The following is a 228,053-nucleotide window of genomic DNA, read 5'->3' as shown; positions in this document are numbered from 1 at the left end:
GGGGCTCTTGGACATAACGAGGACGCGGTCGGAGAGCAGGATTGCTTCGTCAACGTCGTGGGTGACCATGACGACGGTGCGGCGTGATGCTTCCCAGATGTTGAGTAGCTGGATTTGTAGTTCGCGGCGAGTCAGGGCGTCGAGGGCGCCGAAGGGTTCATCGAGAAGCATGATCGGCGGGTCGATGGCGAAGGCGCGTGCGATGCCGACGCGCTGCTGCATGCCGCCGGAAAGGCGGGCGGGGCGGCGCTCAGCGGCATCGGAAAGCCCTACTTGCTCCAAGTGGTTCTTGGTAATCTCAGCGCGCTCGGTTTTGCTCAAGCCTGGTCGTGCGGAGCGCAGCCCGAAGTCGATGTTGCCGCGCGCGGTCATCCATGGCAAAAGCGCATGGTCCTGGAACACCATGCCGCGGTCCGGGCCAGGCCCCTGCACCTTCTTGTGACCGGTGCTAACGGTGCCGGTGGATGGCTCCGCGAGACCTGCAATCATCTTCAAAATGGTGGACTTGCCGCAGCCTGATGGGCCAAGCAGGGCGACGAACTCGCCGTCGTTGATGTTGATGCTGGTATCACCAATAATTGTGGTCGGGCCATAGGACTTGGTGATGGAGTCCAGTTCAACTGAGGCATCAGTCGCGGTGGTTTTTAGGGATTTAGTCATAGCGAACTACTTTCTGCAATGCGCCGACGAGGTGGTCAAGAATCAGGCCCGCGATACCGATGATGAAAATCGCGACAACAATGGCGTCAATATCCAGGCGGTTCCAGGCGTTCCACACGAAAAAGCCCACGCCGCGGCCGCCGATGAGCATCTCCGCCGCGACAATAACTAGCCACGCGGTGGACAATGACAGGCGCAGACCGGTGATAATGCCCGGCAAGGAAGCCGGCAGCCAGATATAAACAATGCGTGACCACCAGTCGGTGCCGATGGTATCCGCGAGGTTGATATACGTCGGATTAACGCTGCGCACGGCATCGATGGTGTTAATTAGAATCGGCCACAGCGCCGAGAGCAAGATGACGAAGACGGCGGTGTTTTCAGCGTCTTTGAGAAGCGCGAGACCGAGTGGCAGCCACGCCAGTGGCGAGACTGGGCGCAGAACCTGCACTACCGGATCGACAGCCCAGCGCAGCGTGGTACTGCGCCCCAGAATAAAGCCCACTGGCAAAGCTATAATCGCAGCAAGCAAGAAGCCCAATAGCACGCGCTTCAAACTGGCCATCAGGTGCCAGAAAATTCCCACGCTGGCGGGGCCATCTTGATAGAACGGGTCGGAGAGAATTTCCACCGCGCGCTGGAAGGTATTCGCTGGTGTTGGCGCGATATCACTAATCCACCCGGCGTTGGCGGCATATTGCCACACGCCGATGGTGAGGAAGAACATCACCACGCCGATAATGACGGCGTGTAGTGGTTTTGGTTTAGTATTCACCGAAAAATCACCGAGTCCATGTGGTCATAGCCACGGGTAGGGGCAAGTGGATCAAAGTCCACACCGTTGATGCTCAAACGCTCGCCGGAAACTGAAAGACCAGGCGCCAAAACACTCTGTGCAGCCTTAATGATGGTGGCATCATCCATGGTCAGGGTGTCGCCGCCCAAGCCCCAGCGCGCAATCTGGGTGGCCATCCACACGATTGCCGCCGGGTCCGTTGGATCACCAAAGGACATGCGTTCTAAGTCAGTATGCGTGTTGCCGTGCCAGTCTTGGTAGACGCCGGAAAATGGGCCATCGAGAAGCTCTGCGGGCTGGTTGAGGTATTTTTCCTGCGACAGCGTCTGCGCGGAGGAATCGAACTGCGCCGGGGTGCTCAATATGGCAGCGGCTTCTTCCAGCGCGCTGATTACACCTTGCGCGGCGCTGGAGTGCTCCGCCTTCCATTCCTTGGCCATCGCCACCGAGCAGCATGGATGCTTGTCCCACAGTTGCTTTGTCATCAGCCAAATCTTGCCGGAGCCGCTCTTGATGGCGCGCTCGTTGAACGGCTCCGGGCCGATAAAGCCATCGATGCCTTCCACGGACAGCTGCGCCACCATGTCCGCTGGTCGCAAAAGGCGCAGTTCCACATCAGCGATGGGGTCCACGCCGTTCGCGGCCAAATAGTCGCGCAGCAGCAACGCGTGCACGGAGTACTCAAACGGGATGCCCAGCACCATGCCCTTGAAATCCTGCGCGGAGTTCACTGAGCCATAGTGCTTGGAGGCCAAAGTAATGGCCTGGCCATTAGTGTTTTGGGTAAAAGACAGCTCCGTGGGGCGCGCGGCATTGGTCACGCCGGCATCAATCGCCACGGTCATGGGTGAAAGCATGTGCGCCACGTCCAGCTGTTCTGTGGCATAGGCCGTCCACAGGTCAGCCCAGCCGGAGAACTTCTTCAACACGACGTTCGCGCCGTGCTTTTTAAACAGGCCCAGGGCGTCAGCGATAGCAATCGGTGCAGAGCACGCAATGGGCACGTAGCCGATGGTCAACGGGGTGTTGTCCGCTGGTTCGCCATTGCTTGCCGATGTCCCACAACCCGCCAATCCAGCCACCGCCGTACCGACGGTCGCCAGCGCGCCCAACTGCAAAAAGCGCCTGCGGTCCAGGCGGTTTAAGCTGTGAGACTTATGTTCATGTGGCACTAGTACTGCATCTTTCACTCGGGCCGAAAGTTAATAGACCGAGCATTCAACTCTCAATAGACTGGTCTGTCTTTCAAATACGACACCTTGTGAGAGTAGTGAATAAATTGTGCCGTGTCCACAACCAGTCGCTATGCACCACATTCACCACGCAAAACAGCACCAAAATAGCATTTTGATTCGTGAATAATAACGCCCTAATGTCGCCCGAACCGCTTGGTCTATCCCAGGGCTTTGATGAAGTCGGCGACGTCGCGCACGCGCTGGCGGGCGACTTCCGGCGTGGAGATGCGGTGACGGGAGACGTACTCCGCCATAGTGAGCTCCGGCGCGCCTTGTGCGACGGCGCGGGTGTTGGCGTTATCGACGACTTCGTCTTGCAGCGCAATCTGGATATAGGTCTTTGGCCACACATCACTCGCGGGCAAAGTTTCCTCGTCGCGAATGTCATTGGGCAGTCCATCGAGGGCTGCGAAGTCTGGATAGGTAAGGAGAAGGGCGTCGATGGAGGGGGCATCGGCAAGCAATGTTGCGAGTGCACCACCTGAGGAATATCCCCACAGCACAATCTTTTCGGCGCCGTTGTTGCGCGCATGTTTAATGGCTGCGCGGCCTGCGGCGACCATGTCTGCAACCGTGTGTTGCGGCGCCAGTGGATAATCCACATCCAACGCCGTAACCCCGGCGAGGTTCGCGACCGCGGCGACCTCCGGCTGCCACTGCATCTCCAGTGCCGCGCCCGAACCGCGCCACCAGCCGCCGGAATGGAAAGAAACAATCCACCTTGATGAGGACAGCTCAGCGCTGTCCTGGCTAGTAGGGGTGAACTGGGTAAGGCCGTCGCCTGGCGTGGTGACGTCAATGCCTTCGGTGAAGGCGACACCGGGCATCGCGTGATCCACGGCGGTGCCCAGCACCATCATTGAGGACTGCGTGATGCGGTCGGTCAGCTTGGCACTATAATTATCCGCCGGAAGCGGATCGCCGGCGCCGCCTTTCCACGGTGGCGTGAAATCAGGAAGCGGAAAATGAGCCTCGAGGTGCGAATACAGCTGTTCCAGCTGGCCCTCTTGGCTCATCTTGTGGTCATATCCGCCGATATGCCACTGCTGATTTTCAACGTCATTCACCTTGTCAGTCATGCACCTAAGGTTACCGGGTGCATCACTCGGCAGGTGCCTACCAGATGGTGACGCGGTCCTTTTCTTCTACAAACATTGGGCCGTCTTCGGCGACGTCGAATGCCTCGTAGAATTCTTCGATGTTTGCGGCAATCAAGTTGCAGCGGAACTCTGCCGGTGAGTGAGGGTCCATCGCTAGATACTGCGTTGCCATCTCCGGGCGAATGGCGGTGCGCCATGCGCGTGCCCACGCCAGGAAAAGACGCTGCAGGCCGGTGAACTCCCCTGCGGCGAGCTCATCTGAACCGCCTTCGACCTCAAACTTGGCCTTCTGGCCGTTGATGTCCAAGCCCTTGTCTTCGCAGTACATGCGGTAGGCAACCACGGTGATACCCAGTCCGCCCAGGTCACCGATGTTCTCACCCAATGTGAACTCACCATTGACTCCACCGGATTCAATACCGGCGTCCTTGAGCACCGAAGGCACCTCGCCGTCGAACTGCTCCACCAGCTTGGAGGTCAGGTTTTCAAATGCCGCGCGGTCAGTATCAGACCACCAGGAATTCAAGTTTCCTTCGCCGTCATACTGCGAGCCCTGATCATCAAAACCGTGTCCGATCTCGTGGCCAATAACCGCGCCGATGGCACCGAAGTTCTCCGCCGCATCTGCCTCTGGGTTATAGAAAGGAGGACGCAAGATTGCTGCCGGGAAGGTGATGTCATTGACCACCGGATTGTAGAAAGCGTTCACCGTCTGCGGGGTGCTAAACCATTCATCACGATCCGTTGGCTTGCCAATCTTGTTCAGTTCAAAATCATGCGCCCACGCATTACCGTTGCGCAGGTTCTCCACCAGGTCAGTGCCCTGAGCTGAGAATTCCAGACCGGAGTAATCACGCCAGGTATCAGGGAAGCCAATCTTGGCCTTGAACTTACCTAGTTTCTCCAGTGCGCGCTCGCGGGTTTCCGGGGTCATCCACTCGAGCTTAGAAATGCGCTCGCGGTAAGCACGAACCAGGTATTCCACCAGTTCATCCATCTCTGCCTTGGACGATGCCGGAAAGTGGCGCTCGACGAAGATCTTGCCAATCTCCTGGCCCACCATGCCCTCAGCCAGACCGAGGGCTCGCTTCCAACGGTCACGCTGCTGGGTCGCACCAGTGAGCTTGGTGCCGTAGAACTCAAAGTTCTTCTTCCCTACTACTTCTGGAAGAACACCGGCGCGTGCGCGCAGGATGGACCAGGTTGCCCACAGCTGCCAATCTGCCAGCTGGGTTTCAGTCAGAAGCTGCGCCAAGTGCTCTTGATAAGAAGGCATCATGTTGACCACGCGGTGCGCTGAAATACCGGCGCCGGTCAGCACCGTGCGAACAATTTCTGGCAAGTCAGTGAACTCAGTTGGGTTATAGGTCTTGACCGCATCACGGGTAGCAACAACATCCCAGTGGCCAGCCGCAATCTGCTTTTCCAGGTTCACAATGCGCTCAGCTGCAACCTTGGCACCGAGGCCAAAGAGGCGAGCAGGATCCAAAAAGCCCAGCATCTCTTCCACGTGGACTTGGTATGCCGCCAAGGTCTCTGCGTGTGATTCCTCGCGGTAGTAAGCCTCATCCGGCAGGCCCAATCCGGACTGGATGATATAAGCAACGCAGTTTTCCGAACCGGAATCCTTCTCCACCCAGAAGGTCACCGGGGAGCTCACACCGAAGCGCTCTAGTTCACCCAGAACCGTTGCGAACTCATCAACGTCAGCTACAGCCAAACGGTCCAGATCAGCATCCAGCGGTGCCATGCCGGCAGCGTTGATGCCTTCGGCATCCATAAAAGAAGTATAGACAGTGCCAGCGCGGCCGGTGTCTTCCTTAACAATCTCGTGTGAAAGCTCTTCCGCCTGATCTCGCAGTTCATGGAAGGTGCCATCAACACCGCGGTCATCGGGGATGACATGGGACTTTAGGTAAGGCCCGTTAACAAATTGGTACAAGTCTTTAAGTTGCGTCATAGTGCCCATACTAGGCGAAAACACTTCGCCAAGGCAGCGATTCAGAATTTCCACTGCCGTAAAACAGCAACTTCAAAACCCCATTAATTTTCCTTACCTAACAAATAACTGTCCACGCAATGAGACACTGCAATGAGAATATATTATGCTGGCTTAGAATTTTTTACTTAATCGGAGCTTGTGATGGTTGAATCTTTTCCTCTATTGACAATTTTGCCGCCGCTAGTAGCCATCATCATGGTCATTGCCACCAAGCGGGTGCTGTTGTCACTACTTTCAGGATCCCTGCTAAGTATCTTGTTGATCACAAATTTCCACCCACTGGAGAGCCTCAAATTGCTCTTTTCCAGCGTTGTGGAACTGTTCTGGGTTGAGGGTGCGCTCAACTGGTACAACATTTTGATCCTCACGTTCTTGCTGGAACTAGGCGCTATTACCGCATTGGTTCTGATGTCCGGCGGTACCGCCGCGTTCTCTAACTGGGCGCGCAAGCGTGTGAAAAGCCGGCGCGATTCCCAGATTCTTACCGCTATTTTAGGCATGGCCATCTTCATTGATGACTACTTCAACGCTTTGGCTGTGGGTCAGATTTCTCGCCCTATCTCCGACCAGCAGAAAGTCTCCCGCGCCAAGCTTGCCTACCTGGTTGATTCCAGTTCCGCCCCCACCGTTGTGCTTGTACCTCTCTCTAGCTGGGGCGCGTCCATCATCGGTATCATGGCACCTATCATCGCTGCTTCGGCGCTGACTATGAGTGAGATGGAAGTCTTTCTTCGCTCCGCAGTCTTGAACTTCTACGCTGTTGCCGCCATCATCCTGCTGTGGATTGTTGTGCTGTGGCAACTGGACTTCGGCGCGATGCGCAAGGAAGAACAGCGCGCTGCCCTCGGTGAAGGCGTCATGGCTGAAGGCGATGACGCACCAGGTCAGATTACGGATGACTTGCCTACCCACCACAACGGCACCATTTCTGCTTTGGTTGTTCCATTCGTGGTTCTGGTTGTCGGCGTTGTGGGCGGCATGTACATCTCCGGTGCGCTCGCAGCAGGTTCCTGGTCCATGCTGGATGCGATGGCTAATGCCGATGTGGCGTTGACTCTGAATATTGGCGGTGTTGCCGGTCTGCTGGTCGCGCTTGCTTACTGTGTTAGCTACACGCGTAAGAACCCGAAGTTTGATTCCCGCGTTATTGCCAGCGGCACCTTGGACGGCGCAAAATCGATGCTTCCAGCGATTTACATTTTGCTCCTAGCCTGGATGCTGGGTTCTTTGATTGGTCAGCTGGGCACCGGCGCTTACTTCGCAAGCATTGTCACCAGCTTGTCCGTTCCACCAGTCTTGTTGATTCCTATTCTATTCCTCGTCGCCGCCGGTATGGCGTTTGCGACCGGCACCTCCTGGGGTGCATTCGGCATTCTGTTACCGCTGGCGGGTGAAATCATCAACGCTGCTGCGCCCGATGGCACCTTGTTGATTCCAGCCTTCGGTGCGGTTCTTGCCGGTTCAGTCTGGGGTGACCACTCCTCCCCTATCTCAGACACCACCATTTTGTCTTCCACAGGTGCGGGTTGTGCCGTGGCAACGCACGTTAATACGCAGCTGCCTTATGCCTTCGTTGGCGCCATTGCCGCATTGGTCGGTTACGTGCTTTATGCAGCGACTACCTCTGCAATCATCGGCTTTGTCAGCATGCTCGTAGCACTCATTGTTATCGCTGTGGTTCTCAAATCCATGAACAAAACCACCGTTGCTGAAGTCGCCGCTGAAGCATAGCCGCTGCGGCTTGTAGTCTGGTGCCTATGGCAACGTATAGACTTCAGCCGGCTCGATCGGGGAAATATTTCGCGCTGGTATGCGTCGTCATGGCAGTGGCCATCACGGCGCCTTCTGCCGTTTTATCGCTTGTATCCCAGAACCCCAAGCCCACCGAATCATTATCAATCGGGCCTATTTCTTCTGATTGGGAAATCCCTGTTGAAGGCGTGGAGTGCGTCTGGAACCAAAACGGAATGCTGCCAGATGCCTATCTGTGCGACGGCGTCAGCGTGCAGATTAACAAGGTCAAAGATGTTGAAGATTCAGACCACTCATTGCGCCGCGCAGTACGCGCCAATATGATGCTCTCCTTCACCAATGACCCGATTATTCACGCCGGAAACGCATCCGTGATGGCCATTCCACATGCCGAACTCGTAGCCATGAGCGTGCAAGGTACCGGGGAGTATGCCGGCGAGGAATTCCAAATCATGGTGCAAGGGCCTACCGATGAACTCGTCCCCCTATCCAATCAGATTTGGGACAGCTTCCACGACGATCCACTTCCCATCGACCTAGACGCAACGATGGAGCAGCTACCAGAAGGATTTATCCCCGGTATTCCGGAGCTGCCCGACAACCAAGTTCCTTCGTTGAACGCTGACGCATCCAAGCCAGAAGCAAACGAGGTGAACGCATGAGCAAGTTCTTTCGCGTTCTGACCATCATCAGCATGATCGTTGGAGTCTTCGGCTTCCTATTCATGTTCCTTACCGCGTTGTTTATGTCTCCTGGATTGGGTTTGCTCAGTGTTGTGTTGACTGCGGTGTATTTTGCCATCGCTATCTTCTTGCTTTCCCGCTTACCGTTTTGGCCGCAGAAGCGCGCAGGCGAATCACGACTGTGGATCTACGCCGCGATGCTGTGGGGTGGCGGTGTCGCCATCATTTTTACGTTTCCCATCGCCATACCGGTGATGGATATTTTCGGCTACCTCGGATACCGCGCCGACGTGTACTCCTGGGGCGGTGCTTATCCAGAAGAAATCATCAAAGCCCTCGGCATAGTGGTCATTTGTTTGGCCTTTACGCAACTATCGCGGCCGTGGCACGGGTTTATCGTCGGCGGCGTCATCGGCTTGGGCTTTGAGGTGCTAGAAAACGTGTTGTACGGCGCCAGCGGTGCCCAAATGCACCAGGATTCTGATTGGGCTGGGTTCTGGGAAACCTGGGGCCTGCGCGTTCTTGCTGGCCCTGGCCTGCACCTGGTGTGCACGGCGATTGCCGGTTGGGGGATCGGCTTGGCGCTATTTGCCGGCAGCAAGTCGCGCATGTGGCGTTTAGGTACCGCATTGTTGTGGTGGTTCGTGGCCTTCACCATCCACTACGCGTGGAACTATAACCTGGTGAGCAATACCTCGATGATCATCAAGATCGTCGTTGTCATGGCCATCATGTACTTCATCTTTGCGCGCATCTGCTTCCGCAGCATGAAGCTGTACCGAGCCGATCTGGGACAAAGCTATACCCCCGCAGCGCTTCACAAAAAGCATGCCGCAGGGGTTGCCAGCCATAGCGTCGGCCGGGGCCTAGTTATTGCTGGGGAAACTCCACGTCCAAACCAAGAAGGTCATCACCTTCGGCTACGTCGTCCTCAGGAGCGTCCTCAACTTCAGTCAGAGTGATGGTCGCACCGGTGGCATCAGCAATCAACGCCATCAGGCCGAAGGTAGACATCCACGGCTCGCGGATGACCTCACCGCCGGATTCCACGGCAGAATTGATTGCCTCATCCATGTTGCGTACACCCAGGTAGGTCTGCCAGAAGCCCCCGACCTGTGGCGGGAACTTATCCTTCGCGTTCCAAATACCCGCGAACGGTGCGCCTTCCTCTTCAGCCGTCGCGTAGTCAGCTTCACCGGCAAGGCCGGAACCGGTAATCGGCTGGGTGCGGATTTCCCAGTTGAACAGCTCACCGTAAAAGTCCAGCGCCTTAGCAAAATCCTTCGTTGCGGTCAGCTCATGCCACACCGGCAGACCCGGCTCACCGGCGGCAACGAACTGCTCAGTGTTCGTTGGCTCGATAAGGCCGAACAGCGCCCCGGCGGCATCGGTAAGCAATGCCATCTGCCCCAGCTCAACCTGCTGCGGCCCGGACAATACCTTGCCACCGAGCTCCTCCGCGCGCTGGCATTCCTTCTCCAAATTGCCCGCGCGGAAGTAAGTCACCCAGGTATCCGGCATGGTGGAATCCGCTGGCTGCGGAATGAAACCGCCGATAGGAAGGCCCTGCGTGCGGCTGATACGGTACTCATCCGTCTCCGCCGTCACCTCCCAGCCGAGCACCTTGCGGTAAAACTCGGCCGACTTTTCCGGGTTAGAAGTGGTGAGATCAATCCAGTAGGGCATGCCTACTTCCGACATAAATGCGGGCATGGTTAAAGGTTCCTCCACTTTTCAGGATCAAAATCGTCATCGGCGGTAGCTTCATCGAAGTAGTCATCATCATCGTCATCGGCCACGCCAACCACCGCGCACATGGTGCCCACGCAGACCTTGTCACCCGCGTGCAGGGTTGCGCCGCGGCGAGTATCAACCTCGCCGTTGACGGTGACTTCACCTTCCGCAATTGCTGCTTTTGCCTCTCCACCTGTGGAAACGAGGCTGGCCAGTTTAATAAACTGGCCTAGTTTGATGGACTCACCCGAGATCGGTACTTCGATGTCGCTCATAGCCACCTAGTTTACAGCCGGCAGCCAGATTCACACTTTCGGCCGCCGCAGGGGGCATGTGCTTAACGATGTCCCTGAGATCCCGATGATCTAATCCGCACAAATCCATGCGCACTTTCATGCCGCGCAGTTGGATCCCTTCGTCTTCCCAGTGGGATTTGGCGCGGTCGAAGTCGTGGGAGCTGCCGTCGGCTTTGATGACTCGCCACCAGCTTATGCGTGAGCCCCATAGCCGCATGATGGAGCCGACTTGGCGCGCGGTGGCATCAGCAGCTTTGCCCACTTCACCGTAGGTGGAGACGTTGCCCGGCGGGATAAGCCCGGCGATATAAAGCACGCGCTGGGCTACCTCCGACGGTTCCGCAGGTTCGGACACTTTTTATCGGTCTGGGCCTAGTGCTGTGGCTTGAGTTTGACCGCGGTGCCGGTGGCGGTGACCATCAACATGTCGTTGGATGCGCCCATTGGGGAGTAATCAAAAGCGATGCCCACCACGGCATCGGCGCCGACTTCTTGGCCGCGGTTCCATAGTTCGTTGAGTGCGGATTCGCGGGCGCGGACTGCTTCTTCTTCATAGCCTGCGGATCGGCCGCCGGTGAAGGAACGGAAGGATGCGCCGATGTCTTTGAGGAAGTTAATACCAGTGACTGTTTCACCCGCGATGATGCGGATGTAGGTGTCAATCTCGCGGCCTTCAACATTGTGCGTGGTAGTAAAAATCATGTCGCCTATCCTACCGTGATTGCGCGCTAGAACGGTTGGATGATTCCTTCATAAACCATCACGATTCCCAACAGAATGAAGATGACACCAGCAATGATGTCAATCAACGGCGAGTATTTGCCCAGCCATGTGGAAAATATCCGCACGATGAGCGTGACGATGACAAACCAGGTACCCGATATGACCAGCAGGATGATTCCGACGGCAAAGGTCCAGGCAATCGATATTTCGGGCCGGATAAACTGCGCGAATACGGCGCCGAAGAACACCAGCGCCTTGGGGTTGGACAGGTTGGTGTAAAGCCCCAGGCGAAATGATCGCCCCGCGGTGAGCACTGGCAGCTTGGTCTGTGCCGCCGCGGCCGCTTCTGGCGGTTCAGCTGTGGGTGCGGAGTTTTCTGTTCCCACCACGCGCGATGGGGCACGCCTGGCGCTAAAACCTGAGCGCACGGATTGGATGCCCATCCAAATCAAAAACGCGCCGCCGAACAGTTGCAGGATGCCCAGCAAGCTGGGGCGCGCGGCAATCAGCGCGGACATGCCCGCCAACGACGCGGTGAGCCAAACTGCGATGCCCGCCGTGATTCCAGCGGTGCACCACAGCCCGGCGCGCACCGAGCGCGAGGCCACTCGCATCACCTGAACCACATCCGGACCTGGGGCGATACAGACTGCGAGCCAGACGCCAATGAGGGTGAGAAGAGATGCGAAAGTCACGGAGCATTATTTTAATCTCCGTGACTTTATCGGGCAGGACTGCCCGCAGTAGTGCCCCAGGAAGGTTTAGCTTTGGGTACGGGGCTTCAGTTCTAGCCTGTCGATGTTGACGTGGTTCGGCAGCGACGCCACCCAACGCACGGACTCAGCGACGTCTTCGGCGACTAGGTTGAGCTGACCGTCATAGACGGACTTCGCGCGGTCTGCGTCGCCCTCGAAACGCACTAGGGAGAAGTCCGTTGCCACGCGTCCCGGGATGATTTCCGTGGTGCGGATGTTGTGGTTTTCCAGGCGCAATGCGCGGGAAACCACCCGCACGCCGTGCTTTGCTGCGTTGTATCCGGAGCCGCCTTCATACACGCTCCAGCCCGCGATGGAGCTCATGTTGATAATCAGGCCGGAGTTATCAGGTGCAGCTTCAATCTTTTTAATCAGCGCTTGAATCAAACGCACCGTGCCCAGCACGTTGGTTTCATACATCCAGTTCCAGTCATCGATGGATGTCTCCACCAGCGGTTCCAGGCCCTTCGCGCCGCCGGCATTGTTAACCAGCAGGTCAACGCGTGGCAGCTGCGCCGCCAATGCGTCAACAGATTCTTGCTTGGTCACGTCTAATTCAACGGCGGTGCCACCGATTTCCTCGGCCAAAGCATCCAGCTTGTCCTTGCGGCGCGCGGCCACGACAACGTGCCAGCCATCGTTGGCCAACAATCGCGCGCTGGCTGCGCCAATGCCTGACGATGCTCCGGTAACTACAGCAACTTTTTGGTTCTCTGGGATTGTCATGCACCCCACAATAGGCCAATGATTCTGCCATCACCGCCGCTGCTGCATTTCAATTCACAACTCTAGGAACCCCAGGGCCGCCTAGAGCTACGCCCTTCAATCGCGAACGCAAATGAGCTTTACTTCTTCTGAGCTCGCCAGAAATAGCCAACTACTACCGCGATGAACGCAACAATTCTGACCCATATGAAACCCACGTGAATTTCTCCCGTTTCCCTCCAGGTCCTTCGCAGCCGATTGTGTCATACAAGAAAGCGTTTATGCCAGGGTTGAATCCACACGGCCCATAAAGTGAGAACCCTTCTTGAATTGCCGTCTTCTTGGGGAAGGGCAACTAGTATCCTAAAAGGCACTTACTCACGACGCGAAGGACGAGGTGGCGTAGTGAACGCTGCGGAACCAACTTTTCAGGAGCGCTACATTGACGCCGGCCCACGGCTGACGCCTATCGAGAAGAAGATTGGTGATTATCTACTGCGAAACCCGGATGAGGTTATGGGTTCCTCGGCCTTGCGGATCGCGGAAGCGACCGGAACTAGCGATGCATCAGTTATCCGAACTATCAAAGGTTTGGGATATCAGGGACTCCGAGAACTAAAGAAAGAGTTCCTTGAAAACATCTTGGTGCGTAGAAGCTCCTCGTCAATTCTGGGCCATGACATTGAGAGCATTCAAACTAACAAGCGCCCGGCGGACAATATGCTGGAGAACTCCGCCGCCATTCTGGAAGCCTTTCGCCAAGGATTTGACCATGATGCCTTCGATCGTTGCGTTGATCTTCTCGTGGAATCACGACGGATTTACACCTACGGCCTGGGCCCGGGTTCCATGGTCGCAGGGTTCTTAGCAACTCACCTGAAGCGCGTGGGTTTCGATGCCGAAGCACTAATGCTTGCTGGTTACAGGCTTGCAGATGACCTTTTATCCATGGAGCAAGACGACTGCGTGGTTCTAGTAGCTCCATTTCACCAGACCACCGAAGTAGATGTCATCGTCGATCACACGAAAGCAGTTGGCGCGAAGGTGGTGTTAGTGACCGAAGCATTAGGCTTGTCACTGCAGGATCGCGTGGATGTCATCATCAAAACTCCACCCACAATCTCCAATGTTGTCAGCGAGCACCTGACGCCTTTTGTTTTCAGCTACGTGCTCACCATGCAATTAGCATCGCGGCAAAAAGAGGCAGCGCTCAAGCGCAACCAGCTGTTTAATGACCTCTCCGCAAAGTTCACCGGTCGCCCCGACTTTTCCTCGCCGATATTCCTCACGGACATGCCGGAAGACGTCCCCGAGGATTAAGTCATGCCCCCTAAGCACGCTAATTGAACTAGATGCGGTCACTGTTCTGAAGAACGGTGGCCGCTTTTTCGCGCGCAAAAACGTCAATTATGTCTGGACTGAAGCGCCAACTGGCAACACCATTTCCTTAGCAAACACTATTTTGAAACATTTCACTACACCCATTGACAGATTTCAAAGTAAACACTACATTGTGAACCACACCACCTTCTAACGCGGTCTGAGTTAACGCATAGGGACTGCTGAAGAGCAATCACCATTAGACAAGTAAGAATCGGTGCCGTCCACCGATTTCTTGTCTTCCCCACTCAAATGACTTTGGAGGTCAACAAACGTGGCAGCTAACAACAACCAGAACGTAGCGGTAGTCGGCGCGGGAATTATCGGAGTTATGACTGCCTGGCAGCTTGCCGAGCGCGGCCACCGCGTCACGGTCTACGACCAGTGGAATACTCCAAATGATCGCGGTGCCTCAGCAGGAGAATCCCGAATTTTCCGCACCGCTTACAAAGAGGGCGCCGACTATGTGCCCCTCATGCAGAAATCTCTACCGATGTGGGAAGAGTTGCAAGAAGGCCGGGACGTACCGATTCTCGAAATGTGCGGTGGCCTCACCATCGGGCCGCGCGATCAAAAAGACGTGCAATCAGTTCTTGCTTGTGCCGAATCTTTGGACTTAGAACACGAAATCCTCGATCGTGAGGCAATGGCCGAACGCTATCCACAGTTCCAATTAGATGAGGGTGAAGTCGGAGTCTACGACCCGGTCGCGGGAATCTTTCGTCCTGAGCTCGCGGTCTTAACCGCCCGCGAAGAAAGCAAGCGACTCGGCGCAACATACCGGCCTTACACTCCAGTACTCAACATCCGCGCTACTGCCGATGGCATCGCAGTAGACACTGCCGCTGATGCTGAACGCTTCGACAAAGTAGTCCTCGCCTCCGGACCATGGGCTGCAAACCTTGCGCAATCTGCCGGTTTCGCGCCCTCCCTGGTTCAAGCAAAACGCCTGGTAGCCGGATGGTTCCCAGCTCGTGATGTTGCACAGCATCAACCTCAGAATATGCCGATCTCCATCCGCCGCCACGAAGAAGCAGGATTCTCCTGCTTCCCAATCCTGGATGGAACTGCGGTGAAGATCCTTCCTCATCACCTCAACTGGATGGATATCGACAGCCCTGAAGACCTGCCAAGGCTCATTGAACCTGAATTTGTTCGAGCCATTGAACGAGCAGTGGACCGATTGATGCCGGGCCTGGATCCTGCTGCAGTGCGTGTCTCCAGCTGGACCGAAGGCTTCACTCCAGACGGAGCACCCGTCGTTGGCCCATCACCTGCCGATGACCGCATTGTCCTGGCAGTCGGAATGTCCGGCCAGGGCTTCAAGTTCGCACCCGCAGTCGGTTCCATCGTCGCCGACTACGTCTCCGACAATCAGTCCCCTGACGCCGTCGACATCATGTCCCCACAAAGGTTCGAGAAGGAGTAAGCCGTGAATATTGGAACTACGGTACTCATCAGTGCGGTTTCACTTTTGGTCATCGGAATCGGCGCCTATATTGCCTACATCGTAGGTAAAAAGCACAATTCCAGCGAGGACTGGATGGTTGGCGGCCGCAGCCTGCCCGTTTATGTTGTCGGTTTCTCCCAAGCGGCAACCGCCGTCGGCGGCGGCGTGCTCGTGGCCCACGTCGGTATCGCATACTCCTGGGGCCTTTCAATATTTTGGTACGAACTATTCGTCGTATTGGGAATGCTCATCATCGTGCTTTTCGCTCGATGGCTACACAAAGGAAACTTCTCCACAATTCCAGAGGTCTTTGCCCGGCTCTTCGGAGACAGCAAAACCTTGCTCGCGATTATCGCAGTCGCAGTCATCCTGGTTCCGTTTGGCTGGTTGGCCACTCAGTTTGTCGCATTTGCCAGCCTCTTCGGTGAGGTCACCGGGATCGCAACCACTCCGTTGATCATCGTTATGGCAGTTATCAGTGTGCTGTTCGTCCTGCCCGGCGGCTTAACCTCCGTTGCGTGGTCTGACTTCTTCTTTGGCGTGTTCATGGTGATCGGCTCGGTCGTCGTGGCTGGCTACGCTATCTATCAAGCCGGCGGCCTCGGTGAGATTGTCAGCAATGTGCCCGCCGAGATCACCGCGGTCCCCGAAGGATTCGGCGCCGCTGGAGTCATGACCATCCTGCTCTGGGCATTCTCCATCCTGCCCGGAACCGTCACCAACCAGATGTACTACCAGCGCATCTTCGCATCAAAGACTGTTCGTCAAGGCCGTCAGGGTATCTACATCGCAGCAGCCGGCATTATCCTCGCTGGTTTCTACGCATTGATTATTGGTCTCGCCGTGCGTTCCATGAATGGCGGACTCGGCGTCGAAAACCGTGAGCAGGCCGCTGGTTGGTTCCTGGGACAGATTCCAGCTTGGCTGCTGGCAATATACGGAGCTTTCCTGATGGCGACCATCGTCTCCACCACCGGTTCCGCACTGCAGTCAGTGGTTGCCAACCTCGTACATGACTTGCGCAATGCGTTCGTCAGCGAGAAGCGCCTGGAAAACAGCAACATGGTGACGGTCTCGCGCTGGTGCACCATTGCTGTTACCTTGGTCGCTGCTCTACTGGCTGTCCTGTACCCACAAGCGCTGGAACTATTGGTCGCTACTTACGCCTACTCAGCTTCGGTCCTTGCAGTACCGCTTATCTGCGGCATGATCCTGATTAAGCGTGGTCAGATTCCGGTGATGGTCTCTTACCTCTCAATGGCAGCTGGCCTCCTTGGTTGTGCCATCGCCCATGTCATGGGTACTGAGATTCCTTATGCCATCTACGGCATCGTTGCCAGCCTGATTGTCTTCATCATCGCTTATATGACGATCAAGCCTAAGAACGCCCAAGCCCAGACCCAGACCGAGCCACAGCCAGAACCTGCTAGCCAAAATGACGTCGCAGCAACTGACTAACCTGTAGTTGCCGCAGACACTCCCTAAGTAAGAGAAACGAAGAGGCCTACACGCGCATTACGTCGTGTAGACCTCTTCTCCTCATAACAAGGGACCTTGTCCTTGCTTTCTCTGCTTCAAATATATGGCAGACATTGAGACTAGACAACCAATGGAGGCAATCTTGCCGGAATACACTGTTGAAGCGACATCCTGGGAGACCCAGGGACTCCTTCAGGCTAATTCGCCGAAGTTCGAGAGACTTGAAAAGTAAGGGGAACGTTCCCCCATTCACGATTCAAGACATTATTCGGACCTTATTTTTCGTGTATCCATGGTTGAAGGGTTTTCCAGCCTTGTGGAAATCCCATATCCGCTGGAGATTTTGAAGGCATTTCTGAGAACGAACGATCCAAATATTGCCCCATGCCTCGAGCCCACTCGGTATTCCCTTCAATCGATTCCAGCAAAAACGCCATAATTGTGAGAACTCCGTACATATCTTTAGACTGCCCGGGGTTTGCAAAATCTTGGAAGAACCCACGCACGCCTTGTGCATCAGAAATGTCTTTGGCTCCGAATTTACGATCCCAGAGCCGAGAATGGTGTGCCGTGAAGTTTCGCACTAGCGAAAGCTGATGAAGCCAACCCGATAAATTGCTTTGCCGCTGTTTCCTCTTACGCGGTGGATCATTCAGTTCAAACTCTCGAGCGAGTTTCCGTTGGTCTTTCGAGTGAAGCTGCTCATACATCTTCGAGAGATCAGAAAAGTCTAGTAGATCCGTTAACACCCAAAAAGGAAGTCGGCCACCGTATTGTGCTTCGTGATGGAGAGCAACTTCATCATTTCCCGCTATTGCACGGTCGATTCGCAGCTTAAAGGTCTTTACTAGTTGTGTATGCTTTCTTGTCGACCGAAAATACCATGGCATCATGTGCACGTCAGGATCGTATTCACCGAGCAAATACCCCATTCGCGCTCTCAGTGAAACTTCAATCTTTTCTATCCCAGAAAAGACCCTCGTTCTCAACCCCCGATCAAAGACGTAGAGAGAAACAATCTCATCAAAAGTAGTATTATCCTGAAATTTGTTCAGCTTGTTTCCATCCTCATCGGTGACCCGAAAATGGAACATATATAGGCTCAACCGGTAGTATCCAGCCTCTTGCAGCCACTTAGTTGCGAAGTCAGGATCATTAATGATCAATCCCCGCTCACAGAGCAGGTCAATCTGTTGCGCATAAGTTTTGTAAACCTTCAACGGTCGCGAGGTGCCGGAATTCATAGGTTTAAATGTATCAAGCCCGCTCCCAGTTGAAACTGGTGCGGGCTCAATGATTATCTCTAGGTTATACGAACAGATACCCAAATGTCTATTCCTCATTTCAAGACGCAAAGAGCCTGCGACTTGTATCGACTCTAGAAACTGCCAAACATGTAGTCCTAAAGAGGGACACTTTTGACATCACGTATCTGCAGGTTACAAACCCTATTAACCTTCCGAACTAGAGTAAACCAAGCAATAGTTCACGACAGCTTTCGTTTACCGCACCACGAAGCTTTCGATTTCAGCTATTCGGCTTTAGGTCAAGCATATGCTCCTCTCCAATGGCGTGAACGTACTGTGAGCTTTCCACACTCACGCTGAACTGGCCGGACAGTGCAGCTAGGTGTTCTACCATGGAGATAATCGTTTGTTTCTGATGGATACACTCAATCCAATGGGTTGGGCTCCCGTCGAATCCATAATGTGCCCCGGCTAGTTAGCCGTAGACAGCTCCAACAGTATCCGCATCGTGGGCAAGGTTAACTGCCAGCACCGCACCCTCTTCAAAGTCATTGGTTCGGGTAAATGCCCACAATGCAGCTTCCATCGTGTGCACCACGTAGCCAGTGGAAGAAATCTGGTGGCGTTCTTTCTCCAAGTAGGCGCCTTTCAGCACTTCTTGAAGCTCACTGGATTTCATAACGTAAGCCATCTGCTTCCCAGTAGAAATGATCTGCTCTTTACTCCACCCTTGAATCGCTCCCACGATGAGCGTTCCATAAGCAGCACAAGCTTCGATGCATTCTAGGCTCGGATGCGTCGTAATTGAACTTGCCGCCGCCCATAAATATGTCTGTTTAAGACTCTTGTAAGCAGCCATGGGAACTGGTGCGAGCCGCATCAGCGACGCATTTCCGGAGCCGCGACTCTTAGACAAGGGACTTATCACAGTGCCCGTTCGGGTAAATTCCCAAGCGCGCGCACCGTCTGTTGACCGATGCCGAAGCACTTCCCTGTGCTGGAGAAGTAGCCATCCTCCATCCAACCTTTATAGCGACGCAATTGATCCCCAAAATCAAAACTCCCAGAGTCAAGAAGGCTGTCAGCAAGGCACAGCGCCATCGAAGTATCGTCGGTCCACTGGCCTGGTTCCAGTCCATAGTGACCGCCACCAACAATGTCTGTCACAGGTGGAAGCGCATCTCGCTTGGCAAACTCGAGTGTCGTCCCCAAGGCGTCCCCAACCGGCAGCCCCATCAGAGCACCCGTCACTTTCATGCTTTCAGCATTCATATTGGCCATATTATGTCAGCATTTGCACGAGCATACGAGGAACACACATCGCCCGAAAACGTTGCAAGAACTGGCACAATCCACTCAATCACCAAAACAATCTGTGTCCCAAGGATTTGCAGATTTTTCTGGAGATATACGCGTGAACTCTACTAATCAATCTATTATCAGGTACGTAAACTTGTCTGCAGAAAGATGAGGTGGACTGTGGTGTTAACTCTTGGACCGATAATGCATGACGCGGGTATTAACTATGGAGATGCATTAGCAATCCGGCACGTGTTTATTACGTCCCATGATGACACCGGCGAACGAGGGATTCACATAGACTCGACTGCCGAGGAAATCTTAACGTATACGTCGAGCCAATCCGCCGCCACGCACAAGTTCCCGCACGTTCCTCCACGCTTTTGGCTCGTGTTCATTCGTGAGGGAGGAAACCAAGCTCGATTATGGAAAGTAGTGGAAAACCACGGCGAGGCCTCCAATGACGGTATTCGGCGAATCTTCACACTGACAGAATCGGAACGGATGAGCGATCTAGCTGGCAGACTAGTAATTAATTGGCGCGCACCACGCACTTGGCGGTTAAATGGGGCGACGGTCGCAAATTACGCGGTAGAAACTATCGCCGAAGCAGAACCAATTCCTTTCCCCGGTTTCGACAACCTAATCCTGAGCTACGCATTGCTTCAATCGGTCATTCGGGATTCCAAGTACGCGTCGTGGAGGACAGCTCTCAGCTCAGTTAAAGGCATCTACTTGATTACCGATACACGGAGCGGACGCCATTACATTGGTAAGGCTGATGGTCCGGAGAGTATTCATCAGCGCTGGCACTCTTACGCTGCTAATGGGCACGGAGGCAATAAGGAGCTTAAAGCGCTAAATCCAGATTCATTTCGGTTCTCATTGCTACGCATATTTGATCCGTCCACCCCAAACAGCATTATTGACTCAGCAGAAAGCCACTTCAAGCTAGCGCTCGACACAAGAATTCATGGCCTGAACTCAAACTAATCCCGAGCCAATGCGACCTTTAGGCTGCCCGGGTAGAGCCATTGAAATTAAACGACTAGTGCGGGTAAACCTGCCGGAAGGTGATTTTGATGCGGCCTTCTTTGAGGCCGCAGGATTCATCAAGGGTGCCGGGACGGGTTTCGGGAACGCCGTGGAAGGCTTGGCGGTTGGGTCCGCCGAAGACGACGAGGTCACCGGAGAGCAAAGCGATGTCATCCCAAGGTTTGTTGCGGTGCTCAGTGCTGCCGATGCGAAAGACGGCTTCATCACCAATAGATAAAGACACAATCGGGGCGAATGTAGTTTCGTAGGCATCTTGGTGCATGCCCATGGTGGCGCCGGGTGGGTAGAAGTTAATCAGCGCCATATCGGGATGATAGTTGGTGGTCCAGGGCTGAAGTTCTTCGGCGACATCGGCAGCCGCGCGCAAGCCGCCATGGGCAATGTCTAGGAGGTTCTGCGGCACCGGGCGCACATTGGTCGCGCCCATCCGGTCAACATAGCGGTAAGTCTGATGGTCCCAGAAATGTCCTAAGTTCAGCATGAATACGCTCATCTGCCCGCCGGATTTCAACACTGGTTTCTGCATGGCCATCGGGGTGCCGGCCATGAGCCGGGCTTCATCGCGAAGCTGTTGCACCAAACCCTGCTGCGTCGGCGTATCCAACCACCCCGGGACATGCGCAACCCCGGGCTTAATCTTCGCCGGATTGCGGTCGATGCCATGAAACAACATGGCACCCATCCTAATTGCAGAGCTTTTTGACACAATGATTCTATGAGCGAATATGATGCGGCATCCAATGATCAGCTTGGCCATCTAGATAAATACGGAACGTGGGAAGCCATGGTATCCGGGCAGTGGAACATCCCTGGCCGCCCGGGCACGGCGGCGGAGCATACCCGTGGTTTTGAGCTATCAAAGCAGCTCAACGACTTGGGAAACACAGATCCGGATAAGGCGAGGGAGATTATCGCGGAGATGATTCACCCGGACTCCGGGCCGACCATGATTCATGCGCCGCTCAATATTGAATTCGGCACCAATCTGCGCTGCGGGGACCGGGTGTTTATTAACTTCAACGCCACCATCCTGGCCCAAGCACCTGTCACTTTAGGCGATGATGTCATGATTGGCCCGAATTGCTCCCTTATTACCGTCGGGCATCCGGTGGCGGATCATCAGATGCGCCGCGGCGGCTGGGAGCAGGCTAAACCTATTTCTATTGGCGCTAACACGTGGTTGGGGGCGAATGTGACGGTGTTGCCGGGGGTTAGCATCGGTAAGAATTGTGTCTTGGGCGCTGGCACCATGGTCACCCGCGACATCCCTGATAATTCTTTGGTGCTGGGCTCCCCGGGCAAGGTGGTGCGCACTCTTAATGAGTCCCAGCCGCTGGAGCGCAGCCAGCATGATGGCCCGGTTGATGGCGTTCACAGCCGTGGCTAGTATTTTTGACCTTCCTACCATTGGCCGCGGTCTGCCGGTCGCTGATGATATTGACCGGCTGCCGGGGCTGCTTTCGGCCACCGGCCGGCTGGTGGTTCAGGCACCGCCTGGCACGGGTAAGACCACGTTGGTGCCGCCGGCGTTGGCGAATTATCTTGAAGCCCCTGGCAAAGTACTGGTCACCGCCCCGCGGCGAGTGGCGGTGCGCGCGGCGGCCAGGCGTCTGGCGCAGCTGGACGGCAGTCGCATTGGTGACAAGGTTGGTTTTAGCATCCGCGGTGAACACCACCCGGGCACGCACGTGGAGTTCATGACTCCCGGCGTGCTGTTGCGTAGGCTGCTGGGCGATCCGGAATTGGCTGGGGTGGGCGCGGTGGCTATCGATGAAGTCCACGAACGCCAACTCGACACCGACCTGGTGCTGGCCATGCTGCTGGAATTAGCAGAGCTTCGCGATGATTTGGCGCTCGTCGCCATGTCCGCCACCCTGGATGCGCAGCGTTTCGCCGGGCTGATGAACGCCGGCGTGTTAGATACCCCGGCGGTGACCTATCCGCTGGAGACTCACTACGAACCGCACCCCGGCCGGGCTGGCTGCACGCGGGAGTTTCTGACACACCAGGCTAAGCAGGCGAAACAAGTGCGCGATGACACCGGGCATTCGGTTCTGGTTTTCGTCCCTGGCGTGCGCGAAGTCGAACATGTCTGCGCGCAGATTCCCGGTGCGCTGCCTTTGCATGGCCGGCTGACTTCAGCGGAGCAAGATCGCGCGCTAACGCCCACGGATTCCCCGCGCATTATTGTCTCCACCTCCATCGCGGAGTCTTCCCTGACCGTGCCCGGCGTGCGCGCCGTAGTGGATTCGGGGCTATCTCGCGTCCCGCGCCGTGACGCTGCTCGCGGCATGACCGGACTGGTTACCGTGTCCGCGGCGCAGTCCACGGTGGATCAGCGCGCCGGTCGTGCCGGACGTGAAGGTCCTGGCACCGTGATTCGTGCTTATGCGCAGTCGGATTATCAGCATGCAGCAGCGCACATCACCCCGGAGATTGCCACCTCGGATCTCACCGAGGCTGCTTTGATGATCGCCGCGTGGGGTGGCGGCACAGACTTCCCGTTGCCGGATAAGCCGCCGCACAATGCCTGGGCGCAGGCACAGGATGCGCTAGAAGATATCGGCGCGGTGCACGACGGCACCATCACCGCGTTGGGCACCAGGTTGTCTAGGTTGCCGCTGCATCCGCGCCTGGGCCGTGCGCTGATTGAATGCGGTCCGCAGGCGGCGCCGACTATCGCGGTGCTATCAGATTCACCATCGGGCAATATCGCTGCAGTCCAGCCGCCGCAACGAGAGGTCAAGCACCTTGAGAAGCTGGTCTCCACAGGCAGCGGCATCAGTGATGCCGGCATCATTACTGGGCTAGCCTTTCCGCAGCGTATTGCCAAGAAAGTGAATGATTCTGAGTATCTCTTGGCCTCCCGCACGCGCGCGTGGTTGCCGCCAGGCACGTCAATACATGCGAGTGAGTGGCTGGCTATCGCCGATGTCAGCGTGGCCAAATCCGGTGCGGGCAAGGCAGGTTCGGTCATCCGCGCCGCAGCCACTATTTCTGAACCAGACGCCCTGGAGATCATCGGGGTGGATGAGACCATCACTGCGACCTTTACCGGCGGAAAGCTCCAGGGCCGGGCGATAAAGCGCGCAGGTCCCATTGAGCTATCCAGCACCCCGGTCAAGGTTCCACCAGATAATGCTGCCGCCGCGCTAGCCGATGGCATCCGCACCCAAGGCCTAACCCTCTTCACCTTTTCGGACAAAGCCCAAGCTCTGCGTGAGCGCATGAGTTTCCTGCATGAACAGCTTGGCGATCCGTGGCCGGATGTGGAATCCGCTGACCCCGAATACTGGTTAGGCCCTGAACTTGATGCCCTGGCCCATGGCGCGTCCCCGAAATCCGTGGACATGTACCAAGCACTACAGCGGCTTCTGCCATGGCCGGAGGCGAACTCTATGGATGAGCTCGCTCCAGCAAGGCTTGCGGTTCCATCCGGATCACATCCCCGGATTGATTACTCCACGGGCCGCCCAGTGGTCCGGGTTAAACTCCAAGAATGCTTTGGCCTGGCAGAATCTCCCGAATGCGCTGGCATACGCGTGCAATTCCATCTACTCTCTCCTGCCGGTCGCCCGCTTGCGGTTACCGATGATCTGAAGAGTTTCTGGTCCGGCCCCTACGCCGGCGTGCGCGCCGACATGCGCGGACGCTACCCCAAACACCCCTGGCCCGAAGACCCGTGGAGTGCGCAAGCCACCGCCCGCACCAAAAACCGCATCTAGATACGCGTCGACCCTGGGTCCAGTCGTCCGGCTGGGTTCCCAGGGTCTTCTTCCGATCCTGTCGTAACAGGTGGCAATGGCTCCACGCAGCACCTGCCGATAGGTTATCAGAGACAGAAAGTCAAGGGTTTGCACGAAAGAAGGAACGAAAGTACCGAGTTTTTTAAAAGTTCTTCCCAAATCGGGAAAATACTGTCAAACTACTTCATGCATCGGAGTAGACCCGACAGTTGAAACATCGCATCTAGTGGGAACCCTGTGAATTTACACTGCCACAACATTCCATACTGGAAGTGGTTTAACCAACCTCATTAAGTGTGATTAGCAGGCTCCGTGCGTAACACCATCAAACTAATTCTAAGGAAAGCCACATGGATTTTAAACGCTTTGCCGCATTAGTTGGCGCAACCATCTTCGCATTAACACTTTCTGCTCCCATCGCTGGAGCCAACGAAACACCAATACAAGAACCATCCCCAATCGAAACGCAGTCCATCGAACAGCTTCAGAAAAATCCTGATGTCACTTTGGTGGAAATACCGGATGTCGAAGAGTCCGAAACCGGAGGATTCAGTACTCAAGCAAACCCGAACAAATCGTCGGGACCCGGAAACACGCCGGTAGGAACGTGTTACATCGCAGTTTGGCACCCAAGTCGAAATCCTTCCACTCCCTGGGTGGGAATTCAGGGGCAAAGGGCAGGTTGCAAGCATGTCAATAATTTCACTCTTACCCTTCGTAAAGAGCGCGCAATTGGCAGTAAGACCCTTGCCTCCAAAGGTGCATTGGGAAATACAACTATTCGCACGTCAGCGCAATGCGACGGCCGTGGAAAGTATTTCGGAACCGTGTCAACACCAAATAAGACCTACGTCGAAAGCGACAGAATCACCCTCTGCTAAAACTACTGGCCTTGGCCAGAATAGCGAAAACAAACGTCTGACGAAACTAGTCCCCCAGGAATTTACTTGAAGATCAATGTACAAACTCGGCGAAAAGAACTCCTTCTTTTACTCATCACGGTGTCTATTACGATCATCGGATTTGTGAGTGTCGAGTTTGCAGCTGGGGAGCCTGATAACTTCACGGTAGGAACATCAATGTTGCGGATACCCGCAATGTTCGCAGCCTTGCTGCTCCTAACTCATGCCGCCCTATGCATCCTCACTCCGCGTGCTGACCAGCTCATTTTCCCCACGGTGGCGTTTCTCAATGGACTGGGGTTAGTCGTCATCCACCGACTCGATCTGTCTTTGGGACGAGAGCTCGCAGAACGACAGATCATCTGGACCGCGCTCGGATTGATCGTGTGCGTGGCAACCCTCGTGGTGCTGCGAGACTATCGTATTCTTACCCGTTTTTCTTACCTTCTTGGCGCGTTGGGCCTTGTCCTGTTGGCGGTACCTTTAGTTTCTCCACAGCCAGTTGAATCGGACGCGCGAATCTGGCTGATGATCGGACCGTTCTCAATCCAGCCAGGTGAAATTGCCAAGGTACTACTAATAGCCTTCTTTGCCATGCTCATTAGCCAGAAACGCGCGCTGTTCTCCGTCGCCGAGCATCGCTTTTTAGGAATTGGTTTTCCTCGGCTACGGGACCTTGCGCCGATCACTGTCATCGGCGCAATCGCACTGGTCATCATGGCGTTAACCAATGACTTTGGACCAGCTTTATTGTTGTTTCTCACCGTCTTCGGAATGGTTTATGTGGCTACTTCACGTACATCGTGGCTGCTCATCGGCACGGTTATTTTGCTGGCTGGCGGTACGGCACTTGCTCAATTCTCGAGCAAAATCCAGCAAAGAATCTCCAATATGCGCGACCCTTTAGCTGATTTCTATAACGCAGGAAACCAGCTCTCTGAATCGCTCTTCGGACTTTCTACCGGTGGCATCACGGGCTCAGGACTTGGTCAAGGTTATCCGCACACAATTCCACTGGCATTCTCTGATTTCATCTTGGCGGCAATCGGCGAAGAACTCGGACTCATCGGTCTCGCTGGTGTGCTGATTGTGTTCGCACTATTGCAATGCCGCATATTTGTCACTGCACTTTATACCCGCGAAAGCTACGGCAAACTGCTCGTCACTGGGTTTGGAATCATCCTCATGGTGCAAGTCTTTGTCGTAACGGGCGGTATTTCAGGGCTCATCCCGATGACTGGTCTCACCACGCCCTTCATGTCAGCAGGCGGCTCCTCACTCCTAGCCAATTACCTGATTATCGCGCTCGTACTCCGGGTATCACATAACTCCAACCAAGCTGAAAACGCACATCCTAAAACCACTGCTGCCACGCCAGGTTCACTGACATGACGACTACTAGGATGAGCAGCGCGTAGCGAACCAGTTTGGTGCCGCCGCCGAGCACGGTGCGGGCGCCGAGCTGGGCGCCGGCGATATTGGCGATCGCAAGTGCAATTCCTAGAGTCCACCAGACATGGCCGCCAATGATGAACGTGGCGAGCCCGCCGAGGTTGGTGGCGGTGTTGACTACCTTGGCCATGGCAGCGGACTTGATGAAGTTCTGCGAGAAGATGGCTGTAAAGCTCATGATGAGGAACATGCCGGTGCCGGGGCCGAAGATGCCGTCATAGAAACCGATGCTAGCAACAGCAGCAAGTGCGGCCCAGGTGCGCCAGCCGCCGCGCACGCCTTCCGAGGAACCAGTACCAAAAGTTGGCTTGAAGGCCACGAACATTCCCACGGCCAGCAGCAGCACAATGATCAGCGGGCGCATGAATTCTTCTTGCATCAGCGTAGCTGCGAGCGCGCCGATTGCGGAGGCAATGCCAGCGATGAGCGCCAGCTTTAAGGTTTCTTTCATCGGCGGGCGCACTGTGCGCATCAGCGTGAATGCAGCGGAGGCGGTGCCGGAGACCGCGGCGAGTTTGTTCGTGGCCAGCGCTGTTGCGGGCGCAACGCCCGGAATAACCGCCATGATCAGCGGAATAAGCACGAGTCCCCCGCCGCCGATAACGGCATCGACCCACCCGGCAATTGCGGCGCCGCCCAGCAAAAGCGCCCACTGCGCAAGCTCTAGTTCCATGGCATTGCTATAAACCGGTGATACCCTAGAGGGTCGTCAATAAAAAGAGCGCTGACTCCCCCAAAGGCAGGCACATGGATTTCCGCTGGTTAGTTGTGGTCCCGGCATCCGTAGTGCTGGGCTTATTGTTTGACTGGCTCAATGTGCCTGCCTCATGGATTTTGGCCGCGATTGTGTCCTCCGGTTCGGTGGCGTTGATTTCGCAGCGCGATATGCCCGTGAACAAGCATTTTTACAGTTTGTCACGCGGATTCATTGGCATTATGGCGGCGGTGCCGTTGACACTGTCATCGGCGGGCCAGCTGATTAAGTATGTGCCGATGGGCGTTGCGGTTGGTATCGCTTCGGTCGCGTTTTGTATGGTCGGCGGGCTGTTGCTGGCCAAGATGCAAAAGGGCGCGATTTCGCGTGAGACCGGCGTGCTGTCGCTGCTTCCTGGTGGGGCGTCGATGATGCCGCCGCTTGCCGATGAACTCGGCGCCAACTTCCGCTACGTCGCCCTCACGCAGTATTTGCGCTTGTTGTGTGTGTCCATCAGTCTTCCGCTGCTGGTGACGTTCATGCCGCACCCCGCGGGTGATTCAGATGCTTCGCTGGAGGCCAGCACTACTTGGTGGGTTATTCTGCTGGTCCTCGCCATCGCTGCTTTTGGCGAGCCGCTTGGTAAGAAACTGCACATGCCGGTGGCATCAGTTATGGGCCCGATTGTGATCACCGTTGTGGTGTCCTTCTTCCTTCCCGATGGCATCACCATGCAACCGCTGGAAATCTTCCGCATCCTCGCGTTTTTGTCCATCGGCTGGGTCTGCGGCGGCGGGCTGTCCATGCCGACGCTGCGCCACTTTGGCCGCCAGCTGCCCGCAACTTTTGGCCTGATTGCGCTCATCTTGGCTTCCTGCGCCACCCTCGCACTGCCAGTAATGGCGGTCTTTGACATCACCTACTTTGAGGCTTATTTGGCCACCAGCCCCGGCGCGCTGGAGACCGTATTGGCGTTGTCCTCTGAGGGCGGCGCAGGGCCCATCGTGGTCTCCTTGCAGATTATTCGCCTGATCCTGGTGCTCACCGTGGCGGCGTATCTGCCGCAGATCCTCAACTTCTTATTCCGAGGACGCCGAAAAGGCCGCGGAAAGGGTATTACTTCGGCGTAGGATTCAGGCTATGCCCACTTATGCTGTTTCTTCACGCCGCGGAGTCATCAATCCACAACAACGGGGTGATGTAGCGAAGCTACTCACCACGCTGCATTCGGAGATTGCGCTGGCCCCGCGCTATTTCGTGCAGGTACTGTTCCATGATCTCGATGAAGGCGCGCTGTTTCTCGCGGGCCAAGAAGCGCACGAGGGACACGTGTGGATTCACGCGGATATTCGTTCGGGGCGAACCTCCGAGCAAAAGACGCAGCTGTTAGCGGAAATCACGGCACAGACCGCGGCCCTCTTGCAGCTGACGCCGGAACACGTGTGGGTTTATATCAATGAAATCCCTGGTGAGCACATGACGGAATACGGAAAGCTCCTGCCAGAGCCAGGAGGCGAAGAAGGATGGTTCGCCTCCTTGCCGCAGGAGCTTCAAGACAAGCTAAAGGAACTTAAGTAGTTCTTAGTCCAGGATGGTTTCACGCAGGATAGACATTGGGATAGATCCCAAGGACAGTGCCTGGGAGTGGAACTCGCGCGCGGTCATGCCCTGGGCGACGGCATCTTCGCGGGTCTTGTGCCACAGGCGCTCACCAATCGCGTAGCTTGGCGCCTGGCCAGGCCAGCCCAGGTAGCGGTTGACTTCAAAGGCCAGGTTGGCGTCATCCATGGCGGTGTTCTCACGCATAAAGGACTTCATGTGTGCCTTGTCCCAGATACCGGAGCCATCAGGCATCTTCTTGCCCAGGTGCAGTCCGATATCAACAACCACGCGGGCAGCGCGCAGACGCTGCGAGTCCAGAAGACCCATGCGGTAGCCCGGGTCATCCATGTAGCCCAGTTCAGCCATGAGCGCCTCAGCATACAAAGCCCAGCCCTCGCCGTGGCCTGAATTCCAGCAGGCGTTGCGGCGCCAGGAGTTCAGGTTCGGCTCCATTAGCCCCAGACCAATCTGCAGATGGTGTCCCGGTGCGCCCTCGTGGTGCACCGTGGTCAGCTCCTGCCAGGTGTGGAAGACTTCCTGGCCAGCAGGAACAGACCACCACATGCGGCCTGGGCGGGAGAAATCCTCAGTCGGCTGGGTATAGAAAATACCGCCGGTGCCGGAAGGATCAATCTTGCACTCAATCTCTTGGATCTGCTCTGGGATATCAAAGTAGGTGCCGTTGAGGTCAGCAATCACCTTGTCGGCAACACCTTGCATCCACTCCACCAGCGCGTCTTTGCCGTGCAGCTGGTAGCGCTCATCAGCATTTAACTTGCGCACCGCAGTACGCAGGTTGGTGTCAGGGCCGTAAAGCGCCTTGGCAATGTCTTCTTGCTCAGCGTTGATTTCGTGCAGGCGGTTCAGACCCCACTCATAGGCCTCATCCAAGTCCACGGAGTCACCGACAAACAGCTTGGAAAAACGCGCATAGCGCTCCCGGCCCACAGCATCTTCGTTGGACGAGGATGGCTGCAGCTCAGCAGAAAGCCAGCCCGAGAATTCATCGAAAGCCGCCTTCGCGGCCTCAACCTCGGCGTTGTCCTGTTCTAGGCCCAGGCCATCGAGCATCGAGGTGGCATCGGCAAGCGCATTGCACTGGCCGATAACCTCATTGATCTGCCGGGTTGGTGGAACCATGCCCTGGTTGGCTGCCTCCACCAAAGACTCCTTATAGCCCTGCAAAGAAGCCTTCACCTTGGACAGGCGGGAACGGATAGCGTCCTTCTGCTCCGCCGTCTCATGCGGCATCAACAGCAAAGTATCGCGGATAGTCTGCACCGGAGACGCAATATTGTTCAGACTGCGAATGTCCTCACCATGGTGGTGCAGGTCGAGCTCCAGGCACAGGCGGTCACGCAGGACTTCTGCGGTGACGTAATCAACGTCATCAAAATCATCATCGTCATCAGACTCGTCCGTACTGTCATCCAGTGCGTCCAAGTCCGCGACCATTTCACGGGTACGGTCAGCAACAGCGGTGAAGTATTCAGGGGAGAAATCCTGAAGCTCACCTTCGTAGCCTTCAATGCCCCACTCGGTTGCGTCGGTAGGGGTCAGCTTCGCTAGGTCTGCAAGAAAATTATCGCAGGAGGCATCCAGCAAGGACGGCTCGCGAGCCATTTGGTGCTCAGAACTCATGAAAGCAAAGTCTATCTTTCAATAAAGCTGGTTGCACACCCAATCACGCGGCGCGCCGCACAACTTTAGGCCCATTTCGCGCCGATGGGGGTCCAACCTGCGAATTTATCCAAAATGGCTGCTGGGTCGGAAGATAACGCTATGGCATCAATGTAGCGGGTTTGCACAAAACCGCAGGCCGCCATCGACCGCAAGGTCTGCATGAATGGCTCCCAAAACCCGTCCACGTTGACCAGTCCGACTGGGCCGTTCACGTGCCCAAGCTGCTGCATGGTGAGCACTTCCACGACTTCTTCCAAGGTGCCCACGCCGCCGGGCAGGCACACGAAGGCATCGGCAAGTTCTTCCATGCGGGTCTTGCGCTGCGCCATGGTGTCCACAACTTCCAGGTGAGTCAGCCCCGTGTGCGCCATTTCCCTATTAATCAATTGCCGTGGAATCACGCCGACTACTTCCCCGCCAGCGTCCAGCGCGGCATCGGCAACCGTGCCCATCAGGCCAACATTGCCGCCGCCATACACAACGCGCAGCCCCCGGCGCGCGAGCTCTGCGCCCGTACCCTGCGCAACCTGTGCAAAGCGCGGTGAATTACCCAGCGAGGATCCACAATAAATAGCGACTGATTTCATACGTTTCAGCATATAAGCTTGGGCGCATGGATACCGTGGCTCAAGCACGTGAGATCATTCATGACGCCTCCCACGTGCACTTTTTCACTGGCGCTGGCATGTCTGCTGATTCCGGGCTGGATACGTTCCGGGATGCGCGGACGGGTTTGTGGGAGAAGGTCAACCCGCAGGATATGGCTTCGGTTGAGGCGTGGCAGCGCGATCCGGAGCCGATGTGGGCGTGGTATTTGTGGCGCGCACGGCTTGCACGGCGGGCGGTGCCACATGCTGGGCACGAAGCCATCGCAAAGCATTCCGGCAAGGTGACGGTGACGACGCAAAATATTGATGATTTACATGAGCGCGCCGGCAGCGGAGAGGTTGCTCATTTACACGGTTCGCTTTTTGCTTTTCGATGCTCCTCCTGCCACACCCCCTACTCCCGCGAGATTGAGCTTCCGGAGTCTCCGACACCGCGGCTTGCGCCACCGGAATGTGAGAAGTGTTCGGGACTGATTCGTCCGGGCGTGGTGTGGTTCGGGGAATCTTTGCCGCAAGATCAGTGGGAGAAGGCGGAAGAATATATGTCGGCTGCGGATGCGGTTGTCATCGTTGGAACGTCGGGTTCAGTGTGGCCGGCGGCGGGGTTACCTACGATTGCACACCGGGCAAAGATCCCCATTATTGAGGTATCTCCACAGCGCACCGATCTGAGTGATTTGGCGACGGTGCATATTACAAACAAAGCTGTATATTCCCTGCCAGAGATTCTATTTCCCTAAAGAAACCAGCGGTTTTATAGCAATTCTGAACCTCTCTGTCTACTTGACTTTTGTCAGGTGTTCATCCTGTTGAATGGGTAAAAATTGAATTTCTGTAGACAGCTCGGTCGGGGGTATTAGACAATGCGGTCTAGGCAGGTTAGTATGTCTTCATGATTAAGCCCGGCCCAGTATTTACACCTCCACAAACCCCTGCTGCGCGTTGCTTGCATTTGGTGCGACTCAATCCCATCATTACGCGCAGTGAACTTGTGGAGGCCACCGGGCTGTCCCAACCCACTATCACCAGAGCCACCGCCGCGCTACTAGAGGCTGGTCTGGTGCAGGAGCGCACTGACTTAACGCGCACCCGTGGGCGCGGTCGTCCGACGGTTCCTTTGGAAGTCGCGGACAGCAATTGGATGTTGGCGGGTATTGCCATTGGCACCTCGCAGACGCACATCGCGCTGTTTGACACCACGGGCCGCACCTTGCGCGAAGATGACATCTCCACCCCTGTCGCGCACCTGAGCGAGTTCGATTTCATTGAGCACATCATGGCTGGTGTTAACCGTCTGACCACGGGTACCGCCCGCACCTTGGTTTCTGTTGGTGTCACCACTTCTGGCGCTGTGGATGAAGACGGCTTGGTGTGGGCGTCCAACTTGGGCTGGGAAGGAGTCGATATTGCCGCCCACCTGCGTTACCAGTTCAACGTTCCAGTTGTGGTGTCTTCGGCTATTCCTGCCATCTTGGGCTCGGAGACCCAAAGCGCTGACCTGGATAAGACCGGAAACGTGCTGGTTTTGTTCGCCGATGACTCCACAGGCGCGGCATTATCCACCGAGGACGGCGTGACCCAGCTGGTTCCGCTGCCAACCATTTCTTCGAAGCTGCTCAACCTGCAGGATGCTTCTTCGGAGGACAACGTTGCCACCCAGGCAGTGCTGGGCGCTTTGGCGGTCAATGATGTTCACGCCAGCAGCCTTGCGGAGGCAGCAAACCTGGCGGAGAACAATGCCACGGCGCGCGAAATCTTGGACGAGCGTGCACGGTTGCTCGGCTCCATCGCCGCCGACCTGGTCATCGCGCATAACCCGGTCACCGTTGTCTTGGCGGGTTCTGCGTTTATTGATGACCCGAACGCTGCGCAGATCTTTGCTGCATCTGTTCGCCAGCTCATCGCTGAGCGTCGTGCCGAGCACAGCGCCGAGGGTCAATACGCAAGCGATGATGCTGCATCTAACTTGGCGGATTCCGTTTATGCCGATGAAAATGCGGAGGACTCCTCACGCAATGACGGCGTGCATGAGCTGCAGCTGCGCTTGATTCCAACCCACCGCGAAATTGTGCGAGCCATCGCCCGCGCTGCGGCTCTCGATCCGCTGCTGCGTGTTCCGCTGACCCTGCAGCCCAATGGCTCCCCGCTGGAATCGGCGGCACCGCGCCGCCGCGCATCACTGCGCAGTTGAAGAGAACTTCACCGGGTAGCCAGCTAGCCCCTTAAGGTTTGAGATTGTCCAGCACCGCGAGTACTTGCTGCGGTGACTGGTAAACGTACGCCTGCAGGCCGGCGGCCTTGGCGGCCTCGACGAATTCTTCGTTGGGGTCAAAAATGACGGTGTCTTTGGGCGCTGCGCCGAGGGCTTCCGCGGCGACATCGAAAGCCTCTGCGTACGGCTTGCACACACCGATATCGCAGCTGAAAATAACCGCCGCGAATTCATCGAGCCATTCAAACCGCTCCCGTACCATCTGCGCCAGCCCTGGGGAGATGTTGGCGAAGACACCGGTGACATAGCCGGCATCAATAACAGCCATGGCCATATCCAGGCCTTCGGAGTTGAGCTCGAATGTAGAATCCAGCGCGCGGGCGATTTCCGGAATTTCACCATTGTTCACCCCGGAGCGCAGCGCGAGCTGCTGCCACCAGCGCTCATCACTGATTTTTCCGGCCTCTAATTCGGGCCGCAGCTCCAGATAAGCCTGGTGGAATTGTCGAGCAGCGTCAGCATTAACCACATCAGTAAGCTGCGCCAGAGAGTCCTCTACTCCCCTCGTGAGAAAGACCCCATAGAGGTCAAACAACACTCTCGTACTCATGTTTAGATTCTAACCAGTCCTTAACACTGCAACACTGCACATTTACTCCGGCCTAGTTTAATGATTTGTCACAAAATCTGTGGCGAGTTGTTCGGACAAGGCAATTCGCATGTGAGAGAAAACGAAGCTGACCGCGCAGAATGTCATCTACGCGGTCAGCTGAAATATCTGGTTTCAAAACCCGGCGGAGGCCTGACTATCTGCTTCCGACCATCTGGTTGCTACTTGTTGTTGTAGTAACCGCGGAACCGGAACCGGGCCGAAGATATCTGAAGGGACCATCAAACCTGGCATAAGGGCTGACCATCAAGACAGCGCCTACACCGACGGCTGTGCCAGCCATGAACACTGGAATGCTTATACCAGGCAGCGTGCCGAAGGGAGTGAAAATAGAAAATGCCAGGGAGGTCACCACCAGTGTTCCGCTGAGCCCAAACAGGGCCCTCGATATTGCACTGGACCTCATAAACCAGCTAGCCAGCAACATGAAGATTGCGGCGAGTGGGGAGAGCATAAGTGCGAAAGCAAAAAGAAAAGTCCCTAAAGCTACGTGTGTGGCCATGAGGGTGATTCCACACATCATGGCAAATCCTAAACTTATAAGAAATGCACAAAACGCGAACTTTTGCTTTGGTGACATAGCAAGTATTCTCCCACCATTCATTTGAAAAATGAAAGAAGAATCCCAGATCTATACCGAGATGTTATTTCTACAGTGGCCTACTTCTCACAGAAGTGGCCTCACACCTCGGCATAGGCTGTTGGCATTAAAGGCCAACAGCGGCGACTAGGCGTCGATTGCAGGCTGGCGGGAAGACAGGGCGCGGTCGATGCGCAGCAGGCCAGAGCCGTCGTTGCCAACCAGCTTGACCTGGTCGATGATTTCGGAAACTGTGTCCTCTTCCTCAATCTGCTCGTTCATGAACCAGTTCAGGATGGAACGGGAGTCCAGGTCCTTAACCTCATCAGCGATGCGGACGATCTCGCGAATGTCCTCGGAGACCTTCTGCTCGTGAGCGTATGCAGCCTCGAAAGCGTCCAATGGGGTTGGAGCCTTGATTGCTGGCATGGTGATGTCACCGAGCTCAACGCGGTAGCCGCGTGCAAGCAGGTGCTCTGCAAACTTCTGAGCGTGCTCACGCTCTTCTTCAGCCTGAGCCATGAACCAGTCACGCATACCTGGGAAGGACAAGTCATCCATTTCGTAGCCCAGCTGGGTGTAGATCATTGCAGCCTGGTGCTCATTGGTGACCTGGTTGTTAATTGCGGTTACGAGCTTCTCATCCATGATTATTCCTCTTCCTTCGTACTTCTTCTTCAACTTCAATTTCTGAAATTCGAGTGTTGCAGGCACTTTTTGTGCGCCTACCGCGCAGCCATCATGCTCTCAACTTATTCGAACATTTCGTGCGCTGCGTTCGTGTTCCAAGGTTAAACGGATTGCAGTTAGTGCGCCACGTAGGTAAGCCCACCCAAAATATGGAAACCCTAAGGTTACTAACTCATAATCCCTGCGCATCAAACGTTTTCAAACACGCGAATTTAATAGGATTTACTTTACAACGATTTCACCAAACTATTAGTCCCCCCTTTCCGGGGTTAAAAAATGGCCCGCAGTGTCACCAGTTGGTCGGCTACGGGCCATCTATTGAATTGAATTTTTCACGTTTCACACGTGCATCGACAAGCTACTCTGCCGCTTCCACGTTGTAGTTCTTGCCCAGGTCTGCAAAGACACCGGAGTTGAAGCGGAAAGCCGCCTGCGCCTCGGTCAACAGAAGCTCACGCTGCTGCTCATTCAGCTCCAACTCATCCAGCGCCTCCCGGTAATCGTTGCGGTATGGAGGAATCTTACCGATTGCGGTGAAGTCGTAGAAGTTCAAAGACTCCGAGTCAATGCCGTAGTAAGTGCCCAGACGCGCCGCGATAACCTGACCGCCGGAAACGTCACCGAGGTAGCGCACGTAGTGGTGCGCAATCACTGGAACAGGGTCACCGGTACCGGTGATCTCCTCCAGACGGGAGACGTACTTCATGGTTGCAGGAAGAATACGAATCTTATCGCGCCAGTTAGCGCCGTACATTCCAGCCAGGTCAGCTTCCAACGCAGCCTGACGCTCCAGGCGACGGTCGACGATGGACGCTGCCAGTGGAACATCTGCAATTCCGCGCACTGCGCGCTCGAGCGCTTCATAAACAAACCACAGCTGGCCGGTAAATTCCGCAACTGCGTCGATGCTGAGCTTTCCGCTCAGCAGCTGCTCCATAAAGTCCGAACCCTCGGCATCATCGTGCGCCGTGGCGGTAGCCTCTCGAAGCGCTTTTGAAAGTGGCTGGGAAGTAGCTACTGTCATGGCAAATTCTCCTTTGTGTTGCCCCGAGTGCTCGAGACAGCCGTCATCATAAGTGCCCTAACCATAAGGTTAGGGTTACCTAAAACGCAACGGGGGTTCAGGGATTTCATCCGAAAGTAGCACCCTCTTGGGTAACAACCATTAGGTTGACTGCGATTCCACCGCTGTTCGCAGGCTTTTTAACGGAAGGGAACTTCCCCAATTGTGCGGCGTAACTTGCGGGTATGCAGCCGCTGCGGATTGTCCGCTAATTGCTCGACGGTGCGCACCGCACACATCACGTGCGCCTCTTTAGAGTTCGAATAAAAAGCTTGGGCTTGGGCCGGCAATTTGGGCACAGCATGCAGCGGGAGGTCGGATACAGACAGCAAGGTGCCGTAGGGAACGCGGTAGCGGTAGCCGTTTGCCGCGATGGTGCAGGATTCCATGTCTACCGCTACGGCTGTCGATGCCCGCAGCCACTCCCACAGCTGCCTACTAGTACGCCACTCCCAGTTGCGATCATCGGTGGATAACACCGTGCCGGTACGCATGAGGGTTTTGTCTTTGCCATAGATTTCATCGACTGATAGTTCCAGCATGCGCTGGACTTCCGGAATCGCCGGGATCGGATTGCGTGATCCAACATGGCCGTCGAGCAGGTTGTCTTCGCGCTGGTACGCGTTGCCGAGGATCAAGTCCCCCATGCGCATGCGTCCGTCCATGCCGGCGCAGTGGCCAATCATGATCCAGGCTTCGGGGCGCAGCACCGCGAGACAGTCCGTGATTGTCTTCGCGTTGGATGGCCCGACGCCGATATTGAGCATCGTGATGCCATCACCTGCTGCGGTGACCAAGTCGAAGCGTGGCATTTGAAAACGTGAAGTCAAAGTCAGCTGTTCGTAGTCGACGTTGACGGCGTCATCGGAATGCAGCGTCTCCCCGTTGGGAAGAACCAGCGCGGTGTAGCGGGAGTCTTCTTGGGTGAGCTGGCTAAGGCCAAAGCGCACGAATTCTGTGGTGTGCATGGCGTAGTTGGTAAACAGAATGAACTTTTGCACCGTGTCCACTTCCACGCCCGTGTAGTGCTCAATTCGCGCACACGCGATGTCGAAGCGCTGCGGGCCGAAGTGAAACAGTGGCTTTTCCTCGCCATGGAAAGCGTCCCAATCACCATCAATGATTGCGTCATGGACTTCATCGAGAGTCGGGCGCGGGATGGCATCAGCGACATCGCCAGCCCGGCGCGCCTCAGAAACATCACCAACATTGCGGATGTATTCCGGCGGGATGCGTACCGATGACTGCCCGACATAGATGTCACAGGGATAGTTCTCAGTCAGCCGCGTGAGCTGCTCATGCAGATAGTCCCGAATGATGTATGGCTTGGACAGTGTCGCGCTGTAGCGTCCTGATTCATCGACGTATCCGAATGGTTGGGAACGATCAATCGGACGCCATTCGCGGACATCAACCACAATCTTGGGATAAACCACGTGCCGGTATGAGTCATAGTCACCGGTTTCCAGAGACTTTCGTGCCAGCTGACACGATGATTCATACAGCTCAACTAGTCGATCAATGGCTTCATCTACCGTGTGCGCATGCTGCAAATCACTCATAGGGGCAATCCTAGCTACCTCGCCCACCCCGCGCCCTGCGATACATTGGAGACAGTCTTCATTAAAGGAACTCACCATCGGGGGAAGGATTCAGCAATGGCAACAACAAGTGCATCAACGCCGCGGGAAGGCTCTGGAAAAGGCGGGCAATCAGTTCCACTGTTCTTCATTTCTTATGGGCTGCTACTGGCGGTGTGGGCCGCGGTGTCGTATCAGACCGTCAACATGGAGTGGGGCGGGATTATTCTCTTTGTCGGGGTCGCCATATTCGCAGTGCTGACAGCGCTTCACTCCTGGAATTTCAGAAAGTCTGTTTCTGGCAATGCGCGGGTGAGAAGGACTTATATCTATTGCCTGGTTTTCTTCCTCGTGACCTCGGTATTCACCGTGTGGTTTTGGGTCCGGCCGGCAGAACATGACACCAGCGCCTGGATGACCACGGTGGTGGCAATCATCCAGACGCTGCCGTTGTTTATTGCAGGTTGGCTTAATTCCGAATCAGGTAAAAAGCACAAATATTAAGATCTATTTGCCCAGAAATAGGCTGTGACCTATTTTCGCGACGTAGCCCTAGCCCTTGCCGGGCCGATAAACCACCACAGCAGTGGAATGGAAAGAAGCGCAATGGCCCAGTAGATGAGCCAGAAGGCTCCGGCTAGCCCGACTATTACAATTCCGATGCCGAGCAAGATGAGGGAGACAGCGCACGCAGTCCAGCTCTTCTTCCACAACTCCAATTGCTCTTGGTAGTTCCCCGCGCCGCTATGGATTTCCTCGCCGCCGTCGTCGAACCCGTTGTTGTGAAAGCGGTGCTGGAATTTCTTATCCATTGCGGTGATGACATCGTGGCCAAAAATGATGGAGAAGCCAACATAGAAGGCCGAAAGACCATGGAAGAATGATGAGTCTCGACCGCTGCTTAAATCACTGTAAGTCAGCGCTATCAGCACCAGGTCTACAACGGGTGTGAGAACCAGCAGGAAAATGCCAATCTTTTTCCACCCCAGTCCGTAGCGTAGAAATAGTCCTCCAAGCAGGAATACCCAGAAGAGAATCTCAGCGACAATGATTGCTACACCAATCATGGGCTCTTTCTTCCTCTCGCAGTCCAGTCCGTTGCAATTCGCCTCTAGACTAACGCACCACACTGCAGAACGCGCGCTAAGTACTCTGGAATTTGTGTCCGAGAATGTGCCAACCATCCGTATCTATCCAGACCACGGGCATCCCAGTTCCCTGTGGCCTTCGCCGGAACTAGTAATGGAGAAGACTCGGAATCCATATGTCCTCCCGCAAGAACTTGGTATCAATGACTCCGATAGCCAAAGAATTCTTCGGTGGACCAATGAGTTTCACAACAGATTTCGGGATTACGGCAAGACTTTTGATGATCGTCCAAGCTGGGCAGAATCATTTGATGTGTGGGCCTGGTACAGCGAAGGTTACGCAATAGTGAAACTACTCAACTCGCATTTTCCCGGTGTCCACGTCAAGCCAGGCTTTTCGCGTTATGTGTTTTCTACCAGTGAGATTCGCCAAAATGCTGGGTTAAGTCCAGTTCAACTACCGGGGCAAAATTTACCCGGGCACATTGATATCAACTCATTGCGTTAGCGGGGCCAAAACTCCATGTATTTTTTAAGGCATGGAACTTCGAGGAATTTTGCGAGAGCTCAACAACCCAAACAGTGTTATTCATGGTGTTGTGTCTACAGCGGCAGTCACAGGGCTAGCGCTGGTGGAACCGCGCAAGCTCACCACGGGTCGCCGGCTGGCTTACCGCAGTGCGATTGCTGGGCTAACCGCGTGGGTCATGCATGCGAGCCTTCGCCCAGTTAACGAAGATGACTTTGATATCGTCGGCCCGGTTGGGCGGGCCGCCATCACCACTGGTTCTGCCGGCGCAGTTTTCGGAATCGCGGAAGTCGGCGAGAAACTCGATGCCCGTTTGCATGACAGCATCAAACGCGCGGGCGTGCGCCATCCACGCCTGTGGATGGCAACCGGTGAAGGTGCTGTCTCTGCTGCCGCGTGGTGGCTAGGACGCCGTTTTGATAACGGCGGAATCAGCTTCGAAGACATCTTTAATGAAGCTTTTGAAGAAGCGATGGAAGAGGACGAGCGCGTCGCCCCGAACCGTACGCTGCATGAGGTTCCAGACAACCTGCGGGCAATCATAAGCGCAATGCTGGAGGCAACCGATGACTTCGGTGCACCGCAATTGCGTGAGCAACTCGCTGCCGCGAGCGTTTATCACTGGAACGGCGCCGAACCGGACTTCAACGCCGGGCAATTCCACGTGCCCAATCACATTCCACGGCTTGTACCCGGCAACTATCGCTTCCCGGTTATCGGCCGTTTCACGGCTCTGGGGGATCTCACTTTCACCATCCAATTCTTCGTTGATGACGGCTACCTGGGCAGCGTGCACATTGAAGACAGTGGTGATTGGACTCAAGAACAACTCGACCGTTGGGAAGAAATCTGTGAGGACGTACCTGAGCGTGACATCATCCCGTCCCCGGATGAAGTCGAGCTGCTCATTGAAACCAACTCCGGCTACCAACCGGTTGAGCGCTAGCACCCTAAGCCGCTAGACTCTTGCCCTGCACGCCTGCGTGTAGGGCATCTAGCCGGTCAAATCACCCTTAAGTCAGAGCAAAATTCAGGCTACGTTAGCGCGTGGTTGGGCTGGCCTAGACATAACGAAAGGCCCGCCAGCTGCGCACTGACGGACCTTTCTCCCCATGACTAATCTCCGACACAAAGCAGGGTGTGGAGCGCATCTCCTACATCGTGCCGCCCGTGATTAGGCAAGGCTTACTTTACATCACTGTGCGTGAACGTCAACCCCCAACATCAACCTTTTTATCGATAGAACTACCCCCGTTGCCATAAACGCAGGTAGAAGCAATAAAAATATTTCTAAAAATCTTTGAAAATAGTGTGCTTCGGCGTTGCGCGGCGAATATTTTGCTCTTTCACAAACACCGAAATGTGGTGAAGTCGATAGAATGACAGTGAGCATTACGAAAGGGAGGCCATCCTTTGCCAGCTCAAGATTCATTAGCCGAACTTCGTGCAGTAATCTCCGACCACCTCAAGAACTTCCTCTCCTCCAATGACGACTCCGAAGATGCGTCCACTAAGGAGTCCAAAGACGAGTCCGCGGATGTCGAGATAGCCCGGCCGACTGAGGAAACTGAGGCACGAGAGCTGCCGGGCGAGCCGGAAGTGAGTGGTCCACACGGGCCGTTTGCGCCGATTGAGAGCGCGCTGGCGGAGCTGCGGGAGTGGCGTAATAGCCCGCGGCGTTTAGGGGTGCCAAATACGGCGCCGGCGGTGTCATTGCATAATGAGGTGGCGTCGGAGATTGCTGCGCGGTTGCATGCGGATCCATCGAAAGCAGCAAGCTTTGATAACACGGGCGCTGATGAGGTATCGGAGGGTCCCAGCACCCGTGTTGGGGTGGCTAGTTCCGATGAAGGAATGGAGCATGCTGGCTCCGGCAGCCCGGTGAAGTCTTTGCCGTTGGGTGCGCGTTTGAAACCGCGCGGAATCTTTGAAGATGACTGGACGGCGAAGCTGACGCCGAAGCGCCCGTGGCCGGTGATTCTCATTCACGGAACGTGTGATTCCAAGGGTATTTGGCAGTTGCTCGGCGCAGACTTACGCCAGGATGGCTGGGCCGTGTTCGCGCCTGATTATGGCACCCGCGCAACAGGTTTGATTCCGGAGTCGGCGGCGCAGATTGATGCCTATATCCAAGCGGTCATGCACGCTACCGGCGCGGAGAAGGTCATCGTCATTGGCCATTCCCAAGGCGGGCTGGTGGCGCGGTATTGGATGCGCAAGCTGGGCGGTGCGCAGTACGTCAAGCACCTGGTGTGCATGGGAACCCCCAATCACGGCACGACACAGGGCGGAATCTTGTCCACGCTGGTGACTAATCGCCGGGCAGATAACGTGATGTCTTCTATCATTGACGCCTACTTCGGGCCCGCTGGTGCGCAGCAGATTGTGGGCAGTGAGATCCTCAATGAAGTCAACCGTGACGGTGACTTGGATGAGGGCGTGATGTATACCAACATCGTCACGCGCTCTGATGCGGTGGTGGTACCGCCAGAATCCTGCTTCTTAGCACCGCACAAGGTGAAAACCGGCACGGTGCGCAATATCTACGTCCAAGACTTCGACCGCCGCGCAGTCGTCTTGCATCATGATTTGCCGGTGGATAAACGCGTACGCGTCATCGCCCGGACTATTCTGCGCCAGATTGGCCCCATGCTGGGATCACATTAAGACAGATCCAAAGCGTCTAAGAGTTCATCAAAAGCAGGGCCAACTTGGGTGCGCCACAAGGTAGTAGCGCGGGTATCGGCGCAGCCCGGGCCACCGTTGATAATGGCCACTGGTTTATCTTGTTTGCGGGCTTCCAACACGAATCTCATTCCGCTCATCACTGCCAGCGAGGAACCGGCGACAAGAAGGGACGCGGCGGCATCGAGAAGCTTATATGCATGCTCTTTGCGCGCGGTGGGAACGGACTCCCCGAAGTAGACCACATCGGGTTTCAGCAGCTTGGACCCACAGCGAATGCAGCCAACCATGCGAAAGCGAGCGACCGCCGCATCATCAAGGGTGACATCACCATCCGGATTGACCATATCGGCGCTGACCAGCAGCGAATCCAGGTAACCGGGGTTGAGTTCATCCAGGCGAATATCAAAGGCCCGGCGGTCTTCCACCTGCCCACATTCCAGGCACATCACGGATTCCATATCGCCGTGCAGCGGCACCAAAGACTGCGTTCCGGCTAGTTTGTGCAGGCCATCCACATTTTGCGTAATCACGCCGTTGATGAGCCCGGCGCGCTCAAATTCCACCAGCGCATGGTGGGTGCGGTTGGGCTGCGCTTGGTTCATCACCCGCCAGCCCACAAAGCTACGCGCCCAATAGCGGTGTGAGGCGGCCGCGTCATAGCGAAACTCTTGATAAGTCATCGGCCGATGCCGTGACAAAGAACCTTGCGGCCCCCGGTAATCCGGGATGCCGGAGTCGGTGGACACACCCGCCCCGGTGAGCACGACGGCGGGCCCCAGACGCAATTGCTTGACGATGCCCCCTAAAGCCTTCTTCGGCGGCGTCGGCACAGCGGTATCACTGACCACCCGCGCAATCGAGCGCAATGCGGAGCGGTGAGCCAGTTCAACAGCTGCGTCATGGAAGGCCATGGGCATTAGTTTACTGCCGCCAGCTCTGCGCCAGAAAGCGACAGAAACCAATGGCTGTTAAGCAGGCACACCGCCAGCCATTATTATTATGCGAGCGCCGGTGCTTCCCAGAGATTGAGCTCGGTACCGATGCCCTTCTCCTTAGCGTTTTCATATACTTCCGTAGCCCATGCCACGTCTTCAACCGGCATACCACCGATGGAGAAACAGAAAATCTGCTCATTGTTTATACGCCCCGGGACCTTGCCATCAGCAATGTCACCAATATTGTGCAGGGCACCAGCAGGCAAGCTACCTTCTTTCATCATGTCCCACCGGTGCTGTTGCAAAGTTGGGCGGAGAGCAGCGAAGACTCAGTTTCTCATTCCCTGATGGCCGCTGCGTGTGGGCGTTGTTAGGCCGTCTCGAAGACCCGGTTGACGATCACCGCGTCCGGGTTCGGTTGCCCGTGAGGTCAAACATCGTGCCTTGCCCTTTCCGCAAGGAGTGCATCGCCTCCATCCCTTTCAACGTCCGATATGCAGATGTCTAAGTTCTTAAACGCGCCTTTCGGCCCGAGGATCCGCTTCAGCCGACCATGGTCGCCTTCCAGGATGTTGTTGAGGTATTTCACCTGCCGGTATTCCACTGTTAGCAGGCAGATTCCCTCTGACTTCAACTCGACGATTGCCCTGGCTAGAGACGGTGCTTTATCGGTGTTGATCACTCTGGGATACCCGGCTGACGCATTGGATCTGAGGGCCTTGGCCAGGAAACGCTTCGCTGCGGCCACGTTCTGCTTCGGAGAGAGGTAAAAGTCCAGGGTCTGGCCACCGGCGGTGATCGCCAGATCAGAGGTAGCACCACCTGCCGCCGACCCGGATATAGGTCTCATCCACCCGCCAGGAACTGGCCTGCCAGTCAGGTACCTGCCGGTACCACCGAGTGTGCTTGTCCAGCTCAGGGTCGTATTTCTGGACCCAGCGGTAGATCGTGGTGTGATCGACCGGCACGCCCCGCTGAAGTCATCATTTCCTCCAGATCGCGGTAGCTCACCCCGTAGCGGCAGTACCACCGCACTGCCCACAGAATGATGTCACGGGGAAATGACGACCGGAGAAGATACCCATGGCTGTGATAATTTCACGTCGCTCTTCCTACTGCCCCAACTTTGCAACAACACCGGGAGCAAGCCGACATCCCTCTCTGCAACAACCTCCTGTTAATCTTCACGCCGTTTGGTGTGGGCATACCAGGCCGCTGCCAGCAGCAGGATCGAGCTGCCCAGCCCAACGCCCGGCCAGATGCCGCGACCGCCGGTCAGCGGGAGTTCACCGGTGGCGATATTGGCGACGCGGATCAACCAGGGTTCATCCGCTGTCGGCTCCTCAATCGTTATCAAGCCAGAGTGGTCAGTCTCCGAGTTGAGGCTGATCTGCAGATCCCCCAGAATCTCCGGCTCAGGGTCGGCGGCGACGGTAAACCGCCACGGCTGTGGCATCAACTGCGCTCCGTTACCACTTCGGGTTTCCACCAGGAAGTAGGTACCAGGAACCAGCCGCGCGATAAAGCGCGAGCGATCGTCCGCGTACTCCGGATCCCACTGCATATCCTCAATTACTGCTTCACCACTGGGGCTTCCATCAGGCGACGCAGGATAAATGGCGAATGCTGCACCTTCCAGGGCCGTACCATCGGCGTTTTCCTTCTGGACGGCAACCTCGCCATCCTCCCGGAACAAGCTCTGGAACACCAGGGCCACGCCGCGGTCAATTTCATCGGCTTCCGGGGTGTTGCCCAGAATGATGCTCGGGTTCTCCTGATCCAGAATCACCCGGGTCAGCTCACCATTGTCTTCGCCGGAACCGCGGTACCCATAGTTCGGCTGCACGCGGAGCGCGTTTTCCTCGATACGTTCCGCCAACTCCGGGGAAGGCTCCTGGGGCATCACAGTACAGGTGGTGCCTGCCGGGGCAAGCTGACTCCACTGCTGATCCCGACCTAGCTCAAAGATTCCGTTCCGGTCGAAGGGTGCCGGCTGCCCCGGTAGGAGCCGCATTTCGCATTGGTAGTTGTAGCTGAAGGTGTCGCCCTCCTGGACCACCATCGCATCATCGTCTCCTTCCACGATATGTGTGATACCCATCTCGCGTTGTGGCACATAGAAAGCAAGGGAGAAAGAAACATGGGTGTCATTTACCGAGGTCAAGCTGACATCCTGAATGTTCAAGGCATCGGTCTGCAGGTGGCGGATGGTCTCTCCCTCGTCCGGGTCTTCTTCCCAGCGCGTCACGCTCGCGGTACGGACCAGATCCTCAAAGTCCTCAGGAATCCGCTCCTGGGCAGAAAGCCCGGTGAACGAACACACTGCGGAAGCAGGCAACCGCTGGCCGTTATCGCCCAAGGTTACTAGCTGTGGGTCCCCGCCGACGGGGGTCGGGGTGGTTCCACCATAAGTGGTATCCAGCACCGGGTCATAGCACTGCCACGTGATGTTCACCGGCGCATCGCTGTTAACCAGGTACGCGGATACGTCGCCGGGCCGCTGGGTGTCATAGGAACTGGACACATGCAGATCGGCACGAGCGCGCTCATATTTGTTGGTGATGTGCAGCGGGTAATCGGTATCCACGAATTCAGCAGTCATCACCCAGGTGGTGGACGCATGAGCCAGGGTCGGGTCGACGGGATCATCTGGCTCATCACCAAACCAAGCGGTAACTGCCGCGTCATAACCGGCAATCATGTTCTGCCGAATTTCGCATTCGAAACCCACCGGGATCGGGCGCGGGGGCACGGCGCTCTGCCCGTTGGGATTATCCGGGTCCGGGATCAGCTCAGTGGCTTCACCTTCTCCAGTCACCCGGAGCACACCGACGATCGTGGGGTCCGGCATGTTTCCGCCCTGCTCATAGCGGGGGTCGATGCAGCGGTAGGAATAGGTGAATTCCTCCGATCCCGCCAGCTCCGGGCCATCCACTGCCAGGTCGTTGTACACACGCAGCTGCACCTTGTCATAGACGTAGGTGTTCCAGATGATCAAAGTGCCCTGGAAATAAGGGTCTAACTCAGGAAGGTTCTGCCCGTTATCTGGCAGCAGTTCATCCACATTGGGAATGGTTCGATCGCGAATGGTCAGTAGCGCCGAAAAATTGTCCGCCTGGGGGGTGCAGTTGTCGGCGTCAGAACATGCCTGTTCCGGAGCGTCCCAACCCGTGGCATCAGGAGAAATCATCCACCGGGTGGATAGATCCGCATTCGGTTCCGCCGCCACCCCAGCGTCCTCGGTGACCAGGCATTCTGAGCCAACCGGAATTCCGGTGACCATCACAGCTGTCGCCGGGTCGAAACGACCGATACCACGCTCGACTCGGGGCTGCACCACCTGACCGCCCAAGATGCACTGGTAGTTCAGATCGAATTGGCGGTCCCCATCAATCGTCGCGACACCTTCGCCGTCCACCTTCTTCTTCAGGTTGAAGCCACCCAGCTTCACTGTGTAGGCGTGGGTAGCGTGCACCTTTTGCGGCGACAGGGTCTGGGTGAGGGTGTAACCCGCATCCGTGGTCGTGCCGGTGCCATCCCAGGTGGTCTCCGGTCCCGTTGCAGACACCAGTTCCTCGCCCCCCACGGTGAAGTTACATTCTGCCCCCACGGGCAGTTCCAGAGACCGCGGTTCACCGGAATCCAGCACGCGGGACGCAATGGCCACCTCAGAATCGTTACGGATACAGCTGTAGCTCATCAGATATCCCTGCTGTCCCAGCACCGCCTCCCGGATATCATCAGCTGAAGTTCCATCGGGGTAACGCAACTCAGTATTGAGGCTGATATCTGCGGGAATCATCACCGGTGAGTACCGGTGGGCGATATTCACCGTGGCGCTTTCTTCAGTAGTGGGGATATTCACCACCACTTCCACCAGACCGTTGTCGGTGGTACTGCTGGATTGCCCTTGCTCAGCCGGTGTCGTCCACGTCGTAGCACGTTCCACCGCTTGATTAGTGGTGGTGTTCAACGTGATGGTGCACTGTGTGCCCTCCTGGACCTCTACATACCGGGTCTCGCCGGAGACCAAGGTCCACGTTCCCATGGTGTCATCGGAGCACTGATAGTTATAGGTGTAGTTGTCAGGAACAAGCTGGGCAGCATCGGGAATAGCAGCGGTCAACCCCGAGGAGTGTTGCAGCACCAGTCTGGTAGTCGCGATATCAAAGTGAACCTCAAGTTCTACATCAGCCGTCTCCCCTGCGGTTACCTCAACCGAGCCGGGTGAGAAGGACAGGTGGGCTTCTGCTCCGATGGGTGCGACGTAATCCGAGCTGAATTGGCAGATCGTGCCTGCCGGGAAACTCTCCAGGCCAGCAGTTCCACCGTCCGTGATGGTTCCCTCCCATTCGGTGGGCGTCACTGCCCCGGGCTCCCAGCACTGCGCACTGACCGGGACCGCAGCCAGCAGCAGTTCTGCTCTAAACACCGGGTCATCGATCTCGGAGGCAACGTCGTGCCGCGAAGTCAGCTGCACGCTTCCCTCCTGTGCGCTCAACGTCAAAGGAACCTCGACCGTGGTGGTCTCGCTGCCACCGGAAACCACCACGGTCGATGGCGCCGCCTGGGTGACCTCCACACCCGGCACAGTGGTGCCGGACTCGGTGACTGTGCAGTCAGCACCCACCGGAACACCGGTGATCCTGGTGGTCAAACCCGGAGTCACCTGAATCCCCGTCTGAGAGAAAATCTCCTGCCCCTCGGCGACACACCGCACATTAAGCAGGTAGCTCAGATCCTGACCTCGGTCGGCAGCGTCGCCACCCAGGCTGACGTTGATGCCTAGGGCGCCGATCTGCCGTTCGTAACTGTTGCGGATTTCCAGGGTAAACTCCCCGGACTGTGGAATGCGGATGTAGTTGGACTGGCATTCCCTGATACCGGTACCGGCTTCCCGGTAGTCGAGGCAGGCATCAGATGCCCAGGTGGTGTTCAAGGTGAAGCCGTCGATGGACGGGGTGGAACCGTCCTCGGCGACTTCCTCGAAACCGCACTGCGTACCTACAGGCAGATCATCGATGATTGCGACGCCTGCTTCAGAGACGGTGGTGTACCCGGAAGTGACATCTGCCGGGTTGGTGCCCCCGCCTCCGAGTTCTGGGCGGTCATTGGGATTCGGGATATAGCGACAGAAGTAACGCACCGGGAACTGCCCCGGCACTTGGTTGGCAGGCACCGACTCCGCATCAAGGACTTTGTCGATCATCAGCGAACCAGTTTGCGCCACATAAGAGTTGTGGACTCCGATGGTGACCCCGTCCACGGAGGGATGTGAGTCCACCCGGAAAGAAAATTCCTGGGAGCTATCCCCGGAGGCCAACTTGGTGCCACCGGTCACGGTCCATTGGGTCTGCAGATCCTGCAGGATCGGATCGGCTGGTGGGAATACCTCCCACACGGTGCATTCCGCCCCTACGGGGATCCGCTGGGGAAACATCACGGACTGCTCGGCGAGCATGTTTGGAAATTCACCCGAAGCGATCTCCCGGCCTCTGGCCTTGCACTCATAACGGAAATCGAATTCGTATCCGCGTAATTGCTCCAGAAGTGCCTGCGGAGAGGCGCTGACCGTTTTGGCGAGGTGGACCGGGACCAGCTCCCGGTTGCTGAAAGTACAGGAAAGAGCGTCACTGGCCTGCAGGTTAACCCGAACACCGTTTTCTCCGATGGAGTCTGGGTTGACCTCGATATCAGGGACCCCGGGCCGAATGATGGTGCAGCGGGCAGGCTTCCCGTCGATGGGAACCAGCTCGTAGGATTCCTGCTGCCGCTCAGTCAGCGTGACGGATATCGATTCCCCAGATCGGAGACCGCGAATCTTCGTCAAGGCACTTCCCTGAGCCGAGGTGGTTAACTGGGCATTATCCAACCTCACTCCAGATGGGGGATTACCCAGTGCTACATCGAATTGCCAGCCCTGCCCCGGAGAAAGGACTTCTCCGTCGGCATCGACCAGCTCTTTATTGACCTGGACACATGCGGGGACGCCAAAGTTCACCATCTGACCGGGCACCGATCCGAGGCCGGTTCCTACTGCCCGCAGGACTTCCTGTGGATTAGTAGCCAATTGTTCGAGCATCCCTAAGACCGGGACGTTGATCTTGTCGGGGAGCCAGTTCAGACCAATCAGCGTTGTCCAGGTGGTGACTGTTCCATTCACGGCATTATTTCCCGCCGCAATGGGGATGACCCTGGTGCCTTCCTGCCTAAGCGCAGTGGCTGTTTCCACCGCATTCTCGATCTCAACGGTTTCAGTGGTATCGCCGAACAGCCACCGGTTGGAGCCGTTACGGTCATGGTTTGGTGCTCCGCCGGCGAAAAAATACACCGTTTCGAAATCAACGCTACTATCCAAGACTTGTCTCAAACCCTTATCCCAGTTCGCCCCGTCCGCTGAGCCCGTCGGCTTGGTTAACCCGGTGATTTTCGCGTGCAGCTGGTTCACTCCCGCTTGATCCCGAACAGATACCGGATCCAAGGAAGTATTACGACTGCCCTGCGCCGGAGCATCAGTGGCGTAGGTATAAACACCGATTTGATGAACCGAACCCCGCATCTGGGTGACAAAGTCTCGCGCTGCCTGCTTGGTTTGCTCTAGTGTGCCAGCAGAGACATGACTGGAAAGATCAAATACCAGGGCTATTGACGCACCACACGTGCCGATCTGCGCCGGGGCCTGCGGAGCAGAGGTCACCTGAGCATCTGCCTCAAATGGTTTCGGCGGCACCACTAACAAGGTCAGCAGCAGCACCACGATGGCGAAGATGCTGAACACGCGTTTGGCTGATGTTTGTAGTGCCGTCGGCATGGTGTCAGGGGAGATCACGGTCATTCCTTCTAAAAGTCAGGGTAGGAAAAGGCTGTGGGGAAAAAATCATTACTCAGTCCTTCGCCGCCGCAGCAGGAACAGGCCCAGCAGAATCATCGCCAGACCTGCCGCCACGAGGCTTAGGACTGCGGCTCCGGTGCTGGCCAAACCCTCTCGATTGGACTTATCAACCCCGCTGGCACCGGCCTTCTCCGGCTGTCCGGAAGAGTGTTCTGTGTCGCCTGGTGTGCTTTCCGGCGGCCCCGAATCCCCCGGTCTGTTAGTCTGCCCAGGTCCACCCGGTTCTGTGGTGGGTTCAGCCCCCTCCTGCCCCGGGATGGGATCAGGCTCTGGATCACGGGTCGGGGTACCAGCGTCAACCTTCGCCTTGGGGTACACCATGAAGGAGTATTCCCAGCCGGTGCCGGTGGCATTGGTCATGGGCACGGTGACCACAAAAGGTTCGAATGTTAGCTCAGCACCTTCAGGTGCGGTCACGGTGTACAACCCCAGTGGCAGCTTGGCGAAGCTGACACGGCCGTCAGGGCCTGTGTTCCCGGAGCGGTGGTCCGTGAAACGGTCAGCAGGGAACGCGAGGACCTCCTCGGCCTCCAAGATCGCAGCCTGCCGCCACCCCTCCTTGGTGCCCAGGTCTATACCGATGAGCCGCTGAATATTCACGGGGACACCGACGTGAGTTTGGCCGGGATTATCATCATTGAGGTTAGGTGCACGAAACTCCAGGGTGAGCTGGCCTAGCTGATTGGCATCCACAATCGGGACAGACTCCGAGATAACCGCAGGAGTCACCGAACGGGCGGAGGCACACGGGGCAGCCGCGGTGCAGAGCAAACCGAGGATTACGGCCGCGGCAGTGGTGCGAACGGGGCGTCGATTAGCGAACACGGTGTCGTCCCTCCCCTGGGTATGCCGCGCGCTTCCGCGCCAGCATACGAAGGACCAGGACCAGAATGATCAGTAGGACGATGGCCACCAGAATCAGCACCCAGGTCATCCAGGTCTGCCACAGCCCACCATCCCCGAAGGCCTCTTCGAGCTCTTCTTCATCCATCGGGACACGGGTCCCGCGAACCAGGAGACGATGAGAGTTAACCCCATAAGGAGTGCAGGTGATCAGCGTGAACAGATCGCGACCTTCCTCCGGCTGGAGATCATCGATCTCATTAGGCAGGACAACCTTGATCTGATCCACCTCATACTTCAGCGGCTCCCCGAGAACATCGAGGTAAAACACGTCACCTTCAACAACCTCATCTAAACGGTCGAACATCGTGGCGGTGGTCAACCCGGTGTGGCCAGTCAGCACCGAATGGTTCCCTTCGCCGCCCACCGGCAGGGCGGAGCCGTAGAGGTGGCCCAGCCCGCGCTGCAGCGTCTCCGCAGCAGTGCCGTGATAAAGCGGCAGTTTCGAGTCGATCGCCGGGATCGACACCGTCGCCATGGGCGCTTCCGGATCCCCGGTGGGATTTAATTGCTCCAGGTAACCGCGGTAGGGCGCGTTCTCCTTGGATACCCGCGCCAACCACGGATCCAGGATCGGGATATTGGTGTTGGTGTCGTTGTACTCCCGGGCACGTTCCAACCAGGCTGCACGATCAACCTCAGGTACCTGGGTCTGCGAATTGCGGTAGGCATCCGCGATCGAGGCGTGGTTGGCATTGCGCAGATACGTGACGGCAACCGGATAGAGCAACACGAGAATGCCGGCGATAACCAGCACAATCGGGATGACCTTATGGACCGTTGAGCGTTTAACCGCCCCAGCCTTTTCGACCACGGTCATCTCTGACACTCCTGAATCTGGCCCGCCCAGCCACCACAGCAACTACCGCGGTGGCGCTATAAATAACCGGGCCGTTGGTTATGCGTTATCGCGCTTGCGGGTCACCAGGTAGTAGGCCGCGGCGATCAACAGCAACAGGATGCCACCGCCGAGAATCAGCCAGATACCCATGCCGCCGGTCAGCGGCAAGGAGAAACCGGCATTATTCTCGACGTTTTCGATCGGCTGATCGACGCTGACCAGGTTAACAGTGTCAGCGCCATAGGGCAGAGTCACACCCACAGGCTCCGGCAGAAGCGCATAACCTTCCGGCGCCTCGGTTTCGACCAGGCAGAACTGCTCACCGTTCCCGGCCCAGAGGTCGTCGTAGGTACCCGCCAAGTCGTCCTGGTCGGTCACGTTGGCCAGGTGGATACCGGAAATGCTCGCACCGCCATCGTCCGCAGTGGTCCACGTGGTGGTCCCGCCGACCTGGATCGGCAGACTGCCCGCGGCCAGGTTGCCGTCGGCATCGCAGCGGTGCAGTTCGAAGATCGCGTTGGCGAGTCCGGTTAAGTCATCACCCTGGCCGGTCTTTTGAATGTTGATCTCACCATAGATCGAGCGGGTGGCGTTCGAGACGGTACCCGGGTTCGGGCCGTCAACTCCGGGGTTCCAACCATCCGCGGCAGCGATTGCGGTCGGTGATACCCAAGCCTGGTTATCCAGGGTAGCTTGCGGAACAGCTGTCACCTCCGCCTTGAAACCGACGTCGATGGTAGCTTCGGCGGCTACTCCGGACAAGGTGTCTGCGGACAGCACGACAGACAAAACCTGTCGTTCAGCTCCATCTTCCGTGACCGGCCAGGTTCGAGAGGTAAAGGCGTCTGCCTCCAACGGGGTTCCGTTCAAGCTCACCGTGAGCTCCTGTGGCTCTCCCAGTTCCGCAGGGAGCTTATCAGTGATGGTGAACCCGTTGAGTGCAGTCTCTTGCGAGAGATCGGGCACCTGCCCCTGGATGTTGTAGCTGATGAGCTCACCGAGCGAGGAGCCAGTCAGGTTCGGTCCTTCTGCCCCTACATCGGTCGGAACAGGATCGCCGATCGTCTTGGCCGGCGCTGCCACCGCTTGGTTCTTCGGGTAGACGTGCACCGTGTCCAGCCAGGTGGTTCGATCGACCGGGTCGGTCATGGGCACGGTGACCAGGAAGGGGGCAGCCGGGGCAACCGCCTGACCATTGGTCAGGGTCGGGTTAGCCTCCTCAACCACCAGGTACAGACCGGTATCGATGTCGTTGAAGGGCGCAACACCGCCAGCATCGGTGGTCGCGGTCTGCTCCGCACCCAATCCTTCGGTAATCAGCGAGCTGTAGGAATTTGGGCCTCCACCGGTAAAGAAAGTGTTGATATCCAGGTCATCGGCAGCCTGCCAGCCTGCCAAGGTGGTCAGATCAATGCCGGTGACGGGAAAAATCGAGAACTCGATACCCTCAGCCGGGTCACCGGGAACGTCGCTGGTGATCTCGGTGCCGTTATCCCGGGTCTCACCCGGCAGGCCGAGGCGCTTATTGATCTGCAGGCTCGCGGTTTCCGGAATGCCATCGATCGCAGCGGTCTGAGTGGTCTGAGCGGCAGCGGAGGGCAGGAACGTAGCCCCCCCATTGACAGCACCGGCACCGAAAAATGTTCCCGCTGCAAGCAATGAGGCCACGGCGACTGCCGAAAGCGATTTACGGGTGATGGTGGCCATAGATTATCTCCTGAAGAATTAAATCATTTATCATCCGACGCTCAGATGCGCCAGTCCCACATAAGCGCCATAGGTTGGGAAAACAATCTGAATGGCTGGTTTCTGACATTCAGCGCGCTCGATGCCGCCCCTAAAAACAAGACATATAATATATAGCTTAACTCCTAGTTAAAGTAAAGGGGTGATCTATAACTACTCTTAAGTTCGTTTTAAGCACCCCCATTCAGATGTGGTTGGCTCTGGAGAATCCTGCACTGCAGCGCACCATAAACGAATTACCTCGACTTTCGCCGGTATACTGCAATTGATCAGGCGGTGAATTGTGAATACCCCTACCCCGACGTTTTCAGGGGAATTCGGGAGACAAGACCCTCAAAAGACCCACCCAGAAAACCCAGCAAAGCGGACACGCGTCCCGTCTATTACAATCCTGATGATGACGAGATGATTATCCACTCTGGCAGAGTGAGCATCCCGAACTTTGCCAATAAGTGCCTGTGTGGATACTTGTCGCATTTCTGGCGGCTATTTAGCCGTGATGTTCGCTCTAGTACGTCTCGCGGGTTAAGGCTCGACGGTGCTGTTGCAAAGTTAGTGGAGAGTCATAGAACTCAGTGAGCACCGACGCCTCTAAAACGACCGATTGAGAGACGTTGCTGAGAGCAATCAGGAACGGCGAGGAAAACGGACCTGACCCCTGTTTGGTAGACACCTAATTTCCCATCAATGTGGGACTGAAAGGTAAATCTCCTCACTATGCCAAGCAAGACCTATACCGAAGAGTTCAAGCGTGATGCTGTCGCACTCTATGAGAATTCCTCGAGTGCTTCATTGACCACTATTGCCACTGATCTCGGGATCAACCGCGCTACCTTGCATAACTGGGTCAAAAGGTACAGGGCAGCCGCGCACACCATGATCAACACCCCAGATTCTTCCTCGGCCGCCTCGGTCACCGACACCGAGCGGATCCGGCAGCTTGAACGCCAAGTTAAACGCTTGCAAGAAGAGCGCGATATTTTGCAAAAGGCTGCTAAATATTTCGCGGAAGAGACGAGTTGGTAACCCGCTTCGGGTTCGTTGACGACGCGCGAAAAACCTACCCGGTTAAGCGGTTATGTGAAGTTTTGCAGTTGAATCGTTCCTCGTTTTATAAATGGAAATCTGGGGCAGCCAAGCGCAAGAAACGCTTGTTTAGCGATGCTATCCTCGGCGCGAAAGTCAAGGCCGTGTTCGCCGCAGAAAAGGGCTGTTACGGTACCAAACGCGTCACGGCAGAGCTCAGCGACAACCCCCAAAATAGACCTGTCAACCATAAACGGGTCGCACGAGTGATGAGGTCAATGAAACTGTTTGGGTACACGAAAAAACGCAAAGTCACCACTACTGTTTCGGATAAGAAGAAACCAGCGTTTGCGGACTTGGTCGGACGGAAGTTTACCGCCGACAAACCTAACCAGGTCTATGTCGGTGAAATCACTTACCTGCCGATTACGGGTGGGGTAAATATGTATCTGGCTACCGTGATTGATTGCTATTCCCGCAGGCTGGTGGGTTTCGCGATTGCGGATCATATGCGCACTAGCTTGGTTCACGATGCCCTCACAGCTGCTAAAAGCCAGCGCGGCAGCCTTAAAGGGGCAATATTTTACTCGGATCACGGCAGTGTCTATACCTCGCAAGCATTCCAAAAGACCTGTGCGGCGCTTGGGGTTACACAGTCGATGGGCGCAATCGGAACCAGCGCAGATAACGCCTTAGCCGAGTCATTCAACGCCTCAATGAAGCGTGAAGTGCTGCAAGATTCTAAAACATTCACTAACCAGCCGGTGTGTCAAAGCGAGGTGTTTCGGTGGTGCACCAGGTACAACACGGTACGAAGGCACTCGTCGTGTAATCACCTCGCGCCAAACGTGTTTGAGCGGCACAATGAAGCTACACTCAAACATGCTTCTTGATTAAAACCCCGGTGTCCACTTTCCGGGGTTCAGGCCCGTTCTCTGGCACCCCGAAGCAGGAGTCATCAACGCTGGTGAGACTGTTGCCGCCATGAACAATCTGGCCATTCAAGCAGGAGCACATTTGCGCTGTGGCTGGGAAGTTGAATCCGTGGCTCGCCAAGGCGCCGGCTATCGCGTAACTTCCACCACCGGCGATATCGTCGAAGGAGAGCAGGTCATCGTCGCGAGCGGAGGCTGGTTGCCTAGCTTGCTGGGAAATCTCCAGTTGCCGCAAGGATTCTTAGAGCGAATGCCAGAAATCCAGGTGCGCCAAGAAAATGCCTACCACTTCCACTACCGCGATACCTCAGACTGGGGAGAGACCCCACTGGGCGAAAACACCTCCTGGCCGTGTTTCATTTCCAAGGAGCCAGAGTTCCAGGGCTACGGACTCCCCGGCGGCGGTGATGCCGGATTCCGGGGACAAAAAGTCGCAGAATATAACGGTGGGCGTGTTATCGGACATGCTGGAAACCAAGATGGCGTCGTTGATGCAGCTAACCGACAACGCGTCATCGACTTCGTGAAGAGCAGTTGCCCGGGACTCATCCCGGAGCCATACGCGGAGACCACTTGCATCTTTACCAATATCCCTGATGACCGCATGATCATCGACCGCGCCGAGGGCATCACCATTGTTTCTGCTTGTTCCGGCCAGGGTGCGAAATTCGCACCATTAATCGGCAGCACCATCTATGAGTTGGTTACTGGCGACATTCAAACACCTGAGCTCTTCCGCGCTCACCCACAACGATTCCTTCAGGAGGCATAACTATGACCACTACCATCACTTTCACCCCCAACGCACTGCTTAGTGAAATCGCTGATATCGGAAGGGACCCAGTACGCGGTGGGTACAGCCGCCCTGTATTCTCTCCGCCGGAGCAGAAGCTCAACCAGTGGTTCATCGAGAAGGCCGCTTCGCTTGGGCTCGACGTAGAGCAAGACCGTAACGGAATCTTATGGGCGTGGTGGGATACCCCCAGCAAGGAGCGAACCAATGCCATTGGTACCGGAAGCCATCTGGATTCGGTCCCCGGCGGAGGCAATTTCGATGGACCGCTGGGAGTAGCAAGTGCATTGTCTGCTGTCGCCGCCTTAAAAAACGAAGGGTTTGAGCCGTCCCGCCCCATTGCGATATTAGTGTTTCCGGAAGAAGAGGGATCGCGCTTCGGTTTGGCATGCCTGAGTTCGCGACTGGCGACAGGCGCAGCCACTCCGGAGAAGGTACGAACCCTGACGGACCCAGAGGGCATCACTTACGCCGAAGCCGCGGAGGCCGCAGGCTTCGACCATTCCTCAATCGGTGCCGATAAGGAGGGCTTGGCCCGACTAGCGCAGTTTGTCGAGCTCCATATCGAACAGGGCAAGGGTTTGATAGACCTCGATAAACCGGTGGCCATCGCCGGTACCATCCTGGGCCATGGCCGCTGGCATGCCCGAATTACAGGAACTGGTGATCACGCGGGTACCACCCGCATGCAGGACAGGCACGACCCCATGCTTGTGGGTGCGCACATCATTTCCGCCGTTCGAGAAGAGGGCCAAAGCGTCAAACAAGCACGCGCCACGGTGGGCCGATTCGAGGTCACACCCGGCGGCACAAACGTTATCGCCTCCCAAGTCGATCTGTGGATCGACGTGCGACACCGTGATGATGAAACTACCAAGGCCATCGTCGAGCGGATAACCCAGCGCGCACAGCAGCTGGCGGAGGCTGAGGGCTGCAAAATCCGTATTGATGAGGAGTCCTTCTCCCCCACCGTCCATTTCGACAGCAAATTGCGCGAAGCAATGAAGAGCGTACTTGCCAGCGCACCGGTCCTAGACACGGGAGCCGGGCATGATGCCGGCATTCTTAGCACCCACATCCCTACCGGCATGCTTTTTGTGCGCAACCCCACCGGAACATCGCACTCTCCTGCGGAGTTTGCAGAAGCTGAAGACGTAGACACCGGTGCGCTCCGGCTAGCCGATGTCCTTCGGCACTTGAGCCTCTAACACATCAAGAATCGAGCAGCGCGGAATCCAGGTCGCCGTGCCGGGAGCAGTGAGCCAGCCAGCCATCGGGGCGAACTTGGACCACCATGCGCCGCCCACATAACTGGCAATAGCGTGGAACATCCAGCCCGGCCGCCGCGGCGGCGTGTAACTGGATCTCTATCCCGGTGCTGAATTCTTGGCCAGTGTTGGGGTGAAAGATGGGTGTCTCACCTGCTGCGACTGCGGCGGCAAGCTCGCCCAACTGGGGCGGCCACGTGGCTTCATGCCGCGGCATTAAAGAGCCTTGATGGGCAGGTCAATGCGTCCGAGCATGTCAATGTCTTTTTCAATCTGCTGGCCCAAAGTGGTCAGGTAGTTTCCAGCAATGATTGCGTTGATACCGGACAACAAACCCTTTTCGGTGCCGTCATCACCCAAAGAAAGCTCGCGGCCACCGGCAAAGCGCAGGGTGGTTGATGGCATGGCCAAACGGAAAGCCGCCACCGCGCGCAGGGCATCACCCATGGGAACCAGCGGGCGGTTGGCAAAAGGTGTGCCGGGGCGTGGGTCAAGGAAGTTCATCGGGACCTCACACGGAGAAATCTCCGCCAGCTGCACCGCGAATTCCGCGCGCTGCTCCAATGATTCGCCCATGCCGATGATGCCGCCGGAGCACACTTCCATGCCCACCGAACGCACCAAGTCCAAGGTGTTCTTGCGCTCTTCCCAGGAGTGCGTGGTGACAACCTGCGGGAAGAAGCTACGCGCGGTTTCCAGATTGTGGTTATAGCGCTTGACGCCCATCTCCGCCAGCTGCTGCGCTTGCTCTGGCGTTAACGTGCCCAAGGAGCAAGAGATATCAATATCCACTTCCCGCTCAATGGCTTGCACCGCCACCGCAACCTGATCCAACAGGCCCTGGTCCGGGGATTTCACCGCGGCAACGATACAAAATTCGGTTGCGCCTGACTTTTGTGTCTTCTTCGCCGCTTCCACCAATTCCGCAATGTTCAAGCGTGCCGCGCGCACCGGCGACTGAAACAGCCCCGACTGCGAGCAGAAGTGGCAGTCCTCCGGGCAACCACCCGTCTTGATGGAGATAATCCCTTCAACCTCCACTGCCGGCCCGCACCACTTCAACCGTGTCTGGTGCGCGATGTCCGCCAGCTCTTCCAGCTGCGAGTCATCGCTGGTGAGAACCTCGATGAGTTCTTCTTTGTTTAGTCCGTGCCCCTGTCCCAGAGCTTTTTCACGTGCGACGTCAATGATAGTCATGACACAGCAGCCTAAACCATCAATTGAACCCTGTTTAATTGACAGACTTAAACACCGTTTAATTCCCTCATTGTAGGGTAATTTCTCATCCGAAAGAACTATCAAAAACCCGCTTTGAAGAATCCGCTAGAAGCTTTTTGCATGTACCGTGGCAGGCGATCCAGCCACCTACCACCGGGGGAAATTTATGAAGACCATTGTTGTAGTAATCGCTTTCATTCTTTCTTTTCTGCTCACAATCGCCGTGTTAACTGGGTTGATTGCCGTCACCGGCCTGGGCGCCGGCATTGTTGAAATGGCAATCATCCTCATCATCGCAGCCATCGTCGGCTACTTCGTCGCACGTGCAGTAAGCAAGAAGCAAAAGCCTTAAACCCACGCCGCCACATGCGCGCATGAATCTCGGCCACATTGAACGTTTGGGCACTACGATGGGCCGGTATGAGCCTGTATGAAGACACTTTGGAATTGCTGCAAGAACTTATCCGTAATGCGTGCGTGAATGACTTAACGGCCGATTCGGGTGAGGAATACCGAAATGCGGCGACGTTGGAGAAGTTCTTTGAAGGCACCGAGGTGAAGGTGCAGAAGTTTGAGCCGCACCCAGGGCGGGTGTCGGTGGCGTTCACAGTGGAAGGCTCCGATCCACAGGCGGAGCCTTTGACGTTGCTGGGCCATATTGATGTGGTCCCGGTGGATGAGCCGAAGTGGACCAAGCCACCGTTTGAGGCGCTGATTGAAGATGGCAAGCTTTATGGCCGCGGCGCAGTGGACATGCTGTTTATCACCGCCAGCCAAGCAGCAGTTACCCGTGAGGTGGCGCGCAAGGCAGCGCAGGGCCAGCGTCCACAGGGCACGTTGACTTTTGTGGGATTGGCCGATGAAGAAGCGCGTGGCGGACTCGGCGCGAAGTGGATTTCAGAAAACCAGCCAGAGGCATTTTCCTGGCGCAATTGTCTATCCGAAACCGGTGGTTCGCACCTGCCCGCACTAGATGGCAGTGATGCCATTGGTTTTAACGTGGGTGAGAAAGGCGCGGGTCAGCGCCGCATTCACATCCACGGGGATGCCGGGCATGGCTCCACGCCCTTTGGCAAAGACTTTGCTGTGGTCAAGATAGCGGAGGTTGCGCGCCGCATTGCAGCAGCTCAGCCGCCGGCAGTGTCCAACGAGACATGGGAAGGCTTTGTGCGCGCCTTCAAGTTTGATGAAACAACGCAGCAGACTCTCATCGATGGCACGGCCGCTGATGCTGATTATGAAAAATTCGGGGCGCTTTCGGCCTATGCCCATGCGTTTTCCCACACGACCATTGCGCAGACGGTTTTGCGTGCTGGCGGGGCGATTAACGTGTTGCCATCGCATGCCTGGCTGGAGATGGATATTCGCCCATTCCCAGGCCAAACCCAAGAGGACCTGGATGTCTTCTTGCGTGAGGCATTAGGGGATTTGGCTGATGAGGTAGAAATTGAGCACCTCATCACCGAGCCAGCAACGCATTCGCCTACCGATGGTCCCCTATGGGACGCGATTGTGAACACCACCAAGGAGTTCTTCCCAGAGGCCGCAGTAGTACCTGTGCACGCAACCGGCGGTTCCGACCTGCGCTTTGCGCGACGGTTGGAAGGCCCGAATGGCGGCAGGGCCTATGGCTTTGCGATGCACGCACGTGAGCGCGACATGGCCAGCGCCAACTCCCAGCTGCACAGCCATGACGAGCATCTGTACCTCGAGGACCTGGAGCTAACAGTGCGCGCCTACGACTCACTGGTGCACAAGTTTGTGGGCCTCAGCTAAACACCGCCTGAGTGAAAATACGGCACACATACAGTGTGAGATAGGTCTGATTCCAAGACAAAAGCCCGTGGCCAGCGCGTTTCTGTGCGCCCGGCCAGGGAATTCACAGGCTCTAGCGGTTTTGCGAATGTTACTGGTGTGACATAATGCGCTTATGCCAAAACTGACTTCCGCGAAGACCGGGCTGATCGCAGCCGCTACTGCCCTGACTGCCACCCTTGCTAGCCCAGCCATCGCATCCGCAGATGTTGTCGATGACATGCTGGCAAAGATGCCATCAGGTCAAATCTCTTGCTCCCAGGCCGAATCCCAGTACACCAACGCGTCTGACTACAACTCCAAGAAGCAGCAGGCACTTGCTGTAGCTAACTTCCACTCCCGTGGCGGCGAAATCCGCGCTGCGATCTCCCGCATGGATGAAGCAATCGCACGCTGTGGCCTCAACGGCGGCAGTAACTCCGGCAACACCAATTCCGGCAACAACTCCGGAAATAATTCCGGCAATACTTCGGGAAACCAGAACAACTCTGGCAACAATTCCGGTAACACCAACTCCGGTAACACCAACTCCGGTAACACCAACTCCGGCAATAAGAACACTGGCAACAAGTCCAACACTGATGTCAACGGCAAGCAGGTCATCCCAGTGCTGGTTCAGCCAGGTATGCCAACCGTTGACGTTCCAGTAGCGAACGTGGTCACCTTCCGCATTCCAGATGCAGCAAAGATTGTGTCTGACGCTGTGGAGCAGGGCTCTTCCAACGTTCAGGGTTCTTCCCGCTAATCAAGCTTGAAGTAAATATGGCGGTGTAGCGAACACCCCGGATTAAACAGCTGTCCACATTGTGGGCAGCTGTTTGTGCTTCCGGCATACTCTGAAAACACCATTTCGCGGCCACATGCCCCACACATCACGGCTGGTGATTCCAGGTCCATCGCTCCAAAGCTGTGGTCAGTCATCTCAGCATGGCACTCATAGCATGCCCAATACTTATCGCATGTAGCACACTTATTCGCAATCACGTCTACCGCGGAATGATAGTGCGCACAGCGCCCCGCTTCATCGAGAACGTCTCCGTAAATTGTGGCCATACCGCCCAGCTTAGACTTCAATCACTTGCTCGCCTTAGCTTTACGCGAACTAGGAGTCCGTGGGGGTCGCGGCATAATGCAGTAGGGCCTGAAACTGCCGCGGATGGCTAAGCCGATACACCGGCGGCACGGTGGGATCTGGTTCCATGGTGCGCGCAAGATCTCGGCGCGAGCGCCACGTTTTGATCCACCACAAGAAGATGGAATCTTTGCTCATCAAGGACAAGCGGAAAGATTCACGGTTGCCGTTGCAGCAGGTTTGCCCCAAGAAAGAACGGGACATGGTGCGTTTAAATAGGCGGCTAAATGACACCCATGGCGAGTAATCCAAATATAAGATGACATCTGTTTCCGGATATACAATGTCCGTTACTTTGGACCCGCAAGAAGCCATCACCCAGGCTTGAGACTTCATATGTTCCAGCACACGTTCGCGCTGTTCTTCGGGGGAAAATAAGGTCCACGGGGATTGCTCCGCGGGCATCCACAAAACATCATTGTCAAAGTCAATAGCATGCAGATTCTTCAGCGACGCCCATTCACGAGCTGCGGTGGATTTACCTGCACCCGTCACGCCTTGGATTACAATCCGGCGTGCGTCTAAAACATCCATGGTTGAGGCACGTGACATGACAAAGACCTTCCCGATAGCTGAGCCAGAAGCAAAGAGGAATAACCTCTACCGTCTTGCTTGCCTCTTCCGCTACTGAATGAATAGTGCTACAGTCATCGGCGTATTTGTTGTCAAAGAACAGGATTAAGACGTGAAGATTGCACGCCGCACCGCATAACCACTGCTGAAGCGCGCGCAAGCGAAGCATGCCTTCAGCAGGAAGTCCCACTTCTACTGCACACTAAGGCGCTGCTTTCATGTCTACTTTTTTAAATAGTTCGTTTTCTCACGTCACCTTCAACAAAGTTTCCCTCACCTGGTCTAACGGCACCCCGTGCTTGCGCGAGGTCAAGTCCTGGGAAGTGGTGTTTCTGCCTTTCGTTGAAACAAGCAGTGTGATGGCCTCAGGGACCAGCACGTGCTCGGTGCTGTGACTGGTTCATGCAACCTCCTTGGTGGTGTCAGCGTCGATGACGTTGGCGGTGATCATTGCTTTGGTTTGCTCAAGGCTAGTCAGTGACATGTAGCGGTTTTGCTGAATCCAATCATCATGTTGTTCTGCCAACACAGAACCAACAAGGCGCACAACAGCGTCACGATTAGGGAAGATTCCAACAACATCTGTACGTCGCCGGATTTCACGATTAAGCCGTTCAGTGGGGTTATTCGACCAGACTTTCTTCCACACCGACTTCGGGGTATTGGTAAACGCTAGGAGTTCATCGAGGGCTTCTTCTAGGTAGTCGGCCACGTGTGGGAACTTCTGCTCACAAAATGTCACGACCTCTTTGGCTTGGGACCACACCGATTCTGAGTCTGGTTGTTGGAATATCGTGTGAAACATCGCCGATAATGTCGGCCATTGAGTCTTGGGGACCATGGCTGAGAGGTTCTTGGCGAAATGGGTACGGCATCGTTGCCAGGACGCATTCGGTAACACGTCACTGATCGCGTGCTGGATACCTAAGTGAGCATCACTGGTTACCAAATAGACCTCATTAAGCCCGCGGGCTTTTAAGTCACGGAAGAACCCGGTCCATGACGATGCTGATTCCGATGTAGCGACCTGCATGCCTAGTAGCTCGCGGTAGCCTTCAGCATTAACCCCGGTAGCAAGGAGTACGGAGGTTTTAACCACTCGTCCGCCTTCACGGACTTTCATGGTTAACGCGTCACATGAGACATACAAGTATGGGCCGGTATCTAGTGGCCTGGTGCGAAAATCTTCGACCATGCAATCAAGATCTTTCGCCATCTCAGAGACCTGGGATTTTGAGAGATTATTGATACCTAGACTAGCGACAAGATCGTTCATCCTGCGAGTGGATACGCCCTTCAAGTAGCAGGTGGCTATCACGGTGGTGAGTGCTCGTTCGGCCCGGGTTCGTCGTTCCAGGAGCCAGTCCGGGAAGAACGATCCAGTGCGTAGCTTAGGTACTGCAACATCGATGGTACCCACGCGAGTATCTAGGTCGCGGTGGCGGTAGCCGTTGCGGACATTGGTGCGAGACTCAGACGTGGTGGCGTAATCGGCGCCGCAGACTTGGTCAGCTTGGGTCGAGAGGATTTGGTTAATGAAACCTTGAAGCATCTCGCGCATGAGATCTGGGGATGCTTGAGCGAGCAATTCGTCTAAGTAGGTAGTCGGGTCTATAGAATAAGGGGCAGCGGCCATCGTGGTTATCCCTTTCGAGGAGATGTAGGAGTTGATTCGAAAGGTACTACGGTGGTCGCCTCATGCATTCATCAGGCCCTCACCGATAGTTGCAGATACACCATGCTACGGGACACAGCCCTTGCGCGATATTTCTGGCACACTATCAGCGCCTTTGACTGGGCTCATTGGTGATAATGGCTCGGGTAAATCAACACTGCTGAAACTAATATTGGGTGAGCACTCCCCTACCTCCGGAAACCTTGAAGTACCCGAAAACGTTGGGTATCTACCTCAAGACTTAGGTCTCAATACTTCGGCGACCATCGCTGATGTTTTCGGCATTACAGAAATTCTCAACGCTATCGAGGCGGTTGAATCAGGTGAGTACAGCGAGCAATTACTTGCCACCATCGGCGATGACTGGAATGTGGAAGAACACGTCCAGCAATTCATCGGCGCGCTCGATATACGTCGTACTATCGGAACACTTTCTGGAGGCGAGGCCGTATCTGTTGCTCTCGGCGCAGTGTTTGCGCAGCAACCAGACCTAGTCTTGTTGGATGAGCCGACTAACAATCTGGATACGGAGGCGATGCAGAAACTGGTCTCAATGCTGCGCTCGAGCACTATTCCTGTCATCGTGGTCAGCCATGACCGCCAATTGCTGGCGCATGTGAGCGAAATTGCTGAGCTGTTCAACGGCCAGCTCCGCCAGTTCAGCGGAAATTATCAGAACTATCTTGATGCTATTGAACAAGAACAACACACTGCGCAACAGAAAGTGCGTGACGCCAAGTCCGTCTTAAAAAAGGAGAAAGATGAGCGCGCTGCGCTAGCCACCCAGATTGCTCATGATGCCGCCAAGGGCAAGAAGAACATTGCCAACCGGCGCAAAAGTCGCTTAGCTTTAGGCAATGACAAAGCGCGTGCGCAAAACACTGCTGCGAAGCAAACACATAAACATGCGCAAGGAATAGCGGATGCCGCGCTCGATCTCGATTCAGCGCAGCGTCGGGTTCGTAAGGATTCCCAGATCTATGTCTCTTTGCCGCCCACCCAACTTGCCGCCGGTACAAAAGTCTTGCAGCTGCAGCTACCACCTAATGCTGAAGGCAGAACAGAGTTCATCATGGCGGGCCCGGAGTACCTTCGCATCGCGGGTGCGAATGGGTCAGGAAAAACCACGCTCATCAATCACATCTTCGCCGCCAGTCAGAACTGCGCTGCCAATCAGGAATCCACGCTGACAGCAGATAGCGATTCTGCCGTGGATTATGTGATCGGCAACGTTGGATTTATCCGCCAACGCATTGAATTCGCACCTTATCTCACCGTGATGGAAACCGTAGCTAAGCGCCGGCCAGAATTTACTACGCAGGAGCTTCGTGACCAGCTCGCACAGTTGTTGTTCCACAATGACATGGTTAATCAAAAGATGGGGAGTTTATCTGGAGGTGAGCGTTTCCGGGTGGAGTTTGCCTGCAATGCGCTCGCGGCCCCGCAGCTACTCATCCTAGATGAGCCCACAAACAACCTGGACATCTCAACTACTCAATGGCTGGTGGATGCCTTGTCCAGCTATAACGGCGCGGTCATTGTGGTCAGCCACGATGACGCTTTTTGCGAAGAGATCGGTATTGATTACACCATTACGCTAGGTAGTCCCTCGGAATCTGATCCAGAAATTATGACCGATGAATTTGCTGAAGACACCACAGACTCAAACCAAAACTAGACCAGCTATGTTGGCTTTCGTGGCAACGCCCGTGAGGCTCTCATCTTCTACCAAGAGGTTTTCGGTGGCGACTTTCAAATCGGTGGGTGGGACCGCATGTGTGCCGACAACCACGAGCTCGGTGAGGACGACTCCGCTAACCAACGCATGAACCTTGTCATCTGGGTTGATGATGCTGAAACAATGACCGCCCAATTTTAAAGCGCTTTCTGAAGGCACAGGAGTTCACATGCCCCTGGTAGAACAAGAATGAGGCGCTAAATTCGGCGGGCTCAAAGATAAGTTCGATGCCTGGCACGCCACTGGAGGTTAGATTCATTGGCCTGCCCACCATCGACATCCTGCAAGACGTATTGCAACAGCAACTGTCAGGCTTTGAAACAGCCTAGTCCGGGGTCTTCGCTTATTCGTCGAGGTGCCCAGACCGGATAACGGCAACGGCAAGACTGAGACGTGAATCGACGCCGAAGACAGCGATGAGGTTTGAGACTTGCTTCTTCACCGTGGATTCTGAGTAGTTCAACGCTTCTGCGATGGCTGTATTTGATTTGCCATTACACAGGTGCCGCAGCACCCTTTTCTCGGGCACGGTGAGTGAGAATCCAGTCGACGGCGGATTGATTCTTGGTGGTTTGCCGCACATCTTCTCTTCGGGGAGGTGCCCCACCAACCGTTTCAGAGCGTAGGGCGATACGGACATACCACCTTCGACTGCATCACGAACGGCGGAGATGATTGTTTGTGGCCGTGAGCTTTTTACAATGTATCCGGCCCCACCAGCCGCAAGGACTTCGAGCATTGTGTCATCGGTGTCCAGCGCGGTGACGGCAACGAACACGGGTGGGTCTTCCATTTTGCGTATTTCCCGAAGCAGCGTGACCCCGTCCATTTCAGGCATGTGGATATCAGCCAGGACGAGGTCGACTTCAACGGTGTCGAGCAACGCCAAAGCCTCGGTGCCGTCACTGGCTTCGGCTACCACACGAATGTCACTGGTCGAAGAGAAGTAGGTCCGCAGCGCGGACAACATAATGGGTTCATCATCAACGATCATGACCCAGATAGAGGAAGTATTATTTTTACGCATCATCAAAACCTTATCGGCACCAGGGAAATGTGGAAGGGCGCTTACACTTGAGCGGCCCCCTGAGGCTGGTCAGCACCACAAAAAGTGGTGTCAAGATGGCATGGTTTTCTTCTTGTAGCACCATCACGGCTGGAGTTGCAGGGCTAGCCGATACAACCGGTGCTCCCGCTACCGGCATCGTCACAACCACCAGGCCCGCTACGATTCGGCCACGCCACGAAATTTTCACCCGATTCCCACTTTCGCTAATGAAGGACAAGCTCCTTGCCTTTCATTCTTCCTTTAATGCAGCCGAATACACCAGATCTATCAGGAATTGGGTACGAAAGTGACCACCCTAAGGGGGGTTAATTCATTGTCGTTCGGTGTTATTCGGTGTCATAGGAGATTTCGAGTTCGGACTTCCACTCATCTGAGCTGGTGAGAATGGTGAGGTTTCCACCGATTCCCTCCATCAAAGTGGACAATGCTGGTATTCCCATTCCGGAAGACAGTGATTCATTGTGGTGTTGTGGGCGAATAACGTTGGTTATACTCATGTGGATATTCGAGCCGGTGTCGTGGAAGGAAAACGCGACCGTGGAATGTGGCTCTGCGTACTTAACAATGTTGGTGGATAGCTCGCCGAATACTTCCCGTAGGACCTTCAGATGACCAGGTTTGATAGTGACTTTCGGAATACTGCCCGTGAGCATTACGGTAAATCCGTGGGATTTTAGATTACTCGTTGTCTTCCGGAGCTGGTCAGAAATGGAAAGCGCCGGTTCATTGGCTCGCGGACTATCTTCAGTGCTCAGCGTACGGAGAAGATCGCGTACTTCTTTCATCGACAAGCGAGCTTGCTCTGAAAGATCTACTAGTTCTTTTCTCGTTGCTGGTGCTAGGTCAGGCTGAAGACTCATCGCTTCCAGGCGCATTATCAATGAGGTCAGCGATGATGCAACGGAGTCGTGCAGCATCTTGCCCATGGTTTCCCGGCGCGTTTTCACGTCGGTATCCCATTGTTCATGCAAGTACTTTTGCTGCCGTCCGGATCGGTATGAAACATATCCGGCAATTACAGACAGGGAAACGACCATCGCCCATACGCTTGCTTCTACCCAATCTGAAGGTATAAATTCGCCATTTGCCCACTCGCCCAATCCCGCGTACCAAATAATGATGGTGCCCACGACAGTGGCAACCATGTAGCCTTTCGCAGCGAATACCATGATGACTACCAAGAACATGAGCGATAGTGCCGGAACACCAATGACGGAGTGGCTCATAATGAAAATGAACAATGCCACGGATGCGACCCATGCTGAACGTGGGTACCACGGCATCAAAAATAGGCATGCCACCGTCGCGATTGAAGCAAATACAATCCACGGCTTTGAAAACGGCTCTGGCGAGGAGAAATAGCTAGCGACGAAAACAATGACGCCAAAAAGCCCCGGCCACAATGATGCCGGCGGCACGAACCTCAAAAGCGTCCGGCGTATATCCATCAACATTCACAGCCCCTTCTACCGATACCTAGCACTGGGATAGTATGCCTCATACTGCGCTAGTCGCTCCATACAGCTCAATTATGATTCCTTGTTTGTCGCCGCTACTTTGATTTTGGGCGCCACTGAACATTGGACCGCCTTTGGCTTGACGGTTTTAGGTTTTCTCGTTGCAGGCAGTGTCATTTCCCGGCGCAATAGCCCACCAAAACTCCAGCGTCCGCTCATTAACCAGCTCGCCATAATCTCACTAGGTTTTGCAGCCGTCTCGGTGTTCACCGCCTTCTTCTCCTTTGTAGGAAATCTCGGATTCAACACGATGTTCTTGGTGTTTTACGCAACGAGCCTTCTGTTTTTCGGCAGTGGCTTCGTCATAGCTTCACGTACTAAACAACGCTAATCTCGGCGTCTGTACTTCACTGCTTGGCATTTCCGAGAAGCATCCACCATCGTGTTCTGTGTGACTTTTGGCTTCGCTTTCTACGGACCGAGCTCCTAAGTATTCGGGCTATTGAAACCGCAGCGCGTCTCACATTCAACTGGGAGTGGTTTCTTTAGACTTGGAGACTATGATTCCTGTTCTCATTGATTGTGACACCGGTATTGATGATGCATTGGCGCTGTTGTATTTGGCGGCGCTGCACCAAAAGGGCGAGGTTAACCTCGTTGGCGCGACAACCACTGCCGGCAACGTTGATGTCACGCAGACAGCAATCAATACCCGGTGGGTGCTTGATCAGTGCGGGCTGGGCCACATACCTGTTCTCCCCGGTCAGCCGGTGCCGCTGAAGGTTCCATTGACCACCACGCCAGAAACACATGGTGAGTTTGGGTTGGGATATATCAATCCAGGTCCCCAACACATCAGCCAGCACCTAAACCAGCAACACAGCCCGAGCAACTGGCAGGATTTGTGGCGTGATGCGATGAGCCAGCATGCTGATTTGCGTTTGATTGTCACGGGCCCGGCAACCAACCTTGCTACTTTTGGGCCAACACCGCGCACCACGCTCATGGGCGGTACTTACTTATATCCAGGCAATACAACGCCCACTGCGGAGTGGAATACGTGGGTGGATCCACACGCGGCAAAGACCGCGTTCGCACAGGCCACAGAACCTATCACGGTGTGTTCTTTGGGTGTGACAGAGCGCCTCACCTTGAATCCGGATTCGTTGCAGTTGCTTATCGATGCCCTCTCCGACGCCCCCATCGCCTCATACCTGCCCGAGATGCTGCGGTTTTATTTTGAGTTTCACGAAAGCCAAGGCGAGGGCTATCTGGCGCAGATTCATGATCTGCTCACCGTCATGATTGCGCTGGGCAAAGCCCCTTTCACTACCCGTGAGGTCACCGTGGATGTCGAGGCCGATTCGGAGCTCATGCGCGGCACCACCGTTGCTGATATGCGCGGGCATTGGGGACGAGAGCCCAACGCATTGCTTGTCGATGACGCCGATGTCACCGCCGCCCACGCAGAACTCCTTCGCGCAGCGCGTAATGACTCAAAAGGTCAGTAAAAAGTCAACCCCTTTTGACAAAGACGGTACGAAAGTACCGTCTTTGCCAATCCCCCTTTAAATGAAGCATTGAACATGCCAGACTGGCATCCGCATCAAACAAGTAACGAAAGGGGGATTCATACTAGACAACCTGACTTTTTCACCGGACGTAGATTATTTCTGATGAATGGTTATCTGTGAAGGCAACCCGCGAAAATTTATGCATCCCTGCTATCACCGATGACCGTCTACCATTCTGCGACTAATCATCCACTCCGAGAGTCCATACTTTCAGGTTCGTTCTATCGGAAAGCACAAAACCTTGGTGCTTAACAACACCGGAATTCTGGAAGCTGTTAGTTGTAGTCGCTTTTCAAGCTAGTCGGCAATGAACTTCCTAAGTGTTACAAACGAATCCTGCTCAGAACTCTAAGAAGTCAAACTTCTATTTTCATCTCTCGTGAAATCTCTACCGAAAGGAACATTTCCAATGCACCCTTACTCTCAAAGAACGCTCAGCAATCATATTGCAACCCTTGCATTGACACTCCTCGCCGCTTTCAGCGCAATCATGATCAGTTCAAACGTCCCTTCAAATGCAACTACGGAGGACAATGTAGATTCATCGCTTCAGGCAGACAAGTACCCTACTGAAAGTGAAATCCACCTAACTCTGGATAAATACGCTACGACAAACCTCGACGGATCAACCTTTTATGATGTTAATGAGGCTGAACAAGACAATGTCGACCCACGTATTGTTGAGATCGCCGAGGTTGCAAATGACATCACAAGCGATTCCAAAGGTAAACAGGAACTGGCACAGCCCGCAGACTTGAATCCAACCAACTATGGCAACTGGTGTGGAAAAAATAATTCTGGCCCCGGAGAACCAATCAACGAATTGGATAGAGCATGCATGGGCCATGATCACTGTCTAAACATAAATCGACCAACCTGTGACTGCGACCAAGAATTCGTTTCCCGTCTACGAGAGATTCGGGGGCAGTTTTCTGGGTGGGCTCGCACTTACCTAGAAGCAGCAATCGTTGCCGTTCCAACCTGGCACGGATGCTAATTCTCGAGAGAGGTAACCATGTATTCTCAGAAATCTGAACATTCTTCAAGCCTGAAACAGATCAGGCTATTTGGTTGGGCAAGCGCGATCGTCGCACTGGCTTTGGGCTACCTTTTCTGGATAGTTTCTCAGCACTGGTGGACACCATCGTTGGTCATCTTTGGCATACTCTTCCTCGCCATCTGCATTGGCAATTGCTATGCCGCGGCTAAGCACAAGGCCTACGATCTGTATTTTGCCGCCATACTTTCCTTGGCCGCGCCGGCCATCGTGATCTTCTTTGCTTTTGGGTTCTTCTTCTCCGGCCCTCCTGCTTAAGAAATAGATCCGCGCTATTTCTGCACTAGGCTCCGCCGGCGCTATACTCTGAAATCGATTCGCGTTCGAGGTGACATAGGACGTGAACGTTTCAGTCGTTTTATGATTTTCTAGGGGAAAATTCCGCATGTCACGATCCTCCACGCACAAAGTTTTAGTTGCCGTTGGTGCCGCACTTATCGCCGCAACCTGGCTTTATCTAGTTCTTGTTCGCCCTACGGACTGGGAATCTGTGGGTGGATCCACCGAAGCATTGATCACCCTGGGCGGTTATGTTGGCGGTACCTTGGCGCTGCTAGCGGGTGTTTTGCCTACGCTACCGGCACGTACCGTTGCGATTATCCCGGTGGCGTTGATTCTTAACATTCTTATCGGCCAGGTAGTCGGTTCCATTGGTATCCCTTTGTACTTGGACGCAGTCGGCACTATTTTGGTGGCAGCGCTAGCTGGATCGCGCGCTGGTTTAGCAACCGGTGCTTTAAGTTCCGTGGTGTGGGCACTGTTTAATCCTCTGGCATTGCCTTTCGCGGCTGGTTCTGCGTTGACGGGCTGGTTGGCAGGTTGGGCCATCCATAAGGGAGCTTTCCGCAATATTTTCCTAGCTTTTGCTTCTGGTGTGGTACTTGGTTTGATTACCGGTGCCATCGCCGCACCCGTGGCCGCCTTCGTTTACGGCGGTACAGCCGGTGTGGGTACCGGTGCTTTGGTAAGCCTCTTCCGCGAAATGGGTAATTCGCTCCTGGGCTCGGTCACACTGCAATCCTTCATTTCTGACCCGCTGGATAAGGGCCTCATCATGGTGATCGTCTTCGCCGTTATTGCAGCATTGCCAAAGAAAACCCGGCGCGCTTTGTCGCCCAACCGAAGTGAAGTAAGCCTCAGCCACTAATGAATCCACTGACCTGGATTGTCACTGCGGCAAGCTCATGGATTGTGGTGCTCGGCCTTAATGAATTAGCGGTGAGTGCCGCTGTCGCGGTGCTCGCACAGCTCATAGCGATGGTGCGCTTGCGTAATTTCTCCGTGCTGGCGGCGACTATTGCGTTGAGCATCCCGGTGGGTTTATCCATGGTGGTAATCCACGTCCCGTTTGGCAGAAATGACTGGTCAACAGCACTGGAGCTCAGTGTTCGTTTTATTGCGTTGATGTCAGCGTTTCTCACAGCAGCTAGTGCAATCGCAGTGTCAGAGCTGGTGAAACCCTTAAGCCACATGCCACGGGTGGCGTACATTGTGGGCTCTGCTGTGCAGCTTCTTCCACAGGGCCGTGACACATTGGCGTCCGTTAGATACGCCAATCATCTTCGTGCGCTGAGCACGCATGAGCACAATACTCGCGGCCCACTGAAGACAGTGGAATTTGTGGTTCTGCCGCTGATTACGCGACTTCTTTCAGCCGGGGCGGCACGCGCTATTCCTTTGGAAGTTTCCGGTTTGGAGCGCACCGGTCGGCGGACGGTATTGAATCCAGTGAAAGATACTGGCGTGGAAAAAGCTCTTCGGTGGTTAATGCCAATTGTGGCATTGGTGGTGGTTGTATGGCTATAAAACAAATTGTTGGCCAGTCTGGCGCGGGGCTTACCAGGCAGTTAACAGCATTGTATGAAAGTACTACTGGCGCGGTCATGCTGACATCAGATCCGCGGGCACATATTACGTATCTGCGCCCCACGGTGGAAGAAGAGTTAGCTTTTGGTCTTGAACAGCGCGGGGTTGAGGTTGATGAGATGCGCAGGCGCATTTCTGCGATTGCTCGAGCCTTGAATTTGGACGATCTTCTTGACCGTGCGCCGAATCAACTTTCTGGCGGGCAGACTAGACGTTTAGCTTTAGGGACGGTGTTAATTCTTGATGCTCCGCTGGTGCTTCTCGATGACCCCTTTGCCGGCCTCGACCCCACTTCCCGCGATGCGGTATCTCGTTACATTCACACCCTCGCCGCTGACGTGGTGGTTGCTGGCCACCAGGCGTGGCTTGGGAATGTTGATACGCAATATTTAGGACAACAGCCGGTTCTTAAACTGCCAGAGCCAGTGAATCAAACCAGCCTGGAAGATCAGTCTGACTTTCAGTTCCCGGATGTTGTAGGGCGGAATGGATCCGCCACGCGGCGCTGGTGGCAGTTTCGGAAATTACACACGAACCAGTTTGAGATAGGTCCGCTGACTCTTTCAGTTCCGCGCGGTGGCGTGTTGTGGTTGCGTGGCGCGAATGGCACCGGCAAAACTACTTTGATGAAAGCGCTAGTAGAGCGTGACTCTCGGATTGGGTTGATGCTGCAGGATCCGATTGACCAAGTCATTGATTCGCGGGTGGAGCAGATGGTTCCGGATGCACAGCTGCGTGCGCAGTTCGACTTGGACGGCGAGGAGCACCCATTGGATTTGTCGCAGCGTGCACTGCGGCTGGCGCAGTTCGCCTCGGTCATCGGCGCAGACAATGGACAAAGGGTGGAAGTGTTGTGTGCAGATGAGCCGGATGTCGGATTAGATATCACCGGCCGCAGTGCATTACATGCAGGTTTTGCTTCTCACCTACAACGCGGTGGCGGAATCGTTCTGGCTTGCCATGATGAAAACTTTATTGAAGAGCTACGCATCTACGCCCAGGTGGAGTTACAGGAAATTACACCACGGTCTCCTCACGCAGGCAGGTAGGCTCAACCTCGTGAGCGAATGCCGCGGCTGCCGGGGTTTTAAATTCTACCTTCCAAGCGTCACTGCAACGCCCACGTGAATGTGCCCATTGAGAATGGAGAAAACATGTCCGATCAGATCGCGCCAATTACTGGTAAAGACACAATTGCCCGCTGGCTTGCCCACCCCACCGGCGGCCCGATCATCCGTGAGTTCCTCGGTGCAATGAGCCAGGGTGAAGATGTCACCGATAAAATCCAAAATCTTCCACTGAACTCCTTGGTTGAGCTCAGCCAAGGAAAGTTCACCCAGGAAGCAGCAGACGAATTAGTACGCCAAGCCAATGGTGGCGTCATTCCAGAAGAGTCCAGCTCTGCCGCATCCACAGACCGGTTTACCGGAAAGACGGTCATTGTCACAGGAGCTGCATCCGGAATCGGCAAGGCCACTGCTGAACAAATCATCGCCGAAGGTGGCCGAGTAATCGCCGTCGATGTCACCGCAGATCGCCTTGAAGCACTAGCGCAAGCATCACCCGAAGGCACCATTGTCACTGTTACTGGTGACATCACCAACGACGCCGATATCGAATCAATCGTAAAGGCAGCGGGCGACCGCATCGATGGCCTGGCTAATGTCGCGGGAATCATGGACGGCATGTTGCCACTGCATGAAGTTGATAATGACTCCTGGGAACGCGTCATAGCTGTCAATGTCACCGGCACATTCAAGCTCAGCCGCTCCGTTATCGCCGTCATGCTCAAAACCGGTGGTGGCTCCGTGGTCAACGTAGCATCGGAAGCCTCGTTGCGCGGCAACGCAGCCGGAACCGCCTACACCGCTTCCAAACATGCAGTAGTCGGGCTAACCAAGAGCGCCGCTTTCCTATACGGCCCCAACAACATCCGCACTAACGCGGTTGCTCCTGGCCCAACCGCAACTGGAATTGAAGGTGATTTCAAGTCTGAGTTCGGGCAAAAGCGCCTCGGGCCATTCATGGCTTTGATCCCACCGGTCACCACCGCCGAAGTACTGGCCAAATCCATCACGTGGCTACTGAGCGATGACTCCGTAAACATCAACGGCCAAATCCTCGCCTCCGACGGCGGCTGGTCGGCGCAGTAGCCTAGATTTCAAAACTGGCTAAGCAAAAGAAATTGCTCCGAAACATAATCTGAGAAAATGTTTCGGAGCAAAATTTTGTGCCCGAGGTGGGACTTGAACCCACACGTCCTAAAAGAACACTGGCACCTGAAGCCAGCGCGTCTGCCAATTCCGCCACCCGGGCTGGGTGAAGAACATGAAACCTAACGGCTCATATCGACTAGATAACGATAGCACGCAATATCACACTAGTACCAAAACGGCTGTTCAGTACCTAAAAACAACCTAGGATTTTCCCAACAAAACTATCCAATTGGCGCGCGCGAGCTATTGGTTTACGTCTATGGTTGCCTATAATAAAGAAGGTTTCATTAAGAACGCAGACAGAAAGGAGGCGCCGCTTCCATGGAACTATTAGAAAAACTAGCTCGCTTAGATTCCGCCATGCAGCGGGGCCTCGACAACGGAATGGCATTTGTCTTCGGAGGCAAAGTCGTTCCAGCCGAAATTGAAGAGCTGCTCAAACAAGAAGCACATGACAATGTCGTGCGCGGTGATGATGAGCTGCTGTACTGCCCAAATGTTTACTCTGTCGGCGTGAGCTCCAAAGATCTAGAAAACCTTTCCCGCAATCGCTCAGTTCCGGCTGACCTTGCTGACCAAATCTCACGGTTCATCCGTAACAGCGGCTGGCAACTTGCCGGCCCAGTTGTGGTTCGAATCGGTGAGGAATCATCACTACGCACCGGTCAGCTTCGGGTTTCCTCTTTCATTACGCACGAACCAGAAGAAGAAATCGGCTTTGACGCGATTTTTCACGACGCCAACGAAGACGAAGACACCGAGTCTTCGGATTCACAAGCCCAGGAGGATTCCATGACTAACCCAGATTCCAATTATCCGGCTGAGGAAGCAGCAACCACCTCATTCGTACGCCAGGAAGCCTCACAGGAGCAGGCCGGAACGCACGGTCCTGCTGTTAACCTACTGCTGCAGGACGGTTCTTCGCGTACCTACCACGTGCAAGAAGGCTCCAACATTATTGGACGCAGCAATGATGCTCATCTGCGCCTGCCAGATACCGGGGTTTCCCGCCAGCATGCGGAAATCACCTGGGATGGAAAAGACGCGGTCCTCGCCGACCTGCAATCCACCAACGGCACCACCGTCAATGAGACTCCAATTGAAAATTGGCTCCTTGCAGACGGTGACATCATTACTATGGGTCATTCGCAGATCGAAGTGCGTATCACCGGCCTTGAGGATTAATTAGGCACCAGTGACCTAAAACCACTGTGTATTGAAAGTCGGAACATATTCAGCACGAACTTTTATGTTTCACCGAGAACGAAAACCGGTTATGCTTTTCCGCTACGGAACTAGTGCCAGCACTACTGAATTAGTTGGCATGCCTGACTAAGCTAGTTTCAGACGTTTTATTAAGGAGGTCCCCATGGATTCAGTCATTATGTCCGGACTGAGGATCGGACTGCTGATTCTCCTGTGGCTGTTTATTCTGGTGGCCTTGAACGCAATGCGCCGTGATGCCAACAAGGCGGCCGGCTCTTACCAGGCATTGAAGGCTGAGCCTGCTGCCCCACGCGTGAAGGGGCGCACGGTATCAGCGCGCGAAATCAAAATTATTGACGGTCCTTTAGCAGGCTCCCATATGGCGCTATCTGGTCTGGAAGACTTCACCTTGGGCCGTGCCCAGGACTGTGATTTTGTGTTGGGAGATGACTACGCGTCATCACGTCACGCTCGCTTGTTCCGCCGTGGCAGCCAGTGGTTTGTAGAAGACCTGGAATCCCGCAATGGCACTTTTGTTGGTGGTAGCCGCATTGACCAGCCTGAACACGTAGGCGTTAACACTGATATTAAACTGGGTCGCTCGACTGTAAGGCTGGTGGCGTAAATATGCTGAAACTGAACTTTACTGCCGCCTCCGACCGAGGTCTGGTGCGTGGAAATAACGAGGACTCTGCTTATGCGGGTCCATATCTTCTTGCATTGGCTGACGGCATGGGCGGTCACGCTGCTGGTGAAGTCGCATCCCAGTTGATGATTACCCACCTTATGGGTCTGGATAAGAACCCGGGCGACAACGACATGCTGGCGCTGTTGGGTACCGTATCCACCGAAGCAAACTGGTCCATTTCTGAGCACATCAAGCAGCACCCGGAAACCGACGGCATGGGCACCACCCTGACATCCATGATGTTCAACGGTTCTCAGTTCGCTGTGTGCCATGCCGGTGACTCACGTGGTTACTTGCTCCGTGATAATAAATTGCAGCAGGTCACCAAAGATGACACGTACGTGCAGTCACTTGTTGATGAAGGCAAGCTGGACCCCGAAGACGTCACCTCGCACCCGCAAAAGTCTTTGATTTTGAAGGCATACAACGGCCGCGATGTTGAGCCGACGCTCTTTTTGTTTGATGCCCAGCCGGGTGACCGCATCCTGTTGTGCTCCGATGGACTCTCGGATCCGGTAACTGCTTCAACCATCGAGACTGCTCTTGCTGCCGGCCCCATCGAGGAAGTCGCGTCACGCTTAGTAGAGCTCGCGCTGCGTTCCGGTGGCCCGGACAATGTCACCATTGTTTTGGCTGATGTTGTCGAAGCTACTGAGGAAGAAATCGCTGCGGCTAAAGAGCAGGGTATTTCTAATCCGGCAGATGCAGATACCTCAAAGTTCGCTGCAACTGCTGGTATTTCTGAGGAACAAGCAGCAGCTGAGAAGGCTGCTTCCATCAATCCGCAGGCTATTTTGGTTGGTGCAATCGCTGGTGAAGTTCCGGAACCAACTCATCCGGACTCAGCAGCATCCCGCGCGGCTGCACTTAACCGCCGCTCGCAGGTCATTGAACCGTACTCCGGTCCAACCACCGCGAAGGGCGCTCCGCGTGCCACGCTGTCCCCCACCGGTGGCAACCCAACTAACCCAGTCAATGGTGATTCTGGTGCTGCCGGTAGCGCCGACGGAAGTTCTGAAGGCGCCACCGACCCAGCTGATGAGGAGCCCCGCAGACCTCGCCGCCGGTTCTTTGGATGGCCACTGATCGTGTCCATCATTGTCATCATCACTCTGGTAGCCGGCGTTTGGTTCGTGGGTAAGAACTACCTCAACAACAACTACTACGTTGCTGTCGCCGACGCTGCTACCGCTGACGCAGATGCTGGAGCGGAAGAAGCGACTGCTGTGGAGGATGAGTCTTCCACGCCGAGTGAATCTACGGATGCCTCGGATGCGCCGGAGGGGTCTGAAGCAGCTGAGCCTGCAGGAGAGTCTGAATCTGCGGATGCTGAGGCGGCTGAGGTGCCGGCAGGCCAAGAGATCACCATCAAGCAGGGTGTTGACGTGGAGTTGTTCGGTAGGTCGCTGAACCAGCCATACCAGGTTGCTTGTCTGAGGGAAGACGGTGCGCTGCAGTTGGCTGGTGCTTCTTGCCCATCGGGTACCCAGGCTTTTACCTTGAGTGACTTGCCGCCATCAGAGCGCAGTGCCGTTGGGAACCTCGAAGCAGGTTCTTATGATGAGGTGCAATCACAGCTGACCAAACTGTCCGAACGTGCACTGCCCAAGTGCCGTGAATCTACAACCGACAAGGACAAGTTCCGGTCGACCCCGGGGATTGACTGCCGGGAGGTGAACTAAATGCTCAAAGAGTTCCACAGTCGTTGGACTGAACTCTCCCTGCTGATCATGGCAGCAGCTGTCTTCACCATCACTTTGGTCAGCCTGGAATTTTCCCAAGGCAATGCGCTGACCACTGAAGTGTTGTGGATCATCGCTGGCTTCCTGGGCGTGCTCTTGGGTGCACATATTGTGCTGTGTTTCCTGGCGCCGCATTCAGATCAGCTCATGCTGCCCATCGTCGCAGTACTCAACGGAATTGGTCTGTTGATGTTGGCACGAATTGATCTGGCACAGGGCTGGTCCTTGGCGTCGCGGCAGGTCATGTGGACAATTGTTGGCCTGGTGCTGTTTGCTGCCGTTTTGGCGATCGTGCGTGACCACAGGGTGTTTACGCGCTACTCCTACATTCTGGGCATTGTCGGAATCGTTTTGCTGGCCCTGCCACTGGTGTGGCCACAACCGCCAGACGCTGAAGCACGTATCTGGATTTGGCTTGGACCATTTTCCATCCAGCCAGGTGAGTTCTCTAAAATCTTGCTGCTGCTCTTCTTCGCCATGCTGCTCGTGCAAAAGCGCTCCCTGTTCACCGTCGCGGGCTACCGCTTCCTAGGCTTATCCCTGCCACGTCTGCGTGACCTTGCCCCAGTTCTTATTGTCTGGGCAATCGCGATTGTCATCATGGGCATTTCTAATGACTTCGGTCCAGCGCTGCTGCTGTTTTCCACGGTGTTGGGCATGCTCTACATGGCCACTGGCCGTGTGTCCTGGTTGGTCATTGGTGTCATCCTCGTGGCCATTGGCGCCACTGCTATTTGGACGGTGTCCACCAAAATTCAGGAGCGTTTCTCCAATTTCTTAGATCCGCTCGCTAATTATGATGACTCCGGCTACCAGCTCTCCCAGGCACTATTTGGTATGTCCACCGGCGGTATTACCGGTTCCGGGCTAGGCAACGGATATCCAGAATTGGTGCCGGTGGCACATTCTGACTTCATCCTCGCCGCCATCGGTGAGGAATTCGGTTTGATCGGCCTATCCGCTGTGCTTGTACTATTCGCCATGCTGGTCTCCCGCGGTTTCAACGCCGCGATGAACGTGCGTGATTCCTACGGCAAACTCGTAGCCGGCGGCCTTTCCTTAACCATTGCCGTTCAAATCTTTGTGGTCACCGGCGGTATCTCTGCCCTGCTGCCAATGACTGGTCTGACCACACCATTTATTTCCGCGGGTGGTTCAGCACTGATGGCCAACTACATTCTGTTGGCAATCCTGCTGCGTATTTCTAATACCGCCCGCCGCCCACAGGCAGTAGATGCTGCGTCCGATAACAACGCTGACGTGGCGGAGGTTCGCTCATGAACAAATCAATTCGCGTAACCGCGCTCTTTTCCATCCTGCTCACCATTATCCTTTTGATTAACCTCACGGTGGTGCAGGCATTCAGCGTTGATAAGTACGCAAAGAACGAACACAACCAGCGTGGGTTCTATGACATGCAGACCATCGCTCGTGGGCAGATCTTTGCCGGCGGTGCCGTCTTGGCTGAATCCACGCCAAATGAAGATGACACCTATTCGCGTTCCTACCCGGTTGACTCCCCAGCATGGGGCCCAGTCACCGGCTACCTGTCCTCCCAATACGGTGCATCCCAGCTTGAGGCTTCTTATAACGACATCCTCAACGGCACGGATGATTCCCTGCTGACCACCAACTTCATGGATCTCATCACCGGTGAGCAGCCAGACGGCGCCAACGTGGAAGTCACCATTGATCCACAGCTGCAGCAGCTGGCCTATGACCAGCTCAACCAGCAAGGCTATGAAGGCGCTGCGGTGGCACTGCAGCCATCAACAGGCAAGATTTTGGCGATGGCATCCAGCCCGTCCTACAACCCGAACAATATTGATGAGCAGTGGGGACAACTGCAAGAACAAGAAGGCAACCCGCTGTTGAACCACGCGACGCAAGAAACGTTGCCACCGGGTTCCATCTTCAAAATCATCACCACCGCCGCCGGCCTGGATAACGGCTACAGTCCAGACTCCACATTGACCGGTGCTTCGGAAATCACCCTGCCCGGCACCGAAACCCAGCTGACCAACTACGGCGGCCAAGTCTGTGGCGGATCCCAGCAGGTCTCCTTGACCACAGCATTCTCCTTGTCCTGCAACACCGCTTTCGTGGAAATGGGCATGGATGTTGGCGCGGATGAACTACGCAGCTACGCCGAAGGCTTCGGCGTAGGCCAGTCCGCTGACATTGGTGTGGAAACCGCGTCCGGTAACTTGGGCGATCTGCCTGATGATGCAGCAGTGGGACAATCCTCCATCGGCCAGCGCGATGTCTCCATGTCTGCGCTGCAGGCAGCAGGCATGGCAGCAACCGTGGCCAACAATGGTGTGCGCATGGAGCCATACCTGGTCAACCGCATCACTGATTCGACCATGAATGACATCCGCACCACGGACCCAAAGGAAGCATCGACCGCTGTCAGCGAAGAGCTTGCCGCAACCTTGACCGATTTGATGTATGAATCCGAGCGCAACACCAGCGGCTACAACGGCAACAGCTACGCATCCAAGACCGGTACCGCTGAGCACGGCGCGGATTTGCCGCCGCACGTGTGGTACGTAGCCTTTGACCCAGACCGTGACATCGCGGTTGCTGTGGTTGTGAAAAATGGTGGCAATCTTGGTCAATCCGCCACCGGTGGTCAGGTCTCAGCACCGATTGGCCGCGCAATCTTGGATGGCTACGGAGGTGGCCAGTAATGAATACTGCTGACAATCAAGAACTCCTCCAATCTTTGATTGGTGAAGACTATGTTTTGCAGTGGATCATCGGCCACGGCGGCATGTCTACTGTCTGGCTCGCAGACGATACCGTCAATGAGCGTGAAGTAGCGCTGAAAGTTCTGCGCCCCGAGTTTTCCAACAATGAGGAATTCCTCTCCCGTTTCCGCAATGAAGCAGACGCCGCAGAAAACATTGATTCAGACAATGTGGTCAAAACCTATGACTACCGTGAAGTAGAAGATCCTTCCGGGTACCGTTTCTGCTTTATTGTGATGGAATATGTCCGCGGTGAATCCTTGGCGGATTTCTTGGCGCGTGAAAAAGCGCTGCCGGAAACGCTCGCGTTGGATGTGTTGGAACAGACCGCGCATGGCCTGTCCATCATTCACCGCATGGATTTAGTCCACCGTGATATCAAGCCGGGCAACCTGCTGATTACCCAAAATGGCCAGGTGAAAATCACTGACTTCGGTATTGCGAAAGCTGCTGCGGCGGTGCCACTGACCCGCACCGGCATGGTGGTCGGTACCGCACAGTATGTTTCCCCGGAGCAAGCACAGGGCAAGGATGTCACCGAGGCTTCCGATGTCTATTCGCTTGGTGTTGTGGGTTATGAGATGCTCGCCGGGGAACGCCCGTTTTCTGGTGATTCCTCGGTGTCCGTTGCGCTTGCACATATCAGCCAGGCGCCGGCGCCGCTGTCCACAAATGTGTCTGCACCAGTGCGTGAGCTCATCGGTATTGCTCTGCGCAAAGATCCCAATACCCGTTATGCCGATGGCAATGAACTAGCTCTCGCGGTTTCGGCGGTGCGTTTGGGCAAGCGCCCACCGCAGCCCAAAGCCATGCCGGATAATCTAATTGCGCCAGAGCCTTCACCCACCGCAGCGACCGCAATGCTGGGTGAAGCAACAAACCCCACCACCATTCACCCCGCGGTCTCCGCTCATCCCGGCACTGACCCGGATGCACCAGCGGTAACCGGTGCCGGTGCTGCTGCAGGTGGTGCTGCTGGAGTTGCTACCCAACAGCGGGCACGCGCGCAAGCACCAGCAAAGAAATCAAGTGCTGGTAAGAGCTTTGGCATCGGCGTGGGTATTGCTGCCTTGGCGGTCGCGTTAGTCGGCGGCGGTTTCTACGCAGCCACCATGTTCAGTGGTGAAGATGTGGATACTGAACCAACAACGGAACCAGAGCCATCGATTGTGACCGAGTACGTCACCACCGAAAATGAAGCCACCGAAACCGTGGTGGAGCCAACCCCAACGGAAGAAGAACCGGAACCAGAAGAAACCACCACTAACACCCCATCACCGTCGCGCACTGCGACTGAAGGTTCCCCAACCCCAACGAATACCTCACCTGGCAATACCAATACGCCAACCGAGGGCAACGGCGGCGGTGACGGTTCGGATGATGGCTCGGGTTCCGGCTCTAATGATGGCACCGGTGGTGAATCTGGTGAACCAACTGACACGACCGGAGGAGACACCGGAGGTAACACCGGTACCGAACCTGGTGAAGATATTATTGGAGACATCTTAGACAGCCTTGAAGGAGGTGCCAATGGTTAATGATCGCTACCAGTTAGGCGAAGTCATTGGCACCGGCGGAATGTCAGAAGTCTTTGCTGCTACTGACTCGCTGTTGGGCCGTGATGTGGCCATCAAAATGCTGCGCCCGGAAATGGCGCGCGATGTGAATTTTCGTGAGCGCTTCCGCAAGGAGGCGCAAAATTCTGGTCGTTTGAATCATCCCAATATTGTTGCGGTGTATGACACCGGCGAAGTAGATGATGATGGCCTGGCCATTCCATACATTGTGATGGAACGCGTGCATGGGCGAACTTTGCGTGACATTGTCCACGAGGATGGCCCGTTGGCGCCGCGCGAGGCAGCCGAGGTGTTGATCCCGGTTGCGCACGCGCTTCAGGCTTCGCATGATGCGGGCATTATTCACCGTGATATTAAGCCGGCGAATATCATGCTCACTAACACCGGCCAGGTCAAAGTCATGGACTTTGGTATTGCGCGCGCTTTGGATGATTCTACGTCCGCAATGACGCAGACGTCGGCGGTCATTGGTACGGCGCAGTATCTCTCGCCGGAGCAGGCACAGGGCAAGCCTGCCGATGCCCGTTCGGATGTTTACGCCCTGGGCTGTGTGCTGTATGAAGCCGTGACGGGTCGCGCTCCTTTTGAGGGTGAAACTCCTTTCGCGGTGGCGTACCAGCACGTGCAGGAAGAACCGGTTCCGCCATCGCAGTCATTGAACCCGGATGCGATGGCCCCCACAGAGCGTTTGAACTTGGACGCTGTGGTGTTGACGTCGATGGCGAAGGATCCTTCGGATCGTTACCAATCCGCGCAGGAAATCAGTGAGGATTTGGAGCGCATGCGCAGCGGCGGAGTTACCCGTGCTGCGCAGATGCATATTGCTGATGATGAACCTTCAGCGCACAGCCAACCGGAAGAGGATTCCACGCGTGTGGCACCGGCGCATCCGGCAACCACCACGATGGAACCGCAGCCCGCCGCAGCTGCTGCCGCAGGTGTTCCCGTGTCACGTCCTGGTGTGCAGTCGCAGCCGGAGTATTACGAAGATAATGATGACGATGAGCCAAAGCCATGGATGAAGTGGATTGCCATCATTTTGTCCGTCGTACTCGTTGCGGTGATTGCTGGTTTTGCTATTGATTATTGGAACACGTCGCGTGAGCGTCAGGCGGAGCAGGAGCAACGCCAAGAAGAGCAGGCGAATATGGTGACGGTTCCGGATGTGGAAAACCGTCCGCGTTCGGAAGTTATTGCTGAGTTGGAAGAGTTGGATCTTCTGGTCACGGTAAATGAGGAAGCAAATCCTGATATTGCGCGCGATAGCGCTATTCGGATTAATCCTGCGCCGGGTTCACAGTTGCAGCGTAATTCCACGGTGATTTTGACTGTGTCTTCGGGCCGTGAGATCACTGAGGTTCCAGATGTCGTGGGCATGAGCTTGGAAGATGCGTCGCGTGCGCTTTCCGATGCCGGACTCGAGCTTGCAGAAAACGTTGAGGAAGAAGATTCCGATGCCCAGGACACTGGCCGCGTTACTCAGCAGAATCCACCTGCCGGCTCACAGCTATCCCGTGGTTCGCGTGTGACCTTGACTGTTGGAACTGGTCCGCGCATGGTGCGTATCCCGTCCAATTTGGTTGGCCAGGATGTGGAAGAAGTACGTTCCACCTTGGACGCCATGGGTCTGACCGTGAATGTGGAAACTGTTGATTCCACCGAAGATGACGGCGAAGTGCTGTCTGTCTCCGATGAGGGCAATGAGATTCCAGCGGATAGCACCGTGACGGTTCGTGTTTCTAATGGCCAGCTCATTGAAGCACCGCAGTTAGTTCGTCAAAGCCAGCAGAATGCGGAACGTGCGTTGCGTGATGCTGGTTGGTCCGGCAGTTTCAATGTGGGTGAGCCGGTTGATACCGGTGCCGCTGTGGATAGTGATCTGATTGCGTGGGCATCCGTCAACGAGGGTGATTCCATTCGCCGGGATGAAGATATTGATATCCGCATCTGGGATTTCAATCTCGGTGCGCTCTTGCCATCCAACTAGGTGGGATTGGTGCCATCCGGCCCCAATGCGTGAAGACATCTACCAGTGCAAGCTGGTAGAGTCTGATCGCACAATAGAAAAATTGAACGTCTCATTAATCGCGTAAAGGTTGATAAAGGCCCATGCCAAAGTCAAAGTACAACCCATCCTCGACTCCTGCTGCTCCGAGCGCAGGTTCGGCGGCGAACCGCACCCCAGTAAAGATCAATGCTGAGGGCACCCCAAAGTGGTACATCGTTGTCATGCTGGGTCTGATGATTATTGGTTTGGCCTGGATTGTTGTCAACTACCTCGCCGGCGAGCAGATCGCTTTCATGGCAGCTCTCCGCGCGTGGAATTACCTTATCGGTTTTGGCCTTGCCATCGTTGGTCTTCTCATGACCATGGGTTGGCGCTAGTACTTTAAACACACGCAGCGAGCGAGATGGAAATTTTATCCATCTCGCTCGCTGTCGTTTTCTGGGTACCCCACAGATAGGTTCAGCCGTTATGGCTTAGTGAGGCTTGTGCTGTTTGCGGCGAAAAGCTATGACACCTAACCAGATTGCCGCGATGAAAACCAGAGCGATGATGACACCGAGGCCGCTTCGCATGAAGGTATCAATAGCAACTTCGCGAAATGCTGGGTCTTTGGATAATGGTGCAACTGCGAAGCAGTAGACCAATACGCCGAGTACTGCTGCGAAGAATCCTGTGATGACGTTCTTCGGGTTGGTGAATTTGTAGTTGTTCATTGTCTTACTCCTCCAGTTTCTTGCGGGCTTTGATGAGTTTGAACTGAAATCCAATCAGCGGGAGCCAGGTGTAGACCACTACGAATATCGTGGCCACGCCAAGTACAACCTCAATGATGTTGGGCCAGTTGACGTTGCTGATGAGCAGGAATACCGCGATGAATATGACCGCAGTGACTGCCGAGGATTTCGCAAACATGTTGCGGCGGCTTTCAAGAACTTCAGCTTCCAACTCATCATCGGTGTGCAGTGCCACGGTGCCAGGGGCAGCTTTGAAGATATGGGTATCGCTCAAAGACAGCACATGAGTCCAACCGGCTTCTTTACACATGGCGAAGAATTCTTCATCAGCATCTGCTTCGGTGGTCATGTCAAAGATGACATCTTCTTTCTCACCGGGCGTGAACTCCCATCCATGCCCAGCCATCGCTGTGCCGGAAAGGTGCTCACCTTTCAATGCCATCTCGCGGAATACTTGTAGTTCACGCTCGGGCCGAAAAGCTAGACCTGAGCTCATGCGTTTCTTAGTCATTATCTTCTCCGTCTTTTCCGATCTCTTCGGTGAGCAGATTCTGCGCGGCGGCAACTAGTTGCCTACGGCGCTCGACGTTATTCGTTGCAACCTCTATGCCCTTGACGGTCATGCGGTAGCTGCGGCGGTTGTTGGAAGAATCGACTTCTTCTATCAGTCCGACATCGGCGAGCTTTTTCAACGTTGTGTATAACGACGCGGGACCAATGGTGACCAATCCACCGGTGCGTTCTTCCAGGTGCTGCATGATTGAGTACCCATGGCGGGTTTGTTTCACAGCCAGCAAGATGAAGAACGCTGCTTCGGGAAGGTTTCCTTCATCAAAGCCGGATTTTCTGGCCATCGTGCAGCTCCTTATATCGATCAACGTTATATCTCTTATCGATATATCGTTTAATGACATAGTAAACACAGATCAAAGTTGTACACAAGGGCCAAAACAACCTTTGTGTGTAAAACCGCTGTTTCACCAGTTCACACGCGCAAAACTTTTTTAACAGCACTCACGGAAACCCAGTTCTACGCGGAATAACGCAGTATTCCACGGATCTGTACCCCACCGTGCATAAAGTTATCCACAGGCTGGGGACAAGTATGTGAAATTCGAGTGTCCACAGGTTTACACACAGCCTGTGGATAACTTTTCTCACTGTTTGAACAGAGCTCTAGAATTTCGAAAAATGCTCGAAAGATCGGAATACCTGGCGTTTTATATGTTCGATTAGCGTTTTCTTTCGACAATTACACGCGTGTAGTTATCCACAATGTGGATAACTATTGTGAATTACTTTCGCACACATGTCCCCGTGGATAACACGCCGCAGTTATCCCCACTCCCCTGCTCAGAGCGCACGCTAACACGAGAACGAATCCCTGTAATTTTGCGACGCGGCCGAGGCCACTCCTCTACGAAATTCTCCACCGAACCCACAGCCCCAGACGACTCAACAATGAGGTCCGGGATCACGAAAGGCGCCCTCCACACGCTTGTGAAGAACGCCTTGTGTTGCTTTATTAGTTGAGCTTTTCAAGCCCCAACGGCTGTGTAGAAGAAGAATGCTGCAATTGGTAGACCAATGATGCCCAGCCAGTGGAAGGCCGCCGATTTACGGGTCACGCACAGCGCCAGGATGATGCCTGCAAAGAGCCCACCAAGGTGGCCCCACAGGGATACTCCCGCGGAGATGAACGTGTAAATTACGTTGACCGCGACTAACACGATCGGCGCACGAAGGTCAGCACCCCGGCTGCGATAGACAGACACCAGCAGCACCATGAGCGCGAACAGCGCCCCCGACGCACCAGCGGTGGGTGACATAAAATCCAGAGTCAAAATCAGCAGACCCGAACTAATCGCCGCAGAGATATACAAAGCCACAAACAAGACCGTGCCAAAATGGCGCTCAACTTCACGGCCAATAAGCATCAACATAAACATGTTCACCGTCAGATGGCCAATATCCAGGTGCATGAACGCGTAGGACAACGGCGTCCACCATTGATTGCCTAATTCGAATGCCGGCCCCCACACCATCATGTTGTGCACAAGCTCAGAATCATTGAACACATTGGTCAGTGAGCGCGCCTGAAAAGCTGCAACAAACCACAAGATAATAGACGCACTGGTGATGATCAGGGTTGCGGGAGCAGTGCGATAAAAAGACTTTAGCCAAGTCTGCATGTGTCAGGTTCCTCAAAAACCCAGCACCACCTGTGAATCAGTGTGGTGCTTCGGGGCGCAGTTTGTGTGTGGAAAACTAGGAAACCCACGTGGGCTTTCTCTACAGGTTTAACTATAGAGAGCGCTCACGCGGGTAAAAAATGAAGATGAAAAGTTACATCATCGAGTTGGTGGCCAAGCCCGGGCGGGGGTTGGCCAGCGAAAGCACTAGGCCTGTGCAATCTCCACGGACTCAATAACAACGTCTTCAGCAGGGCGATCCATGCGGTCGGTCTGAACCTTGCCCAGCTTGGAAACAACTTCCTGGGAAGCCGGATCGGTAACCTCACCGAAGATGGTGTGGTGATTGTTCAGGTGTGGGGTTGGTGCCACAGTGATGAAGAACTGTGAACCATTGGTGCCAGGACCAGCGTTTGCCATTGCCAACAAGAATGGGCGGTCGAAGGTGAGTTCTGGGTGGAACTCATCCTGGAACTGGTAGCCAGGGCCACCACGGCCGGTGCCGGTTGGGTCGCCGCCCTGGATCATGAAGTTATCAATAATGCGGTGGAAGATAGCGCCGTCGTAGAACGGGCCGGTCTGCTCGCCCTTAGCGTTCTGAGCAGAGTATTCCTTCTCACCGGTTGCGAGGCCGATAAAGTTTTCAACAGTTACTGGTGCGTGGTTACCGAACAGGTCGATGACAATGTCACCGAGGTTGGTGTGCAGCGTTGCAGTTGCAGTCTTCTGAGTCATGCCAGCCATTGTAAACAAAGATCTAAAGCCTTGGCGCTCGCTTCGGGGGATGCTCGCGCACAGCGATCACCACCGCCCGCACAAGCTTTTAACTTTTGTACACTGAAGTATTATGATTCTAGCTGGTTATGACGGAATTCTCTTCGACTTAGATGACACGCTCATGGATCACACCGGTGCGTCCATTAAAGGCCTGGATAGCTGGTGTGCGGAACTAGGCCTGCCCACCGGGCAATACGAGCGCTGGGCCGAGATCGAATACAAGTGGGTCAGCCGTTATGAACGTGGCGACATCACTCATCCACAGCAGCGCCGTGAACGCGCTAAAGAATTCACGGGACAGTTGAATTTAAGTGATGAGGAAGCAACGCAGCTTTACGCCGGGTTCATCCGCGGCTACCAAGCACACTGGACGGCATTCAATAACGCCATTCCAACCATCCACAACGCGTTGGCGGCCGGTAAGAAGGTGGGCATTTTGACCAATGGTGCCCGCGAAATGCAGGAAGGCAAAGTCCGCGCCGGCGACTTGGTCATTGATGGTGTGGAACTGATTCCACTGGTGGAATATGACGCCCCGAAACCACGCCCGCGCGCGTATTCGCTAGGCTGCGAAAAGATCGGCACCGCCCCAGAGCGCACCGCGATGATTGGGGATAACTGGCTCAATGATGTCGAAGGCGCGCGCCAGGCCGGTCTAACCGGCGTGTACTTCTATCAAGGCTTGGCACACCAGCCAAAACCACAACCAGCTGACCAGGAGGTAATTTCCTCACTGAGCCAGCTGGTGTTTAATGCTTAAACATTAAACACGAAGAGTTTTGCCTTTTTGCGCTTAAGCGGAAGGCCGAAGGCCTGAGCATTAAGCGTTGACGGAAACCTTGAGGTTCGCGGCGACTTCGTCGCGGGCGAGGACAAGGTTGCGCAGGGACTGCTCGGTCTCTTCGTAGCCGCGGGTCTTGAGGCCGCAGTCCGGGTTGATCCACAGGCGCTCCAGCGGAACGTGCTTGAGAGCGGCGCGGATGAGCTCAGCCATCTCAGCCACGGATGGGATACGTGGAGAGTGGATGTCGTAGATGCCAGGGCCAATCTCTGAGTGGAACTTCTCATCAATGTCCTGGAGCAGTTCCATGCGTGAACGAGCGGCCTCGATGGAGGTGACATCGGCGTCAAGACCAGCAACGGCGTCGATGATCTGGCCGAACTCGGAGTAGCACAGGTGGGTGTGAATCTGGGTGGTTGGCGCAGCATCCAAAGACACCAGGCGGAAGGAGCGCACAGCCCAATCCAGGTAGCTTGGGCGGTCTTCTTCACGCAGCGGAAGCAGCTCGCGCAGGGCTGGCTCATCAATCTGAATGATTTCAATGCCGGCCTCTTCCAGGTCCTTGACCTCATCAGCCAACGCCACACCAATCTGATCGGCGGAGACGGACTGGTGGACATCATCACGCACGAACGACCACGCGAGGATAGTAACTGGGCCGGTCAGCATGCCCTTGACGTGCTTTTGTGACAGGGACTGCGCGTACTTTGCCCACTCCACGGTCATAGCCTTCGGGCGGGAGACATCACCCACAACGATTGGTGGACGGGTGCAACGGGAACCGTAGGACTGAACCCAGCCGTTTTCGGTGACCACGAAGCCATCGAGAAGCTCAGCGAAGTACTGCACCATGTCATTACGCTCCGGCTCACCGTGCACCAGCACGTCCAAGCCCAGGCGTTCCTGCAGCTCAATCACGCTGGCAACTTCCTTGCGCAATGCCTCAACATACTGCTCATCCGTCAGGTTTCCGCCGCGGTGGTCCGCGCGCGCCTTACGGATATCAGCGGTCTGTGGGAAAGAACCGATGGTGGTGGTTGGCAGCTTCGGCAAACCAAGCGCCTGCTGCGCTTCTTGACGCTGCGCGAACGCCGGCTCACGCTGCACCTGGCCATCAGGCAACGCCGCGGTGCGGTCCGCTACCTGCTGATTGTGGGTACGGGTGGATTCAGCACGGGTGCGCACCGCACGGTCGGCACGAGCATAAGCTTCTGCCGCATCCAACGGACCGGCAGCCAGGGCAACAACTTCGGCGATCTTCTCATTGGCAAACGAGAACCACGCGGCGACATCAACAGGCAAGTTAGGCTCTGCCTCCACGGTGTGTGGCACGTGCTGCAAGGACACCGAGGTAGAAACGGATGCGCCCGCGAACTGCTCAAAGACCTCGCGCAGCGCGCGCAGGTCACCTGCCCACACGTTGCGGCCATCCACCAGACCTGTCACCAGCTGCGTCTTTGCGGTATCAACAGTATTCTTGATGCGGTTCACATAATCCGCATCCAGTGCCTGCGTACCCACGGACAAGTCCACGTGCAATGCCTCCGGCGCAACCTTCGCCAGCACCTCCAGCCCGGCGCGCGCGGAACCATAAGGAGTGGTCAGGTAGACCTGCGGGCGGTTCTCAGCCGCCAAAATCCGGGTGTATGCCGCCTCCAGGTGCGCGGCAATCCGAGCATCATCGGCAACAGCCAAATCTGCGACCGTTGCAGGTTCGGCGAGCTGTACCCACTCCACACCGGCATCGGCAAGAGCTGTAAGAACCTGAATATAGGAATCCACCAGCTCATCCAGGCGAGCCAACGGCTGACCGGTGGAGCCCTCTGCCTGCTTGGACAATGCCAGAACCGTCACCGGACCCACCAGGTAAGGGCGCACGGCGTGGCCCTGCGCGCGGGCTTCTTCCACCAGGCGAACCACGCGCTGCGGGCGGGCGATGAACTTCTGCTCATCCGCAATCTCCGGAACAATGTAGTGGTAGTTGGTATCAAACCACTTGGTCATCTCCAACGGCGCGCGCTCAGCGTTACCGCGAGCCAACGCGAATTCTTCCTCCAGGGAAACCTCAGCAGCGTCGCCGCCGACAACGCCCACGGTCAAGGAAGTCTCCAGCACCTGGTCATACAACGCCACATCCGCTGGGATGGCGTAATCTTCATTCAAGCCCAAGTCCTTCAGGCGGGCATAGGTGTCCACGCGCAAAGAATGCGCCGCAGACTCGAAGGTTTCCTGGTCAATTTTGCCGGACCAGAAAGCCTCCAGGGCCTTCTTCAGCTCACGCTGGGCGCCCACGCGTGGGTAGCCCTCAATGGTGGCTTGTGGAAATGGTGTGTTCGCAGTAGTCATTTCTTCTTCCTTAAGGTTGTTTCTTCACATCGGGTGTAATACCGATGCTGCTTAGAAGTTCTTGGGTAATTGATGCGTTGTTGTGGGTGTAGATGTGCAAACAGCCTGCGCCGCCAGCAAGAACGGCCCGGGCTAGCTCCACGGTGTGCGCCATGCCGATGGCATATTCCTCATCGGGGCTCCGTGCGAGCGAGAGCTTTTCGATGAGCCTTTGTGGCACCTCCAGCCCCGACAGCTCGCCCATGCGTTGGACCCTTTTGAGCGAAGTAATAGGCATGATGCCGGGGATGAGCGGGATTCTGGTTCCGGCGAGGCGCGCTCTTTGCGCGAATTTCAGATAGTCTTCTGCGTCAAAGAACAGCTGGGTGATGGCCAGATCCGCGCCGGAGCGCTGCTTGGACAAGATGACGTCAAAGTCTTCATCGGCGTTTGCGGATTCGGCATGTCCATTGGGATAGCACGCCACTCCCACCGCCAAGCGGCCGGCGGCAAAGCGGGCAGCCTGCTCTCCTTCTAACTGGCGGATAAGGCGCACCAGTTCATCGGCATGCTGCAAATAGCCTTCCGGCAGTTTGTCCTGTCCCGGCTCCAAGTCCCCGCGCAAGGCGAGGAAACCGCGCACTCCGGCGTCGACCAAAACATTGATCCAGGAAATAAGCTGCTGCCTATCCCCCGCCGTGCACGCCAAGTGCGCCAACGGGCGCATGGAGGTGGTGGAAGAAATCTGCGCGATAAACTTCGCGGTTCCCTCCAGCCACCCAGAGCGCTTGGAACTAGTCACCGCAATATAGTCCGGGTTATAGCTTCCGAGAACCTGCAGCAGGTTTTCCGTCTTGGCGCTATCTGCGTCATGGCGCGGCGGGATGACCTCAAAAGACAATGAGGTCCGGCCCGGGGCCTTCCCCACGCCTGCGGCGCGAGGGTTTCCGGCGTGATCCAGCTCAAGATAATCGAGCGGCGCAGATGCTGACATTCGGGGCACCATGATTCCTCCTGTGCTGGTAGTTGATGTGCAAGTAATGAAAACGTACCAAGCTGTTCACTTTTTCCGACAGGGGTTTTTAATGGTGTTACCTTTGAATCTGCGCTGCCTTGTAAAAGGCCCAGATCCTGCATGAATAAAATCAGAAGCTTATGAACCAAGCTGTCTATTTCTGGGTGAATTGGCAGGGATTTCTATCCAAATTATTCCCCAAAGTGCCCCCACAGCCACGCAAAAGACAACTACTGTGGGTAAACAGGTAATAAAGACCAGAAGCAAACGCTGGACAGCAAGCAAAGGAGTTAAAAGGATATGAATCCCATCGCAGCGCAACAAGCGTTGAAGGTTGCGTCCTCACTGTGGGGCCAGTTCAATAAGTACCGCAAGGAAAAGGCTGCCGAAGCCTACTCCGCACTGGAAGACGCCGCGTCCACCGTCAAGGACAACGCCAACTCTTTCAGCGATGACGTTGAGTCCCGCTTCCCTGAGGCCCGCAAGCAGGCCGGCGCCGTAACCAAGGCGGCGCATGACCGCGTTGAGCGCGCACTAGCTGAGTTCAACTCCCGCGGCGAAGAAGCCAGCGAACGCCTGGTCTCCGCCGCATCCGACTTCAGCGACCGCGCAGAAAAAGCCACCCGCTCCACCCGCAAGAAGACGCGCAAGCAGGCTGCTCAAGCCACCAAGGCAGCGCAGGCCAAGCGCAAGCAATTGGAGAAAACCGCCAATAAGAAACTGGATAGGAAGCTGGGCAAGAAGAAGTCAAAGTCCAAGGCTAAGTCTTTCTTCTCTATCGCCGGCATCATCGCGCTGATTGCCGCTGCCCTCGGCGGCGTGTACTACTGGCTGCGCCGCAATGACACCCCGGGTGAAGTCCCACCGCGCGTTGAAGACTTCGCTGATAAGCCAGGCACCCCGGACACCTCCGGCTCCACTTTGGTCTACACCTCCACCACGGAAGATGACCAGAAGGACAAGGCTGGCGTGAAGGTTGGTTCCGCCGGCGACCTCGCCGAAGACGGCGCGGAGGAGCGCGATGAGGAACTGCTCAACTCCCTCGAGGAGCAACTCGCCGCACACCGCGAACAGGCCGAGCAGGCAGAGACTGATGCTGCAGCCAACACCAACGATGTTGACGCCACCGAACCAGTCGCTGATTCCGACGCCCCTGAAGCCAACGCCGAAGCAGACAAGGCGCAGGAAACTTCCGATGATGCTGCAAACACCACGGACGCTGACGACACCGCGCGCGTGACCGACGATTCCGAAGACGAAGGCAAGCACCGCCTCGAAGGCGATGAAAAGTAGGCGCTTCTAACTACCCCACAGCACCATGGCCGCTGCACTCCCGAGCTCTGGGATGCAGCGGTATTTTCATTGCCCGGTTGAAGTCAGTGCGTGATTCCCCCACCCGAATCTCACCTTTGCTTGGTGCTGACTACTTGGGATTGGTTGACATATCGCCATTTGGGGGTGAGGGAAAAGTAATGTAGATCCCACTCAATTGAAGTTAGTTATGGTCGCTGGTTCAATTATGCCCAACACTTCTAAAACAGGTGATAGAACCCTATAACTGCATCGACATCAACGCCGATTACACTGCCGGATTCCGGGCGGATACTGCCACATGATGTCGGTCAGTTTTTCTTTTCTATCCGCACTTTACGTTCCCTGCCCTATTGGAGGCCGAGATTTACATGAGCTACGAAACACTTACCGTCAACCTTAAAAACGGCGAAACCCACTACTTCCCAGTGGGTGCGGTAATTGGAGACAGCTCCCCTCGCGTCGATCTGCTCCGTGAGGCTATTGAAAATTCTAGTGATTTCCGCTCTCTTGACTCCGAGGGCTATGAGCAGGTATTTAACGGCGCTGACGTTGAGCGTTACCACATGCGCTAGACGCTTTAAACACCTATTTATTCAGGTTTTTAAGTTTTTCTTTCCCTGTTCAGAAAAACTGCTGTGATCGGGGTCAATACGGCATAGACTAAATCACCATGATTGTGCCGAAGTACTCACGTATGCGAACGTGGGCGTGGTATTTGCCCGAGGATTCACCGCCGAGCACATATGCCATTGATGCCACCCGCTGGGATTCCCCTGCTCGGGCAAGCCTTTCCCTGTTAGGAATGCACAGCACTAGTGTGTGGATGACGCTGGTGTGCATGCTGCTGTCCGCGCCGGTGGGCGCCGCGGTTTCTGCTGTCATTGGTTATGCCACTGAGTCAGTCTTTAGTGAGCTGACTTGGAAGTCGCTTCTGGTGCCGGTGCTGTTGACCATTTTGTTGTTGTGGTTCCAGTGGGTTGCGGAATCAACGGCAGATGCTTTTACGGGCATGGGTGCCGCGCGCACCACGCATGATTTGCGCTTGGGCCTGCTGCAGCGCCTGTTGCGCAGCCGCACGCAGGGGCTAAACCCGGGCCGGTTGCTCAATACCATGGACGAGGACAGCAACAACATTGGCTTGTTGAAAGAAATCCTCAACTTTCCGGTGATGATGCTGGGCTATGTGGTGGGCGCTGTGATTGTTATTGCGCCAGCATCACCCGTGGTGGCTATTGCGCTGCCGGGGGGTGTTGCATTGACCATGGTGGTTTCTTATCTCACCGCGAAGTCTTTGACGAAGGTGACGGCGGTGCGTCGCGCGAATGACAACGTGGCATTGAGTCTTGCCACGGATGCGGCGCAGGGCAACCGCGTGGTCAAGGGTTTGGGCGCGGGCGATATCGTGGCGCAGCGTTTCGCGGATGTTTCTTCCACGGCGCTTGATTCCATGCTCAGGGAAGTCCGCACGCTGACGTGGACTACGTTGGTGCGCCAGATGGTGCCCACTGTCTGGGCGATAGGCTTGGTGCTTTATGCCATCACGCGTACTTATGCTGGGGAAATTTCCACGGGTGCGTTGATGACCATTGTGATGTTGGTGCCACCGGCGTTGACATCGACAGGCTATTCACTGGGCTTCCTCACGCAGTTTTATGCCCGCGGGTTGGCATCCACGCAGCGTATTGCAGAACTTGTCGATGACCTCCAGCCGCACGCCACTCCCGCCGACTCGACGGAAAGCAAGAAAGAGTCCATTGCCACGGCATTTAACCTTGGTGAGGGTCTAACCGTGTGGCAGCCCAAGACAGTGGAGGGCCGCCACCGAATTGCCGAAGATTTGGAGCTGCTCGGCTCCATGGGTGCGCTGTGCCCGCCGCACCAGGTATCCGTGCTGGAGGGAACGTTGGAGGACAACATCAATCCGGAGGGCACCTTCGCGTTAGAGCAGGTGCATGATGCGCTTAATGCCGCGGCGTGCCAGGACATTGTCACGCGCCTGGGCGGTTTCGGTGCAAACGGTGAGCTGCCCACCACCGGCATTGGTGAGGCCGGATTGAATTTGTCTGGCGGCCAGCGTCAACGCGTGGCTTTGGCGCGCGCTTTGGCCTATGACCCGCAGGTGCTGGTGTTGGACGAGCCGACCACGGGTTTGGATTCCATCACGCTGGCCACCGTGGCCCGGCGCGTGGCGGAGCTGCGCCCGGACCGCAGAACGGTAGTGATTTCTTCGTCGCCTTCCTGGGCGGCGGTAGCAGATGAGGTGGTGCAGCGATGACTCATGCAAAACCAGTGGTTCGTGAGGCAGATGCTTTGGCGCCGGCTGGCGCGAGGGATATGTGGCAGTTTATTAAGTCTCTGCCTTCTGCACCGAAGCGTTATCAGGTTATCGCGACGCTGATTTCCATCATTATTGCCGCCGGCGCTATGAATATTGGCGCGACAGTGATTGGCCAGATTGTGGATTTGATGACCGGCGGTAGCTCAGTGTTGTTGGGCACGGGCAGTGATGCAGTGAGCTTAGCGATGATTATCTTCGCCCTCGCTCTCATCATCGAAACCGTGGGCCGCGCGTTGAACCTGTTTCTGATCAACACGGCAACCCGCCGGTTGAGCATCGACCTGCGTAAATCAGCGTTGGATGCGGTGATGCGTGCTCCGGTGCCGCGCATTTTGGAACTGGGCACGGGCAATGTGATTACGCGTTTGTCCAAGGATATTGACACCACGGTCTCCACCATTAGCCATACTGGTGACCGTCTTATTGTGACACTGGTCTTCTTGCCGGTCACCGCCGCGACGATGGTGTTAATTCACCCGGCGTATCTGCTGCTGTTGCTGATCACGGGAGTGCTGATGTGGCCGTGGATTAAGCAGGTTATTCGTGATGTTCCGGCCGTGACCAACGTGGTCTCCGCGGTGGAGGCAAAGCGTAATAACGTGCTGCTGGATTCCATCCGCGCATTGGAAACGCTGCGGCAGTTCCGGTTGATGCGCTGGGCGCATCGCCGCATGGACTATGTCTCGTGGGAGACGGTGCAGGCCTGGGGCGATAGGATGCCGCTGTTTAACCGCATCATGGGTCAAGGTAGCATCGCCTTTGGTTTCTTGCTGTTGGGTGCCTTGGTGATGTCTATGCCGATGGTGGCCGCGGACTGGCTCACCGTCGGCCAGGCTGCTGCCGCGGTCTTGCTGGTCATGCGCTTGGAGATGCACGTGTTTACCCTGCTGTTTTCCGCTGGCGATATTCAGCACGCGCTCACAGCACTGGGCCGCGCGGTTTCTCTAGCCAAGATTGCGGATGATGACGTCGCTGTTACCGATGACCTTCCCCAGGTCACCTCACAACCTGCTGTCACCATTGACAACCTCAGCTACGCCTACCCGGGCGGCGCGCACGTGCTCAAAGATGTGTCAGTTACCCTCGCGGGTGGCACCACCACCGCGTTGGTCGGTACTTCCGGTGCCGGCAAGTCCACGCTGGCTGCCCTGGTGGCGGGGCTGCAATACCCCACCGCCGGCAAGATCATCGTGGATACAACCGATACCGCAACGGTTCCCAACGTGTGGGTCAGCCAGCACGTCGCGCTGATTACCCAAGATGTGCACTTGTTCTCTGGCACCTTGCGCAATGACTTGCTGCTGGCCAAACCTGATGCCACCGATAATGAACTGCTCAAAGCACTGTCCACAGTCGGCCTGCGCCACGACACCCCGGCCTGGGACCGATGGCTGCCCAAGGGGCTCAACACCGAAATCGGCGCCGGCAACCCCGAGGTCGGCGCCGAGGTAGCCCAGCAGATTTCCTTGGCGCGCATGTTTTTGCGCCAGCCCCCAGTGCTGATCATGGACGAGGCAACCTCCGAAGCAGGTAGCGAGCACGCCGAGGCCTTGGAGTCCGCCGCGCGCGCTGTCGCCCGCGGCCGCACCACCTTGGTCGTGGCGCACCGGCTCGATCAAGCCCGCGTCGCCGACCGCATCCTGGTCATGGAGGCCGGCGAAATCATTGAGGACGGCGACCATGATTCCCTCATCGCCCTCGGCGGGCACTACGCCCGTTCTTATGCCCAATGGGAACACGGAACCCGCTAGGTAGTTGGGGTTTATCTGTGGCTACCTGTGCCACCACACCGACCAAGAGCCCAACTACCGCAACCCACACTGGGTTCCACCCAAACGGCATCACCCACGCGCCAATGATCGCCATGCCGAGCCCAACAGCAGCAAAGCCGACGAGTACCTTAAACCGGCGTGTACTCGTGCGGTATTCCTCCATATAAACGGCATGCACATAATCCGTGACCAAGGCAAGGAAGATGAATACGGATGCAGAGGTCAAAAACCATGCTGCTCCGCTGACATCCTCGTTTCTCATAAAGTCACCCACGTGCGTCGCCCACACATGCACCGCCACTAAAGCCAAGAACGTGCTGAAAGCTTTGCCCACTTATCAACCCTCCCCTTGTTGAAACTGGGTCTCACTTTATCCCCCGATAAGTTTCCCTGCAGAGGATTTAACCAGCGATATTTCTTATCGCGCTAAAATATTGGCATGAATTCCCATGCAGAAGACGACTTGCTGCTGGTTGCAGCAACCGAATCCGACCGAACCTATCTGTCACGTTTGAACCTGCTCACCGACACCTTTGGTGATGAATTTGGTGAAGTCACCGCCGAGTTTGAACGGGACTGGCTTTATTACCTTGAGAGCTGGAATGAAGACAAGGGCGGGTTTGTGGCTTGGCGCGGCCGCATCCCCGCCGGCGGAGTCTGGTTGAACTGGGGAACAGACGAATTCCACGGTTTCGGCCACGTCGAGGAAGGCATCCCGGAGCTCGCCTTGGCGGTAGAAAACCGCTACAAAGGCGAAGGAATAGGCACCGCGCTGCTGGAGGCAGCAACCGAGCTCGCCCGCCAAAAAGGCGCACCCGGCCTCTCACTGTCGGTAGCCGCGGCAAATGAACGCGCCCACCGCCTGTATCTCCACTTGGGATTTGAACAGGTCAGTGAGCGCGAAGGCCACTACGTCTTGGTCAAGCGCTTTTAAAGCAAGCCCTTTTCTTCCAACCAGTCCTGCGCAATATCGGCGGCCGGAAGCTGCTCGGTGACGCTGCGGTTGTTCAAAGACACCAGGTCTTCGGGGCTCATCGCTGCAGAGATCTCATTGATGATCTCGGTGGCCTGCTCATCGACTTTGTCGCTGGCCAGTGGCACAACATTCGATGACAAGAACAAGCCCTTGGTATCTTCCAGCGACACCAGGTTGTTGGACTCAATCGACGGGTCAGCGGTGTAGATGATTGCCAGCTGAACATCGCCATCGCGCAGCGCCTTGACCGTCAGCGGCCCGCCGCTGTCTTCAATCGGCGCAAATCCTACTTCAACGCCGTAAGTTTCCTCAAGTCCCTTCGGGCCATTGGGGCGGTTTTCTGCCTCGGAGTTTGCACCCAAGGTCAAAGGCTCGGTGACTTTTTCAAGGTCGGCGACGGTGGAAAGGGACCATTCATCGGCAAGCTCTCGCGTAACAACATAGGAATCCTGGTCCGTGGCTGGTGACTGCTCCAGCACGTTTAGGCCCTCAGGAGCTGCTTCTTCCAGCGCCGCGAAGACATCCTCCGGCAAGCGTGCTTCAGTGTCTGGCTCCCAGTACTGCAAAACCGGCCCGGAATACTCCGGGAACAGGTCAATCTCCCCGGACTCAATCTCTGGCAAATAGGCCTCACGTTGTCCAATCCGGAACTGGCGGTCAACGTCATAGCCAGCGTTTTCCAAGGCCTGCGCATAGATTTCGGCGATGATCTCATTGGAATAGTAATCCTGCGAACCAATGACAATGGTCTCATCACCGCCACCATTTGTCGCGGTATCTTCTTCCAACGGGCTGCTATCGGTACCGCACGCGGTGAGCGCAAAAATACTGGTCAAAGCTAGTGCCGCTACTGCGGTCACGCGGTTTTTCCGGAACATGGGGACATCCTTTTGAGATTCGAAAGTGGTGAATAGGAAATGTAGGGAGCAAAGTGGGAGTTCGATGGGGTTATCACGGGATTGCGCCAGGCAATGCAACTCGTCGCGCAAGGTGCTGGCATCTAGCGAGGACAATCTCGAGGATAATCGCAACCAAAATCACCAGCACGGCGCCGCCGAGCATCTCGGCGTAATCACGGGTCTTAAGCCCAGAGAATATGTAGCGGCCGAGCCCCGTATCAGAGGTATAGGCCGCCAACGTGGTGGTGGCAACCAGCTGCAACGTCGCGGCACGAATGCCGCCCACAATAACGGGCAGTGCCAGGGGCAATTCCACGGTGAGCAGAACCTGCGCGGGGCGCATGCCAATGGCTTGGGCGGCCTGCGGGGTTTGACTGTCAATAGCTTCCACCCCGGAATACGCGCCGACCAGCAAAGACGGAATGGCCAGCACAACCAGCGCGATAAACGGCGCCTCGATGCCAATGCCCAGCCACAAACCAAGCAGGGTCAGCAAACCCAAGGTCGGAATCGCACGCACACCACCAGTAACCGCACCCACCACCGCAGCGCCGCGGCGGGTATGGCCAATGATCATGCCAATCGGAACGGCAATAATCAGCGCGACGAGCAGCGCCAAAAACGTGACGGTGATGTGCTCAACCAGGCGATTAGGAATCCCGGAAATGCCCACCCAGTTGGCGGAATCAGTCAGCCACAGCCACGCTTGCGTCACAAGATTCATCGGCTAACCACCTTGTTTGCTTTCACCCGGCGCGTCCATGGGGTGAGCAGCTTGCCGGCGGCCAACAGCACCGCGTCAATCACCAGCGCCAGCAGCACGGTCAAGATGACGCCGACAGCAACTTCGCCAGCGATTCCACGCTGAAAGCCGTCGGTCATCAGTGTGCCCAGGTTTTGCACGCCAATAAGCGCGCCGATAGTGACCAGCCCGATGGTGGACACAGACACCACGCGCAGCCCGGCAATCAGCACCGGAATGGCCAGCGGCAGGTCGACCTGCCAAAACAGGCTGCGCGGCGCATAGCCCATCGCCTTAGCAGCATCCCTGACGGTCCGGTCAACAGAGCCGAATGCATCAGCGCTAGTGCGCACATACAACGCGACGCCGTAGGCGGTCAGCGCAATAATCATCGTCGCCGGAGACCGCAGCGCCACGCCAAAAATGACGGGCACGATAATCAACATCGGCAGCGCCGGGATGGCATAGAGCAAGGTCGCCGTGCTGAGCAGCGGGCCGCCGATGCGTGGACGTCGAAAAGCAAAGCGTCCCAGCGGGATAGCAATCACGGCGCTGAGCACGATCGCCGGAATGGACAGCGCAAGGTGCGCCCACAAAAGCTCCAGTGCCTGCGGCCAATTCAGTCGCAGCCACGTCATGGCTCAATCACCCCGACCGGGCGGCCGTCAGCGTCCACGGCCACCGTTCGGCCATTAAGCCTTTCGATGCTCAGCCGCCGCTCCGCCCGCTCACTTCCCACAAAGCCGCGCACGAAATCATCCGCCGGGTGGGCAAGAATCTCCGCGGGCGTTCCCTGCTGCGCAATGACACCGCCGGGCTTCAAAATCACTACTTCATCACCCAAGCGGAATGCTTCATCAATGTCATGGGTGACAAAGACAATGGTCTTGCCCAGCTCCGCCTGCAGGCGCAGCAGTTCATCCTGGAGTTCCCGGCGCACAATCGGATCGACCGCACCGAAAGGCTCATCCATGAGCAAAATATTGGGCTCCGGGGCCAGCGCCCGCGCAACACCGACGCGCTGTTGCTGCCCGCCCGATAATTGCCCGGGATAGCGATTGGCCATAGCGCGGTCAAGGCCAACTCGGTCCATCATCGTCAACGCGCGCTCTCGCGCCTGCGCCTTGGTCATTCCGTTAAGCCGCAGCACAGCGCCAACGTTGTCCACAATCGTGCGATGCGGCATCAACCCGCCCTGCTGCAGCACATAGCCAATAGAGCGGCGTAGATTCACCGGGTCAACGCCCGCCACGTCTTCCCCATCAATGAGGACGCGGCCCGCGGTGGGATCAACCATGCGGTTGACCATGCGCAGCAGTGTAGTCTTGCCCGAACCAGAAGAGCCCACCAGCGCAACTGTGCGATGCGAGTCTATGCGGAGCGAGAAGTCAGCCACCGCCACGGTGCCGTCCGGGTAAGACTTCGTGACGTGTTCAAACTCGATCATGCGCACCAGTATATGGCAAATTCGTTCGATAGGAACCAAAAGAGGACCAAAATTCTCTTTGAGGGAAAACTCTTTCCTATGTACCTTAAGACCATGAGGATTCACCACAAGACTGGCTTCACACTCGGGGCGATAGCGATGGCATGCGCCCTTGCGGTTCTCGCGACAGCGCTTGTCGGCGACACATCCAATACAGGCCTCACGGTGATTTCCGCACTGCTCACCATCGCGCTCGGCGCCGCGGTCATCTACTGGAGCACCTCGCCCAAGCACCGCGACCGCTTCGAATCCAATAACTCCTAGGAGCCCACCTTGAATGAAGACATCTATGAAATCCTCAAAGATGAAATCGACATCATGCAAGACTGGATTCCATTTACCGGCGCGATCGGAGCATGTGGCATTCATGCCCACTCCGCAACAAACGAACACGTTTCAGCGTTGGCCAAGGTAGTTCGGGAGGACCCGCGAATAGTCACGGCTTTTCACATAGTGGGTGAACCGATGGAATTCCACAGGGACTCAAAGCTCTTCGATGAAGTCATTTCTGAAATCCTCGAAAGCCAAGATGAAAGGTTCCGGATGGACCTGATGGCGAACTTGTTTCTAGACATAAACAACCCCGCCGACGCTCACAGATCAGCCTCCCGCTGACTCGAAGTCGAACAAGCCATTATTTCTCGAGAATCTTGAAATCTGGCGGGCACTGACGAGGGCTGTTCGTGTCACGAACATCACCTTTTTTACACGTTAATGGGCTTTTCAAACGCTATGGCGGCTAACTAGAATGGATGTTGGCGGGAGGGCAAGGCCCTAGCTTTTCTGAAGTGTCGCGCCTGCGAGATTTTGGGGGAAGGCAGCCGCTGGATAAACGCCAGCGGTGTCCGCGTCGGACTCCGGCAAAGAGCGGGAGCAGTTCCAAGACAGGAGCTTCCTAATGTCCAATGGCACCACCACACAGCCGCAGCAGCGAGTCGATGCTCCTCCCGGCGAACACTGGCGGAAAATGGCAATCGGGTTTGGCGTTCCTATTCTGATTGCAATTGTCTTCTGGTTCAGCCCTCATCCTGAGCAGCTCACCGATCAAGCCTGGCGCATGTTCGGCATTTTCGTGGCCACAATCGTGTGCATCATCATGGCGCCGATGCCGATGGGTGCGGTGACCATCATTGGCATGATCGCCACCGTGTTGACGGGGATCGTCCCGCTTGCGCCAAGCGCCGATAACCCAGGCGCGCCCTATGCGCTGGTCGGTTTCGGCAACTCAACGATTTGGCTCATTGTCATGGCCTTCTTGCTCTCACGCGGGTTTATCAAGACCGGGTTTGGCCGCCGCATAGCGCTGTTTTTCGTCTCCAAAGTTGGTGGCCACATGCTCGGCGTCGGCTATGGCCTGGGCCTAGCTGACCTGGTACTCTCCCCGGCAATCCCGTCGGCGACGGCGCGCGGCGGCGGAATCATGGCGCCGATTATGAAGTCGGTGGCGCTGACTTATGACTCCGAACCGGGGCCAACCTCGCGCCGCGCCGGCGCCTTCTTGTCACTGGTGGTATCAAATTCCAACTCCATTACTTGTGCCATGTTCCTCACCGCCATGGCGGGTAACCCGCTGATTGCTTCCCTCGCCGGTGAGCTTGGCGTGGAAATCTCCTGGACCACCTGGGCAATGGGCGCCATCGTCCCCGGCCTGCTTGCCCTGGCTGTAGTGCCGCTGGTTATCTACCTGATCTATCCGCCAGAGCTGAAGAAAACCCCCGAAGTACAAACCATGGCGAGTGATGAGCTCAAGAAGCTCGGCGGCATGAGCTACGGCGAAAAAGTCCTGGGCGTCACCTTCGTGGTCTTGCTGCTGCTGTGGACGGTCGGCGATCTGGTGCTGGGCATCTCCGCAACCACCACCGCATTCGTGGGCGTGATTATCCTGATGGTCTTCCAGGTTCTGACGTGGGAAGACATCATCCGTGAGAAAGCCGCCTGGGACACCATGACGTGGTTTGCGGTGCTGTACATGATGGCCACCGCGCTATCGGCCTACGGATTCATCGACTGGGTCTCCGAAGTCATCGCCGGCTCCCTCGGCGCGCTCCACTGGCTGACCGCACTAATCCTGCTGGTCATCATCTACTTCTTCGCGCACTATTTCTTCGCCTCGGCCACCGCGCACATTTCCGCGATGTACATCGCATTCCTGGCCGCCGCGCTGGCACTGGGCGCACCACCGCTGCTAGCCGCGCTGGTCCTGGCCTACTGCTCCAACATTTTCCAGTCGCTCACCCACTACGCAGGTGGCGCATCCCCAACGCTGTTCGGCATGAAGTACAACTCCGTGGCGCAGTGGTGGGGCGTGGGCCTTGTCGCCGGGGTGATCTCTTTGGCTATCTGGATCTTCGTCGGCATGGGTTGGATGGACCTCATCGGTCTCTGGTGACGGGACGGGTCAAGTTTTCCTTGACAAAGTTTGTGTTGTAAAGGCAGGCTTGACACGTGGGCAATCAACGAGGCCACGAGCTGGCAGATCACATCACGCGCATAGTCACATTGCTTGCCGATGAACTCTCCCCCTCAAACGAATCTTCCGGAGAAAGTTCGCGCAGCGATGTCACTCATGCGCTGTCCACGGCGCGCTCACTTCAGGCGCTTGCCGATGAAGCACTGGCGCACTTGGTCACCGATGCCCGCGGACGTGGAATCACGTGGCAGACCATCGGGGACGCCCTGGGCATTTCGCGGCAGGCTGCCTTCCAGCGGTTTGGCATCGCGATTGACCCTCGGACAGGAAAAGCGGTGAATAAACCCACTGAAGAAGCCAAGCGCGAAGCCATAACCAAGGCGGAACAATTTTTAGACGACCTGACCGCGTCCCGCTGGGAAGAAGCAGCAGGTCAATTGGGCCCGGTCATCGGCGCGCATTTAGATGCAGAGGGTTTGGCGACGACGTGGGCGCAGGTGGCATCGATAAGCGGCGCATTAGAAACGCGACTTCCTGCCGAAGCTATCGGGCTTGCCGATGGCATCACTGTTGTCGAACAACCCCTCGCCTTCGAAGCCGCCGACTTGGTTGCGCGCATTAGCTACAACACCGATGGCAGCATGGCTGGACTGTGGTTCGTGCCCGCTGACCAGGCACTAACGGAAAGGCCGGATTAATGAATACCGTAACGCGAGCAGTCAATTGGAGAGCCGTCGGCTTCTTCGTGCTGATTTCTTTCGGGCTTGCTTATGCGCTCGATGCTGTTCTTTTAAGCACTCTGGGTTTGGCACATCCGTTGGCTATTCTGCCAATTTCACTGCGCATGTTCACTCCGCTGATTGCAACGGTTATTGTTTGCCGGTTTATTACCTTTGAAAAGTGGACCGGTGCTGTTGGTTTGGGCCAAGAGTCTTTTGCGAATGGTCAGTGGAAGAAGATTGTTTCTTCGGTATTCATTGGGTTTGTGCTGGTTGCTGGCGTGATTGCGGCGTCAATCGCGCTGGCGACTGCTGCTGGGTGGTTGAATCCTGATTGGGAGATGACGCAGACCCGTGCGCCTTTAATTGAAGCAGGTGCAGATATTTCGCCGACGGTGTTGATCGCCATGACGGTTATCCAGGCGTTTATCGCGGGCATTACTATCAACGCTCTCATGGCTTTCGGTGAAGAAGCCGGCTGGCGCGGTTGGCTGCAAAACGCGCTGGAGCCGCTGGGGCGCCTGCGCCAGGTGCTGCTCATCGGCGTTATCTGGGGACTATGGCACGCACCGTTAATCGCAGCGGGCTATAACTTCAGCGATCAGATTCCCGGCGCCGTGGCGGTGCTACTGTTCACGGCCTTCTGCATTGCTTTCGGCGCGGTATTGAGCTGGCTGAGTTTGCGCTCCAAGAGCGTGCTGCCAGCTGCGATTGGGCACGCATTCTTCAACGCACTCGCAGGTTTCCCCGCGATGCTTGTTGCAACCGGTGATACCTGGGACCGCGTCCTTGCTGCGCCCATGGGCGTTCCTGGCATCGCGATTTTTGCGGTGGTCGCCGTCGTGCTGATTCTCACTATGATCAAGAATACGCAGAAGACCAGTTGACCCGACTCATTATGCGCTACGGTGCCCTATTTTTACAGTTCCTCATGGAGGGCACACTTAAATACGATTTTCACTCATACCTGCGACAGTTGCGTGGGCATTAACCAACCAAAGCGGTCTTCATAGGTTAAAGTTAGATCAGGAAAGACGCGAAAATATCGTATCATCATGTAAGTTTACTAGATTGAAATTAAGGAACGAGGAGTCATGCTTTTAGAGTTGACTGTAGGAAACTACCGTTCATTCCGGGAAAAAACCACCTTCAGTATGATTTCATCCAAAGAACAAAAGTTCCGTGAGCGGCTCCCGCGATTGGAAAAGCGCTACCAACTATCTGTTACACCAATCGCGGCAGTGTTCGGAGCTAATGCTTCGGGAAAATCAAACCTTGTGAACGCACTAAGTGATTTGCGGAAGCTGCTTCATGATCCCCCTCGATCCGGAGAGCCACTACCATATCGGCCGTTCAAGCTCGATCCCTCAAGCCTAATTAAGCCAACCTACCTCGAGGCTCTATTTTCCTTAGACGATCGAGTTTATGAGTACAGCATTGAATACGACCGTAAAACAGTTGTAAATGAGAAACTAATACAACACCTTAGCCGTACTGAAAAGGTGATATTCGAAAGAAACGGGGCCACCATTGACCTCGGGAAGTCAATCAGCTCAGAGAAGCTAGAGACATACATCGAAGGCATTCCCGAAAACGTGCCCACGGTTGCCTTCTTCGGTTCATCGCTGAATAGTTCGGTTCCCCATTCGGAGCTTTTAACAGCTCCTTACAAATGGACACGCCGCACACTAACGCTCCCTGCTGGCGTATTTGATCCTTCTGCTGAGGCCATATCTTTTATCCCTGGGCTTCACATCCCGATTCCAGATGATGTGTTAAAAGCTGTTGATCTTGGAATATGCGGAATTAAGAGGCAGCCGGTCGAGTTTTCTTCATTACAGCTTACTGAAAGTATTGAAGACTACCTGCGTCAACAATACAACGAAGACGATGTTGCCTCCGTAGAAACCATGGCAGGAAGATTCGAAATCAGCAAAGATGCGAACGGCAAATTGACCGCGAACAGAATCCGCCTGTTACACATAGGATCCGATGGAGAATACCCTCTCGAGTGGCATGAAGAATCAGACGGCACCAAATCTATAATTCGACTTCTAGGAATTTTCGTTACACTAGCCATCGAGGAAAGTCCTCTACTCCTAGTCATAGATGAGCTCGATCGCAGCTTCCACACTGAGCTTTCTCGTGCGCTCATAGATGGCTTCCTTGCCACCTGTTCCGCAGACAGTCGTGCCCAACTATTGTTCACAACCCATGACTTACTCCTAATGGATCCAGATCGCTTGCGACGCGATGAAATGTGGGTGGTGGAAAAAGACAATAGCGGATCTTCGATGCTTATTGGAGTTGCTGAATATCGGGAGGCGCGCAAAGATCTCGATCTTCGAAAGAGCTATCTAGCAGGCCGGTTTGGAGGCGTTCCAAGCATCAAGCCCTTGGGTCTTTCCCAGTGGGCAGAGCGGCTCACCGAGGTAGAAAATGGCTAGGCTTCAATCGCGACGTAAAACTAATAACCGAAATTATCGGACCCAGTTCGTATTGGCCGTTGAAGGGAAAACAGAAAAGGCATATTTCGAACAATTCAAAGGACACATATCCGAAGTCCAGCTAATGGTAAATACTGGTAAAGGCAGCAACCCAACCGCGGTTATGGCTCAAGCAGATAGAATGCTTGAGGATTTAAGAAGCAAAGGTTCATTGAGGGCTGGGGATCAGGCATGGTGCGTCATTGACCGGGATGAATGGGAAGATGATCAGATCCAAGAGATTTGGAGTTGGGCTTCCCAACGTGGGGATAGGGGAATCGCACTCAGCCTTCCTCAATTCGAATGGTGGCTTCTACTACATTTCGAAGATGGTACTGGCGCCGGAACTCGAAAAGAGATTCTTGATCGACTCAACCGCTACATACCTGATTATCAAAAAGGCAGTAGTTCTCAACTTCCTAATGAGAACGAACAGCATAAAGAAGCGATTAGAAGGGCAAAGAAGAGAATCCCCAGTGAACTCACCAACTTTGAAGATCTAAAGGATCTCGGTGGCTCCTGGACGACCGTACATTTGCTTACTGAGAAAATAATTAACGCCATCCAAGCATCCAGTGCGGCCAATTCCTAGTTTAGAAGAAGCCACAGGGCGCTGAACCAAGTATTCGTTCATTTTCCACATTCGTGCAGGTAGTTGAAGCGCGTTGCGGATTTACTGGGGTCTCGTTGCGGATTTGCATCCACTTTCAAGACCCCAGTTTCCGTTCATTAGATTTTCGTGTTTGGCCGCGCGACAGGTTCGGTGAGAGTGCGCGGGCGCATTCGGACATTGGGGAGATTCGGCGCGGGAAGCCACGTCATGCCATCGGCGTTGCGGCCGAGGCCGTCTTCGCCGACGCCACCGTGGCCGATGTAGCCGTCGACGAAGCCGAACTGGCCGTCGACATCTTCGCCCTGGCTGGCTTGCCAAATATCGCGGTAGCGCACGATTTCGTCGTGGTCGCGGCCGAGGAAATTCCACCACATGAGGATTTTTTCCCGCAGTGGTTCGCCGCCGATAAACAGCACTCGGCCGATCTCATCGGAATCATTGCGGATGCGTAGAGTCTTTTCACCGATGCCGGTGTAGCCAATCTGCGTCTTTTCCAGCTCGGTGTCTGCGACCACGATGGTGCCAGAGTCAGCGATCACGCCGTGTTCAAACTCTGGATTCAGATCCAGCACGATTTCTGAGTGTGGGTCGATGGTGATTTCCGCACCGACCATTGGTGTGTGCGAATGCACCGGGCTGGATGCACCCATGAGCTCACCCATAAACACCTTGAGCTGACCGCCATCGAGCTCGGTAGCTGGCGGTTTGAAATAGGCCAAGTCGCGCTCGGCAGTACTGCGCGTGGCATCCGGCAGCGCAATCCACAACTGCACGCCATGCAAGATGGTGGTCTTCTCGGTGGTGGTTTCTGTATGCGAAATGCCGTTACCGGCAGTCATCAGGTAGAACTCACCGGGATGCACGAAGCCGCGTCCGCCGCCGGCATCGATGTGGCTGATCTCGCCGGTAAAGAGCCACGTCGCGGTCTGCAGACCAGTGTGCGGGTGCGGCGCAACGTCCATGCCACCGGTCTTTGACACATCATCGGGACCAAAATGATCGACAAAGCACCACGCGCCAATGAGCGATCGCTGACGGTGCGGCAGCGTACGATGAACCGTCATCGCACGCGGACCACCAAGCGGCACAGCGCGGGAAGAAATGATCTCAACTGCGGTTGCGTTCATGTCAACAACCTTAGTCGATTGGGTTTATTTTCTCTTCCACCTTTCGGTCCACAGTTTCAGCGTGGTTATGCCCTATTAGATCAGGTTCATCGCTCCCATGCTGCTGAGGTCGTGAGTATTGCCGAGTAGTTTGCCGCCTGGGGTGCGCAGGCGGACTTTGCCGCGGTGTCGGTGCATTCTTCCCCGCTTCGGCTTGCCGCATTTTGGTTTGCCTGGTCCTCTTTTCTTCCCGCCCGGCGTAGCCGGGCCGTCATCGTTGACGCCGTTGTGATACTTACACAACATCGTCAGATTCGACGGCTTGGTATGCCCACCGTGTTTGTGGGCGTCGATGTGGTGGACTTGGCACCTGTCGGCCGGCACGTTGCAGTCCGGCCAGGGGCAGACGAGATTCTCGGTCATAGCCAGGGTTCGCAGCTTGTCGGAAGCGAAGCGTGCCTCGTAGAGATTGACCGGCCCGGCGGTGGGATGGAACAAACCGACGTAAAGCTTTTCGCCTAAAGCACCTTCCATCGCGGCATTAACAATTTCGGCACCGGTCATGGTGGTGCCGTCAGAGGCGCCGACGTTGACATCGTCGCCTTCGCCACTGAAGATTTTGGCAGAGTTATCCAGCCCAAGAGCAATCACGGTGCGGTATTCAGGCTTGATAAGACCCGTGCTGGTTCCTTCGATGAGGTCCCAGAAAGGCTCGAGCAGTGCCTCGGAGCGCGGTTGGTCATCGTCTTCGGCGGCCGCGTCGAGGGTCTTTTCCAAATCAGTAATGCGTCGTTGGGTATCGGTAATGCTAATGGTGCGCAGCCCGTCTATTGCGCGGCCTACGCGTACGCCAGATTGTTTGGCTTTGTCGCCGCCTTCTTCGGTCACGCGCCTTTTGCCATGCTCATCGACTTCTTCGTAGCTTCCCTCATACGCGATGAGTTCTGCACGCAACTTCCACGCGGCACCACGCGCTTTCAACTTCTTCGCGTGTTTATTAACCATCTCTAAGAACTCAATGCCCAACCTGCGCTCTTCGGCAAGTGCGACAGCCTCTTGCTGCACACGCGGCGAGTCGCAGGACCCGAAGTAAACTCTGGCCAGCCGAGCATATTTCTGCGCTGTAGAAAGTCTGTGTCCCTCAGTAGCTACGTCGTAGGGCGAAAGCTCAAAGAAGTCGCGCAAAATGCCCACGCCACCTCTGTCGAAGGCTTCAAATAATTCATATCCGTTCATAACTTCGACACTAAAACGACAGTGCAACCCCTGACTAGGGCAAGTTCAAAAACCTGCGAGTAATTCACATGACACGTCACCCAAACGGCGAAGTTATCCACAAGGACGCCGATCAGACGAGCTCAATGCCTACAAATGCGATGGTTGCGACGATCCCTGTTGACGCAAAGGCAAGGACGAAAGGTCGCACGCCAACGTGCAACAAGCTTTGGATTTTCACCCCGCACCCGAGAGCAAACATCGCGGTTGCAAGCAGAATAGTTTGTAAGAAGTCGCCGGTGGCGAGGACGGGCTCGGGAAGGTCAACGGTGGAGCGAAGAAGGACCATCGATAAGAAACCGATGATAAACAGCGGCACTATGGGTGGTCGCTTCTCATGGCCCGTAGTCTGCACGCCGCTACTTTGACGACGTTTTACAAGGCTCAGAATGAATACGACTGGAGCCAGCATTAGAACGCGCGCGAGTTTAACCACGACGGCTATTTCCAGAGCGCTTCCGCCTATTACGCCTCCGGCGGCAACGACTTGGGCAACCTCGTGAATTGATCCACCGGCCCACATCCCCATCGTCTCCGGGGCTAAACCGGCAAGGGCACCGAGAAACGGGATGGTCGGAATCATGATGGTTCCAAATATCACCACCAACGCGACGGCAATGACTACGTCTTCTTCCGCATCGCTTGCGCCTTCGACACCCGCGACGGCCGCCGCGCCGCAAATGGAGAATCCGCAGGCAATGAGCAATACCTGCGCGGGCTTCATCTTCAGCAGGCGGCCGATAAGCAGCGGGCCGATGATTCCACCGGAGACAATGCAGACGATGACCAGAAGCATCGGCAGCCCGAGGCCGCGGACATCTGCGCTAACCAGTTTCAGTCCCAGAAACACAATTCCCCATCGCAGCAAAGTCTTAGCTGCTACTTGGATACCTGGCGAAAACGTGCTGGGAAGCTGTGTCATGTTCGTTAGTGCGATCCCTTCGATAATCGCCACGATCATCGCACTAAGCCCCGGTATAAAAGAACTGAAGAGCATCGCGATAATAGCGCCAACCAGGCACAGCAGCAGCCCGGGCGCATACGTCGTGATTGCTCGTGCGCGCGGTTGAACTTCAATTGAAGCAGGTGCCAAGATTCCGGTAGACATGTTTTAAAGTCTCAACGCGCAACGTGGTTTGCGGTAGACGGCAATTACACATCCGGGCATATACTACTGATATGACCCCTGCTCAGGACCGCTGACCCAACCTCCGCACACTGGAACTATTCGTCGCAGTAGTTGACAGCGGCAGCCTCGGCGCCGCAGCACGCAGCGTCGGAATGGCGCAGCCCAATGCAAGCCGCGCGATTGCCGAGCTTGAGGCAACGATGCAAAGCCATTTGCTGGATCGTCGTCCCAGCGGCTCAGTGCCTACGCCTTTCGGGCTTTCTCTCGCTGCGCATGCGCGTGAAGTCCTGGATGCTGCTCGTGATTTTCAATCTTGGGTCGCGGAGAACCATGACGAATCGCAGAAGGCGCTCAGTGTCGGCGCCAGCTTGACCATCGCGGAGACACTCTTGCCGGTGTGGATTGCTGCGCTGCGCGAACGATATCCCGATGTCCAGGTTGCTATTTCCGTGGTGAATTCAGCAGAAGTTATCTCACAGGTTCGGCATGGGCATTTCCATGTAGGTTTCATCGAAACGCCACATGTACCGGTGCAGCTTAATGCTCACATTGTCCAGGAAGACGAGCTTTTTGTGGTGATTTCCCCGCACCACCCATGGGCCTCGCGACAGGGCCGAATCAGCTTGCAAGAGCTGGCTGAAACAGCACTTGTTGTAAGAGAACCCGGCTCCGGAACCTTCGTAGCCCAGCAAGACCATCTGGCTGGCCTGGACGTTGCTACACCAGCCCAGGTACTCAACAGCATTGCGGCCGTGCGCGTCGCAGTAGCTTCCGGTGCCGGCCCCGCAGTAATGAGTGAGCTTGCCGTGCGCGATCAGCTCGCCAATGGCAACCTCCTGCGAGTGCCTTTAGAGGGCGACAAGATCACGCGCCCGCTCACAGCAATCTGGTCAGGACACCGCCGTCCGCCCCGGTTGGCTCACGAACTGATTACTATCGCGAAGTCCACTGGCGCTTGAATCAGGAGGCATCGTTAAGCACTGCGTACAGGCGATCCCGCGCGGTGTTCATTTCCTTATCGAATTCCTCATCACTCGATTTATCGCGGACCCAACTTTCAGAAACCACGATGCGCGGCAGCGTTGCCACCGCCGCAATCATCGCGCCGCGCAAGCGATTGCGCTTATCAATCAACCAGCCCCCGACCAGTGCCGGAATGCCGATTCCGGTCAGGACGGCGGGGATGCCATCGAGAAGCCTGCGACCAAGCAGTTTGGCCAATACCCACTCCACCGCGCCAAGTAGTGCTCCTGCACCAACCGCGATACCAATCGACTTCACCCACGTGGCAATGAAACCTTTAATTGCCCCTTGCTGGCGGTCGCTTTTCTCCTTCCGCTTTGGGAAAACGTATTGCAAGACCACATAAAATGGCACCATAATATAGCCGAAAATGGCTTCTACAGTGGCTAACCGCTTTAACGAAGCCGTGGGACGACGTAGTTCCTTAACCGTGGCGGTGTCAGTCATCATTTCCCCTCAACGAGCACGCATAGGAATCAAGCATTCAGTGTGCCCCACACTAATACGTCTTCCGCTGTCCCACAATAGCCTCACTATATAAAAATGGGCTCTCACTATATAAAGTGACGCCCTCACTGCAGAAAATTAGGTCCTCACTACATAAAACGACGGTCTCACTATATAAAGTGACGCCCTCACTATAGAAAATGACGGTCTCACTGTATACAGTGAGGCTTAATAGTCTTTGAGCGACAGTGAGGTCCCCATGAAACAATCTGAACTAGATTCCCACCTTGCCCGCCTCCGTACCCTCGGCAGAGATGACGCTTTGATAGAAATAAAGGCATGGGCGCATAAGAGTGAATCAAAAAGTTTCTGGGAAACGGTAAGCGCTTTCGCTAACAGTAATGGCGGAATCATCGTACTGGGTTTAGAAGAACCATCGTTCACTCCAGCTCCAGGATTCAATGCCAAGGACGTTGAGGACCGTATCCGCAGCGGTCTAAATACCAGCGACCAGCACGCAATTCGCGTGGAACCAGTCCCAGACTATTCCGTCGAGCTGTTAAAAGTGGACACACAACTATGCGTCGTAGTCACCATTTCTCCGTTAACTGTTAATGGCCCATGCTTCGTAAAATCAAAGGGAGTATCGAACGGAAGCTTTAAAAGAGTTGGCGACGCGGATCAACGACTTAGCGCCCTTGAAGTCTACGAACTCCAACACCGATTCGACAAGCACGCTTCCGACAGAGAACATGTCCCAGGTACTGATATCAATGACCTAGATACCTCACTCACTAAAGCCATGGAGTCTCGGCTGAAGCGCCAACATTCTCGGCTGGATTTTGATGAAACCAACAAGTGGATCAAGCAGAAATCCATAGTTACTCAAGACGGCGAACTTACCCTTGCAGGACTAATGGCGTTAGGAGAATATCCTCAACAATTCTTTCCTCAATTATTTATTGATGTGGCGGTCCACCCCGGAAAAGAAAAAGCACCAGCAGGAGAAAACACTCGTTTCGTGGACCGAGTCCTTTGTGAAAGCAACGTAGCCACCCAAGTTTTAGATGCAATCGCAGCAATTCGTCGAAACCTTCGAACAAGAAGGGTGATTGAAGGAAGCCTCGGAAAGGATGTCTTAGAAATACCTGAGACCGTATTACGCGAGGCATTAGCTAATGCAGTGATGCATCGTGACTACTCCGCACCATTCCGAGACCAAAATATCAGTGTCGATATCTTTTTAGACCGCGTAGAAATCAGCAGCCCTGGAGGATTGCCTGGCGGCAAAACTACCGAGAACCTCGATGATGGACAACAAATCCCGCGGAATTCGACATTAGCCAGGCTACTTCAAGATGTCCCACTGTCCCACGAATACGACGGGGTACTTGCCGAAAGTAATGGTGGAGGGATCTTGACCATGATCAACACCATGAAATCTGTCGGTCTTCCCAGGCCGACTTTTAAGGTAGATATTGCTCGAGTGACAGTCATTCTGCAGCGATTCGGCCTCGCAGACGGAGAAGTCGCATCCTGGGTTAAGGAACGACTTGGAGATGAATTCTCAATCGCTGAAGGTGCCGCACTTGTTTTGGCAAAAGACTTGGGGGCCGTCACAGCTAAAGATCTCAAACGGCAGACAGGCGGCGACAGTGGTGAGCTTCAGATCATGCTCGATAAGCTTGCTCAACAAGGTTCGTTAATTGAATCGAGCCAAGGGGTATACACCCTCTCAAGTGCGGGAGCTCAACTAACCCCCGCCCAACAAGACGTATTCGATGCAGTATCTAATACTGAAGAACTCTCAGCTCAACAAGTTAGCGACCTTACCGATCGGCCAATAAGCACCGTACGCGCCGCCCTTCGACATCTTGTAGAAATCGGTTTGATCACAGCCACAGCGCCACCAAGCAGTAGAAAACGAGCTTATCGCCGCACGTGATCTTGGCTAATTTAACCTTCAAGAGATAGGCAGACTTGGCATCCAAACTGATTACGAATCAATTCCTTCATTGCATAGTTGGCTCCAGCTTGCCGTAGCTGCCGGACATGCTAGGCTGCTGGTCAGAACTCGCTGGCAGGACGACCTGCACAGCCATAGCTAGAGCTGGGACGACCCTGCACTTAAAGGAGTCTTCGTCCATGTCAGCCTCTACTGCCCTGCGCGGCGTTCTCACCGGATCCGTCATCACCCGAATTGTATTGGGCTGGGTTGCGGTCGCACTACTATCACTGGCATCAGGTTTTCTCGCCGGCAGCTTATCGATGCCCCTCGTCTTCACCCTTCTTGCGCTCATCGTGGGCGTCATCATCGTGTGTTCCGGCGGGGTTGTCACCCAAGCTGAACACCTTGCGCACCGGCTTGGTGATCCCTACGGCACCCTGGTGCTGACCCTTTCAATTGTCGGCATTGAAGTCATTCTCATCTCCGCGGTCATGCTCGGCCCAGGCGATCATCACACCATCGCGCGTGATTCCGTCATGGCCACGGTCATGATTGTCCTCAACCTAGTCATCGGCCTGGCACTCATCGTCGGCGGCATGTGTCATAGCAACCTGCAGGTCAACCGCGCCGGTATTTCCGCATACTTATCGATGCTCGTCGTACTCATCGCCACCGCCTTCGCCATTCCGGCTGTCATCGGCACCGATGGTGCATATAACACCGCGCAGGCCATCACCGTCGTGACCTTGACGGTCATCCTGTACGCATTCTTTCTCTACCGCCAAACCGGCGCCCAGCATGCCGACTTCACGGAAACAGACAAGGACATCGTTGCTTCCAACAGCCCCGGAATCGCCGCGATTTTCCGCGAGCACAAAGGAGAAATTCTCACCCGCGCGCTGGTTTTGCTCATCACGGTAATTCCGATCGTTTTGCTCTCTCACGATATGGCATCGCTTCTCGATGACGGCCTTAACCGCCTCGGCGCTCCCATCGCGCTTTCCGGCATCATCATCGCAATGATTGTCTTTTTGCCCGAAGCAATCACCACCGTCCGCGCTGCCTGGGGTGGCGAAGGACAACGCGTGGTCAACCTCGCTCACGGCGCGCTCGTCTCCTGTGTTGGCCTCACTCTGCCGGTCGTGCTCATCATCGGTCTGCTTACTGGGCAAACCGTTACCCTCGCCGAAAACCCCACCAACCTGCTGCTCCTAGGAATCAGCTTGGCTTTGAGCATCGCGACGTTTAACTCCCAGAAAGTCACCGCGATTCACGGCGGAGCACACCTATTCGTCTTCATCCTCTACGCGCTCAGCGTATTTTCTTAAAGTCGTTCCTTGCCAGGACTTTCTGTGCTAGCGTGGGCGCCAGACACGGGGTGCCCGAAGGGGCTGAGATTACACCCGAGAACCTGATCGAGTTCGGACTCGCGGAGGAATGTCGGTAAACGACGCAGGCAGTATATGCAGGGATACCTGTATCTATTGCAGCACGCTTCGCTTCTTCGAACTCGATATGAGTGATGAAACGGAGACAAGCGTTGATACCGAACGTATTAACCATTGCTGGCACAGATCCCACCGGTGGCGCGGGGATTCAAGCAGACTTAAAAGCATTTTCTGCCAACGGCGCATATGGGATGAGCGTGGTCACCGCGGTGGTCGCGCAAAATACGCGCGGGGTGGGAAGCATCGTCGCGATGGAACCTGAATTCGTGGCCGAACAAATCGCCGCGGTCTTTGAGGATGTCCGCGTCGATGCGGTGAAAATCGGCATGGTTGCGAATGCTGATATCGCCGATGCGATTAGGCAATCGCTGGATACATACGCGCAGTGCCCGGTGGTGCTGGATCCGGTGATGGTGGCTAAAAGCGGCGATCATCTGATGCAACAAGATGATGTTGAAGCGATTCGTGAGCGCCTGGTGCCGCGCGCAACGCTGATTACACCGAACCTTCCGGAGGCATCGGTGCTGCTTGACCGCGATGTGGAGATGAGCAGCCTGGAAGAAATGCATGCCTCCCTTGAGGAGCTGCGCGCATTGGGTTCGCAGTGGGTGCTGCTGAAAGGTGGGCATCTGGGTGGCGAAGAAAGCATCGATATCCTTACCGGCCACGAGACCGTGGAGTTGACCGCACCGCGCGTGGATACTATCAACGATCACGGCACCGGCTGCACGCTATCGGCCGCGATAGCAGCGCTGTTGCCGCGCCATGGGTATATCGACGCAGTCCGGCAAGCCAAAAAGTATCTCACTGCGGCGCTACGCCACGCGGATGAATTGGACGTCGGTGCAGGCCACGGCCCCGTCCATCACTTCCACGCGCTGTGGAATAACGCGCCTTTACAGTTGCAAGGAGCACAGCGATGAGCACTCAACGATTTACGGACCTTTTGCGCGAGCAGAACCACACCACGTGGGAGAAGGCAGTTACTCACCGCTTTGTGCAGGAGCTTTTCGATGCCACCATCGACGACTCTGTCATGGCCAGCTACTTGGTGCAGGACTACCGCTTTTTGGATAGTTTCTTGGTGTTGCTGGGGGCATCGGTAAGCACGGCGGATGCGCTTGAACCACGGCTGCGGTTTGCGCAATTTATCGGTGAGATTGCGGACGATGAAAACACCTACTTCCTGGATGCCTTTGAAGCGCTCGGAGTTACCGAGAAGCAGCGTGAAGAAATCCCGAATACTGAGCCCACCACCGCGTTTTGTGCCTTGATGCGCGAGGCCGCGGATACCCGCAACTACGCGGCCATCGTCGCGGTACTGCTGGTTGCGGAATGGCTATATCTTGACTGGGCAACCCGCGACTCACGCCCTATACCTAAGAACTTCGTGCACGCGGAGTGGATTCGCTTGCATGATTTCCCCGAATTCCATGAACGTATCGCCTTTTTGCGCGAGGAACTAAACCGCGTCGGCCCATCCCAGCGCGAAGTTGCCGGAGACTTCTTTCACCGCGCAGTAGAAATCGAGCTCGCATTTTTCGATGCCAGCTACGCCCACCCCATCACAGAAGAAAAACAATGACACTATTTGCAGATTTGAAAAAGGCCATCGGAACCGAGTGGACCGATTACACCGAGCACGAATTCGTGCAAAAGCTCGGGGCGGGCACACTCCCCTTGCCGGTATTCCAGGACTACCTGGTGCAGGACTATCACTTCCTAGTGCAGTTCGCGCGGGCAAACGCTCTGGCTGCGTACAAAAGCCGCAACCTCGCCGATATTAAGGACGCAACGGGCGCACTACAGGCTATCGTGCACGAAACTGACCTGCACCGCCGACTGACCGCGCGCTGGGGAATCACGGAAGAAGAGCTTGATGCGGCGGCAGAAAAACAAACCACCGTGGCTTATACCCGCTACGTTTTGGACACCGGGATGTCCGGCGACCTGCTGGATATGCACGTCGCGCTTTCACCATGCTCCATTGGCTACGCAGAAATTGGTGCTGCACTGGAGCCGCAACGAACACGGGCTCTCGATGCCGGCGAAGAACACCCCTACGGCGAGTGGATTGCGGAATACTCCGGCACGGAATTCCAAACCGCAGCACGTGCTGCCACCGAACGTCTCGACGCGCTAACCGCAGGTAGTGTCACCGCGGAGCGCTTTGATTCCTTAGTGGAAATCTTCCGCGCCGCTACCCGCTTAGAGGCAGCATTCTGGCAGCAAGCGCTGGATTCAGCTGCCTGATTCAGCTGCCCAGTGTTTCCAGCAATATGCGTTCCAGTTCTAGGAATCTAGGGCTGGTCAACGCATCGATCCCCCGCGGCTTCGGCAGGTCAACGTCCAGGATGAGGCTGACTGACGCGGGGCGTGGGCTGAGCACCACCACGCGGTCTGAAAGCAAGATCGCTTCGCGGACATCGTGCGTGATCAGCAGAGCTGTCCAATTATGTTCGGCCCACACTTGTTGCAGCCAGGTTTGTAAATCCTGTTTGGTAAGCGCGTCGAGGGCGCCGAAGGGTTCATCGAGAAGCAAAGTGCTCTTGTTTTGAACCACCGTGCGCAAAAGTGCTGCCCGCTGGCGCATGCCGCCGGAAAGCTCAAACGGCAAGGAATCTTCAAAGCCCGCAAGCCCAAAGCGGGGAAACCATTCCTTGACCCGTGCCCGCGCCGCGCGGCGTTTTACACCTTGGACTTCCAGGCCGAGTGCGGCATTCGCGGCGATGCTGCGCCACGGAAACAACGCATCCTTTTGCGGCATATAGGCCACTTCCCCATCGATGCCCACCGTGCCACTAGTCGGTGAATCCAAACCCGCGATGATGTTAAAAAGCGTGCTCTTGCCGCAGCCAGATGGCCCAATGATGGAGACAAATTCCCCGGGATTCACCGTCAAAGAGATGTCATCCAGCACTGCGCGGTGGCGGGCATCGGCAAGCGAGAAGGTGCGTGAGATGCCCTCGAGGTGCAACTGCGGTGAGGTTTTAACGCTCATTGGCAGCGGTCCTTTCTTTGATATGCCACGGAATAACGGCCCGTTCCACCAGGTACGTGGATAGGTAGAGCACAATGCTGATCACAGCTGCGACGGTAACTGCGGCGAGCACCAAATCGGTGCGAAAAGCATTCTTTTGCACGCTCATATAAATGCCCAGGCCCTGTTTCGCGCCGACATACTCGGCGAAGATGGCGCCCACCACGGCATACGTAATGCCGATGCGCAAGGAAGTGAAAAAGAGAGGCAGCGCCGACGGTAGCCGCAAAAAGAGGAACTCTTTGATGCGCCCGGCACCCATGCTGCGCAGCAACGCCGATGCTTCCCTGTCCGCGCGCGCAAAACCATCGACTAGCCCGATGGTGACTGGGAAGAAGGTCACCAGAGCCACCACCAGAATCTTAGGCAGCAGCCCGAAGCCGAACCAGATGATCATCAACGGCGCGATAGCGACAATCGGAATGGTTTGGGAAGAAATCAGCAGCGGAACTAGGCCGCGGCGCATCAGCGGCGAGAAATCAATGACGATAGCAATCAGCCACGCGCACGCTAATGACACCGAAAAGCCCAGTAGCGTGACATTTAAGGTAGCCAGGGCATGCGCGCCAAGTGCGCTGCGGTGCTCCCAACCGGAGCTTGCCACAAGCGTTGGCGCCGGCAGCACCTGCGGGCGCACCGCGGTCAAACGCACGATTAACTCCCACGCGATAAGCAGCACGGCCAGAAAGCCTGCGGGCACCCAGATATTCTTAAAAGATAAATACTGCTTCATCAGTCCTGCAGATATTCATTGGTGAAAAACTCTGACCACTCCGGCTGCTTATCCAACAGTTTGCCGTTGTTATCAGTCAGCAGATCGGAATCGAAGAGGAACTGGCCGAGCTCGCTCCAGTGCTCCTCGGTTTGCACGCCGAAGTCACCGTTGTCATCGAGCATGTATTTATCCGCGAGCATCTCTTGGCTTTCCACCAGCATGTCTAGGTCAGTGAGCAGGCCGGCGTTTTCTTCCTGCAAAATCTTTGCGGCGGATTCAGGATCTTCCACGGAATCTTCATAGCCGCGAGCAAGGGCCTGCACAAAGTCACGCGCAGTATCCGGATTGTCTTCCAACCAGGTGTTATTGCCCACCACCAAGACTTGGTACGCATCCGGGAAACCATAATCGGTGTACGCGAAAGTCTTCAGGTCCACGCCGCGGTGTTCAGCTTCGATGCCTTCCCAGGCGACATAAGGGACGGTGAAATCAACATCACCGGAGTACAACGCCTCATAGGCAGAAGTTCCCAGCGTCACGGTTTCGAATTCGCCGTCGCCGCCTGCGGACTGTACCACGCCCTGCATAGTCTTGGTCTCCGCCGGGTTATCGAATCCACCGAAGGTCAGCCCATCCAAGTCGGCAGGGCTTTGGATGTCATCACGGTCTGCCAGTACCGCTACTTCCGTGGCCCAGGTTTGTTCCACGGCGAGTACTGATTTCAGGTCCGCGCCAGACGCCATGGACATCGACGCCGTGTCTTGGAAGCTGATGCCAAACTCGGCTTGGCCGGCATCGACAAGCACTTCGGGGTTGCTGTTATTAAACGGCAAGATTTCCACGTCAATGCCGGCGTCTTCGAAGTAGCCCTTGTTCAATGCCACGTAGAGCCCCGTGTGGTTGGTATTCGGTGTCCAGTCCAGCGCAAAGCGCACGGTAGTTTTCGCATTGCTTGCCGATACCCCCTCCGCCGCATCACCTCCCGCACAGCTAGTTAGCAAGGTAGCAAGGGCAACAACGGCGGCTGCGGCGATGGTGCGAAGAGAAATTGATGTAGTTTTCACGGTTTTTGTTATTCCTTTATATAAGTGGATTGGTTCCAGGCATCGGCCATGCTGCGGGCAACATGCTCGGGATCCTCGGCAGCACACAGCGCGGAGACAAAGCAGACACCAGCGGCCCCTGCTGCGCGCAGGTCAGCGATGTCTTCGGCGAGGACGCCGCCAATGGCCACGGTCGGCACCGGGGATATTGCGGTCAGGTGCGCAAAGCCCGCGATGCCCAGTGCTGGTGGATGATCCGGCTTGGTAGAAGTCGGCCGGATAACACCGACGCCGACATAATCCACGGTGCCTGCGGGAAGTGCGGCAACGGCAGCGAGGTGTTCTTCGGTATTCGCGGTTAAGCCGATAATGGCACCCGTACCGAGTTCTTCGCGCGCGGTCAGTACGGCTTCATCGGCTTGGCCCAAGTGCACGCCGTCGATGGCAATGCCACGCCTTTGAGCTTCGACGGCGACATCGAGGCGGTCGTTGATCACTAGCTTCGCGCGGCCATCGATAACTTCTGCAAGCTGCTCAAGTTGGGATAGCTGTTGGTCAAAACTGGCGTGTTTATCGCGCAGCTGCACCGTGTGCACGCCGCCGTCCACGGCCAGGCGCACGGTTTCCACCACGCCGCGCGCCCCGCACAGCACTGGGTCGGTGACTAAATAGATGCCATAATCCTGGCTGCTGCTCATGCCGCGTACTCCCGGATGCGCTGCTCCGAGGAGATGGCGGACGGGGTGAGGGTGGAGAGGGCATCGATAAGCGAAACTGCGAAAGACCCTGGACCTGCTGCTTGCGCGGCAGCCTGTTCGGCCGCGACGCCATAGACCGCATGCGCCGCGGCGACTGCCTCAACCGGGCAATAGGACCCGCGCACCGCGGCGAACGCAGCAATCAACGCGCCCAGCGCACAACCGCCGCCGGTGACCTGGGTCAAAAGCTCATCGCCGTTAGCCACGCGGATAACGCGCGTGCCATCGGTGATGAAATCCTCCGGCCCGGATACCGCGACCACGGTGTTGAGACGCTGCGCCAAAGCAATCGCGCCCGGCGCGGCGGCTTCTGTGGAATCTGTGGAGTCCACGCCCTTGCCGCCGGCTCCTTCCCCTGCCAAGGCAAGAATCTCAGAGGCATTACCGCGAATCGCGAACGGGGTTTGCGGAGCGAGTTTCTGCGCCAAGGCTGTGCGAATGGGCAACGCGCCAATCGCCACTGGATCCAACACCCACGGTGTTGCAGATTCGTTGGCGGCAGCGACGGCTTCTTCCATCGCTAAGCGTTGCTCCGGCGTGGGGGTTCCCAAATTCACCAGTACCCCGCCCGCGACCCGGGCGAAAGGGCCTGCTTCCCCGACGATGTCCGTCATCGCTGGCGCTGCGCCTATAGCAAGCACCACATTGGCGGTGAAGTTGGTAACCACCGAATTGGTTATGCACTGCACCAAGGGATTGTGCGCGCGTAGTTCACCGAGCAATGCTGCGGCAAAAGATAAGGTCATGGCCTTTCGCTTTCTTCCTCTGACGAAGAAGAATGTACAGCATCACCGCAGCGCACAATAGGACACCGATGGTATCCGCGCACAGCCAGTTTCATCCGGACAATCCCTTCGCCAGTACTAACTAGATCAGGTTCGACGGGTGTTATCTCAGCCGGTCTTTACGGCACCCCGTGTCTTAACGCACCACACTAGCCCAGGCCGCGTGTCCCGGCAATAACTTTTGCGTCAGAGCATGCCGAGGGAAGAATTTATGTCCTTTTCGAGCATCCAGCGTGCTACTTCGTCTCATCGGCATCGAGCCACTCGAGGTCAGCGCTTCCCAGTCCAGCAGCAACGGCGGTGGCTGTCTCTTTCCAAGAGGTCAGCTCGGAGATTGCCAGGTGTGGTTGTTCGGTAGCAAACGAAGCGCGGGCAGCGTCGACAAGGTCCTGAGCACAGGACTCACGATCCGCCGTGGACAAGGCGAGCATCCAGGGAAAGATTTTCGTCATGCGTTCGGTGAGCGTTCCATCTTCGTCGATGGCTACGGTAATTAACTGTGCAGCAAATTCGAGGAGACGCGCGCCCCTCAGCCTCGCGCTGCGACATCAACACCAGCGCCTCGCCGTCGCGACGCGTGATCGTGACCGGATGGTCTTCGGCCGCAGCGAAGACCTCGGCCGAGTGCTTGCTCAGATCCGAGGAGCGACGTGTCTGGTCGGGGCGATCAGCTGTAATAGGCATAACCACATCCCATTCGGAACATATTCGGAAGTCTAGCGTTATTGCCCTCCGCAAAGAACGCGAGCCTCCCTATGGGCTGAATTTTGTTACTACTCTTGATTGTCAAAGGCCCTTGTTGCCCGCCCACTTAAGGAGTGCCGATGGACAGTATGTTTATTATCTACCGAGGCAGAACTGTGACCTGGATCGATAGTCCAAACGAACCCCGTACGTGGACAGTCGTTTGTGGATCAGTATGGACAGAAGATGAGGTCCGTAGCCTGGCAGACAAGGCCCGCGCAAAAGGAACACCTCTCATCTCGGCCGAGGTGCCCCTCGCATTCACCGTAAACCCTGACTCTCCACCAACTTCCGTATTCATTCCAGGCCAGATCTGCATGGACCAAAACGATCCGCTGGCTGCAGAGTTCAGTGACTTTATCCCAATGAAGGCCTACTTAACGCGGGAGGAAGCAGAACGAGGAGAAGATGACTGGGATTACGTATGGGAGTTCCCTCTTCCGTGGATTGGTAGGTTCATGCTCACCCCCTTCACACTCGACCAATTTCCAGATGACCGCATGGACGCCCACAAGTTCTCGCTGTGACCGGTGTACGGTTTTCTGCAGAGCCGAAGAATCTCGAAGGAGTCCCGCGTGAAATCCCTGCATAACGTACAAGCGCACAGTTTCGCTTCCGATAATTATTCGGGCATTGCCCCGGAGGTACTCGCGGCGTTGACGGCAGCTAACGGCGGGCACCAGGCGGCATATGGGGCGGATGAGTACACGGCATTGCTTGACGATGTCATCGTGAAGCATTTTGGCTCCACCGCCACCGCGTATCCGGTTTTTAACGGAACTGGCGCAAACGTTGTGGGCTTGCAGGCATTGTTGCCGCGTTGGGGCGCGGTGATTTGTGCTGCGACTGCGCACATCAATGTCGATGAAGGCGGCGCACCCGAACGCATGGGTTCCATCAAGTTGTTGCCGGTGCCGACTGCAGATGGCAAGCTCACCCCGGAATTAGTCAACCGCGAGGCGTGGGGCTTTGGCAATGAGCACCGCGCGCAACCGCTGGTGGTTTCCATTACCCAGACCACAGAGATGGGTACCTGCTACACCCCGGAGGAAATTCGGGCGCTAGCGGATCATGTTCACGCTCGCGGCATGGCCCTGCACATGGATGGCGCGCGTCTTTCAAATGCGGCCGCAACACTCGGGCTGCCGCTGTCTGCTTTTACTACCGAGGCTGGCGTGGATGTTTTAAGCCTGGGTGGAACCAAAAATGGTGCACTCGGCGCTGAGGCCGCGGTAATTCTTAACCCCGATGCGCTAGTCGGTGGCGCGGAGACGTTGCCGTTTGTGCGCAAACTATCGATGCAATTAGCTTCCAAAATGCGGTTTATCTCCGCGCAGCTCATCGCGCTTTATGAAGACGACGTGTGGCTTAACAACGCTCGTCATTCCAACTCGATGGCCAAGCGCCTGCGCAGCAAACTCGAAGAAGCCAACCTACCAGGACTGAGCTTTACCCAAGCCACCGAATCTAATGCGGTCTTTGCCACCCTGCCCGACGGCATTGCCGATGAACTGCGCCAAAACTTCCACTTCTACGACTGGGATGCCACGCGCAATGAAGTGCGCTGGATGTGCTCCTTCGACACCACTGAAAAAGACATTGACGCTTTTGCCGCAGCCATAAAACAAGTGTGGGCTTAACACCCTAGCTAAGGCGCAAATCGGTGATACACGTTGCGTCTTCTGTTCCCGTGGCAAATTCCGTTGTGCCCTCTAAGCCCTGGTAATTCACCGTAATGGTACCGGCGCTTCCGCGCGGAACCCAAAACCCGGCAAAGCCATTGTCGAAGGTCGTGGCGGGGCCATCGACAAGCGTTGTGCCGGTTTCCTCATCAAAGACTGATACCTCTACTGGCTCATTGTCCAGCTCTCCCACGCAGGTGGTAAGGCTGTGATAGTAGCAATCATGGGTTTGGGACACGAAGGGGGCGACCGAGACATAACTCAGGTCCTCAGGCATAGCAAGTGTGACTTCTCCCGCCTGATTGCTCAGGATCAATTCTTCGCTTCTTACTGAAGCCATCAAATCAGTAGGGCGTTCAGCGATCGGTTGCCGATCCAGATAGTCAATTATCTCGCGAGCATCCATCCCCTCTAGGCCATACGCGTTTAGTACTTCTTCCTGCTCCGCGCCCGAGGATGAACAAGCACTTAAAGCGAGCGAAGCACCGACGATTGCGCTAACAATTGATGCGCTTTTTCTCGCAGCCCGCTGGGGGCTTGCTGGTTGCGATCCAGCTCCATCCTGAATATTTTCCATAGGCTAATTAATAGCACCATTTCTCCTATCCCGACAAAGAGCTAGCCTTCCTTGAAACATACCCTGTCGGGGTATACCGTTGTTTGTAGCGCTTAAATATCTATCTCCTCCACATCTCGGTTTCCTAAAATCCTAAAAATTGAGAGAAGAAGTGACATGAGTACCCCACACCACGATCACAAGTCCTCAAGCCATGATGAACATGATGGCCATGATGGCCATGATGGCCATGAAGGACATAACCATGATGAACATGCGGGTCACAGCGTTACAAAGTTTAAAGACCGCTTTTGGCTGAGCCTCCTACTGTCCATTCCGGTGATTGTCTTCAGCCCCATGTTTGCCACCTTCCTGGGCTACACCGTGCCGGAATTCTCAGGTTCAACCTGGGTCGCCCCGGTTCTAGGAACCGTGATTTTCCTCTACGGCGGCAGCCCTTTCCTCCAAGGTGGCGTGTCAGAGATTCGCTCGCGTCAACCGGGCATGATGCTGCTGATTGCCATGGCGATCACAGTCGCATTTGTCGCTTCATGGGTTACCACTTTGGGCATCGGTGGTTTTGAACTCGACTTCTGGTGGGAGCTTGCCCTGCTGGTTGTCATCATGTTGTTGGGCCATTGGATGGAAATGCGGGCCCTAGGTTCTGCATCTTCTGCCCTCGATGCCTTAGCTGCCCTCCTTCCGGAGAAAGCAGAAAAGGTTGACGGCGATGCTATCCACTCGATAGCCATCTCTGAACTTACTGCTGATGACATCGTGCTAGTTCGCCCCGGCGCGCGAGTACCTGCTGACGGCACCATCATCGATGGTTTCGCTGAATTCGACGAATCGATGATCACTGGCGAATCCCAGCCTGTATATCGCAACAGTGGCGAAACAGTTATCGCCGGCACCGTGGCTACGGATAACACCGTGCGCGTCCGAGTGGAAAAGATCGGCGCTGATACCACCTTGGCTGGTATTCAACGCATGGTTGCCGAAGCACAAAATTCTTCTTCCCGTGCGCAAGCCCTGGCCGATAGGGCCGCGGCTTTGCTCTTCTGGTTTGCCTTGGCCGCTGGCATTATTACGGCCATCGTCTGGACAATCATCGGCAGCCCTGATGACGCCATTGTTCGCACCGTCACCGTGCTGGTCATTGCCTGCCCACATGCCCTGGGCCTGGCCATCCCCCTGGTCATTGCCATCTCTACGGAACGCGCCGCCAAAGCTGGCTTACTCATCAAGGACCGGCTTGCCCTTGAACGCATGCGCTCCATCGATATTGTTTTATTTGATAAAACTGGCACTTTAACCGAAGGTGCACACGCGGTCACCGGTGTCGCGGCAGCATCGGAAGTGCCGGAGGGAGATGTTCTGGCCCTAGCTTCTGCAGCTGAAATTAATAGTGAGCATCCACTAGCCCGAGCGATCGTCACTGCTGCAGCCGCGCACCCAGTGGCATCGCAAAGCCCGCGCGTTGGCTCGGATTTCCGCACCGCCGCGGGTCGTGGCGTGCAAGCAACCGTCGATGGAGAAAACATCATGGTTGGAGGCCCCAATATGCTGCGCGAGCTTGGCGTTAACTCCCCTGACTCACTGCACGACAAGATTTCTACGTGGACCTCCCGCGGCGCAGGAGTCTTGCACGTGCTTTGCAACAAGGAAGTCATTGGGGTCATAGCCGTCGAGGATCATATCCGCCCCGAATCCCACGATGCCGTCCGGGCACTGCAAGATGCGGGTGTGAAAGTCGCGCTGATTACCGGCGATGCTTCTCAAGTTGCAGAAAGCGTGGCTAAAGAATTGGGTATCGACGAAGTCTTTGCCGAGGTTCTACCGCAGGATAAAGACACCAAGGTCACTGAGCTGCAGAAACGCGGATTCGACGTGGCCATGGTCGGCGATGGCGTCAATGACGCGCCTGCCCTGGCGCGGGCCGATATTGGCATCGCTATCGGCGCGGGCACGGATGTGGCCATGGAATCCGCTGGCGTTGTGCTCGCCAGCGATGATCCCCGCGCGGTGTTGTCCATGATCACGTTGTCCAAGGCCAGCTACTCCAAGATGGTTCAAAACTTGGTCTGGGCATCGGGCTACAACATCCTCGCGGTCCCACTCGCTGCTGGTGTACTAGCTCCCATTGGCTTTGTTCTCTCGCCAGCGGTGGGCGCGATTTTGATGTCATTGTCGACCATAATCGTGGCCTTCAATGCCCAACTTTTAAGAAGGATCGATCTAAAACCAACGCATGTAGCACCCGCTACCTCAAGCGAAAAACTTCAACCATAAACGCTTGATGATAAAGCTTTCTAAACCATAATTTTCTCAACCTCAGAAAGGTTTCACATGAAACATTCCACTTCTCTCATCGCTCTCACGCTCGCCGCTGGTCTTACCTTGAGTGCCTGCAGCGACGCCTCAGATTCCGCAGAGCCTGCGCCGGCTACTTCCGAAAGTGCCGATAGCTCGGACAACGCTGCGACTTCAGAAAATGCGACGGAGGACGAAGGGCACAAAGACATGGCTCACGACCATCCTGAAGATGGCGGCGCTCCCCCAGCCGGAATTGAGGAAGCAGAAAACCCGACCTACCCCGTCGGCACTGAGGTCACCTTGACCGCGGATCACATGCCCGGCATGGATGGCGCAACCGCAACCATCTCCGGAGCCTTTGATACCACGACCTACTCCGTGAGTTACACCCCCACCAACGGCGATGCTCCAGTTACTGATCACCGTTGGGTTGTGCACGAAGAACTCGTGGATCCCGGCGAAGCACCGCTTGCTGATGGCGCCAAGGCAGTGATGACCGCTGAGCACATGCCCGGGATGAAGGACGCCGAGGCCACGATTGATTACTCCACGCAGGAAACGGTGTACATGGTCGACATTGATAATGATGAGATGACCATGAAAAACCACAAGTGGGTTACCGAAAGCGAAATCGAACCCGCTCAGTAACCCATCAGCCTAAGGCAGCTTGTGACCAGCTGCCTGAATAAGGCTGTACCACTCAGCGCGGGATAGCGAAATATCTGAACCCGCTGCGGCATCGACGATGCGAGAGGGCGTCGTTGTGCCCAGCACAACCTGCATATTCGCAGGATGACGCATGATCCAGGCGCACGCAACGGCGATGGGTTCCACGCCATATTTCTCAGCGAGACGCTCAATCTCAGCATTGAGTTCCGGATAGTCCGGCGAACCCAGGAAGATTCCCGGCTCACTCCCTTTTTGCAGAGGTGACCAGGCCTGCAGCGTGATGCCATTAATCCGCGCGTAGTCCACTAATCCGCCTCCATCGCGGGTGATGGCGTCCCCAGTAGTAGTCATATTCGACGTCATGCCCTGCGCAACCAAAGCAGAGTGTGTAAGTGACAGCTGCACCTGGTTGATCAGAATCGGCTGCTCCACGGCAGTCTTGAGCAGATCAATCTGACGTGGAGTGTGATTGGAGACGCCAAAAGCACGCACCTTCCCAGCTACCGCAAGATCATCAAAAGCACGCGCTACTTCTTCCGGTTCCACCAAAGCGTCTGGGCGGTGCAGCAACAGCACATCTAAATAGTCCATATTCAGGGCCTGCAGCGATCGCTCTGCTGAAGCAACAATGTGCTCATAGGACTGGTCATAGCCCCATGGTTTGTCGATGATTCCCGTTTTCGACTGCACAATAATATCTTCGCGCTCCGCTGAAGATAGCTTCAAGGCCTCTGCGAACCTCCGCTCGCACAAGTGATACCCGCCCTCGGGAACATTGAAACCATAAAGATCCGCGTGGTCGAAGTAATTAACGCCAGCCTCTCGCGCGGCGGCATATAGATCGCGAATCTGCATATCCGTCTTATCACCAATGCGCATCATGCCCGCGATAATATTGGGCACTTCTTGCCCACTTGTTCCTAATTCAATACTTCGCATATTAATTTCCTCTTGGACTAGCGTTCAGCTCGCACGGATTGAGTACTGCGCGAGTCTATCCGTTTAGCGACGCAGAAGCGTTAAATAAGCCTCAAGTTGGTTGAGGATCCGCTCAGTACTAAAACCTTCTGGATCCATTACTGCTGTAATTTGTGAGCCCTGCAGGAAAACCACCAATAGCTCTGCCGTGCTGTCAACCTCAGGGAGAGGACGCAGCAACCTATCTTCGCCATCGTCTGCAGCGGTTCGGAACAAGAATTCCTGTTTCCATTGGTGACCTTATTTACCTAGTTTACCAACGCCGCGGCCTTCGGTCTGACCTTCTTGCTGGCTATCACCAGCTTTGCCGTGATGGTGTGGGCGAACCGTTACCACCGCGAATACAGCGTGTTCGTGAAAACCATCGCGCCGCTGCTCGCCGGCATTGGCATGGCGGCGGTAACCGCGCTGATTCTCATCAACTTCAACCTCATGATGGACACCGAAGACTTCTCCATGATTTGGATCATGCCGGCCATCATCTTAGGTTCCGGGCTCATTGGTCTTATCTGGGGCGAGATTTTAATCCGCCGCAACACCATGAACTCCGCGCACATCACGGGCGAGGTACCGGAACCCGAGCTTCAGCCCACGACGCCGGTGTAGGCGCCTTGTTTAACCACAACCACCAACATTCTTCACCTAAAGAAAAGGAAACCTTAAGGCGCTGCTGAAGATTCACCGCTCGTACAAGCACATCACTAAAGCGCAGGTCTACTACGGCCGCGACGACACCGGCACCACCCGGTGGGGTGAGATAGAGGAATTCTCCTCGCTGGACGTCGTCTCAGACGGCGCGGCCGGCTGGAGGTTTCATCCACCCGCCTGGGAAACGGCCCCCGTCAGGTGCTGTTGCAAACAGGAATTCCGGACAACTAACTATTTGTTAGTGTGCAGCGCAACGCTGGTACCGGATCCGCCGTTTTCGTCGAAAACGCGAGTTTGCAACAGCACCGTTTTAACAACCTTCAAAGCTCCCTGAGTCAGCGCGAGAGATAGTTATACAGTGTCGTTCGACCAATACCGAGCCTGCGCGCAACTTCCGCTTTCGGAACACCACCGCCCACCCACTCGCGTGCCTGGGCAAGCTGCTCATCAGACAGCACTTTCGCGCGACCTTTATACACCCCGCGGGCTTTCGCCCGCGCAATCCCCTCCGCCTGACGCTCACGAATAATCGAGCGCTCAAACTCCGCCACACTACCGAGCAAGCCCAGCATGAGCTTGGCAATCGGAGTCGAATTCAACGAATACGTTTGGCCCTCTTTCAGGAACAGCACCGGTGCGGAATTACGATGTCCTGAAGATTGCTTGTTGATTAAACTCCCCGCATTATCTACTGGGTATCGGTTCGGGCATTGCATTCCAAGAGCGATTAGAGCAGGGCCCAGCCTCACAAGTGAGTGGAATACTTTTAAACTGGTGTTTCGGGAGGATCTCTAATCTGTCCACGTTTCACTCTGCGATTTACCCTCCTATGAGGATTCAAGGCTTCCGGATGCTGTGGATTTTCGAAATGGATGAAAGAGAATCCCGATTTCTAAAGATGATCCTTGGTTGTTATGTTGATAGGGCAGGTTAAGACTCCCAGTCGGTATTGATCGCGGCACGCGAGAAAACCCTCTTGCCGCGGTGCACAGAGAGGAGAACTGGGCAGCCCTCTTGTAAAACCTCACGTTCAGAATGGGCGTCTAGGACGATAAGGTTGGCGGGATTGCCCTCCATGATGCCGTAGCCCCTAAGACCTAGATTCTTCGCTGGATTATGGGTGATGAATTCGAGACAGTTGTCGATGTACTTGGGCTGAAGCATATGGGAAACATGTAGCCCGGTGTCGACAACGCGAAGAAGATCGCCGTTTCCCATGGGGTACCACGGGTCGGAGATAGAATCCTGACACAGTGCAACGTTGAGCCCGAAATCGGTCAGTGCCTTAATTGGTGCGACGCCCCGGGGGGTGGCGTGTGAATAGCCTCGACCCTGTAGATGTAAGTTCTCATTGGGGCAAACAGCGAAGGTGACATCGGCAGAAGCGAGCTTGGGCAATAGGCGTGCCATGTATCCTGGCTCGTAGTAACTCATCGCCGCCGAGTGTGAAACAGTAGCTAGTCCCTGCATGGAGCGCTTCGTGGTCTCAGCAGCGATTACCTCCACGAAGCGCGATTGGGCATCATCAATCTCGTCGCAGTGGATGTCGATGCGGGTGCCGTACTTTTCGCCAAGGTCAAAAAGGTGCTTAAGGGAGTCGACACCGTCTTCACGTGTGGGCTCCAAGTGAGGAATACCCCCCACGACATCTGCTCCTTCCTTGAGTGCCTGCTCAACTAGGCGGTCTCCGCCTTGGTAGGCGTAGATGCCGTTTTGAGGGAATGCTACCAACTCGACGTCGCACCAGTCGCGGATTTCCTCTTTCACATCCTTAAGTACCCGAAAAGCGGTCAGCTCCGGATCAGTGACGTCAACGTGGGTGCGAATAAAACCCACGCCGTGCTCAACTGCGGACTTCGCGGCTGCAATAGCATTTCTGCGGATGAGGTCGGGGTTGTTCAATCCCGCTTCTTTGCGCTCACGCCAGATCTCAATTGCCTCAAAAAGTGTGCCGGACTCATTATCGCGAGGGATTCCGGCCGTATTGGCGTAATCCAAGTGGATATGTGCCTCAACAAACTGAGGGGAGACAAGACGCCCAGCAGCATCATAGATTTCAGCTTCGGTCTCAGCAATGAATGGTCCAGCAGCCGGGGTAATCGTCGTGATTTTGCCTGTGATTGGATCGATGTCGATATCGACGAGTTGTCCGTTGGCTGCTCCCTTGACGAGGGCGTTGGTGATACGCATTATCGCTCCACAATTTCTATACTCTGATAGGTAAATGAGTCACCTTCTTTTCTAGTCGCAATCCAGCTGGAGGACAAATTGAATCGGCCTGAGTTTTCTGGAGAGTAGGGGTAAAAGCCTTTACTGGGCTTTTACGGATTGGTGTTGACTCTCGTAGGCCTGCTCGTACTCGACCGGTGGTACGTCTGCGATCGAGGAATGCAGTCGTTGGTAATTGTACCAATACACATACGAGGCGGTCTCCCTTTCTACTTCGCTAGCGTCCTGCCACGTGCGGGAAGGATCGAAATCAATCAGTTCGGTTTTGTAGAGCCCGATCGTTGATTCCATCATCGCGTTGTCCAACGCATCGCCGACGGTGCCGATGGAACCGTCGATCCCGGATTCTGTCAGCGTCTCCGTAAACGCCAAAGACGTGTACTGCACCCCCGCATCCGAGTGGTGCACGAGCCCGGTGGAGGTGAACTCCATCTTCGTGCGTTTCCGCGAGAATAGGGCGTGCTCCAGGGCCATGAGCACCATCCGGGTGTCCATGACGGTGGTGGTGACCCAGCCCAGGATCATCCTGGAGTAGGCGTCGACGATGAACGCGGTGTAGCAGAACCCGTCCCGAGCAGTCCAGACATAGGTGAAATCGGCTATCCACCATTGATCCGGCCGGCTGGGATGATCCCACCGGCGTTTGACGAGGTCCGGGTGTCTGATCCGCGAGGGGTCTGAGATGGTAGTGCGGCGTTTATGCATACCGCGGCTGACACCCCGGATCCCGGTCACCTTCATCAGGCGTTGGACCTGGTCACGGCCAACATCGAGACCGTTGCGGTGGGCGGCTTTCCACAGTTTGTGCCGTCCATAAACACACCGATTGTCCCGCCAGAGATCGTGGAGTCGGTCGGCGGTGTAGGCGTCGTCTAATTCGGCGTCGGTCGGCCCGAAGCCGCGGGATTGATGGGCGTAGAAGGTGCTTGGGGCAATCGTGATGCCATGCTCGGTGAGCACGGCACAGATTGACTCGACCCCGAAGCGCTGCCGATAGGTGCGAATGAAATCCACGACTACCGGAGTTTGCGGTCGAGCTCCGCCTGGGCGAAAAAAGCTGACGCCGTTTTGAGGATCTCGTTGGCCTTTTCCAGACGCTGGTTGCGTTGGCGTTCGGCGTTGTAAGCCTTCTCTAGTTCGGTGTAGCTCATCTTTGGGCACTGACCCCTGTTTGGTAGACACCTAATATCCCATCAACGTGGGACTGAAAGGTAATCTCCTCACTATGCCAAGCAAGACCTATACCGAAGAGTTCAAGCGTGATGCTGTCGCACTCTATGAGAATTCCTCGGGTGCTTCATTGACCACTATTGCCACTGATCTCGGGATCAACCGCGCTACCTTGCATAACTGGGTCAAAAGGTACGGGACGGCCGCGCGCACCACGATCATTACCCCGGATTCTTCCTCGTCGGCCTCGGTCACCGACACCGAGCGGATCCGGCAGCTTGAACGCCAAGTTAAACGCTTGCAAGAAGAGCGCGATATTTTGCAAAAGGCTGCTAAATATTTCGCGGAAGAGACGAATTGGTGATCCGCTTCCGGTTCGTTGACGACGCGCGAAAAACCTACCCGGTTAAGCGGTTATGTGAAGTTCTGACGTTGAATCGTTCCTCGTATTACAAATGGAAATCTAGTGCAGCCAAGCGCAAGAAACGCTTGTTTAGCGATGCTATCCTCGGCGCGAAAGTCAAGGCCGTGTTCGCCGCAGAAAAGGGCTGCTACGGCGCCAAACGCGTCACGGCAGAACTCAACGACAATCCAAAAGATAGACCTGTCAACCATAAACGGGTCGCACGGGTGATGAGGTCAATGAAATTGTTTGGGTTCACGAAAAAACGCAAAGTCACCACGACTGTTTCGGATAAGAAAAAACCAGTGTTTCCGGACCTAGTCGGACGGAAGTTCACTGCCGACAAGCCAAATCAGCTCTATGTCGGTGACATTACGTATTTGCCGATTGACGGTGGGGCAAATATGTACCTGGCTACCGTGATTGACTGCTATTCACGCAGGCTAATCGGTTTCGCGATTGCGGATCACATGCGCACTAGCTTGGTTCAAGATGCCCTCACAGCTGCCAAAGGCCAGCGAGGCAGCCTTAAAGGGGCAATATTTCACTCGGATCACGGCAGTGTTTATACCTCGCAAGCATTCCAGCAGACATGCACGCTACTTGGGGTGAAACAGTCGATGGGAGCAATTGGAACCAGCGCAGATAACGCCTTAGCTGAATCGTTTAACGCCTCAATGAAGCGTGAAGTGCTGCAAGATTCTAAAACATTCACTAACCAGCTGGTGTGTCGGAGGGAGGTGTTCCGGTGGTGCACCAGGTACAACACGATGCGAAGGCACTCGTGGTGTAATCACCTCGCACCAAACGTGTTTGAGCGGCACAATGAAGCTACACTCAAACGTGCTTCTTGATTAAATCCCTGTGTCTACTTGGTCAAGTCCGGTTGAGTGGTGTTTCTGCCTTTCGATAAAACAAGCAGTGAAATTGGTCTTCAGGGGCCGGCTCGTTGCCGGTGCTGTTGCCGGTTCATGCAACCTCCTGAGTGTTGTCGGCGTCGATGACGTTGGCGTTGATCATTGCCTTGGTGTGTTCCAGGCTGGTCAGTGACATGTAGCGATTTTGCTGAATCCAGTCATCATGCTGTTCAGCCAGTACCGCACCGACGAGACGGATAACCGCGTCACGGTTAGGGAAAATACCGACGGCATCCGTACGCCGACGGATCTCCCGATTAAGTCTCTCGGTCGGGTTATTCGACCAGATTTTGGTCCACACTGATTTCGGAGCATGAGTAAACGCTAGGAGTTCCTCGAGGGCTTCTTCCAGGTAGTGAGCAACGTGCGGGAACTTTTCCTCGCAAAAAGCCACGACCTCCCGGGCTTGATTCCATACTGCCTGCGCATCGGGTTGTTGAAAGATGGTATGAAACATTGCCGATAGCGTCGGCCATTGCGTCTTCGGCACCATCGACGAGAGGTTCTTGGCAAAATGCGTACGACACCGTTGCCAGGACGCATTCGGTAGTACTTCACCAATGGCATGCTGGATGCCCAAATGGGCGTCACTGGTCACGAGGTAGACCTCGTTAAGTCCGCGGGCTTTGAGATCTCTAAAGAACCCGGTCCACGAGGCCACTGATTCAGAGGTAGCGACCTGCATGCCAAGTAGTTCCCTGTAGCCTTCGGCGTTAACACCGGTGGCTAGTAGTACGGAGGTTTTGACCACCCGCCCGCCTTCACGGACTTTCATGGTCAACGCGTCACAGGAAACATAGAGGTAGGGTCCGGTATCTAGCGGGCGAGTGCGGAAATCTTCGACCATGCCGTCAAGGTCTTTCGCAATCTCGGATACCTGTGACTTCGACAGGTTATTGATTCCCAAACTGGCGACGAGATCGTTCATCCTGCGAGTCGATACGCCTTTCAGGTAGCAGGTGGCGATCACGGTCGTTAGTGCGCGTTCTGCCCGGGTGCGTCGTTGAAGTAGCCAATCTGGGAAGAACGATCCGGTGCGCAGTTTGGGCACGGCGACATCAATGGTGCCCACACGAGTATCCAGGTCACGGTGGCGGTAGCCATTGCGGACGTTAGTACGAGACTCAGAGGAGGTGGCGTATTCAGCGCCGCAGACTTGGTCAGCCTGGGCCGAGAGAATCTGGTTAATAAAGCCTTGGAGCATCTGTCGCATCAAATCTGGGGATGCTTGAGCGAGCAATTCGTCCAAGTAGGTAGTTGGGTCGATAGAATGAGGACTAGCGGCCATCGTGGTTATCCCTTTCGAGGAGATGTAGGAGTTAATTCGAAAGGTACTGCGGTGGTCGCCCACATCGTTCATAGGGTCCTCACCAACAGTTACAGATACACCACGCTACGGGACACAACCGTCTACTTTCCGGGGGTCAGGCCCCCAGCGCAGATAACGCCTTAGCTGAATCGTTTAACGCCTCAATGAAGCGTGAAGTGCTGCAAGATTCTAAAACATTCACTAACCAGCTGGTGTGTCGGAGGGAGGTGTTCCGGTGGTGCACCAGGTACAACACGATGCGAAGGCACTCGTGGTGTAATCACCTCGCACCAAACGTGTTTGAGCGGCACAATGAAGCTACACTCAAACGTGCTTCTTGATTAAATCCCTGTGTCTACTTTCCGGGGGTCAGGCCCTTGCATCCGCTGGGGCGTCTTCTTTCATTTCGTGTTTGCGGATCCAGTTCCGCAGTGTTGATTCTTTGACGTCGAGCAGCTCGCCGATTTCTCGGCGGGCGGCGGCTTTCGAAATGGTTCCTTCGTCGAGGCGTTCGAAATACATTCGGACCGCGCGCTCCTGGGTGGCGGCATCGTACTTACTTTGACGGGGCATGGGGGTTCTCCTTGTTCAGGTAAAACCCTATCTCCATCAAACCCAGTCCGCCGCAAATTCAGAAAACTGCGATTGGTGCTCGCGAATGCCTCAATGCATATCCTTAACAAGTGTTAATACCTGTTAATTGACAGTTATTCTCCCTGAAGGTACGATTTGCGCTATCGAAATACCTATCGAACAATAGAAAGGTGGGCTTCGTGCTCGACTCGTATGACAGAAAGTACCTTGATTTAGCTATTGAGCAAGCGAAAATCGGTTGGCAAGAAGGGGGAGTACCTATCGGAGCCGTATTAGTGTCGGATCGCGAGGTCTTGGCAGTTGGTCACAATCGGCGTGTCCAAATGGGCTCGGCGATTAGACATGGTGAGACCGACTGCATTGAAAATGCGGGGCGTTTGTCTGCGAGTGTTTATCGAAACTCGACGCTGTATACAACCCTCTCACCCTGCTATATGTGCGCAGGAACATCTGTACTGTACGACATTCCGCGAATTGTAATTGGTGAAAACCACACGTTTGAGGCCTCTGAAGAGTGGTTGCGCTCGATGGGCAAGGAGCTGATTGTCGTGGACGATGAGATCTGCAAATCCTTGATGCAAATGATGCTCAGCGAGCGACCAGAAATTTGGGCGGAAGATATTGGAGAACCTGTATGAGTATTTCGACTACATCGCAAAGCGGGCATAAATCCTTAGAAACGGATTTGGAACCGGTCGATCCAGACTATCCGGTGACCCCAGTTCCCCTGCATGCGCGCAAGAAATTCGTCTCTTTGGCAATCGTCTTGCTAGGCTTCACAGTCTTTACTCCAACCATGCTTTCGGGAGCTGAGCTCGGCCTAGCATTCAAATTTTCACAGCTGCTAATGGTGGTTGCACTTGGTTCACTCATCTTAGGCTCCTATGTTTCAACCCTGGGCTGGATTGGTGCGCGAACTGGCCTGACCACTGTGGTGATGGCACGTTATGTGCTTGGAACGCGAGGGGCCAAGTTCGCTTCTCTGCTCTTGGGAGGCACCCAAGTCGGTTGGTATGGAGTGATCATCGGAACTGTAGGATCTATGACGGCTACTGCGTTTAGTTGGGATTCATACTCTGCCCAGATAGCCATCATGGTTGTCGCAAGCGTACTGATGTGTCTCACCGCCTGCTACGGCTACAAGGGAATGTACTGGGTATCAGCGATTTCTACTCCTCTTATCCTAGTGCTTGCCGTTTGGGTTGTATTCAAGTGCCTTGAACAAGTTCATGGATGGGCAGGTCTGCTTGATCTTGAGCCGGCTTCTCAGATGTCTCTTGGTGTTGCGATCACTACCGTAGTAGGCACCTTCGTTTCTGCAGGAACTCAGGCACCTAACTGGACTCGGTTTGCAAAGTCCGGAAATCAAGCAATCTGGGCGTGTGTAATCGGTTTCATCGTAGGCAACGGCCTCATGATATTTTTTGGCGCAATTGGCGCGATGACATTTGGGGAGGGCGACTTTGTCGTGATCCTTTATCAGCTTGGTTTGGTCGCTTTAGGTCTAGTTCTCTTGTTTGGAAATCTGTGGAAGTCGAATGCCGACACAGCCTATGCCTTTGGCGTTGCGGGCGCTGAAATTTTTGAGAAGAACAATAAGTTACCGTTCGTGGTTGGCGGGTCCATCATCGGTACCCTCTTAGCAGTGTTCGGGGTGCACAACCACCTCACCGATTTCCTATACCTGTTGGGAGTATTTATTCCTCCGCTGGGAGGCGTCATTATTGGTGATTACATAATGCGGTGGTCCCGAACCCAGATGCCGGAGGGAACAGAGATACCAAGATATAATGCAATCAATATTGGAATCTACGTAGTTGCTTCGGTGCTTGCCTACAGCTCCACGATGCTGGGTATAGGTATCCCGCCACTAGTAGGCATTTTCAGTGCCATCATTCTGGTAGTTTTGGTTAATAAGCTTCGTCGGACTTCAAAAGCTTAGACACCGGAACAGGCCCTGATTGGTAGAAGTTCAGATTTTTGGCCATTAGGGCTGGGAGGAAAGGTCCATGCCTAAGTTGCATTCTGAGCAGCTCAATTGTGACGCGGTTGCGGGCCTGACCCGTAGGAGGTGGACACGGGGATATAGCCAAAGTGCAAGCAGGAGGTTACCGCATGACTGTGGTTCAACGGCCTGCGGTGGTAAGTAGAGCTCAGACCACGAAGCTGGCGGGAAGTGCTGTAGCGGATTGTCCGGCGGAACATTGAAGTGCCCCGGGTTTTGTTCCTAGGCATTTGCCTTGATTTCTATTATTTCTCGACTGGTGTTGGGTGCCCAAAATTCGGCCTCAACTTCAACCGGGGTACGGTAATCGAGGCTCTGGTGGAGCCGTGATTCGTTCCACCACGTGATCCACTCGAAGGTCGCGATTTCCACGTCGACCATATCGTTCCATGTGCGGGTATGAATGAGTTCATTCTTGTAGGAACCGTTGACGTTCTCGGCCAAGGCATTGTCATAGGAGTCACCTACCGTCCCCGTGGAGGCCGTGATGGTGCTGTTGCAAAGTTGGGGCAGTAGAAAGACCGGCGTGAAATAATCAGAGCCATGGGCATCTTCTCCGGTCGGCATTTCCCCCGTGACATCATCCTGTGGGCGGTGCGGTGGTACTGCCGCTACGGGGTGAGCTACCGCGATCTCGAAGAAATGATGACCGAGCGGGGTGCGCCAGTCGATCACACCACGATCTACCGCTGGGTGCAGAAATACGCCCCTGAGCTGGATAAGCAGACTCGCTGGTACCGGCAGGTACCCGACTGGCAGGCCCGGTCCTGGCGGGTGGATGAGACCTATATCCGGGTCGGCGGCACGTGGTGCTACCTCTACCGGGCTATTACCGCCGGTGGCCAGACCCTGGACTTTTATCTCTCCCCGAAGCGCAATGTCGCGGCGGCCAAGCGTTTCCTGGCCAAGACGCTGCGATCGAATACGACAGCCGGGTCCCCGCGGGTCATCAACACCGACAAGGCACCAGCTCTGGCCAAGGCAATATCCGAGCTGAAGGCGGAGGGAATCTGCCCTCAGACGGTGGAGCACCGGCAGGTGAAATACCTGAACAACGTTATCGAGGGAGATCATGGCCGACTTAAAAGAATCCTGGGGCCGAAGGGAGCGTTCAAAAACCGAATTTCCGCCTACCGGACGTTGAAAGGGATGGAAGCGATGCATTCATTACGGAAAGGCCAGGGAACGATGTTTGCCTACGGGCACCCGAACCCAGACGCGGTGATCGTCAGCCGGATATTCGAGACAGCTTAAGCACCCCGGAGCAAGGACAACTAATGTCTTGAGGTTGGGCTTTTCGACCCTGGCCCAACTTTGCAACAGCACCTTTACTTTTCCACAAGCCACCCCTATAACAACAGAAACAGCACCTGACAGGCCAGGATCTTGCCGATCATGGAGGTCGGATACACCGTGGCATAACTCCTGTTGGCCAGGTCCGTGCCGGTCTGATCATTGAGATAGGAGATGATCGCCGGGTTGGTGGTGGCACCTGCAGCCAGTCCCATGGCTTCATCCCAGCGCAGCTTCAACACCTTCATGCCGATGATTGCGCACAACAATGCCGAGGTCACCGTAATGAGGAAACCAGCACCGATATAGACCAGGGACTGCGGATCAGTCAGCGCTTCACGGAAACCCGCACCAGCTGAGGTCCCCACCCCTGCCAGAAACAACGCCAGGCCCAAGGTAGAGATCGTCCTATTGGCATGAAAGGGTAACTGCCAGGTGACCGGACCGGTACGGTTCAACGCCCCCAGGATCAATCCCACCACGATGGGGCCACCACCAAAACCCAGATACATGGTGGTGTCCCCCGGCAGTGGGATCGGGACGGCACCGAGCAACAACCCCAGCGACAATCCAATGGCAAAAGGCAGAAGGTTCACGTCGCCCAGGGACTTCTCCGAATCCCCCAGGTACTTGCGGACATCCCCCATCCGGCCCGGAGCCGCCACCACACGCACACGGTCGGAGTAGTTAATCACCGTGTCACCACGGGGAACAAATTCACTATCCCCCTGGCGGATACGGGCAATCATGAAACCATTGGCCACCGTATCCAGCTCCGCCACGGTCAGACCAGCAATATTCGGATTGGACACCGTGAAACGGGAATACACCAACTCTGTATCTTCAATCTTCGTGGCGCATTCCGACCCCAGTGCCGCGATCGCATCATCCACAGCACGCACAGAACCATTGATCACCAACTCCATCCCCGGCTCCAAAGGCAGAGACGGATCCGCCAGACGGTGTTCATGGAGATCCTCCACGATGCGGGTGGCAATGATCTTCTGACCACTCAAAGCAGGCAGATCACCAATCGTGCCCGCCACCCCCTCCCCGATGCGCACACCCTTCCACACCAAGGGTTCAGAGATCATCCCCTCTTTACGGGCATCCTCCCGGTGATTGACCTTGAGTAGTTTCGCCCCCACAGCAGCAACCAGGATGGAACCCAGAACCGCGCCCGGATAAGCCAGGGAGAAACCAATAACTGGTTGACCTGCCAGGTCAGGATCGCTGAGCTCCACCACCGCTGCCATACCCGGTGTGGAGGTGAGGGAGCCAGCAAACATACCGGCTCCCGCCCCGGTGCTTAAACCGAAGGTCTTCACCATGGCCCAGGCAAGCGCTGCCATGGATATCAACAGCAGGATCATGAAGATGGTGAGTTTCCATCCCTTGCTCTTAAACTCTCGGAAGAAGGCCGGTCCTGCAGAGATACCGATGACGTAGACAAACATGGCCAGGCCGAGTTGGAAAACAAAGGCCGGGATCTGGATCTCCGGGTTCAGGGTAGACAGGATCAGTGCCACAAAAAGCACTGCCGCAGCACCTAGCGAGATGCCGAGGAAGCGTATCTTTCCGATGGCCAGACCTACTGTCAGGATCACAGCCAGGGCGATCAGGGGGTTTGCGGCAAAGAAATCAAGCACAGCGTGGGACCATTCCTTTTCTCACAGGTGATTACTTCCTATGGTCCCGCAATACCAGACATAAAACAACAGATACAAAACTCTTTTTAGGCAATGGAACTAGCTGGAGGAGAAGGGGGTCGCTTGTGAATTCGTCGAATATCCGACGCTAGGCCTCTACCTGATCAGGTATCAATCGTTCATGAGACACTCCTCTCTCTACACACCCACCAACGATCCTGTGTTGTCGACGTTGGCACCGCTGATCGGCGGCACCATCAACACCAAAACCATCACCGCACACTGGGATGAAATCCTCCGGCTGGCCGCATCCATCAAAACCGGCACCGTGACCGCCTCCTTGATGATGCGCAAACTCGGCGCCTATCCACGCCAGAACGGACTCGCCACCGCACTGCGGGAACTGGGCAAACTGGAACGAACTCTCTTCCTGCTGGATTGGATCCAAGATCCCGACCTGCGCCGCACCGTGACGGCCGGGCTGAACAAGGGCGAGGCCCGGAACGCCCTGGCCCGGGCCGTTTTCTTCAACCGTCTTGGATAGATCCGCGACCGATCCTTCGAGCAACAACGCTACCGAGCCTCGGGGCTGAATCTCCTCACCGCGGCCATCGTTCTCTGGAACACGGTCTACCTCGACCGCGCCATCACCACCTTGAATCAGGAGGGCAACGCCACGGACCCTGAGCTGCTGCGGTTCCCCTCACCCCTTGGATGGGAACACATCAACCTCACCGGCGATTACACCTGGCCACGCACCAACAAGATCAAGCCCGGCAAATACAGGCCGCTACGACGCTTCCCCAAGCCTTAGCGTCGGATATTTTACTTTTCCACAAGCCACCCCTTTTAGTTCGACGTGGCCAGACATTAATTTATCGACGCGCACACCGAAGTCAGGTCGGACGTTGCCGGAGTCCTCCCGAACTTCGGCATGCAGGACTACTTTCCTGTTAAGAATCTTTTCGCCGTACTCGCGCAGTAAATTGTCTACTGGATTAGCTAGAGCTGCCTCGGGTTCTCCAGGGCCATTGAGACTGTCCTTAGCGGCTTGCCCGAATTGAGCCACGAGAGTATCGAAAACGTCCATAACGTGATGATACAGCGAATTAACTCATCTATTACTGCAGACCAGCGAAGCTAAAGTTGGTTGAACAATCCGGCAAAACTACCTCAAACAGAGTTGGAAGTGCGCTCTATAAGCGGTTTCCTATCTAATAGTTTCTCTTTAGTAAGGTAGAGATGTTGCCGCCCGAGGTCTGCCAAGCGAGAAGTATCAGCAGGCATTCGGGACATCAGGCAACCTTCGGCTTCGCGCGGCGGCTAGCTCCACTGCGAAGTAGAGGGTTAGACGTTGCACGGTGTGGAAAGCCGAAGACGAATATCCCTAAGCGAAGGAGGTTCAGAAATGGATTCTTATGATGCTGAAGAGGGAGAGTGTCTAATGGTTTGTGTGTGAGGGGTTTGGGCCTGACCCCCGGAAAGTAGACACAGGGATTTAATCAAGAAGCACGTTTGAGTGTAGCTTCATTGTGCCGCTCAAACACGTTTGGTGCGAGGTGATTACACCACGAGTGCCTTCGCATCGTGTTGTACCTGGTGCACCACCGGAACACCTCCCTCCGACACACCAGCTGGTTAGTGAATGTTTTAGAATCTTGCAGCACTTCACGCTTCATTGAGGCGTTAAACGATTCAGCTAAGGCGTTATCTGCGCTGGTTCCAATTGCTCCCATCGACTGTTTCACCCCAAGTAGCGTGCATGTCTGCTGGAATGCTTGCGAGGTATAAACACTGCCGTGATCCGAGTGAAATATTGCCCCTTTAAGGCTGCCTCGCTGGCCTTTGGCAGCTGTGAGGGCATCTTGAACCAAGCTAGTGCGCATGTGATCCGCAATCGCGAAACCGATTAGCCTGCGTGAATAGCAGTCAATCACGGTAGCCAGGTACATATTTGCCCCACCGTCAATCGGCAAATACGTAATGTCACCGACATAGAGCTGATTTGGCTTGTCGGCAGTGAACTTCCGTCCGACTAGGTCCGGAAACACTGGTTTTTTCTTATCCGAAACAGTCGTGGTGACTTTGCGTTTTTTCGTGAACCCAAACAATTTCATTGACCTCATCACCCGTGCGACCCGTTTATGGTTGACAGGTCTATCTTTTGGATTGTCGTTGAGTTCTGCCGTGACGCGTTTGGCGCCGTAGCAGCCCTTTTCTGCGGCGAACACGGCCTTGACTTTCGCGCCGAGGATAGCATCGCTAAACAAGCGTTTCTTGCGCTTGGCTGCACTAGATTTCCATTTGTAATACGAGGAACGATTCAACGTCAGAACTTCACATAACCGCTTAACCGGGTAGGTTTTTCGCGCGTCGTCAACGAACCGGAAGCGGATCACCAATTCGTCTCTTCCGCGAAATATTTAGCAGCCTTTTGCAAAATATCGCGCTCTTCTTGCAAGCGTTTAACTTGGCGTTCAAGCTGCCGGATCCGCTCGGTGTCGGTGACCGAGGCCGACGAGGAAGAATCCGGGGTAATGATCGTGGTGCGCGCGGCCGTCCCGTACCTTTTGACCCAGTTATGCAAGGTAGCGCGGTTGATCCCGAGATCAGTGGCAATAGTGGTCAATGAAGCACCCGAGGAATTCTCATAGAGTGCGACAGCATCACGCTTGAACTCTTCGGTATAGGTCTTGCTTGGCATAGTGAGGAGATTACCTTTCAGTCCCACGTTGATGGGATATTAGGTGTCTACCAAACAGGGGTCAGTGCCTTTCCCTTACATGAAGGAGATAAACCATAATGGATTCTGTGGCGAAACGAGATCCGGAAGATTCCGCGAAGATTAAAGCGATCGAGCAGAAACTGCTCGCGAACCCGGAGATATCCAAGCTCATTGACGAGCTGGGAACCACAGCAACGGACGCCAACGACCTAGTCCGGGGATTACTGCAAGCTTCGGTCACCCGTGGCTTGGAAGCCGAAATGGATGCCCACCTGGGTTATTCCAAAGGCGATCGTGAGGCCAAAGCGGCCGGTGGTGGCGATAATTATCGCAACGGCTCCTATGTCAAAAAGGTTGATTCGAACTACGGCCCGGTCGATGTCACCGTCCCACGTGATCGGCAGGGCACGTTCTTGCCCACGATGGTGCCGAAAGGCTCACGCAGGTTAACCGATGTCGATGACATGATCATCAGTTTGTATGCCGGTGGCATGACAGTGCGCGATATCCAGCATCATATGGCCACGGTCATGAGGGTTGATATCTCGCATGAAACGATTTCCGCAGTGACTGATGCGGTGCTAGATGAAGTCATGATCTGGCAAAACCGTCAGCTAGACGAGTTCTACCCGGTAATATTCCTCGATGCGCTGCGTATCAAAGTTCGCGACGGTGGACGAGTAGTTAACAAGTCCGCCTTTTTGGCTATCGGCGTGGATATGGACGGGATCAAACACATCCTGGGTATCTGGTTGGCGAAAGAAGAAGGCGCCTCCTTCTGGGCTCATGTGTGCGCGAACCTGGCAAGCCGTGGAGTCCAGGACGTGTTTATTGTCTGCTGCGATGGTTTGAAAGGCCTGCCGGAAGCGGTGGAAGCAACGTGGCCGGATTCGATGGTGCAGACCTGTGTGGTGCATTTGATTCGTGCAGCAAACCGGTGGGTGGCCTATGGCGATCGTAAGACCGTATCTGCGGCGTTGAAGAAGGTGTATACCGCGCCTGACGAGGCAACCGCACGTGCAGCGTTGGATGAATTCGCCGACTCAGAACTGGGCCAGAAATATCCCCAATCAGTCAAGGTCTGGTCCGATGCGTGGGAGCGTTTCGTGCCGTTTCTGCAGTTCCCGCCGATGGCCAGAAAGGTCATCTATACGACAAACTCGATTGAGTCGATGAATAACGAGCTGCGTAAAGCTACCCGTAACCGCGTGCAATTTACCAATGATGATTCCGCGATTAAGACGCTGTGGTTGATGATCTGCAATATTGAGGATAAACGCGCGGCTAAACGCGCAAAACAGGGCAAGAAAGCTGCTGCTACCAGCGGAAGACTCATCGAAGGCAGAAAGGTCACCAACTGGAAACAAGCCATCAACCAAATGGCCGTGGCCTACCCCGAACGATTCACCAACTACCTATAAATCACTAACCCCGAAAGCCCCACACACAAAATACGGGCTATGTGACAAAAGTGGTGTCTAGATCCGGCAATCTCCGCAGCTCTCAATAGCTAAATCAATACTCTGCAAGGTCAAAAAGCTTGCACACACGAGTTTTTCGGTCAATCCCGAAGTTTCTACCGCACCTGTGCTAACAGGTGCGGTTTTGTATTTCTCATGCCCGAAATACGACCACGATGCCCACTATGCACTGGGGAAATGAAGAAAAATGGGAAAAGAAACGCACGCACCCGATGGCGCTGTAAAAACACCACCTGCGGAATATCCGAACAAACCCACCGACCAGACATCACTGCCAAGCGCCACTTCACCTACTTCCACAACCACGTCACCGGCATCTACCCAATCACCGAATGCGCCAGGCTGATGAAAGTATCCACCCGCACCGTATACCGATACTTCGAACCACTATGGCTTATCGAAATACCCAACAACCCTGACAAACACCGCATCCACGACCAAATCTTTATCGACGGCACCTACACCGCAGCCGGATGTCTACTCATAGCCTCAACCTCCGACCACGTCTTGTGCTGGCACTGGTGCAAACACGAAACCACCCACGCCTACACACAGCTACTCTCTAAACTCGCAGCACCCTTATGCGTGGTACTCGACGGTGGACAAGGTGCTCAAGCCGCCATCAAAAAGCTCTGGCCTAACACCTTGATCCAACGCTGCCTCATCCACGCCCAACGAGTTGTTCGCCGCTACGTCACCTCCCGGCCACGGACYGAAGCCGGACGCGAAATCTATAATCTCGCCTTAGAACTAACAAGCAGAGAAACCGTGCAACAAGCCCGAAAATGGGCCGTCGACCTCCACAAATATGGAATCAAACACCACGATTTCCTCAACGAGAAAACCCCCTTGCCCCCAGAAATAAACCGCACCGGCAAACGCTATGAATTCACCCACCGCAGAGTCCGCAGCGCCTATAACTCGCTGACTAACCTGCACAAAAAGGGACACCTATTTATCTACCTCACCCCACCAAAACAAGCGATAGACAAAAAATCTTGGGCATCAAATACCAACAGACTAGAAGGCGGCATCAACTCGCAACTGAAATTCATCGCTCGCTGCCACCGCGGGCGCGGCGGGGAACGGCAAAGAAAAATGCTCGAATGGTGGCTCTACAACAAAACACCACTGCCTGGCGACCCACACAAGATCGCCAGACAGCAGAACTGGGGAAAAGACCAACTCGCCAAAGTCCACGTCTTAACCCACACCGAGAACCACACCAACCACGAAACCGGAAGGCCAGCCCTCTACGACAATGCTATCCCAACCGAATACAACCACTCAGTAGGAATCAGAAAAGGAACCATCCGCTAAACATCCCACCCCGACACGCCGCCAGACACCACTTTTGGCATATAGGCCCAAAATACTTGACACGCTCTGAAGAGGAGCAGAACAAAAAGAAAGCACCACCAGTTGGTGGACTGGTGGTGCTTATCATTCCGGTCGTCGTAGCTCTTATCGAGCACGGCCCAGAGTGGATCGAGAAGCTACATCTTCTCGGACTGTTCTAGCTCTGAGGAATGCCCCGTTTGTGTTGACGCACGCGGGGTATTCCCTTTTATCGGACTACACCGGGGGAGGCTTTGTCCATGCCCCCCAATATACACCAGGTGCACGAGGTACACCAGATGTATGAGGTGCACCAGATACACAAAGAGTGAAGGGTGCTCAGTCCCACTATTTAGAACTCGACCTTTCAGCGGAGTGCGAAACTAGCAGTCTCCGCAGCGCGTGTGAAAATCCGCTGATAACAAAGCTTACTCCGATGAAAACCAATAATCCCTCACCGATATACGCACCATCAGGTAGTGAAACGAAAAACTTGACCATCATTACACCGAGGATCACATATGCAATGTCGAACCAGAAGCACTTGATTTTGACCATCACAAGTGGAATTCCGAGTGGAAGTGCAATCACCGCAGATGCTAAAGCCAATGTAGCGAAAACGTTGAGGTCAAAATTTCGATCCTCAGGAAATACAACCACTAACGTTAAGCCCACAATAGCAATTAATACTTCGGGGAACGGGAGAGCAAATCCTTTTTGTCGGTATAGTCGCTGCTCTTTTACAGACATGAATGCCCCTTAACATGCTGACAGATAGGATAGATACAAAATGTACAACACCTATTTATAGTTATTGTTCAGATAAATACTCTAGAAGGGATTCTTTAATCTCTGGGCAGTCTTTACTACTTGATACATTCCCTCGGCAGTGGACCAGCAATTGGCGTACGTCCGACTATCTCCGTATGCGTTCTTGCAAACAGTCTTTAATTCTTGACGAAGTGATGGGTCACAGGTAACTACTCTTAGATCGTACTCAGGGATCCTGTCGTAACACATATCATGCCTCGCACATGGCCGACTTATCGTCCATTGCCTTGTGGCTATCGCTTTCACCATTTTCTTGGCCGTTGCCGGCGGCGGCGGGAACTGGGCAACCCAGATGCAGGTCAGCGGTTTTATATTGGCCGGATGTATCCTGAGCATCGTTACAGCGGTTACAGACAGATCTCGTGACCAAGGGAAGGCCGATTAAAAACCACGCCTTTTGACGTACTCCAACTATCGAACATCGGACACTACTTCTCCTGCTTGAGGTAGCTATATAGCGTTGTCCGGCCAATACCGAGCCTGCGCGCCACCTCAGCTTTTGGGATACCAGCATCCACCCACTCTTGTGCCTGGGCAAGCTGCTCATCAGTCAGCACTTTCGCGCGGCCTTTATAAACGCTGCGGGTTTTTGTGCGAGCAATCCCCTCCGCTTGTTGCAAAACGCTTTAAACTCCGACACAGAATCACGCAAGCCGGGGATAGGCTTGGCAATCCGTGCGGAGCTCAAAAGGGCAGGAATGGAACCTACTTTTTATTCTGCCTAAGGAGAATAACTAGGATCGCTATCAGCAACGCCGGTACTAGAAGAGTGACACTCAAACTGGCAATAATGGTTAAAAGTTCAGCCACAACTTCTCCTTAAGGTTTGATGGTGATGCAGGCCCAGTTTCCCGGGCCTGCGGAACGCACATGGGCCCTACCGCAGACTTTGGTGTTAGGATCAAGGTGCCTCTTTACCTGAAAAGTATGTGTTGTGCGGTAGAGAGCGCAATTAGGTCCAGATGTTCGGACTTTTCGTTGCCCTTTTTCTCTATAGGCTATCTCAAATTTATCAACGCAAGCATTTCCTGGGTTTGCCCCAAGGTTATATGCCATAGCAATATTGTCAACCCATGTCCCCCTGCCGGTTACGAAGAGCGTATTTGCAGCCCCGAAGCCCCCTGGTGCCCAAGTGGTACCGTCTGCTGACTGTGGTTTTATGGTGGGTCCATCGCCGGTAGGTTCGACGGCGTCAAACTCTGGCGGTAGCGGAGCCGAGGCATCCGCTACTTGTACCGTGCTGGAATCTTGAGAAGCCTCGTTTGCCCCAGCAACTCCTGCTTGACTGAGCAATAGAGCCGAAGCTATTACTGCAAATACTTTCGAACGCATGGTTTCCCCCTTAAGTAGGATAGAGAAGATGAGTGAAATAGTCGGGTTTTCACCGGCTGAATACCGATGCTTAGCAGGAATGTATCTAGCGATACTCATTAGGGTTGATCATGGAACTGCATATCTGAAAAGGTAATTTGCCCATAACCCCTGTCGGGAATTTCCTGTAAGAGGGACGCTAGTTCAAAATTCCCGGGGCGTCTATAGTTGTCACAAAGTCGGAACGAAAGTGACCACCTTTTCGGGGTCAACCTTTAACTGGGTTTATGGGGAAGCTGGCCGGGCAAAACTGGGAATACCCCACATCCACCGCCATGAAGCCAAATGTTTGTACGGAGACCTAGTCTAGAACAGGGCAAACAGCGGTGCCATGTTATAAAAGGCGCAGCCGACAACAACGGTGCCCGAGATAGCGCACACAATGAAAGCGAAAAAGGAACCTGTAAAGGTTCAGGAATGCATTTACGTGGTCGCCAGTTTCCTTACGCTCGTTTGGCTATATCGATATTTCTCAGCTGGCCATTTCCTATAGAGCAGCCGTCAGCCAACGATAGTCTCAGCTATTACTATCCAACTTTGTTGAGGTAGCTATATAGCGTTGTGCGGCCAATGCCGAGCCTGCGCGCAACCTCTGCCTTCGGAACGCCCGCGCTCACCCACTCTTGTGCCTGGGCAAGTTGCTCATCAGTCAAGGCTTTCGCGCGGCCTTGATAAATCCCGCGGGCTTTCGCCCGCGCAATCCCCTCCGCCTGTCGCTCACGAATAATCGCCCGCTCAAACTCCGCCACAGAACCAAGGAGACCCAGCATGAGTTTGGCAATCGGAGTCGAATTCAAAGAATAGGTTTGGCCTTCTTTTTAAAACTTCACCGAAACATCCCGGGCAGTGAGGTCATCGACCAGGCGGTGCAAATCAATCAACGACCGCGCCAACCGATCCATACTCGTGACCACAAGTTGGTCGCCAGGGCGCACATAATTTAACGCCCCAGTGGAAAGGTAGAGGTTGCTAGCTTTAATAGATAGCCTAAGTCCCGGATCCTGAAAGGAAAACAATGCTGTACATGGTACCCGGACTACTAGCTGGAGTTGTCTTCTATCTCATTCTCACGGTGCTCAACTGGGGGGTTGAGGCAATGTCCTCAAAGAAATACCAGTTACGAGCACACGGCCGACTTATCGTCCATTGCCTTGTGGCTATCGCTTTCACTATTTTCTTGGCCGTTGCCGGCGGTGGAGGGAACTGGGCAACCCAGATGCAGGTCAGCGGTTTTATATTGGCCGGATGTATCCTGAGCATCGTTACATCGGTTACAGACAGATCTCGTGACCAAGGGAAGGCCGATTAAAAACCACGCCTTTTGACGTACTCCAACTATCGAACATCGGACACTACTTCTCCTGCTTGAGGTAGCTATATAGCGTTGTCCGGCCAATACCGAGCCTGCGCGCCACCTCAGCTTTTGGGATGCCAACGTCCACCCACTCCCTCGCCTGGGCAAGCTGCTCATCAGACAGCGCTTTCGCGCGACCATGATAAACCCCGCGGGCCTTCGCGCGAGCAATCCCCTCCGCCTGACGCTCACGAATAATAGAACGCTCAAACTCCGCCACCGACCCAAGCAACCCGAGCATGAGCTTGGCAATCGGCGTCGAATTCAACGAATACGTTTGCCCCTCTTTCAGGAACTTCACTGAAATATCCTGACTGGTCAGCTCATCGACCAGGCGGTGCAAATCAATCAACGACCGCGCCAACCGATCCATACTCATAACCACAAGCTGGTCACCAGGACGTGCGTAATCCAGTGTCCCATCTAAGCCCGGGCGGCGAACATCGTCAAGGAAAAGTAGAAGGTGGCATGTCAGCGAAGATCACGAGGTTACAGCAGACCGTTACTAGCGTTACTACCTATGCCACGGCCGTCTAGTAAGGTACAGATGTTGCCACCCGAGGTCTGCCAGGCGAGAAGTATCAGCAGGCACTCGGGATACCCGGCAACCTTCGGCTTCGCGCGGCGGCTAGCTCCACTGCGAAGTAGAGGGTTAGACGTCGCTCGGTGTGGAAAGCTGAAGACGAATATCCCGAAGCGAAGGAGATTCAGAAATGGATTCTTATGATGCTGAAGAGGAGCAGGGCAAAAAGAAAGCACCACCAGTTAGCGCACTGGCAGTGCCTGCCACTCTGGTCATCGTAGCTCTTATCGAGCACGGCCCAGAATGGATCGAGAAGCTACAACTTCTCGGACTGTTCTAGCTCTGAGGAATACCCCGTTTGTGTTGACGCACGCGGGGTATTCCCTTTTATCGGACTACACCAGCGGAGGCTTTGTCCATGCCCCCCAATGTACACCAGATGTATGAGGTGCACCAGATGCACAGCCCTTAAAGTAAGACTGCTGCGGTAACCGCGCCGAGTACAATTACTACTCCAGCAAAGAAAGGAATTCCGCCTCCTTTGTAGTCTTTACCCTGTGCGGACTCTATAGCCCACATCGATAGAAAAACGCCCACGCCACCAACTACTAGCGGAGTCCTTTCAACGCTGGTAAACGAAACAGCAATGGCAACATAGAGCATGACAAACGAGACTAGCCACCCACCCGCGCTGCTAAACGAAGATTCAGATACTTTACTCACTTACAGTCACCAACCTCTAAAGCAGTTTTCTTCGATTCCGGAGATGCCAAGAATCTCTGCGGCAGCACCGCCCGCAATTTTACGGAATTCTTTCTTAGTGCCAGCTCCGACCAATAGCCTAGCTGTATATGCTATGCCTCCAAGTCCTCTGATAGCTCTAAAGGCAGCTGTGCCAGGAAGAACAACCAGAGTAATGTGCGCGATACACTTTGTTACTTTCCACGCGGTGGCTCCCGCACCAGCGCGCGCCAGTAGAAGCGGATTTCCCTCTGCGTCTCCCGGGGCCATAGAGCCGTTGTCCAAGAAGATAACGCTTTCAAAGCTCTGAGGAAGACCAGATTCACCATTTTCTTGTGCAAGCTGATTGGCTGCAAGTCTTTCTTCTTCGGTAATTAGCCTGTACTCATTACCTTGCTCATTAGACAACAAGCTACCGACGGCATTCTGAGAAGGGGCAGCAGAAGCAACAGCAGGCTGCGATACGCCTAACAATAGAGCCGACACCGTTGTTAGAACGACAGCTTTAACCTTCAAAATATTTCTCCTTATAAAACACAATGTAATGACCAACGGCCTTCACAGACGAAATGAGACCACTGCTGTAGAAAGTTTCATGCGACCCCGTAACAGCCCCGAAATGCGGCGCAGAACTTAGCCACTTTTGCCTATCGAGACAAAGAACCACCTGAAATTCCTTCTAACGGCGAACCTATCGGAATCCCGATACTTCCTCTAGCTATGTACACAAAGTCGGAACGAAAGTGACCATCTTTTCGGGGTCAACCTTTTCTGGGTAGAAATAGCCAACGCCGCAGCATGGGCCTCACCGTAAGTTAAATGGCCAGTATCGACTGGGCCGAGAAGTTTTCGCGCGCGGTTTTGGATGTGCATTTCATAGTTGCGCTGGCTGCCGTCGATCCGCTTCATGACACATTGTCTAACCCAGGAATCAGACAACGGTAGAAGAATTCTTGAACGAACAATCTAGAAGAACCGAAAAGGAACGAAAGTACCCACCCGTTTGAGGTCAATCATTGGCCGACAGCATTTTGCGTTAGAGCTGACAACTCTATCGTTTTTGCGGCGGCTTTTTAAATATTGAAAATTCTCCGTAGAGGAGATCGCGCATTCCTGAAAGAATTGCGATGAGGCCTATCCATAATCCAGTTATATAGATGACAAGTGTGCCAATAAGTATGGCTGAGCAGCTAACTATCTTGTGCTGTTTGGTTCGTTTGTCATTGGATTCATCAGGTTGATAGGCCACAGCGACCATGAGATCAACGGTGGCAAATGCTAGAAAAATATACGAGATACTTGTGTAACCGAGTATCGCAAAGGCTCCCGAGACCACAAGCATGGCGATCCCCGCCAAGCCGAGTAAACGACTCATCAAAAAATACTCCAAAATATGGTTTACTAATAGATTCATTCTCAATAATCAAGATTTTAGTGTTTGCCAAAAGTAAGTTGAGAGTAGTTTGCGAAAAGCAGCTCTTGGCGTTGGCGCTCACTTGTGAGCTTACGGTCTGCACCAAAAGCCTTATCGACTTCCCTATCAAGCGCATCGTGAGCTTTCACTAAGGCCATATCCATAGCAAGAGGGTTATAGTGCTCTGATAATGAGCGCTCTGGATGAATCGCACGAGCCTCCAGGATTTCCTTTCCAGCCTTAATAATTCTTTCCCTATCTTTATCTTCCAACGCGGGGACTGGGAATGTGTACCAGGTCAATGTAGAAGCAAACCGTAAACGTGATTCAAGACGGCCGCCGATAGTTTTCTGCCACGTGATAAACATTGATGAAGAAATTAGAGAAAACTGTAATCCGTCTGGGTCAGGGGTTTGGAAAGCAAGATTACTCGTAATGACATCTTCCGGGAGCCTCGCAGCAGTGAAATACTGTCGAGTCTCGCTAACGACACTTGGAATGCATAGATAGTCAACATCCATTTTTGCCCGTTGACGGAAAAGCGTTGGAAACTGAGCAAATTCGCGAGTACTCGCAGCTGTGGAAGCTGCCCGAAATTCACGCACCGCTTCCACACGCTGTTTAAGTATCTGCGATCGGGTGATATCCACAGGATTTACGTCATCGAGCCACAGACACCAGCGTTTCTCTCTGTGCAGTAGCTCGCGTGCTCCGACGTAGCGGTGGACATATTGAGCTGCGATAGGATCTGCCATTACTTCGTCATACTCGTCAATCTCTACAACGAGATGGCCACCGTCAGTGGGTTTAGAACCATAGGCAGTTTCCTCAATAACAGGAGAAATTGGCTTAGATTCCTTTTCCACCAACACATTTGGTCCATCGACAAGGTAAGCGTTAATAGCTCTCTCTACCGGAGTTTCTACCGCATCACCTTTGATGCTGGGGTAGTTCCACAGGCGCGGCCGGGGTTCGTGATTACGGTCGAACCCGACGATGACGCAGTGAACTGCAGCTTTTCCTGGCGCTTCGGAGTCCCACGAAAACGTCCGGTGGGCGAAACGGATACGCCAGCCAGCCTCAAAAATAGGTTTGAACAGACGAGGTACTTGATCGCCTTGGACGATGGAGTTAGTGGTCACGAAAGCAAATGACCCCCGACGATTAGTGAAAAGGTCTAGGCTTTTCGCGTGCCAGCCGGTCACGAAGTCTAAACGTGAAATCTTGGCAGTTTTACCTTCCCAGGCTTGCTCTAAGTCTACCTGCTGTTCTTTCTCTCTTGCGTCACCACGGAAAGGGGGATTGCCAAAGACATACGTATCTCTGGAGACAGCTGGTAACACATCATTCCAGTCAAGGCGGAGTGCGTTGCCGTGGATAATGTGGGCAGTGATTGTGATGGGTAGACGTTCAGGGGCAGCACCAATGGCTTCGGCAAGCTCACGATTAGCCTGGTGGTCAACTAGAAACATTGCAGTCTCAGCAATCTTTGCTGGCCACCAATTCAGCTCAATGCCGTAGAGCTGCCCGATGGACAGCTTCTGCTCCCAGGACACATCTAAGGCCATGCCGGTTTGACCCTCGCGACGACGGATTTCGACAATCACCGCTGTCTCAATCTTACGCAGTTCACGATAAGCCACGACCAAGAAGTTTCCTGCACCGCAAGCCATGTCAGCGAATACCATGTTAGCGAGTGAATCACGGAACTCCCGCAGCTTCTTTACTGGCGTGGACTTCGCTTTGATAAGACGGTTTGCTTCAGAGCGGAGCTCATCCAGGAATAACGGCTCAATCGTTTTCAGAATATTCTTCTCACTGGTGTAATGCTCACCGTCACCGCGACGAGCCTCTTTAGATTTGACCAGCTGGAACATGGAGCCAAAGACCGCAGGCGAGATATGCGACCAGTGGAAACGGCAGGCGTTGAGCAATGCGTCACGCATATCGGGATCGAAGTACTCTGTGCGCATCTGGTCAGCGAAGATAGAGCCGTTAACGTAAGGAAATTTGGCTAAGTGCTCAGGGAGCCGCTGGCGACGATTCTCAGGAGTGTTAAGTACCTCGAAAAGAGAATTCAGTTGTGGCCCGAGATTTTCAGCGCTGGTTTCCTCTAATACGAAACGGTAAAAGAGGTCTTGCTCCCACAGTCCCGCATCATCTCCGAACAAGAGAAATAGCAGGCGGGTGAGGTACATGGAGGTTTGCTGGGTTCGGTAATCTTCTTCCTCCGGGTCAGTTGGAGCCTCATCACCTACTGCTTCATCAACGTCATCACCAGCCATAGCCGTGAACAAATCGGCCATCAGCTTAGAAGCCTGGATAGAGGCTTCTTCCTCTTCTTCTTTTGTGACGGCCTCAAAGCCTGCAAGGAACCGGAGCTGATCTATATAGTCCGGTAGCTCCGAAAGCGAGAACGTAATGTCGAAGCGTGTCTCGGGATCGCCCAGCTTGCTTAGCCTGATGGACTCAAAATTGGAGCAGAGAATATAGCGTGGCATCTCAAAGTCGTTGAGTGTGCCACCCGCAAGGTAGTCACGAGCCTGGGCATGGGCGATATCTAGGTTGACGCCAAGGGACTTGGCTTCTCCGATAACCACACCAGGCCAAAACAGGTCAATGTATCCACTGCTACCAGTCGAACCGCGCCGTGCGTCTTGCTCGAATAAATCCATACGAGCAGCATTAACCCCAAAGCAGTTGAATAGCTCAAACCAGAACTGCTGGGCGTATTTCTTTTCCGTGGCAGTCTCGTTACGCTCACGCCAGGATTCCACACGCCTTAGCCAAAAAGCAGTGAAGTTATCAAGGCTGCGCCGAATCTGCGCACGGTCAACTAGCTGAGGAGTAGAAGAAGCCATGAGCTAAGCATATCCATGGACAGCATGCATCTTTCGGCATAGCCCCGACATCAGTGGGCTTTTGGACTTTGGTTGGATTAACAGCCGTAATTACCTTTTGCCACAGCATTTCCTTTCACTTGCCCTCGCACTACTTGTGGAAGGCTCAAGAGAGCGACGGGAAAACGGAGCAACTCTAGAGAAGAGAGTGGTTACTATCGGTAAAGTAACCGCTCTATTTTTGCTGGTTAAGATAGCTATACAGGGTTGTCCTCCCAATGCCGAGCCTACGGGCAACCTCAGCCTTCGGGATACCCGGCAACCTTCGGCTTCGCGCGGCGGCTAGCTCCACTGCGAAGTAGAGGGTTAGACGTTGCACGGTGTGGAAAGCCGAAGACGAATACCCCTAAGCGAAGGAGATTCAGAAATGGATTCTTATGATGCTGAAGAGGAGCAGAACAAAAAGAAAGCACCACCAGTTGGTGGACTGGTGGTGCCTACCATTCCGGTCGTCGTAGCTCTTATCGAGCACGGACCAGAATGGATCGAGAAGTTGCACCTTCTCGGACTGTTCTAGCTCTCAGGAATGCCCCGTCTGTGTTGACGCACGCGGGGTATTCCCTTTTATCGGACTACACCAGCGGAGGCTTCGTCCATGCCTTCAATGTACACCAGCCGTAGCGACCGTACCAGCCGTAGCGACCGTAGTAGTCGTACATGAGGCACAGGACGAACGGGCTTTACAGTACGACTGCTGCGGTAACTGCGCTAAGTACAATTGCTACTCCAGCAAAGAAAGGAATAGACGTTAATTTATAACGTCTATTCCTGATCAGAAGAGTTCCAACGTCGGTAGAGCGCGTTGAATAGTCTCGCTGCAGAAAAGAACACGATAAAAAGGAAAACCGAAGACAAGCAGAAGATTAAAATCGCTTCCACGAGGGTTCCCTGCTCACTCTGGAGCGATATAATGGTGACCACGATAGCTCCTAAGAGAGACGCGGTGATTACTTGCCAAAGAGGCCAAGCCCCATTTTTCATAAGTATCCTACTCAGCTCTTAAGTTATCTGATACCACCTAATCATAAGCGCTATTACGGCGTTACGAATAGGGGTCTTTGCAGCCATTGCGACGGGCCGAAGCAACGGAGGGACTGCCCCTGTGATGCAGCCACCAATTAGCGCATCAACACGTGCTTCGGCTTCTAGTCTGTGACCATGCCTTATTTTACTAACCAGATCGCCTGCAGCTGCTCCTCCAAGAGCGCCTACGACGCAGCCGCCAATTGCAGCAAGGAACGGCAGAAGAACGGCTGGAACCGCACGGACAGAAACCTGTTCCGAATCAGAATGTTGCTTCTGGATTGCTTCAATTTCACGAAGCGAAGGCATTATCTCAGCTTGGGCTTCCAGATCGTTTGGAAAAAGCGCCGCAGCTACGCCTTCGGGAGTAGATTCTTTCGATGCATTGTCGAGAGCTTCATAAAACTCTGGTGGAAACCCTTCCACCCTTTCGCTATAGATTGGGTCAGATTCTGAAATACTGTCAGCACTTGCAGTGGGAACTATGAACAAAGAGGACATTGGAAGAACGGTAGACATCAGGAGAGCAACCATTTTTCTTTTAGCAGAACGAGTAGTTCTCTGCCTACTTTGCGAATTCAAGATGTAACTGCGAGACACAAGAAACCTTTCGGGTAGTAAGACGGCTGTCATAGTTGAAATAGCTTTGGCGTCACCTGTCTTGTTTTCAGGAGACGATCGGAAAGAAATATCACCTAGGTGCTTTATCTCCTTTTAACGGCGAACCTATCCCAGCCCCAATATTTTCTCTAGAGATATGTACAAAGTCGGCACGAAAGTGACCACCTTTTCGGGGTCAACCTTTAACTGGGGTTATGAGGAAGCTGTCCGCGCAAAAAACTGGGAATACCCCACATCCACCGCCATGAAACCGAATGTTTCTACGGAGACTTGCTCTACAACAGTGCAAACAGCGGTGTTACGTTGTAAAAGGTGCAGCCAACAGCAACTGAACCTGCGCTATTTCTCTTGGCTGAGGTAGCTATACAGCGTTGTTCTACCGATGCCGAGCCTGCGAGCAACTTCCGCTTTCGGAACACCCGCAATCACCCACTCCCTCGCCTGGGCAAGCTGCTCATCCGTGAGCGCTTTCGCGCGACCTTTATAAACCCCGCGGGCTTTCGCACGCGCAATCCCCTCCGCCTGACGCTCACGAATAATCGAGCGCTCAAACTCCGCCACCGAGCCAAGCAACCCGAGCATGAGTTTGGCAATCGGAGTCGAATTCAACGAATACGTTTGACCCTCTTTTAAAAACTTCACTGAAATGTCGCGGGCAGTGAGGTCATCGACCAGGCGGTGCAAATCAATCAACGACCGCGCCAACCGATCCATACTCATAACCACAAGCTGGTCACCAGGACGCACATAATTCAACGCCCCATCCAACCCAGGACGGTCAGTGGACGAACCGCTGACAGTATCGTCGAAGATGCGAAAGCACTTCTCTTTCTTCAACGCTGCAGTTTGCCGCTCCAGATTCTGATCTTTAGAGCTAACCCGCGCGTAACCGACTTTCTGCCCGGAAATAACCTCAGAATGTTCAGGAATCTCTAGAGGTAGTGACGGTTCTGTTCCATTATCCATAACCCAACCCTAGTGAACATCGAGTTTGCGAGGGGGGTTGTAATTCAAAAACTGTTCTTTTGGGGTGTACCCTTGCAAACGGAATCTTGCACAGGCGGTCTGGCCAGAGGCCAACGAACTAATTCAGGAGTCCGCATCATGGCGACGGATATTCACACCAGATCGCGATATCCCCAAAGGCAGTAGCCATACCAAACATTAACTATCGTTTTGGTAGCAACCCATTGGAGAGAGGATGTCCCTTTTGTTGCGGCCCCGCCCGCAGCGCCGAACATTCATCACAGGTGCAGTTCTAGAACTAATAACGAAAGTTGGTTAGTTCTTCGGCAATTCGCCCTTTCAGCTTTTGTATAGCTGCTCGATCTTGATCCTCGGTTTTTTCCAGGATCTCAAGCTGATTATAAAGTTGAGTCATTGTGTTTTTTCTATGCTGTTGGGCTTGATCAATTTCAGCTAGGAGCTTGTCGTATTTCCGTTGATAATGAGAACAATGATCCAAATGATCTTGGTAAAATTCGCTTCTTTGATCGTGGCCTAATTCTGTAGAATCTAGTTGGCCTTCATAGACAGCTTCTTCTTTTTCCAAAACTCTGCGACGGCGACGCTCAATATCCTGTTTCCTGGATGCATCGTCTCGTTCTCGGAGACTTTCTCGATGAGCCCACTCTGGACGCGAGAGATATTTCAACCGGTTCATTCTACGCTCCTAAAAGTTTCCGCTTAGAATTGTCACCTAGAGATCCTTCTATGATTATCTCAATCCACTTAAACTTAGACTAAGTTTTATTCAGGGAACCTAACCCTAGTCTGGCTGTTGTGGTTTTGCGTGCTCGATGGCGTTGTTCTGAGAACAACGTTCGGGGCAGAGTTCCAGCGTCGAGCAGCTGTGCGTCGACGACTGAGGCGGCGGTAGGGAACAAGTGACGCTTAGCCTTACAAGCGTGGCTAGTGTCGCACCAGGCCCTTAACCTGGACTGAAGGAACATGCCCCGACTGTGGGCGCTCGATAAATAGGCTCATGCCTACGTCTACCAGACCGCTTCGGGGTAGAGAGGCGATCTGCGCGAACGGTATCCACGTTGGCATTACAGTGTCCCCCGAGGGCTCAGGGCGTAGTTCGCTGTCCCGTATAACAACCTCGTAGAATATCCCGATGTTGTGGTGAGGCATACCCCGAATTGCTTCGTCCTTCGGTATCACCCGGGAATCAACGCCCAACAGCTGAACAACCCGTGAAGTGGCGCCAGTTTCCTCTTCGACCTCACGGATCACCGTGTCTAGGGGGTCCTCGAATCGCTCGACGCCGCCGCCAGGCAACGTCCATACCTTGCTGTGATCGTCGGAGGCAGTGACGGCTACTAGCAGCACTTCGTCGTTGCGTACACAAACAGCGTAGGTCGCCAGCCGGAACGTGGAATCGGGGGACGAGGAATGAACTGGAGGGGATGAAAATGTCATGATCTACAGGTTAGCGACCAGAGCATCTCTTGAGTGGGAAGACTCCAAGATGCTTGCTCCCGTAGAACGCAGGCATCGCTAGTACCAGAAGTAAGGTAAGGCACCGAGTGCTAAAAATTTACGCCATATAGCAGACAAGTCATAGGATTGGGACTTAGTGCAAAACTGGAAATGATACGAAGAGAACTGCATTCGTAAGGTACCGTGCCGGTGCGCTAGGGGCGGCGGTCCAACAGCAGGCTCACTTCTTCCAGGGATTCAACCCAAGCCTTTGTTTCTGGAGATCGGAACTCAATAAGCTCCTTCATTCCCTGTAAATCTTTCCGTAAATTACGGGTAAAGACCGGCTCATGGTGGGCTATGCGGTTTCTGAGCAGCCGGATATCCTCAATCTTGTTTCGTACTTCTTGCCTGAGTTTCTTTTCGTCCTCATAAGGAGAGTGCGGAAATGCTGTGGAAATACGATTTTCCCAAAGGCGCACATCGTGTCGTGAGGTAAAAAGGCTGCTCCAAAAAGCAAGTTTCAGTTCCGCAATGGCTTTTCCCGTAGTCGAGTATTGTTTCCTTACTGCTTGGAGATCCCTTCTAGGGCTGTAGCGCTTTGCTGGTGAAGGCAAACTAATAGCAAAAGCTTCCTCCCATGGCCACTCAGGGCCATACGTGGCTTCGAGGATATTAGCCGCAGCGTTCCGAGTTGAGACTTCAGCAAAATGAGCCGGAACCAAAAGAGCGGCAGATAGAGAAGCGTTCCAGCTATAGAGCTGGCCAGCTCGTAAATGGTCACCGTCACAGGCTTCAAAATAAGTATTGAACCTAGGACTGCTGAGAACTGAACGCATCTCAGCTTCCGAAGGTGGGGTTGCAAGAGGCATGTAGCAACTATATAATTTAATTCAGACACTATGGACTAGCGGGCTACATAGCCTCCCCCATAGATAAAAGAGAGAAAAGAAGGACCTTTCAAGGTCCTTCTTTTCGTTTCTCTGATTCAAAACTCCATAGGAATGCCTGTTTCAAACGGCTATACGCCTACCCTGCCTACGCTCAGACCGCTCGCCCAAGACGAACAGAGTGTACCCATAATGGGCATCGGGTTTAGTGTTCGGCTCTATTGACTAATGCAGTTGGGCGATTCTCGTCCGCTTTCGCTCATCCAGATTAATCGAGTACGACTAGGAAAGGTCGAAGGAAAATCATCTTCGGCATCTAGCTCTAGCTTTGCAGCAATTTGCATTACTGGGTCTCCTTCATCATCTTTCTCATTTTCTGGCACCTCAACGATGGTCGTGAAAATGAAAACGGAGTAGTTTTCTTTCTCCGAATCCGACAACTTTTCTCCGAATCCGACAATTTCATCAATAAGGAGACTAAATATCGGCTCTGTCTGGCCTACGAGGTAAGCCTGTTCGGATGCTAAAAGAACGTTGTGAGACTCTCTAACACGTTCTACTGCTTCCTGATATTTGTTTTTCGCTGTTGGTAGAGAGTCAAACGCGCAGACGAATTTGGTTATATAGCACCAAATGTGGGTATTCGGATTTGAGCTTTTACTTAGCATAGAGTTCGATATTACTTTGGAGTCCAGTTAGTGCTGTATGCACCGTTTTGCCTGTATTGGCCTGTTGTCTTGCAGTGTCTTTTTGCATGATTTCCACCGAATCTGGAAACGAAGTTATTTGCTTCTTTTTCGGCTTTTTCTGGATCGTTTTTATGGTTTCCGATGACGAAGCCAACGACTGGGTTGCCTGTTGCATTCTTATGGACTTGGCACTTTACCGTGTACATCCCGATATTGTTCTTGATCCGTGGGTCGTCTGGACCCAGCGCATATGCTGAGGGAGCTAAACAGCTCAGCGCGACTAGGACAGATAAGATTCCTGCGGGAATTTTTTTTGCAATTTTTTTCATAGGTCAGCACTCCTCAGCTAGCAAAGGAAAACGCCATCGATTCGGCCTGCGGCAGGGCCAACATTGGAGCGTGTTCCTGGTTGAATTGATTTGCATTGAGTGTCTGGCCCGAAGGCTAGGACCACTTTTACTCGTTGCGGGTCGCTTCCTCCACAGTTGTTATAAACTTGGACGAATCCCTTCTCTGCTCGAGCCACAATGCAATTCGGTGCTGGAACAGCAGCCAGGGTTGTTAGAGTAGCTTCGGTACTGCGACCTTCGGACTCTGCGAAGAGGACCTCCGCAACTTCACCTTTGGCAAATCTTGCGCTTTGACCTGGTTCTAGTTCGGCAACTTCTAATTGGTTAGTAGATAGGTCAAAAGTAGGCGTTTCGGTAGCAGCTGCAGTCGCCGTGGTGGCTGTAGAAGTGGCAATAAAGCCCAAGGTGATTATTGCTAGTTTTCGAAGAGATAAACGCATTTTTCTCCAATCCCGATAGGTTAATTTCCTTATTCGGGAACTTATCCTATCGGCTGGGAGCCGGCAAGAGGTGGCTCTAATTAAAAAAGTTAGCCAACCCTTAAAAGGGGTACGTATTTCAAGAGTGCTAGATGCGTTACTGGGGTTAAGCCTTTGCTACCATTCTGTATGAGATGAGGTTGCTGAAGCGAAAAAAATTCGAACCGCTTCAGTGTGGTCAGCCTGCGGCATCTCCCTAAAACTGTGTGTGGAGACATTTGTGGTGTACCTCAGTAGGCATTTTGCTGAAAAGGGCGTTAAATAGAATTTCTGGTCCATTAGGGAAAGAAAATAAGAGACTTCCTTGGCGGCGCCAATCGCCAATGGCGACTATTAGTTAGGGAAAGGGCCTTCAAGCTAATTTAGGACTCGCGGCGTCGCTGTTGTCGACCAAGGTCAGTAACTCTCCAAGCGCGATATAGGTCTGAAGAAAGACGAATCGAGCCTCTTCGACAGATACTTCCGCATGGGTTCCTGCAGAACATCGATCGTAGAGATCGCTGAAGGTCCGCCTGAGTCGATCCCTTCGCTTCTGGGGGACTGCGCATTTATATGTGTATGCCTGTAGTCGATTCAGAACATTCTGTTGTCCCACTTTCAACGGCTGTTCGCCTATTGTGTAAAGTTCTGCCTGGGGTGGAAAGAGCTGGTCGGCGCATGAATCAATTAATCTACGGCAAGTCGTCAGCGCCTGACTAACAGACTCTGGGTCACCATCTCGAAGCCGGTCCGACACGCTTTCAATTTTGTTGAGAGCAGAACCGCTGGAGGTAGAGAGCAAACCGTCTACTTTTGTCTGTGTGTCTACGAATAAAGATGCCTGAAGCTCGCTGAACAGAAGCTCATGATAAATCTCCATGATCAGGTCATAAACTGTTGCCACAACCTGACCACAGATTCCAGACCATCGAGCAACCTCTACTGCACGACCAGCGATGCGGTCGTCATGATTCCTGGAGGCCACCACAATGTAGTCGCCTGAATAGTTTCCACCGCCCCTCAGTGCCTCAATCTCTTCCTGGGAAGCCGCGAGGTACGCCTCGATTTTGGCGATCGATGCTACAAAGTACTTGTTAGCCTTCTGATCAGTCCTCCGACCAGTTTTCTCAATCCATTTGCGGGCTGAACCGTCTGTTGGGTAACCGTTTCGTTCAAACCCTAGGAACTCGATTAACTCTTCATGCCCTACAAGACGGGCCACTCGGCTGGCCTTCAACACAATTTCCGAAGCTTTCAACCGTTGAAGCTCAATATCCGCCAATAGTTCATCGGCAATTCGTAGTGCTTCATCTTGTCTTCCCATACCCGCTATTCAAGCATATGGGTGTATCCCATTTCGGATATCTGGAGGGTATTGACAACGTCCGGAAAGCTTAGTTTCTAAAGCTAAAAAATAAGACCCCTTACAGTAGGGATATGTCGTCAGTGCTCAGGTTGAACGGATAGAAGGTGTGCGCAAACATTCCAATCGTGGCCCTGTTTAGGAAATGGACAGCAACGTCGACGTCGACGTTGCTATCGATGGTGTCCGCCCTGGAATTGATATAGGGGTGGAGAATCTTGACTTTGCTTGCGCAAGATTTATGTACATGCCCTGAACGCTTCTAAAGATCAAACCGATGTTAGAGATCTCCATTTGTATCTTCCATTGACTTAGAAAACCTTCATTTGTATCATTACAGTTGATACAAATGAAGGTTGCGATTGATACAAATGAAGGTTGCGATTGATACAAATGAAGGTTTTGGTCTGTCATTGTGAGACAAAATGAAGTATTGGAAGTCCTGGAATCAGTCGCTTCTGATCAATGGGGAATCATTACCACTGCGCAAGCCCAGCGCGAAGGAATTACTCGACTCCAACTGAGCCGGCTGGCTGATAAGGGGGTTCTAGCCCGGTCCAGGCATGGAATTTATCTTTTGCCGTCAGCACAGCATGGAGCGCTGACAGATCTTCGCACTGCTTGGGTGTCACTCGGGGCTAGAGAATTTCCTGATGAACGATGGGAATCTGAGGATAAAATTCTTGTCTCCCATGAATCTGCCGCTCTTATCCACCAGGTAGGAGATTTAATCCCTCGAAGAATAACGTTTTCCTCGACGACTAGGAAGCAAACCTCTCAGGAGGATATCTATATTTATAGCAATCGAGAGATTAACTCAAAAGACATCCGAAACGTCGATGGCCTTCCAGTGACTTCGGTGGAGTTAACTGTGTCTGACCTGGCAGAAAAGAAGATTGAGTTTAATTACTTAGCGACTATGGTCGTAGACGCCTTGCGCAAAGAAAACGTTCGAATGAAAGACCTTGCAACCAAACTCAATGATGCTGCAGAATCGTATGGTTTTTCTTCCGGACAACAACTAGTGCAAGAATGCCAAAGGGAAGCTGCGTCCGATGACGATCGTGAAGAGAGCATCGCCCGCTATGCAAGTTTGGCAGAGATTGCGAGGGAAAGCCTGGGCGCCCAGATGGTGACAGATCTGCTCAAGAATAACCTCTATGGGAGTCTCCCAACTGCAAGTTTGGCAGAGATTGCGAGGGAAAGCCTGGGCGCCCAGATGGTGACAGATCTGCTCAAGAATAACCTCTATGGGAGTCTCCCAACTGCAAGTTTGGCAGAGATTGCGAGGGAAAGCCTGAACCAAGTTTCATCAAAGGCATCCCCGAAGTCCAGTGAATACCAAACAAACAAAAAGTCAGAAGACATCAAAAAAAGGCAACCCCCTGGCTATTCCCCCACGCCCATCGACGATGAAGAAGAGCTGCAGGCTGATACAGGTAAAACTGCGAAGAAGGAGAACGAAGCATGAGTCACACGTTAAGTCGATTCGAAGCACGCGGCCTTCAGCGAAGCTTAACAACGCGTATCGGCAATCTTTCGAAAACTCAGAATAGAAGCAAAGACAGCATCCGCTACCAGCTCATCTTTGAATGCTTTCTCAATCGAGTCTTCTCCCATTCAGGGAGTGATTGGGTGCTTAAAGGGGGAACTGCATTGCTGATGCGCAACGGTAATGGTCGTTTTACCCAGGATGTCGACTTGGGGCGGTCACAAACTTGGAATGACGCTAGTGAAATACGTCAAGAATTTGAAAACATCGCACAGCGTAAATCCGACGACCCCTTTACCTTCAAAGTAACTTCAGTACATCCGAAAAGTGCTTCCACCCCTGATGGCTATTCGACTCCAACAGTTGAGGTGAAGCTATCTGCTCGATTAGGGGCAGTAGATTTTCACAACATTAAAGTAGATGTTTCTGTCCAACGTCACACTCAAACTCCTTTAGAACAGGTGACCATTAGCCCCCTTCTCAACGAGGTTTTCAAGGACGTTAAGTACGCCCCTTTCAATGTTTTAGCCACTGCTATTGAGTCGCACCTTGCAGACAAGATATGCGCTATGTACGAAAAACACCGCAGTGGTGTGAGTAATCGATACCATGACCTGGCGGATATTATTCAAATTATCCGCACTCAGAACTTTTCCGCTGAAAAGCTGACTGAAGTTCTAGGTCATGAAACTGCGCGACGGAATATTGACTGGCCGAAAGAAATCGTTGCTCCTAGCCCAGAATGGGAGAAAGAGTACACAAGCAAAGCCCCTGGATATGATGAACTTCCAGAGGAGCTTCACACTTTAAAGAGCTCACTTGACTATGTCGGAGCATGCCTAAATGAGGTTTTGCAGCGTCAACGCTCCCACGGCAAGTGGAACTTCAAAACCTATTCTTGGGAAGACTGCTAACACGACTGAGAGCTCCATTGGCGAGTTCTGGTGATGATTGTAGTGCTCTACCCAATTTCATAACTGTGGTGAGGGTATACCGCGAAATACGCCACCACTTCGGCGACCCAGATGGGCTAGGACGCTCCATCCAAGCCACCGCCCAAGCACTCAACCAAGAACTATTCTCTGAGCCACTACCCGTGGCAGAAGTTGACCACATAGCCAGGTCAATCCACCGATGGATCATCACCAAATCACGCATGTGGGCAGACGGGCCAGCCGTCTACGAAGCCACATTCACCACAATTCAAGCCGCACGCGGCAAAAAGGGTGGCCGCCGCAGCGCCGAGCGCCGCTGGGGCACCACCAACGCGGAACGGATCGAAGGATTTATCAATGACTAAGCGCACTCGCATTCCCCGAAACGGTAAAACTATCCGCGAAGTAGCCGAAGGAACTGGCCTGTCGACTGCGACAATCGAACGCTGGACATCTGCCTCTCGCGAAGATTATCTAGCGCAGGCCAATGAAAAGCGCACCCGAGTCCAGGAGCTGCGAGCCAAAGGTCTATCTATCCGCGCTATTGCAACCAAAACAGGCTATTCAGTAGGAACGGTTCATCGATACGCGAAAGATATCGAAGCAAGCGCTTAAGACTCTAAGCTGTAGGAGCTTGCACAGACGCCGACCACAGATCGGGTTCTATGGGTGGCGCAGTCCTGAGAAGTTGTAGAGATTCGCTTCCCATGAACAACAGTTCTTGCTGCTCAGCAGCAATACGATCGCCAATCGCCGATAATGCGAACATCATCGATTGCATTGAATCGATTCCGCCCGAACTCAGGTTTACATCACCGTCTTCCAGGCCTTTTATAGACCAATTTGTAAACCAATCTTGTCCCTCTAGGACAGGTGCACTAACAAGGATCTCAATGCTGCTTCCATCAAGTTTTTGAAGAACTCGTTGAAGCACTGGAGTTTCGATAAAAGCCATGTGAGCTCTACCTAGCGCAAGCAGTCAGCATACGTAGCCGCTGCTGCTGCCCAGCAAAGCGCACGGCCTGCTGGATGTGGAATCACTCGACACTTTCGGGAAAGGCTTTCATACAACTTGTCGCAATTTTCTTTATGACCATAAGGAATGAAGTTTGGATTAGAAACCAGCGAGACGTTTGAAACGGGCGCAGCACCGGCCGTGTGCATTCCGACGAAGAGAGTTGCGGCGCTAGTTGCGCAAATGGTGAGAACCCGCAGTTTGTGTCGCATGACAGAGAAGCCTCCAAAATTAGGTTTAGTGGATACCTGTATCAATAGTTGATCCCAGCAGTTCCCGCTACCGGAGCAGCATGGTTTGACGGAGTTCCCCCTCTGAAGGGGGCATCAACAGCATTTAGAGAAGTAGCGCTGGCTGTGGTGCACCGTCACATCAAACATATATTCCTCAGTCACCGTGTCTTTTTCTGTTCGCGGGCTAGCCGGCGGCGCTGCTGACGCGTCAATGTTTGCGGTGCCTGCTGCTCGGCTGCTGCGACGAGTGCGCGTGCCGCGTTGACCATCTCCTCGCAACTGGCGGGCACATCTCCGCGGTCGCGAATAAGACGTGTAGTTGCGTCTATTTCTGTGACAACAGTCGCCAGAATCTCGCTTGGATTGCCCAGAACGAAAGAATCTTGTGCGCATTCCTGGGCGCGTTTGAGTTCGTCCTGGTGAGCTTTACGAGCACGCTCGCGGGTGGCTGCCGCGCGACAAGCGCCGCTACAGTAGCGCGCTTTGCGTCCCCGTGGGTCGATTCGCGGCGGAATTTTTCCACCGCACCAGGCGCACTTTATGGATTCTTCGGAAGCGTTCATACCGCAATTATAACGCACGTACGTAATAAACTTACTGCCCAAAACCGCAGGATAAAGTGACGCTTCGCGTCACCATTCCCGCCACACCAAGCGCACTATTCGTTGGGGTTATTTTCCTCCTACCTGCGGCTCAGCACTTTAGTGCATGAGGTGTGTAGGAAAATTCAGGCGCAGCCTGAACCGAGGGTCAGATTATCTGCAAACGGTGTGTACCAATCGGCGTGATGTCGGTCGGGCTACTGACGTTCATCATCTTTGTCAGAGTCGGACGCAAGAAACGGCGCAAGGCCAATCAATGTGCCAGCCCCTCGACCTCGACACAGTAACCACTCAGACTCGCGACATCACTGCCATACAATCCGTAATCACAAACGAGATAAAGGGCGCGACCGCACTCGACATCCACGGGCATCCAGTAGCGCATGTCTGGATTAAGACGTTCGAGAGATCTTAACTGAACCAATCTCTTCACCTATGGGCATGAATACAAATGTCTACTTGTGCTACTCTGAGATAGTCCGAACGAGAGGGGCTGTGATGAGTGCCGAGGCAGTGGTCGACCTTGACCTAGCATTGCGTGCGCTGGTGGACGGGAACCGGCGGGCGATCCTTCGTGTGATTCGTGCCGACCCTCAGCCAGTCGGAGTGGTTGCTGAGGAGGTCGGACTCTCTCAGCAGACTGCCTCGCACCATCTCGGAGTGCTTCGCAAGGCGGGGCTCGCGATCGGCACCCGCGAGGGCACGCGCCATCTGTTCGCGGTTGACACTGATGGCCTGGCGGCGGTGCGCTCGTACCTGGACGACTTTTGGCCGGGGAAACTGGCTGCCCTCAAGACCGTCATTGAGTCGCGGCAGGAGGATCCTCGTGGCTGAGTTCCGAGACTCCATCGACATCGGTGCTCCACCGGAGACGGTGTTCGAGTATCTGATCACGAACGGCGGCATGACGGCTTGGATGGGGCAGTACGCCGACCTCGACCCCACGCCAGGGGGCAAGTTCGCCGTCGACATCGCTGGACACCCGGTGCGGGGCGAGTACCTGCATATCGATCCCCCAAGCCGCGTGGTGATGAGTTGGGGCTTCGCGGGAAGCGAGGACCTTCCGGCGGGAGCATCGAAGGTCGAGTTCCGCCCCACCCCGATCGGCGGCGGGACTCGAGTCGATCTACGCCATTCCGATCTGCCCGACACCGAGGTGCGCGGCCACGCGGACGGCTGGGCGAACTTCCTGCCCCGCCTCGCCGTCGTCGGAGCCGGCGGAGACGCCGGGCCCGACGGCTGGCAGCCGCTCCCTGACTGACCACCCCCGCCGCAACCGCGGCACGAACCAAGGAGAATCCCATGACCCAGGACACCGCTTACGACACCGTGCAGAAGTACCACCGCGCGTGGACGAGTGGCGACATCAACACGGCCATGAGCTACGTCGCCGACGACATCACTTGCCGGGCTCCCGGCGTCGACCTCGATGGCATGGACGCATACCAGGAGTTCATCGGCGGCTTCGCCCCGATGCTCACCGGCATCGGCGACATCGCCGAGTTCGTAGACGGAGACCGCGTGGCACTGTTCTACTACCCGCAGACCGCGACGACCTCCTCCACTCCCGCGGCAGAGTTCTTCACCGTCAAGGACGCGAAGATCACCGAGAGCGTGCTGATCTTCGACCGGCTCTCCTACGGCCCGCCCGAGCAGGCCTGAAGCGGCGGCAGATCATGACTCCCGACCAGACCGTCCTCGTCGAACGCGTCCGTACTCTGATCGCCGACGAACCAGTGGTGCGCGAGGTCTCCATGTTCGGCGGCAGATCCGTGATGGTGAACGAGAAGATGATCGTCAGCGCCCTGAAAGACGGCGGGCTCCTCGTCCGGGTCGATGCCGACCAGCACGACGAACTCCTGAGCAGACCGGGGGCGGTACAGGCGGAGATGGGGCCGGGCCGAGACATGGGGCCGGGTTGGATCGAAGTCGCAGCCGATGCGATCAGCGACGACGAACATCTGGCGTCCTGGATCGGGATCGCAATGGACTACAACCGGGCCGTGACTGGCGGGCATCAATGAGCTCGTTTCAGGGCTTTCCACGAGGTCTGTTCGAGTTCTTCACCGAGTTGCAGGCGGACAACTCGAAAGTGTTCTGGCAGACGAACAAGCACCGCTACGAACACGATGTCCGTACACCAATGCATGCGCTACTCAGTGAGCTCACCGACGAGTTCGGACCACTGCGCATGTTCCGCCCAAACCGTGACGTGCGGTTCTCGACGGACAAGTCGCCCTACAAGCTCTGGACCGGGGCTACCAGCGAAGCCCGGGCTGTCGGCGGGGTCGGCTACTACCTCGAAGTGTCCGCGACGGGCATCGTCACTGGGTACGGAGCCATGCTAATGGTTCCCGAACAATTGCGCCGGTACCGCGCCGCGATCGACAACGAGAAGAGCGGGTCACAGTTTGAGGAACTGGTGGATTCCCTCGCCGAGCGATCCCTCTCTGTTTCCCACGGGGCGGAGGATCCGCTCAAGACCGCGCCGCGCGGATACACCGCCAACCATCCGCGAATCCGGCACCTGAGATGGAAAGGCGCTGCTGTCATTCAGGAATGGCCGAAGGATGACTGGATGCACTCTCCTCGGACGCTTGATGCAATCCGCCGCGTCTAGCACGGCGCTGACCCACTCAAGTCTTGGCTCGAGACCCACCTCGGTGAGTTGCCACAAGAGCAGCACTGAACATTGGGCACCCCCGTTGCGCCATCCTGACTGTCAGAGCACGCAGGGGTGCCCATCGGCCCGGCCCCGCGCAGGCAGGTCATTTACCACGCAACCGGGGCCACTTTGGCATCCCGCGACCCTTCCAGGTCTCAGCTAACCTGGCGACCCAGCGGACAGAGGCGAAGAGCCCGTAGCCGGCGGCCGCGAGGCCGACGGCGACCACGAGCCACCGCCCGATTCCGAGCCACACGCTCCCATCCACGTCGAGGGCCCACTGAGCGCCCGTGATTTATTTACTGAAAACACGCAATCGAAAGGCACCAGACATAGCTGGATATGCACACGACTATTCCAAATCAAACAACGCCATAGAGGCAGAAGAACGCGGACTAATAACGGCCACGACTGCCGCAGCGCACCTCCGCGACCAGTAAGCGCCCGGTTACCAAAGACGAGATTGATTTTCGTCAAGCACGTTGCAGTCGCGCGCAGCCCGCAAGGAATCCTCGTCCCAACCGTCACGCACAGCGTCGCGTACTTAATACGACGTATATTTCCCCGCCATCGGCCTTACCTCTCCCTCAATCGGGTCAGCACATGGATCTGCAGCAGGACCGGATAGAGGTGGCAGACGACCCCGACCGTCAGGAGAGGCACAAGGGACACCCATCCACCGGCCACACTGGCCCAGACCGCGGTAACTGCATGGAGTAGGAACGCCCATGCATGGCCGGCAGCCGCCGCCCTCACGGGTCGCGACTCCCAGCCCTTCATCGCCCCGGATGCCTGACCTCTCCGCAGGGAGAATATAAGCCTGTTCCACCCAATCCATGAGAGAAAGGCATTGAATAGTTCCACTCCCCATCGGCGACTGGCGTCTCGCGAGAGAGAGATACGATCCCACTGGGAGCTCGGGATATGGCGCTCCAGCGAGTCGCCGACAAAGGGGGCGAGCCCCAAGCCCAGGAGAGTTGTTGTGACAACGAAGCCCACCGAGGCCACGCCCGTCGCATTAGCCACGATCACGAGGCCCAGTACCGCAGCGACCGTCAGAAGCAGAGCGGCCATACAGATTCACCACCCCGGGACGCTACTTGGCCCGTCTGGCCCCCGCTCTCTTCCGTAAAACCGCCTCTCCAAGCGCACCCAAAGAAACGAACTTGCACACTACTTCTCATGCTCTAAACCCTTCGACTCCTCCACTAGACCTTCTTTCCGTCCTCGCGGAGGAGGCCACGAAACTCCCCACTCAGCTAACTGGTCTTTTGTCCACCCACCGTTAGCGGTACGGGCTTCATCGATCTCATCTTCGGTCGGCATAGATATAAGGGTAATTTTCGCGCCTGCCACGGTATGAATATGTGAACCTTTCCCGCCAGGGCCGAGTAGGGCTTTGTGGGGTGTTGCTGACAACGGCCTAAGAAGCGCGAGCGGTCGCGGCGGGACTGCTGGGGTGTCACGCGTTCCGTGGTCTAACTCCAAGGCTTGTCGGGGTGAAGGGCCTTGGGGCTGGGAAGATTGTCTTCTAAACGTTCGATCATCTGTACCCGTGACAGACACTGTGCCAAGCACAAGTGCGATGGAGCAGCGGTGAGCGTGCCGACACAGGTTCCCGCCGCCGGTTGTGCGCAGTTCTGCGCAGGGCCAGGCGCTACCGTTTATGCGCGGCCTATCCTGCACGAACATCACAACGCCACCCGCTCCGAGCGCTGCCGGTTGTGCGCAGTTCTGCGCACAACGACCGGGGATGCGTCTGCGACGGCGGGGCACATCATGATTCAACCCTGTCGACGACGGTGGCCGCCCCTTGTGCGGGGAGTCGACCACGTCCACCCCGGTGTCCCTCTTCTTTTACGACTAGCTCGTGCTCTTCGCATGCCTTCCAGAGCTCTGGTGCTCCGTCTCCGCCGTGCTCCCCGGCCCTGGCGGAGAGCCTCGCTGCGCCCGGGGCAGTGCTGCTGCGGACGCAGCAAGTAGGCCGATGAACACCACGAGAGCGGTGAAACCAGCCCACGGCAACGCCAGGCCATCCTCGGCTTGTGCTGCTCCAACCTGTTCGTTGAGCGGTGGATATAGCAGAAGTAGCGCAACCACCGACAGCACCATGAACACTGTGCGCAGCCGTGTCTCGAAGTGTTGTGAGAACACGGCGATACCGATGACAAGGGGAACACATACCAGCAGGTAGTGGTTCCACAACAGGCTCGACGCCATCGTCGCAATGGCGTATGCACCCATGAGAACCAGCGGGGCGGCCCACCGGCGTTGCCGCCATGCGGCCCAGACAATGGCGGCAAAAAGCACAACTGCCACCAGGATCGGGATCACCGACACCCACAGGGGGACATCGTCAACAACAGGAGCCACTCCACCGTTGTCAGGCTTGTCCCGTAGAACCGCCGAGGCGAACGACCGGTTGGACCCGGTGACCACGACATGAGCAGACAACCAACGCATTCTGTCGATCCATGTGCCGAACAGTCCACCCCCTCCAACGACCAGGGATGCCAGTGCGACGAAAGCCGCCGTCGCCGTAGCAGTTGCTGCACCACGTCGATAATGACGGAACAACAGCATCAAGGGGATCAGACCCAACGGCGTCAGTTTCACAATCCCGGCCAGGCCGAGCACGATGCCGGCAGCGACCGGGCGGTCGCGGGCGTAGGCGATACCGCACACTGTCATGCACAAAATGATCGGAGTGGTCTGACCAAGCCACATACCGGACTGGAACGCGGTGGCGTACCAGGCTGCCACGGTGATAGCCAGCAGTGCGGGAAGCGGCACCGTGGTCCGTGACCACAGTGCCCATGACGCGCTAACAAGAAGGGGCAGGCATGCTCCGCACAGAGCGGTGAGCCATACGACGGAAGCCTCGAAGCTCAGCACGTCAGTAAAAGGGGCGACGGCGTAGGCGACGCCAGGAATGTGGACGAACGGATGAGGAGCGGCAGACAGGTCGTTGGTGACGATGACCTCCTGCCAGGCGGAACCAGACCAGGCGGCAAAGTCGGTGGGGTCGAAGTCGTAGATGTGGTCGCTGTTGCCGTTGTTGACGAGGATCCCCGCGATCCACAGTGATGACCAGTCATCAGGCTGCTGCCGGCCGCTCCAGTACAACGCATTGACCAGACCGGCAAAGACAGACAACACCAGCACGTACCCGGAGAGTATCCGGGGACGCTCGCGGTCGGTGCGGAAAGTGATTCCCGCAGCACCAGACTGGCTGCGGGTAAAAGGAGCAGGAATCGGCATGAAGTTCGGACCCATCTGTAGAACGCCACAAGACCCCACACGGCCATGACAGGCCGTCGGGGTAGGTAGTCACGCGCCCCGAGGGGCACGTACATTTTCTAGCGCAGCACCCGGTTACGGATGTCAGCGATAGCGTCGATCAGGGTCTTGCGACCCAGCTGGGACCAACCGGTCCATGCGGGGTTGCCGTCCTGATCCTTCTCCGGGCCGGCCATCTGGTCCAGGATGAGGTCGAGCTTGAAGTTGATGTCTTCGACTGTTGCCATGTCGATTTCCTCCTCGTTGTTGTCGGGAAGCAGTGCTTCTCGGGCGTGACCCCTGAAAAGTAGACAGGTTGGGGGCAGTTATGCTGCCTTAGATAGTGTAGCGGATTGTGCTTCGAAGGCATCCGGTGATATCTGTCCGCACCATGAATGTCGGCGTCGGGTGTTGTATCTGATACACCAGCGGAATACCTCCTGGCGGCATTGCAGCGGATTGGCGAAGACTTTGTTATCGCGGAGGACTTCTCTTTTCATCGTGGAATTAAATGATTCCGCCAGTGCATTATCAGCGCTGGTACCAACCGCGCCCATGGACTGGGTCACGCCCAACTCGCTACAGCATGCACCAAACGCCGACGAGGTATTCACAGAGCAGCTACCATCGGCCCAAGAACCTGGTGTTGCGACCACCGATTGAATCCGCCCACACTGCCGTGATCTGAATGAAAGATGGCACCGTCAAGCCCACCACGTACCGTATTGGCGTGTTCTAAAGCTTCAATCACGAGGCTGGTGCGCATGTGATCAGCAATCGCGAAGCCAGCAAGCTTGCGCGAGTACAAGTCAATGACCGTAGCCAGATACATATTTGTACCGTTCTTACAGGGCAAATATGTAATATCGCCGACATATACCTGGTTCACTGCGTTGGCATGAAACCGGCGTTTCACCAGGTCTGCGAAAACCGGATTTTTCGTGTTTCGCCTGGTTGTCACGCACCGACGGCGTTTAGTAAAGCCACGTAGCTTCATGTTTTTCATGATCCGGGCAACCTTTTTATGATTAACTCTGGCAAAGTCTTTGTCTTCGTTTAGCGAGGCAGTGACGCGTTTAGCGCCATACAATCCCTTTTCTTCTTCAAAGACTGCGGCAATACGGGCCCCAAGCAGACCGTCAGCACAGGTACGCCCATCGCGGCGAGCGCGCGTGGCTTTCCATTTGTAAAACGATGAGCGTGTGAGCTTTAAGACTTCACACATCCGCTTGACCGAGTATTCGGTGCGGTGGTCTTCGACAAACTGGAAGCGGAGCACCAGCGTGTCTCTTCGGCAAAATACTTCGCAGCCTTACGCAAAATATCTCGCTCTTCACGCAATTTGGCGTTTTCTTTTTCCAATGCACGTATGCGTTCTGCATCAGATACAGCTTCTGCCTGGGCTTTAGCCTCAGCCATGCGTGTCTTCTTGCCGGTGCCGAATTCCTTTTTCCATTGATGCAATGAGGCCCGATTGACTCCCAGTTCGGCCGCGGCAGCAGCCAGAGATAAGTTCTCATTGTTTTCGTATAGAGCAACTGCATCACGCTTGAATTGCTCAGAATAGAACTTAGGCATAGTAGGTAGAATACCTTTCCTCCCAGACCTAACGGCCGAGAATCTAGATGTCTACCAAACAGGGGTCAGGTCCCTCCGAGGTTCAGGCAGTTCTGGTAGCGGGCGCGACGGTCTTCCAGACCGTTGTATCCGCCGTTGATTGCTTGGGTTGCTCCCTCGAGGTCTTGATTGTCGGAGAGCTGGTTGAGATTCGGGCGAGCAACGATCCAGTAGTAGACCGATCCGACGAACAGGTATTCATCGGACGCCGCCGCCTCAGGGTTGTCGACGAAGAACGTCGGAGAGGGAAGGATCCCCTGCTCAAAACCCCACTGCGAGCACTGGGTGTAGTTGTTCCTACCGGTCAGCTGGATCGGACCGCGTCCTTTGAAGCGGGGACCATCACCTGGCTGAGTGTTGCCGAGGTCTTCACGGCCCTCGTATTCCGATCCGTCAGCGATCTCCTCAGAGTAGAGCAGCCCGCTGGACTCATGACCGACCTGTGCGCACCACATCGCGGCCCGGTTGACGTTGGTGATGTCGGCATCCCGCATCGCCTTGTTGAACGGCCCGACGAGCTGTTCGTATCTCGCTTGATCAACGCTGCCTCCCATGGCGGCGCTGAGTGTCTGTGCATCCATGTAAACCTCCAAACATGTGTTCGAATGCTACGACGCCAACAGTAGCGAGATGTTCGATTGGATGCAACAGGTGAACTACATAACGCCGCTCATATCGAGCGTCTCCGCCGTATCGTTCTGGCTTGCAGGCAGCGTGTTTTCAGTGACTTCTAGCTGGTCACCGTCCCAATGGAAGGTCGCACTACCGGCGTCCGTCTCGTTCAGTACAGCTGGAGCTTCAGTATAGAACGCGTAGTTGACTCGGACAGTTCGATCGTCCACCTGTTCGATAGATTCGATCTGACGTGCGAGAATAGGGGCCGGGTCGGTGATCAGCCGCCCGTCCCCGAACAGAGCAACGGTCTCCCTGTCGCTTCCGGCGGTTGCTCCGGGGCCTCCTGCTCCGTTGGTTCCAGCGAGCTTCACCCAGCTCAAGGGGGTGCAGGGGTCTGGTTGGCCCTCCGTCGCCGTGTAGTAGAAGCTGACATCGGAGTCGTCAACGTTGGCAAAATGCACCGGGATCGGCTGTTCCCCGACGAGCGGGTTAGTGACCGCAGCATCTGCGCAGGAGCCATCGCCCGCTCCTCCGTCTGGTGTTGGCGCACGACCGGTGGCGCTTTCTGGCTGTGATGGCGTGCTAGCTGGCTGCTGAGTGATCGTGTCAGTGACGGTCGTTTCGGTGCTTTCCCCGGCCCCATCATCTGACGAGCAGCCCACCAGAAGGGATGCTGCACACCCAGCGGCGATCAGGCCAGCACTCGCGGTTCTTGGAAGTGTTCTGATGTTCCTCATGGACTCCACCGTACGTTTCGGGCCGGACACCTCTCGTCGAAGAAGGGCCGGACACCTCTCGTCGAAGAAGCAGTGCAGCACCATGCTGGTCTATCGCGGAAAAACACCACACACCTCTGGCACCATTACATCCTGAATCCCACCGATCCGCTAGGAAGCCTCGGTGTTCGCACAACCCGGCTGCGTACAGGCAGGACGTGGATTTCCTCCATTCCGGGGCCGGTGATATTTCCAGATCTCGTCCATGTCTAGTTGCTCCAGAGTGTCCCGCATCAGGGTCAGGGCGTTATCAGAGTAGCGATTGTGCCTTTGAGAGCCGAACTCGAAAACATGCACGTAGTCAGGTCTGCTGTCGATGCCGAGGTGTCGCCGAAGTGCAGTGGCGCGAGGCCTAGTGATACCGAGCTTGTCAGCCAGATCGTAGAACGACCAGTGGAACTTCTTCTGCAGATCCACCTCTCGCACAGCTGCTGCTTCATCTACCTCATCATCGCTACCGTCACGAACCAAGCGCACGGGGAGCGCTTCGGCCTGTTTGACAATCTTGACCTTCACAGTCAGACCCTCTCCCGTAACATTTGCTGCTAGCGGGTTCAGCTTGGGGAAGACCTGTTCACGGCCCTTGCTGGCTTTAATACCCTTCTCGACACGATCAACGTCAGCATCGCTGACCTTCCCGGGTGAGACGCTTGATTGTCTGATACACCTGGCCGATGTTGATTGGCCAGGTGTTGCGAGTGCGGTTTTCGAAATCAGTCTTTAGCTTTCCGACACTGCGTGGGTGCTCGGAGAGCATGCTGAGAAAAGCGAACTTCATAGACACAAGGGGCCTCACCAGGACGGGAAGTCGGCTTGCTGACCTCGGAGATGCAGGGATAACCCCTATTCATGTCACACTTTAAAGTGACCCGCAACCCGCTTACCTCTTCGGGAAACTTGAGATAACGAGATCGGAAAGCGGTCCAGGTAACCTCCCATCATTTGCCATACGGGCCCAGTTCCCTACCGCCGATAAGCCTCCGTCACCTCCTTGGGTTACCCCAAAGAAGTCCACGCTTTCTCCGGTGCTATCGTCCTTTGAAGTGTAGGAGGACCATTCGCTTCCTGTTTCCCGTACAATAATCTCCCCAATGAGTAGAGCTGCCCTGTTGACCTCATCCTCATCGCTCGAGGGGAAAGTTTTCTTTTCGATTGAGTCTATGGTGCTCCGCGACCATAGTTCGACACCTGATTCATCGGGTGATATTTTCGATCCGCTCCATTCTTCAAAAACACCCTTTGCTGATTCTTTTACGGATTCAAGGGGGATGCTTCCGGAGGGCACGGGGCGAATTATCGAGGGGGCCGGGTCTCCCGGGTTCCAATTACCCATTTCGGACTAACCACCACGGTTGCGCTTCTAGTGGCTTGTAAATGCACCTTAGCTTACCCCAGGTTGGGTTGGCTGCCTCGAGGATATCCTTATGTGTCAGACACTGATTCTCGGTGTCGAAGAAGTTGAGGACGTTATCCCAGTCGTCCTGTGTCTCAACAGGATTGCTTGGTTTTTCCAGAGTGCTGGCTGTTGGATTTGCAGCTGTGTCGGTAGTTGCGGGTGATCCAAGGGCGGTGGCGGCTCCGCCGCAGGTCAACGAGGCGCATAGGCCTACTGCGGCGAGGGGCTTCATTGCCTTTTTCGGGAGGAACATTAGCACAACTCCACTCTGTCAATCTTCAGCGCTCCGGCGAAGTGAATGTTTGTCCTGGTTCCTGCCACGACATTCTTGCAAGCGGAATCAGGCCCAAAGGCGATGATTACCTTCACTCGAAGGTCCATGCCGCAGTTGTTTTCGACCTGTACCGCGCCCAATTCTTTATATGCCACCACGCAACTGGGTGCTGTGGCGAAAGCTTCCGGGGTACTCTCGGAGGGATTGTCCAGGTCGACGAGTTGAACAACTGCACCTGTTTCGAATCCTGATGGCTCGACTGTGGAGGCGTAGCTGGGGGAGGCGGCTAGGCCGCCCACCAAAGAAGTCAACGCTGCAACTGCCGCTAGTTTCTTCTTCATTTTCGGTCCCTCTTCTTGGGCGGTCATTTGCTGAACCACGTTATACGGGTTAAATGTGACCTGCAAGATTTCCGAATAAAATATAAGAAGTGTACGTATAATATTGTGTCATCATGATTCGCTGAGCTAGTTTGGTGATGTGGATCACAGCAGGTTAGGTGTGCCGTTTGCTCCATTGGTGAGACTTTGCAGAATCGTTACTATTCCTTCTTTATTGGCCCCCGTCTGGGGGTGTCTATATTCAGGGGGAGTAGTTGTGGTTCGGATTATCCTTCCGGATACCCAGGTGGTTCCTGGGTGTGGCCATGGCTGTTCATCTATGTGTACCCATACTAGGCGGTATTTGAGTGAGGTAAGTTGTGACTTGCAGCTTTGTTTGGCGGCTTTCTTGCAACTCTGAATGGCGGGTTAGTAATCCCGACGGTGCTGTTGCAAACTCGCGTTTTCGACGAAAACGGCGGATCCGGTACCAGCGTTGCGCTGCACACTAACAAATAGTTAGTTATCTGGAATTCCTGTTTGCAACAGCACCGAATAAACTAACTTTAAAGCAAGTCCCGTGGGAGCATTCTGCACGCTCCCACGGGACTTGCTTTAGGTATTTGTAGAGCTCTGCAGCTTGGTGTTCCAAAGATGTGTACGTAGCGCAACATTTAGGGTGCGCCCCGGCTAGGATCAGTGACATCGAGACTGGAAAACGTCCGTTGACGGAATTGGCGTCGGCCTACGAAAAATTCCTGAAAACCGCTTGACACACTATAGGAGCATCTTGACCCGGGAGCTTCGATGAGACTTTGTCTACTTACTTGCGTTAGCGGTTGTGTCCTCGCTTTGCCTTTGCGGATATAGTTTTACCGGATATAGATATAGGCCACCAGGAAGAATAGGAAAATCCCCAGCTTAAAGGCTGTGAATAACTGCTATTGTGATGGTAAATATGCGCACGCCTTTTATGCGTGATGGTAAATATGCGCAGTCTGACCAGGGCATAAAGAAAGCGCCCACAAAGGGGCGCTGACATGATTTTCGAAGTCTAGTCTAGTTGCGGCCGTGCCGAAAGAAGTACTACCGTTGATTTCAGGAAGAGTACGCTGACAGACAGACCAACCCCACCTCATTGAGGCAGCTTAGTTCTTTAATTCCTCGGGCATTGGGCCGTACTGACCACCGTTAGGGTAATACTTCCAGCCGTCAGTAATTCGAATCTTATCTTCCCACGGCACGTGGTATTCGCCTCCTGCTAGGTCCTTGACCCAGGTGAGGTAATTTTCCCTTTCTCCTCCGGGTTTTCCAACATATCCCCGCGCGCCGAGGTTATAGATGTTATTCTCCAGCGCCCAATTCTCCCTCGCCTGGTCAACCAGTTTGGGGAAGAGTTCAGCCGTGACAATCTCCCAAGGGTTCCGCTGTCCTTGCTGAATGACGTTTCCGTCAAAGTTGCAGACAGTTCCCTCCCCGAAGTAGTAGAAAACGTTGTCATAACCAGCCAGATTCACAGACACCGAATACATGAGGTTTTGCCAAGCATTGGTCTGGTTCGTAAGGATCCATTGGTCGTTGACCTGCGTTGAGTAACCTGAGATACGGATGTAGATATTCGCGCCTTTATAAGCTGCTTCACGGGCAAGCTCCGGAAACATTCCGTCATGGCAGATGCACACTGCAAGCTTTGAGCCCTTCGGCCCCTCACACACAGGCATGCCCAAGTCACCTGGGTACCAGGGTTCAATCGGAACCCATGGTTGGAGCTTACGGTAATGGAGAGCCGTCTCTCCCTTGTTATCGATGATTATGGCAGTGTTATAGGGCGCGAGACCGGGAGTGTCGTTGGGTTCCATAATGGAAAAGACTCCCCAAACATCGTTCTCGCGGCAGGCATTCCTAAACTGCGTCACCTCTTTCGAATCGAGGGTCAAGAGCATCTCGTCATAGGACCAGATCTTCGTATTAAGGCCGGAGGTGGAGTATTCAGGAAAAACAATGATATCGAGGTCTGGATACCCCGCTTTGGTGTTGGCGACTGTGCGGCAGATTTGTGCGACGTTCTTCTCAATGTCCTCGGGCCCACTGACAATCGGAACCGGATACTGGATCAATGCAGTCAAGACTCCATCGGGGCTTGCGCTGACGCTACCTGTACTTCCCACAAAAACTCCTCATTTAGATAAAACGGACGGAAACTGGATGGGTGCCCAGTTTAGGGTCCACCATACACCAATAACTGTCGTGCTATAGGTAATAGAAGTCGGCAAGCTTTCCCCAAGAGAAGTATGACCCCTAGCATCCAGAGCATCCCCTAGTAAGAACATCTAAAAGGAGCTACCCGAATCTCCATCAAAATAGACCAGAGCTTCTTTTTGCTCGAGACTGCTACCCTCCAAGACCTCTAACCCTTAGGGTGAAAACCACAGCAAGCGCGCCCTGTTGGGGGACAGATTAAATCTGTACGGTTTGAAGTGTCCCAGGTTTTTCCATCGGTGCTGTTTCAAAGTGGTGCTGTTGCAAACTCGCGTTTTCGTCGAAAACGGCGGATCCGGTACCAGCGTTGCGCTGCACACTAACAAATAGTTAGTCATCTGGAATTCCTGTTTGCAACAGCACCTCTGTGGCCTCGTTCGGCGTTGCTTCACCCTTGACATCAACGACACTTCCATAGGTTCAGCACTGGTCGGATTGGGCAAAATCTGTATCCGGTCGGACCAGCCAAGGCTCTCAACCACTGCGCTAGGAATGATGCCGAGTAGCTCTGAATTCATCACCACGCCAGGAACCGACGCTACCGTCGTCCCGATGATTCCAGTTTGAAGTTGCAGGCCGGCCTTCAGTAATAGATTTTCTGGAGCATCATGACCAATCGATGACTTGATCCGTATAAAGCGCTCGGCGCTCATTTGCTCGAGACTGATGAATCCTTCGATTTCGGCACCGCCGTGAGTGCGCACCAGCGTCGGCCCAGGCAGGTTGTGAAATAGTGGGTTCCTCCGAATAATGGCCCTCATGAACCAACCATTGCGCGTTGCTATTTTTGCCGACCCTGGCCTACCGTCCCGCACCGTCTCACGTGTCCTCGGTGATGGCAATGACGGAGAGAAAACTGTCGGCAGATATCTTTTCTCCCACCACAAAAGTCGAACCCCAGCGCGCCCAGATGGCACGCTCGATCTCGACACCGTTCGAGGATGGGCACGAGACGATGACGTAGATCTACTGGCCATCGTCACCGAAATCCCCCGCCGTGCCGGGCGAAAACCCAAGATCGCCGCGCTGCACTACGGGGAAGGTCTGGTCATCATTTCCCTACCAGCACTGGGATGGCAGGGCGTGACCCAGAGACTTCGCCATGTACTGTTCGACTCCCTGGACGCTCTCGCCGACCAGCAGACACCCGGAACCGACCAGCACACATCCGACTCCGGGGTGGTCTACGAGCAGGAGTCTCGTTCCGGCCGGTCCGTCTACATCACCTCTCCCTGGTGGCGACCGGGCAGACTCCGACTGGTCCTGGGCATGGTACGTACCAATGAGCCCCTGTCGGCGGTATCGAAGTTGTCTGGAGTACTCGCTGCCGCGGCGGGAACTGGGGCGTTCGGCATCTTCTACTCCTCAATTTGGGAAATGGCGGACGCTTTGCCCAGCTGGCGACTGGGTCTGATTACCGCGATGGTCATTGTGACCATGGTGCTCTGGCTGATCGGTACCAACAGGTTGTGGGAACATTCACGAAAACTAGGCGACCTGACCGAAGCCGCCATGTATAACGCCTCCACCGTGGCCACTCTCCTGCTGTCGGTCATCTTGCTCTACTTGGTACTATTTATCGGGATCTTCATCGGGGGAATAGGTGTCATCGAATCCGGATTCATGTCATCGAAAATCGGTGCGGAAGCCTCCCTCGGGAACTACGTTGATATCGCCTGGCTCAGCGCCTCGATGGGCACCGTTGCGGGTGCTCTCGGATCGAATTTCGATAGCGAAGACACCATTCGAGAACTCACCCACGGCAAACGCCTGGCACAACGATTCAAACAACGCCAAGACGCCAACGAGAACAACTGCTAATTCTCACCAAGCCAAGACATGGGGCATGACTGCCCGCCGGATAAACATCATGAGCGCCCTGTGGGGATTGAGGCTTATTCATAGGGGTTTAGCGCTCGCAGTCCGATCGCCGCTCTGGGGCGTGTCGCGGGGACATAAAGAGGGGACTGCCTGTTTCGATTAATGTGTGAAGAAAAACCAAACAAACAGTCCCACCAGCAAGACTACGGGGCCGTCCCCTGTTTGGTGGACACGCTGACCCCGGCCCAAAATGGGCCGGAGAATGCGAGAAACCACCATGGGCGAAGAACACCTACACCGATGAGTTCAAGACGGACGCGGTCCGACTCTATGAGGACACCACAGGCGCCTCGTTCTCCTCGATCGCCGTGGACCTCGGGATCAGCCGGGCGACGCTGAAGAACTGGGTCTACGCCGCCCGCAAGGCCCGCGGCGTCCAGCCCAGCCGCACCGCCGAAGACCCCACCGACGAGCTGTTGCGCCTGCGCAAAGAAGTCCAGCACCTGCGCTCGGAGACGCAGAAACTCTCAACCGAGCGCGATATCCTGCTGCCAAGGCCGCGAAATATTTCGCGGGAGAGACGACCAGGTAGAGCCGCTTCCGATTCGTTGATGACCACCGAGACCTCTATCAGGTCAAGCGGTTGTGCCAAGTTCTGAGGATCAACCGGTCCTCGTACTACGCCTGGAAATCTGCGGCTTTCCACCCGCCGGCGACGCCTCGGTTACGTCCTTTAGCGTGGTGTATCTGTAGCTGTCGGTGAGGGCCCCATGGGAGACGTGGGCGACCCCCAAAGTCACCTTTCGAATCAACTCCTGCATCTCCTCGAAAGGGAACCCACGATGGCCGCTGGCCCTTATTCTATCGATCCGACCACCTATCTCGACGACCTGCTGTCTCAAGCCTCCCCGGACTTGATGAGACAGATGCTCCAGGGCTTTCCTGTCCATCCAAGCAGACCAGATCTGCGGTGCTGATTACGCCACCACCAGCCACGCCCGTACCAACGTCCGCAACGGTTACCGTCACCGCGACCTCGACACCAGGGTTGGCACCGTAGATGTCGCGGTCCCGAAGCTTCGGGCAGGGTCGTTCTTCCCCGACTGGCTGCTGGAACGACGCACCCGGGCCGAACGCGCCTGACCACGGTGATCGCGACCTGCTATCTCAAGGGTGTCTCCACCCGCAGGATGAACGACCTGGTCGCCTCACTGGGCATCAACAATCTCTCGAAGTCACAGGTATCCGAGATGGCCAAAGACCTGGACTCTATGGTCGAGGATTTTCGTAGCCGGCCGCTGGATACCGGCCCCTACCTGTACGTCTCCTGTGACGCCTTGACCATGAAGGTCCGCAAAGGCGGCCGCGTCGTCAAAACCTCGGTGTTGTTGGCTACCGGGGTCAACGCCGAAGGGTGCCGGGAACTACTCGGTATGCAGGTCGCCACCGCAGAGTCGGTGGCCTCCTGGACGGGTTTCTTTAGGGACCTCAAGGCCCGGGGTCTTAATCAGGTCTACCTGGTCACCAACGACGCGCACCTGGGCATCCAGCACGCTATCGGCGAGATCCTACCGAATGCGTCCTGGCAGCGGTGCCGCACGCACTTTTCGAAGAACCTCTCTGGCTTGGTATCGAAGACTTAAGTGGCCGACCTTGTCGGCAATGTTTCACACGATCTTTCAGCAGCCGGACGCCGACGCAGTATGGAAGCAGGCCCGGGAGGTCGTGGCGTTCTGTCAGGAAAAGTTCCCGCAGGTGGCGGATTATCTGGAGGAAGCTCTGCATGAGCTGCTGGCGTTCACGAACGCCCCGAAGGCGGTGTGGACGAAGGTCTGGTCGAATAATCCGACCGAGCGGTTGAACCGGGAGATCCGCCGGCGTACCGACGTCGTCGGCATCTTCCCAAACCGGGACGCGGTGGTTCGTCTGGTCGGGGCGGTACTCGCGGAACAGCATGATGACTGGATTCAGCAGAAACGCTATATGTCGTTGACCAGTCTGAAGCAGACAAAGACGGTGCTGTTGCAAACTCGCGTTTCGACGAAAACGGCGGATCCGGTACCAGCGTTGCGCTGCACACTAACAAATAGTTAGTTATCTGGAATTCCTGTTTGCAACAGCACCTTCAATCTCAGCATTGAGTTCCGGATAGTCTAGGGAACCTAAGAAAATGCCTGGCTCATGGCCTATTTGAATTGGCGACCATGCCTGCAGCGTAATCTTATTCACCCGCGCGTAGTCCACTAGACCGCCACCATCGCGCGTAAACGCATCATCCGACGTTGTCATATTGGATGTCATCCCCTGCGCAACCAACGAAGAATGCGTGATAGAAAACTGCACCTGGTTCACAAGAAGTGGCTGTTTCACAGCAGTCTTGAGCAGATCAATCTGACGCGGAGTGTGGTTCGATACGCCAAAGGCACGCACCTTGCCGGCTGCCTCAAGTTCATCAAAGGCACGCGCTACTTCTTCTGGTTCCACCAGTACATCGGGACGGTGCAGCAACAGCACATCAAGGTAGTCCATATTCAATGATTTCAAGGACTCATCTACTGAAGCAACAATGTGTTCATAAGACTGGTCATAGCCCCACGGATCTTCAACGATTCCTGTCTTCGACTGCAAAACAATGCCCTCGCGCTCGGACGAAGAAAGCTTCACGGCTTCTGCAAACCTACGCTCACACAGGTGGTATCCACCATCAGGAAAGTTGAAACCATAAAGATCCGCATGATCGAAGTAGCTCACGCCCGCTTCACGCGCGGAATCATAAAGCTCACGAATTTCCGCATCAGTCTTATCTCCGATGCGCATCATTCCCGCGATCATGTTGGGTACTTGTTGCCCGCTGCTGCCTAGTTCAACGCTCCGTATATGAATCCTCCTCTAGGCTCAAAACTCTCTCGGATTAGTTTTGCGCGAGTCTAGCCCTTTATACGCGCAGAAGATCCAAATACGCCTCCAGCTGGTTGATGATCCTTTGTTTACTAAATCCTTCCGGATCCATCACCGCGGTAATCTGCGAGCCTTGCAAGAAAACCACCAGTATCTCTGCCGTGCTTTCAACGTTGGAAATTGAACGAAGCAGCCCATCTTCTTTAGCTTCCTTGAGCATGGTGGCTATCATCTCGCACCACCGATTCGTTGAAACCGCAGCTAGTGCCGCACGTTTTCCATCTTGGGCAGCACTGTCCCAGAATGACACAACTATCCGCGCCTCATCACGCAGTCGTTCAGTAAACGGAAGGACTTCCAGGCACATCGCACGCACTGCTTCAAACCCACGCAGGCCTTCGATGGACTTGCCAATACGCTCTTCAGTGGAGCTATAAACGTGTTCAAACGTGGCCGCTAAAAGGTCCATCTTGGTGGGAAAATAAGGCTTTAACGCACCATTGGCATAGCCTGCTTCTTCAGCAATCTGCCGCATAGTGGCACCAGCTAGTCCCCGGCGCGCAATAACCCGCCACGTTGATTCAACAAGCTCCCGCTTGCGCTGTACATGGTCAACTACTTTTGGCATTCATTTTCTCCACTCAATAGTGCTGTTGACATTGTACTAAGCACTCTCGCTGCTCAAGTTGGTTGTTGCGTGGTTCAAACCAATTTCAGATATCCCCTTGCCAATGCGTCACTTCAAGTTTATCCTCTACACCAGTAGAACTTAAACGTGTCGTGAACCACTTTAAGAACGTAGAGAGATTCACGTCAATCCTTATTCCCGGCAGAAAAGACCGATATGGCTACTTCACCGTCACAACAAGACACTCGCAATGGGCTCAAAAGCGGAAAGCTGTCCACGGCGTCATTGGTATTTATCATCATCGCGGCATCGGCACCTTTGACGGTGTTGGCGGGTGGTGCGCCCACTAACTACGCGGTTGCAGGACTGCTCGGAGTGCCCATCGGGTACGTGGTGCTTGGCATCATCCTGGCGCTTTTCGCCGTGGGCTATGGGCGCATGGCCAGCCAGATTCAATCCTCAGGCGCTTTCTACGTCTTCATTGCGCGTGGCTTGGGACTGCGCCAAGGAATCGCGGGCGCTATTTTGGCGCTCGTTGCGTATAACCTCATGCAGATTGGCCTTTATGGACTCTTCGGTTTCTCCGCGGCCAATGCTTTGACAGCATTGGCCGGAATTGAGCTTCCCTGGTGGTTGCTTGGCATCGTGGGATGGCTCATCGTTGGCATCTTGGGCGTAAACAACATTGACTTCTCGGCCAAGGTACTTGGCGTCATCGTCACCTTGGAATTCTTGGTGGTCATTGTCTTCTCCGTCATGGCGATTGCCAATGCCCCAGAAGGAATCAGCACCAGCGGTTGGCAGCCGGATCAGTTCTTCACCCCAGGCATCGGTGTGCTTTTAGCCTTTACGATGGCCGCTTTCATGGGCTTTGAATCCGGCGCTATCTACTCGGAGGAAGCCAAGAACCCTGAGCGTACTGTTTCACGTGCAACATATATTGCCGTCGGCATTATCGCTGCTTTTTATGCGTTCTCCGCGTGGGCGTTGCAGATGGGCGTGGGTCCAGGGAGCATCGTTAGCCAAGCGCAAGAATTTGGCCCCGACCTGGTCTTTGTCTGGCTCGCGGACTTTAGTACCACGGCATCAAATGCCGCGCACCTGCTTTTTGTCACCAGCCTCATGGCAGCGTTGATTGCTTTTCACAATGCTGCGGCCAGGTATTTCTTCTCTCTTGGGCAATCTGGAGTTCTTCCTGCAAGCTTTGGCCGCACTGGTAAAAGCGGTGCACCAATCGGTGGTTCTATGGCTCAATCTATCCTGGCAATTGTGGTCCTGGCGGTCTTTGCCATCATCGGTAGTGGCTCAGAACAAGAATTCCTGTTTCCGGTGGTCACCTTATTTACCTGGTTTACCAACGCCGCGGCCTTTGGCCTGACCTTCCTGCTGGCTGTCACCAGCTTTGCCGTGATGGTGTGGGCGAACCGTTACCACCGCGAGTACAGCGTGTTCGTGAAAACTATCGCGCCGTTGCTCGCCGGCATTGGCATGGCGGCGGTAACCGCGCTGATTCTCATCAACTTCAACCTCATGATGGACACCGAAGACTTCTTCATGATTTGGATCATGCCGGCCATCATCTTGGGATCCGGGCTCATTGGCCTTATCTGGGGCGAGATTTTAATCCGCCGCAACACCATGAACTCCGCGCACATCACGGGCGAGGTTGCGGAGATCGAACCCGAACCCGCGGCGACGGTATAAGCATATTGCCTCCCCACAGCCACCAACATTTTTCACTTCAAGAAAAGGAAACCTTAATCATGTCTAAGAACAAAGTTGTCATCATCGGCGCCGGATTCGCAGGTCTAGTTGCCGCGCGCGAGCTGCAAACCGCCGGCATTGAATATGAAATCTTGGAGGCCAAAGACCGCATCGGCGGGCGTGCCTGGACCGAAGAGCGCATGGGTCGCCCGCTGGAATTGGGCGCTACCTGGGTGCACTGGTTCCAAGCCCACACCTGGACTGAGATCATGCGCTATGGTCAGCGCACTGAGATCACGGCGTCGCCTTCCGGCAATGACGCCCACTGGGTAACCGACGGCAAGGTGGTCAAGGGCACCGAGGATGATCTGGACGAAAAGCTCACGGCTGCAATGGAAGCGACCTACGAAGGCAGTGAGGACTACTTCCCTAACCCGCATGATCCGTTATGGGTTCTCTCTGATGACTTCGATGGCCCAGCTGAAGTGCGTGAGCGCTTTCTTTCCGATGACCAGAAAAATGCCATTGACCTTGTGAAAGAAGCTGGATTCGACCAAGAGACTATCGATCTTGTCGATGCCTTCTGGTGCGCCGGCTACATCGGCGACCCATACACCGGCTCCGCGCTCATGGCGAAGCAATGGGGCGCGCTATCTGATAACCGCTACCGCGTGATGGAAGATATCACCTTGAAGTGGAAGCTCAATAACGGCATGCGCTCGCTTTACGATGGCATCGCTGGCGACCTCAACAACGATATCCGCCTGAATACCCCAGTCGCGAAGGTCGAACATCGCGCTAACCGCGCAATAGTAACTACTGAATCGGGTGAAGTCATCGAAGCATCGGCAGTAATCTGCACCGTGCCGGTCGGCGCGCTGAGCAATATTGAATTCTCCCCTGCCCTGCCCGATGCTGTACAAAGCGTTATCGATGACAAGTGGAACTCCCAAGGTGCAAAGATCTGGATCAAGATCAAAGGTCACCACCGCTTCCTAGGCTATGCACCAAAGCCAGCCAAGATGTCCGTGGTGCGCTCCGAATACTTCATGGATGACGACACCACCATCCTGGTCGGCTTTGGCTACGACAACACCAATATTGATCTCAACTCCATCGAAGACGCCCAAGCTGTTATCAACCAATGGCGCGATGACCTCGAGGTTGTCGATACCACCGGCCACAACTGGGTTGCCGATAAGTGGGCTGGCCAGGCCTGGGGAACCCTGCGCAAGGGCCAATTCACCCAAGGCTGGAGCCTTTTCGACGACATCGATTCGCAGTTATTCTTCGCCGGCTCCGATTATGCCTACGGCTGGCGCGGCGTCTGCGTCGACGGCGCGCTAGAAAAAGGCATGACCACCGCCCGCCAGGTCATCAACAGCATGCGGGAGACAAAGGAACAGTAAATGACGCAGACAACCGTATACACCGGAAAGATTTGGACCAGCGTTGCCGATGATGACTGGGTCGAAGCCTTCGCCGTTGCAGATGGCCGTATCATCGCCACGGGCGCGCTCCACGAAGTGGAGGACCAAGTTGGCACACCACATGAGACCATCATCATTGATAAAGGCATTGTTACGCCGGGGCTTATCGATGGCCACCTGCACCTAAGTCTCGGCGGCACCCAGCTGGCTCACGAGTTAGCTTTGGATCCCACCGACGATGCTGAAACTATCTTGGCGAAGGTGCGCGAGTGGACCTCGCGCCTGAAACCAGGTGAGTGGGTTATCGGCGGCATCATCGGCAGCGGTGTGCTGCCCATGCTCAATAACGTGGAGTTCTTAGAAAAGCTCGATGAAGCTTCTCACGGCCATCCGGTGCTGCTGCGCGATGACACCATGCACAACCGGCAAGTCAACACCACCGCTTTGGAGGCCATGGGTATTACAGCCGATTCCTCCGACCCAGAAGGCGGCACGTATGTCCGTGACGATCAAGGCCGGCTCACGGGCGCTTTGTGGGAGCTGGCCTGCGCGGTAGCCGAAGGTGTTGCTGCCGGGTCTCACGTTGATCCACAAGAACGCCAGGTTAAAGCATTACAAACCGCGCTAGAACACCTGTCTGCGCTGGGGATAACCACCGTGCAAGATGCCGCGACCATGCTCCCGCACTTTGAAGGCCTATCCACCCTTGAAGAATCCGGCGAGTTAGACATGCGCGTGATTGCATCGATGCCCATTCGTCCCTTCATTGAAGACGGCACTGTAGGTGAAGAACTCTTCGCCGCCGGCATGGAGTTTGAAAGCGAACACGTGAAACCACGCTTTGCCAAGTTCGTTTTAGATGGCGTTCCCACCACGCACACAACGGCGCTGTTGAATCCGTATAAATGTAATCATTCCAGCCACGACCCCAACTTCCGTGGTGAGCTCTACTGGACTTTAGATGATCTCGTGGCAGCACTTCGCCGCTGTGCTGAGCTCGGTCTTGATGCCAAGCTGCACGCCACCGGCGATGCGTCGGTGCGCCAAGCTCTCGATGCCGCCGAAATTGTCCGCCAAGATGCCGGCGGCGGACCCGCAATGCAGATCGCCCACATGTCTTTTATCTCTGAGCAGGACCTTCCGCGCTTCGCCGAACTCAGCGTCGCCGCCGATGCCTGCCCATTCATGTGGTTTCCCAGCCCGCTTACCGAGGGCGTCGGCGCCTTCGTCGCCGATGAAACCATGGCGAATATCTGGCCTTTCAAAGACCTCCTCGCCTCCGGCGCCGTTGTCGCCGGCGGCTCCGACTGGCCCGTCGGCCTCCCCGTCCTCAACCCCTGGCTGGGTATCGAAGGTATGGTCACCCGCCAAGCCGCCGCCGACAGCGCGAACAGCTCCGACAGCTACGGCGACCGCACCGTCAACATCAATCAGGCCATCACGCTGCCCCAAGCCATGGCCGCCTTTACCCGCGAATCCGCGAAAGCCCTGGGCATCGCCGATGAAACCGGCACCATTGAACCCGGCAAATCCGCCGACTTCATCGCCCTCGACCGCAACATCTTTACCGGCGACATCAAAGATGTTCACAACACCCAAGTCAGCCGCCGCTGGGTGGCGGGCCAGGGCTCCTGAGACTACTCTTCGTCTGGCGCGAAATGTGAGTTGGCGAAGGCGACTGCGGCAGCGATGTCTTCATCGCTCGTTCCCCACGCCTTCTGAACAACCTCACCCCATGCCTCAGATGCGCTCTTTGCGTACTCCTTGGCCTCATCGGTGCTTTCCCAGGTCACTGGATCAAATGCTTCACCGGATAGGTGCTTGCCCAGCATGTGCAGTGTGAGATCCCAGCCCACGGCCACACCGATGGTTCCGCCAGGGCCATAAGCGGCCACCATCTCATCGAGGATCGCCGCTGGTGTGGAATGTTCCAGCTCCAGGGTGGTGTTTTCTCCTTCTGGGGTAAAGCGCAGTTCCAATTCCGTGGTCATTCCAGGACCCAGTGCCCACGTCGTCTTCAGCGTGATCGGCGCTTCAAAATGCAGCACTTCTCCACCGGCGTTGTCTTTGACCTGGAAGCTTCCGCCTTGACGGAAATCACCGTCAACTTCGCTGAACCATTGCGCGAGCTGCTCCTTGTCGGTGCAGGCCTTCCATGCATCGGTAACCTCTGCTGCAAAGGTCCTGCGCAGTACAACGGACTTACCTTCACCATCGGCAACCGGAGCATTTCCCAGCGCACGGTAGGTTTTATTCAAGCTTTCAGCCTCAGACATTGTGCTCCTCAGAAGGTTTAGCATTTCGGCAGGTTTACTGTCGCCCATCCTACTGAGCAATTGCCTTGCCCATCGTCTGGTTTCACGTGAAACTTCCTCACCCAGCGCACGTGTGGATTTCTGCTTATAATCCAGCCAAGTATTCCTTCGCATTGCAGAGAAAAGCAGGACGTTAATGGCCGATACCCCAGCCCCTGAGCCCACCAATTCTTCCCAGAAAGGCACAGCGTGGGAAGTGTTTTGGACCTTTCTCAAGCTCGGCCTTACTTCCTTCGGTGGCCCCATCGCGCATCTCGGATACTTTCGCACTGAGACGGTTCAACACCGGGGCTGGCTGAAAGATGAGGAGTACGCGGATCTCGTCGCATTGTGTCAGTTCTTGCCGGGTCCCGCTTCCAGTCAGGTGGGTTTCGCGCTCGGCATGCACCGGGCCGGCTTCCTGGGCGCACTCGCTGCATTTGTGGCCTTCACGCTTCCCTCCGCAGCACTCTTAGTCTTATTCGCTTTGGGCATTTCACTTTTCGATTCCCCATCCACCCAAGGCCTCCTCACCGGCCTCAAGGTTGTTGCAGTCGCCATTGTCGCTCAAGCAGTACTTGGCATGGCAAAGAACCTCACACCGGACAAAACCCGCGCAACCATTGCGGTTATCGCCGCCGGTTGCGCACTGCTTCTACCGGGATCCGCCGGGCAAGTAATTGCGATTATCTTTGGCCTTGTCGCAGGCTATTTCTTCTGCCGCTCTTCAACAACAACTACCGGCGGAAATCTTCACCTTCCAGTCCCCCGCATTGTTGGAATCATCTCGCTAATCTTGTTCGCGATACTCCTTCTCGGACTCCCACTACTACTGGCCGCCACGGGCTCTTCAGTTGTCGTGCTTGTTGATTCCTTCTACCGCGCCGGCGCATTAGTATTCGGCGGCGGGCATGTAGTTCTGCCTCTTCTACACAACGGTGTTGTGGAGACCGGGTGGATTGCTGAACAGGACTTCCTTGCCGGCTACGGTATCGCGCAGGCAGTGCCTGGCCCCTTGTTCACCTTCGCGGCATTTCTGGGCACCATAACTACCGTTGGACCAAACGGAACCCTTGGTGCAACCATCGCGCTTCTTGCGATCTTCCTTCCCGGATTCCTACTCCTTATCGGCGTGCTGCCGTTTTGGAATTCACTGCGCCAACGCGCTTGGGCCCAAGCAGCAATGCGCGGCGCCAATGCCGCCGTCGTCGGCGTGCTCGGCGCCGCGCTCTACACACCCGTATTCACATCAGCAATCACAGGACCAGCGACATTCACCTTGGCACTAGCCTGCTTCGTCCTTCTAACAACATGGAAACTCCCACCCTGGACTGTCGTCCTGGTCGGAGCACTCGGTGGCGTCTTACTGACGCTTATTTGATCTCATTTGTCCGTTGCTCGCGTTACTGGATACAGAAACTGGTTGAAAGCACTACCTCCCCGGGAGTCGCGGTCCTCAGTCCACTAGTCGTAGACACTCCAGGGATCAGCCCTCACTCGTGCATCGACGGCAGCCGCGTCATCACCGATGACCACCCGCCATTCACCACGCTGAACTGCCTCCAAAATTATGCTGGCAGCCGACTCACTTGATACTGGCTCGTAGTCGGCGAACTCCCCGTCGAGTGCACGCCTCCACGTGCGCGGCGGGGCGGGCATTCCAGTGCTCACATGACCTGCCAACACTAGAACCGCGGACAGATGCGGGGCATTGCGTTGAAAATCAACTACGAGCGACTCGGTGAAACCACGCACCGCGAACTTCGCAGAGGAGTACGCGGAGTGCGGTGTACAAGATCCGAGGCTTGCCCAGAGCGCATTAACCGAAGCAGTATTCACCACTGCCCCTTGATCGGCGGCAAGCAACATCGGCATAAACTCCCGCGTGCAGTTGTAAGTGCCAAACCAAGACACCGCAAATGTGCGCTCCCATTCCTCCGGCGGCGAGGAAACGAAAGACATCCCACCGACAGCACCAGCGTTGTTAAACAGGAAGTGGACACAATCGGTGTTGTGTTCACTGGCAACTTCATTTTGAAACTGCCGCACATTGAGCCTGTCAGACACATCGCACACATGCGCGGTAACTCGCACGGTCGGATAAAGACGCTGCACCTTGCGAACCGCTGTTTGCAGCTTCCCCTCGTTCAGATCGCAGGCAGCTACATTAGCCCCTTTACTGGCAAGTGCCAGCATAAGATCACGCCCAATACCCGATGCCGCGCCAGTGACCACAGCCAAGCGACCACCAAAATCCTCGAATGCATGCATTCCAAAACAGGGCTAAGTAAAGAAAAGTGTGTCTGAATTAGCTTACTTCTGCCAGCTCAACAACTGTTTTTAGCCGGTTAATAGGTCTCCAAGAGCTATTAACCGGCCTTTTGCGTTCAATACCGAGATCCCGTGAAAAGTGTGCTAACCGGTTCTGGTTTGATTTTCCGGTGAGTACAAACAGACCAAGATGCCCCATCTGTACAGGGCTAATGAAGAAAAACGGATACACACAAGCCGGCACCCAACGCTGGCGATGCACACAAGGCTGCCGCGGATCCTCAGTAAGAAACAGCCAACAAGCCAGCAAAGACGCCGCAACCTTCCGACTGTTCTACACCTGGATCACCACGGGTCGTTCCCTCAACAGCCTCGCACAAGAACACAACACCACCCGCCAAACCCTGCACGCACGCATGAAATGGTGCTGGCTGATACAACCTAACGTAGAAATCGACCACAATAGGGTCTATGACCAGCTATTTATCGACGGCACCTACCTCAACAAACAGTGCCTGCTCATCGCCGCAAGCCTCGACCACGTCGTCGCATGGCTGTGGTGCGATAAAGAATCCACCACCAACTACATCAAACTCATCTCCCAACTACAGCCCCCACTGATCATCACCCTCGACGGCGGGACCGGAGCCTTATCAGCAATCAAAAAATGCTGGCCCACCAGCCACATTCAACGCTGCACCGTCCACGTTCAACGCCATATCAGACGCCAAACCACCTCCAGGCCACGCACAGAAGCAGGCAAAGCCATCTACGCACTAGCCCTGTCGCTGACCAAAGTAGAAACCCCCGACGACGCCTACCAATGGAATACAAACCTGCTGGCTACCCACGAGTTTTACAAACCCACACTCGCTAAGAAAACCTTTTATAAACGCGGTCAACACCCCAGCGGGAAAACCTGGGACTGGACACACAAACGAGACCGCACAGCCATGAATTCGCTAAACAACCTCAACAGCAAAAAATGGCTATTTACCTGGATAGAACCACCCGAAGGATTCATTGGAACACCAAAATCCACCACCAACAGCCTTGAAGGTGGCATCAACTCACCGCTCAAACTCCTCGCCAGAAACCACCGCGGAATGAGCAAAGAACACCAACGCACCGCCATCGATTGGTGGCTCGCATCAAAAACGCAGCTGCCTGCCGAGCCCGTAAAGACCGCCAGGCAGCAACGCTGGGGTAAAGACGCACTCGCCAAAGTCAACGCCTTACTCGAAGCGGAATCACCCACACCACCAGAAATCGGTGGCCCAAGCGGATACGACACCGCAATCGATACCACCTACCAGCACTCTATGGGAATACAGAAAGGATGGCTAGGTAGATAACACAATGTCCGCCGGCAACACACCGACAGACACACTTTTCTTTACTTAACCCCCAAAACAGTACCGGCAGCAATTGAAAACTGCGAGAGGCTTGGTAGATTTTTCTACCAAGCCTTTTACTTGTGGAGCATAGGAGAATCGAACTCCTGACCTCCTGCTTGCAAAGCAGGTGCTCTACCAATTGAGCTAATGCCCCAAGCTTTCGCTAGGGAATTAGGTTACTCTTCGCACGTCATTCAAGCAAAACAGCTGCTTATACGCGCAAAAAGAACTACTCAGAATCGAGTTCTTTAATACGGCGCAAAATACGCTGGCCGATGGTGTGAACCTGCTGCACCTGCGACTTAGTCAGCGGATCGAACAAAACCTTTTGAACCTGCTCAACATGGCCGGGGGCGGTGGCGACGACTTTGTCGTAGCCGGCATCGGTAAGCGTGGCGACTGTATAACGCCCATCATCCGGATCGGCGCTGCGGGTGACCCAGCCCTTCTTCTCCAGCTTGGCAATCACCTGCGACAAACGCGACAAAGAACCATTAGCGGTGGACGCCAACTCACTCATGCGCAATTGGCGGTTCTCCGCCTCAGACAAACGGGCCAGCGCGGTGTAGCCAAAGTGGCTCAAACCAGCGTTTTGATTCAACTGCTTATCCAGCGAACGGTCCACGTCAATAATCAACGCCATAAGCGTGAAGAAGGTGTCCTTTTCTTCATCATTAAGCCAACGTGTTTGAGATTCGGCACCCTTTCCCGAATGACTATTCTTGGGATTCATAGGCACGAGTTTAGCAGAGCAAATGCGCTTTTCAAGACAGATTAGCAGGTAGGTAAAAAATATCGCTTTACATCTTAAGCGACGCATGCTAAGTTTTAGTTAAACCTTTAAGTAATCCTCTAGGAGAGAACATGTCCGTTCTGCCAGATCCTCGTACTCAAGTCCGCCCTGCAGGTGCGTTGGATGACCTGCGCGCCCTCACCATCCCACGCGCACACATGCACCGCGTGTGGGAACCGAGCGACGGACCAATGCCAGCCCTCTTCGTATCCCACGGTGCGCCTCCAACCCTGGACGACGCCGAATGGCTGGGCTACCTCAATAAATGGTCCGAGTCTTTGCCAAAGCCTCGCGCCGTAGTCATGATTTCCGCACACTGGGAGAATGCGCCGGTAGCTATTTCGGCATCGGCAGCAGGCACCCCGCTGTACTACGACTTCGGCGGCTTCCACCCTCGCTACTACACACTGCAGTACGAAACCCCTGACGCCACCGAGCTGGCACAGCGCGTAGCAGGCCTTCTGGGCTACTCCCCGGTTCACCAATTCACCGACCGCGGCTTGGACCACGGCGCGTTTATCCCAATGATGGCCATGTACCCAGCCGGTGACGTGCCAGTTATCCAGGTTTCGATGCCATCGATGAACCCAGCCGATTTGCAGGAGCTGGGCAACAAGCTGCGCAGCCTGCGCGAAGAAGGCATCCTGGTTGTCGGCTCCGGCTACATGACCCACAGCTTCGCCGTCATGCGCGATCCTTCCCTGCAGCCGTACGTCCAGGACTTTGATGACTGGGCCGGTGAGACCATCGCCCGCGGCGACGTGGACTCACTGCGCGACTACCTCAACAAGGGCCCCGGCGCGCGCATTGCGCACCCAACCGCAGACCACTTCGTGCCACTGCTGTTGACCATGGGCGCTGCGAATGACCCAACCACCGCGCGCACCGTATTTAACCGCGTGGGCTTGGGCAACCACATCCGTTCCATCGAGGTCTACTAAACACATGAAGGCGGGTACTGATCCATTGCGACTCAGTACCCGCCTTTTTTATGCGTGGTGATTCAGGGGTTTTATTAGTGCTGCTTCGCTTCGGCCGCAGCGAGAGCTTCACGCATAAGCTCAGCGGCTTGCGATGGAGTCTTACCCACGCGAACACCAGCCGCCTCAAGCGCGCGCTTCTTGCCTTCCGCGGTGCCTGAGGAACCAGAGACGATAGCGCCGGCGTGGCCCATGGTCTTGCCTTCAGGTGCGGTGAAGCCCGCGATGTAGGCAACCACTGGCTTGGTCACGTACTCAGCAATGTAGTTCGCTGCGTACTCCTCAGCGTCGCCGCCGATCTCACCAATCATCATGATTGCCTTGGTGTCAGGGTCCTTCTGAAAATCTTCGATCGCAGCAATGTGAGTGGTGCCGATGATTGGGTCGCCGCCGATGCCTACGCAGGTGGAGAAACCAATATCGGAGAGCTCGTACATCATCTGATAGGTCAGGGTGCCGGACTTAGACACCAGGCCGATGGAGCCTGGCTCCGGTGCGGTCTCCGCAGGAATGATGCCCGCGTTGGACTGACCTGGGGTGATAAGGCCCGGGCAGTTAGGGCCGATGATGCGGGTGTTGGATTCCTTCGCCAGGGCGAAGAACTCAGCGGTGTCCTTGACCGGAACGCCTTCAGTAATGACAACAGCGAGTGGGATGTTGGCATGAATTGCCTCTTCCACAGCAGCCTTGGTGAACTTCGCTGGAACGAAGATGACGGTGACATTCGCGCCGGTGGCCTGAATTGCTTCACGCACGGTGCCGAAAACCGGGATGGTTTCACCGGTTTCAAAAGAAACGGTTTCGCCGGCCTTCTTTGGGTTCACGCCGCCAACAATATTGGAACCAGATCCGAGCATGCGCTGGGTGTGCTTCATGCCCTCAGAACCGGTCATGCCCTGAACGATGATCTTGGAATCAGAGTCGAGAAAAATAGCCATGAGAAATTTTGGTCCTTAGAAGTCTCTAGGCGTTGACGGTTGCGTTGGAATCGGCGAGCTCAGCAGCCTTGCGTGCTGCCTCATCCATGGTTCCTACCTGCACAAGCTTTGGCAGGTTTGCATCATCCAGGATGGAGCGGCCGAGCTCGGCATTGTTGCCGTCAAGGCGAACAACCAGTGGCTTTGGCTCAATACCTTCAGATTCCAGGATGCGGAATGCCTGAACAATGCCCTTAGCAACCTCATCACAGGCGGTAATGCCGCCGAAGACATTGACGAAGACGGACTTGACCTGTGTGTCTCCGAGGATGACCTCGAGGCCGTTAGCCATGACCTCAGCGTTAGCGCCGCCGCCGATGTCCAAGAAGTTAGCTGGCTTTGGCTGGCTTGGCAGGTCCTCACCGGCATAAGCAACAACGTCCAAAGTGGACATCACAAGACCCGCGCCATTGCCGATGACACCCACGGAGCCATCAAGCTTGACGTAGTTCAGACCCATCTTTTGAGCCTTAAGCTCTAGCGGATCCTGCGCGCTGTGGTCTTGTAGTTCCGCGTGATCGGAGTGACGGAAAGCAGCGTTCTCATCCAAAGACACCTTGCCGTCCAGCGCGACGATATCGCCCGCACCAGTCTTAACCAGTGGGTTGACCTCCACCAGGGTGGCGTCTTCTTCCACGTAAGTGGTGTAGAGCTTCTTGAACACCGGGATCAGCTTGGCAATTTCTTCTTCGCTGAAACCGGCCTCGGTCGCGATTTCGCGCGCCAAGGTGGTGGTCATGCCATCGAGTGGGGAGAAGCTGCGGCGAACCAATGCCTCAGGACGTTCCACGGCGAGGGTTTCAATTTCCACGCCACCTTCCTTAGACAGCATCACCAGGTAACGGCGCTTGGTGCGGTCAAGGAGAATGGAGAAGTAGTACTCTTCCGCGATGTCCGCGCCTTCGGCGATCATCACGCGGCGAACGGTGTGCCCCTTGATCTTCAGACCCAGGATGGCATCGGCAGCCTGTGCGGCTTCGGCCGGGCTCTTAGCCAGCTTCACGCCTCCGGCCTTGCCACGTCCACCTACCTTCACCTGGGCTTTTACGACCACAACGTCGGTACCGAGCTTCTGTGCTGCCTCTTCTGCCTGAGTCGGCGAGGTAGCGGTGATGCCACGAAGTACAGGTACGTCATGCTTTTCAAACAAGTCACGAGCTTGGTACTCGTAAAGGTCCACAGTGAGACTCCATTCTCATTAATCACGGGTTCTTAACCAACGTCACAGTTTATAAGAATTTGAGTCCCACTACCTACAACTTGGACAATCGGGATAGCAGGAATTGCGAAGGATGTTTCACACACTTTGCAACAGTCGAACGCGAGGCGAAATCACTGGCAAAATCCCTGGGAATGCCATTGCGCTAGGCGAACACACCTCGTTTCACGGCGCTTTGCCAACTTGTCGCGACATACCCCCAAACATCTCCCCCGGCGGGTGGCTGATTGTAAACCCCGAAAATCCCTTTGCCCCGATCTAGCCGCGGCTATACTTTGGCCATGTCAGGAATTGATGCAAAGCGGGTACGCACCCGCCACTTTTTCGAGGCCAAAGCCGCCGGCTCCCCTATCTCCGCGCTGACAAGCTATGACGCGATGTCGGCGCGGATCTTTGATGAGGCAGGCATCGACATGCTGCTTGTCGGCGACTCTGCTGCCAATGTTGTGCTCGGCCGTGAGACCACTTTGTCCATCACTGTTGATGAAATGATTGTCTTCGCCAAAGCTGTCGTGCTAGCCGCCCGCCGCGCGCTAGTGGTGGTTGACCTGCCCTTTGGCAGCTATGAAATCTCGCCGGAGCAGGCAGTGTCCAGCGCGGTAAAGATTATGAAAGAAACCGGCGCGCAGGCGGTCAAGGTCGAAGGTGGCGTGGAACGCGCCGAGACCATCAGCGCGATTGTCACCGCCGGCATTCCGGTGTGCGGGCATATTGGTTTCACCCCGCAGTCGGAGCACGCGCTGGGCGGCCCTGTCATTCAAGGCCGCGGTTCGGGTGCGGAGAATCTCACCCGTGATGCCCGCGCCGTGGAGGCCGCCGGTGCGTTCGCCGTCGTGCTGGAAATGGTGCCCGCTGTGATCGCGGCGCAGGTCACGCGCGATATTGAAATCGCGACAATCGGTATCGGTGCCGGCCCTGACACCGATGGCCAGATTCTGGTGTGGCAGGACGCCTTTGGCTTTAACCGCGCCAAGACCGCGCGTTTCGTGCGCCACTACGCCAATCTGGGTGATTCCCTGCTTGATGCCGCACGTGCCTACGCCGATGATGTTTCCGCGCGCAGCTTCCCCGCGGCGGAGGAATCCTACGAATGAAGCTGATTAAAACCAAAGCAGAGCTTGTCGATGCCCTCGCCGACCTCCGCGGCCACATCGCCCTCGTGCCCACCATGGGCGCGCTCCACGATGGCCACTTGAGCCTCGTCGCTGCCGCTCGCGCCGACATTTCTTCTGCGGATGACATGGTCGTAGCGAGTATTTTTGTAAACCCCCTGCAGTTCGCGCAGCTCGGCGACTGCGATGACTACCGCAACTATCCCCGAACCCTCGACGCGGATGCGCAACTGTTGGAATCCGCCGGGGTGGATATTATCTTCGCTCCCGATGTGGCGGAGATGTATCCGCAGGGCACGCCTGAGGTGTGGGTGCGCAGCGGTGAGATGGGCAGCCAGCTCGAAGGCGCCAGCCGTCCTGGGCATTTCGATGGTGTTGCCACCGTCGTGGCGAAGCTGTTTAGTCTCATCCGGCCTAACCGCGCCTACTTTGGGCAAAAGGACGCCCAGCAGCTGGCGGTTATCAAACGCATGGTGCATGACTTGGACCTGCGCGTTGATATCCGCGCCGTGCCGATTATCCGCGGCGCCGATGGGCTCGCCGAATCCAGCCGCAACCAGCATCTTGGCGCCACGGATCGCCAAAATGCTCTCGCACTGTCGGCAACGCTGGCCGCGCTGCGGGATCGCCGAATTGACCTCGAGCAAGCCCGTGTCGAGCTTTCCAACGCCGACGCCGTGGACCTGGACTACCTCGAGGTTGTCAGCCCTGAAACCTTGCAACCAATCACCTGGCCACCAACCGCCCCTGCACTCGCGCTGGGCGCAATCACCGTCGGCGGCACCAGGTTGATCGACAACATGGATATCTAGTCTTATTTGATGAGATCCATCGCCCCCATCGTGCTCAAGTCATGCGTGTTACCCACGAGCTTTCCCCCTGGGGTAACAAGCTTGACCTGTCCGCGGTGGCGAATCATCCGCCCTCGACTTTTCTCGCGGCGCCCTGCCCGGGCGCCGTCGTCGTTGACACCGTTGTGATAAGCACACAGCGTGGTGAGATTCGAAGGATTCGTCTGGCCACCATTCTTGTGCGCATCCAAGTGATGCACCTGGCATCTATCGGCTGGTACTTTGCAGCCCGGCCACGGGCACACAAGATTCTCCGCCATGGCTAGAATCCGTTGCTTGCCTGACGCGAACCGAGCTTCGTAGAGATTGACTGGTCCGGCGGTGGGGTGGAAGAGTCCGGCGTAAATCTTGTCGCCAAGGGCGCCGGACATCGCAAGGTTAACGATCTCAGCACCAGTCATAGTGGTGCCGTCGGAGGCTCCAATGATGGATTCGTCGCCTTCACCACGGAGAATCGTCGCGGATTGATCCAAACCGATGGCAATAACGGTGCGGTATTCGGGTTTGATCACACCTCCACCGCCGTCGATGTGTTTCCAGAAGGCTTCTAACAGTGCCTTGGAGCGTGGCTCTGATGTGGTCTCTATGGCATCAAGGGTTTTCTCGAAGTCGATGATTCGTCGTTGGGTGTCAGTGATGCTCATGGTGACCATGCCGTTCTTCGGGCGTCCTACGCGGACACCTTTTTCTTTTGGTTTCTCACCGATGAGTTCATCGACACGTTGGTTGCCCAGAGCGTTGACTTCTTCATAAGTACCCTCGTGCGCAATCAACTCCGCGCGCAACTTCCAGGCCGCACCCCGCTGTTTCTTCACCTTCTGAGCGTGACCATCAATCATCTGTAGACGCTCCATACTCAACCCGCGCTCTTCAGCCAGAGCGACAGATTCACGTTGCAGGCGCGGCGAGTTTGTGGAGCCAAAGAATACATCCGCTAATTTGGAGAACTTTTTCGCTGTCGACAAGGCCCACCCATCGGCTGCCATATCGTACGGCGAGAGTTCCGCCATGTCTCTAAGAGCGCTCACCGCCTGTCTGTAGTGGAGCGTGAATGCTTTGTAATTTTTCATAACTTCGACGCTAAACCCAAAGCGCAACCCCACACCAGAGCAAGCCTCAAAATCTGTGAATAACTACGTTGACACATCACGCAAGGGCCTAAGTTATCCACAGGCAAAGCATTTTAGGGCCGGTAAAGGGCCATTATTAGCCCGATCTGGGCCGATTACTTACATTTCCATGTTTGATCGGACTGACTCCTTTGCGGTGAGGGTGATGTGGGGCCAGGAGGAGACATCGCGAAGCAATTGCCTATCGTGCGAGGACATGACTACCGCGGCGTTTGTTGCTTCGAGGGCGTGTGTGAGCTCATCGACTAGTGCGATGGAAAGGTGGTTGGTGGGCTCGTCCAGGATCAGAACATGTGGAAGCTCCGCTAATACAAGCGCGAGCTCCAGGCGGCGTTGCTGACCCATGGACAACTCGCCCACGCGCTTGTCGCGCTCGGGAGCCTTCAGCAGGCCGAGATCGGCAAGACTCAGCGCGGCGGATTCTTTGATGGTGCCTGCTGAAATCAGCCGTTCCACGTGGCGGTGAAACAGCTGGCCTGCTCGTTGCGCTGCTGGCAGGTGGGCTTCCTGGCGCAGATAACCCACGCGTGTGCCTTGCGACACCTGCGCCTGCCCGCTATCAGGGACGAGTTGACCGCTGATGACATCGAGCAGCGTGGACTTGCCGGCGCCGTTTGGTCCGGTGATAACTAGCCGGCCGCGCTGGCCAAGCTCAAAAGACACGGGTTGGGTGAGGCGGTCGGTGACGGTGATGGCATCGGCAGTTAAAAGCGTGGAACCCTTGCGGGTCTTCAACGTAGGGAAGGCAAAGGCCATCGGCGGTTCCGGAATGGTAATCGCATGGGTATCCAGCTCCTCTTGGCGGCGATGAAACGCCTTGACCGCACCACCGGCTCGAGTGGTGCGCGCATGCCGCGGCGTGCCCTTGCCCGGCCGCCACTTATCCACCAAGCGGTTTTGCGCAGCATCTAAACTAGCCTCAAGTCGAGCACGCTCCGCCTGCTCTTTGTCATAGGCCTGTTCCCAGCGCGCCAACTCAGCCGCGCGGCCCTCCCGGTAACCGACGTAGCCATTGCCATAGATGCGCGTGCGGCCATCCGGCGTGGGATCCAGATCAACAATGTATTGCGCGAAATCAGTCAGCAGCGCGCGATCGTGGCTGACCACGGCCACCCCACCCTTGCGACTGCTAATCTGCGCGGTGAGAAACTCCAGGCCACTGCTGTCCAGGTGGTTTGTGGGTTCATCCAGCAACAAAAAATCATCATCAGCGCCCAGCAAACATGCCAGGCGGATGCGGTAGCGCTGGCCGACGGACAGCTCCGCCAAGCGGGCGTCCGTGTCGGTGACGGCATTGAGCGCATCGAGTGCGATGTGAACGCGGCGCTCCGCATCCCAAGCGTCAAGGCGCTCCACCCATTCCAACGCTTGGGAGTAGGCGGCTTCGGAGTTGGAGGAGGCATCGGCAAGCAACTGCCCTGCCTCCTCGAGCGCAGCCAACGCCGCGAGTGGCTCTGCAATCGCTTCCGCCACCGCATCACCCACCGTGCGCTGACCGTGCGATTCCATCTCCTGCTCGGCCACACCGATGGTGCCAATGTGTGACACCGTGCGGCTATCTGGCTCCAAGGTCCCGGCGAGGACATGCAGGAGCGTGGATTTCCCTCGACCATTTTCACCCACGATTCCCACGCGCGACTCCGCGTTCAAAACCAGGTCAACTTCTTTGAAAATAGTGTTGGTTCCCCGAATAACAGTTACTTCGGAGGCAATAATTTGGGCGCGTTCACGCGCAGGAAAACGACGTGCGTCGGTATTCATGTATTTCCTTTGAAAAACTCATGCCCAACACACTGGAAGCACAGCTTATCGATGCTCCCAGCCAGACATGAAAAACTTCGACCCACACAATCAACTGGCCACACGCGCAAAGCGCTGCGCCACGACACGGGTCAGGACAAGTTGCCTCCGTACACAACCCGAGAACAATTCAATCGGGCGACGGCCGGCCAACTTCGCCTTATAGGAAATACAAAAGCATGGGACTCAACCTACAACACTTTTGAATCCCTGTCACGGATTTCTAAGAACGGACCTGGTCAGCGTCGAGGGCTGGGAACACGTGGTCGGCGAGCAGTGGCGCTAGAACAACGTCTGGGTCGTGCGGGGAGACCCAGGATAGTTCAGCGATCTCGGCGGCGGCGTTCGGGGAAACGACACCGTTGTAGGAAAATACGGTTGCAACAACGTTGTGCTCGGCTTCGTTGGCGGCGGGGGCTTCGAACACGCCGAGCGGGGTGAGATGGGTGGCGTCGAGGTCAATCCCGAGTTCTTCATGGACCTCGCGCACCGCGGTGTCGAGGGCAGATTCACCGGGATCGGGTTTGCCGCCGGGAAACATAAACTTCTCAGTACCGCGTTTGCGGACGGTGAGAACTTGGTTCTGAGAATCGCGAAAGACAACGGCGCTGACATGAATCTGAGGCAAAACCATGTCCCTGAGAATACGCATTCACCTCGATTCCCGACGCAGCGGTTTAATGATTAACCCGTTGCTCTGCGCCTTTGGCACCGCCGGAAATACGCCAGCCGGCAAAGAGAATCAAGAACCAAATTGGGGTCGCCATGAGAGCAGAGCGGGTGTCGTTCTCAAAGGTCAAAACAACAACCATGAAGGCAAAGAAAGCTAGCACCACCCAACACATGAACGCGCCGCCTGGCACCTTGAACTTGGAAGCCTCGTGGCGCTCCGGGAATTTCTTCCTAAAGACGAGGTATGCCACCAAGATGAGGCTCCACACCACCATGAAGAGCACGGAGGAAACTGTGGTGATGAGCGTAAATGCATCGATGATGCTGGAGCCGGCGTACAAAACCACCAAACTCGGGACCAGGCAGGCTACTGAAAAGATCAAGCCGCGGGCCGGAACTTGGTTTCGGGACAAAAATCCCCACCGCGTTGGCGCTTGGCCCTCACGAGCCAGGCCAAACAGCATCCGTGAGGTGGAGAAAATGCCGCTGTTGGCGGACGACGCAGCCGAGGTAAGCACCACAAAGTTGATGATGCCGGCCGCCGCCGGCAAGCCAGCCAGGGCGAACATCTGAACAAACGGGCTCGAATCAGCATGGACCTTGTCCCATGGAGTGACCATCATGATGACCGCGAGGGCAAGGCTGTAGAACACGACGATACGAATAGGAATCGAGTTGATAGCGCGGGGAAGAGTCTTTTCCGGATCCTTCGTTTCTGCGGCAGCGGTACCGGCCAGTTCCACACCAACAAAGGCGAAGATGGCAATCTGGAATCCGGCAAGGAACCCAGCGATGCCGTTCGGGAAGAAACCTCCGTGGTCAATCAGATTCGAGACCGCCGCGACGTCCCCGTCCGGTGACTGGAAATGGGCCACAATCATCACCACGCCGGTGACAATCAATGCGGTAATGGCCGCCAGTTTGATGATTGCGAACCAGAATTCCAGCTCACCAAAGAGGCGAACTGCCACGAGATTTAACCCAAGCAGCAGAACAATGGTCAACGCTCCCGGCAGCCATAGTGGGACGCCCGACCACCAGTATTGAACGTATCCGGTGATAGCTACGACATCGGCCATGCCAGTGACGATCCAACAGAACCAGTAGGTCCAACCACAGACAAAGCCAGCGGTAGGCCCAAGAATATCCGACACTGCGTCACGCAGAGACTTGTAGTTGAGGTTTGAGAGCAGCAACTCTCCCATCGCCCGCATGACGAAGAAGAGCATGAAGCCGATAATGCCGTACACCAAAAGAACCGAGGGACCAGCAAGCGAGATGGTTTTGCCGGATCCCATAAATAGTCCGGTACCGATTGCACCGCCAATCGCAATCAACTGAATATGGCGGTTGCTGAGACCACGTTGAAGGTGGTCGGAGTCTACCTGCGGTTCTCTTTCGGGTTCTTTGGTTTTAATTTGTGATTTTCCCACATCATGAGATGCCATTATTCTACCTATCTAGCTTTTGGGGGAAGTAGAAGTATCAGTCGTGGGACGTTTCGGTACAGTCTCGCGCGAATCTACTGTTCGATAGAAAAACTACCACTAGGCCCTTTCGTACGTCCGCACGTAATCGGCATTATGGGTTTTTCGGCGTTTGCATGACCTCCAGCGGCCAACGACGGCGGAACTTCCCAGGCGGTTTTTCAAAGGGATAGCCCAACGAAACATCGATGTGGCTGACCCCATCCACACGGGTTTCCGCAGGAATGTGCAGGTGGCCGTGAATGACCATCTGCGCGTGGTATTTCAGCGCCCAGTTCCGCGTCGCGGTGGTGCCGCACCACAGCGCAATGTCCGGCTCAAAAAGCCGGTGGGTGGGTTCGACCACCAGTGGCCAGTGGTTGACCAAAATGGTTTGCCCGCGCACCGCGTTGAGCCGGTCTTCGCAGTATTCGACACGTTCCGCGCACCACTTTTCGATGTCGACGTAAGGGGCGATCGCGAGTTCATCGTCAAGCTTTATCTTTGCCTGTGCAACGGCCTGCTTTGCTGTTACCCCAAGCGGGCGAAAGCTGTAATCATAAAGCGTAAACAGCGGGCAAATGGTTACGCCACCAAAGACCGGGTACGGGTCTTCCGGCGTAATCACACCAATGGCGCGCAACTCCCCCACCAGCGCCCGGTAGCGGGCTTTGCCGCGGATGCGCTCGGAGGAACGGTTAAACAGCTCATGGTTGCCAGGTACCCAAATCACCTTGGCGAAACGCTTGGTCAGCGGCTTCAGCGCTTTCACAACATCCGGGATGCGTTCGGCGACATCACCGGCGACAATCAACCAATCGGCGGGGTCGCGGGGAGCGAGCTTATCAACAACCTGTTGGTTCTCCTTGAACGTAACGTGCAGGTCGCTGACTGCCCAAAGTGTGCGTGCCATGATCTGAGATTATCCCACGCAGCGGCGCTTTCTAATTCGAGGCCGCAACCCATTGCTGCGGGAATGAATCCAAAACCAGTCTCAAACATGCCGGTTGGACGTGCCCGGGACTCAAACTTTGTTCACCGAAGCGTGCAAACACTTCTGCATACCCTTGCACGTGTCTAAGCTAGAAAATACGAATTTGCAGATCTCCAGTGAAAGATTTCAGACTCACATGTGAAGGCCTTCGTCTTAATCTGGGGAGCGTACGGCACCAACTTTAGAACGTGGGATGGATGGGCGTAATGGATATGTACTTTTCAATTTTGGCGACGGTTCTCGTCCTAATCATGCTGGTACTCATCTTCATAAAAAGAGTTCCACGATGGGTTCCAGCTGTTCTAGGCGGTGTAGTTATCGTGTTGGTTTGGACTTACAACCTAGTATGAAGCCAATTCCACTGTTCATTACCTAGCCTGCTCCCGGAGGCCTGTGAGCAGTCCCGATTCTATTGATTGTCTGCCTCCGTCGTCACGATAGCCAGCAATACGCCTGCCGCGGGAACAGAAAGATAGTACGGCGGTGGCACGAACACTGGCCCCGAGAAGCCCCAGATAAACATTGGGATCAGCCCGGCAAGGAAGACCATTCCGAAAATCGCAATTAGAATCGCCCGCGTCTTCCTGGAAAGCTCTGCCGTCACAAATGCGAAAAGAGCTGCGGCGATAATCACGCTCAACAGAAATATTGTTAGTACCTCGCTAAAAGCATGTCCACTGGCTCTGAAATCCGCCGTGAAGAAAAACACCGCTACCGTAACCAACAACAACCCCACCTTGATTGCCACACTTCTGACAATCGATGGGTTAATTCTTGAGCCCATGGTGTTCCCTATTCTCCACTGCTGTTTCCTACGGCATCTTCCCTAATGTACGTGCAGATTGTCAGCGAATCACGCGTTGCACAAAGCTCCATGAGCGTTGTCTTGTGGGAGACCATAGACATCCACCGAAACTCAGGCTACGCTCAATAGCTAAAATTTAGGGGAGGAATCATGGACGTCAACAAATACAACTACTAAGTGTCCTGGTCAGAAGCAGATCAAGAATTCGCCGCGACCGTTAATGAATTTCCGTTATTGTCATGGCTTGATTCTAACGAGCAAGAAGCAAAAGCTGGGTTACTCAATCTAGTATCCGAGGTCGTCGAAGACATGAAAGAGTCTGGGGAAAAGATCCCTGAACCGCAGTAGGAGTTATCCCTTTCTTAATGCAATTCTGGGTCCGCTAACTGCACAACGTCGCGGTCTGCGACTGGCTGTTCCGTTTCTACCAAGATTGTTGCGCCTCGCGCTTCGAGAGTGCAGGCATCAGGTGCGTCGGGGAAAGTACCTTCAATCACTGCGATTTCAACAGCTGTGTCAGTTTCTTCAACAACAGCGCGAGCGCCAAAACAACTAGAAGTGCCAGCAGTGAAGAAAACGCGGATGCTGTTCTCATCCACGATCTCGTGCCGTTCCCAATCAACCGCACGTTCATTGGTGAGATCGTTGCGGTGAGGTTCATCGACTTCTGTGGCACCTGACTGTGGGGCCTGGCTGCTATCGAAAGGTGGCGACGCCGTAGAACCGGAAGACGAACATGCAGACAGCGGCAACGCGCACATTATTGCACCAATGCACAACCCGCCTAACTGTTGGCTTCTACGACCGCACTGCATAAGAATCACCGCTCACCGCTCGTTGTTTCATACGAGTGTACGGGTTCGGCCTGAGTGTGGAAACCACGAAAGGCTTGGTAGATTTCTCTACCAAGCCTTCATTCTGTGGAGCATAGGAGAATCGAACTCCTGACCTCCTGCTTGCAAAGCAGGTGCTCTACCAATTGAGCTAATGCCCCATCGTTCCGTTGGTGGGCCTAGCAAGAATCGAACTTGCGACCTCATCGTTATCAGCGATGCGCTCTAACCGACTGAGCTATAGGCCCTTAAGCGGAACGAGTAGTAACTATACAAGCGGGTTTCAGATTGACCAAATCGCCTGGTTATAAAAGGTTTTTAACCGCTCGTTAATGTTGAACTTCTTGTTTAAGATCAGCGTTGATTCAAGGTGTGGGCGGTTTAAGGGGGCATCGAAAAGCAAAGGCTCCACATCGCACATATGAAGCTGCGATGTGGAGCCTGAATTCCCGCCTCTCGGCGTGAGCCGGTGAGGCTAGCTGTTGGCCTTAGCCGGCTTGCTCGTCGACTTGTTAGCGGACTTGGCTGACTTGGTGGCCCTGTCCTGCAAGCCAATCTCAATGCCGCCGAAAAGGTCAACGATGGCGTTGTAGATCAGCGCCAAAATCGGCGCCAGGATGGTGTTGAGAATCGCGATAACCGCACCGATCAACGCGCAGATGGACACCACCATTCCAAACGTGATGGTTTGGTTGCCGCCGACATCGAAGATGAGAGAGTTGAGAGACTCCCAGATGCCGAACTGATCCATGCCGAAGTACAACAACACCACTGCCAACAACCAGGCCACCAGGCCTACCAGTGACATGGCCAAACCGACGCGAAACGCCGATAGCGGTGAAATTCGCTTCAGCGAAACATTTCGTCGTGCCATAGGAATTTACTCCTCATCGTCTACTGGGGATTCTGAATTTTCAGAATCCTGATCACTTGGCTTGTTAGGATCCAATTCCTGCTGAGCATCCTCAACAGTCTTTTCACCCTTCGCTACAGCGAGTGCTTCTTCCTCACCATCATCTTCCACATTGCGGTCGATGGCAAGCAGCTCAACATCATCGCTCAGGTTAACCAAACGTACACCCATAGTGGCGCGAGAGGAAGGACGAATCTCATTAACCTCAGTGCGGATCACGCCGCCGACAGAGGTAATGGCGAAGATTTCATCATCTTCCATCACCGTGATCGCGCCAATGAGCTTGCCGCGCTTTGGTGTGTACTTAAAGGTCATCACGCCCAAGCCGCCACGGCCCTGCGCAGCGTACTCTTCAATCGCGGTGCGCTTGCCGTAGCCACCGGAAGTAGCAACCAGCAGGAAGCCGCCTTCTTGGACCACGGACAGGCTCAGCAGCTGGTCATCGCCGCGGAAACGCATGCCCTTCACACCGGCGGTGGCGCGGCCCATTGGGCGCAGCTGCTCATCATCGGCAGTAAAGCGAATGGCCTGGCCCTGCTCCGAGGTCAACAAAATATCATCGGCGTCAGAGACCAGCTCCGCGCCGATCAAAGCGTCGCCCTCATTGAGGTTGATAGCAATCAGACCAGCCGAACGCGCGGACTCATAATCGGTCAGGCGGGACTTCTTCACGCGGCCCTGCTGGGTAGCCAGAACCAAGTAAGGAGCGTCCTCGTAGGACTGGATCTGAATGATCTGCGCGATCTTTTCTTCCGGCTGGAACTCCAGCAGGTTAGCTACGTGCTGACCACGGGCGGTACGGGATGCCTCCGGCAGCTCGTACGCCTTGAGACGGTAGACGCGACCGAAGTTGGTGAAGAACAAAATCCAGTCATGGGTGGAACAGATGAAGAAGTTTTTCACAATGTCATCTTGCTTCAGCTCAGCGCCGCGAACACCCTTGCCGCCGCGCTTTTGCGCCTTGTAAGAATCCACCTTGGTGCGCTTGGCGTAGCCAGTCTTGGTGATGGTGACAACCACGTTTTCACGTGCGATGAGGTCTTCATCGGTGACATCGCCAGTTGCGGCAATGATCTGGGTGCGGCGCTCATCGCCATACTTTTCGACGATTTCCTGCAGCTCATCATGCACAATCGCACGCTGACGCTCAGGCTTAGCCAGGATGTCCTTGTAGTCAGCGATCTCAAGTTCGATCTCTGCCAACTCATCAACAATCTTTTGACGCTCCAAGGCAGCCAGACGACGCAGCTGCATGGCCAAAATTGCATCAGCCTGGATAGTGTCCACATCTAGCAGGGCAATCAAGCCCTCACGTGCTTCATCCACGGTTGGGCTGCGGCGGATCAGCGCGATGACCTCATCAAGCATGTCCAGTGCCTTAACCAGACCGCGCAGAACGTGCGCACGCTTTTCTGCTTCGTCGAGGCGGTACTGGGTACGGCGAACAATAACTTCAATCTGGTGAGCTACGTAGTAGCGCAACATCTGATCGATGCGCAGGGTACGTGGCACGCCATCCACGATGGACAGCATGTTGGCACCGAAAGAAGTCTGCAGCTGGGAGTGCTTGTACAGGTTGTTGAGCACCACGCGCGCTACAGCATCACGCTTCAGCGTGATGACAATGCGCATACCAACACGGTCCGAAGACTCATCTTCAATCTTGGAAATACCGGCAATCTTGCCGTTAGCCACAGACTCCGCAATATTGGTGACCAGGTTGTCCGGGTTGACCTGGTACGGAAGCTCCGTAATAACAATGGTCTGACGCGACCCCTGTTCCTCAATGGAAGTCACACCACGCATGCGGATGGAACCACGACCGGTGGTATAAGCATCCTTGATTCCGTTGTCACCAACGATAAGGCCATAAGTTGGGAAGTCTGGGCCCTTCACAAACTTCATGCAGGCTTCGAGTGCTTCTTCTTCCGAAGCCTCAGTGTTCTCCAGCAACCAGAAGATAGCTTCCGCCAACTCATTGAGGTTGTGCGGCGGGATGTTGGTGGCCATACCCACGGCAATACCGCCGGAGCCGTTCATCAACAGGTTTGGAATACGTGATGGCAGGATGTCTGGCTCTTGGGTCTTGCCATCATAGTTTGGGGAGAAGTTGACGGTGTTTTCACGAATATCACGCACCATCTCCATAGCCAATGGTGTCATGCGGCACTCGGTATAACGCATAGCTGCCGGGCCGTCATTACCCGGAGAACCAAAGTTACCCTGGCCGTCAATCATTGGATAACGCATGTTCCACTTCTGTGCCAGACGCACCAGGGCGTCATAGATAGCAGAGTCACCGTGCGGGTGGAACTGACCCATCGCGTCAGAAACCGGACGCGCGGACTTCACGTAACCGCGCTCAGGGCGGTAGCCCGAGTCATACATCGCATACAAAATGCGACGGTGAACTGGCTTCAGACCGTCGCGGACTTCTGGTAGCGCACGACCCACAATGACGGACATTGCGTAGTCGATATAGCTGGTTTCCATTTCCTCATTGATGTCAATGGGATGGATCTTGTCAAAAAGATCGTCGTTATCATCGCTCATAGGGGCCTATTCTATCCTTAAACGGCTTTTAAAGCCCGCCGGTGATACCACGGTGATACCGTGGAAGTCATGGCGATGACACTTCGATTAACTCCTGAGCAAGATCACGCACTCACACTGCTGGCATCCGCGCACGGCACCTCCAAACATGAAGCCGTGGTGCGCGCGATTGCCCTGGCCGCGGCGCGAACCGTCCAAGACGCGACGGTGGATGAGCTCGCGCGCCAACACATCAAAGGCCGCAGCGCATTAGAAGCAGATATCCGCCGCTCCCGCAGCCACGCCCTGCCCGCAGGCCAGCACGAAGAAAGCTCCGGATTATGAGAGCCGAGCAACTCTTAGTGGTTGCGCAGCGTTTCTGTGAGGCCCGCCGCGTGCGTATCACCAACTACTCCGCGCTGGTTGCCGCGGCTGCCGCTGCGCATGCGCGTATCGATGGCATCGCAGTGCACGATAACCAAAACCAGGAAGCGGCCAGCATGTACGCGGTGTTAACAGCAGTAGGGGCGTTGAGCGATCACAATAAGGAGTTCGCCAACATATGCGCGAAGATCCATTTAACTGTTACGGATGTGGCTTAAGTTATGTATGGTATTAGCAGACTCGCTGTTAATGTTTAGCCTGCATAACTCATGCACGGTGTTGAAAACCGCGCTGGTGAACGCTCGCGCGCCAAGAAAGGATAATTTTCCGATCATGAAGCTCAAGCGCTTTATCGCCACTGCCGCTGCCACCGCGATTGCCACTACCGCCATTGTGGCGCCAGCATCCGCACAGGACTCTTCGAATGATCTGTCCTCTACCTTTGGTAATTCATCCAACGCCGGCAACGTTGAATCCCCTGATTTTGAGACCAACCCAGACTTTGAACCAGGTGAAGAAGGCAGCTCCCCCACCGGCTCTTCAGCTGGAGACCTGACGCTCATCTTTGGTGGTACCGCAATCTCGGCAAAGCTCATCACTGATAATGTGCCAGCGCTGCGCCAGGCAGTCGATGACATTGCTGCTTCCATGAACATGCAGACCTCATCTGGTTCATCCGAAGATAATCGACTTAACCAGGGTGGTTTGGACTTTGATCTGGAGCGTTTGGCGCGCACCAACGGTCTGACGGAAATCGCAGATCATCTTGCTGCGATGAAGGCAACCTCCAGCTAGTTCATCTTGTATCTGGTGAACTCCGGATTTCTTTGCTAAAGAAATCCGCTTAATGCGCGGTCAGAGCATGTTCAGGCTCGGCCGTGCTTTCCATTTCCAAAAATATTTAAGCAGAGACGCTAAACTAATTCGCATGCCTAATCTCTCTCAGCTCCTAGAACCACAGGTCCGTCCAGCACTCATCAAGGACTTGTCCGAGTTCATTCAGCAGACCGTCAATGAACAGTCCGGTATCTCCGGTATGGCCATCAAGGGCGCGGTTTCAACCGTTACCCGCGTTAATTCGGAGATTATTCCGAAGGGTATCAACCAGATCTTGCCTGACATGCTGGGTGATCTAGCACCACGCTGGGAAGAATTTGAAAAGTCTGGTGCCCAGGACTTCGGTGCCTTCCTGGAAAAGGACTCCGATAAGGTCGCCGATGCCGTCATGTCGACTGCGGACCGCCACGCTGAGCGCATCAACGTCACACCTTTAGCAAAGGCCTACAAGTCTCTGCGCAACAAGGGCGCCAAGATTGTTGAAGGCAAGGTTCCAGAACTGGGCGGCATCCTTCAAAATCACATGAAGTAGCTACGGCAACATTAAGCCTTAGCCAGTTCCTAGTTCTACATTCCGAGACAGGAGTTTCGATGGCGAATGTCGACGCTGTTGCAGCTTATATTGTTGAGAACAGCAATGCTGCGATCAGTACCATAAAGCTCCAGAAGCTCGTGCACTTCGCTCAGGGGCGCAATCTGAACTAGGACGCCCATCCTCATTTAAACTCAACGATCGAGGCATGGACGAGCGAGCAGGTCGAATCAGAACTTTATAAGTTATATCCGACATAGTTCGCGCAAACAGTAGCTATGTTTGGTGGTAACTCAAATGCATCTTTTCTATGGTAAGTGTCCATGGCAAGAAACTCGGGATGATTTCCCAAAGGCAACGCTTCTAACCAGAAAGTGCCAGTAATAGCTGGGATGCACCAGAGGCTGCTTACCTCAAGAAGGTTATTTCACCGCTCCCGAAGCATGGTGAAGGAAATGAACTTGACGGCTATATGGAATGCAAACGTCAGAAACTAATGTTTACGCAAGTGACAACCCACGGGGTTAATAGTTTCTCACGGAGCCAATGTTTGTGAAACAACCTGCCGAACCACGAGAAAGTTAAGCCACTAATTCTCGAGAAGCAAGGGCAGACCGCAAATTAAGCAATCTCAGCGCACAAGCTTTAGCCTCTACGCCCAGAATGTATGAATTTAATGCATCCAAAGAGCGGCTATCTCAAACTCTATTTGAGCAGTGTTTACTGTGCATTGAAATACTAGTAAACAGCACTTCAGGTACCTTTTCATCAAGTCATATTCCGCCTGGAGCAAACACGACAATGAATATAAGTTATGTAAGTGTTACCTAATTTTCTTGATTTCCCCCCTGGTTTCAATAGCCTCGCTTTTAGCACGATGTTCAAAACTATATACAGGAAGGTTTAAGATGAAGAATCTCAAACACCCAATCGTTGCTATCACTATCGGTTCAGTCCTTCTCCTATCTGCTCCAGCGGTCGTGTCCCGTAGCGTGGTGTATCTGTAACTATCGGTGAGGGCCTGATGAATGCATGAGGCGACCACCGTAGTACCTTTCGATTCCATAACCACACTTCCTCGAAAGGGAAATACCACGATGGCCGCTGCCCCTTATTCTATAGACCCGTCTTCCTACTTAGACGAATTGCTCGCTCAAGCATCTCCAGATCTGATGCGCGAGATGCTTCAAGGATTTATCAACCAAATCCTCTCGACCCAAGCAGACCAAGTCTGCGGCGCGGACTACGCCACCACGTCTGAGTCTCGTACCAATGTCCGCAACGGCTACCGCCACCGTGACCTTGATACCCGCGTGGGTACCATCGACGTTGCAGTACCTAAGCTTCGCACTGGATCGTTCTTCCCGGACTGGCTCCTGGAACGACGCACCCGGGCTGAACGCGCACTAACTACCGTAATTGCTACCTGCTATTTAAAGGGCGTATCCACTCGCAGGATGAATGATCTTGTCGCCAGTTTGGGAATCAATAACCTGTCGAAGTCCCAGGTCTCTGAGATGGCGAAAGATCTTGATTTAATGGTCGAAGATTTTCGCACCCGGCCACTAGATACCGGCCCATACTTGTATGTCTCATGTGATGCGTTGACGATAAAAGTCCGCGAAGGTGGACGGGTTGTTAAAACCTCTGTGCTCCTTGCTACCGGGGTTAACGCTGAAGGTTACCGGGAGTTATTGGGCATGCAGGTTGCTACATCGGAGTCAGTGGCTTCATGGACCGGGTTCTTTAGAGACCTTAAAGCCCGCGGACTTGATGAGGTCTATCTTGTGACCAGCGATGCACATCTAGGTATCCAGCACGCGATCAGTGACGTGTTACCGAATGCGTCCTGGCAACGATGCCGTACCCATTTCGCGAAGAACCTCTCAGCCATGGTGCCCAAGACTCAATGGCCGACGTTATCGGCGATGTTTCATACGATATTCCAACAACCAGACTCGGAATCGGTCTGCTCCCAAGCCAAAGAGGTCGTGGCATTTTGTGAGCAGAAGTTTCCACACGTGGCCGACTACCTGGAAGAAGCCCTCGACGAACTATTGGCGTTTACCAATACGCCGAAATCAGTGTGGAAGAAAGTCTGGTCGAATAACCCGACTGAACGGCTCAATCGTGAAATCCGGCGCCGCACAGATGTTGTCGGAATCTTCCCTAATCGTGACGCTGTTGTGCGCCTTGTTGGTGCTGTGTTGGCAGAACAGCATGATGATTGGATTCAGCAAAACCGCTACATGTCATTGACCAGTCTGGAGCAAACCAAAGCAATGATCACCGCCAACGTCATCGACGCTGACACCACCAAGGAGGTTGCATGAACCAGTCACAGCACCAAGCACGTGCCGGTCCCTGAGGCCATCACACTGCTTGTTTCAACGAAAGGCAGAAACACCACTCGGGCGGACTTGACCGCTCCAGCAGCACATGCTGTGAACAACACTTGGTTCCAAGGCACAGTCCAACCAAATACATCAAGGTACGAATCAGGTACATCTACTGGATTCCTTCGCAATTCAAGTAATGCTACCAGTGGATTGAACGGTAATCCCTGGGTTCGCATGACCTGCTACCTGGGCAGTCACTACTCCGTAGGAGGAGATGCCTGTTCCGTCTCAACCAGTACCCTAAACAATGAACGAGCTGGGTTTAAATATGAAAATCAGGTTCAAAGTCAGGCAGCTCCGCTTACTGCTTGGATAGGCGGGATACCAGGTGGCGGGATGAAAGCGGCTGAAAACTCAGATGAAGGTGCCACCCTTGAGGCTGAATCCAATTTCGTTGAACGGTGGTCTGATTCTGAATGGAGACTTGAAACTTCTCAATCGGGAGACTCGGACATTTCGGTGCGGCTACTTAAAGGGGACTATGCATATACCACCACAGGAAGTATTGAATCCTACAATAGCGCTGGAATTTCGCTATCAGCAGGCGACGGAGTCTCCGACATTAGTGTGACTGTATTTCCAGACAATTCAACAGTAGACATTTCACAGAATGAGCTTCAATCCGGACAAGCTGTTGCCAACGGGGTATTTATTCATACTGAGTAGCAATAGATGTTTGAGTGGAACTGAGGAGCACTACTCGAAGTCCATTAATCATAGACGAAAGAGTTATCATTATGAAGAAATCGATCTTCGTTACTGGGCTGCTAGTTGCGACAGTAACCTTGCAAGGTTGCTCCGATACTTCTAGCAGCAGTCCGTTGCTTGCAGCACTCGCGGAACAACAAGATTCAGCGGAAGAAAAAGGCAGTGTCATCATTGACTTCGGTGACGTCTACGCAGATTATGACGAGTTCATCATCGTGTGCCAGGAGGATTTCCGTGAGATGGCGTTGCAGCATGCCGGGCTTGCTGATGATTCCATCGATCCCTTAGGCGACTCCGAAAGCGCAGTCGTGGCCTATTCATCTGATGATGACAGTGAAGTTTTCACCGATGTCGTCGACCAGAGCGACGTCACTTTGTGTGAAGGTGTCCAAAGTTCGGCGATCCCTATCACTCAGAATCAGCAACCGTTCTCATATTCGGACGAGGACCGTTCTGAAGCTGGTTCACCGTGGCTTCGACAAGGTACAGACGCAGCGCTCTATTAGGTCATCAGAAGGGTTCTGGGTACAAGCTCGCCAGCACAAACCTGTCAGGATCAAGAGATTCTGGCAGGTGCTGCGCGAGTTTTTCTGCGTCATAGTCAATGAGGATGCAGCCCAGCCATAACTCTTTGGAGCCATATGGAACACCGTCATCGGTGCCGTCGATTTCGTGCTGCGCGGATTTCGCCCACAAGGGACCTGCAAATTGAGCCATGTCTACCTGGTCTACTTGAGTAGGCGCACCGCCATAGACAATGGGATCAGCAGCTTCCACGAAGGCGTTAAACAGCCCAGGGATAACATCAGCATTTTCTGGCGCGGCAAAAAATCCGACCGTGACGTAAGTAAGAGTACTGTTTCTTGGTTCACGGAGCAGGGTCATATTGAAGACGCCGGCAAGTGATCCGGGAAAAGCAGTGGGTTCACGGAGATCTTCGAAAAAGAACTTCTCTTTGACCTTGTCTGTGACTTCTTCGGTGCTGTCATCATATTCAACCAGCGCGTTTAATTCATAAAGCTGCCATTCCCCGGGTGCATCTAGGCGGTCATAGACCGCCTGAGTGCGCAAAAACCATAGGTCAAAAACCGAATCGGAAGGGAGGAGCTTGGGCGAATAGGCAAAGACCGTGGCATCAGGCTGGAGCGTGCTGACCTGAGCAATGCGGCTTTCATAGAGCGCATAAGCACGGTCAAGGTCCTCCGGCTTCGCGATGAATTGCGTGGTGATGATCTCAACGGTCATGCTTCACACGATACAGAAAACACCGCTGTAGCTTTATGCTACAGCGGTGCATCGGCAAGCAATGGCTCCTAGATGTCCAGGAAGCGCACATCCTTCGCACGGCGGGTAATGAAGGAACGACGTGCAGCGACGTCATCACCCATCAAGATGGAGAAGAGCTCATCAGCACGCTGAGCGTCCTCAAGATCAACACGGCGCAGGATACGGTTCGATGGGTCCAGCGTGGTCTCCCACAGCTCAGACGCGTTCATCTCACCCAGACCCTTGTAGCGCTGGATACCGTCATCCTTGTTGATCTTGCGGCCCTCATTGAGGCCCTCCTCGAGCAACTTGTCACGCTCAGCATCCGAGTAAGCAAAACCAGGCTTACCCTTGCCCCACTTGAGCTTGTATAGAGGTGGGTTAGCCAAGTAGACGTGGCCTTCCTCAACCAACTGCGGCATGAAGCGGAACAGCAAGGTGAGCAGCAAAGTAGCGATGTGCTGGCCGTCAACGTCGGCGTCAGCCATCAACACAATCTTGTTGTAGCGCAGCTTGGAAATATCAAACTCTTCATGGATACCAGTACCAAGTGCGGTAATGATGGCCTGGACCTCGGCGTTCTTCAGCACCTTGTCCATGCGAGCCTTCTCCACGTTTAGGATCTTGCCACGCAGCGGCAAAATAGCCTGGAACATCGAGTCACGGCCACCCTTTGCCGAACCACCTGCGGAGTCACCCTCCACGATGTACAGCTCGGAGATCTTTGGATCCTTGGTACGGCAATCGGCGAGCTTACCCGGCAAACCGCCCAAGTCCGTTGCGGACTTACGGCGCACCAACTCACGAGCCTTACGCGCTGCTACACGCGCCTGGGAGGAAGCAACAGCCTTGTTGACAATGGCCTTTGCCTCAGCCGGGTTGGCATCAAACCAGTCATTGAGGTGCTCATTGACCGCGCGCTGCACAAAGCCCTTGATCTCAGAGTTGCCCAGCTTGGTCTTGGTCTGGCCCTCAAACTGCGGGTCCGAAACCTTCAACGACACCACAGCCGCCAGGCCCTCACGGCAGTCATCACCAGTTAGGCTGCCGTCCTTTTCGCGCATGAGCTTGTGCTCTTTCGCGTAACGGTTCATCAAAGAAGTCAGCGCAGAACGGAAACCTTCCTCATGCGTACCACCCTCATAAGTATTGATGGTGTTGGCAAAAGTATGCGTAGATTCCTTGTAGCCCTGGTTCCACTGCATGGCCACCTCAACCTCGTGCTCATCAGCCTTAGCGTCAAAAGCAACAACGGTTGGGTGAATGGAGGTCTTGGACTTGTTGATGAACTTAACGTAATCAATCAGACCATCTGGGTAGTGGTAAGTGACCTTCTTCTGCAGCTTCTTAGAAGGCTCTTCCTTCTCTACAGGAGCAGCAGTTTCAGCGCCTTCTTCCTCGAAGTCATCCACATCTGCGTCATCAAAAGAAGTCTCATCCAGCTGCTTCTCACCAGACTCAGCGTCCGCGATAGCTTCCAGATCCAGCTGTTCCTTAGTCACGCGCTCGTCAATGAGCTGGATGGTCAGCCCCTTGTTGAGGAATGCCATCTCCTGCAAACGACGCGCAATGGTGGAGTAGTCATACTCAGTCGTTTCAAAGATCTCTGGATCAGCCCAGAAACGAATCTTGGTACCAGTACCGCGGGCATTACCGCCCTCCTTGAGCTCTTCCGGAACGGCGTTGTTGAACTCCTGGTACCAGTGCTTGCCATCAGTCTTGATTTCCGCCTCGACGCGCGTAGACAGCGCGTTGACAACGGAAATACCCACACCGTGCAGACCACCGGAAATAGCATAAGAATCCGAGTCGAACTTACCGCCGGCGTGCAGCTGGGTCATAACAACCTGAACGGTTGGTGCGCCCGATGCGTGCATGCCCACTGGGATGCCACGACCGTCATCGGTGACTTCAACGCCACCGTCTTCCATCAGACGAACAATGACCTTGGTGGCGTGACCCGCCATGGCCTCATCTACTGAGTTATCTACAACCTCCCAGATCAGGTGGTGCAAACCACGTGGTCCGGTGGATCCAATGTACATACCTGGACGCTTACGGACGGCCTCCAGGCCTTCCAGGATGGTAATAGACCCAGCGTTATATTCTGGTTGGGTAGCCACGAAACCGTGTACTCCTTTATTCCAAATTTAAACGGTGGCGAACGCCATCGTAGAAATCAATAATGCAATTAACCCTCTAACAAAAAGGGTGAACCACTCAGCTGCAACAAAATGCGTCTGTGTAGTTCTAAGACTTTCACCATTCTACACTGTGTCCCCCTACCTAGACAGACCTCACTCCGGTTAGACGCCAAATTATGCGTTAATTTCTACCTTTGTTGTGCGAAGTTGATCACGCGCCAACCCGGTTGTGCATGCGTACAGGCTGGTTAACAGGCTTTTGGATGAAAATTGATAATTTATCCGTATGTATCCTTAGAGCCCTGCGGTTTTACCCACATTGGCCCTTCATAGTTCTTATGTTGTTTAGGGCCGGAAATTTTTAGTTGCGTAATCACATCAACGCCAACTTGTTCGGAGATTCTCTGCAAAATCTGCCGCTGCAAGTAGCGCAGTTGCGTACCCCAATTTGAGTTATCGCACACGACATAAATAATGCCGTTTTCAATCCGATCGGGATGGGTGTGCTGCGCGATTTTCTCACCCACCAGCTTGTCCCAGTGGCCGGTAATCCAGCCGTGCGCCAAGTCATGTTCCCAGCCGCGGGAGGTTACCTCGCGCGCGATATGCGAACCAAGTTTTGGAATTTCAAATCCTTTGCGCAACCGGCGGCCATCCGCACCAGTTTCTCGGCCCACACCGCGATACTTTCTGCGCGGTGTCTTGGACAGCTCCGCAATATCAAAACCTGGCACCTGCGGAACCGGGATACCTTGTGGTTTCTCCACCGGCATGCGCGCCACTTTAGATTTTGATGCGTGCTTGAGCCGCGGAGGGTTCGGCGAACGCTTACGAATATGATCAAAAGCCTGCTGTACCGGATCAATGTTATTCATCCGTCTCACCAGCCTTCTTTACTTCGCCGCGCTCCTTTTCTTCAATCATAGATTCCGCATCAGACACAGACTCAGTTTCAGATTCAGTTTCGGACTCAAATGCTGTTTCTGAAGCTTCTTCTGCTGAGTTTTCTGTGCGGCCAAGGACGGAGACGCGGCCTTCTTCGGTATCCGCGACGCTGATTTCAAAGCGTTCCATAGGAACCAGGTTGTCCGGCAGATCCTCATCCACGGCAGCGGTGATAAAGACCTGTTCAACTCCGGCTGCAAGTTTCACTAGCTTCTCGCGGCGTTGGGCGTCGAGTTCAGAGAAAACATCATCCAAGATCAGGACTGGATCAGAATCTTCAGAACGCAATAATTGGAATTCCGCAAAGCGCAGCGCGATCGCATAAGACCAGGTCTCACCATGGCTGGCAAAACCCTTCGCCGGTGCAGTACCCAAATGTAATTCCAAGTCATCGCGATGCGGGCCAACCAGAGAAATACCACGTTCGATCTCACGCTGACGCTTGGCGCCAAGCTCAGCAAGCATGACGGCTTCCAAAACGTCGCGGTCTTCAACATCAATGGTGGATTTATACGCAATGTGTGCCGGACGGGACTCCGGCGCAAGACCTTCATAGGCAGCGGGGATAAGGTCCGAGAGGTGATCGAAAAGCTCCAAGCGTGCATTGATCACCTGTGCGCCTAAGGCTGCCAACTGTGAATCCCACACATCCAATGTGGCCAAGGCTGAAGCACCTTCGGTGTCCCCGTATCCTCGGCGCATGGCTGCCGATGCCGACTTCAACAACGCATTGCGCTGGCGCAGCACCTTGTCATAATCGGCCTTAACGCCAGCTAGACGCGGAGTTCTCGTAGCAATGACATCATCCAAATAACGCCGGCGCTCAGCCGGCTCACCGCGCACTAATGCCAAATCTTCTGGTGAGAACAACACGGTTTTGACCACGCCGAGTAGCTCGCGCGGTGACTTACACCGAGTGCGGTTGATCTGTGCTTGGTTGGCCGCATGCGGTTTGATGAGCAAATGCGCGGTGAGCTCACGACCCTGGTTGACCGCGGTGGCTGAAACCCGGGCACTAGCCATGCCGTGGCGTACCAGCGGGGCGTCTTGGCTGACGCGATGTGAACTCAAATGCGCGACATAGCCTAAGGCCTCAACGATATTGGTCTTGCCAAAACCGTTGCGGCCCACAAAAAGGACAATGCCGGGATTCAGATCTAGCTTTAGCTCAGGCCAAGATCTGTAATCTCGCAGGTGAAGCTCACGAATATACATCTAGAGTGGAATTTAACCAGGCAGACGCACTGGCATCAAAAGGTAGGTGAAGAAGGTATCTGGGGTTGGGAAGTTACCATCTTCATCTGCCTCTGGAAGCTCTTCTGGCTCAGGCAGCATAATTGCTGGACGCGATGGCTCAGTGAAACCAAAGACCACACGATCAGTTGGGATAACAGCCAGGCCGTCTTTGAGGAAGGCTGGGTTGAACGCGATGAGCAGTTCATCACGGCCAGTGAAAGCACAAGGAATAGTCTCCTCAGCATTACCGGTGTCAGTTGCACCAGCAGCAAGCTGTACTTCGCCTTCGCTAAAGAGCATGCGGATCTGTGCATTGCGATCCGTCAGCAGGGAAACACGGCGAATAGCTTCCTGAAGTGGGCCGATCTCAACCGATGCGATCGCGGTGTGCGTCTTTGGCAGAAGGTGCGAGACCGTTGGGAAATCTGCATCCAGCATGCGAGTGGTGGTCTCACGATTATCGGCGTGCAGACCAAAGAGGCCATCCGCAGCAATGCTCTCACCAGTACCAACCGCGATCTCAATGGGATCATTGATGTGAGAATCCAAAGAACGCGCGGTTTCTTGCAAGGTCTTAGCTGGAACCAGCAGCTGAGTCTTGATCTCATCTGCGGTTGGCTCCCACTCAAAGGTGCGCACGGCCAGGCGGAAACGGTCCGTTGCGGTCAGCTGCACATCTTTGCCATCGATAGACATGCTGATACCCGTGAGCATTGGCAACGTGTCATCTTTACCCGCTGCCGCAGCAACCTGAGTGACAGCTTCTGAGAACAGCTGTGGGTTGATCTTGCCGGTGACCTCAGGCAAGACCGGCAACTGTGGGTAGTCTTCCAAAGAAATTGTTGGAAGCTCAAAGCGCGAAGAACCGCACTGGATCAAGACCTTGGTGTCTTCCTGGCGGATCTCAACCGGCTTATTTGGCATAGCGCTGACAATGTCAGACATCAGCTTGCCGGCAACCGCGATGCGGCCTGGTTCTTCGATCTCAGCAGCGATACGAACACGAGTTGAAACCTCGTAGTCGAAGCCTGCTAGTTCCAAACCATTGTCATCCGCGGTGATGATCATCGCGCGCAGAACTGGCTGCGCTGCCTTAGTCGGTAGGTTTCGGGCAACCCATCCAACCGCATGGCTGAGGTCATCTTTAGCCACACGAAATGACACGGCGTTGGTCGTTTGGGTTTCCATGTGCGTCTTTACACTCCTTGACTCACGTTCGATGCGCCGTGCCCAGCTGAAAAACTGTTTGTCATTCGACGCACGCCGACTAGGTAACTTCCTCGCAATTTACAAGAATGCACCTGAATCTACCGGTTTTTAAAAATTCTTGAGGTTTAGCAACTTACAAGAAATTGCTTCAAGCAACTGCATCTAACTTAACCAGTTGCATGGCCATTGCGCTAGTTGCTTTCGCTCTTCTTGTAATTCGCCGATGCCCCGCGAGACGCGGTCGGCTCGGAGACTTTCACACAGGCCCTTTTTCTTCTAAGTGATCTAGAAATAAAGTTAGTAGTAGTAATAAGCGTTGTGGATCCTGTGGATAATCACAAGAATCCTATGCTCGGGGGCCAAAACGTCTGTGTGTGATCACATGTGATCAGTCTGGGGATAAATCGGGGCAATTGTGGACAACTCGAATTGCATGAAAGTTATCCACAGGAGGGCCTTTGTTATTCACCAAGATCGCACAGCAGTGATCACAGCAGGTCGGAGGTTTTCTTGGGCCTGTGAAAACCGATCTTGTGAGCAAGCTCATTAAATTACAACAATGAAATTACACAAGTGTGAATAACGTTGTGGATAACTATTTCCCTGCTAAAAGCCCTAAAACCTCAAAAACCGTCTATCCGCCAAAATTTCATGGTGGATAAACGGTGCTGTGTAGCTTCGAGGTTCTAGAAAGGTCGAGATAGTCCGAAATAGACCTCAAGAGGGCGAATCTAGAGGAAGCTAGAAATGTTTAGGCGCGGCCGCGAGCCTTGATGCGTTGGGTCAGCGCCTGGATCTCATCGTAGGTTTCACGTTTTTCTGTCATTTCGCGTTTGATTTTGCGCTCTGCGTACATGACAGTGGTGTGGTCCTTACCGCCGAACTGCTCGCCGAGCTTTGGTAGCGATAGATCGGTTAGTTCACGGCACAGGTACATCGCCAGCTGGCGGGCATGAGCGATATCGCGTTTCTTGCCGGAGCCAGTAAGGGTAGTTACGTCAATGTCGAAGAACTCAGCGGTGACTTCAATGATCGTATTAGGTGTAATTTGCTCCGCTGCAGAGTCTGGCGCCAGATCGCGCAGTGCAATCTCAGCCATTTCTATGTTGATCGGCTCATTAACCAAAGAAGAATAAGCAGAGACGCGGATCAATGCGCCTTCCAGCTCACGGATCGAGGTTTCAAAGCGGGAGGCAATGAGCTCCAGGACGCCACGATCAACGGTGGTGCCATCTGCCGATGCCTTCTTCATCAAAATCGCGATACGGGTTTCCAAGTCTGGCGGCTGAATATCAGTGATCAGTCCACCTTCAAAGCGCGTACGCAGACGGTCTTCCAAAGTATTGAGCTGCTTTGGTGGGCGGTCCGAGGACAAAATGATCTGCTTATTTGCCTGGTGCAGCGCATTAAAGGTGTGGAAGAACTCTTCCTGGGTGGATTCTTTGCCTTCCAGGAACTGAATATCATCAACCATCAAAATATCGAGGTTGCGGTAACGGCGCTTGAAAGATTCCTGCCGGTCATCACGCAGAGAGTTGATGTAGTCATTAGTAAATTCTTCCGAAGATACGTATTTCACGCGCAAACCCTTGTGCAGCAGCTGCGCGTAATTACCCGCGGCATGCAAAAGGTGTGTTTTGCCCAGACCGGATCCACCCCAAATAAACAGCGGGTTATAAGCACGGGCAGGATTTTCAGCAACGGCTACCGCAGCGCCATTGGCAAAACGGTTAGAAGAACCAATAACGAAGTTATCGAAGGTGTGCTTCGGGTTGAGTGATTGTTCGCGGTTTGGGTCATGCGCGGGGCGCTCACGCGGAATACGTGCGGACGATGGCGCCTGGAAAGAAGGCTGGGAGGTTTGCTGTGACTGATAGACATCAGCTAACTCATCCAAATTGGCCGGCGAGTGAGAAGTCTGCCAGTTCTGTGCCGGTCGGTCTTCTGACATGTCATGGCGGTAGCTAGTGACATCATTGAAACGCGAGTTCTGCTCGCGCTGATCATTATGAGTCTGCTGCGTATGCGATGTCGGATGAGACTGGTTCTGCTGATTTTGTTGGCCCGGGAAGTTTTGCTGGCCGTGCTGATCTTGATGGCCTTGGTTTACGGGGTAATTCTGCTCGCTTTGATGTTGCTTTGCTGAATTGTCATAAACGGCACGCTGAACATCGTGGAAGTTCTGGTTCGTGACATCTACTTGGTGTAGACGCGGACGGTCTTGTTCATAGCTGAACTGATTGACCTGCTGCGAAGAATTGTTGTGAGAAGACTGTGGCGGAGCCTGTGTCTGAGGCTGCGCGATCTCTTCTGGGGGAGCAACAGTAATTGCAACAGAACAAGGACGTCCCATATGGCGGGATAGGCCGGCAGCAATATGTGTTGCGAGTTCAGCTTCGACGATATCGCGGCTGTTTTGATCGGGGGTTGCCAAAAAGGCATAACCGTCGCTGATCATGATGGGTTTGAGAAGCTGCAACTTGATGCGCTGCTGCGGTGTAAAGGTTGGAACTTCCGAGTTGGGCTGTTCAGAGCGTCGAAGGAGATCTTCAACGATGACTCGCCACGTGGATGTCAGGGACGATTGTTGGTCAGACAC

The 228,053-nt window shown here is 54.9% G+C and carries 224 protein-coding genes, 4 tRNA genes, 9 pseudogenes, 1 riboswitch and 1 other annotated feature (1 of these 239 running past the window's edge); of the genes and pseudogenes, 106 read left to right on the top strand and 131 right to left on the bottom strand.

The features are described from left to right. From CCASEI_RS01175 to CCASEI_RS01155, 5 genes are all read right to left on the bottom strand, one after another. Positions 1 to 660: the 5' portion of an ABC transporter ATP-binding protein gene (locus tag CCASEI_RS01175; protein WP_025386915.1), read on the bottom strand. It extends 129 nt beyond the left edge of the window; only the first 660 of its 789 coding nucleotides appear in the window; its start codon is at positions 658 to 660; its stop codon lies off the left edge, out of view. After that, entirely contained in the window at positions 653 to 1,435 is a 783-nt protein-coding gene (locus CCASEI_RS01170) for an ABC transporter permease (protein WP_006823800.1), read from the bottom strand. The genes CCASEI_RS01175 and CCASEI_RS01170 overlap by 8 nt, the downstream gene beginning before the upstream one ends. Further along, a complete protein-coding gene (locus tag CCASEI_RS01165) occupies positions 1,432 to 2,628 on the bottom strand; it encodes an ABC transporter substrate-binding protein (protein WP_006823801.1) in 1,197 nt (398 codons plus the stop codon). Before CCASEI_RS01165 ends, CCASEI_RS01170 begins: the two co-directional genes overlap by 4 nt. A gap of 221 nt (positions 2,629 to 2,849) precedes the next feature. After that, on the bottom strand, positions 2,850 to 3,770 hold the full coding sequence (locus CCASEI_RS01160) for an alpha/beta hydrolase (RefSeq protein ID WP_025386914.1): 921 nt from the start codon (positions 3,768 to 3,770) through the stop codon (positions 2,850 to 2,852). 37 nt (positions 3,771 to 3,807) lie between these two features. Continuing rightward, positions 3,808 to 5,751, bottom strand: coding sequence for a M13 family metallopeptidase (locus tag CCASEI_RS01155; RefSeq protein ID WP_025386913.1), 1,944 nt, complete (start codon positions 5,749 to 5,751; stop codon positions 3,808 to 3,810). A 183-nt stretch (positions 5,752 to 5,934) separates the two neighbouring features. Between CCASEI_RS01155 and CCASEI_RS01150 the strand changes: the two genes are divergently transcribed. From CCASEI_RS01150 to CCASEI_RS01140, 3 genes are read left to right on the top strand one after another with little or no spacing between them, the layout of a single operon-like run. Then, entirely contained in the window at positions 5,935 to 7,524 is a 1,590-nt protein-coding gene (locus CCASEI_RS01150; protein WP_025386912.1) for a Na+/H+ antiporter NhaC family protein, read from the top strand. Between the two features lie 26 nt (positions 7,525 to 7,550). Continuing rightward, complete coding sequence (locus CCASEI_RS01145) at positions 7,551 to 8,207, top strand: hypothetical protein (protein WP_025386911.1); 657 nt, start codon at positions 7,551 to 7,553, stop codon at positions 8,205 to 8,207. Next, positions 8,204 to 9,190 (top strand): PrsW family intramembrane metalloprotease, encoded by a 987-nt coding sequence (locus CCASEI_RS01140; RefSeq protein WP_025386910.1) that lies wholly within the window; start codon positions 8,204 to 8,206, stop codon positions 9,188 to 9,190. Before CCASEI_RS01145 ends, CCASEI_RS01140 begins: the two co-directional genes overlap by 4 nt. Here CCASEI_RS01140 and CCASEI_RS01135 read toward each other — a convergent pair. The 6 genes from CCASEI_RS01135 to CCASEI_RS01110 all read right to left on the bottom strand — a co-directional run bounded on the left by CCASEI_RS01135 (position 9,099) and on the right by CCASEI_RS01110 (position 12,462). Next, a complete protein-coding gene (locus CCASEI_RS01135; RefSeq protein WP_006823807.1) occupies positions 9,099 to 9,941 on the bottom strand; it encodes a VOC family protein in 843 nt (280 codons plus the stop codon). The two genes, CCASEI_RS01140 and CCASEI_RS01135, sit on opposite strands and share 92 nt — an antisense overlap. A gap of 2 nt (positions 9,942 to 9,943) precedes the next feature. Next, complete coding sequence (locus CCASEI_RS01130; protein WP_006823808.1) at positions 9,944 to 10,237, bottom strand: RNA-binding S4 domain-containing protein; 294 nt, start codon at positions 10,235 to 10,237, stop codon at positions 9,944 to 9,946. Continuing rightward, a complete protein-coding gene (locus CCASEI_RS01125) occupies positions 10,206 to 10,613 on the bottom strand; it encodes an MGMT family protein (protein WP_006823809.1) in 408 nt (135 codons plus the stop codon). Before CCASEI_RS01125 ends, CCASEI_RS01130 begins: the two co-directional genes overlap by 32 nt. A gap of 17 nt (positions 10,614 to 10,630) precedes the next feature. Beyond that, positions 10,631 to 10,960 carry a YbjQ family protein gene (locus CCASEI_RS01120; RefSeq protein ID WP_006823810.1) on the bottom strand — a complete coding sequence of 110 codons (330 nt, stop codon included), beginning with the start codon at positions 10,958 to 10,960 and terminating at the stop codon, positions 10,631 to 10,633. A gap of 26 nt (positions 10,961 to 10,986) precedes the next feature. Beyond that, positions 10,987 to 11,676, bottom strand: a complete 690-nt coding sequence (locus tag CCASEI_RS01115) for a LysE family translocator (RefSeq protein ID WP_025386909.1) — start codon at positions 11,674 to 11,676, stop codon at positions 10,987 to 10,989. A gap of 66 nt (positions 11,677 to 11,742) precedes the next feature. After that, positions 11,743 to 12,462 (bottom strand): SDR family oxidoreductase, encoded by a 720-nt coding sequence (locus tag CCASEI_RS01110; RefSeq protein ID WP_006823812.1) that lies wholly within the window; start codon positions 12,460 to 12,462, stop codon positions 11,743 to 11,745. Between the two features lie 384 nt (positions 12,463 to 12,846). Here CCASEI_RS01110 and CCASEI_RS01105 point away from each other — a divergent pair, with 384 nt between their 5' ends. The 3 genes from CCASEI_RS01105 (at position 12,847) to CCASEI_RS01095 (ending at position 16,729) form a co-directional block, all read left to right on the top strand. Further along, positions 12,847 to 13,761, top strand: coding sequence for a MurR/RpiR family transcriptional regulator (locus tag CCASEI_RS01105; protein ID WP_006823813.1), 915 nt, complete (start codon positions 12,847 to 12,849; stop codon positions 13,759 to 13,761). Between the two features lie 334 nt (positions 13,762 to 14,095). Continuing rightward, positions 14,096 to 15,250: an N-methyl-L-tryptophan oxidase gene (gene solA / locus CCASEI_RS01100; protein ID WP_025386907.1), complete on the top strand. Its 1,155-nt coding sequence runs from the start codon at positions 14,096 to 14,098 to the stop codon at positions 15,248 to 15,250. Between the two features lie 3 nt (positions 15,251 to 15,253). Beyond that, positions 15,254 to 16,729 carry a sodium:solute symporter family protein gene (locus CCASEI_RS01095; protein ID WP_006823815.1) on the top strand — a complete coding sequence of 492 codons (1,476 nt, stop codon included), beginning with the start codon at positions 15,254 to 15,256 and terminating at the stop codon, positions 16,727 to 16,729. Between the two features lie 296 nt (positions 16,730 to 17,025). Here the strand turns inward: CCASEI_RS01095 and CCASEI_RS01090 are convergent, their stop codons facing one another. From CCASEI_RS01090 to CCASEI_RS15580, 3 genes are all read right to left on the bottom strand, one after another. After that, entirely contained in the window at positions 17,026 to 17,994 is a 969-nt protein-coding gene (locus tag CCASEI_RS01090; protein WP_006823817.1) for an Abi family protein, read from the bottom strand. Between the two features lie 478 nt (positions 17,995 to 18,472). Further along, positions 18,473 to 18,877 carry an ADP-ribosylglycohydrolase family protein gene (locus CCASEI_RS15585; RefSeq protein ID WP_269843399.1) on the bottom strand — a complete coding sequence of 135 codons (405 nt, stop codon included), beginning with the start codon at positions 18,875 to 18,877 and terminating at the stop codon, positions 18,473 to 18,475. Positions 18,878 to 18,921: 44 nt separating this feature from the next. Further along, on the bottom strand, positions 18,922 to 19,278 hold the full coding sequence (locus CCASEI_RS15580; RefSeq protein ID WP_025386904.1) for an ADP-ribosylglycohydrolase family protein: 357 nt from the start codon (positions 19,276 to 19,278) through the stop codon (positions 18,922 to 18,924). A gap of 270 nt (positions 19,279 to 19,548) precedes the next feature. Here CCASEI_RS15580 and CCASEI_RS01080 point away from each other — a divergent pair, with 270 nt between their 5' ends. After that, a complete protein-coding gene (locus CCASEI_RS01080; protein WP_225868421.1) occupies positions 19,549 to 20,289 on the top strand; it encodes a GIY-YIG nuclease family protein in 741 nt (246 codons plus the stop codon). Between the two features lie 55 nt (positions 20,290 to 20,344). On the opposite strand, the gene CCASEI_RS01075 is transcribed toward CCASEI_RS01080, so the two are convergent. Further along, entirely contained in the window at positions 20,345 to 21,025 is a 681-nt protein-coding gene (locus CCASEI_RS01075; protein ID WP_025386903.1) for an alpha-ketoglutarate-dependent dioxygenase AlkB family protein, read from the bottom strand. Positions 21,026 to 21,067: 42 nt separating this feature from the next. On the opposite strand from CCASEI_RS01075, the gene CCASEI_RS01070 reads away from it, so the two are divergent. From CCASEI_RS01070 to CCASEI_RS01060, 4 genes are all read left to right on the top strand, one after another. Then, entirely contained in the window at positions 21,068 to 21,739 is a 672-nt protein-coding gene (locus CCASEI_RS01070; protein WP_006823820.1) for a sugar O-acetyltransferase, read from the top strand. Next, a complete protein-coding gene (locus tag CCASEI_RS01065) occupies positions 21,717 to 24,077 on the top strand; it encodes an ATP-dependent RNA helicase (RefSeq protein ID WP_051461226.1) in 2,361 nt (786 codons plus the stop codon). The genes CCASEI_RS01070 and CCASEI_RS01065 overlap by 23 nt, the downstream gene beginning before the upstream one ends. Before the next feature lie 371 nt (positions 24,078 to 24,448). Continuing rightward, entirely contained in the window at positions 24,449 to 24,979 is a 531-nt protein-coding gene (locus tag CCASEI_RS14935; RefSeq protein WP_006823822.1) for a hypothetical protein, read from the top strand. 144 nt (positions 24,980 to 25,123) lie between these two features. Further along, positions 25,124 to 26,392, top strand: coding sequence for an FtsW/RodA/SpoVE family cell cycle protein (locus CCASEI_RS01060; protein ID WP_006823823.1), 1,269 nt, complete (start codon positions 25,124 to 25,126; stop codon positions 26,390 to 26,392). Here the strand turns inward: CCASEI_RS01060 and CCASEI_RS01055 are convergent. After that, entirely contained in the window at positions 26,355 to 27,125 is a 771-nt protein-coding gene (locus tag CCASEI_RS01055) for a TSUP family transporter (RefSeq protein ID WP_006823824.1), read from the bottom strand. The two genes, CCASEI_RS01060 and CCASEI_RS01055, sit on opposite strands and share 38 nt — an antisense overlap. A gap of 74 nt (positions 27,126 to 27,199) precedes the next feature. Between CCASEI_RS01055 and CCASEI_RS01050 the strand changes: the two genes are divergently transcribed. Together CCASEI_RS01050 and CCASEI_RS01045 are read left to right on the top strand one after the other, a co-directional pair. After that, entirely contained in the window at positions 27,200 to 28,276 is a 1,077-nt protein-coding gene (locus tag CCASEI_RS01050; RefSeq protein WP_006823825.1) for an AbrB family transcriptional regulator, read from the top strand. A gap of 10 nt (positions 28,277 to 28,286) precedes the next feature. Then, positions 28,287 to 28,724, top strand: coding sequence for a tautomerase family protein (locus CCASEI_RS01045; protein ID WP_006823826.1), 438 nt, complete (start codon positions 28,287 to 28,289; stop codon positions 28,722 to 28,724). A gap of 3 nt (positions 28,725 to 28,727) precedes the next feature. Here CCASEI_RS01045 and CCASEI_RS01040 read toward each other — a convergent pair whose 3' ends face one another. Then, positions 28,728 to 30,389, bottom strand: coding sequence for a DUF885 domain-containing protein (locus CCASEI_RS01040; protein ID WP_025386900.1), 1,662 nt, complete (start codon positions 30,387 to 30,389; stop codon positions 28,728 to 28,730). A 65-nt stretch (positions 30,390 to 30,454) separates the two neighbouring features. Continuing rightward, positions 30,455 to 31,018, bottom strand: a complete 564-nt coding sequence (locus tag CCASEI_RS01035) for an LOG family protein (RefSeq protein ID WP_006823828.1) — start codon at positions 31,016 to 31,018, stop codon at positions 30,455 to 30,457. 26 nt (positions 31,019 to 31,044) lie between these two features. Here CCASEI_RS01035 and CCASEI_RS01030 point away from each other — a divergent pair, with 26 nt between their 5' ends. Continuing rightward, entirely contained in the window at positions 31,045 to 31,779 is a 735-nt protein-coding gene (locus CCASEI_RS01030; RefSeq protein ID WP_006823829.1) for an NAD-dependent deacylase, read from the top strand. Between the two features lie 152 nt (positions 31,780 to 31,931). Next, on the top strand, positions 31,932 to 33,230 hold the full coding sequence (locus tag CCASEI_RS01025) for an ROK family transcriptional regulator (protein WP_006823830.1): 1,299 nt from the start codon (positions 31,932 to 31,934) through the stop codon (positions 33,228 to 33,230). Between the two features lie 31 nt (positions 33,231 to 33,261). Here the strand turns inward: CCASEI_RS01025 and CCASEI_RS01020 are convergent, their stop codons facing one another. Then, positions 33,262 to 33,861 carry an HAD family hydrolase gene (locus CCASEI_RS01020; RefSeq protein ID WP_006823831.1) on the bottom strand — a complete coding sequence of 200 codons (600 nt, stop codon included), beginning with the start codon at positions 33,859 to 33,861 and terminating at the stop codon, positions 33,262 to 33,264. A gap of 332 nt (positions 33,862 to 34,193) precedes the next feature. Between CCASEI_RS01020 and CCASEI_RS14930 the strand changes: the two genes are divergently transcribed. Further along, positions 34,194 to 34,529, top strand: a complete 336-nt coding sequence (locus tag CCASEI_RS14930; RefSeq protein WP_155894807.1) for a VHS/ENTH/ANTH domain-containing protein — start codon at positions 34,194 to 34,196, stop codon at positions 34,527 to 34,529. 119 nt (positions 34,530 to 34,648) lie between these two features. Here the strand turns inward: CCASEI_RS14930 and CCASEI_RS01010 are convergent, their stop codons facing one another. From CCASEI_RS01010 to amn, 3 genes are all read right to left on the bottom strand, one after another. Continuing rightward, on the bottom strand, positions 34,649 to 35,149 hold the full coding sequence (locus CCASEI_RS01010; RefSeq protein WP_006823833.1) for a ferritin: 501 nt from the start codon (positions 35,147 to 35,149) through the stop codon (positions 34,649 to 34,651). A 400-nt stretch (positions 35,150 to 35,549) separates the two neighbouring features. Continuing rightward, the gene (locus CCASEI_RS01005; RefSeq protein WP_006823834.1) at positions 35,550 to 36,215 is read right to left on the bottom strand and encodes a biliverdin-producing heme oxygenase; all 666 of its coding nucleotides are present in this window, start codon (positions 36,213 to 36,215) and stop codon (positions 35,550 to 35,552) included. A gap of 179 nt (positions 36,216 to 36,394) precedes the next feature. Continuing rightward, positions 36,395 to 37,816 (bottom strand): AMP nucleosidase, encoded by a 1,422-nt coding sequence (amn, locus tag CCASEI_RS01000; RefSeq protein ID WP_006823835.1) that lies wholly within the window; start codon positions 37,814 to 37,816, stop codon positions 36,395 to 36,397. A gap of 96 nt (positions 37,817 to 37,912) precedes the next feature. Here amn and CCASEI_RS00995 point away from each other — a divergent pair, with 96 nt between their 5' ends. Beyond that, complete coding sequence (locus CCASEI_RS00995; protein WP_006823836.1) at positions 37,913 to 38,338, top strand: hypothetical protein; 426 nt, start codon at positions 37,913 to 37,915, stop codon at positions 38,336 to 38,338. Positions 38,339 to 38,367: 29 nt separating this feature from the next. On the opposite strand, the gene CCASEI_RS00990 is transcribed toward CCASEI_RS00995, so the two are convergent. Beyond that, positions 38,368 to 38,901 (bottom strand): hypothetical protein, encoded by a 534-nt coding sequence (locus CCASEI_RS00990; RefSeq protein ID WP_006823837.1) that lies wholly within the window; start codon positions 38,899 to 38,901, stop codon positions 38,368 to 38,370. A 94-nt stretch (positions 38,902 to 38,995) separates the two neighbouring features. On the opposite strand from CCASEI_RS00990, the gene CCASEI_RS14925 reads away from it, so the two are divergent. The 3 genes from CCASEI_RS14925 (at position 38,996) to CCASEI_RS15265 (ending at position 42,118) form a co-directional block, all read left to right on the top strand. Then, complete coding sequence (locus CCASEI_RS14925; RefSeq protein WP_006823838.1) at positions 38,996 to 39,430, top strand: hypothetical protein; 435 nt, start codon at positions 38,996 to 38,998, stop codon at positions 39,428 to 39,430. Positions 39,431 to 39,461: 31 nt separating this feature from the next. Beyond that, complete coding sequence (locus CCASEI_RS00985) at positions 39,462 to 40,397, top strand: hypothetical protein (protein WP_025386899.1); 936 nt, start codon at positions 39,462 to 39,464, stop codon at positions 40,395 to 40,397. Between the two features lie 467 nt (positions 40,398 to 40,864). Beyond that, a complete protein-coding gene (locus CCASEI_RS15265) occupies positions 40,865 to 42,118 on the top strand; it encodes an esterase/lipase family protein (RefSeq protein ID WP_006823840.1) in 1,254 nt (417 codons plus the stop codon). Here the strand turns inward: CCASEI_RS15265 and CCASEI_RS00975 are convergent. The 7 genes and pseudogenes from CCASEI_RS00975 to CCASEI_RS00945 all read right to left on the bottom strand — a co-directional run bounded on the left by CCASEI_RS00975 (position 42,115) and on the right by CCASEI_RS00945 (position 53,378). Beyond that, positions 42,115 to 43,050: a Sir2 family NAD-dependent protein deacetylase gene (locus CCASEI_RS00975; RefSeq protein WP_006823841.1), complete on the bottom strand. Its 936-nt coding sequence runs from the start codon at positions 43,048 to 43,050 to the stop codon at positions 42,115 to 42,117. The two genes, CCASEI_RS15265 and CCASEI_RS00975, sit on opposite strands and share 4 nt — an antisense overlap. Before the next feature lie 86 nt (positions 43,051 to 43,136). After that, a pseudogene (locus tag CCASEI_RS00970) lies at positions 43,137 to 43,319 on the bottom strand (tyramine oxidase subunit B); the annotation flags it as partial. 125 nt (positions 43,320 to 43,444) lie between these two features. Further along, a pseudogene (locus CCASEI_RS00965) lies at positions 43,445 to 44,159 on the bottom strand (IS6 family transposase). 92 nt (positions 44,160 to 44,251) lie between these two features. Further along, positions 44,252 to 49,903 (bottom strand): DUF5979 domain-containing protein, encoded by a 5,652-nt coding sequence (locus tag CCASEI_RS00960; RefSeq protein ID WP_006823842.1) that lies wholly within the window; start codon positions 49,901 to 49,903, stop codon positions 44,252 to 44,254. Between the two features lie 51 nt (positions 49,904 to 49,954). Next, entirely contained in the window at positions 49,955 to 50,791 is an 837-nt protein-coding gene (locus CCASEI_RS00955) for an LPXTG cell wall anchor domain-containing protein (protein WP_006823843.1), read from the bottom strand. Beyond that, entirely contained in the window at positions 50,781 to 51,731 is a 951-nt protein-coding gene (locus CCASEI_RS00950) for a class C sortase (protein ID WP_225868420.1), read from the bottom strand. Before CCASEI_RS00950 ends, CCASEI_RS00955 begins: the two co-directional genes overlap by 11 nt. Positions 51,732 to 51,767: 36 nt before the next feature. Continuing rightward, positions 51,768 to 53,378, bottom strand: a complete 1,611-nt coding sequence (locus tag CCASEI_RS00945) for a SpaH/EbpB family LPXTG-anchored major pilin (RefSeq protein WP_169731169.1) — start codon at positions 53,376 to 53,378, stop codon at positions 51,768 to 51,770. A 795-nt stretch (positions 53,379 to 54,173) separates the two neighbouring features. Between CCASEI_RS00945 and CCASEI_RS00935 the strand changes: the two genes are divergently transcribed. From CCASEI_RS00935 to CCASEI_RS00925, 3 genes and pseudogenes are all read left to right on the top strand, one after another. Further along, positions 54,174 to 55,375, top strand: a protein-coding gene (locus CCASEI_RS00935) for an IS3 family transposase (protein ID WP_404825273.1) whose coding sequence is annotated in 2 segments (ribosomal slippage) — positions 54,174 to 54,468 and positions 54,468 to 55,375 — 1,203 coding nt in all. Because the reading frame shifts where the segments join, the coding sequence is not laid out codon by codon here. Between the two features lie 31 nt (positions 55,376 to 55,406). Beyond that, positions 55,407 to 56,189 (top strand): annotated as a pseudogene (locus CCASEI_RS00930) (FAD-dependent oxidoreductase); the annotation flags it as partial. A 2-nt stretch (positions 56,190 to 56,191) separates the two neighbouring features. Continuing rightward, positions 56,192 to 57,418 carry an allantoate amidohydrolase gene (locus tag CCASEI_RS00925; RefSeq protein ID WP_006823848.1) on the top strand — a complete coding sequence of 409 codons (1,227 nt, stop codon included), beginning with the start codon at positions 56,192 to 56,194 and terminating at the stop codon, positions 57,416 to 57,418. Positions 57,419 to 57,422: 4 nt separating this feature from the next. On the opposite strand, the gene bsaP is transcribed toward CCASEI_RS00925, so the two are convergent. Both bsaP and bioB read right to left on the bottom strand, forming a co-directional pair. Next, positions 57,423 to 57,695 (bottom strand): biotin synthase auxiliary protein BsaP, encoded by a 273-nt coding sequence (bsaP, locus tag CCASEI_RS00920; protein ID WP_025386894.1) that lies wholly within the window; start codon positions 57,693 to 57,695, stop codon positions 57,423 to 57,425. Further along, the gene (gene bioB / locus CCASEI_RS00915) at positions 57,695 to 58,675 is read right to left on the bottom strand and encodes a biotin synthase BioB (RefSeq protein WP_006823850.1); all 981 of its coding nucleotides are present in this window, start codon (positions 58,673 to 58,675) and stop codon (positions 57,695 to 57,697) included. Before bioB ends, bsaP begins: the two co-directional genes overlap by 1 nt. A 187-nt stretch (positions 58,676 to 58,862) precedes the next feature. Between bioB and CCASEI_RS00910 the strand changes: the two genes are divergently transcribed. The 3 genes from CCASEI_RS00910 (at position 58,863) to CCASEI_RS00900 (ending at position 61,256) form a co-directional block, all read left to right on the top strand. Further along, positions 58,863 to 59,048 (top strand): hypothetical protein, encoded by a 186-nt coding sequence (locus CCASEI_RS00910; RefSeq protein ID WP_006823851.1) that lies wholly within the window; start codon positions 58,863 to 58,865, stop codon positions 59,046 to 59,048. 68 nt (positions 59,049 to 59,116) lie between these two features. Further along, a complete protein-coding gene (locus CCASEI_RS00905; protein ID WP_006823852.1) occupies positions 59,117 to 60,472 on the top strand; it encodes a M20/M25/M40 family metallo-hydrolase in 1,356 nt (451 codons plus the stop codon). A 154-nt stretch (positions 60,473 to 60,626) separates the two neighbouring features. After that, positions 60,627 to 61,256, top strand: a complete 630-nt coding sequence (locus tag CCASEI_RS00900; RefSeq protein ID WP_025386893.1) for a hypothetical protein — start codon at positions 60,627 to 60,629, stop codon at positions 61,254 to 61,256. On the opposite strand, the gene CCASEI_RS14630 is transcribed toward CCASEI_RS00900, so the two are convergent. The 3 genes from CCASEI_RS14630 to CCASEI_RS00890 form a co-directional block, all read right to left on the bottom strand. Then, positions 61,253 to 61,564, bottom strand: a complete 312-nt coding sequence (locus CCASEI_RS14630; protein ID WP_081466687.1) for a CHY zinc finger protein — start codon at positions 61,562 to 61,564, stop codon at positions 61,253 to 61,255. The two genes, CCASEI_RS00900 and CCASEI_RS14630, sit on opposite strands and share 4 nt — an antisense overlap. A gap of 49 nt (positions 61,565 to 61,613) precedes the next feature. Next, a complete protein-coding gene (locus CCASEI_RS00895; RefSeq protein WP_025386892.1) occupies positions 61,614 to 62,195 on the bottom strand; it encodes a P-loop NTPase family protein in 582 nt (193 codons plus the stop codon). Between the two features lie 421 nt (positions 62,196 to 62,616). Beyond that, positions 62,617 to 63,852 (bottom strand): IS256 family transposase, encoded by a 1,236-nt coding sequence (locus CCASEI_RS00890; RefSeq protein WP_025386891.1) that lies wholly within the window; start codon positions 63,850 to 63,852, stop codon positions 62,617 to 62,619. A gap of 154 nt (positions 63,853 to 64,006) precedes the next feature. Between CCASEI_RS00890 and CCASEI_RS15575 the strand changes: the two genes are divergently transcribed. Beyond that, the gene (locus CCASEI_RS15575) at positions 64,007 to 65,569 is read left to right on the top strand and encodes an ATP-binding cassette domain-containing protein (RefSeq protein WP_155894805.1); all 1,563 of its coding nucleotides are present in this window, start codon (positions 64,007 to 64,009) and stop codon (positions 65,567 to 65,569) included. A 403-nt stretch (positions 65,570 to 65,972) separates the two neighbouring features. Here the strand turns inward: CCASEI_RS15575 and CCASEI_RS00875 are convergent, their stop codons facing one another. Together CCASEI_RS00875 and CCASEI_RS00870 are read right to left on the bottom strand one after the other, a co-directional pair. Continuing rightward, positions 65,973 to 66,656, bottom strand: coding sequence for a response regulator transcription factor (locus tag CCASEI_RS00875; RefSeq protein WP_025386888.1), 684 nt, complete (start codon positions 66,654 to 66,656; stop codon positions 65,973 to 65,975). Positions 66,657 to 67,024: 368 nt separating this feature from the next. Then, a complete protein-coding gene (locus tag CCASEI_RS00870; protein WP_006823858.1) occupies positions 67,025 to 68,152 on the bottom strand; it encodes a sensor histidine kinase in 1,128 nt (375 codons plus the stop codon). Positions 68,153 to 68,237: 85 nt separating this feature from the next. Between CCASEI_RS00870 and CCASEI_RS14920 the strand changes: the two genes are divergently transcribed. From CCASEI_RS14920 to CCASEI_RS00830, 8 genes are all read left to right on the top strand, one after another. Then, positions 68,238 to 68,546: a hypothetical protein gene (locus CCASEI_RS14920; protein WP_155894804.1), complete on the top strand. Its 309-nt coding sequence runs from the start codon at positions 68,238 to 68,240 to the stop codon at positions 68,544 to 68,546. 169 nt (positions 68,547 to 68,715) lie between these two features. Beyond that, a complete protein-coding gene (locus tag CCASEI_RS00860) occupies positions 68,716 to 69,666 on the top strand; it encodes a nucleoside hydrolase (RefSeq protein ID WP_006823860.1) in 951 nt (316 codons plus the stop codon). 442 nt (positions 69,667 to 70,108) lie between these two features. Further along, entirely contained in the window at positions 70,109 to 70,726 is a 618-nt protein-coding gene (locus CCASEI_RS14275) for a hypothetical protein (protein ID WP_155894803.1), read from the top strand. A gap of 18 nt (positions 70,727 to 70,744) precedes the next feature. Next, the gene (locus tag CCASEI_RS00850; RefSeq protein WP_006823862.1) at positions 70,745 to 71,044 is read left to right on the top strand and encodes a hypothetical protein; all 300 of its coding nucleotides are present in this window, start codon (positions 70,745 to 70,747) and stop codon (positions 71,042 to 71,044) included. Positions 71,045 to 71,171: 127 nt separating this feature from the next. After that, positions 71,172 to 71,933, top strand: coding sequence for a hypothetical protein (locus tag CCASEI_RS00845; protein WP_006823863.1), 762 nt, complete (start codon positions 71,172 to 71,174; stop codon positions 71,931 to 71,933). After that, positions 71,933 to 72,592: an ABC transporter permease gene (locus tag CCASEI_RS00840; protein ID WP_025386886.1), complete on the top strand. Its 660-nt coding sequence runs from the start codon at positions 71,933 to 71,935 to the stop codon at positions 72,590 to 72,592. Before CCASEI_RS00845 ends, CCASEI_RS00840 begins: the two co-directional genes overlap by 1 nt. Next, the gene (locus tag CCASEI_RS00835; RefSeq protein ID WP_025386885.1) at positions 72,583 to 73,701 is read left to right on the top strand and encodes an ATP-binding cassette domain-containing protein; all 1,119 of its coding nucleotides are present in this window, start codon (positions 72,583 to 72,585) and stop codon (positions 73,699 to 73,701) included. The genes CCASEI_RS00840 and CCASEI_RS00835 overlap by 10 nt, the downstream gene beginning before the upstream one ends. A gap of 105 nt (positions 73,702 to 73,806) precedes the next feature. Then, positions 73,807 to 74,805, top strand: coding sequence for an SDR family NAD(P)-dependent oxidoreductase (locus CCASEI_RS00830; protein ID WP_025386884.1), 999 nt, complete (start codon positions 73,807 to 73,809; stop codon positions 74,803 to 74,805). Positions 74,806 to 74,883: 78 nt separating this feature from the next. On the opposite strand, the gene CCASEI_RS00825 is transcribed toward CCASEI_RS00830, so the two are convergent. Further along, positions 74,884 to 74,968 (bottom strand) — tRNA-Leu (locus CCASEI_RS00825). A gap of 221 nt (positions 74,969 to 75,189) precedes the next feature. On the opposite strand from CCASEI_RS00825, the gene CCASEI_RS00820 reads away from it, so the two are divergent. The 8 genes from CCASEI_RS00820 to crgA all read left to right on the top strand — a co-directional run bounded on the left by CCASEI_RS00820 (position 75,190) and on the right by crgA (position 85,219). Then, positions 75,190 to 76,053, top strand: a complete 864-nt coding sequence (locus tag CCASEI_RS00820) for an FhaA domain-containing protein (RefSeq protein WP_006823867.1) — start codon at positions 75,190 to 75,192, stop codon at positions 76,051 to 76,053. A 184-nt stretch (positions 76,054 to 76,237) separates the two neighbouring features. Beyond that, positions 76,238 to 76,699, top strand: a complete 462-nt coding sequence (locus CCASEI_RS00815; RefSeq protein WP_006823868.1) for an FHA domain-containing protein FhaB/FipA — start codon at positions 76,238 to 76,240, stop codon at positions 76,697 to 76,699. 2 nt (positions 76,700 to 76,701) lie between these two features. After that, positions 76,702 to 78,444, top strand: a complete 1,743-nt coding sequence (locus CCASEI_RS15385; protein WP_006823869.1) for a PP2C family protein-serine/threonine phosphatase — start codon at positions 76,702 to 76,704, stop codon at positions 78,442 to 78,444. Next, the gene (locus CCASEI_RS00805) at positions 78,445 to 79,785 is read left to right on the top strand and encodes an FtsW/RodA/SpoVE family cell cycle protein (protein ID WP_025386883.1); all 1,341 of its coding nucleotides are present in this window, start codon (positions 78,445 to 78,447) and stop codon (positions 79,783 to 79,785) included. It begins immediately after the preceding gene. Further along, the gene (locus tag CCASEI_RS00800; RefSeq protein ID WP_025386882.1) at positions 79,782 to 81,197 is read left to right on the top strand and encodes a penicillin-binding transpeptidase domain-containing protein; all 1,416 of its coding nucleotides are present in this window, start codon (positions 79,782 to 79,784) and stop codon (positions 81,195 to 81,197) included. Before CCASEI_RS00805 ends, CCASEI_RS00800 begins: the two co-directional genes overlap by 4 nt. Then, positions 81,197 to 82,795, top strand: coding sequence for a serine/threonine-protein kinase (locus CCASEI_RS00795; protein ID WP_006823872.1), 1,599 nt, complete (start codon positions 81,197 to 81,199; stop codon positions 82,793 to 82,795). Before CCASEI_RS00800 ends, CCASEI_RS00795 begins: the two co-directional genes overlap by 1 nt. Next, positions 82,788 to 84,821: a Stk1 family PASTA domain-containing Ser/Thr kinase gene (gene pknB, locus CCASEI_RS00790; RefSeq protein ID WP_025386881.1), complete on the top strand. Its 2,034-nt coding sequence runs from the start codon at positions 82,788 to 82,790 to the stop codon at positions 84,819 to 84,821. Before CCASEI_RS00795 ends, pknB begins: the two co-directional genes overlap by 8 nt. Positions 84,822 to 84,943: 122 nt before the next feature. Next, positions 84,944 to 85,219, top strand: a complete 276-nt coding sequence (gene crgA / locus CCASEI_RS00785; protein WP_025386880.1) for a cell division protein CrgA — start codon at positions 84,944 to 84,946, stop codon at positions 85,217 to 85,219. 96 nt (positions 85,220 to 85,315) lie between these two features. Here crgA and CCASEI_RS00780 read toward each other — a convergent pair whose 3' ends face one another. The 5 genes from CCASEI_RS00780 to CCASEI_RS00760 form a co-directional block, all read right to left on the bottom strand. Beyond that, a complete protein-coding gene (locus CCASEI_RS00780; protein ID WP_006823875.1) occupies positions 85,316 to 85,555 on the bottom strand; it encodes a hypothetical protein in 240 nt (79 codons plus the stop codon). A 4-nt stretch (positions 85,556 to 85,559) separates the two neighbouring features. Then, complete coding sequence (locus CCASEI_RS00775) at positions 85,560 to 86,087, bottom strand: DUF2812 domain-containing protein (RefSeq protein ID WP_006823876.1); 528 nt, start codon at positions 86,085 to 86,087, stop codon at positions 85,560 to 85,562. Beyond that, positions 86,080 to 86,430, bottom strand: a complete 351-nt coding sequence (locus CCASEI_RS00770; RefSeq protein ID WP_025386879.1) for a PadR family transcriptional regulator — start codon at positions 86,428 to 86,430, stop codon at positions 86,080 to 86,082. Before CCASEI_RS00770 ends, CCASEI_RS00775 begins: the two co-directional genes overlap by 8 nt. A gap of 684 nt (positions 86,431 to 87,114) precedes the next feature. Further along, positions 87,115 to 87,768, bottom strand: a complete 654-nt coding sequence (locus tag CCASEI_RS00765; RefSeq protein WP_006823878.1) for a rhomboid family intramembrane serine protease — start codon at positions 87,766 to 87,768, stop codon at positions 87,115 to 87,117. 207 nt (positions 87,769 to 87,975) lie between these two features. After that, positions 87,976 to 88,512 (bottom strand): peptidylprolyl isomerase, encoded by a 537-nt coding sequence (locus CCASEI_RS00760; protein ID WP_025386878.1) that lies wholly within the window; start codon positions 88,510 to 88,512, stop codon positions 87,976 to 87,978. A 103-nt stretch (positions 88,513 to 88,615) separates the two neighbouring features. On the opposite strand from CCASEI_RS00760, the gene CCASEI_RS00755 reads away from it, so the two are divergent. After that, positions 88,616 to 89,305, top strand: coding sequence for an HAD family hydrolase (locus CCASEI_RS00755; protein WP_025386877.1), 690 nt, complete (start codon positions 88,616 to 88,618; stop codon positions 89,303 to 89,305). 60 nt (positions 89,306 to 89,365) lie between these two features. Here CCASEI_RS00755 and metE read toward each other — a convergent pair whose 3' ends face one another. Both metE and CCASEI_RS00745 read right to left on the bottom strand, forming a co-directional pair. Next, the gene (metE, locus tag CCASEI_RS00750; RefSeq protein ID WP_025386876.1) at positions 89,366 to 91,672 is read right to left on the bottom strand and encodes a 5-methyltetrahydropteroyltriglutamate--homocysteine S-methyltransferase; all 2,307 of its coding nucleotides are present in this window, start codon (positions 91,670 to 91,672) and stop codon (positions 89,366 to 89,368) included. 10 nt (positions 91,673 to 91,682) lie between these two features. After that, positions 91,683 to 92,657, bottom strand: coding sequence for a methylenetetrahydrofolate reductase (locus tag CCASEI_RS00745; protein ID WP_006823882.1), 975 nt, complete (start codon positions 92,655 to 92,657; stop codon positions 91,683 to 91,685). 309 nt (positions 92,658 to 92,966) lie between these two features. Between CCASEI_RS00745 and CCASEI_RS00740 the strand changes: the two genes are divergently transcribed. From CCASEI_RS00740 to CCASEI_RS00725, 4 genes are all read left to right on the top strand, one after another. Beyond that, entirely contained in the window at positions 92,967 to 93,959 is a 993-nt protein-coding gene (locus tag CCASEI_RS00740) for a hypothetical protein (RefSeq protein WP_025386875.1), read from the top strand. A 389-nt stretch (positions 93,960 to 94,348) separates the two neighbouring features. Continuing rightward, on the top strand, positions 94,349 to 94,552 hold the full coding sequence (locus tag CCASEI_RS00735) for a hypothetical protein (RefSeq protein ID WP_006823884.1): 204 nt from the start codon (positions 94,349 to 94,351) through the stop codon (positions 94,550 to 94,552). A 98-nt stretch (positions 94,553 to 94,650) separates the two neighbouring features. Then, positions 94,651 to 96,255, top strand: a complete 1,605-nt coding sequence (locus tag CCASEI_RS00730) for an ABC transporter transmembrane domain-containing protein (protein ID WP_051461174.1) — start codon at positions 94,651 to 94,653, stop codon at positions 96,253 to 96,255. Next, positions 96,252 to 98,069, top strand: coding sequence for an ABC transporter ATP-binding protein (locus CCASEI_RS00725; RefSeq protein WP_006823886.1), 1,818 nt, complete (start codon positions 96,252 to 96,254; stop codon positions 98,067 to 98,069). Before CCASEI_RS00730 ends, CCASEI_RS00725 begins: the two co-directional genes overlap by 4 nt. Here the strand turns inward: CCASEI_RS00725 and CCASEI_RS00720 are convergent. Beyond that, positions 98,008 to 98,424, bottom strand: coding sequence for a hypothetical protein (locus CCASEI_RS00720; RefSeq protein WP_006823887.1), 417 nt, complete (start codon positions 98,422 to 98,424; stop codon positions 98,008 to 98,010). The two genes, CCASEI_RS00725 and CCASEI_RS00720, sit on opposite strands and share 62 nt — an antisense overlap. A 105-nt stretch (positions 98,425 to 98,529) precedes the next feature. On the opposite strand from CCASEI_RS00720, the gene CCASEI_RS00715 reads away from it, so the two are divergent. Next, positions 98,530 to 99,024 carry a GNAT family N-acetyltransferase gene (locus CCASEI_RS00715; RefSeq protein WP_006823888.1) on the top strand — a complete coding sequence of 165 codons (495 nt, stop codon included), beginning with the start codon at positions 98,530 to 98,532 and terminating at the stop codon, positions 99,022 to 99,024. Here the strand turns inward: CCASEI_RS00715 and CCASEI_RS00710 are convergent. The 4 genes from CCASEI_RS00710 to CCASEI_RS00695 all read right to left on the bottom strand — a co-directional run bounded on the left by CCASEI_RS00710 (position 99,021) and on the right by CCASEI_RS00695 (position 102,154). Next, positions 99,021 to 99,944 carry an ABC transporter substrate-binding protein gene (locus CCASEI_RS00710; RefSeq protein ID WP_025386872.1) on the bottom strand — a complete coding sequence of 308 codons (924 nt, stop codon included), beginning with the start codon at positions 99,942 to 99,944 and terminating at the stop codon, positions 99,021 to 99,023. The genes CCASEI_RS00715 and CCASEI_RS00710 overlap by 4 nt on opposite strands. A 73-nt stretch (positions 99,945 to 100,017) precedes the next feature. Next, on the bottom strand, positions 100,018 to 100,689 hold the full coding sequence (locus CCASEI_RS00705; RefSeq protein WP_006823890.1) for an ABC transporter permease: 672 nt from the start codon (positions 100,687 to 100,689) through the stop codon (positions 100,018 to 100,020). Next, positions 100,686 to 101,345, bottom strand: coding sequence for an ABC transporter permease (locus CCASEI_RS00700; RefSeq protein ID WP_006823891.1), 660 nt, complete (start codon positions 101,343 to 101,345; stop codon positions 100,686 to 100,688). The genes CCASEI_RS00705 and CCASEI_RS00700 overlap by 4 nt, the downstream gene beginning before the upstream one ends. Further along, positions 101,342 to 102,154 (bottom strand): ABC transporter ATP-binding protein, encoded by an 813-nt coding sequence (locus tag CCASEI_RS00695; RefSeq protein ID WP_025386871.1) that lies wholly within the window; start codon positions 102,152 to 102,154, stop codon positions 101,342 to 101,344. The genes CCASEI_RS00700 and CCASEI_RS00695 overlap by 4 nt, the downstream gene beginning before the upstream one ends. A 78-nt stretch (positions 102,155 to 102,232) precedes the next feature. On the opposite strand from CCASEI_RS00695, the gene CCASEI_RS00690 reads away from it, so the two are divergent. From CCASEI_RS00690 to CCASEI_RS00660, 7 genes are all read left to right on the top strand, one after another. After that, positions 102,233 to 102,457, top strand: coding sequence for a hypothetical protein (locus tag CCASEI_RS00690; RefSeq protein WP_155894801.1), 225 nt, complete (start codon positions 102,233 to 102,235; stop codon positions 102,455 to 102,457). A 9-nt stretch (positions 102,458 to 102,466) separates the two neighbouring features. After that, positions 102,467 to 102,808: a hypothetical protein gene (locus tag CCASEI_RS00685; RefSeq protein WP_025386869.1), complete on the top strand. Its 342-nt coding sequence runs from the start codon at positions 102,467 to 102,469 to the stop codon at positions 102,806 to 102,808. A 283-nt stretch (positions 102,809 to 103,091) separates the two neighbouring features. Further along, complete coding sequence (locus tag CCASEI_RS00680) at positions 103,092 to 104,582, top strand: DASS family sodium-coupled anion symporter (RefSeq protein ID WP_038574314.1); 1,491 nt, start codon at positions 103,092 to 103,094, stop codon at positions 104,580 to 104,582. Between the two features lie 56 nt (positions 104,583 to 104,638). Continuing rightward, positions 104,639 to 105,301, top strand: a complete 663-nt coding sequence (locus CCASEI_RS00675) for a DUF3887 domain-containing protein (protein ID WP_025386867.1) — start codon at positions 104,639 to 104,641, stop codon at positions 105,299 to 105,301. Further along, positions 105,301 to 106,209, top strand: a complete 909-nt coding sequence (locus CCASEI_RS00670) for a CPBP family intramembrane glutamic endopeptidase (RefSeq protein ID WP_025386866.1) — start codon at positions 105,301 to 105,303, stop codon at positions 106,207 to 106,209. The genes CCASEI_RS00675 and CCASEI_RS00670 overlap by 1 nt, the downstream gene beginning before the upstream one ends. A gap of 207 nt (positions 106,210 to 106,416) precedes the next feature. Next, positions 106,417 to 107,769 (top strand): AAA family ATPase, encoded by a 1,353-nt coding sequence (locus CCASEI_RS00665; protein WP_006823898.1) that lies wholly within the window; start codon positions 106,417 to 106,419, stop codon positions 107,767 to 107,769. Continuing rightward, the gene (locus tag CCASEI_RS00660) at positions 107,762 to 108,400 is read left to right on the top strand and encodes an RloB family protein (RefSeq protein ID WP_006823899.1); all 639 of its coding nucleotides are present in this window, start codon (positions 107,762 to 107,764) and stop codon (positions 108,398 to 108,400) included. The genes CCASEI_RS00665 and CCASEI_RS00660 overlap by 8 nt, the downstream gene beginning before the upstream one ends. A gap of 137 nt (positions 108,401 to 108,537) precedes the next feature. On the opposite strand, the gene CCASEI_RS00655 is transcribed toward CCASEI_RS00660, so the two are convergent. From CCASEI_RS00655 to CCASEI_RS00645, 3 genes are all read right to left on the bottom strand, one after another. Further along, the gene (locus CCASEI_RS00655; RefSeq protein WP_006823900.1) at positions 108,538 to 109,548 is read right to left on the bottom strand and encodes a pirin family protein; all 1,011 of its coding nucleotides are present in this window, start codon (positions 109,546 to 109,548) and stop codon (positions 108,538 to 108,540) included. A 75-nt stretch (positions 109,549 to 109,623) separates the two neighbouring features. Then, positions 109,624 to 110,763: an HNH endonuclease signature motif containing protein gene (locus CCASEI_RS00650; protein ID WP_006823901.1), complete on the bottom strand. Its 1,140-nt coding sequence runs from the start codon at positions 110,761 to 110,763 to the stop codon at positions 109,624 to 109,626. A 112-nt stretch (positions 110,764 to 110,875) separates the two neighbouring features. Beyond that, positions 110,876 to 111,910: a YeiH family protein gene (locus CCASEI_RS00645; RefSeq protein ID WP_025386865.1), complete on the bottom strand. Its 1,035-nt coding sequence runs from the start codon at positions 111,908 to 111,910 to the stop codon at positions 110,876 to 110,878. Between the two features lie 110 nt (positions 111,911 to 112,020). On the opposite strand from CCASEI_RS00645, the gene CCASEI_RS00640 reads away from it, so the two are divergent. Continuing rightward, the gene (locus tag CCASEI_RS00640; protein WP_035096046.1) at positions 112,021 to 112,890 is read left to right on the top strand and encodes a LysR family transcriptional regulator; all 870 of its coding nucleotides are present in this window, start codon (positions 112,021 to 112,023) and stop codon (positions 112,888 to 112,890) included. Position 112,891: 1 nt separating this feature from the next. Here CCASEI_RS00640 and CCASEI_RS00635 read toward each other — a convergent pair whose 3' ends face one another. Then, positions 112,892 to 113,404, bottom strand: a complete 513-nt coding sequence (locus tag CCASEI_RS00635; protein WP_035096048.1) for a hypothetical protein — start codon at positions 113,402 to 113,404, stop codon at positions 112,892 to 112,894. A gap of 256 nt (positions 113,405 to 113,660) precedes the next feature. Between CCASEI_RS00635 and CCASEI_RS00630 the strand changes: the two genes are divergently transcribed. The 5 genes from CCASEI_RS00630 to tenA all read left to right on the top strand — a co-directional run bounded on the left by CCASEI_RS00630 (position 113,661) and on the right by tenA (position 119,050). Beyond that, positions 113,661 to 115,346 (top strand): ATP-binding protein, encoded by a 1,686-nt coding sequence (locus tag CCASEI_RS00630; RefSeq protein WP_006823905.1) that lies wholly within the window; start codon positions 113,661 to 113,663, stop codon positions 115,344 to 115,346. 200 nt (positions 115,347 to 115,546) lie between these two features. Further along, positions 115,547 to 116,677 carry a calcium:proton antiporter gene (locus CCASEI_RS00625; protein ID WP_025386864.1) on the top strand — a complete coding sequence of 377 codons (1,131 nt, stop codon included), beginning with the start codon at positions 115,547 to 115,549 and terminating at the stop codon, positions 116,675 to 116,677. 194 nt (positions 116,678 to 116,871) lie between these two features. After that, a complete protein-coding gene (thiD, locus tag CCASEI_RS00620) occupies positions 116,872 to 117,720 on the top strand; it encodes a bifunctional hydroxymethylpyrimidine kinase/phosphomethylpyrimidine kinase (protein ID WP_155894800.1) in 849 nt (282 codons plus the stop codon). Beyond that, positions 117,717 to 118,382: a TenA family protein gene (locus tag CCASEI_RS00615; RefSeq protein WP_025386862.1), complete on the top strand. Its 666-nt coding sequence runs from the start codon at positions 117,717 to 117,719 to the stop codon at positions 118,380 to 118,382. Before thiD ends, CCASEI_RS00615 begins: the two co-directional genes overlap by 4 nt. After that, positions 118,379 to 119,050 carry a thiaminase II gene (tenA, locus tag CCASEI_RS00610; RefSeq protein WP_006823909.1) on the top strand — a complete coding sequence of 224 codons (672 nt, stop codon included), beginning with the start codon at positions 118,379 to 118,381 and terminating at the stop codon, positions 119,048 to 119,050. Before CCASEI_RS00615 ends, tenA begins: the two co-directional genes overlap by 4 nt. 1 nt (position 119,051) lies before the next feature. Here tenA and CCASEI_RS00605 read toward each other — a convergent pair whose 3' ends face one another. The 6 genes and pseudogenes from CCASEI_RS00605 to CCASEI_RS15645 form a co-directional block, all read right to left on the bottom strand. Then, the gene (locus CCASEI_RS00605) at positions 119,052 to 119,798 is read right to left on the bottom strand and encodes an ABC transporter ATP-binding protein (protein WP_025386861.1); all 747 of its coding nucleotides are present in this window, start codon (positions 119,796 to 119,798) and stop codon (positions 119,052 to 119,054) included. Continuing rightward, complete coding sequence (locus CCASEI_RS00600; RefSeq protein WP_025386860.1) at positions 119,788 to 120,570, bottom strand: ABC transporter permease; 783 nt, start codon at positions 120,568 to 120,570, stop codon at positions 119,788 to 119,790. Before CCASEI_RS00600 ends, CCASEI_RS00605 begins: the two co-directional genes overlap by 11 nt. Next, on the bottom strand, positions 120,570 to 121,616 hold the full coding sequence (locus CCASEI_RS00595; RefSeq protein WP_025386859.1) for an ABC transporter substrate-binding protein: 1,047 nt from the start codon (positions 121,614 to 121,616) through the stop codon (positions 120,570 to 120,572). The genes CCASEI_RS00600 and CCASEI_RS00595 overlap by 1 nt, the downstream gene beginning before the upstream one ends. An 8-nt stretch (positions 121,617 to 121,624) precedes the next feature. Further along, positions 121,625 to 122,293, bottom strand: coding sequence for a thiamine phosphate synthase (gene thiE, locus CCASEI_RS00590; protein WP_025386858.1), 669 nt, complete (start codon positions 122,291 to 122,293; stop codon positions 121,625 to 121,627). Continuing rightward, positions 122,290 to 123,099, bottom strand: a complete 810-nt coding sequence (gene thiM, locus CCASEI_RS00585; RefSeq protein WP_006823914.1) for a hydroxyethylthiazole kinase — start codon at positions 123,097 to 123,099, stop codon at positions 122,290 to 122,292. Before thiM ends, thiE begins: the two co-directional genes overlap by 4 nt. A gap of 85 nt (positions 123,100 to 123,184) precedes the next feature. Next, positions 123,185 to 123,280, bottom strand: a riboswitch (TPP riboswitch). Between the two features lie 94 nt (positions 123,281 to 123,374). After that, positions 123,375 to 123,822: pseudogene (locus CCASEI_RS15645) on the bottom strand (prevent-host-death protein). Positions 123,823 to 123,962: 140 nt separating this feature from the next. On the opposite strand from CCASEI_RS15645, the gene CCASEI_RS00575 reads away from it, so the two are divergent. Both CCASEI_RS00575 and CCASEI_RS00570 read left to right on the top strand, forming a co-directional pair. Beyond that, positions 123,963 to 124,409, top strand: coding sequence for a hypothetical protein (locus CCASEI_RS00575; RefSeq protein ID WP_006823915.1), 447 nt, complete (start codon positions 123,963 to 123,965; stop codon positions 124,407 to 124,409). Between the two features lie 48 nt (positions 124,410 to 124,457). After that, complete coding sequence (locus tag CCASEI_RS00570; protein WP_025386857.1) at positions 124,458 to 125,522, top strand: threonine aldolase family protein; 1,065 nt, start codon at positions 124,458 to 124,460, stop codon at positions 125,520 to 125,522. Between the two features lie 4 nt (positions 125,523 to 125,526). On the opposite strand, the gene CCASEI_RS00565 is transcribed toward CCASEI_RS00570, so the two are convergent. Beyond that, entirely contained in the window at positions 125,527 to 126,141 is a 615-nt protein-coding gene (locus CCASEI_RS00565) for a CueP family metal-binding protein (RefSeq protein WP_006823917.1), read from the bottom strand. Positions 126,142 to 126,297: 156 nt separating this feature from the next. Between CCASEI_RS00565 and CCASEI_RS00560 the strand changes: the two genes are divergently transcribed. Both CCASEI_RS00560 and CCASEI_RS00555 read left to right on the top strand, forming a co-directional pair. Further along, positions 126,298 to 128,412 (top strand): heavy metal translocating P-type ATPase, encoded by a 2,115-nt coding sequence (locus tag CCASEI_RS00560; protein ID WP_025386856.1) that lies wholly within the window; start codon positions 126,298 to 126,300, stop codon positions 128,410 to 128,412. A gap of 57 nt (positions 128,413 to 128,469) precedes the next feature. Next, on the top strand, positions 128,470 to 129,084 hold the full coding sequence (locus tag CCASEI_RS00555) for a YdhK family protein (protein ID WP_003847112.1): 615 nt from the start codon (positions 128,470 to 128,472) through the stop codon (positions 129,082 to 129,084). Between the two features lie 9 nt (positions 129,085 to 129,093). Here CCASEI_RS00555 and CCASEI_RS00550 read toward each other — a convergent pair whose 3' ends face one another. Next, entirely contained in the window at positions 129,094 to 130,044 is a 951-nt protein-coding gene (locus tag CCASEI_RS00550) for an aldo/keto reductase (protein WP_006823919.1), read from the bottom strand. Between the two features lie 324 nt (positions 130,045 to 130,368). Here CCASEI_RS00550 and CCASEI_RS00540 point away from each other — a divergent pair, with 324 nt between their 5' ends. Continuing rightward, positions 130,369 to 130,689 carry a hypothetical protein gene (locus CCASEI_RS00540; protein ID WP_025386854.1) on the top strand — a complete coding sequence of 107 codons (321 nt, stop codon included), beginning with the start codon at positions 130,369 to 130,371 and terminating at the stop codon, positions 130,687 to 130,689. Positions 130,690 to 131,066: 377 nt separating this feature from the next. On the opposite strand, the gene CCASEI_RS00535 is transcribed toward CCASEI_RS00540, so the two are convergent. The 4 genes from CCASEI_RS00535 to CCASEI_RS15570 all read right to left on the bottom strand — a co-directional run bounded on the left by CCASEI_RS00535 (position 131,067) and on the right by CCASEI_RS15570 (position 134,111). Beyond that, positions 131,067 to 131,447, bottom strand: coding sequence for a recombinase family protein (locus CCASEI_RS00535; RefSeq protein ID WP_225868418.1), 381 nt, complete (start codon positions 131,445 to 131,447; stop codon positions 131,067 to 131,069). A gap of 214 nt (positions 131,448 to 131,661) precedes the next feature. Continuing rightward, positions 131,662 to 132,921, bottom strand: coding sequence for an amidohydrolase family protein (locus CCASEI_RS00530; RefSeq protein ID WP_006823920.1), 1,260 nt, complete (start codon positions 132,919 to 132,921; stop codon positions 131,662 to 131,664). Positions 132,922 to 133,041: 120 nt separating this feature from the next. After that, the gene (locus CCASEI_RS00525) at positions 133,042 to 133,974 is read right to left on the bottom strand and encodes an IS3 family transposase (protein ID WP_006823921.1); all 933 of its coding nucleotides are present in this window, start codon (positions 133,972 to 133,974) and stop codon (positions 133,042 to 133,044) included. Next, positions 133,888 to 134,019, bottom strand: a sequence feature (AL1L pseudoknot). Its footprint overlaps the gene before it by 87 nt. Beyond that, on the bottom strand, positions 133,977 to 134,111 hold the full coding sequence (locus tag CCASEI_RS15570) for a hypothetical protein (protein ID WP_269843382.1): 135 nt from the start codon (positions 134,109 to 134,111) through the stop codon (positions 133,977 to 133,979). (Overlaps the previous feature by 43 nt.) 74 nt (positions 134,112 to 134,185) lie before the next feature. Here CCASEI_RS15570 and CCASEI_RS00510 point away from each other — a divergent pair. Further along, a protein-coding gene (locus CCASEI_RS00510) for an IS3 family transposase (RefSeq protein ID WP_404825269.1) occupies positions 134,186 to 135,387 on the top strand; the annotation gives its coding sequence in 2 pieces (ribosomal slippage) (positions 134,186 to 134,480 and positions 134,480 to 135,387; 1,203 coding nt in all). A 115-nt stretch (positions 135,388 to 135,502) separates the two neighbouring features. Here CCASEI_RS00510 and CCASEI_RS00505 read toward each other — a convergent pair. After that, positions 135,503 to 136,738 (bottom strand): IS256 family transposase, encoded by a 1,236-nt coding sequence (locus tag CCASEI_RS00505; protein WP_025386852.1) that lies wholly within the window; start codon positions 136,736 to 136,738, stop codon positions 135,503 to 135,505. Positions 136,739 to 136,869: 131 nt separating this feature from the next. Here CCASEI_RS00505 and CCASEI_RS14615 point away from each other — a divergent pair. Continuing rightward, positions 136,870 to 137,100 (top strand): annotated as a pseudogene (locus tag CCASEI_RS14615) (integrase core domain-containing protein); the annotation flags it as partial. A gap of 28 nt (positions 137,101 to 137,128) precedes the next feature. Here CCASEI_RS14615 and CCASEI_RS14265 read toward each other — a convergent pair. Beyond that, positions 137,129 to 137,332, bottom strand: coding sequence for a transposase (locus tag CCASEI_RS14265; RefSeq protein WP_025386851.1), 204 nt, complete (start codon positions 137,330 to 137,332; stop codon positions 137,129 to 137,131). 200 nt (positions 137,333 to 137,532) lie between these two features. On the opposite strand from CCASEI_RS14265, the gene CCASEI_RS00495 reads away from it, so the two are divergent. Further along, positions 137,533 to 137,991, top strand: coding sequence for a nucleoside deaminase (locus tag CCASEI_RS00495; protein ID WP_006821389.1), 459 nt, complete (start codon positions 137,533 to 137,535; stop codon positions 137,989 to 137,991). Further along, positions 137,988 to 139,295 (top strand): cytosine permease, encoded by a 1,308-nt coding sequence (gene codB / locus CCASEI_RS00490; protein ID WP_006821390.1) that lies wholly within the window; start codon positions 137,988 to 137,990, stop codon positions 139,293 to 139,295. The genes CCASEI_RS00495 and codB overlap by 4 nt, the downstream gene beginning before the upstream one ends. A gap of 285 nt (positions 139,296 to 139,580) precedes the next feature. Here the strand turns inward: codB and CCASEI_RS00485 are convergent, their stop codons facing one another. Beyond that, a complete protein-coding gene (locus CCASEI_RS00485) occupies positions 139,581 to 139,925 on the bottom strand; it encodes an integrase core domain-containing protein (protein WP_025386850.1) in 345 nt (114 codons plus the stop codon). On the opposite strand from CCASEI_RS00485, the gene CCASEI_RS00480 reads away from it, so the two are divergent. Beyond that, a complete protein-coding gene (locus CCASEI_RS00480; protein WP_006821391.1) occupies positions 139,902 to 140,612 on the top strand; it encodes an IS6 family transposase in 711 nt (236 codons plus the stop codon). The genes CCASEI_RS00485 and CCASEI_RS00480 overlap by 24 nt on opposite strands. A 95-nt stretch (positions 140,613 to 140,707) precedes the next feature. Here CCASEI_RS00480 and CCASEI_RS00475 read toward each other — a convergent pair whose 3' ends face one another. Continuing rightward, complete coding sequence (locus CCASEI_RS00475; RefSeq protein ID WP_025386849.1) at positions 140,708 to 142,300, bottom strand: aspartate:alanine exchanger family transporter; 1,593 nt, start codon at positions 142,298 to 142,300, stop codon at positions 140,708 to 140,710. A gap of 190 nt (positions 142,301 to 142,490) precedes the next feature. Between CCASEI_RS00475 and CCASEI_RS14605 the strand changes: the two are divergent. Continuing rightward, positions 142,491 to 143,114 (top strand): annotated as a pseudogene (locus CCASEI_RS14605) (Tn3 family transposase); the annotation flags it as partial. Here the strand turns inward: CCASEI_RS14605 and CCASEI_RS00465 are convergent. Together CCASEI_RS00465 and CCASEI_RS00460 are read right to left on the bottom strand one after the other, a co-directional pair. After that, on the bottom strand, positions 143,091 to 143,390 hold the full coding sequence (locus CCASEI_RS00465; protein WP_025386847.1) for a hypothetical protein: 300 nt from the start codon (positions 143,388 to 143,390) through the stop codon (positions 143,091 to 143,093). The pseudogene CCASEI_RS14605 and the gene CCASEI_RS00465 overlap by 24 nt on opposite strands. A 412-nt stretch (positions 143,391 to 143,802) precedes the next feature. Continuing rightward, a protein-coding gene (locus CCASEI_RS00460) for an IS3 family transposase (RefSeq protein ID WP_404825269.1) occupies positions 143,803 to 145,004 on the bottom strand; the annotation gives its coding sequence in 2 pieces (ribosomal slippage) (positions 143,803 to 144,710 and positions 144,710 to 145,004; 1,203 coding nt in all). 98 nt (positions 145,005 to 145,102) lie between these two features. Here CCASEI_RS00460 and CCASEI_RS00450 point away from each other — a divergent pair. From CCASEI_RS00450 to CCASEI_RS14910, 3 genes are all read left to right on the top strand, one after another. Beyond that, complete coding sequence (locus tag CCASEI_RS00450) at positions 145,103 to 146,446, top strand: IS256 family transposase (protein ID WP_025386845.1); 1,344 nt, start codon at positions 145,103 to 145,105, stop codon at positions 146,444 to 146,446. Between the two features lie 195 nt (positions 146,447 to 146,641). Continuing rightward, entirely contained in the window at positions 146,642 to 147,826 is a 1,185-nt protein-coding gene (locus CCASEI_RS00445; RefSeq protein WP_038574308.1) for an IS1249 family transposase, read from the top strand. 56 nt (positions 147,827 to 147,882) lie between these two features. After that, positions 147,883 to 148,026 (top strand): hypothetical protein, encoded by a 144-nt coding sequence (locus tag CCASEI_RS14910; RefSeq protein ID WP_155894798.1) that lies wholly within the window; start codon positions 147,883 to 147,885, stop codon positions 148,024 to 148,026. Between the two features lie 166 nt (positions 148,027 to 148,192). On the opposite strand, the gene CCASEI_RS00440 is transcribed toward CCASEI_RS14910, so the two are convergent. The 5 genes and pseudogenes from CCASEI_RS00440 to CCASEI_RS00420 all read right to left on the bottom strand — a co-directional run bounded on the left by CCASEI_RS00440 (position 148,193) and on the right by CCASEI_RS00420 (position 151,875). Continuing rightward, positions 148,193 to 148,594, bottom strand: a complete 402-nt coding sequence (locus CCASEI_RS00440; RefSeq protein ID WP_006822408.1) for a hypothetical protein — start codon at positions 148,592 to 148,594, stop codon at positions 148,193 to 148,195. Between the two features lie 509 nt (positions 148,595 to 149,103). Further along, a complete protein-coding gene (locus CCASEI_RS15375) occupies positions 149,104 to 149,232 on the bottom strand; it encodes a helix-turn-helix domain-containing protein (RefSeq protein WP_225868417.1) in 129 nt (42 codons plus the stop codon). A 1,341-nt stretch (positions 149,233 to 150,573) separates the two neighbouring features. Then, a complete protein-coding gene (locus tag CCASEI_RS15565; RefSeq protein ID WP_269843404.1) occupies positions 150,574 to 150,723 on the bottom strand; it encodes a helix-turn-helix domain-containing protein in 150 nt (49 codons plus the stop codon). Between the two features lie 12 nt (positions 150,724 to 150,735). Then, a pseudogene (locus CCASEI_RS15550) lies at positions 150,736 to 150,981 on the bottom strand (recombinase family protein); the annotation flags it as partial. Between the two features lie 417 nt (positions 150,982 to 151,398). Beyond that, positions 151,399 to 151,875: a recombinase family protein gene (locus CCASEI_RS00420; protein ID WP_035094836.1), complete on the bottom strand. Its 477-nt coding sequence runs from the start codon at positions 151,873 to 151,875 to the stop codon at positions 151,399 to 151,401. 238 nt (positions 151,876 to 152,113) lie between these two features. Here CCASEI_RS00420 and CCASEI_RS14905 point away from each other — a divergent pair, with 238 nt between their 5' ends. Then, on the top strand, positions 152,114 to 152,263 hold the full coding sequence (locus CCASEI_RS14905) for a hypothetical protein (protein ID WP_155894797.1): 150 nt from the start codon (positions 152,114 to 152,116) through the stop codon (positions 152,261 to 152,263). A 128-nt stretch (positions 152,264 to 152,391) separates the two neighbouring features. Here CCASEI_RS14905 and CCASEI_RS14900 read toward each other — a convergent pair whose 3' ends face one another. From CCASEI_RS14900 to CCASEI_RS14895, 5 genes are all read right to left on the bottom strand, one after another. Further along, on the bottom strand, positions 152,392 to 152,646 hold the full coding sequence (locus tag CCASEI_RS14900) for a hypothetical protein (protein WP_006822404.1): 255 nt from the start codon (positions 152,644 to 152,646) through the stop codon (positions 152,392 to 152,394). 6 nt (positions 152,647 to 152,652) lie between these two features. Beyond that, positions 152,653 to 153,180, bottom strand: coding sequence for a hypothetical protein (locus CCASEI_RS14260; protein ID WP_006822403.1), 528 nt, complete (start codon positions 153,178 to 153,180; stop codon positions 152,653 to 152,655). 535 nt (positions 153,181 to 153,715) lie between these two features. Continuing rightward, a complete protein-coding gene (locus CCASEI_RS00410; RefSeq protein WP_225868416.1) occupies positions 153,716 to 154,078 on the bottom strand; it encodes a hypothetical protein in 363 nt (120 codons plus the stop codon). A 17-nt stretch (positions 154,079 to 154,095) separates the two neighbouring features. Next, positions 154,096 to 156,939: a DNA methyltransferase gene (locus tag CCASEI_RS00405; RefSeq protein WP_025386841.1), complete on the bottom strand. Its 2,844-nt coding sequence runs from the start codon at positions 156,937 to 156,939 to the stop codon at positions 154,096 to 154,098. Between the two features lie 214 nt (positions 156,940 to 157,153). Beyond that, positions 157,154 to 157,270 carry a helix-turn-helix domain-containing protein gene (locus tag CCASEI_RS14895; protein ID WP_225868475.1) on the bottom strand — a complete coding sequence of 39 codons (117 nt, stop codon included), beginning with the start codon at positions 157,268 to 157,270 and terminating at the stop codon, positions 157,154 to 157,156. 75 nt (positions 157,271 to 157,345) lie between these two features. Here CCASEI_RS14895 and CCASEI_RS14890 point away from each other — a divergent pair, with 75 nt between their 5' ends. Beyond that, positions 157,346 to 157,495 carry a hypothetical protein gene (locus tag CCASEI_RS14890; protein ID WP_155894796.1) on the top strand — a complete coding sequence of 50 codons (150 nt, stop codon included), beginning with the start codon at positions 157,346 to 157,348 and terminating at the stop codon, positions 157,493 to 157,495. A 482-nt stretch (positions 157,496 to 157,977) separates the two neighbouring features. On the opposite strand, the gene CCASEI_RS00395 is transcribed toward CCASEI_RS14890, so the two are convergent. From CCASEI_RS00395 to CCASEI_RS00360, 9 genes are all read right to left on the bottom strand, one after another. Next, a complete protein-coding gene (locus tag CCASEI_RS00395) occupies positions 157,978 to 158,502 on the bottom strand; it encodes a hypothetical protein (protein WP_139017140.1) in 525 nt (174 codons plus the stop codon). Positions 158,503 to 158,961: 459 nt separating this feature from the next. Then, positions 158,962 to 159,588 (bottom strand): recombinase family protein, encoded by a 627-nt coding sequence (locus CCASEI_RS00390; RefSeq protein WP_025386839.1) that lies wholly within the window; start codon positions 159,586 to 159,588, stop codon positions 158,962 to 158,964. Between the two features lie 298 nt (positions 159,589 to 159,886). Then, positions 159,887 to 160,285 (bottom strand): hypothetical protein, encoded by a 399-nt coding sequence (locus tag CCASEI_RS00385; RefSeq protein ID WP_025386838.1) that lies wholly within the window; start codon positions 160,283 to 160,285, stop codon positions 159,887 to 159,889. A gap of 248 nt (positions 160,286 to 160,533) precedes the next feature. Continuing rightward, positions 160,534 to 161,046, bottom strand: coding sequence for an NUDIX domain-containing protein (locus CCASEI_RS00380; RefSeq protein ID WP_006822456.1), 513 nt, complete (start codon positions 161,044 to 161,046; stop codon positions 160,534 to 160,536). Between the two features lie 215 nt (positions 161,047 to 161,261). Continuing rightward, positions 161,262 to 161,918 (bottom strand): hypothetical protein, encoded by a 657-nt coding sequence (locus CCASEI_RS14595; RefSeq protein ID WP_006822455.1) that lies wholly within the window; start codon positions 161,916 to 161,918, stop codon positions 161,262 to 161,264. A gap of 236 nt (positions 161,919 to 162,154) precedes the next feature. Next, complete coding sequence (locus tag CCASEI_RS00370; RefSeq protein ID WP_006822454.1) at positions 162,155 to 162,604, bottom strand: hypothetical protein; 450 nt, start codon at positions 162,602 to 162,604, stop codon at positions 162,155 to 162,157. Positions 162,605 to 162,615: 11 nt separating this feature from the next. Continuing rightward, complete coding sequence (locus CCASEI_RS14590) at positions 162,616 to 162,954, bottom strand: hypothetical protein (RefSeq protein ID WP_006822453.1); 339 nt, start codon at positions 162,952 to 162,954, stop codon at positions 162,616 to 162,618. Positions 162,955 to 162,971: 17 nt separating this feature from the next. Beyond that, a complete protein-coding gene (locus CCASEI_RS14585) occupies positions 162,972 to 163,415 on the bottom strand; it encodes a hypothetical protein (protein WP_006822452.1) in 444 nt (147 codons plus the stop codon). A 391-nt stretch (positions 163,416 to 163,806) separates the two neighbouring features. Further along, positions 163,807 to 164,757: an AbiTii domain-containing protein gene (locus CCASEI_RS00360; RefSeq protein ID WP_006822451.1), complete on the bottom strand. Its 951-nt coding sequence runs from the start codon at positions 164,755 to 164,757 to the stop codon at positions 163,807 to 163,809. A gap of 454 nt (positions 164,758 to 165,211) precedes the next feature. Between CCASEI_RS00360 and CCASEI_RS00355 the strand changes: the two genes are divergently transcribed. The 4 genes from CCASEI_RS00355 to CCASEI_RS00340 all read left to right on the top strand — a co-directional run bounded on the left by CCASEI_RS00355 (position 165,212) and on the right by CCASEI_RS00340 (position 167,838). Beyond that, positions 165,212 to 166,267: a type IV toxin-antitoxin system AbiEi family antitoxin domain-containing protein gene (locus CCASEI_RS00355; RefSeq protein WP_006822450.1), complete on the top strand. Its 1,056-nt coding sequence runs from the start codon at positions 165,212 to 165,214 to the stop codon at positions 166,265 to 166,267. After that, positions 166,264 to 167,202 carry a nucleotidyl transferase AbiEii/AbiGii toxin family protein gene (locus CCASEI_RS00350; protein ID WP_006822449.1) on the top strand — a complete coding sequence of 313 codons (939 nt, stop codon included), beginning with the start codon at positions 166,264 to 166,266 and terminating at the stop codon, positions 167,200 to 167,202. The genes CCASEI_RS00355 and CCASEI_RS00350 overlap by 4 nt, the downstream gene beginning before the upstream one ends. Positions 167,203 to 167,270: 68 nt before the next feature. Then, positions 167,271 to 167,588 (top strand): primase C-terminal domain-containing protein, encoded by a 318-nt coding sequence (locus CCASEI_RS15360; RefSeq protein WP_225868415.1) that lies wholly within the window; start codon positions 167,271 to 167,273, stop codon positions 167,586 to 167,588. Further along, positions 167,581 to 167,838, top strand: coding sequence for a helix-turn-helix domain-containing protein (locus CCASEI_RS00340; protein ID WP_006822432.1), 258 nt, complete (start codon positions 167,581 to 167,583; stop codon positions 167,836 to 167,838). The genes CCASEI_RS15360 and CCASEI_RS00340 overlap by 8 nt, the downstream gene beginning before the upstream one ends. A 4-nt stretch (positions 167,839 to 167,842) precedes the next feature. Here CCASEI_RS00340 and CCASEI_RS00335 read toward each other — a convergent pair whose 3' ends face one another. Next, positions 167,843 to 168,178, bottom strand: a complete 336-nt coding sequence (locus CCASEI_RS00335; protein WP_006822433.1) for a DUF6968 family protein — start codon at positions 168,176 to 168,178, stop codon at positions 167,843 to 167,845. 451 nt (positions 168,179 to 168,629) lie between these two features. Then, the gene (locus CCASEI_RS00330) at positions 168,630 to 169,034 is read right to left on the bottom strand and encodes a hypothetical protein (RefSeq protein WP_025386834.1); all 405 of its coding nucleotides are present in this window, start codon (positions 169,032 to 169,034) and stop codon (positions 168,630 to 168,632) included. Between the two features lie 480 nt (positions 169,035 to 169,514). On the opposite strand from CCASEI_RS00330, the gene CCASEI_RS00325 reads away from it, so the two are divergent. Genes CCASEI_RS00325 through CCASEI_RS00305 form a run of 5 tightly spaced genes read left to right on the top strand, consistent with a single transcriptional unit; the run spans position 169,515 to position 171,693 of the window. Next, entirely contained in the window at positions 169,515 to 169,907 is a 393-nt protein-coding gene (locus tag CCASEI_RS00325) for an ArsR/SmtB family transcription factor (protein WP_225868414.1), read from the top strand. Beyond that, positions 169,900 to 170,334 (top strand): SRPBCC family protein, encoded by a 435-nt coding sequence (locus CCASEI_RS00320; protein WP_006822436.1) that lies wholly within the window; start codon positions 169,900 to 169,902, stop codon positions 170,332 to 170,334. Before CCASEI_RS00325 ends, CCASEI_RS00320 begins: the two co-directional genes overlap by 8 nt. Before the next feature lie 41 nt (positions 170,335 to 170,375). Beyond that, positions 170,376 to 170,735, top strand: a complete 360-nt coding sequence (locus tag CCASEI_RS00315) for a nuclear transport factor 2 family protein (RefSeq protein WP_025386832.1) — start codon at positions 170,376 to 170,378, stop codon at positions 170,733 to 170,735. Positions 170,736 to 170,749: 14 nt separating this feature from the next. Continuing rightward, on the top strand, positions 170,750 to 171,097 hold the full coding sequence (locus CCASEI_RS00310) for a TfoX/Sxy family protein (RefSeq protein ID WP_006822438.1): 348 nt from the start codon (positions 170,750 to 170,752) through the stop codon (positions 171,095 to 171,097). Beyond that, positions 171,094 to 171,693, top strand: a complete 600-nt coding sequence (locus CCASEI_RS00305; RefSeq protein ID WP_051461173.1) for a DUF2461 domain-containing protein — start codon at positions 171,094 to 171,096, stop codon at positions 171,691 to 171,693. Before CCASEI_RS00310 ends, CCASEI_RS00305 begins: the two co-directional genes overlap by 4 nt. Before the next feature lie 621 nt (positions 171,694 to 172,314). Here CCASEI_RS00305 and CCASEI_RS00300 read toward each other — a convergent pair. The 13 genes and pseudogenes from CCASEI_RS00300 to CCASEI_RS00240 all read right to left on the bottom strand — a co-directional run bounded on the left by CCASEI_RS00300 (position 172,315) and on the right by CCASEI_RS00240 (position 183,035). Further along, the gene (locus tag CCASEI_RS00300; protein ID WP_025386831.1) at positions 172,315 to 172,812 is read right to left on the bottom strand and encodes a hypothetical protein; all 498 of its coding nucleotides are present in this window, start codon (positions 172,810 to 172,812) and stop codon (positions 172,315 to 172,317) included. 99 nt (positions 172,813 to 172,911) lie between these two features. Beyond that, a complete protein-coding gene (locus CCASEI_RS15150; protein WP_169731168.1) occupies positions 172,912 to 173,064 on the bottom strand; it encodes a hypothetical protein in 153 nt (50 codons plus the stop codon). A 537-nt stretch (positions 173,065 to 173,601) separates the two neighbouring features. Continuing rightward, a complete protein-coding gene (locus tag CCASEI_RS00290; protein ID WP_159461462.1) occupies positions 173,602 to 174,999 on the bottom strand; it encodes a glycosyltransferase family 87 protein in 1,398 nt (465 codons plus the stop codon). Positions 175,000 to 175,097: 98 nt separating this feature from the next. Continuing rightward, positions 175,098 to 175,265 (bottom strand): hypothetical protein, encoded by a 168-nt coding sequence (locus CCASEI_RS14885; protein WP_006821236.1) that lies wholly within the window; start codon positions 175,263 to 175,265, stop codon positions 175,098 to 175,100. 78 nt (positions 175,266 to 175,343) lie between these two features. Beyond that, positions 175,344 to 176,595: pseudogene (locus CCASEI_RS00285) on the bottom strand (IS3 family transposase). 65 nt (positions 176,596 to 176,660) lie between these two features. Further along, positions 176,661 to 177,128 (bottom strand): glycoside hydrolase family 19 protein, encoded by a 468-nt coding sequence (locus CCASEI_RS00275; protein ID WP_220387250.1) that lies wholly within the window; start codon positions 177,126 to 177,128, stop codon positions 176,661 to 176,663. 162 nt (positions 177,129 to 177,290) lie between these two features. Beyond that, on the bottom strand, positions 177,291 to 177,986 hold the full coding sequence (locus CCASEI_RS00270; protein WP_006822415.1) for an LppP/LprE family lipoprotein: 696 nt from the start codon (positions 177,984 to 177,986) through the stop codon (positions 177,291 to 177,293). Positions 177,987 to 178,136: 150 nt separating this feature from the next. Beyond that, a complete protein-coding gene (locus CCASEI_RS00265) occupies positions 178,137 to 178,541 on the bottom strand; it encodes a hypothetical protein (protein ID WP_025386828.1) in 405 nt (134 codons plus the stop codon). A gap of 103 nt (positions 178,542 to 178,644) precedes the next feature. Then, positions 178,645 to 178,803, bottom strand: coding sequence for a helix-turn-helix transcriptional regulator (locus CCASEI_RS14575; RefSeq protein WP_225868413.1), 159 nt, complete (start codon positions 178,801 to 178,803; stop codon positions 178,645 to 178,647). 102 nt (positions 178,804 to 178,905) lie between these two features. After that, the gene (locus tag CCASEI_RS00260; protein WP_143341350.1) at positions 178,906 to 179,310 is read right to left on the bottom strand and encodes a hypothetical protein; all 405 of its coding nucleotides are present in this window, start codon (positions 179,308 to 179,310) and stop codon (positions 178,906 to 178,908) included. Between the two features lie 363 nt (positions 179,311 to 179,673). After that, a complete protein-coding gene (locus CCASEI_RS14255; protein WP_050808088.1) occupies positions 179,674 to 180,036 on the bottom strand; it encodes a hypothetical protein in 363 nt (120 codons plus the stop codon). A gap of 1,127 nt (positions 180,037 to 181,163) precedes the next feature. Next, positions 181,164 to 182,183, bottom strand: a complete 1,020-nt coding sequence (locus CCASEI_RS00245; RefSeq protein ID WP_006821241.1) for a formamidase — start codon at positions 182,181 to 182,183, stop codon at positions 181,164 to 181,166. Positions 182,184 to 182,429: 246 nt separating this feature from the next. Further along, on the bottom strand, positions 182,430 to 183,035 hold the full coding sequence (locus CCASEI_RS00240) for a type 2 periplasmic-binding domain-containing protein (RefSeq protein ID WP_025386826.1): 606 nt from the start codon (positions 183,033 to 183,035) through the stop codon (positions 182,430 to 182,432). On the opposite strand from CCASEI_RS00240, the gene CCASEI_RS00235 reads away from it, so the two are divergent. From CCASEI_RS00235 to CCASEI_RS14570, 3 genes and pseudogenes are all read left to right on the top strand, one after another. Next, positions 183,034 to 184,095, top strand: coding sequence for a hypothetical protein (locus CCASEI_RS00235; protein WP_025386825.1), 1,062 nt, complete (start codon positions 183,034 to 183,036; stop codon positions 184,093 to 184,095). The genes CCASEI_RS00240 and CCASEI_RS00235 overlap by 2 nt on opposite strands. 218 nt (positions 184,096 to 184,313) lie before the next feature. Beyond that, positions 184,314 to 184,754 (top strand): transposase, encoded by a 441-nt coding sequence (locus CCASEI_RS15670; protein ID WP_081748445.1) that lies wholly within the window; start codon positions 184,314 to 184,316, stop codon positions 184,752 to 184,754. Positions 184,755 to 184,937: 183 nt separating this feature from the next. Continuing rightward, positions 184,938 to 186,189, top strand: a pseudogene (locus tag CCASEI_RS14570) (IS256 family transposase). Here CCASEI_RS14570 and CCASEI_RS00215 read toward each other — a convergent pair. Together CCASEI_RS00215 and CCASEI_RS00210 are read right to left on the bottom strand one after the other, a co-directional pair. Next, positions 186,190 to 186,915, bottom strand: a complete 726-nt coding sequence (locus CCASEI_RS00215; protein WP_229255147.1) for an aldo/keto reductase — start codon at positions 186,913 to 186,915, stop codon at positions 186,190 to 186,192. Positions 186,916 to 187,030: 115 nt separating this feature from the next. Continuing rightward, positions 187,031 to 187,621, bottom strand: coding sequence for a TetR/AcrR family transcriptional regulator (locus CCASEI_RS00210; protein ID WP_025386823.1), 591 nt, complete (start codon positions 187,619 to 187,621; stop codon positions 187,031 to 187,033). A 216-nt stretch (positions 187,622 to 187,837) separates the two neighbouring features. On the opposite strand from CCASEI_RS00210, the gene CCASEI_RS00205 reads away from it, so the two are divergent. Genes CCASEI_RS00205 through CCASEI_RS00195 form a run of 3 tightly spaced genes read left to right on the top strand, consistent with a single transcriptional unit; the run spans position 187,838 to position 192,390 of the window. Next, the gene (locus CCASEI_RS00205) at positions 187,838 to 189,325 is read left to right on the top strand and encodes an APC family permease (protein ID WP_025386822.1); all 1,488 of its coding nucleotides are present in this window, start codon (positions 187,838 to 187,840) and stop codon (positions 189,323 to 189,325) included. Between the two features lie 59 nt (positions 189,326 to 189,384). After that, positions 189,385 to 190,734, top strand: a complete 1,350-nt coding sequence (locus tag CCASEI_RS00200; RefSeq protein WP_025386821.1) for an NAD(P)/FAD-dependent oxidoreductase — start codon at positions 189,385 to 189,387, stop codon at positions 190,732 to 190,734. After that, positions 190,735 to 192,390 (top strand): amidohydrolase, encoded by a 1,656-nt coding sequence (locus tag CCASEI_RS00195; RefSeq protein WP_025386820.1) that lies wholly within the window; start codon positions 190,735 to 190,737, stop codon positions 192,388 to 192,390. Between the two features lie 2 nt (positions 192,391 to 192,392). On the opposite strand, the gene CCASEI_RS00190 is transcribed toward CCASEI_RS00195, so the two are convergent. After that, positions 192,393 to 193,031 (bottom strand): SRPBCC domain-containing protein, encoded by a 639-nt coding sequence (locus tag CCASEI_RS00190; RefSeq protein ID WP_025386819.1) that lies wholly within the window; start codon positions 193,029 to 193,031, stop codon positions 192,393 to 192,395. Positions 193,032 to 193,206: 175 nt separating this feature from the next. On the opposite strand from CCASEI_RS00190, the gene chrA reads away from it, so the two are divergent. Next, a complete protein-coding gene (gene chrA, locus CCASEI_RS00185; protein WP_006822318.1) occupies positions 193,207 to 194,430 on the top strand; it encodes a chromate efflux transporter in 1,224 nt (407 codons plus the stop codon). Positions 194,431 to 194,513: 83 nt separating this feature from the next. On the opposite strand, the gene CCASEI_RS00180 is transcribed toward chrA, so the two are convergent. Further along, the gene (locus CCASEI_RS00180) at positions 194,514 to 195,320 is read right to left on the bottom strand and encodes an SDR family NAD(P)-dependent oxidoreductase (RefSeq protein ID WP_025386818.1); all 807 of its coding nucleotides are present in this window, start codon (positions 195,318 to 195,320) and stop codon (positions 194,514 to 194,516) included. Positions 195,321 to 195,490: 170 nt separating this feature from the next. Between CCASEI_RS00180 and CCASEI_RS00175 the strand changes: the two genes are divergently transcribed. Beyond that, entirely contained in the window at positions 195,491 to 196,675 is a 1,185-nt protein-coding gene (locus CCASEI_RS00175) for an IS1249 family transposase (protein WP_025386817.1), read from the top strand. A 123-nt stretch (positions 196,676 to 196,798) separates the two neighbouring features. Here CCASEI_RS00175 and CCASEI_RS00170 read toward each other — a convergent pair. Together CCASEI_RS00170 and CCASEI_RS00165 are read right to left on the bottom strand one after the other, a co-directional pair. Further along, a tRNA-Ala gene (locus CCASEI_RS00170) sits at positions 196,799 to 196,871 on the bottom strand. 75 nt (positions 196,872 to 196,946) lie between these two features. Continuing rightward, entirely contained in the window at positions 196,947 to 197,450 is a 504-nt protein-coding gene (locus CCASEI_RS00165) for a MarR family winged helix-turn-helix transcriptional regulator (RefSeq protein WP_025386816.1), read from the bottom strand. Between the two features lie 131 nt (positions 197,451 to 197,581). On the opposite strand from CCASEI_RS00165, the gene CCASEI_RS00160 reads away from it, so the two are divergent. Then, on the top strand, positions 197,582 to 198,451 hold the full coding sequence (locus CCASEI_RS00160) for a DODA-type extradiol aromatic ring-opening family dioxygenase (RefSeq protein WP_025386815.1): 870 nt from the start codon (positions 197,582 to 197,584) through the stop codon (positions 198,449 to 198,451). Between the two features lie 74 nt (positions 198,452 to 198,525). Here the strand turns inward: CCASEI_RS00160 and sucD are convergent, their stop codons facing one another. Beyond that, entirely contained in the window at positions 198,526 to 199,428 is a 903-nt protein-coding gene (sucD, locus tag CCASEI_RS00155) for a succinate--CoA ligase subunit alpha (protein ID WP_025386814.1), read from the bottom strand. A 25-nt stretch (positions 199,429 to 199,453) separates the two neighbouring features. After that, positions 199,454 to 200,647, bottom strand: coding sequence for an ADP-forming succinate--CoA ligase subunit beta (gene sucC / locus CCASEI_RS00150; protein ID WP_025386813.1), 1,194 nt, complete (start codon positions 200,645 to 200,647; stop codon positions 199,454 to 199,456). Positions 200,648 to 200,967: 320 nt separating this feature from the next. Between sucC and panB the strand changes: the two genes are divergently transcribed. After that, entirely contained in the window at positions 200,968 to 201,780 is an 813-nt protein-coding gene (gene panB, locus CCASEI_RS00145; RefSeq protein ID WP_025386812.1) for a 3-methyl-2-oxobutanoate hydroxymethyltransferase, read from the top strand. Then, on the top strand, positions 201,777 to 202,610 hold the full coding sequence (gene panC / locus CCASEI_RS00140; RefSeq protein ID WP_025386811.1) for a pantoate--beta-alanine ligase: 834 nt from the start codon (positions 201,777 to 201,779) through the stop codon (positions 202,608 to 202,610). The genes panB and panC overlap by 4 nt, the downstream gene beginning before the upstream one ends. 2 nt (positions 202,611 to 202,612) lie before the next feature. On the opposite strand, the gene CCASEI_RS00135 is transcribed toward panC, so the two are convergent. The 6 genes from CCASEI_RS00135 to CCASEI_RS00105 form a co-directional block, all read right to left on the bottom strand. Continuing rightward, a complete protein-coding gene (locus tag CCASEI_RS00135) occupies positions 202,613 to 203,719 on the bottom strand; it encodes an HNH endonuclease signature motif containing protein (protein ID WP_006822310.1) in 1,107 nt (368 codons plus the stop codon). Positions 203,720 to 203,878: 159 nt separating this feature from the next. Then, entirely contained in the window at positions 203,879 to 205,540 is a 1,662-nt protein-coding gene (locus CCASEI_RS00130) for an ABC-F family ATP-binding cassette domain-containing protein (RefSeq protein WP_025386810.1), read from the bottom strand. Between the two features lie 262 nt (positions 205,541 to 205,802). Beyond that, positions 205,803 to 206,213, bottom strand: coding sequence for an NUDIX hydrolase (locus tag CCASEI_RS00125; protein ID WP_006822308.1), 411 nt, complete (start codon positions 206,211 to 206,213; stop codon positions 205,803 to 205,805). 43 nt (positions 206,214 to 206,256) lie between these two features. Next, complete coding sequence (cycA, locus tag CCASEI_RS00120) at positions 206,257 to 207,699, bottom strand: D-serine/D-alanine/glycine transporter (RefSeq protein WP_006822307.1); 1,443 nt, start codon at positions 207,697 to 207,699, stop codon at positions 206,257 to 206,259. 133 nt (positions 207,700 to 207,832) lie between these two features. Beyond that, the gene (locus CCASEI_RS00115) at positions 207,833 to 208,630 is read right to left on the bottom strand and encodes a metallophosphoesterase family protein (RefSeq protein WP_025386808.1); all 798 of its coding nucleotides are present in this window, start codon (positions 208,628 to 208,630) and stop codon (positions 207,833 to 207,835) included. A gap of 490 nt (positions 208,631 to 209,120) precedes the next feature. Next, a complete protein-coding gene (locus CCASEI_RS00105) occupies positions 209,121 to 209,495 on the bottom strand; it encodes a hypothetical protein (RefSeq protein WP_006822304.1) in 375 nt (124 codons plus the stop codon). Positions 209,496 to 209,693: 198 nt separating this feature from the next. On the opposite strand from CCASEI_RS00105, the gene CCASEI_RS00100 reads away from it, so the two are divergent. Next, the gene (locus tag CCASEI_RS00100) at positions 209,694 to 209,864 is read left to right on the top strand and encodes a hypothetical protein (protein ID WP_006822303.1); all 171 of its coding nucleotides are present in this window, start codon (positions 209,694 to 209,696) and stop codon (positions 209,862 to 209,864) included. Positions 209,865 to 209,878: 14 nt separating this feature from the next. On the opposite strand, the gene CCASEI_RS00095 is transcribed toward CCASEI_RS00100, so the two are convergent. From CCASEI_RS00095 to gyrA, 5 genes are all read right to left on the bottom strand, one after another. Further along, the gene (locus tag CCASEI_RS00095) at positions 209,879 to 210,277 is read right to left on the bottom strand and encodes a hypothetical protein (protein ID WP_025386807.1); all 399 of its coding nucleotides are present in this window, start codon (positions 210,275 to 210,277) and stop codon (positions 209,879 to 209,881) included. A gap of 160 nt (positions 210,278 to 210,437) precedes the next feature. Further along, positions 210,438 to 210,510: transfer RNA gene (locus tag CCASEI_RS00090), tRNA-Ala, on the bottom strand. Positions 210,511 to 210,520: 10 nt separating this feature from the next. Beyond that, a tRNA-Ile gene (locus tag CCASEI_RS00085) sits at positions 210,521 to 210,597 on the bottom strand. Positions 210,598 to 210,824: 227 nt separating this feature from the next. Continuing rightward, positions 210,825 to 211,223 carry a DUF3566 domain-containing protein gene (locus CCASEI_RS00080; RefSeq protein WP_006822301.1) on the bottom strand — a complete coding sequence of 133 codons (399 nt, stop codon included), beginning with the start codon at positions 211,221 to 211,223 and terminating at the stop codon, positions 210,825 to 210,827. A gap of 6 nt (positions 211,224 to 211,229) precedes the next feature. Further along, positions 211,230 to 213,815: a DNA gyrase subunit A gene (gene gyrA, locus CCASEI_RS00075; protein ID WP_025386806.1), complete on the bottom strand. Its 2,586-nt coding sequence runs from the start codon at positions 213,813 to 213,815 to the stop codon at positions 211,230 to 211,232. Between the two features lie 69 nt (positions 213,816 to 213,884). Between gyrA and CCASEI_RS00070 the strand changes: the two genes are divergently transcribed. The 7 genes from CCASEI_RS00070 to CCASEI_RS00035 all read left to right on the top strand — a co-directional run bounded on the left by CCASEI_RS00070 (position 213,885) and on the right by CCASEI_RS00035 (position 219,160). After that, positions 213,885 to 214,139 (top strand): hypothetical protein, encoded by a 255-nt coding sequence (locus CCASEI_RS00070; RefSeq protein WP_006822299.1) that lies wholly within the window; start codon positions 213,885 to 213,887, stop codon positions 214,137 to 214,139. Continuing rightward, a complete protein-coding gene (locus CCASEI_RS00065) occupies positions 214,136 to 214,396 on the top strand; it encodes a hypothetical protein (RefSeq protein ID WP_006822298.1) in 261 nt (86 codons plus the stop codon). The genes CCASEI_RS00070 and CCASEI_RS00065 overlap by 4 nt, the downstream gene beginning before the upstream one ends. 115 nt (positions 214,397 to 214,511) lie before the next feature. Beyond that, positions 214,512 to 214,973 (top strand): hypothetical protein, encoded by a 462-nt coding sequence (locus tag CCASEI_RS00060; RefSeq protein ID WP_025386805.1) that lies wholly within the window; start codon positions 214,512 to 214,514, stop codon positions 214,971 to 214,973. A 133-nt stretch (positions 214,974 to 215,106) separates the two neighbouring features. Next, complete coding sequence (locus CCASEI_RS00055) at positions 215,107 to 215,547, top strand: DUF6918 family protein (RefSeq protein WP_025386804.1); 441 nt, start codon at positions 215,107 to 215,109, stop codon at positions 215,545 to 215,547. A gap of 1,097 nt (positions 215,548 to 216,644) precedes the next feature. Then, entirely contained in the window at positions 216,645 to 217,880 is a 1,236-nt protein-coding gene (locus CCASEI_RS00045; protein WP_025386802.1) for an IS256 family transposase, read from the top strand. A gap of 402 nt (positions 217,881 to 218,282) precedes the next feature. Beyond that, positions 218,283 to 218,612 carry a hypothetical protein gene (locus CCASEI_RS15340; protein ID WP_025386801.1) on the top strand — a complete coding sequence of 110 codons (330 nt, stop codon included), beginning with the start codon at positions 218,283 to 218,285 and terminating at the stop codon, positions 218,610 to 218,612. A 71-nt stretch (positions 218,613 to 218,683) separates the two neighbouring features. Continuing rightward, on the top strand, positions 218,684 to 219,160 hold the full coding sequence (locus tag CCASEI_RS00035; RefSeq protein WP_025386800.1) for a hypothetical protein: 477 nt from the start codon (positions 218,684 to 218,686) through the stop codon (positions 219,158 to 219,160). Between the two features lie 4 nt (positions 219,161 to 219,164). On the opposite strand, the gene CCASEI_RS00030 is transcribed toward CCASEI_RS00035, so the two are convergent. The 6 genes from CCASEI_RS00030 to dnaA form a co-directional block, all read right to left on the bottom strand. Continuing rightward, the gene (locus tag CCASEI_RS00030) at positions 219,165 to 219,899 is read right to left on the bottom strand and encodes a hypothetical protein (protein WP_025386799.1); all 735 of its coding nucleotides are present in this window, start codon (positions 219,897 to 219,899) and stop codon (positions 219,165 to 219,167) included. Between the two features lie 68 nt (positions 219,900 to 219,967). Next, positions 219,968 to 222,043 carry a DNA topoisomerase (ATP-hydrolyzing) subunit B gene (gene gyrB, locus CCASEI_RS00025; protein ID WP_025386798.1) on the bottom strand — a complete coding sequence of 692 codons (2,076 nt, stop codon included), beginning with the start codon at positions 222,041 to 222,043 and terminating at the stop codon, positions 219,968 to 219,970. A gap of 299 nt (positions 222,044 to 222,342) precedes the next feature. Then, complete coding sequence (locus CCASEI_RS00020) at positions 222,343 to 222,939, bottom strand: DciA family protein (RefSeq protein ID WP_025386797.1); 597 nt, start codon at positions 222,937 to 222,939, stop codon at positions 222,343 to 222,345. Next, a complete protein-coding gene (recF, locus tag CCASEI_RS00015) occupies positions 222,932 to 224,224 on the bottom strand; it encodes a DNA replication/repair protein RecF (RefSeq protein WP_025386796.1) in 1,293 nt (430 codons plus the stop codon). Before recF ends, CCASEI_RS00020 begins: the two co-directional genes overlap by 8 nt. Positions 224,225 to 224,236: 12 nt before the next feature. Then, on the bottom strand, positions 224,237 to 225,433 hold the full coding sequence (dnaN, locus tag CCASEI_RS00010; RefSeq protein WP_025386795.1) for a DNA polymerase III subunit beta: 1,197 nt from the start codon (positions 225,431 to 225,433) through the stop codon (positions 224,237 to 224,239). Between the two features lie 772 nt (positions 225,434 to 226,205). Continuing rightward, positions 226,206 to 228,053: a chromosomal replication initiator protein DnaA gene (gene dnaA / locus CCASEI_RS00005; RefSeq protein ID WP_006822288.1), complete on the bottom strand. Its 1,848-nt coding sequence runs from the start codon at positions 228,051 to 228,053 to the stop codon at positions 226,206 to 226,208.

This window comes from Corynebacterium casei LMG S-19264 (assembly GCF_000550785.1).
Lineage (GTDB): Bacteria > Actinomycetota > Actinomycetes > Mycobacteriales > Mycobacteriaceae > Corynebacterium > Corynebacterium casei.
The sequence above is the reverse complement of the archived record's forward strand: the minus strand, read 5'-3'. Positions and strand labels throughout refer to the sequence as shown.

Bases quoted from the DNA above. Each gene is read 5' to 3' on its own strand.
- CCASEI_RS01160 (WP_025386914.1), bottom strand. From the start codon at position 3,770: ATGACTGACAAGGTGAATGACGTTGAAAATCAGCAGTGGCATATCGGC.
- CCASEI_RS01155 (WP_025386913.1), bottom strand. From the start codon at position 5,751: ATGACGCAACTTAAAGACTTGTACCAATTTGTTAACGGGCCTTACCTA.
- CCASEI_RS01150 (WP_025386912.1), top strand. From the start codon at position 5,935: ATGGTTGAATCTTTTCCTCTATTGACAATTTTGCCGCCGCTAGTAGCC.
- CCASEI_RS01145 (WP_025386911.1), top strand. From the start codon at position 7,551: ATGGCAACGTATAGACTTCAGCCGGCTCGATCGGGGAAATATTTCGCG.
- CCASEI_RS01140 (WP_025386910.1), top strand. From the start codon at position 8,204: ATGAGCAAGTTCTTTCGCGTTCTGACCATCATCAGCATGATCGTTGGA.
- CCASEI_RS01135 (WP_006823807.1), bottom strand. From the start codon at position 9,941: ATGCCCGCATTTATGTCGGAAGTAGGCATGCCCTACTGGATTGATCTC.
- CCASEI_RS01130 (WP_006823808.1), bottom strand. From the start codon at position 10,237: ATGAGCGACATCGAAGTACCGATCTCGGGTGAGTCCATCAAACTAGGC.
- CCASEI_RS01120 (WP_006823810.1), bottom strand. From the start codon at position 10,960: ATGATTTTTACTACCACGCACAATGTTGAAGGCCGCGAGATTGACACC.
- CCASEI_RS01110 (WP_006823812.1), bottom strand. From the start codon at position 12,462: ATGACAATCCCAGAGAACCAAAAAGTTGCTGTAGTTACCGGAGCATCG.
- CCASEI_RS01090 (WP_006823817.1), bottom strand. From the start codon at position 17,994: ATGAATTCCGGCACCTCGCGACCGTTGAAGGTTTACAAAACTTATGCG.
- CCASEI_RS15585 (WP_269843399.1), bottom strand. From the start codon at position 18,877: ATGCGGCTCGCACCAGTTCCCATGGCTGCTTACAAGAGTCTTAAACAG.
- CCASEI_RS15580 (WP_025386904.1), bottom strand. From the start codon at position 19,278: ATGGCCAATATGAATGCTGAAAGCATGAAAGTGACGGGTGCTCTGATG.
- CCASEI_RS01075 (WP_025386903.1), bottom strand. From the start codon at position 21,025: ATGTTGTTTCATGGCATCGACCGCAATCCGGCGAAGATTAAGCCCGGG.
- CCASEI_RS01070 (WP_006823820.1), top strand. From the start codon at position 21,068: ATGAGCGAATATGATGCGGCATCCAATGATCAGCTTGGCCATCTAGAT.
- CCASEI_RS01065 (WP_051461226.1), top strand. From the start codon at position 21,717: ATGGCGTTCACAGCCGTGGCTAGTATTTTTGACCTTCCTACCATTGGC.
- CCASEI_RS14935 (WP_006823822.1), top strand. From the start codon at position 24,449: ATGGATTTTAAACGCTTTGCCGCATTAGTTGGCGCAACCATCTTCGCA.
- CCASEI_RS01055 (WP_006823824.1), bottom strand. From the start codon at position 27,125: ATGGAACTAGAGCTTGCGCAGTGGGCGCTTTTGCTGGGCGGCGCCGCA.
- CCASEI_RS01050 (WP_006823825.1), top strand. From the start codon at position 27,200: ATGGATTTCCGCTGGTTAGTTGTGGTCCCGGCATCCGTAGTGCTGGGC.
- CCASEI_RS01045 (WP_006823826.1), top strand. From the start codon at position 28,287: ATGCCCACTTATGCTGTTTCTTCACGCCGCGGAGTCATCAATCCACAA.
- CCASEI_RS01040 (WP_025386900.1), bottom strand. From the start codon at position 30,389: ATGAGTTCTGAGCACCAAATGGCTCGCGAGCCGTCCTTGCTGGATGCC.
- CCASEI_RS01035 (WP_006823828.1), bottom strand. From the start codon at position 31,018: ATGAAATCAGTCGCTATTTATTGTGGATCCTCGCTGGGTAATTCACCG.
- CCASEI_RS01030 (WP_006823829.1), top strand. From the start codon at position 31,045: ATGGATACCGTGGCTCAAGCACGTGAGATCATTCATGACGCCTCCCAC.
- CCASEI_RS01025 (WP_006823830.1), top strand. From the start codon at position 31,932: ATGATTAAGCCCGGCCCAGTATTTACACCTCCACAAACCCCTGCTGCG.
- CCASEI_RS01020 (WP_006823831.1), bottom strand. From the start codon at position 33,861: ATGAGTACGAGAGTGTTGTTTGACCTCTATGGGGTCTTTCTCACGAGG.
- CCASEI_RS01010 (WP_006823833.1), bottom strand. From the start codon at position 35,149: ATGGATGAGAAGCTCGTAACCGCAATTAACAACCAGGTCACCAATGAG.
- CCASEI_RS01005 (WP_006823834.1), bottom strand. From the start codon at position 36,215: ATGACAGTAGCTACTTCCCAGCCACTTTCAAAAGCGCTTCGAGAGGCT.
- amn (WP_006823835.1), bottom strand. From the start codon at position 37,816: ATGAGTGATTTGCAGCATGCGCACACGGTAGATGAAGCCATTGATCGA.
- CCASEI_RS00995 (WP_006823836.1), top strand. From the start codon at position 37,913: ATGGCAACAACAAGTGCATCAACGCCGCGGGAAGGCTCTGGAAAAGGC.
- CCASEI_RS00990 (WP_006823837.1), bottom strand. From the start codon at position 38,901: ATGATTGGTGTAGCAATCATTGTCGCTGAGATTCTCTTCTGGGTATTC.
- CCASEI_RS00985 (WP_025386899.1), top strand. From the start codon at position 39,462: ATGGAACTTCGAGGAATTTTGCGAGAGCTCAACAACCCAAACAGTGTT.
- CCASEI_RS00975 (WP_006823841.1), bottom strand. From the start codon at position 43,050: ATGGCCTTCCATGACGCAGCTGTTGAACTGGCTCACCGCTCCGCATTG.
- CCASEI_RS00925 (WP_006823848.1), top strand. From the start codon at position 56,192: ATGACCACTACCATCACTTTCACCCCCAACGCACTGCTTAGTGAAATC.
- bsaP (WP_025386894.1), bottom strand. From the start codon at position 57,695: ATGCCGCGGCATGAAGCCACGTGGCCGCCCCAGTTGGGCGAGCTTGCC.
- bioB (WP_006823850.1), bottom strand. From the start codon at position 58,675: ATGACTATCATTGACGTCGCACGTGAAAAAGCTCTGGGACAGGGGCAC.
- CCASEI_RS00910 (WP_006823851.1), top strand. From the start codon at position 58,863: ATGAAGACCATTGTTGTAGTAATCGCTTTCATTCTTTCTTTTCTGCTC.
- CCASEI_RS00905 (WP_006823852.1), top strand. From the start codon at position 59,117: ATGAGCCTGTATGAAGACACTTTGGAATTGCTGCAAGAACTTATCCGT.
- CCASEI_RS00900 (WP_025386893.1), top strand. From the start codon at position 60,627: ATGCCAAAACTGACTTCCGCGAAGACCGGGCTGATCGCAGCCGCTACT.
- CCASEI_RS14630 (WP_081466687.1), bottom strand. From the start codon at position 61,564: ATGGCCACAATTTACGGAGACGTTCTCGATGAAGCGGGGCGCTGTGCG.
- CCASEI_RS00895 (WP_025386892.1), bottom strand. From the start codon at position 62,195: ATGTCACGTGCCTCAACCATGGATGTTTTAGACGCACGCCGGATTGTA.
- CCASEI_RS00890 (WP_025386891.1), bottom strand. From the start codon at position 63,852: ATGGCCGCTGCCCCTTATTCTATAGACCCGACTACCTACTTAGACGAA.
- CCASEI_RS00875 (WP_025386888.1), bottom strand. From the start codon at position 66,656: ATGCGTAAAAATAATACTTCCTCTATCTGGGTCATGATCGTTGATGAT.
- CCASEI_RS00870 (WP_006823858.1), bottom strand. From the start codon at position 68,152: ATGTTGATGGATATACGCCGGACGCTTTTGAGGTTCGTGCCGCCGGCA.
- CCASEI_RS00860 (WP_006823860.1), top strand. From the start codon at position 68,716: ATGATTCCTGTTCTCATTGATTGTGACACCGGTATTGATGATGCATTG.
- CCASEI_RS00850 (WP_006823862.1), top strand. From the start codon at position 70,745: ATGTATTCTCAGAAATCTGAACATTCTTCAAGCCTGAAACAGATCAGG.
- CCASEI_RS00845 (WP_006823863.1), top strand. From the start codon at position 71,172: ATGTCACGATCCTCCACGCACAAAGTTTTAGTTGCCGTTGGTGCCGCA.
- CCASEI_RS00840 (WP_025386886.1), top strand. From the start codon at position 71,933: ATGAATCCACTGACCTGGATTGTCACTGCGGCAAGCTCATGGATTGTG.
- CCASEI_RS00835 (WP_025386885.1), top strand. From the start codon at position 72,583: ATGGCTATAAAACAAATTGTTGGCCAGTCTGGCGCGGGGCTTACCAGG.
- CCASEI_RS00830 (WP_025386884.1), top strand. From the start codon at position 73,807: ATGTCCGATCAGATCGCGCCAATTACTGGTAAAGACACAATTGCCCGC.
- CCASEI_RS00820 (WP_006823867.1), top strand. From the start codon at position 75,190: ATGGAACTATTAGAAAAACTAGCTCGCTTAGATTCCGCCATGCAGCGG.
- CCASEI_RS00815 (WP_006823868.1), top strand. From the start codon at position 76,238: ATGGATTCAGTCATTATGTCCGGACTGAGGATCGGACTGCTGATTCTC.
- CCASEI_RS15385 (WP_006823869.1), top strand. From the start codon at position 76,702: ATGCTGAAACTGAACTTTACTGCCGCCTCCGACCGAGGTCTGGTGCGT.
- CCASEI_RS00805 (WP_025386883.1), top strand. From the start codon at position 78,445: ATGCTCAAAGAGTTCCACAGTCGTTGGACTGAACTCTCCCTGCTGATC.
- CCASEI_RS00800 (WP_025386882.1), top strand. From the start codon at position 79,782: ATGAACAAATCAATTCGCGTAACCGCGCTCTTTTCCATCCTGCTCACC.
- CCASEI_RS00795 (WP_006823872.1), top strand. From the start codon at position 81,197: ATGAATACTGCTGACAATCAAGAACTCCTCCAATCTTTGATTGGTGAA.
- pknB (WP_025386881.1), top strand. From the start codon at position 82,788: ATGGTTAATGATCGCTACCAGTTAGGCGAAGTCATTGGCACCGGCGGA.
- crgA (WP_025386880.1), top strand. From the start codon at position 84,944: ATGCCAAAGTCAAAGTACAACCCATCCTCGACTCCTGCTGCTCCGAGC.
- CCASEI_RS00780 (WP_006823875.1), bottom strand. From the start codon at position 85,555: ATGAACAACTACAAATTCACCAACCCGAAGAACGTCATCACAGGATTC.
- CCASEI_RS00775 (WP_006823876.1), bottom strand. From the start codon at position 86,087: ATGACTAAGAAACGCATGAGCTCAGGTCTAGCTTTTCGGCCCGAGCGT.
- CCASEI_RS00770 (WP_025386879.1), bottom strand. From the start codon at position 86,430: ATGGCCAGAAAATCCGGCTTTGATGAAGGAAACCTTCCCGAAGCAGCG.
- CCASEI_RS00765 (WP_006823878.1), bottom strand. From the start codon at position 87,768: ATGCAGACTTGGCTAAAGTCTTTTTATCGCACTGCTCCCGCAACCCTG.
- CCASEI_RS00760 (WP_025386878.1), bottom strand. From the start codon at position 88,512: ATGGCTGGCATGACTCAGAAGACTGCAACTGCAACGCTGCACACCAAC.
- CCASEI_RS00755 (WP_025386877.1), top strand. From the start codon at position 88,616: ATGATTCTAGCTGGTTATGACGGAATTCTCTTCGACTTAGATGACACG.
- metE (WP_025386876.1), bottom strand. From the start codon at position 91,672: ATGACTACTGCGAACACACCATTTCCACAAGCCACCATTGAGGGCTAC.
- CCASEI_RS00745 (WP_006823882.1), bottom strand. From the start codon at position 92,657: ATGGTGCCCCGAATGTCAGCATCTGCGCCGCTCGATTATCTTGAGCTG.
- CCASEI_RS00740 (WP_025386875.1), top strand. From the start codon at position 92,967: ATGAATCCCATCGCAGCGCAACAAGCGTTGAAGGTTGCGTCCTCACTG.
- CCASEI_RS00735 (WP_006823884.1), top strand. From the start codon at position 94,349: ATGAGCTACGAAACACTTACCGTCAACCTTAAAAACGGCGAAACCCAC.
- CCASEI_RS00730 (WP_051461174.1), top strand. From the start codon at position 94,651: ATGATTGTGCCGAAGTACTCACGTATGCGAACGTGGGCGTGGTATTTG.
- CCASEI_RS00725 (WP_006823886.1), top strand. From the start codon at position 96,252: ATGACTCATGCAAAACCAGTGGTTCGTGAGGCAGATGCTTTGGCGCCG.
- CCASEI_RS00715 (WP_006823888.1), top strand. From the start codon at position 98,530: ATGAATTCCCATGCAGAAGACGACTTGCTGCTGGTTGCAGCAACCGAA.
- CCASEI_RS00710 (WP_025386872.1), bottom strand. From the start codon at position 99,944: ATGTTCCGGAAAAACCGCGTGACCGCAGTAGCGGCACTAGCTTTGACC.
- CCASEI_RS00705 (WP_006823890.1), bottom strand. From the start codon at position 100,689: ATGAATCTTGTGACGCAAGCGTGGCTGTGGCTGACTGATTCCGCCAAC.
- CCASEI_RS00700 (WP_006823891.1), bottom strand. From the start codon at position 101,345: ATGACGTGGCTGCGACTGAATTGGCCGCAGGCACTGGAGCTTTTGTGG.
- CCASEI_RS00695 (WP_025386871.1), bottom strand. From the start codon at position 102,154: ATGATCGAGTTTGAACACGTCACGAAGTCTTACCCGGACGGCACCGTG.
- CCASEI_RS00690 (WP_155894801.1), top strand. From the start codon at position 102,233: ATGTACCTTAAGACCATGAGGATTCACCACAAGACTGGCTTCACACTC.
- CCASEI_RS00680 (WP_038574314.1), top strand. From the start codon at position 103,092: ATGTCCAATGGCACCACCACACAGCCGCAGCAGCGAGTCGATGCTCCT.
- CCASEI_RS00670 (WP_025386866.1), top strand. From the start codon at position 105,301: ATGAATACCGTAACGCGAGCAGTCAATTGGAGAGCCGTCGGCTTCTTC.
- CCASEI_RS00665 (WP_006823898.1), top strand. From the start codon at position 106,417: ATGCTTTTAGAGTTGACTGTAGGAAACTACCGTTCATTCCGGGAAAAA.
- CCASEI_RS00660 (WP_006823899.1), top strand. From the start codon at position 107,762: ATGGCTAGGCTTCAATCGCGACGTAAAACTAATAACCGAAATTATCGG.
- CCASEI_RS00655 (WP_006823900.1), bottom strand. From the start codon at position 109,548: ATGAACGCAACCGCAGTTGAGATCATTTCTTCCCGCGCTGTGCCGCTT.
- CCASEI_RS00650 (WP_006823901.1), bottom strand. From the start codon at position 110,763: ATGAACGGATATGAATTATTTGAAGCCTTCGACAGAGGTGGCGTGGGC.
- CCASEI_RS00645 (WP_025386865.1), bottom strand. From the start codon at position 111,910: ATGTCTACCGGAATCTTGGCACCTGCTTCAATTGAAGTTCAACCGCGC.
- CCASEI_RS00635 (WP_035096048.1), bottom strand. From the start codon at position 113,404: ATGATGACTGACACCGCCACGGTTAAGGAACTACGTCGTCCCACGGCT.
- CCASEI_RS00630 (WP_006823905.1), top strand. From the start codon at position 113,661: ATGAAACAATCTGAACTAGATTCCCACCTTGCCCGCCTCCGTACCCTC.
- CCASEI_RS00625 (WP_025386864.1), top strand. From the start codon at position 115,547: ATGTCAGCCTCTACTGCCCTGCGCGGCGTTCTCACCGGATCCGTCATC.
- thiD (WP_155894800.1), top strand. From the start codon at position 116,872: ATGAAACGGAGACAAGCGTTGATACCGAACGTATTAACCATTGCTGGC.
- CCASEI_RS00615 (WP_025386862.1), top strand. From the start codon at position 117,717: ATGAGCACTCAACGATTTACGGACCTTTTGCGCGAGCAGAACCACACC.
- tenA (WP_006823909.1), top strand. From the start codon at position 118,379: ATGACACTATTTGCAGATTTGAAAAAGGCCATCGGAACCGAGTGGACC.
- CCASEI_RS00605 (WP_025386861.1), bottom strand. From the start codon at position 119,798: ATGAGCGTTAAAACCTCACCGCAGTTGCACCTCGAGGGCATCTCACGC.
- CCASEI_RS00600 (WP_025386860.1), bottom strand. From the start codon at position 120,570: ATGAAGCAGTATTTATCTTTTAAGAATATCTGGGTGCCCGCAGGCTTT.
- thiE (WP_025386858.1), bottom strand. From the start codon at position 122,293: ATGAGCAGCAGCCAGGATTATGGCATCTATTTAGTCACCGACCCAGTG.
- thiM (WP_006823914.1), bottom strand. From the start codon at position 123,099: ATGACCTTATCTTTTGCCGCAGCATTGCTCGGTGAACTACGCGCGCAC.
- CCASEI_RS00575 (WP_006823915.1), top strand. From the start codon at position 123,963: ATGGACAGTATGTTTATTATCTACCGAGGCAGAACTGTGACCTGGATC.
- CCASEI_RS00565 (WP_006823917.1), bottom strand. From the start codon at position 126,141: ATGGAAAATATTCAGGATGGAGCTGGATCGCAACCAGCAAGCCCCCAG.
- CCASEI_RS00560 (WP_025386856.1), top strand. From the start codon at position 126,298: ATGAGTACCCCACACCACGATCACAAGTCCTCAAGCCATGATGAACAT.
- CCASEI_RS00555 (WP_003847112.1), top strand. From the start codon at position 128,470: ATGAAACATTCCACTTCTCTCATCGCTCTCACGCTCGCCGCTGGTCTT.
- CCASEI_RS00550 (WP_006823919.1), bottom strand. From the start codon at position 130,044: ATGCGAAGTATTGAATTAGGAACAAGTGGGCAAGAAGTGCCCAATATT.
- CCASEI_RS00535 (WP_225868418.1), bottom strand. From the start codon at position 131,447: ATGCAATGCCCGAACCGATACCCAGTAGATAATGCGGGGAGTTTAATC.
- CCASEI_RS00530 (WP_006823920.1), bottom strand. From the start codon at position 132,921: ATGCGTATCACCAACGCCCTCGTCAAGGGAGCAGCCAACGGACAACTC.
- CCASEI_RS15570 (WP_269843382.1), bottom strand. From the start codon at position 134,111: ATGAGCTACACCGAACTAGAGAAGGCTTACAACGCCGAACGCCAACGC.
- CCASEI_RS00505 (WP_025386852.1), bottom strand. From the start codon at position 136,738: ATGGCCGCTAGTCCTCATTCTATCGACCCAACTACCTACTTGGACGAA.
- CCASEI_RS14265 (WP_025386851.1), bottom strand. From the start codon at position 137,332: ATGCCCCGTCAAAGTAAGTACGATGCCGCCACCCAGGAGCGCGCGGTC.
- codB (WP_006821390.1), top strand. From the start codon at position 137,988: ATGAGTATTTCGACTACATCGCAAAGCGGGCATAAATCCTTAGAAACG.
- CCASEI_RS00480 (WP_006821391.1), top strand. From the start codon at position 139,902: ATGGGCATCTTCTCCGGTCGGCATTTCCCCCGTGACATCATCCTGTGG.
- CCASEI_RS00485 (WP_025386850.1), bottom strand. From the start codon at position 139,925: ATGCCGACCGGAGAAGATGCCCATGGCTCTGATTATTTCACGCCGGTC.
- CCASEI_RS00465 (WP_025386847.1), bottom strand. From the start codon at position 143,390: ATGGACGTTTTCGATACTCTCGTGGCTCAATTCGGGCAAGCCGCTAAG.
- CCASEI_RS00450 (WP_025386845.1), top strand. From the start codon at position 145,103: ATGGATTCTGTGGCGAAACGAGATCCGGAAGATTCCGCGAAGATTAAA.
- CCASEI_RS00440 (WP_006822408.1), bottom strand. From the start codon at position 148,594: ATGTCTGTAAAAGAGCAGCGACTATACCGACAAAAAGGATTTGCTCTC.
- CCASEI_RS14905 (WP_155894797.1), top strand. From the start codon at position 152,114: ATGGATTCTTATGATGCTGAAGAGGAGCAGGGCAAAAAGAAAGCACCA.
- CCASEI_RS00410 (WP_225868416.1), bottom strand. From the start codon at position 154,078: ATGAATCTATTAGTAAACCATATTTTGGAGTATTTTTTGATGAGTCGT.
- CCASEI_RS00405 (WP_025386841.1), bottom strand. From the start codon at position 156,939: ATGGCTTCTTCTACTCCTCAGCTAGTTGACCGTGCGCAGATTCGGCGC.
- CCASEI_RS14890 (WP_155894796.1), top strand. From the start codon at position 157,346: ATGGATTCTTATGATGCTGAAGAGGAGCAGAACAAAAAGAAAGCACCA.
- CCASEI_RS00395 (WP_139017140.1), bottom strand. From the start codon at position 158,502: ATGTCCTCTTTGTTCATAGTTCCCACTGCAAGTGCTGACAGTATTTCA.
- CCASEI_RS00390 (WP_025386839.1), bottom strand. From the start codon at position 159,588: ATGGATAATGGAACAGAACCGTCACTACCTCTAGAGATTCCTGAACAT.
- CCASEI_RS00385 (WP_025386838.1), bottom strand. From the start codon at position 160,285: ATGAACCGGTTGAAATATCTCTCGCGTCCAGAGTGGGCTCATCGAGAA.
- CCASEI_RS00380 (WP_006822456.1), bottom strand. From the start codon at position 161,046: ATGACATTTTCATCCCCTCCAGTTCATTCCTCGTCCCCCGATTCCACG.
- CCASEI_RS14595 (WP_006822455.1), bottom strand. From the start codon at position 161,918: ATGCCTCTTGCAACCCCACCTTCGGAAGCTGAGATGCGTTCAGTTCTC.
- CCASEI_RS00370 (WP_006822454.1), bottom strand. From the start codon at position 162,604: ATGCTAAGTAAAAGCTCAAATCCGAATACCCACATTTGGTGCTATATA.
- CCASEI_RS14590 (WP_006822453.1), bottom strand. From the start codon at position 162,954: ATGAAAAAAATTGCAAAAAAAATTCCCGCAGGAATCTTATCTGTCCTA.
- CCASEI_RS14585 (WP_006822452.1), bottom strand. From the start codon at position 163,415: ATGCGTTTATCTCTTCGAAAACTAGCAATAATCACCTTGGGCTTTATT.
- CCASEI_RS00360 (WP_006822451.1), bottom strand. From the start codon at position 164,757: ATGGGAAGACAAGATGAAGCACTACGAATTGCCGATGAACTATTGGCG.
- CCASEI_RS00350 (WP_006822449.1), top strand. From the start codon at position 166,264: ATGAGTCACACGTTAAGTCGATTCGAAGCACGCGGCCTTCAGCGAAGC.
- CCASEI_RS00340 (WP_006822432.1), top strand. From the start codon at position 167,581: ATGACTAAGCGCACTCGCATTCCCCGAAACGGTAAAACTATCCGCGAA.
- CCASEI_RS00335 (WP_006822433.1), bottom strand. From the start codon at position 168,178: ATGGCTTTTATCGAAACTCCAGTGCTTCAACGAGTTCTTCAAAAACTT.
- CCASEI_RS00330 (WP_025386834.1), bottom strand. From the start codon at position 169,034: ATGAACGCTTCCGAAGAATCCATAAAGTGCGCCTGGTGCGGTGGAAAA.
- CCASEI_RS00325 (WP_225868414.1), top strand. From the start codon at position 169,515: ATGAATACAAATGTCTACTTGTGCTACTCTGAGATAGTCCGAACGAGA.
- CCASEI_RS00315 (WP_025386832.1), top strand. From the start codon at position 170,376: ATGACCCAGGACACCGCTTACGACACCGTGCAGAAGTACCACCGCGCG.
- CCASEI_RS00310 (WP_006822438.1), top strand. From the start codon at position 170,750: ATGACTCCCGACCAGACCGTCCTCGTCGAACGCGTCCGTACTCTGATC.
- CCASEI_RS00305 (WP_051461173.1), top strand. From the start codon at position 171,094: ATGAGCTCGTTTCAGGGCTTTCCACGAGGTCTGTTCGAGTTCTTCACC.
- CCASEI_RS00300 (WP_025386831.1), bottom strand. From the start codon at position 172,812: ATGGCCGCTCTGCTTCTGACGGTCGCTGCGGTACTGGGCCTCGTGATC.
- CCASEI_RS15150 (WP_169731168.1), bottom strand. From the start codon at position 173,064: ATGCCGACCGAAGATGAGATCGATGAAGCCCGTACCGCTAACGGTGGG.
- CCASEI_RS00290 (WP_159461462.1), bottom strand. From the start codon at position 174,999: ATGCCGATTCCTGCTCCTTTTACCCGCAGCCAGTCTGGTGCTGCGGGA.
- CCASEI_RS14885 (WP_006821236.1), bottom strand. From the start codon at position 175,265: ATGGCAACAGTCGAAGACATCAACTTCAAGCTCGACCTCATCCTGGAC.
- CCASEI_RS00275 (WP_220387250.1), bottom strand. From the start codon at position 177,128: ATGCGGGATGCCGACATCACCAACGTCAACCGGGCCGCGATGTGGTGC.
- CCASEI_RS00270 (WP_006822415.1), bottom strand. From the start codon at position 177,986: ATGAGGAACATCAGAACACTTCCAAGAACCGCGAGTGCTGGCCTGATC.
- CCASEI_RS14575 (WP_225868413.1), bottom strand. From the start codon at position 178,803: ATGAAGTTCGCTTTTCTCAGCATGCTCTCCGAGCACCCACGCAGTGTC.
- CCASEI_RS14255 (WP_050808088.1), bottom strand. From the start codon at position 180,036: ATGAAGAAGAAACTAGCGGCAGTTGCAGCGTTGACTTCTTTGGTGGGC.
- CCASEI_RS00235 (WP_025386825.1), top strand. From the start codon at position 183,034: ATGAACCAACCATTGCGCGTTGCTATTTTTGCCGACCCTGGCCTACCG.
- CCASEI_RS00240 (WP_025386826.1), bottom strand. From the start codon at position 183,035: ATGAGGGCCATTATTCGGAGGAACCCACTATTTCACAACCTGCCTGGG.
- CCASEI_RS00215 (WP_229255147.1), bottom strand. From the start codon at position 186,915: ATGATGCGCATCGGAGATAAGACTGATGCGGAAATTCGTGAGCTTTAT.
- CCASEI_RS00210 (WP_025386823.1), bottom strand. From the start codon at position 187,621: ATGCCAAAAGTAGTTGACCATGTACAGCGCAAGCGGGAGCTTGTTGAA.
- CCASEI_RS00205 (WP_025386822.1), top strand. From the start codon at position 187,838: ATGGCTACTTCACCGTCACAACAAGACACTCGCAATGGGCTCAAAAGC.
- CCASEI_RS00200 (WP_025386821.1), top strand. From the start codon at position 189,385: ATGTCTAAGAACAAAGTTGTCATCATCGGCGCCGGATTCGCAGGTCTA.
- CCASEI_RS00195 (WP_025386820.1), top strand. From the start codon at position 190,735: ATGACGCAGACAACCGTATACACCGGAAAGATTTGGACCAGCGTTGCC.
- CCASEI_RS00190 (WP_025386819.1), bottom strand. From the start codon at position 193,031: ATGTCTGAGGCTGAAAGCTTGAATAAAACCTACCGTGCGCTGGGAAAT.
- chrA (WP_006822318.1), top strand. From the start codon at position 193,207: ATGGCCGATACCCCAGCCCCTGAGCCCACCAATTCTTCCCAGAAAGGC.
- CCASEI_RS00180 (WP_025386818.1), bottom strand. From the start codon at position 195,320: ATGCATGCATTCGAGGATTTTGGTGGTCGCTTGGCTGTGGTCACTGGC.
- CCASEI_RS00165 (WP_025386816.1), bottom strand. From the start codon at position 197,450: ATGAATCCCAAGAATAGTCATTCGGGAAAGGGTGCCGAATCTCAAACA.
- CCASEI_RS00160 (WP_025386815.1), top strand. From the start codon at position 197,582: ATGTCCGTTCTGCCAGATCCTCGTACTCAAGTCCGCCCTGCAGGTGCG.
- sucD (WP_025386814.1), bottom strand. From the start codon at position 199,428: ATGGCTATTTTTCTCGACTCTGATTCCAAGATCATCGTTCAGGGCATG.
- panB (WP_025386812.1), top strand. From the start codon at position 200,968: ATGTCAGGAATTGATGCAAAGCGGGTACGCACCCGCCACTTTTTCGAG.
- panC (WP_025386811.1), top strand. From the start codon at position 201,777: ATGAAGCTGATTAAAACCAAAGCAGAGCTTGTCGATGCCCTCGCCGAC.
- CCASEI_RS00135 (WP_006822310.1), bottom strand. From the start codon at position 203,719: ATGAAAAATTACAAAGCATTCACGCTCCACTACAGACAGGCGGTGAGC.
- CCASEI_RS00130 (WP_025386810.1), bottom strand. From the start codon at position 205,540: ATGAATACCGACGCACGTCGTTTTCCTGCGCGTGAACGCGCCCAAATT.
- CCASEI_RS00125 (WP_006822308.1), bottom strand. From the start codon at position 206,213: ATGGTTTTGCCTCAGATTCATGTCAGCGCCGTTGTCTTTCGCGATTCT.
- cycA (WP_006822307.1), bottom strand. From the start codon at position 207,699: ATGGCATCTCATGATGTGGGAAAATCACAAATTAAAACCAAAGAACCC.
- CCASEI_RS00115 (WP_025386808.1), bottom strand. From the start codon at position 208,630: ATGGCACGCACACTTTGGGCAGTCAGCGACCTGCACGTTACGTTCAAG.
- CCASEI_RS00105 (WP_006822304.1), bottom strand. From the start codon at position 209,495: ATGGGCTCAAGAATTAACCCATCGATTGTCAGAAGTGTGGCAATCAAG.
- CCASEI_RS00095 (WP_025386807.1), bottom strand. From the start codon at position 210,277: ATGTGCGCGTTGCCGCTGTCTGCATGTTCGTCTTCCGGTTCTACGGCG.
- CCASEI_RS00080 (WP_006822301.1), bottom strand. From the start codon at position 211,223: ATGGCACGACGAAATGTTTCGCTGAAGCGAATTTCACCGCTATCGGCG.
- gyrA (WP_025386806.1), bottom strand. From the start codon at position 213,815: ATGAGCGATGATAACGACGATCTTTTTGACAAGATCCATCCCATTGAC.
- CCASEI_RS00070 (WP_006822299.1), top strand. From the start codon at position 213,885: ATGGCGATGACACTTCGATTAACTCCTGAGCAAGATCACGCACTCACA.
- CCASEI_RS00065 (WP_006822298.1), top strand. From the start codon at position 214,136: ATGAGAGCCGAGCAACTCTTAGTGGTTGCGCAGCGTTTCTGTGAGGCC.
- CCASEI_RS00060 (WP_025386805.1), top strand. From the start codon at position 214,512: ATGAAGCTCAAGCGCTTTATCGCCACTGCCGCTGCCACCGCGATTGCC.
- CCASEI_RS00055 (WP_025386804.1), top strand. From the start codon at position 215,107: ATGCCTAATCTCTCTCAGCTCCTAGAACCACAGGTCCGTCCAGCACTC.
- CCASEI_RS00045 (WP_025386802.1), top strand. From the start codon at position 216,645: ATGGCCGCTGCCCCTTATTCTATAGACCCGTCTTCCTACTTAGACGAA.
- CCASEI_RS15340 (WP_025386801.1), top strand. From the start codon at position 218,283: ATGAAAGCGGCTGAAAACTCAGATGAAGGTGCCACCCTTGAGGCTGAA.
- CCASEI_RS00035 (WP_025386800.1), top strand. From the start codon at position 218,684: ATGAAGAAATCGATCTTCGTTACTGGGCTGCTAGTTGCGACAGTAACC.
- CCASEI_RS00030 (WP_025386799.1), bottom strand. From the start codon at position 219,899: ATGACCGTTGAGATCATCACCACGCAATTCATCGCGAAGCCGGAGGAC.
- CCASEI_RS00020 (WP_025386797.1), bottom strand. From the start codon at position 222,939: ATGAATAACATTGATCCGGTACAGCAGGCTTTTGATCATATTCGTAAG.
- recF (WP_025386796.1), bottom strand. From the start codon at position 224,224: ATGTATATTCGTGAGCTTCACCTGCGAGATTACAGATCTTGGCCTGAG.
- dnaN (WP_025386795.1), bottom strand. From the start codon at position 225,433: ATGGAAACCCAAACGACCAACGCCGTGTCATTTCGTGTGGCTAAAGAT.